This is a genomic window from Microvirga ossetica, assembly GCF_002741015.1.
Taxonomy (GTDB): domain Bacteria; phylum Pseudomonadota; class Alphaproteobacteria; order Rhizobiales; family Beijerinckiaceae; genus Microvirga; species Microvirga ossetica.
The window spans coordinates 2,583,228-2,803,926 of sequence record NZ_CP016616.1 but is presented as its reverse complement, the minus strand read 5'-3'; the positions used below and the strand labels follow the sequence as shown (position 1 = coordinate 2,803,926).

Sequence of the window (220,699 nt, the reverse complement as noted above, 5' to 3'; positions counted from 1 at the left end):
AAGGCGCGGTTCGAGCCGCGCCTTTGTCACTTCCAAAGATGGAGACGAGAGCCTTACTCGGCGGCAGCCGGGGTCTCGGTCTTCTTCTCGGTGCGCTCGGCGATACGGGCCGACTTACCGCGACGGTCGCGCAGGTAGTAGAGCTTGGCGCGACGGACGGCGCCGCGGCGCACGACCTTGATGGAATCGACCAGCGGCGAGTAGAGCGGGAACACGCGCTCGACACCTTCGCCGTAGGAGATCTTACGGACGGTGAAGCTCTCGTGCAGGCCGCTGCCGGAACGGGCGATGCAGACGCCCTCGTAGGCCTGGACACGGGTGCGCTCGCCTTCCTTCACCTTCACGTTGACGATGACAGTGTCGCCGGGCTGGAAAACGGGAATGGTCTTGGCGAGCTTGGCAATCTGCTCTTGCTCGAGCTGCTGAATGAGGTTCATCGTAATACTCCTGCCGTTGCGTGGCCTTGAGCAATCTCAAAACCCGCGGGATTTCGGCGTCCTGTTTTAAGTTGAGGCCGCGCCTATACAGCAGATTGGGGGGGTTGTCGAGCCTGTAGGCTGGCTGTCATCCCGGACGAAGCGCAGCGAAGATCCGGGATCGCTTGACGAGATTGGCGCGGGTCCCCTCCCCCTTGCGGGGAGGGGCAGGGGTGGGGGTCGTGCAGCTGGGTGATCGCTCAGACAAGCAAGGCGCTGTAGCAATCTCGCGCCGTCTTGATGAAGCGCAGCGCTCTGACTTTCCGACCCTCACCCTCAATCCCTCCCCGCAAGGGGGAGGGAGGGGCCTGCAGCCGACGCGACCTCAGCGAACACATACCGCTCGAACCAATCCGGAAACGCCTGCACCAGAGTCTTAGGCCCCTCCACCGTGAGCCCGATCCGCCGCGCTTCGGCGAAGCTCACGTCACCCCGCCACTAGGCGACCAGCACGGGAAGTCTTGCCCGAACGCAGATGGGCTCGGGAAAACCCGGGTTCTGTGTACAAAGCGAAGACTCCGCCTCCTTGAGCAGCAGGAAGCGCGGCTGGCGCTGCCCCTCGATCTCGAAGCGGACGACGATGGGTTCGGGTGGGAGGGCCTCCGGGCGGACCCGCCGCTGCATGTCGACGAGAACGGGATCGAGGTCCAGATCCTCGGACCCGGCCTGCCGCGGCAGCCAGCGCTGGCCCCAGGTGCCGAGGGCTCCGACGATGCCCATCAGCTCCCGGCCCGCCTCGGTGAGCGTGTATTCGGGGCCGTGCTCGCCCTCGACGCGGATCACCGCCCCCACATGCACCAAGTCCTGCAGGCGCTCCGAGAGCATGGTGCGGGAGATGCGCGGGATGCCGCGGCGGATGTCGTTGAAGCGCCGGCTGCCGCACAGGAGCTCGCGCACCACGAGAAGGGTCCAGCGCCCGCCGATGGCCTCATGGGCGCGGGCCACGGAACAGAACTGACCGTAATCTGCCATGGCGGAAGCGCTATCATGGCGGTGAGCCGTGGAGAAGTCCGGATTCCGGACCTGACGACGGTGCGATCCCGGTCTATCGAGGATCGACCTTTTTCGGACAGAACCCATGACCGGCCAGCCCAGCACCATCCTCGACCGCATCGGCAACACGTCGCTGATCGCCCTGCGCCATATCCGCCCCGCCAACGGCGCCCGCCTCCTGCTCAAATCCGAGAACGAGAACCCCACCGGCAGCATGAAGGTCCGGATGGCGCTCGCGATGATCGAGGCGGCGGAAGCCGACGGGCGTCTCAAACCCGGCGGTTCGGTCGTCGAATATACCGGCGGCAGCACCGGCGTCTCCCTGTCGCTGGTCTGCGCGGTGAAAGGCTACCCCCTCGACATCGTCACCTCCGATGCCTTCAGCAAAGAGAAGCTCGACCACATGCAGCTGCTCGGCGCCACGCTGCATATCGTTGCAAGCGAGAGCGGGCGCATGACGGAGAAACTCACCAAGGACATGATCGAGCAGGCCCGCATCATCGCCGAAGCGAAGGGCTCCTTCTGGACCGACCAGATGAAGAACCGCGACCAGATCGCGGCCTATCACCGGATGGCGGACGAGATCTGGCAGCAGACGGAGGGCCGCATCGACGGCTTCGTCCAGAGCGTGGGAACGGCAGCATCCTTAAGCGGGATCGCGGAAGGCCTGCGGCGGAAGAAGCCGATCGAGATCGTCGCCGTGGAGCCGGCCGAATCGCCCGTTCTGTCCGGCGGCCCGTCCGGCGCGCACAACCGGGATTGTCGTTCTATTCCAGCAGATCCGGCCGCCGCTCGCGCGTGATGCGCTCCGATTCCGCGCGGCGCCAGCGCTCGATCATGGCATGGTTGCCGGAGAGCAGCACGTCGGGAATCGGGCGCCCCTCCCATTCGCGCGGCCGCGTGTAATGCGGATATTCGAGGCGGTTCGATTCGAAACTCTCTTCGGTGCCGGAGGCTTCCTTGCCCATGACCCCGGGCAGCAGACGCACGCAGGCATCGAGCACGATCATCGCCGCCATCTCGCCGCCGGAGAGCACGTAGTCGCCGATGGAGACTTCCTCGAGGCCCCGCGCCTCGATCACGCGTTCGTCGACGCCCTCGAAGCGGCCGCAGACGATGACCGCGCCGGGGCCGGCCGCGAGCTCACGCACGCGGGATTGCGTCAGCGGCTTGCCGCGCGGGCTCATCAGAAGCTTCGGACGCGGATCGTCTTGCGCGACGTTGGCATCGATGGCGGCGGCGAGCACGTCGCAGCGGATCACCATGCCGGGACCGCCGCCCGCCGGCGTGTCGTCGACCGTGCGGTGTCGGCCAAGGCCGTGATCGCGGATGTTCTTCGCCGTCAGGGACCACAAGCCGCGGGCAAGCGCATCGCCGGCGAGCGACACGCCGAGCGGGCCTGGAAACATCTCGGGATAAAGGGTGAGGATGGTGGCGGAAAAGCTCACGCCTCGTCCTCGGACTCAGGAGCGGGCTTCGCCTGTTCGAACAGGTCGTCCGGCGGCGCGGCTATGATGCGCTTTTCGGTTACATCCACGCTCGGCACGAAGGCCTTGGTGAAGGGCAGAAACGCGGTCGGGCCGCTTGGAACGGGCGCGATTTCCAGAAGATCGCCACCGCCGTAATTGGGCACGTCGACGACAGTGCCGATGATCTCGCCCGCTTCGTTCTGAATCGAGAGACCGATCAGGTCGGCGAGCAGGAACTCGTCCTCCTCGTCGGGCGGCGGAAGCTTGTCGCGCTCCACGTAAAGCTGCACGCGGTTGAGCGCCTCGGACGCCTCGCGCGTCGTCACACCATCGACGATGGCGATGAGAAGATCGGGCGCGCCGCCGGGTGCAGGCCGCACGTTCTTGAGCGAAAAGGTTTTGCCGTTGCTTGCGATCAGCGGCTTGTAACCGGCAATCGCCTGCGGATCGCCGGTATGGGATTTCAGCCGCACTTCGCCCTTGAGGCCATGGGCGCGACCGAACTCACCGACGAGGACCAACCCTCTCCCCTCTGCGGGAGAGGGTGGCAAGCGGAGCGAGCCGGGAGAGGGGGCGTTCTTCGATTGAGCGCGGCCCCTCTCCCGCCCCTCGCTGACGCGAGAGGCACCCTCTCCCGCATTGGGGAGAGGGCGAAGGTCCTGCTTGTTCGAACGCCCCCGCTTCATCGGTCTGCTTTACGCAGCCTCGCCTTCGCCGGCGCCGGCGGCAGCGGCCTTCTCGGCAGCGCGCTCCTGGGCCTTCTTGCCGGGCACCGCCTTCTGCGGGTTGTTGCGGGCCGGACGCTTCAGAAGGCCGGCGGCGTCGAGGAAGCGCAGGACGCGGTCGGTCGGCTGGGCACCCTTGGCAAGCCAGGCCTGGATCTTCTCGTTGTCGAGAACGACGCGGGCGGCATCGTCCTTGGCCTTCATCGGGTCGTAGGTGCCGACCTTCTCGATGAAGCGGCCATCGCGCGGGGAGCGCGAGTCGGCAACGACGATGCGGTAATAGGGACGCTTCTTCGCACCACCACGGGTGAGACGGATCTTCAGGGACATTGTTAGCTCCTAGTGTCTAAGCTTTTCACCAAATTCGCTGATCAGGCGTTCGATGGAGGACTCGTCCTCCAGGTCACCCGCGGTCCGAAACACTTCCACATCGGTCGTGCCGTCCTCGAGGAGATCAATCTCCCAGTATTCACCGGGAACACGCGCGAGAACGGTAATACCGTCCTCTCGGAAGAGGCGGATCTCATTCCAGATACCCGCACCTTCCAATTTCCTGGACAGCGTATGAGCCCGCTGCAGCAGCTCCGTCGCCATCAAACCATCGGTCACTTCTTTTTCCCTCCGAACGGGAAGCCGCCGATGCCCGGGAGCCCGGGAATCTTGCCTGCGCCGAGACCGGGAAGCCCCGGCACGCCCTTCGGCATCGCCGGCAGGCCACCGGCGCCGCCGGGGAAATCGGGCAGCTTGCCGCCCATCTGCTTCTGCAGCGCCTCGATCTGCTCCGGCGTCGGCTGGGGCATGCCGCCCATGCCGCCGCCGCCGATCCCGAACATCTTGCCGAGCGCGCCGGCCATGCCCTTGCCCTTGCCGCCGCCCATCATCTTCATGACGTCGGCCATCTGGCGGTGCATCTTCAGGAGCTTGTTGATCTCCTCGACCTTCGCACCGGCACCGGCCGCGATGCGCTTCTTGCGCGACGCTTTCAGGATGTCCGGGTTGCGGCGCTCGGAGGGCGTCATGGAATCGATGATGGCGCGCTGGCGCTTGATGATCCGGTCGTCGAGATTGGCGTTCTCGAGCTGCGACTTCATCTTGGCGACGCCCGGCAGCATGCCCATCATGCCGGAGAGGCCGCCGATCTTCTCCATCTGCGCGAGCTGGTCGCGCAGATCTTCGAGATCGAACTTGCCCTTGCGCATCTTCTCGGCCATGCGCTGGGCCTGCGCCTGATCGAAATTCTCGGCCGCCTTCTCGACGAGCGAGACGATGTCGCCCATGCCGAGGATGCGGTTGGCGACGCGGCTCGGGTGGAATTCCTCGAGCGCGTCGACCTTTTCGCCCGTGCCGATGAGCTTGATCGGCTTGCCCGTCACGGCGCGCATCGACAGAGCCGCACCGCCGCGGGCATCGCCGTCCATGCGGGTCAGCACGATGCCGGTGACGCCGAGGCGCTGGTCGAAGGCACGCGCCGTGTTGACCGCGTCCTGGCCGGTGAGCGCATCGGCGACGAGCAGCACCTCGTGCGGGTTGGTGGCGGCGCGCACGTCGGCCGCTTCCACCATCAGCGCCTCGTCGACCGTGACGCGGCCGGCGGTGTCGAGCATGACCACGTCGTAGCCGCCGAGACGGGCAGCCTCCATGGCGCGCCGGGCGATCTGCACCGCCGACTGGCCGGCGACGATGGGCAATGTGTCGACGCCGACCTGCTTGCCGAGCACCGCAAGCTGCTCCATCGCCGCAGGGCGACGGGTGTCGAGGGAAGCCATGAGCACGCGGCGGTTGTCGCGATCCGTCAGGCGCTTGGCGATCTTGGCGGTGGTGGTGGTCTTGCCCGAACCCTGCAGGCCGACCATGAGGATGCCGACGGGCGGAACCGCGTTGAGGCTGATCACCTCCGCATCCGCGCCCAGCATCTCCACGAGCTGGTCGTGGACGATCTTGACCACCTGCTGGCCGGGGGAGACCGACTTGACCACCTCGGCGCCGACCGCGCGGGCACGCACCTTGTCCGTGAAGGAGCGCACCACCTCGAGCGCCACGTCGGCCTCGAGCAGGGCGCGGCGGACCTCACGAAGCGCCGCGTTGACATCCTCCTCGGTGAGCGCGCCGCGGCGCGTCAGCCCGTTGAGGATATTGGAAAGCTTGTCGGAAAGGCCTTCGAACATGGTCACTCAATTCCTTTTGCGATGAGAGGTACATCGCGATCCGCAAGCGCCTTTTCAAAGTGGTCGATCGCCGCCTTGAATTTGTCGCGGCAGCCGGGATTGCAGAAACCGACGACCTCGCCGCGATAGAGGGTGAGCGAATCCGCCGCGATCGGCTTTCCCGACCACGGGCAGGTCTCGTTGACCGCGTCCTCGATGCGCAATGTGTCGTCCGACATCCGTTTCATCCTCAACGCGAAACCCAAATGAAAGCGCGCCCGAGGGCGCATCGCGCTGTCGGACGTTGACCTCCAGCCTCTCGGGCTGGGCGGCGGCTCAAAAGGGCTCGCTCTACAGATTTGCGGTCAGCGCTTAAGGGGAAAAGGCGGCGGAGTCAAGGAAAGAGGCTGAAACGGAGAGGCTTGAGGCTTATGTGGCATCCCGGACGGAACGCAGCATTTCTTCCCTCCCCCTTGCGGGGAGGGATCGAGGGTGGGGGTCGGAAAGTCGGAGCGTCGCGTTTCATCAAGAAAGCCTGAAGACCGCGACAACGCCCCCCTCTCCCGTGCGGGAGAGAGAGGATCGCATACCTGCGCAACCTCTCACTCAGTCGCACCACCCCCACCCCTGCCCCTCCCCGCAAGGGGGAGGGAAACACGCGCTTCATTCTGCAACCCGATCCCGGATCGGCTTTCACCGTCCGGGATGACGCTGCGGCCTCTTGCCGATCGGCCCCCGCATCCCCACGCTTAAAGCTTCACCACACACGATGCCCCGATGAACCGTCGCACCCTTCTCAAGGCCCTGGGCCTTCCCGCCCTCGCCGCCACCGGAGCCTTGGGCTGGATGAAAGCCGCCCGGGCGAGGAACCGCTATTACGAAGGCCCGGTCAGCGACCATTTCGACGGGGTGCGGTTCTTCTCGCCGGGACAGCCGCAGGACAAGGGATTTCTGGAACTCGCCCGCTGGCAACTCGGCGGGGGGCGTAAGGACTGGCCGGACAGCTTTCCGAGCCCGTTCCGTGACAAGCCGCCGGCCGAGGTGCAGGGCCTGCGCACGGCGCTCATCGGCCATGCCTCGTTCCTGATCCAGGTGGCGGGGCTCAACATTCTCACCGACCCGGTGTTTTCGGAGCGGGCGAGCCCGGTCTCCTTCGCAGGCCCGAAGCGCGTCAATGCACCGGGCATTCCCTTCGAGGATCTTCCGCCGATCCATGCGGTGCTGATCACGCACAACCATTACGACCATCTCGACACCGAGACCTTAGGGATGCTCTGGCAGAAACATCGCCCCAAGATCGTCGCGCCGCTCGGCAACGACGCGGTGATCCGGGCCGAGCATCCGGAGATCCCGGTCGAGACGCGGGACTGGGGCGGCTCGGTCGATCTGGGCCGCGGCGTCATGGCCCATATCGAACCCGCCTATCACTGGTCGGCGCGGGGCATCAACGACCGGCGCATGGCGCTGTGGTGCGCCTATGTGCTCACCACGCCGGCCGGCACGATCTACCACATCGGCGATACCGGCTTCGGCGACGGCAAGATTTTTCATGCCATGCGCGAGCGCTTCGGCAAGCCCCGCCTCGCGCATCTGCCCATCGGCGCCTATGAGCCGCGCTGGTTCATGGAACCGCAGCACATGAACCCGGAGGACGCGGTGAAGGTGCTGCGGATCGTCGAGGCGGAGCAGGCGCTCGGCCACCATTGGGGCACGTTCCGGCTCACCAACGAGGGCGTCGACGAGCCGCCACAGGAACTGACGGCGGCGCTCCAGGCAGCCGAAATTCCAGGCGACCGGTTCAGGCCGTTGCGGCCGGGCGAGGCGTGGACGCCGCCAGCGTGAGGATCGCCCCCTCCAGCCCCTGGGGATTGTCGACAAGGCAGGCGGCGCCCGCATCCTTCAGCTCTTGCCGGGAGCCGTAGCCCCAGGTGACGCCGATGGACGCGATGCCGTTGGCCCTGGCGCCGATGGCGTCGTGCTTCCGGTCGCCGATCATGACGGCGCGCGCCGGATCGAAGCGCTCCCGGTCGAGGATGTGCCGGATGAGATCGCTCTTGTCGGCATTGCGGTTGTCGGGCTCCGCGCCGTAGATCTCGACAAAGGAACTGGAGAGATCGAAATGATCGAGGATCCGCCGCGCGAAGACATTCAGCTTCGACGTGGCCACGTAGAGGCGAAGGTCCCGTTCCTGAAGCTGACGCAGCAAAGCGGGAATGCCCGCATAGACCTCGTTCTCGAACAGGCCGACATCGCTGTAGCGCTCCCGGTAGAGGCGCACGGCCTCCTGCACGTCATGCGTTCCGCCCAGAAGCTCGGTGAACCCGGCTATCAGCGGCGGCCCGATCATCCAGGTCAGAGCATCCGCCTCGGGAACGGGGCGTCCCAGCCGCTCGAGCGCATATTGAACCGAGCGCGTGATGCCCACTTTCGGATCCGTCAGGGTTCCGTCGAGGTCGAAGAGCGCGATCATTCTTTCGGCTGAACGTAGATGTTCACCTCGAAATTGGTGTCCTGCGAATCTGTGAAATCGCTCACGTATTCCTCGATGAAGGCGTCCTTGGCCACGATCTCCTTGATGTCGAGATAGGCCGTGATGGTCTCGTAGGTGCCGTCGATCTCGTCATAGGCGTCCTTGTGCACGAAGCGGAAGGACTTGCCCTCCGGCGTGCGGCCGAACTTGATCTCGGGGGTGAGTTCGGTCTTGCCCTCGGGCACCTTTGCGATCGGCACCATCGCCTCGTATTTGAAGCCGTTGTCGTCGGTGTCGACGAAGATCGTCAGCGGCCGGCCAGCGGGGTCGATCCCCGCCTTCTTCATCGCGCCCTCGATCTTGGCGAAGGCGTTTTTCAGGTTGTCGAACGCCTCGTCCCAGGTGCTGGTGCCCGAGAACACAACCGTGGGTTTGGAGAGCAGCACGCCCTCCTCCACGCCGGTCGGATCGCTCGGGCCGGGGAAGAGGGTCGCACGATCGGCCTGCTGGACCGGCGCGGGCGTCGCAGGGACGGATGCCGGGGGAGTGGCCGGCGCCGGGCTCGGAGCGGATTGCGCCTGCGGTACAGCAGGGGGCGTAGCGGGTGCAGGTGCCGCCGGCGCTTCGGAAGCAGCGGGTGGCGGGGAGGCGGCCGGGGGCGTCTGCGCGAAGGCGACGCCCGAGCAGAGGGCAAGAACGAGGAGAACACCAGAAAAGCGCAGCCGCATGGGAAGGACGCCTTGACCCGAATCAGGAGGGATAATGTGCTGCACCATAAGAGGCTTTCTTGGCAGCGGCGAGAGCATCCGGAGGCAGCGACGGGACGTCTTTAAGGCGACCTGACCGGACATTGCGACGATGCGGCGAACAGAGAAGCGCGATCCCCCTCGCGATTTTCGGCGTTTTGCGCCATATACGGCCCCATGAACGCCCTTTCTAACAGCCGCTTCCTGAAAATGAACGGTCTCGGCAACGAGATCACCGTGCTCGACCTGCGCGGCTCGAGCCATCGCGTGCATGCGGCGGAAGCGCGCGCCATCGCGGCCGATCCCCGTTCGCGCTTCGACCAATTGATGGTGCTGCACGACCCGGTCACCCCCGGCACCGACGCCTATATGCGCATCTACAACACGGACGGCTCGGAATCCGGCGCCTGCGGCAACGGCACCCGCTGCGTCGCCTGGGCTATGATGGCCGATCCAATCATGAGCCGCCCGGTCGAGGGCGACCTCGTTCTCGAGACCGAGGCCGGGCTTCTCCCTGTGGAGCGCGTCTCGGACAATGTCTTCACCGTCGACATGGGCCCGCCGCGCCTCGCCTGGAACGAGATCCCCTTACGCGATCCCTATCCGGACACCCGCACCATCGCCCTCGACACGTCGCTGCCCGAGGCGCCCGAGCTTCAGGGCCCGTCGGCGGTGAGCATGGGCAACCCACATGTGATCTTCTGGGTCGACGACGCACTCGCCTATGATCTTGTCGCCATCGGCCCGGTCTTCGAGCATGATCCGGCGCTGCCGGAGCGCGCCAACATCTCGTTCGCTCAAGTGACGAGCCCGGAGCATATCGTTTTGCGCGTCTGGGAACGCGGCGCCGGCGCGACCCGCGCCTGCGGCTCCGCCGCCTGCGCAACGCTCGTGGCAGCCGCACGCAAGGGCCTGACCGGCCGCAAGGCCGCGGTGACGCTTCCGGGCGGCGATCTCGTCATCGAATGGCGCGAGAGCGACGACCACGTGCTCATGACCGGCCCGACCGAGCTGGAGCACGAGGGCACCCTTTCGCCTGCCCTCTTCACCGAGGTGGCGTGATGGCGGTCGAGGTCGTCACCTTCGGCTGCCGGCTCAATACCTACGAGTCGGAGGCGATGCAGCGCCACGCGCAAGACGCGGGGCTTGGCGAGGTGGTGATCGTCAACACCTGCGCCGTGACGGCCGAGGCGACGCGCCAGGCGCGCCAGTCGATCCGCAAGCTCGCCCGAGAGAAGCCGAACGCCCGCATCGTCGTGACAGGCTGCGCCGCGCAGGTCGAGCCTGAAACCTTCGCCGCCATGCCGGAGGTGTCGCAGGTCGTCGGCAACCACGAGAAGATGAAGGCCGAGACCTGGGCCGGCATGCGCGATTTCGGCGTGGGCCAAAGCGAAAAGGTTCTCGTCAACGACATCATGGCGGTGAAGGAAACCGCAGTCCACCTCATCGACGGCATGCGCGGGCGCACCCGCGCCTTCATGCAGGTGCAGAACGGCTGCAACCATCGCTGCACCTTCTGCATCATCCCCTATGGCCGCGGCAATTCCCGTTCCGTGCCGATGGGCGTCGTGGTGGAACAGGTGCGCACCCTCGTCGAGCACGGCTCGCGCGAAGTTGTGCTCACCGGCGTCGACATCACCAGCTACGGCAAGGACCTGCCCGGCGAACCGAAGCTCGGCACCATGGTGAAGAGCCTCCTGCGCCACGTGCCGGAGCTGGAGCGGCTGCGCATCTCCTCCATCGACTCGGTCGAGGCGGACGACGATCTGCTCGACGTGATCGCCACCGAGTCCCGTCTGATGCCGCATCTGCATCTCTCATTGCAGGCCGGCGACGACATGGTGCTGAAGCGCATGAAGCGCCGCCATCTGCGCAACGACGCGATCGCCTTCTGCGAAGAGGTGAAGCGCCTGCGTCCCGACATGGTCTTCGGTGCCGACATCATCGCGGGCTTTCCGACGGAAGACGAAGAGATGTTCGCGCGCTCCCTCGACATCGTCGAGGAATGCGGGCTGACGCATCTCCACGTCTTCCCCTTCTCGCCCCGCCCCGGCACCCCCGCCGCGCGCATGCCGCAGGTCGCCCGCGACGTGGTGAAGGACCGGGCGCGGCGGCTGCGCGCAAAGGGCGAGGCGGCGTTGCTGAAGCATCTCGGCGGGGAAATCGGCGCAAGACGCAACGTGCTGATCGAATCGAACCAGCTCGGCCGCACGGAGGGCTTTACGCTCGTGCGCTTCGACAGGCCCATGACCCCGGGCGAGATCGTGCCCGCGACCATTGCCGGCCATGACGGCAAGGAATTGCTGGCGGCATGACCGACTGTCATCCCGGAGGGGCACAGCGGAGATTCGGGATCGCATGCAGAATAGAGCACTGTCATTCCGGGGCGCCACAGGCGAGCCCGGAATCCATAACCGCTAGTGCCCGAAGCTATGAAGCTGCGGTAGCCGTACAGCTTTCTTGAGTTCCTTCGTGTTTATGGATTCCCGCCTGCGCGGGAATGACAGTGTCGAGGTTCAGACGCCTATTTGGGTAACGATCCCGGATCGGCTTCGCCGTCCGGGACGACGCCGCAGGATTGCACCCGCTCCCGCATATGCTCCGGCACCGGCGCCTCGACGGTGATCGGCGGCTTCTTCGGATAGAGAGGCACGGTGACGCTCCGCGCGTGCAAATGCAGACCCGGTCCACCGAAGCGTGGGGCCGTGCCGTAGATCGGGTCGCCGAGGATCGGAAAATTCATGGCGGCGCAATGGACCCGCAGCTGATGGGTGCGGCCGGTGATCGGGCACAGTTCGAGCAGGGTGAGGCCATCCCCCCGCCCCAACACCGTCCACTTTGTCAGCGAGGGCTGGCCCTTGGGATCGACCTTCATCCACCAGCCGCGCTCGGGCGATTTCGGTGCGAGCGGGAGATCGATCTCGCCCTCGTCGGCCTGAGGCCCGCCCTCGACCACGGCCCAATAGACCTTGTCGACCTCGTTCTTGCGGAAAAGCTCGTTCAGCCGGGCGATGGCCTTGGGGTGGCGCCCGAGCACGAGGCAGCCGGAAGTGTCCTTGTCGAGGCGGTGCGCCGCTTCAGGCCGGCGCGGCAAACCGAAGCGGAGGGCGTCGAGATGGTGAAACAGGGTCTCGCCGCCCTTTGGGCCGGGATGCACCGGCAAGCCGGCCGGCTTGTCGATCACGAGCATCAGGGCATCGCGATAGAGCAATCGGCTTACTATCTCTTCCGCATTCATGATGCCTCGGCTAGAGCATCGGACCCAAAAGTGGAACCCACTTTCGAGATCCATTCGATGCTTACGCTTAATGATGGCGCATCGTTGGGTGCGGAAAATTCCCACTTTTCCGCACGATGCGCTATGAGGCACGCACGTTAAATCAAGCACAGCGTTCATAAAGCAAAGCGAGACCCATGGCCGAAACGAAGCCCGACAAGCCCGGATTCCTCTCCCGTCTGTTCGGGCGCAAGGCCGAGGCCCCCGTGGCTCCCGCACCGTCGCCGGAGACCCCACAGGCCGGTGGCCTACCGGAGGCCGGTGGCCTGCCGGAGGCGATGCCCTCGCCGCCCGCGAATGCCGCGAACGACCTGACGGCCGCTCCCTCGACGGTCACCTCCGCCTCTCCCGACACGCCGGAGGAGAACAAGACAGCGCCGGAGCTGGCAGGCGCCGATCTGCAGCCCATCGAAGGCCTCGATCCCGAAGGCGCGGCGCCGCTGGAGCCGCTGCCGAGCATCGTCACCGAGGCGGGTCCCGTGCTGCGCTCGGACATCGCGGCCGCGGATGTGCCGGTCCCTGAGCCCGCTCCCGCCGAGGTCGTCCCCCCTCTTGCACCGGAACCCGATGTCCCGGCGCCCGCCGCGGCCCCGGCGCGCGGCTGGTGGCAGCGCCTGACGGAGGGCATGCGCCGCACCTCCTCGTCCCTGTCGGACAGCGTCACCGGCCTGTTCACCAAGCGCAAGCTCGACGATGCCACGCTGGAGGAGCTCGAGGACGCCCTGGTCCAGGCCGATCTCGGCGTGCCCACCGCCATGCGGATCACGGAAGCGATTGCATCGGGGCGCTACAACAAGGAAATCTCGCCGCAGGAGGTGAAGGCGATTCTGGCCGGCGAGGTCGAGAAGGCGCTTCAGCCCGTCGCCCAGGCGCTGACCGTCGATCGCGAGAAAAAGCCCTTCGTCATCCTCATGATCGGCGTGAACGGCGCGGGCAAGACCACCACCATCGGCAAGCTTGCCCAAAAATTCCGTCAGCAGGGCCTGAAGGTAATGCTCGCCGCCGGCGACACTTTTCGTGCCGCCGCCATCGAGCAGCTGAAGGTGTGGGGCGAGCGGGTCGGCGCATCGGTCCTCGCCCGCGAGCAGGGCTCGGATGCGGCGGGCCTGGCCTATGACGCCCTCCAGGAAGCGAAGGCCAACGGCACCGATGTTCTCCTCATCGACACGGCCGGGCGCCTGCAGAACAAGGCCGGGCTCATGGCCGAGCTCGAAAAGATCGTGCGCGTGGTCAAGAAATTCGACCCGAGCGCCCCGCACGCCACGCTGCTCGTGCTCGACGCGACGGTGGGCCAGAACGCCATCAGCCAGGTCGAGCTGTTCCGGAAGTCTGCCGGCGTCACGGGCCTCGTGATGACCAAGCTCGACGGCACGGCCCGCGGCGGTATCCTGGTGGCGCTCGCGGCCAAGTTCGGCCTGCCGGTGCATTTCATCGGCGTCGGCGAAGGGGTCGAGGACCTGGAGCCCTTTACCGCACGGGATTTCGCAAAAGCCATTGCCGGGCTCGAGGGATGACAGCGCTGCGGCAATGCCGAGCCACGACCTGAGTCCCGCTTCCCATAAAAATGTTCTAGAAGAGACCGCATGACCGACGCCAAGCGCCTCCCTCCCCTGCTCAAGCTCGCCCTGGAGCTGGGCCCGCTCGCCCTGTTCTTCCTCGGCAATGCCTATGGCGACCGGTTCGGTTTCCCGGAAGGCCAGCGCATCTTCGCGGCCACGGGCATCTTCATCGTGGCGACCCTCGTTGCCCTTGCCATCAGCTATGGGCTCACCCGCAAGCTGCCGATCATGCCGGTGGTGTCGGGCATCGTGGTGGTGGTGTTCGGCGGCCTCACCCTGTTCCTGCAGGACGAGACCTTCATCAAGCTCAAGCCCACCATCGTGAACACGATGTTCGGGCTCGTGCTGCTCGGCGGCCTCTATTTCCGCAAGCCCCTGCTCCAGATCGTGCTCGACAGCGTGTTCGAGCTCACCGAAGAGGGCTGGCGCAAGCTCACCTTGCGCTGGGCGCTGTTCTTCTTCGCGCTGGCTGCGCTCAACGAGATCGTCTGGCGCACGCAGACCACGGATTTCTGGGTCAGCTTCAAGGTCTTCGGCATCATGCCGCTCACCATCGCCTTCGCCCTCGCCCAGACGCCGCTGCTGCTGCGGCACGAGGTGAAGAAGGCAGGAGAGGTTTAAACACCCTCGACACTGTCATTCCGGGGCCGCGCAGCGGAGCCCGGAATCCATATCCGCTAACGGCGCAGAAGAAAGTTTCAACGCTGATCACGCCTTCCTGGGACGTGGTGTTTATGGATTCCGGGCTCGGCTCTGACAAGCCGCCCCGGAATGACAGCGCGATTATCCTCACCCCGCCGGCTTCATCAGCACCATCTTGCGCGTGACGCCCGGCAGCGGTTCGCATTCAACCTCGGACCAAAGCTCCTCCTCGCCAGCCGCCATGACGGTTTCCTGGGAGGCCAGGAGCTCGCAGCCGGCCGCCTTCGTCGCCTGCTCGATGCGCGAGGCGATGTTGACCGTCTCGCCGACCACGGTGAATTCGAGCCGGCTCTCATCGCCCACCACGCCGCAGAACACGTCGCCCGTGTGAACGCCGATGCCGAGGCGCACCGGCGGGTTGAAGCCGCGCTTGGCGTTCCAGCGCTCGATCAGGGTCAACAGGGTCTGACCGCAGGCAAGCGCGCGCCTCGCATCGCCCTCCTGTGCCGCCGGCACGCCGAAAAGGATGAGCGCCCCGTCGCCGGTGAACTTGTCGATGACACCGCCGTGGCGCGAGGCCGCCCTCAGGACCCGCCTGCGGAAAGAGGTGATGAACACGGCGAGCTGCGCCGGCTCCATGGTCTCGCCGAAGGTTGTCGAGGCGCGGATGTCGACGAAGAGCAGGCTCACCGGAATGCGCCGTCCCTGGCGCAAAGACGCGAAGGCCTGATCGGTGAGGATCGGCGCGAGCTCGCGCGGCAGGTAGCGGGTGAGCGTGACGCGCAAGGTCGTCTCGCGCACGGCCCGCTCCAGCATCAGCCGCCCCTGGCGCGCCACCAGGATCAGGATCAGGCCTGCGGCGAAAACCATGACGATACGGATCATGTTGGCCTGCGCCGAGAACAGGCCTCCCATGGCGGAGAGGTCCTGCTGACGCTCCTCCAGGCTCAGCATGTCGCCGCCGAAGGCGAGCAGCGACAGGCCCACGACATAGACCGCCGCTACGAAGACCTGCAGTCGGGGCTGGTAATGGATGGCGGCGGCGGCCATGGTGATCGGCACCACCCAGGCGACCGGAAAGACGGAATAGAAACCGCCGGGAACGCCTAAGCCCCAATGGCTGTAGCCGAGGTTGCCGAGGACCAGGAAGGCGTCGAGCAAAGCCGTGATGATCGGCAGACTCTGGATGGCGATCCGCTTCGAGGCGAGCCAGGCTCCGACCCAGCCCACCATCCCGAATAGGGCCAGGGTCAGCTCCGCGGCCCAGATCTGCTTGACCGCCATGGGGTTGGTGAAATCGATGCTAGCGGTTGCGACCACCACCGCCAGCAGCAGCAGCCCGCCGGTGATGATGCGCGCGACCCCTGCCCGCTGCAGCGCGCCGGTATCGGCCTCGCGGATCAGCCGGTGCGTGGCATCGCTCAGCACGGGGGTCGTGCGCAGATTGTCGAGCAGACCGAGGGTGGCGCGGATGCGGGATCGAGGGGTCACAGGTTTCCTTCTGTTCTCCAGAATTGATATGGTCAGGTCTACACCTGACTCAACGCGCATTACCGATTGGTTACGCCATTCCTTCCTGCCGGTCAGGCCCGGCATCATCCCCGCATGTCACAGGAATATATGGTCCATGGACGAGACCTTCCAAGCAATCACCATCTATGTGGATGCCGATGCATGCCCGGTGAAGGCCGAGATCTACCGGGTCGCCGCACGTCACGGCCTGAAGGTCTTCGTGGTCTCGAATTCCTTTTTCCAGGTGCCGCAGGATCCGCTGATCGAGCGCGTGGTGGTGAGCAGCGGCTTCGATGCCGCCGACGATTGGATCGCCGAGCGCGCCGGGCGCGGCGCCATCGTGATCACCGCCGACATCCCGCTGGCCAGCCGCTGCGTGAAGGCCGGAGCCGAGGTGATCGGCCCGACCGGAAAACCCTTCACGCAAGCCTCCATCGGCATGGCGCTCGCCACCCGCAACCTGATGGAGGACCTGCGCGCCATGGGCGAGGTGACGGGCGGGCCGAAGGCGTTTTCGCCAAAAGACCGCTCGGCCTTCCTCTCGGCGCTGGACGTGGCGATCAACCGGCTCAAGCGCGCGGGGTTTGGCGCAGCTTCTCCTTGAACGCCCCAAAATTCTCCGGCGTCAGGGGCCCGATATGCTTGTGGCGGATGGTGCCGTCGGGGCCGATGATGAAGGTTTCAGGCACGCCGTAGACGCCCCAGTCGATGGAGGCGCGGCCGTTCGGATCGACGCCGACGGCCGCATATGGGTTGCCGAGCGTGCCGAGGAAGCGGCGGGCGTTGTCGGGATTGTCCTTCTGGTTGATGCCGACCACGCGGATCGACGGGTCCCTGGCGAGATCGACCAGGAGCGGATGCTCCTGGCGGCAGGGTGCGCACCACGACGCCCAGACATTCACCACCGTCACGCGGCCCTTGAGATCCGCGTTCGAGAAGCCGGGCACGGGCTGGCCGTTGGCGAGCAGGCCTTCGAGCGGCGCGAGGCTGAAGACCGGGACCGGCTTGTCGATCAGGACCGAAGGCACCTCGGCGGGATTGCGGCCTGAGATCAGCTGCACGCCGAAGAGCAGCACCAGCGCGACGAAGACCAGCGCCGGCAGCAGAAAGAGCAAGCGCGAGCGCGGGCGCTCGACGGCCTCAGCCATGGCGCGACCTCCGGCCGATGCCGCGCGCTTCGAGATCGGCCAGCGCGCGCACCTGGATGCGGTGGTCGATGACGGCGCGCAGGATCAGGCCGGTCATGACCAGAGCCGTCAGGACATAGGAGAACGCGATGAAGAATGTGTGCGACATTGTTTAAGCCGCCTGTACGTCGAGGCGCTCGGCCTCGAGGATGGTGAGCGTGCGCACCCGGCGGCGCAGGATCTCCGTGCGCATGCCCGATAGATGCAGGGCCACGCCGACGAGGGTGAAGGCGAGCGCCATGATCAGCAGCGGCACGAGCATGGAGGCATGGATCGTCGGCCCGTCGAGGCGGAACACGGCGGCCGGCTGATGCAGGGTGTTCCACCAATCGACCGAGAATTTCACGATCGGCACGTTCACCGCGCCGACGAGGGTGAGGATCGAAACGGCGCGCGCGGCGCGGTTCGGCTCCTCGATGGCGCGCCAGAGCGCCAGGATGCCGAGATAGATCAGCAGCATCACCAGCATGGAGGTGAGCCTGGCATCCCATTGCCAGTAGGTGCCCCACATGGGCTTGCCCCAGAGCGAGCCGGTGACGAGGCAGATCAGGGTGAAGGCGGCACCGATGGGGGCTGCCGCCTTCTGCGAGACGTCAGCCAGCGGATGGCGCCAGACCAGGCTGCCGAGCGCCGACGATGCCATGATCATGTAGAAGAACAGGGACAGCCAGGCCGCTGGCACATGGATATACATGATCTTGACCGTCTCGCCCTGCTGGTAATCGGCGGGCGCCGTGAACCAGACCATGTAGAGACCGACCGCCATGAGCAGCGCCGCCAGCCCGCCTATCCACGGCAGCAGCGCGCCGCTGAGGCTCATGAAGCGGGTCGGATTGGCAAGCTCTCGGATCATGGGCTCGATGTAGCGGTCTCGGGCTGCGCCTGCAACGGAGAGAACGCCGCAAGCCGCATAACGTTTTCGACAGGACGCGAGGCTTTTAGGGGCATCCGACGGCGTTGGGCATTCAGGACATATGCGTAGGAGCCTGGCCGCGGCTTCCTCAGCACTCGGATAGGTAGGGCGCGGGTTCACCTCTCCTTGAGGGAGAGGTCGCGCCGGAGGCGCGGGTGAGGGGTTACGCCTTATTCGGATAGACCTGTGCCCCCTCACCCTCGCTGCGCTCGACCTCTCCCCACTGGGGAGAGGTGAATCGCTGTAAGAGCGTGTTCCCAAGTGGAGAAGGGCAGTGCTCCGACTTTCCGACCCAACCCTCGATCCCTCCCCGCAAGGGGGATGGAAGAAGAACCTGCCCTTCATCCGCCATGCGAACCGGCCTATAGTCCCGCATCACTGTTGCGGAGCGATCATGCGTCCTGGTTTTCCGAGCCTCATCGGCCTTGCTCTTCTCGCCTGCCCCGCCGCGGCGCAGGACATCGCCTTGCGCCTGCCGGTGGCGTGTGAGATCGGGCGCGACTGCTTCATCCAGCATTACGTCGACCGCGACCCGTCGCCGGCGGTGAGCGATTACCAATGCGGCACCCTCACCTATGAGGACCATAACGGCACCGATATCCGGATTCCGACCATGGCCGCCCAGAAGGCCGGCGTCGATGTGGTCGCGGCCGCTGACGGCAAGGTGCTGCGCGTCCGCGACGGAGTCGAGGACGTCTCGATCACCGGGCGCGGGCGGGAGAGCGTCGCCAACACCGAATGCGGCAACGGTGCGGTGGTCGATCACGGCAATGGCTGGGAAACGCAATACTGCCATATGGCCAAGGGCAGCCTCGCGGTGAAGCCAGGCGATGCGATGAAAGCCGGCGACCGGATCGGGCGGATCGGGTTGTCCGGCATGACCGAGTTTCCGCATCTGCATTTCACCCTGCGCAAGGACGGCAAGCCGGTCGATCCCTTCGCCTATGGCGCGCCGGAAAAATCCTGCGGCGGCGGCAAGTCCCTGTGGGAGGCCTCGCTCCAACGGGCGCTGGCCTATCAGGGCGGCAGCGTGCTGAACAAGGGTTTTGCCACCGGCCCCGTGACGATGGATGGTATCGAATCGGGCGCGGCCGGGCAGGAGATTCCGACGACGAAATCGCCGGCCCTCGTGGCCTATGTGCGCGCCATCGGGCTCAAAGGCGGCGACGTGCAGACGCTGACCTTAGTTGATCCCGACGGCAAGCCGATCGCCCAGAACAAGGCCCCGCCGCTCGACCGCGCCAAGGCGCAGTGGATGGCCTTTGCCGGCATCAAGCAGCCGGCCGGTGGCTTTCGCCCCGGGCTTTACCGGGCGATCTACCGCGTCGAGCGCGACGGCAGGCCCGCCATCGAGCAGGCCTTCGGGATTACCTTACGCCCGTGACGCCCTCGTGCACCTCGCGGCTGTCGGCGGGCGCCTCCGCGCGCTCGGTCAGGCCGTAATCGCGGATCACCGCCGCCACCCGCAGACGGTAATCGCGAAAAACGCCGGCGCGGCCAGCGCCCTGCGTCGAGCGATGGGAGGGCAGGTTGCGCCAGGCCCGCACCGCGTCCTCGTCGCGCCAGAACGACAGCGACAGGAGTTTCCCGGGCTCGGTGAGGCTCTGAAAGCGCTCCACGGAGATGAAGCCGTCCATGCCCGTCAGGTCTGAGCGGAGCGCCGCAGCGAGGCCGAGATAATCCCGCTTGCCGTCCTCTCCATCGGGCCAGACTTCGAAGATCACCGCGATCATGGCTTGATAAGCTCCGCATGAGGCGCCGAGGCGAGCCGGAGAAAGATCCGGTCCTCCCGGCGGATGAACTCTTCTCTTTTAGCGAATTCGTAATTGGCGCGCCCTGCGGAATCGTTCTTCAGGCGGGCGCGATAGGCCTCGTATTCGGCCAGGCTCCCGATGTTGTAGACGCCATACGCCGTGGTGGCGGAACCCTCATGCGGCGCGTAATAGCCGATCAGATCGGCGCCGCAGCGGGGAATGGCTTGGCCCCAGTTGCGGGCATATTCGTTGAAGGCGTCCACCTTGAACGGGTCGATCTCGTAGCGGATGAAGCAGGTGATCATCTGAAAAATCCTGTCTGTCGAAAGCACGCTCTTTTCTAGCCGATTGCCCGACGTCGATGGTTCGGCTATGATCGAAGTATGAAGGAAGGTCCCGTCATCGCCTCCGTGGCCGCGCTTCTCGGCGATCCGGCCCGGGCCAACATTCTCACCGCCCTCATGGACGGGCGCGCGCTCACCGTGAGCGAACTCGCCGAGGCCGCGGGCGTCACGCTCCAGACCGCGAGCGGCCATCTCGCCAAGCTCGATGCGGCGAACCTCCTCGTCGCGGAGAAGCAGGGGCGGCACCGCTATTTCCGGCTCTCGGGGCCGGACGTGGCCCAGGTTCTCGAGGCCCTGATGGGCCTCGCCCAGCGCACGGGCGCGACCCGCGTGCGGACCGGCCCGAAGGATGCGGCGCTGCGATCCGCCCGCGTCTGCTACGACCACCTCGCCGGCGAGCGCGGTGTCGCGATGCTGAATGGAGCGCAGCGGCAGGGTCTCCTCTCGGATCGCGAGGATCTCGCCCTGACCGGCAAGGGCCGCACCTTCTTCGCCGATTTCGGGATCGATCTGGCCGCGCTGGAGAAGGGCCGCCGCCCGGTCTGCCGCGCCTGCCTCGACTGGAGCGAGCGGCACAGCCATCTCGGCGGCGCGCTCGGCGCCGCGATCCTCAACCGGCTGATCGAGAAGCAGTGGGTCCGGCGCGATGCCGGCCGTGTGCTCACCTTCACCCGCGAAGGCGCGGAGGGGTTCGACGCGGCGTTCGGCCCGGCATAGGGACGTCGTTTACAGCCGCTTCTCGAACCAGTGGTGGGCATAGGGCTCGCTGTTGAAGGGCGCGACCTCCTCGTAGCCTTCCTGGCGATACAGCGCCTGAGCCTCGGTCAGGGTACGGTTGGTTTCCAGATGCAGCCGCGCAAGGCCGACCTCGCGCGCCATTTCCTCGAGCCTCCGCAGCACTTTTCGCGCGATCCCGAGACCCCGCGCGGAGGGCGCCGTCCACATGCGCTTGATCTCGCCGGTCAGGGCGTCGGACACCTTGAGGGCCCCGCAGCCTGCAGGCTGTCCGTCGAGCCAGGCGACCACGAAAAACCCCGCCGGGGGCGTCATCTCCGCGACGCTCGCAGAATTGCTCCGGGCCGGGTCGAAGCCGATCTCGAAGCGTTCGGCGAGCTCCCTGAAATACTGCTCCAGGCAGGATTGCGCCGCCGCACTGTCCGCTGCCTCGAACCGCAGCTCCACCGCGCCGGCCCGCAACAGGCGTTCGACCTCGGCCATGGCCTGGATGAGACGTTCGCGCTGCGGCGGATCGAGAGGCGCGAGGAAGGAGGCCGCCAGTTCGTCGGAAAGCGTGTCATAGGTGTCCCGCTCGGCCTGCCCCTTCGGTGTCAGGGCGGCCCGTCGGACCCGGCCGTCAGCCTTTCCGCTTCCCATCTCGACAAGCCCCTGCCCTTCGAGCGCGCGCAGCAGGCGGCTGACATAGCCCGAATCCAGCTTGAGCCTGTCGCGTAAGGTCCGCACCTCGATGCCGTCCGGCCCGATCTCGTGCAGAAGCCGGGCCTGTCCCAAGGGGCGGCCGCGCCGGAGATAGCTCTCCTCCAGCGCACCCACATGCTGCGTGACGATGCGGTTGAAGCGGCGCACCTGCTCAATCTGACGCTCGATCATTCTCTGACTTTAGTCAGAGAATTGGCATGGTGCAATGGCGGCTTTCGATCCCTAGAGCTGGTTCCACTTGCGTGGAATCATCTCTCTTCTTTGGTTTGCCGCATTTTTTTGCGGCGAACCGGATCCGCTTCGCCGAAAAATGCTCTAGCCGAGACGGTACGTCTCGACCGTCTCGAATCCCAGCGATCGATAGAGGCGAAGCGCCCCGGACGGGTTGTCCGCATCGACCTTCAGATCGACGGAAGGAACGCCTCGCTCGGCAAAGGCGCGGAAGACATGGCTCAGCAGGGCCGCACCCAGGCCCTGACGGCGCATGGCGGGATCAACGGCGAGATCCTTGACGAAGGCGCTCGTCCAGCATTGCGCGACGCCGACGAGCTCATCCTGCTCGTTCGCCGCCAGGAAGCACAGCGTCGGATCGTATTCCGAATCGTCCCGCAAGCTCGGCCACCAGATCGCGAAGGGCTCCACATAGCCGCCGCCTTGCGCATAGGCCTTCACAAGCAGCGCGTGGACCTTTTGCGCATGCCGGTCGGGCTCGAACGGCACGAGCCGGATGCCCGCAGGCCAGAGGGGCTCCGGAATGGCATCCGCCAGCGAGCGGCGCATCCGAAGGACGAGACGTTCCGGCATCCGGCTACTCCCCCGACCGCAGGGCGGCGGCCGCGCCCACCGTGCCGACCACGGCCGCGATCAGTGACAGGGCGACGAGCACCAGGAAGGGCGTCATGAACGGGATCGTGCCGCCGAGCGCCGCATTGGCGGCCGAGACCCCGAAGATCAAGGTCGGGATCATGAAGGGCAGGACCAGGATCGCCAGGATCAGCCCGCCGCGCCGCAGCGACGAGGTCAGCGCCGCACCGACTGCGCCGATGAAGGTGAGCGCCGGCGTGCCGACCAGAAGTGTCGCCACCATGGCGAGCATGCCTTCCGGGGAAAGAGCGACGAGCAGGCCGAGGAACGGCGCGGCGATGGCGAGCGGCAGCCCCGTCACGAGCCAATAGGCCAACACCTTCGCCAGCACCACGATCTCCAGCGGCGCATGCGAGAGACGCAGCAGGTCGAGGGAGCCGTCCTCCTGATCGGCCTGGAACAGCCGGTCGAGGCCGATCAGGGTTGCGAGCAGGGCCGCGATCCACAGGATCGCCGGACCGATGCGTGAGAGAAGATTCAGATCGGGCCCGAGCGCGAAGGGGATGAGCGTCACGATCATCAGGAAGAAGATGAGGCCCATGACGCCCGAGCCGCCGACACGGGCGGCAAGCTTCAGGTCGCGGATCAGGAGGGCGTTGAAGGAGCGGATCATTGTCCCTCTCCCCCATCTGGATCGGGTGTTCCCGATCCAGACTTTCTTGATGCCCAAGTCGGGAACACCCGACTTGGGTGCGGGAGAGGGTGGCCCGGAGGGCCGGGAGAGGGGACGTCCGGACTTGAATACTGCCCCCCTCCCGCCTCGCTCCGCTCGGCACCCTCCCCCGCAGAGGGGGGAGGGAGAAGGCGCTCGATCTGGATCTCCTTCGCATCCTGCAGGAACAGCGGCGAATGGGTCGTGGCCGCGATCATGCCGCCGCTCTCACGATGGCGTTCGAGAATGACGCGCAGGGTTTCCTGGGAGGCGGTGTCGAGAGCGGCGGTCGGTTCGTCGAGGAGCCAGAGCGGCCTATGAGCGACGAGCAGCCTGGCCAGCGCCACCCGGCGGCGCTGCCCGGCCGAGAGATAGGCCACGGGCAGGCGCGCGGCATGGGCGAGGCCCACCGCGTCGAGCGCCTCGCGCGCGGTGAGCGCCGGGTTTCCGAGGAAGTCGCGGGCGAAGGCGAGGTTTTCTTCCGCCGTGAGCGCCGATTTGAGGGCATCCCTGTGCCCGATATAGTGCAGGCATTCGGGCAGGGTCCGCTCGCCGGCACCCTCGAGGCGGATCGCCCCCGCTTCAGGGTGCAGGCGGCCCGCCAGGATGTCGAGCAGGGAGGATTTGCCGGCGCCGTTGCGGCCGGTGATCACCACGGCCTCGCCGGGCGCAAGGGTGAATGAAACGCCCGCGAAGATGCGGCGTTCTCCCCGGGTACAGGCCAAATTGTTAACGCTGAGACGCAAACTGCTTAGACCCCTGCCCTGATTGCACCCCGGAACGGTTCTAATCCGTGTAGCGGGATGGTTCGAAATGATCTATAGCACCCCTGGCTGCGCCGCGCGCCAAGGCGTCCAATCCGCCTCGCGCGCTTACTCACCTGTCCGGGCACCCCCGGAGCGGCGCGCGCTTATCGCGCTTTCGGCCGAACAAACTGTTCGTAACCCAAATGCACGCGAGGATTCGCCGTGACGCTCAACAACAGCTTCAATGCCCGCCAGACCCTTCAGGTCGGTGACAAGTCCTATACCTATTACTCCCTCGTCGAGGCCGAGAAGAACGGCCTGAAAGGCGCCTCGAAGCTGCCCTTCTCCATGAAGGTGCTGCTCGAGAACCTTCTGCGCTACGAGGACGGCCGCACGGTCACCAAGGCCGATATCGAGGCCGTGGCCGCCTGGCTCGACAACAAGGGCAAGGACGAGAAGGAAATCGCCTACCGCCCCGCCCGCGTCCTGATGCAGGACTTCACCGGCGTTCCGGCGGTGGTGGATCTCGCCGCCATGCGCGACGCCATGAAGAACCTCGGCGGCGACCCGCGCAAGATCAACCCGCTCGTGCCCGTCGATCTCGTCATCGACCATTCGGTGATCGTCGACGAGTTCGGGACGCCGAAGGCCTTCGACCGCAACGTGGAGCTGGAATACCAGCGCAACGGCGAGCGCTACCGCTTCCTCAAGTGGGGCCAGACCGCCTTCGAGAACTTCTCCGTCGTACCCCCGGGCACCGGCATCTGCCACCAGGTCAACCTGGAATTCCTGTCCCAGACCGTCTGGACCCGCAAGGACACCGCGACCGGCGAGGAGACCGCCTATCCGGACACCCTCGTCGGCACCGATTCGCACACCACCATGGTCAACGGCCTCGCCGTCCTCGGCTGGGGCGTGGGCGGCATCGAGGCGGAGGCCGCCATGCTCGGCCAGCCGGTCTCCATGCTCATTCCGGAAGTCATCGGCTTCAAGCTCACCGGCAGGCTGAAGGAAGGCGTGACCGCGACCGACCTGGTGCTCACCGTCACCCAGATGCTGCGCAAGAAGGGCGTGGTCGGCAAGTTCGTGGAATTCTACGGCCCCGGCCTCACCGACATGACGGTCGCCGACCGCTCGACCATCGGCAACATGGCACCCGAATACGGCGCCACCTGCGGCTTCTTCCCGATCGACGACAAGACCATCGCTTACCTGCGCACCACGAGCCGCACCGACGAGCGCGTCGCTCTCGTCGAGGCCTATGCCAAGGCGCAAGGGATGTGGCTTTCCCCCGACATGGCGGACCCGGTCTTCACCGACACTCTCGAGCTCGATCTCGGCGACGTGGTTCCCTCCCTTGCCGGCCCGAAGCGCCCGCAGGACCGCGTGACCCTCGACACCGCCAAGCCCGAGTTCCTCGGCGCGATGGAGAAGGAGTTCCGCAAGGCCGGCGAGATCGGCAAGCGCGTGAAGGTGGACGACGCCAATTACGATCTCGGCCACGGCGACGTGGTGATCGCGGCGATCACGTCGTGCACCAACACGTCGAACCCGAGCGTGATGATCGGCGCCGGCCTTCTCGCCCGCAACGCGGTGAAGAAGGGCCTGACCTCCAAGCCGTGGGTGAAGACCTCGCTCGCGCCCGGATCGCAGATCGTCGAGGAATATTTCAGGAAGGCCGGCCTCCAGGGCGACCTCGATGCGCTCGGCTTCAACCTCGTCGGCTTCGGCTGCACCACCTGCATCGGCAATTCGGGCCCGCTGCCGGAAAACATCTCGAAGGCGATCAACGACAACGACCTCGTCGCCGTGTCGGTGCTCTCGGGCAACCGCAACTTCGAGGGCCGCGTGAACCCCGACGTGCGCGCCAACTACCTCGCCTCGCCGCCGCTTGTGGTGGCCTATGCGCTCGCCGGCTCCATGCTGGTGGATCTCGTCAACGATCCGCTTGGGCTAGGCTCGGACGGAAAGCCGGTCTATCTCAAGGACATCTGGCCCTCCTCCGTGGAAGTGCAGGAGTTCATCGACCGCACGATCACAAGCGAGCTGTTCAAGACCCGCTACGCCGACGTGTTCTCGGGCGATGCCAACTGGAAGAAGGTCACCTTCGAGCCCGGCCTCACCTATACCTGGCCGCCCGGCTCGACCTATGTGCAGAACCCGCCCTATTTCGAGGGCATGACCAAGGATCCCAAACCCGTCACGGATATCGTGAACGCGCGCATCCTCGGCCTCTTCCAGGACTCGATCACCACCGACCACATCTCGCCTGCGGGCAACATCCGGGCGGCCTCGCCGGCCGGCAAGTATCTGCAGGAGCACCAGGTCGCGGTCGCCGACTTCAACCAGTACGGCACGCGGCGCGGCAACCATGAAATCATGATGCGCGGCACTTTCGCCAATATCCGCATCAAGAACCAAATGGTGAAGGACGAGAGCGGCCACGTGGTCGAGGGCGGCTACACGATCCATCATCCCTCGGGCGAGCGGATGTTCATCTACGATGCCGCCATGCGCTACAAGGACGAGGGCGTTCCGCTCATCGTTCTCGCGGGCAAGGAATACGGCACCGGCTCGTCCCGCGACTGGGCGGCCAAGGGCACGGTCCTGCTCGGCGTGCGCGCCGTGATCGCCGAGAGCTTCGAGCGCATCCACCGCTCGAACCTGGTCGGCATGGGCGTTGCGCCCTTCGTGTTCGAGCAGGGCACCTCGTGGGAGACTCTCGGCCTGAAGGGCGACGAGACCATCACCATCAAGGGCCTCGCCGGCGAGATCAAGCCGCGCCAGCGCATGGAGATGGAAGTCACCTCCGCCGACGGCTCGGTGCGGCTCGTGCCGGTCCATTGCCGCATCGATACGCTCGAGGAAGTCGAATACTTCCGCAACGGCGGCATCCTGCACTACGTCCTGCGCCAGCTTGCGGCGTAACGTGTATAGCAAAACGCCCGCTCTTCGGACGAGGAGCGGGCGTCAACGACAGGCGGGGCGCTCCATGCCGGAGCGCCCCGTTTCGTTTCGGGTCAGATGACGAAGAAATCCTTTTCGGTCATCTTGAGCTTCTTCGAGAGGGTGGCGATTTCCACCGCCTTGGCTTTGCCCGAACCGTCCGCATCGTAGAAGAGCTTGCCGGTTTTCTTATTGTAGATCAGGTGATCGTTCGCATCCTTGGCCTTGTCGAGAGCGAAGAAATCCTTGGCGAGCTTTGCAGGCTTCTTCTCGCTCCCTTTCGTCCCGAGCTTCTTGAAGATCTTGTTCTCGAGCCAGACCGAGTCGTCCTTGACGCTGAAGTCGAGGATCCTGTCTACGTTCGTGCTCTTGTGCGGCTTGGTGTCGAACACGAACACGTCCTTGCCCATGCCGCCGCCGAGCTGATCGTTGCCCAGGCCGCCGGCGATCCTGTTGGCGCCGCCATTGCCGGTGATGCTGTTGCCGAACGCGTTGCCTTTCAGCGACAGGGCTGCGATCCCCGCGGCCGCGGTGAGGTTTTCCACGTCCGCGCCGAGGGTGAAGTCGATGGACGTCCGAACCGTATCGGTGCCGCTGCCGCCGCTCACGCCATCACCGGCATTGTCGACGATGAGGATGTCGTCGCCCGCACCGCCATCCATGATATCGGAACCGGAACCGCCATCGATGACATTGGCGGCAGCATTGCCGGTGAGCCTGTTGTCCAACGCATTTCCGGTCAGCGAGATCGCTGCGGATCCGGTAGCGGTCAGGTTCTGCAGCGCGTTGCCGAGCGCATGGCTGAACGCGCTGTGAACCGTATCCGTCCCGCCGCCGGCGAGTTCGACGATCGTATCCACACCGTCGACGATATACGTGTCATCGCCACCCCCGCCGGACAAGGTGTCCGCACCCGCACCGCCGTCGAGCGTGTTGGCCGCCGCATTGGCCTGGATGAGGTTGTCGCCTGCATTGCCGGTGAGCGAGACCGCCGCGGCTCCGGCCGCTTTCAAATTCTCCAGATGGGCACCGAGCATGTAGGACGCGGCCGTCACAACTGTGTCGATGCCTTCATTCGCCTGTTCGATGATCGTATCGGCGCCGTCGACCACATAGGTGTCGTCGCCCGCTCCATCGATCATCGTGTCAGCACCGGCACGGCCGTCGAGCACGTTTGCCGCGGTGTTGCCGGTCAACCTGTTGCTCAACCCGTTGCCCGTCAGGTCGATCGAAGCCGTTCCCGCGGCGACAAGGTTTTCGAGATTTGCTGCGAGAACAAAGGACGCGCGAGTGAGAACCGTGTCCGTGCCTTCTTCCGCAAGCTCGGTGATGCTGTCGTTCGCATCGATGACGTAAAAATCGTCTCTCGCACCGCCCTGCAGATGATCGGCGCCCGCTGCGCCATCGAGCGTGTTGGCAGCGGTGTTGCCGATGAGGGTGTTGTCAAGCCCGTTGCCGGTCAGGGTGACCGCCGCGAGACCCGTTGCGATCAACCTCTCCAAGTGATCGCCGAGCGTGTGGCTGAATGCGCTGTAGACCGTATCCGTTCCGCCGCCGGCAAGTTCGATGATCGTGTCGGCGTCGTCGACGACATACATGTCGTCACCGCCTCCACCGGACAAGGTGTCCGTACCGGCGCTGCCGTCGAGCGTGTTGGCGGCGGCATTGCCCAGAATCAGATTGTCGGCTGCGTTGCCGATCAGGCTGATCGCCGCCGATCCGAGCGCCGTCAGGTTCTCCAGGTGATCGGCCAGCGTGTAGGACGCGGTCGTCATGACCGTGTCGATGCCTTCGCCGGCCTGCTCGATGATGGTATCGCTGCCATCGAATAGATAAGTGTCGTCGCCCGCTCCACCGATCATCGTGTCCGCGCCGGCGGCGCCATCGAGCACATTGGCTGCACCATTGCCGGTAAGACTGTTGTCCAGGCCGTTGCCCGTCAGGTCGCTCGGGGCCGTGCCGGCGGCGACCAGGTTTTCGAGATGGTCTCCCAGACCATAGGACGAGCCGGTGAGAACGGTGTCGATGCCTTCTCCCGCGAGCTCGGTGATGTTGTCGGCCTCGTCAATGATATAGAAATCGTCTCCTGCGCCTCCGTGCAGATGATCGGCGCCCGCACCGCCATCGAGCGTGTTCGCTGCGGTGTTGCCGATGAGGGTGTTGTCGAGCCCGTTGCCGGTCAGGGTGATCGCCGCGAGACCCGTTGCGATCAGTCTTTCGAGGTGGTCGCCGAGAACATAGCTCGTTGCGCTGCGGACGGTGTCGATCCCGCCCTCTGCCACTTCCACGATCTTGTCCGCATCGTCGACGATGTAGGTATCGTCGCCATCGCCGCCGATCAGGGTATCGGCGCCGGCGCCGCCGTCGAGCACGTTTTCGGCGGCATTGCCGGTGAGCGTGTTGGCGAGGGCGTTGCCGGTCAGGGCAATGGCCGCGTTCCCCGACGCGACGAGGTTCTCGACGAAGGCCGCGAGGGCATAGCTGACGGAGGTCTCGACACTGTCGATCCCGCCGTCATCCTCCTCCTCGACGACATCGTCCGTGTTGTCGACCCGATAGAGGTCGTCCCCTGCGCCGCCGCGCAGCACATCGATGCCTGCTCCGCCGTCGAGCGTGTCGTTGCCGTCGCGGCCTTCCAGGGTGTCGCTGCCGCCGTCGCCAGTGATGCGGTTGTCGAGACCGTTCCCGATCCCGGCGAGGCCCTGGCTTCCGACGAGACGGAGATGCTCCACATGGTTGCTCAGGGTGTAGCCGATCGAAGCGATGACCAGGTCCTCGCCGCGGTTCTCGTCCTCGCTGACGACGTCGCCGGGATCGTCGACGATGAAGGTGTCGTTGCCCGACCAGCCCCAGAGCTCGTCGGCCCCTTCGCCGCCGTCGAGGGTGTCGTCCCCGTCGAACCCGAACAGTCGGTCGTTCCCGCCCAGGCCTTCGAGCAGGTTGCTGCCGCCGTCGCTGCCCAGGAGCGTGTTGGCGAGGCCGTTGCCGGTGCCGCGGATATTCTCAAATCCCTGGAGAATGAGAACTTCGACGTGATCGGGGAGAGTATAGGAGATGTAGGCTGTGACGGAATCGCCGCTGCCGCCGTCCTCAGCCTCGATCACCACGTCACCGGGATTGTCGACGGCATAGGCGTCGTTGCCCGCGCCACCTTCCAGGGTGTCCGCGCCCTCCCCGCCATCGAGCCGGTTATCCGCATCGTTGCCGATGATGGTGTTGTCGAAGGCATTGCCGGTCACGCCGGCATTCGGATCGGTATGATCCTGGCCGTCGACCAGAGAGAAATTCTCGGCTTCCTCGAGGAAGTAGGTATTCCAGATCGGATCGAATCGGTATTGGGCCATGGCACGCACACTCCCCCGAAGAGAAGGTCCGGCCTCTCACCCGAGAGTTTCTCTATATCATATCGTGACAATTTTCATATGACCTCCGGCTTGCATTTCGGGCACCGAGATTTTCCGAAATGCAGATCCGACAGCTGCTCGCACAGCCTTGCGTCATTTTGACCTGCCCACTACCCCGCTGGGGAGGCTTAAAACGCCACGCTTTCGCGCCTAGGCTTCGAGGGTGCGTTAGGGTGCCATTAACCCTTTCGCGCGGACACTGAGTGCGTTGCCTCTTACCCCTTTGCTAAAAGCCATGAGCGACCTTCTTGTCAGTATCCGCCATGCGAAGTCCGACGACGCTGATGCGCTGTCGAAGGTCTTCGAGGAGGCCTGGCGGGAGGCCTATCTCGGGATCATCCCCGGGTTGACCCTGGACAAGATGATCTCCCGGCGAAGCCGGCGCTGGTGGCGCTCCACCGTGTCCCGCGGACGGCCGCTCGTGGTGCTCGACATGGGCCAGGGGGCGGTCGGCTATGCGTCCTACGGACGCTGCCGTGACCGGTCGCTGCCGGCGAACGGGGAGATCGACGAGCTCTACCTGCTGCCGGAATACCAGGGCATCGGCCTGGGGCGGCGCCTGTTCAAGGCCGTGCGCAACGATCTCCGTCACCGGGAGCTGGAGCGGATCGCGATCTGGGCGCTCGAGGAGAACGAGCGCGCCTGCGCCTTCTACGAGGGCATGGGCGGGCAACGGATCGCCCGCGTCGACGAGCGCATCGGCGGAGCGCCCCTGTCCAAGGTCGCCTATCTCTTCCGCTGACCGGATCTGTCCTCTCTTGACCCGAAAAGTCCTGAATCCTCGGGCGTTTCGCGCTTCGAAAAGGGTTTTCCTTTTGGAACCGATGCTCTAGGGAAGCATCCAAGCTTCAGAAAGCGGCCTTTCGCTTAAGCCGCTCTCAAACCGAGCCTTTGCCGCATTTTCGGTGGTGCCGTCTCCCTCCCGTGGAGGATGCCGCACCTGAAAATGCTTCAAGCCTTGTTCCGGAGAACAGCTCTATGCGCCTTGATGCGATCAAGATTGGAAAGAACCCGCCGGACGACGTGAACGTCGTCATCGAAGTGCCCCTCGGCGGCGAGCCCATCAAGTACGAGATGGACAAGGAATCCGGCGCGCTCGTCGTCGACCGCTTCCTCTACACCTCCATGCGGTATCCCGGGAATTACGGCTTCATCCCGCACACCCTGTCGGGCGACGGCGACCCCTGCGACGTGCTGGTCGCCAACACCCGCGCCATCGCGCCGGGCGCCATCATGAACGTGCGCCCCGTCGGCGTTCTCGTGATGGAGGACGACGGCGGCCAGGACGAGAAGATCATCGCCGTGCCGTCGAGCAAGCTGACCCAGCGCTACGACCGGGTGGCGAACTACACCGACCTGCCCGAGATCACGATCAAGCAGATCGAGCATTTCTTCGAGCACTACAAGGATCTCGAGCCCGGCAAATGGGCCAAGATCATCCATTGGGGCGATGCCGAGGAGGCCCGCCGGCTGATCCTCGAAGCCGTTGAGCGCGCGAAGGCCGCGAAGTAGGGCCGTTTCGGCTTCCGAAGCACTGAAGGCACAGCCCGGCTCAAAAGTTTGAGCCGGGCCTTTTCGTCCGATGAGATCGCCCTCAAAGTCTTGCGCGATGTTCCGCACCTCCTGAGCCCTCATCCTGAGGGCCGCCGCAGGCGGTGTCTCGAAGGATCAGGGCGCTTCCAGAGAGCACTGGCTTTCAGATCACGAAGAAATCCTTGTGCGTGATCTTCAGGTTCTTGCCGATGCTCGCGAACTGGATCGCCTTGGCGGATCCCGATCCGTCCGGATCGTAGAACAGGGCACCGGCTTTCTTGAGGTACAGGACCCGGTCGTCCTTGTCCTTGAAGTGATCGCCGATCAGGAAGGCCTTGCTCGACAGCGTGCCCTTGGAGAGCTTGGAAAAGACTTTCTTCGACAGGTGAACGACATCGTCGACCGGGAGGAAATCCGCGACGGCGTCGCGGTTCGAGGCCGCGGGCTTTTGATCGAACACGAAGACGTCCTTCCCGTCGCCGCCAAAGAGCGTGTCGTTGCCGGTTCCTCCGGTAAGCGTATCGTTGCCGATCTGGCCGGAGAGCTGATCGTTGCCACTGAGGCCGAACAGCCGGTCGTTTCCGGATTCGCCCGTCACAGTCTCGGCCTTCGCCGTCCCGGTGCGCACCAGAGGATTCGTCTCGACCACGTTGCGGATTGTGATGGTGAAGGATTTGGTGAACTCGCCACCATAGGCGTCCTGCACCTTGACGGTGATCGCGTGCTCGGCGGCGGTCTCGTAGTCGAGTGCTCTCGCGAGCACGATTTCGTTGCTGCTGTTCAGGCCGAAGAACCCGCCCGCATTCGACACGAGGGTATAGAACAAATCGTCGGCGTCGGGATCGCTGCTGTAAAGATCGGCCACGCTGGCGCCCACCGCCGTGCTCTCGGAGACGCTCGTGCTCGACAGGGAGATGTTGGTCGCGGCGCGATTGGTCAGGGCGATGGTTTGGTCCGCAAACTTGACCAGGCGGATGTCCTTGAGCGTGTCGGTTCCGTTTTCCGAATTTCCCAACAGATGCTCGACGGTCACGGTCCCGTCCGCGTTGTGCACAATCTTGTATTCCGCGCGGCCGCCCGAGAACTCGGCCATATCCTCGCCGGAACCGCCATCGAGCGTGTCGTTGCCGCCTCCGCCGATAAGCGTGTCGCTGCCGCTGCCGCCGACGAGCCTGTTGTGAGCCTCATTGCCGATGAAGCGATCTGCGCCGGAACCGCCTTCCAGATTCGTAATTCCGATCAGCATATCGGAGCCATAGCCACCGGTAGGCTGGGCAATTTGAATCCTGAGATCGACCTTGGCTGCGGAGGAGCCGGTATATCGGACCGTGTCGGTTCCACCACCCCCGTTAAGGGTATTGTTGCCTGTGCTGCCGACGAGCGTGTCGTTATGGGCGCTGCCGATCACGTTCTCGATGTCGATGAGAGTATCGCTGCCCTGCCCGCCGTTGATCGCCTGCGACGTGGTCCGGCTGAGATCGACGCTCACGCCGCCAGTCGCGTCGGAATAATTGACCGTGTCGTTTCCGGCACCGCCGTCGATGGAATCGTTACCCTCGCCGCCGGCGAAGATCTCGGCTTCCACTCCGCCATAGGCGGTGTCGTTGCCGCTCCCGAGCTTGATGGTGCCGCCGAGCGCCCGCCCCATGAGGCCGTTATAGAAGTCGTGTCCGTCGCCCAGATCCATGAGGACGGCATCGGGCGCAGCGGACGTCGTCCGCAGCGTGCCGGCATTGATGACCCGGTCGCTGTCGACATTGCCCGAGATGACCAGGCCTCCGGCCGTGATCGTTCCCACATTATCGACGATGTGGGCGCCCCCTTGCATGAAGAGGATGCCCGCACCTCCGGCATCGATCGTCCCCATATTGTTGACTGTGTGGTCCGCAGCTGACACCGCGAAGCGGATCGCCGCACCGTCGCCACTCGTGGTCCGGAGCGTGCCTTCGTTGGTGACCGTGCCCAGATGGCCCATCAATTGCAGGATGTCGTATCCGTTTGTGATGGTCCTGCCTTTGCTGATCAGGATGTGACCCGTGTTGGTGGCTATAAGAACAGCTGAACCGCCGTCCGGATTGTCGACGTTGAGCACGATCAAATCGTACCCGTCATGTATAAGGGGGTACTGAATGGGATTCTCTTGGGTGTAGATCACGCTCGGCATGGGACATCCGCTAAACCTGAAAAGCTGGATGTCATATTATATATTATTTCGTTACATGAGAAGCGGTACCTGACCGCAGGAAAGCCGAGCTTTGGCCCGGACTCCGCGTTCAACCTTACTCCGCCGGAGCCGGCACCGCGCTCCCCGCGCTGCGGTACTCGGCCCAGGCCTGCCGCAGGATCTGTACAGCCGAGGATAGGAACAGGGCCGCCATGATGCCGGCGACGATCAGGTCGGGCCAGGCGCTCGTCGTCGCCCACACGGCTCCCGCCGCCGCCATGACGATGACGTTGCCGATGGCGTCGTTGCGCGAGCACAGCCAGACCGAGCGGACATTGGCGTCGCCGTCCTTGTAGCGCATGAGCAGCAGCACGCTGGCGAGGTTGGCGGCGAGCGCCAGGATCCCGATCGCGCCCATGATCTCGGCACGCGGCAGGCCGAGGATCAGCAGGTGATAGAGCGTCGAGCCCAGCACCCAGGCGCCCATCAGCGACAGGCTCACGCCCTTGAACAGGGCCGCCGTGGCGCGGATGCGCAAGGATGCGCCGATGACGGCAAGGCTCAGGCCGTAGGTGATTGTATCGCCGAGAAAGTCGAGGGCGTCCGCCTGCAGGGCCTGCGAGCGGGCAAGGTGGCCGGCGACGATCTCGGTGACGAACATGGCGGCATTGATCGCGATCACGGTCCAGAGCACCCGCTTGTAGCGCGGATCGACCCCGTCGAGGACCGGCACGCCGCCATGGCAGCCGCAGGCCTCCTCCGCATGAGCGTGTCCCATTGCCGGCCCATGGGCGTGATGCGCATGGCCATCGTGCGCGTGGTCGTGGTGCTCATGCGAAGAACAGCAGGCCCCGTGCCGATGGTCGTGATTCTCGCTCATCCGAATCTTCCTCTTGTCTGCCGGGACAAGTCGTACAATCTCTAGCGACTAGAGGTTCAAGAGGAAAATGATGGGTCTGTCGATTGGAGACCTGTCGCGCCGGGTCGACGTGAAGGTGCCGACCATCCGCTATTACGAGCAGATCGGCCTGCTGCCCTCCCCGCCGCGCACGGAGGGCCGGCAGCGGCGCTATGGGACGGAGGATGTGTCGCGCCTCAGCTTCATCCGCCATGCGCGGGATCTCGGATTCGAGGTCGATGCGATCCGCGAGCTGCTGAGCCTGAGCGCGAGGCCGGAACAGCCCTGCGAGCCCGCCGATCAAATTGTGCTGCGGCACCTGGGAAACGTCGAGCGGCGCATCGCCCAGCTGAAGCTCCTCCGCTCGGAGCTGCGGCACATGCTCGACGATTGCAGCCACGGGCAGGTCGGCGAATGCCGCATCATCCAGGTGCTCGCCGATCACGACCAATGCCGGCACGAGCACGGCAAGGTGGGCTAACAACCGAGCCGAAATATCACCCTCATCCTGAGGAGATCGCGAAGCGATCGTCTCGAAGGAGGATCCAGTGCGCGCTGGAAGCTCCTTCGAGACGCAGCCTACGGCTGCTCCTCAGGATGAGGCAGGAGTCTTTCAATAACGCTTCTACAGCGCCTCGCCCTTCAGCAACCGCGGCGCCTCGCGCTTGGTCAAACCAGCCGCTTCGCGGATGAAGAAGCGCTTGAGGCCGGGCATGCGGTCGACGAGGCCCAAGCCCAGATCGCGGATCAGGCGCACGGGCAGCACGTCGTTGGAGAACAGCCGGTTCAGGCCGTCGGTCATCACGCCCATGGCGGTGATGTCGGTGCGCCGCGCACGCTCGTATTGATCGAGCACGTCGGCCGCGCCCGGATCCAGCCCCAAGCGCATGGCGTCGGTGACGATCTCGGCCAGAGCGGCCGCATCGTGCAGGCCGAGATTGAGCCCCTGGCCGGCAATCGGGTGGATCACGTGGGCGGCGTCGCCGAGGAGCGCCAGCCTGTCGCCGACGAAGGAGCGCGCCACGCCGAAGGACAGGGGATGGGCCTGCGGCCGGGTCTCGAAGGAGAGCCTGCCGAGCTGCAGCCCGAAGCGGCGCTCCAGTTCGATCAGCAGATCCTCGGGATGGGACTCGAGCAGGGCCGGTACGTTCTCCGTGCGCTCGGTCCAGACGATGGAAGAGCGGTGCTGCAGGCTGCCGTCGGCCTGCGGCTCGTCTTTAAGCGGCAGGATCGCGAAGGGGCCGGAGGGCAAAAAGTGCTCCACCGCCCGGCCCTCATGATCGCGTTCATGGGCGATGGTGGCGACGATGCCGGATTGCTTGTAAGGCCAGGCGATCCAGCCGATGCCGGCCTGCTCGCGCAGGCGCGAGCGCGCACCGTCGGCGGCGACGAGAAGCGCGGCCTGCAGGCTGCCGCCGCCCGCCAGGGAAACATCCGTGCGGGTGCCCTGAACCGCAAAGCCCTTCACCCCCTCGGCCTTGAGATCGACGCCAGCCTCCCGGCAGGCATCGAGCAGTGCGGCGGTGATGTCGCCCGCCGTGATCATATGCGCGAAGGGTTCGTCTCCCTCCACGTCGCCTGCGAAGGTGAGAAAGGTCGGCCGCACCGGGTCCTGCAGGCGGCTGTCGGTGATCACCATGTCGAGAATGGGTTGCGCCCTGTCCGCAACCTCCGTCCAGACGCCGAGCGCCTCCAGCATCCGGCGCGCGGCGGCGGCGATGGCATAGGAGCGCTTGTCCCCGTGCGGATCGCGCTTCAGCGCCGGATCGCACATGACCACGTCGACGCCGTCGGAGAGCGCCCGCTTGAGCGCCAGCGCCAGAGACAGGCCGGCAAGGCCGCCGCCGGCGATGACGATGCGCGGCTGCGCCAAGGATCGCTCTTTCCTTTTTGCTGCGCTCATCGCTCTTTCTCCATGACTCGACCGTCAGCACTCGAATGGTCAACGCTCGAACGTTATAGGTGGGTGTCAGCGATCCATCGGCCAGCGTCAAGCTTGACCTTCTTGCACCTCTCCCCGATGGATGACAGCATCCCGTTGAAGGATCTTGCGAAGGATTTTTACGCCCCATGTCCCGCGCCGTTTCCGATCTTCTCGCCATTCTCGACCTCGAACAGCTCGAGGTGAACCTGTTTCGCGGACAGAGCCCGAAGAGCGGCTGGCAGCGCGTGTTCGGCGGGCAGGTGATCGGCCAGGCGCTGGTCGCCGCGACCCGCACCGTGGGCGGGCGCCATCCCCATTCGCTCCATTGCTATTTCATGCTGCCGGGCGATCCCAAGGTCCCGATCATCTACGAGGTGGACCGCATCCGCGACGGCAAGAGTTTTACCACGCGCCGGGTGCTGGCGATCCAGCATGGGCAGGCGATCTTCGCCATGTCGGCCTCCTTCCATCTCGACGAGGAGGGTTTTGCGCATCAGGCCGAGATGCCGAAGGTGCCGGGACCCGACGAGCTGCCGAGCGAGGAGGATGTGAAGGGCCGGCTGCTCCTGCAGATGCCGGAGCCCATGCGCACCTATTACGAGCGCGAGCGGCCGCTCGAAATCCGACCCGTGGAGATCAACCGCTATCTCTCGCGCGATCCGGGCGAGCCGCGCTTCCATGTCTGGATCAAGACCACCGGGCGCCTTCCCGACGATCCGGCGATCCACCAATGCGTGCTCGCCTATGCCTCGGACATGACGCTCCTCGACACCTCGCTCATTCCCCACGGCCGCACGGTGTTCGAGCCTTCGATCCAGCCGGCGAGCCTGGATCACGCCATGTGGTTCCACCGGCCCTTCCGGGCCGACGAATGGCTGCTCTATGCGCAGGACACCCCGAGCGCCGGCGGTGCCCGCGGCTTCTCCCGCGGACTCATTTTTAAGCAGGATGGGACCCTGGTCGCCTCGGTTGCGCAGGAAGGCCTCATCCGCGAGCGCAGAACTTAAGTCATCTGCCTAAAAATTAATCAATAAAGCTATTTTATAGCCGAGCTTCGCCTGCCTCTTTTCGAGGCAGAGGCCCTCCTCCTATGGCTCGTATAGTTTGGCATGTTTCTTGCCTAAAGCCCCACGACACCCGTCCGGACCAGGCCGGGTTCACAGTGGAAACCGCCGCTCGACTTCGGGCGGACGTCTCAAAAAGGGGGCTTAACCCATGAAAATCGTGATGGCGGTCATCAAGCCGTTCAAGCTCGAGGAGGTACGCGACGCGCTCACCGCTCTCGGCGTGCACGGCCTCACCGTGACCGAGGTGAAGGGATACGGGCGGCAGAAGGGCCATACGGAGATCTATCGCGGCGCGGAATATGCCGTGAGCTTCCTGCCGAAGCTGAAGATCGAGGTCGCCGTGGCAAGCGAGCTCGTGCCGCAGGTGATCGACGCGATCACGGCGGCCGCGCGCACGGGCCAGATCGGCGACGGCAAGATCTTCGTCACCTCGCTCGAAAAGGCGGTCCGCATCCGCACGGGCGAGACCGACATCGACGCCCTTTGATTTCCCTTTCTTGCTGATTTCCGGAGTTCACATCCGATGAAGTTTCGTCATCTCCTCATGCCGGCGCTCGGTGCGCTGGGTTTAAGCCTCGCATTCATCGAGCCCACGCTCGCGCAAGACGCAGCGGCTCCCACCGTCAACAAGGGCGACACCAGCTGGATGCTCGTCTCGACGATCCTCGTGATCCTCATGACGATCCCGGGCCTCGCCCTGTTCTATGGCGGCCTCGTGCGCACCAAGAACATGCTCTCCGTGCTCATGCAGGTCTTCGCCGTCTTCTCCCTCGTCGCGATCCTGTGGGTGTTCTACGGCTACTCGCTCGCCTTCACCTCCGGCGGCGAAGGGGTTGGCGCCTTCATCGGCGGCTTCTCCAAGGCGTTTCTGGCCGGCGTGACCACGGATTCCACCGCCGACACCTTCACCAAGGGCGTCGCCATTCCGGAATTCACCTTCATCGCCTTCCAGCTCACGTTCGCGGCCATCACCCCGGCCCTGATCGTCGGCGCCTTCGCCGAGCGCATCAAGTTCTCGGCGGTGATGGTGTTCACGGGCCTGTGGCTGACCTTCGTGTACCTGCCCATCGCCCACATGGTGTGGTTCTCGGAAGGCTATCTCTTCGGCCTCGGCGCTCTCGACTTCGCCGGCGGCACGGTGGTTCACATCAACTCGGGCGTGGCCGGCCTCGTCGGCGCCCTCATGATCGGCAAGCGCATCGGCTACGGCCGCGACCTGCTCGCCCCGCACTCGCTGACGCTCACCTTCGTCGGCGCCTGCCTGCTCTGGGTCGGCTGGTTCGGCTTCAACGCCGGCTCGAACTTGGAGGCCACGGGCGGCGCGGCGCTTGCGCTGATCAACACCATCCTGGCTCCGGCCGCCGCCGGCCTCGCCTGGATGACCGTCGAGGCGCTCGGAAAAGGCAAGGCCTCGCTGCTCGGCATCGCCTCGGGCGCGGTCGCCGGCCTCGTCGCCATCACGCCGGCTGCCGGTCTTGCCGGCCCGATGGGCTCGATCGTCCTCGGCCTCGTCGCCGGCGCGGTCTGCTATGTGGCGGTCACGGGCGTGAAGAACGCGCTCGGCTATGACGACGCCCTCGACGTCTTCGGCATCCACGGCGTCGGCGGCATCATCGGCGCCATCGGCACCGGCATCGTCGCGGCTCCCTCCCTCGGCGGCTACGGCGTCGGCGAGTACTCGATCAGCGGCCAGCTGGTAACGCAGGTCATCGCGGTGGTGGTCACCCTGGCCTGGACCGGCATCGGCTCCGTGGTGCTCTACAAGATCACCGACCTGATCGTCGGCCTGCGCGTCACCCAGGACCAGGAGCGCGAAGGTCTCGACCTCGCGGATCACGGCGAGCGCGCCTACAACTACTAAAGAACAGCCTTCCAGAGGCTCGAACAGGAAAGCCCCGGACCGAAAGTCCGGGGCTTTTCTCATAGCAGTCCGATTGGGTCATCCCGGGCGAGCGCAGCGAGATCCGGGATCGTTGGACAAGTGTGGCGCGGGCGTCCCCTCCCTCCTTGTGGGGGAGGGCTAGGGAGGGGGGTGTGAGCGCCAACCTTTCAGAACGAAGGCGCCAGCACCCCCCTCTCCAACTCTCCCCCACAAGGGGGGAGAGGGTACTTGCGCCACACTCATCAGGCGATCCCGGGTTCTGCTGCGCTCGCCCGGGATGACGCTCGCGAACCTCACCCGTTCTTGATCAACTGCCGCAGCTTGGAACGCCGTGTCTCCTCCGGCTCCTGGAAGTTGGAGGTGCCGTAGAACTCGCCCTTGCCGTCCATCAGGAACAGGGTCGCCGAATGGTCCATGGTGTAGTCCTGACCCTCGGCCGGCACCTTGCGGTAATAGATCTTGTAGGCGCGGGCAGCGGCTGCGATCTCCTCCTCCGTGCCCGACAGGCCGACGATGCGCGGATCGAAGGAGGAGAGATAGGTCTTCATCAGTTCCGGCGTGTCGCGCGCCGGATCGACCGTGATGAAGGCGGCCTGCAACCTGTCGGCATCCTTGCCGAGGGCTGCCATGTCCTGGGTCAGATCGTAGAGGGTCGTCGGGCACACCTCCGGGCAATGGGTGAAGCCGAAGAAGACCACGAAGGGCTTGCCCTTCAGGTTCTCATCCGTGAACGGCTTGCCCTCGTGGCTGGTGAGCTTGAACGGCCCGCCGATCGGCACCTTGCCGGCGCTCTGCTGCTGCCCGGACGGGAACAGCAGCAGGCCCGCCGTCGCCACCAGCACCAGGAGGCCGGTCGTGAAGACGAGGAGCGGCACGAGAAGACGTTTGACCGTCATGGATTCTCTCCCGCACTAGTGCTTGTGTTCGGAAGACGCTGCGCCGCCCATGCCGCGCACCGCGTATTCCACCGCGACGGAGCCAGCCTTTTCGAAGACGAGGGTGCCCTTGATCGTCTCGCCCTCTTTCAGCGGCTCCTTCAGGTCCATGAACATGAGGTGGTATCCGCCCGGCTTCAACTCGACCGTGGCGCCGGGCCCGATCTCGAGCCCGCCCTCGACCGGCTTCATGCGCATGACGTCGCCTTCCATGCGCATCTCGTGCACTTCGACCTTGGCGGCGAACGGAAACGAGCCGCCGACGAGGCGGTCGGGCGTTGGGCCGGCATTGGTGATGCTCACATATCCGCCGCCGACCTTGGCGCCGCCCGGCGTCGCCCGCGACCAGGGTTGCGCAAGCGTGAGCGGACCGGCCTTCACCGGTTGCGCGGCGGCAACGGCTCCGGCGACGCGAATGCCCGGCGCGGGCGATTTCAGGCTGTGCGGATCCTCGCCCGCGGCCGGCACCTGGGTCCATTCCTCCGCGACACCGTCGCATTCCTGCACCACGGGGAAATAGACCGTCGCGCCGGGCTGATAGGCATCGGTGAAGCGGGCCTGGAACACGAACTCGTCGTAATACGCATCGTCGAGGGAGCCGGTCCAGACGATGTCCGTCACGCCCTCGCTCACCGCTTCGCCGTTGACCTGGTAGGCCTTCACATAGGCGCCCTTGGCAGTCTCGAGCTTCCAGCCGGCCTTCGGCATGGGCTTGACGGCGACGATGCCCTCCGGGATGCGCACGCGAACTTTCTGAGTCGGCTTGCCGGCGCAGCCATGGGGGATGCGTAAAATCGCCTTGTAGGTGGAATTCGGATTGGCCTGCCCGTTCTCGAAACTGACATGGGCGAGCGCGGGAGCGGATACGGCAACGAAGGCGGCGGCAAGCGCGCCGAGGCGTGACGGGATCATGAAAAACTGTCCTGGCAGAAGAGGTTGGAATCGATAGTCGGCAGCTCAGCCGAGGCGTGGCGGCGCGCGCGATCCCAGAGGCAGGACAGTGGATGTGAGGCGTAAGTCGGACGCATCGCCGGAAAGGTCGGCGGCAGCTGCAACCGGCTCGATCCGCTCGAGGATGGCAGCGACCGGAGCCGGCCCGGTCGCTCCCGCGCCATGACAGCTCACGGTGCAGCAGAGATTTTCGTGGGCCTTCTTCGGTCCATGGTCCGGTGCGGAGGAGCCATCCTGCAGACAGATGATGCCCTGCGCCTCGGCGGCCGCTGCGGCATGGAATGCGCCGCTGACGGACAGGAGCACGAGCTGCAGCACGAACGCATAGGCCATCACCGCCGCAATCGCGGCGCGCGTCCAACCGGTCCGGGGAGCCCTGCGAGTCATCGCCGGGACACTGATCTTTTCGGAATCGGACGTCAACAGGACAGAAGGTCGGCAGTGGCTCAGTTTGATGTTCTACGTCATGACCGGCCTCGTGCCGGTGATCCCGATGCGAGAGGCGCCGCGCTTTTCCGCATCGGGATGGCCCGGACAAGCCCGGCCATGACGTAATGGTTGTCATTCCCTGCGAACTGAAGACGAGGAAGCCGCGAGCACTTTTCCGCCCAATGCGTTTACGGTTAAAGGACCCTTAACCCGGCACCGCTAGCATCCATGGCAACAATGTCCCGTCCCATGGTTTTCAGAGTGGCTCGATGCGTACGGCCCGCCGTTCTTCCTCCGCCTATGATGGCCTCTTCAGCGCCTTTCGGGCCTTTCTCGCCCGCCGGGCGCAGGAGCTGACGGGCCTGTGCCTGATCGCTGCCGCCGGCGCGGTGGCGGTGGCGCTGGGCACCTGGTCGGTCGACGACCCGAGCCTGAACAACGCCACCGATCTTCCCGTTCGCAACCTGCTCGGCTGGCCCGGCGCCATCGTCGCCGACCTGCTGATGCAGCTTCTGGGCCTTGGCGCCATCGCCGCCGTGCTGCCCCTGGCGCTCTGGGGCTGGCGCCTCATGAAATCCGGCGATCTCGGCCGCCTGCAGCTGCGCCTTGCCCTCTGGGTCATCGGCGCGGGCGCCGCAACGGCGCTGGCGAGCGCCCTGCCCCCGACCCAGAGCTGGCCCCTGCCGACCGGCCTCGGCGGCGTGGTCGGCGACGCGATCCTGGCCGGAGCCAAGGCGATCACGGGGTTGTCCAGCGGGGCTGCGAGCGCGGTTCTCGGCTTCCTGTTCGCCGGCATCGCGATCCTGACCCTCACCGCCGCCTGCGGCCTCGGCCCGGCGGAGGGACGCCGGCATGAGGAGCCGGAGGAGCTCGACGAGCCGCTGCCGGCAAGGCGCCGCAAGATCCAGGACTGGGATGAGGCGGAGGAGATCGGCCACGACGAGCCCGGCTGGGGCATCGTGTCGCTCGGGGCGCTTGCCCATGGCCTCATGAGCCTGCGCGCCAGCGCCCGCCGCTGGAAGGAAGGGCGCCGGCAGGCAGTCGATGAGGACTACGAGACCGCACCCGAACCGCAAAGGCGTCCTTCGCGCCAGCCCGGGCTGCGCCGCGAGCCGGTGCTCGACGGCTCACCCCCGCGCCCGCGCCCCGCACCGTCCTCCGTGCCGATGCACGACGAGGACGAGGCCGGCTGGGACGAGGACGAGGTGCCGCCCGCCCGTCCGGTCGCCCGGCCGGAACCGGCCCCGGCACGCGTCGGACCGGCCCATGCGGCGCCGAAGCCCGGCAAGCGCATGGCCCGCGAAGCGCAGCCCTCGCTGCTCGACGAAGAGAATTACCAGCTGCCGCAACTGGGCCTGCTCGCCGAGCCGAAGCGGCCGTCGGTCCCGACGATCTCGGCCGAAGCGCTGGAGCAGAACGCCGCGCTGCTCGAAGGCACGCTCGAGGACTTCGGGGTCCGCGGCGCCATCACCAAGGTCAATCCCGGCCCGGTCGTGACGCTGTATGAGCTTGAGCCTGCGCCTGGGACGAAGTCGTCGCGGGTGATCTCGCTCGCGGACGACATCGCGCGTTCGATGAGCGCGGTCTCGGCCCGCGTCGCGGTGGTCCAGGGCCGCAACGCCATCGGCATCGAGCTGCCCAACCACAAGCGCGAGACCGTGTTCCTGCGCGAGCTGTTGGCAAGCCAGGACTTCGAGACCTCGAAGCAGAAGCTGGCGCTGTGCCTCGGCAAAACCATCGGCGGCGAGCCGGTGATCGCCGACCTCGCCCGCATGCCGCACCTGCTGGTGGCCGGCACCACCGGCTCGGGCAAGTCGGTGGCGATCAACACCATGATCCTGTCGCTGGTCTACAAGCTCTCGCCGTCCGAGTGCCGCCTGATCATGGTCGATCCCAAGATGCTCGAGCTCTCGGTCTATGACGGCATCCCGCACCTGCTCACCCCGGTCGTCACCGACCCGAAGAAGGCGGTGGTGGCGCTCAAATGGGCGGTGCGCGAGATGGAGGACCGCTACCGCAAGATGTCGAAGCTCGGGGTGCGCAACATCGACGGCTTCAACGCCCGCGTGGTCGAGGCCAAGGCGCGCGGCGAGACCATCACCCGCACGGTCCAGACCGGCTTCGACCGCGAGACCGGCGAGGCGGTCTACGAGGACGAGGTGATGGAGCTCGATCCGTTGCCGTACATCGTGGTGATCGTCGACGAGATGGCGGACCTGATGATGGTGGCCGGCAAGGAGATCGAGGGCGCGATCCAGCGCCTCGCGCAGATGGCGCGCGCCGCCGGCATCCACGTGATCCTGGCGACGCAGCGCCCGTCGGTGGACGTGATCACCGGCACGATCAAGGCGAACTTCCCGACCCGGATCTCGTTCCAGGTGACCTCGAAGATCGACAGCCGCACGATCCTGGGCGAAATGGGGGCGGAGCAGCTGCTCGGTCAGGGCGACATGCTGTACATGGCCGGCGGCGGGCGGATCACGCGCGTGCACGGGCCGTTCTGCTCCGACGAGGAGGTCGAGAAGGTGGTGGCGCATTTGAAGCGCCAGGGCCGGCCGCAATATCTCGAGGCGGTCACCGCGGAAGAGGACGAGGGCGGCGGGGCTGGTGCGGACGCAGCCGTCTTCGACCAGGGCGAGTTCGGGGCGCCCAGCGGCGATCTCTACGACCAGGCGGTGGCGGTGGTCTTGAGGGACAAGAAGGCCTCGACGAGCTACATCCAGCGCCGGCTGCAGATCGGCTACAACCGCGCCGCCTCGCTCATGGAGCGCATGGAGAACGAGGGCATCGTCGGTCCCGCCAACCACGCCGGTAAACGCGAGATTTTGCTTGAAACGCAGGGAATGGGAGAGGATTAAGGGGTCCATCGGAACCTTGACCGGCCCTCTGCGTCATTCTGGAGCCATGGACAACGGCCAGGCTGCGGTCATCATGGTCCTCTCGCGGAGATTCGTCGGATGCGTCCCCCCTCCCTTGCCAGCCTGGCAACCGCCCTGTCCGTCGGGACGGGCGCGCTGCCGGCCATGGGGCAGGTGCTGCCGATCGAGATGATCATGCCGCCGGCGCGACCGGTCGCGGCCCAGGGCTTCGGCCGCTCCGCCGCCCAGCTGCCGACGGCCTTCTTCCACCGCGGCGCGACGCCGACCTCGCAACCCTCCCGGCCGGTGATCCCCCGACCCGCGAATGCGGAGCAGGTCCTGGCCGTCACTACGCCGCTGCCGCCGAGCCGGCCCCCGGCGGCCGAGATCCCAGATAACCTTGAGACCGAGCCCATGGCGATCGCACCCGTTGCGACGGCAGCGATCGAGCTCGCTCCTCCGGCGCGGCCCCTGTCCAACAGCGCGGTGGTGGAGAAGGCCAATGCCTATTTCACCCATCTCAACACCCTGGTGGCCGATTTCACCCAGGTCGGCGGCGACGGGCGGCGGGTGAAAGGCACGCTCTTCCTCCAGCGCCCCGGCCGCGTGCGCTTCGAATACGATCCGCCCGCCACGCTGCAGGTGATCGCCGACGGCCGCTCGGTCGCGGTGCGCGACCGCAAGCTCGCGACGCAGGACCTCTATTCGATCTCGCAGACGCCGCTGAAATTCCTGCTGCGCGAGCGGGTCAATCTCGGCCAGGACATCCGAATCACCGGCATCGCCAACGACGGCGATTCGGTGCGCATCAACCTGGAGGATTCCTCGACGCTGGGCGGCACCTCGCGCATCACCCTCTATTTCGACAGCCAGGTGGAGATCCTGAACCAGTGGCGCATCGTCGATGCGCAGGGCTTCCAGACCGTGGTGATGCTCGACAAGGTCGAGCGCGGTCGCCGGATCGACCAGGACATGTTCAAGATCCAGTACGAGGCGATCCTGGGTGGGAACAATTAGGCCCGCTGCGCTTCCCTCCGGCGCAAATCTGTCGTAGCCGGAAAAGATCTTCCGAGGGCTTTTCCCGTGCAATTGACGATCTCGACCTGGAACATCAATTCCGTTCGCCTGCGCATCGATCAGGTGGGCCGCTTCCTGAAGGAGCGCCGCCCCGACATCCTGTGCCTGCAGGAGACCAAGTGTCCGAACGACAAGCTGCCCCTGAAAGAGCTGCAGGCCTTCGGCTATCCCTTCATCGTCCATATGGGCCAGAAGGGCTATAACGGCGTCGCCATCCTCTCCCGTTATCCGTTCTCGGAGACGAGCGTGATGGAGATGTGCGGCCGCCAGGATGCCCGCCACATCACCGTCACCTTGAGCCGCGAGGCCAAGGCGGCGGCGGGGGTGACGATCCATAACTTTTACGTTCCAGCCGGCGGCGACATTCCCGATCCGGGCCTCAACGAAAAATTCCGCCACAAGCTCGACTTCATGGCCGAGATGCGCTCCTGGGGCGGAAAGGCGAAGCCTACCTCTCAGCCTGCCATTCTCGTGGGCGATCTCAACGTGGCGCCGCTCGAGCACGACGTGTGGAGCCACAAGCAGCTCCTCGACGTGGTGAGCCACACGCCGGTCGAGACGGCGGCGCTGGAAGAACTGCGGCAGGAGGCGGAATGGATCGACGCCATGCGCGTTCTTCGTCCCGAGCCCGAAAAGATCTATTCCTGGTGGAGCTATCGCTCGCCGGACTGGGCCGCCGCCGACAAGGGCCGCCGGCTCGACCATATCTGGCTCTCTAAGGGCATGCAGGACACGATTCGCTCCATCGACGTCACCCGCGCCACCCGCGGCTGGGATCGCCCGTCCGACCATGCGCCCGTGACGGCTGTGCTGGAGCTGTAAGACCGTTTTCGGAGCGGGAACCGGGGCGCTCTTCTGCCGGGTGCGCTGACAGCGCAGCTGTCTTCGGCCTGCGAGACTCTGCTATGGTCGCTCCATGATACAACAGAATGCCGTCGCCACCGTCGAGTCCGCTCCGGCTCTCGACAGCGCCTTGGCCGCGGAGGTCGAAGCGATCGGGCGCATCGGTTCGGTCTCTTCCATCCTGCAGATCCTGCTCGAAAGCACCGGCCTCGGCTTCGCCGCCGTTGCGCGCGTGACCGATAGCTCGTGGACCGCCTGCGCCGTGCTCGACAGGATCGGCTTCGGCCTGCCCATCGGCGGACAGCTTGAGGTGACGACGACCTTCTGCTCGGAGATCCGCGCCTCGTGCACGCCCATCGTGATCGACCGGGCCAGCACGGACGAGGTCTACAAGTCCCACCGGACGCCGAGGATGTACGGCTTCGAGAGCTACATCGCGGTGCCCATCGTCCTTCGCTCGGGCGAGATCTTCGGCACCATCTGCGCCCTCGATCCGAAGCCCGCCCAGGTGTCCGATCCCAAGATCCTTCGGAGCCTGCAGCTTTTCGCCGAGCTGATCGCCTCGCAGCTCGAGCTCGACAGCACGCTGGCCGCTCAGAAGCGGGCGCTCGCCCATCAGGATCTCCTGATCAACGAGCTGAACCACCGGGTGAAAAACACCCTGGCGACCATTCAGTCCATCGCGTTCCAATCTCTCAGGAGCGCAGAGACCATGGATCATGCCAGTCAAAGGCTGGAGAGCCGGCTCATGGCGCTCGCGCGGGTTCATGATGTGCTGACGCGGGAGAGCTGGGACAGCGCCGAGCTGCGCACCATCGTGCATCAGGCCATCTCCCCCTTCGAAAGCGTGGACCTGCAGCGCTTCGTCCTGACGGGCCCCTCGATCAAGCTGCCGCCGCGCCAGGTGCTGCCCCTGTCCATGGCGATCCATGAGCTGTTGACGAACGCGCTGAAATACGGTGCCCTCTCCGCGCCGTTCGGGCGGGTCTCGATCTCATGGGACCTCGTCGCGGATGGGAACGAGGTGAGGCTCCGGTGGGACGAACACGGCGGACCTCCCGTCGTGCCCCCAACCGCGCGCGGCTTCGGCACCCGCCTGATCGAGCGTGGTCTCGCTCAGGAGCTTGGCGGATCCGTCGCCATCGAGTTCGACCCATCCGGGGTGACCTGCGCGATCGCGTTTCCGCTCAACGATCAGCCGATCTGAGTTCTGTGGGCGCGCGCCGCGCCCGCAAGCCAGCCGCAAGCTTAGCTGCCTAAGGAACCATTTCCTTTCGGAAACACGGCGCCTTGGGGGCAAGCGGATGATTCTCAAACTGCGTTCGATCAAAAGCCGGGTCCTGCTGCTGGCAGGCGCGGGCTTCGTCGGGGCCTGCACGATCCTGACCTTCGCAGGCACCCAGATTATGATGAGCTCCGCCCGCAGCGAGGCGGTCGTCGCCGCCAACACCCTGCTCAACCAGTACAAGGGTCAGGTCCAGGCGGAAATCGGACGTGCCATCTCGGCCGCGATGGTGATGAATTCCGCCGTCGAGGCGGTGATCTTCGACCAGAAGGTCGACCGGGACGAGTTGGCCGAAATCGTCGCGAAGACGGTCGAGAGCCAGCCCGATCTCCTCGGCATGACGCTCGCCTTCGAGCCGAACGCCCTCGACGGGCATGACAAGGACTTCCTCGCCCACACCTATTCCGACCCGACCGGTCGCTTCGCGCCGTATTTCTTCTGGCGGCAGGACCGCAAGGTCGGCGTCGAGCCGCTCGACCTGACCAAGGCACCGGCCATCGAGCGCTGGTACACCAGGCCCCTGCGCGACAACCGCAGCCAGATCGTCCCGGCCTATACGGATTCGGTCGACGGGAAGGATGTGCTGATGTCGACGGTGAGCGTCATCGTGCGCCGCTATGGCACCCCGGTCGGCGTCATCACGGCTGATATGAGCCTGAACGCGATTGCCGGGTCCATTGCGGCGCTGAAGCCCTTCGAGGCCGGCACGGTGAGCCTCGTCGGCGCCGGCGGCTTGTGGGTCGCCAACAAGGATGCGCAGCTGCTCGGCAAGCGCGCCGACGACGCGCAGCTTACCGAACTGAAGGGCAAGGCCGCCTCAACCGGTTTCGCCGACATGGTGATCGAGGAGGCCGGCGTCGAGACCTATCGCGCCGTGGTTCCGGTGGCCTTCCCCGGAATCGAGGAGCCCTGGCTCCTGTCGGTCTCGGTTCCCGTCGATGCCATGGTCGACGGCGCGCTGGACGCCCGCAACCTGATGCTGCTGACCGCGGGCGGCCTGCTGGTCCTGGCGCTTCTCGGCGCCTGGTGGGCCGCCCGGTCGCTCGCCACCCCGATCGCGCGCATGACGCAGACCATGAAGGCCCTCGCCGACGGCGACACCGGCGTCACGGTCACCGATACCGGGCGCGCCGACGAGATCGGCGCCATGGCCGGCGCGGTCCAGATCTTCAAGGACGCGCTGATCGCCAAGTGCGAGGCGGACGAGGCCGCGGCCGTGGAGGCCGACGCGAAGATGCGCCGCGCCCAGGTTCTCGACCGGCTGACCAAGCAGTTCGAGGCCAATGTCTCGGTGCTCACCAACGGGCTGTCCTCCGCGGCTTCGCGCATGGAAACCACCGCCCGCTCGATGACCACGGTGGCGGACCAGACCACGAGCCAGTCGGTGACGGTCGCCTCCGCCGCCGAGCAGACCTCCGCCAACGTGCAGACGGTGGCCGCCGCCACGGAGGAGCTCTCGATCTCCATCCGCGAGATCGCCTCCCAGGTCGGCCAGTCCTCGCGGATCGCGGAGCAGGCCGTGAGCGAGGCGCAGCGCACCACGCAGACGGTGCAGGCGCTCGCCGCTTCGGCGGAGCGCATCGGCGATGTGATCCAGCTCATCAACACCATCGCGTCGCAGACCAACCTCCTGGCGCTCAACGCCACCATCGAGGCGGCACGCGCCGGCGAGGCCGGCAAGGGCTTCGCCGTCGTGGCGAGCGAGGTGAAGAACCTCGCCAGCCAGACTTCGAAGGCGACGGAGGAGATCTCCTCCCAGATCGGCGCCGTGCAGCAGGCGACGGTGGAGGCGGTGCAGGCCATCGAGACCATCGCCCGCACCATCGGCGAGATGTCCCAGATCTCGGTGTCGATCTCCGCCGCCATCGAGGAGCAGGGCGCCGCGACCTCCGAGATCTCGCGCAATGTGCAGGAGGCCGCCCGCGGAACGGAGGCTGTCACCGGCAACATCAACGACGTGCGTCAGGGCGCCGGGGAAACCGGCACGGCGGCGGCTCAGGTGCTCGCCTCGGCCCGGGAGCTCGCCCGCCATTCCGACACCCTCGGCGCGGCGGTCGGCTCGTTCCTGTCGGGGGTCAAGGCAGCGTAAAGGGAGAGCTAGTTCTCATAGGCTGGCTCATAAAGCGCGGGTAACCCTCCTCCCCCTTGTGGGGAGGAGTTGGAGGTGGGGGTGTCGGCGCCAGACCTTGATAGGCTACCGCTCACACCCCCACCCTTAATCCCTCCCCACAAGGGGGAGGGAGACGGCACCTGCGTCTCACGACAAATGATGAACCAGCCTCAGCCTCTAACTTTCGGGCTTGCTCTCGCCGTCGATGGCGATGAGCTGCTGGCGCACCCGCTCCAGACCCTCCGCAAGGCGGCTCAGCTCCTCGGCCATGGCATCGTGAATGGCGGCGGCGGCATCCGGGAATTCCTCCAGGACCCGGCGCATGAGGCTTGGGCTGACGCGGATGATCGTCGAAGGCTCGCGGGCGGTGGCCGTGGCGCGGCGCTCGATGCGGGCGAACAGAGCCGCCTGCCCGATCAGCGCTCCGGGACCGGCCAGGAACGTCTCGGGCGAGCCGTCCTCGAGGGCGTCGAGGGCGATGGCGCCCTGGCTCACCACATAGCCGCCGTCGGAACGGTCGCCCTTGCGGAACAGGACGTCGCCCGCCCGGAAGGTCCGGTTCTCCGACGCGAAGGCGACGAGGCGCAGGGCATCCTTCTCCAGCAGGTTGAACAGTGGAGCCTGAGTCAAAACCGCGATGTCGTCGTCGAGCGCCATGATGGTCTTTAAGGGATCAGCTTGTAGCCGCCGGGCTCGGTCACGAGGATGCTGGCGTTGGACGGATCGGATTCGATCTTCTGACGCAGGCGGTAGATATGCGTCTCGAGAGTGTGCGTGGTGACGTTGGAATTGTAGCCCCAGACCTCGGTGAGCAGCGTGTCGCGGCCGACCACCGCCTGGCCTGCGCGGTAGAGATAGCGCAGGATCGCCGTCTCCTTCTCGGTCAGCTTGAGCTTGGAGCCCTTCTCGGTAGTGAGCAGCTTCGAGCCCGGGCGGAAGATGTACGGCCCGATCTGGAACACCGCGTCCTCGCTCGCCTCGTACTGGCGCAGCTGCGCGCGGATGCGGGCGAGCAGCACCGCGAACTTGAACGGCTTGACCACGTAATCGTTGGCGCCGGCTTCCAGGCCCATCACCGTGTCCGTATCCGACCCCTGGGCCGTGAGCATGATGATCGGGCTGCGAAAGCCGTTCTGGCGCATGACCTTGACCGCCTCGCGCCCATCCATGTCGGGCAGGCCCACATCCATGATGGCGAGATCGATCCGGTCGCCCTTCACCGCGTCGATGGCGCCTGTGGCCGTTTCGGCGGTCGCCACCTGGAACTCGTCATAGAATCCGAGCTGTTCGGCTAGGGTGTCGCGCAGGTCCTGATCGTCATCGACGACGAGGAGGCGGCTTGCATTCGACATCTCAAACCCTTCAACACGATGAATCGCAAAAGTCGCTGGCGCGGCCTTCCGAAAGCGTGAACCCCAAGCCAAGAAACCCTTTGAGCCTCGAGCTGGTTCGTCCGCCCCTTGTCGCCGCGCACGATCCGGGTCGAAAATCGCGGCCTGGCATGACACCGGCGCGAGCCTTGAGCTTCGGATCATGCTCGAGGCATAAGAGTAGTCATTCCCAGCTTGACAACAAGAGGGGCCTAACCTCCCTTCCACTGCCCATGAAACCGTCTCGCGTCAATGTCATCCGCGTCTTCCGCTCAGCCACCGACCCTCGGCGCGGGCGCCTTCAGGCCGGCAATCTCGTCCTGCCCTGCGCCCTCGGGCGCTCCGGGACGAGCCATGCCAAGCGCGAGGGCGACGGCGCCTCGCCGGTCGGACGCTTCCGGATCCTGCAGGCCTTCTACCGGGCCGATCGCGGCCAACGTCCCCGCACGGGCCTCCGCTTAAGGCCGATCCGGCCCGGCGACGGCTGGTCCGACGACGTGCGCGACCGCCGCTACAACCGCCTCGTCCCCCTGCCCTGCCCCACGAGCCACGAGAGGATGTGGCGCGACGACCACCTCTACGACGTGGTGCTCGACATCGCCTGGAACCGCGGCCCCATCGTCAAAGGCCGCGGCAGCGCTATCTTCCTGCATCTGGCCCGCCCCGGCTTCCTGCCGACCGAGGGCTGCGTCGCGGTGGACAAGCGCATGATCGGCCGCCTCATGGAGCGGATCGGGCCGCGGACGCGGATCGAGATCGTGGGCTGACGCCCGACCATCCACGTTTTGACACAAACACCACCTCATCCTGAGGAGCCGCTGAAAGCGGCGTCTGCGACCTCCTCAGGATGAGGTTTGAGACAAAACAGACGAGGATTTCAGTTCCGGAATTAAGTTAAGCGCAGCCGTCATCATTGCCCGACCACGCTCTCGTAAAACACCTCCGGCCCGTCGATCTCGCGCATGCGGCCCTTGTCGATGAGCAGAAAACGCGTGCCGATGGTTTTGACGAAGCTGCGGTCGTGGGAGACGAGGATGCAGGTGGCCTCCGCGTCGAGGATTTCCGATTCCAGCTGCTCGCGGCCGGGGATGTCGACGTGGTTGGTGGGCTCGTCCATGAGGTAGAAGTTCGGCTCGGAGAGACGCAACGCCAGAAGCCCGAGCCGCGCCTTCTGGCCCGGCGACAGCTTTGCGATGGGCAAGCCCTGCTTCTCGATGGAAAAGCCTGCCTCCGCCAGCACCGCGCGGCTGCGCTGATCGCCCAGTCGAAACCCTGACAGGATGAAATCGTGCGCGGTGCTCTTTTGCGGCAATTGCCGCATGTCCTGATCCACGAAGCCCAGCGCAAGGCTCGGGCTCACGCGGATGCCGTCGCGTCCTTCCGGTCGATGCATCGCCTCATGCAGCAGGCGAACAAGCTGCGACTTGCCGGCGCCGTTGCGGCCGAGCACGACGATGCGGTCGCCTTGAGCGACTTCGAGCTTTTGAATCGCAAAGAGCTTGCGCCCGCCCGGCGCCTGGACCGTGACATTCTCCAGCGCCACGAGCACGCGCGCATGGGTGCCGCGATTGCCGAGCCTGATCTCGCCCGGCCGCTCCTTGTGCACGGCGCGGGCGCCCTGCTCCAGCGCATCGGCACGGCGCTTGATCTGCGCCGATTTCACCTGCGCCGCATCGCTGCCGCTGTTGATGCCGACATTGCGCAGCTCCGATGCGCTCTGGCGCAGGCGCTTCACCTCGCGCAGGGTTTTTTCGCGCTGCGTCTGTGCCGCTGCATCGTGCGCGTCGAGCAGCGCCCGCGCGCGGCGATAGGGATGCGCGAAGGCGACGGATTCCTCCGGCCGCAGGAACAGCGTTTTCGTGGTGCAGGCATCGAGGAAGTCGCGGTCGTGGCTCGCCACCACGATGGGCGCGGTGTAGCCCGCATTGTTGATCCAGGCCTCGAGCTTGAACAGCTTTTCGAGATCGAGGTGGTTGGTGGGCTCATCGAGAAGCAGCAGGTCCGGCTGCGTGATCCAGGCGCGTGCGATCAGCGCCAGACGCTGCCAGCCGCCGCTCAGCGCACGCATCGGCAGAGCGCGCAGATCGGCCGGCGTCTCGAACTCGTCGAGCACCATGTCGACGCGCCATTGCTGGCTTTCCCGCTCTTCCGCTGGAAGCGCGTCGAGCAGAACGTCGTGCAGCGACACATCGAGCATACTGTCGGGAACGTCCTGCTCCACCAGCGCGATGCGCAAACCGCGCGAGCGGACGATGTCGCCGGCGCTCGGCTCCATGAGGCCTGCGAGGCATTTCAGAAGAGTCGATTTGCCGGCGCCGTTGGCGGCGACGAGCCCGAGGCGGTCGCCCTCGCCGATGACGAGGCTGAGGTTCTGGAACAGGGGCGTGTGGGCAATGAATGTGACATTGCGAAGGCTCAAGGAAGCCATGGGAAACTCACTGGTGCAGCGCGCAGGCAAAGGCCTCGCGCGAAAAGTCTGGAACGTGTCAGACGCGGCCGATCCTTGCGGAGCACGGGCGCGATGAGCCGTTCAGAGCTGACCAGAATGGAGATGGAGACGAAGAAGCCGTCAGATCCGTTCGATGGCCGGCCCTGCAACAAGCTGCTGCAGGGCATTCCAGGGGCCGAACATGCGTAGATGCACCGCTTCACACATGCAGCCCTCCTTCGGTTCGATGTGGATCGATGCGCAAGGCTTACCCGGAAAGCGCCGCCGATGCAACGTCGCCCGCCTTGCGGCGCTTGATGAAATCGACGAAGGCGCGCAGGGGCGCCGGCATGTGGCGACGACTAGGGTAGTAAAGAAAAGGCCCGGAAAACGGCTGCAGCCAATCCTGCAGAACCGGCTCCAGCGCGCCGCTCTTCACATATGGCTCCACGAATCCCGCGAAGGTGGCGATGAGCCCGAGCCCCTGGATCGCGGCGGCGATTTCCAGATCGATGCTGTTGGCGATCACCCGCGCGTTCGGCGTGATCTTCACGATCTCGCCGTCGCGCTCGAATTCCCAAGGATGCATCACGCCGCTGGCGAAGCGGTGGCGGATGCAGACGTGAGTGAGAAGATCCTTCGGATGCGAAGGCCGGCCGCGGACGTCGAGATAGGACGGCGCTGCGACGACGGCGAAGCGCTGCACGCGCGGGCCGACGGGCACCGCGATCATGTCCTTTTCCAGCCGCTCGTCGTAGCGGATACCCGCGTCGAAGCCCGCCGCCAGCACATCGACGAAGCTGTCCTCGGTGGTCACTTCGAGATTGATGCCCGGATGAGCGGTGAGAAAAGGACCGATGATCGGCGGGAGCGCCAGACGGGCCACCGCCGTGGGCACGTTGAGCCGCAGTGTCCCGGTCGGCGAATCGCGAAAGCCGTTGACCGCATCGAGCGCGGCGGCAACCTCGCTCAGGGCCGGGCTCAGGCGCTCCAGCAGGCGCTGGCCTGCTTCTGTCGGCGTGACGCTGCGGGTCGTGCGGTTGAGAAGCCTCACCCCGAGCCGAGCCTCCAGCCGGCGCAGGGCCTCGCTCAGGGACGAGGCCGAGACCCCGCGCAGGCGGGCCACGCTGCGAAAGCTCCGCGCCCGCGCCACCGCCGCGAAGGCTTCGAGATCGGCGAGATCCACATCGCTCATTGTTCGAAAATCCAAACAGCCTGTTTCGTTTATGCCGGATTATCGCACGAACCGGAAGCGGGCATGATCCCTTCATGGCGGGTGCCGGCCCGGGGCCTCAAGCTCCGGCGAGAACCCGTCACTCCCGCAGCCCTCACCCTGAGGAGGCGCGCAGCGCAGTCTCGAAGGGTCTGGAAGAGTTTCAGCAAAGATTTGTGAACCAACGGTCAGGAGATCATCGGATGCAACATCGCCAATTGGGACAAACCGGCCCCACCGTGTCCGCCCTCGGCCTCGGCTGCATGGGCATGTCGGGCATGTACGGGCCGGCCGACAGGGCGGAGAGCATCGCCACCATCCATGCGGCGATGGAGGCCGGCATCACCCTGGTCGACACGGGCGATTTCTACGGCATGGGCCACAACGAGATGCTGATCGGCGAAGCGCTTCAGGGCCGCGACCGCGACCGGGCGCTCATCAGCGTCAAGTTCGGCGCCATGCGCGACCCGGCCGGGGCCTGGCTCGGCTACGATGCAAGGCCCAGTGCCGTCAAAAGCTTCCTCGCCTATACGCTGCAACGCCTGCGGGTCGATCACATCGACATCTACCGCCCGGCCCGGCTCGATCCGAACGTGCCGATCGAGGACACCATCGGCGCCATCGCCGACATGGTGAAGGCAGGCTATGTGCGCCATATCGGCCTGTCGGAGGTCGGCGCCGACACCATCCGCCGCGCCGCCGCCGTGCATCCGATCTGCGACCTGCAGATCGAGTACTCGCTGATCTCGCGCGGCATCGAGGACAGCATCCTGCCCGCCTGCCGCGAACTCGGCATCGGCATCACCGCCTATGGCGTTCTCTCCCGCGGGTTGATCAGCGGGCATTGGCAGAAAGGCGGTGAAAGCAAGGGCGATTTCCGAAGCCACAGCCCGCGTTTCCAGGACGGCAATGTGGAGAAGAACCTGGCGCTGGTCGAAGCGCTCAAGACTCTGGCGGAGACGAAAGGCGTCAGCGTCGCGCAGATCGCCATCGCCTGGGTCGCGGCGCAGGGCGAGGACATCATCCCGCTGATCGGCGCGCGCCGCCGCGACCGGCTCGCCGAGGCCCTCGGTGCGCTGGACGTGCGGCTGACGGTGGAGGATCTCGCCGCCATCGAACGGATCGTCCCCAAGGGCGCCGCCGCCGGTGATCGCTATCCGAAGGCGCAGATGGGCATGCTGGACAGCGAGAGGGCGTGAGCGTCGAAAATCCGTGCTTTATCACCCGACCTCATCCTGAGGAGGTCGCAGAGCGACCGTCTCGAAGGAGGATCCAGTGCTCTCTGGAGCCTCCTTCGAGACGCAGACTTACGTCTGCTCCTCAGGATGAGGGCCGAGAGAGACGAAAGCTTGATGCAAGGCTCCTATTTCGATGGTCGCGGCCTTGCCCCAAAGATCGCACTCCCCACCCGCACATGGGTGGCCCCTAACTGGATCGCCGCGTCGAAATCGGCGCTCATGCCCATGGAGAGGGTCTTGAGCCCGTGCTTCCGGGCGATGGTGTTGAGCAGCGCGAAATGCGGCGACGGCGGATCCTCAGCCGGCGGGATGCACATGAGGCCTTCGATCTCCAGGCCATATTTGCTGCGGCAGGCCTCGAGAAAAGCGTCGACCTCGGTGGGGATGACCCCGCCCTTCTGCGGCTCCTCGCCGGTGTTCACCTGCACCAGCAGGCGCGGCTGCTTCCCCTGCTTGGCGATCTCCTTGGCGAGCGCTTCCGCCAGCGAGGGCCGGTCGAGGGTGTGGATCGCGTCGAAGAGTTCCACCGCCTCCCTGGCCTTGTTGGACTGGATCGGGCCGATCATGTGCAGTTCGACGCCGTCATAGCGCTCGCGGAGGCTAAGCCATTTGGCCTTGGCCTCCTGCACGTAGTTCTCGCCGAAGATCCGCTGGCCTGCATCCAGGACAGGTTCGATGGCCTCCGCCGGAAAGGTCTTCGAGACCGCCACGAGGGTGATCGAGGACGGGTCCCGGCCATAGTCGGACGCCGAGCGCCGGATGCTCTCCCGCACCAACTCCAAGCCTTCGACTGCGTCGTTCTCGCTCATGGATGTCCTCACCTGCTTCTACGCTGTCGTCCCCGGCCTTAAGATGGCGTCAGCCATCGCAGGGGAAGGGGATCCACGGTCAAGCGCGTCGTCGTGGATGCCCTTCCCGGCCCTTCGGGCCGCCGGGGATGACACAGACGTCGAATCTCGACCATCTCGCATGCGCGAAACCGTTGACCGCGCCGGAGAGCTGTGTCCTAGTCCGGCGCAACCCGGCGGCGCAAGCCGCTTGAATCTCCATCATGACGGAACTTTGAGAAAAATGAGGCCCGAGCGCTACAACGCCAAGGAAGCCGAGCTGAAATGGCGGCAGGTCTGGAACGACCGCGACCTGTTCAAGACGAACAACGACGACCCGCGTCCGAAATACTACGTGCTCGAGATGTTTCCCTATCCGTCGGGGCGCATCCATATGGGCCACGTGCGCAACTACACCATGGGCGACGTGGTGGCGCGCTACAAGCGCGCCAAGGGCTTCAACGTGCTTCATCCGATGGGCTGGGACGCCTTCGGCATGCCGGCCGAGAACGCCGCGATGCAGAACAAGGTCCACCCGAAGGAATGGACCTATGCCAACATCGCGACCATGCGCTCACAGCTGCAATCGATGGGGCTTGCCATCGACTGGAGCCGCGAGATCGCGACCTGCGATCCGAGCTATTACAAGCACCAGCAGCGCATGTTCCTGGACTTCCTGGAAGCAGGCCTCGTCGACCGCAAGACGGCGAAGGTGAACTGGGACCCGGTCGATCACACCGTGCTCGCCAACGAGCAGGTGATCGACGGGCGCGGCTGGCGCTCGGGCGCTCTCGTCGAGCAGCGCGAGCTAACCCAGTGGTTCCTGAAGATCAGCGATTTCGCGCAGGATCTCGACGACAGGCTCGACACCCTCGACCGCTGGCCGGAGAAGGTGCGCCTGATGCAACGCAACTGGATCGGCCGCTCGGAGGGCCTGCTGGTCCGCTTTGCGTTGAAGCCGGAGACCGTGCCGAACGGCGAGACCGAGCTGCAGATCTATACGACTCGCCCGGACACCCTGTTCGGCGCGAAGTTCATGGCGGTTGCGCCCGATCATCCGCTGGCGAAGGCGGCTGCCGAGAAGAACCCCGAGCTCGCTGCCTTCATCGAAGAAGCCAAGCGCATGGGCACCGCGCAGGAGACCATCGACAAGGCGGAAAAGCTCGGCTTCGACACCGGCATCCGCGCCGAGCATCCGTTCGACCCGAACTGGACACTGCCGGTTTACGTCGCGAACTTCATCCTGATGGAATACGGCACCGGCGCCATCTTCGGCTGCCCGGCGCATGACCAGCGCGATCTCGACTTCGTCAACAAGTACGGCCTCGGCAACACCCCCGTCGTCTGCCCGCCGGACGTGGAGCCGGACGCCTTCGTCATCACCGATACGGCCTATGACGGCGACGGCCGGATGATCAATTCCCGCTTCCTCGACGGCATGACCATCGACGAGGCGAAGGAGGAGGTCGCCCGCCGCCTGGAGAGCGAGACCCGCGGCAATCGTCCGGTGGCCGAGCGCAAGGTGAATTTTCGCCTGCGCGACTGGGGCATCTCGCGCCAGCGCTATTGGGGCTGCCCGATCCCGATCATCCATTGCGATGCTTGCGGCGTCGTGCCGGTGCCGAAGGACCAGCTGCCCGTGGTGCTGCCGGAGGACGTGTCCTTCGACGTGCCGGGCAACCCGCTCGACCGTCACGCGACCTGGAAGCACGTCGATTGCCCGCAATGCGGAGGCAAGGCCCGGCGCGAGACGGACACCATGGACACCTTCGTCGATTCGTCCTGGTACTTCGCGCGCTTCACCGACCCGACGCTTGTCGACAAGCCGACCGACCGCGCGACCGTCGATGCCTGGCTGCCCGTCGATCAGTATATCGGCGGCATCGAGCATGCGATCCTGCACCTGCTCTATTCGCGCTTCTTCACCCGCGCGATGAAGAAGACGGGACATGCCGGCCTCGACGAGCCCTTCGCGGGCCTGTTCACGCAGGGCATGGTGGTGCACGAGACCTACCGGGACGCGGACGGCGGCTGGGTGCTGCCCGCGGACGTGCGCTTCGAGACGCAAGGCAACGCGCGCAAGGCCTTCCATGTGGAGACCGGCGCACCGATCGAGATCGGCTCGATCGAGAAGATGTCGAAGTCGAAGAAGAACACGGTCGATCCGGACGAGATCATCGCCTCCTACGGCGCCGACACGGCGCGCTGGTTCATGCTGTCCGACTCGCCGCCTGAGCGCGACGTGATCTGGACCGAGGAAGGCGTGCAGGGCGCCGGCCGCTTCGTGCAGCGCGTGTGGCGCCTCGTCGGCGAGATCGCGGACCGCGCGACCGGCGCGGATGCAACCATCGGCACCGGCCCCATTGCCACCGCCGTGCGCAAGGCCGCGCACAAGGCGCTGGCCGCCGTAGAGGACGACGTGGAGCGCCTGCGCTTCAACCGCTGCGTCGCCCATCTCTACGAGCTCGCCAATTCCCTGCACGACCTGGCGAACCAGGCCAAGACCGGCGACGAGCCGGGATTGGGTGCGGCTTTCGCCGAGGCGGGGCGCATCTTCGTGCAGCTGCTGGCGCCGATGATGCCGCATCTCGCCGAGGAATGCTGGGAATCCCTGGGCGAGCCCGGCCTCGCATCCGACACGGCCTGGCCGGTCGTCGACCGGTCTCTGCTGGTCGAGGACACGATCACCCTGCCCGTGCAGGTCAACGGCAAGAAGCGCGCCGACGTGACGGTTGCCCGCGATGCGGATCAGGTTACAGTCGAGGCGGCCGTGCTCTCGCTCGACGCCGTGCAGAAGGCGCTCGACGGGAAGCCGGCCCGCAAGATCATCGTCGTTCCCCAAAGGATCGTGAATGTCGTCGCTTAACCTCAAGATCCTTGCCCGCGTTGCAGTGGTGGCAGGTCTCTCTCTCGGCCTGTCCGCCTGCCTCCGGCCGCTCTACGGTCCGACCGCATCCGGCCAGTCGCTCCAGACCGTGCTCGCCTCCATCGACGTGCCTGAGGTTCAATGGCCGCCTGCGCTTGCGAATACGGGGCATTACCTGCGCAGCGAGATGATCTATGCCTTGAACGGCTCGGGATCGGACACGCCGAAGCGCTATGCCCTGAAGATGACCCTGGCGCAGAGCCAGTCGAGCCCGGTGATCGACACCCAGATCGGCGCGCCGAGTTCGGTGATCCTCGGCGGCACGCTCACCTACACCCTGACCAGCCTCGATGGGAAAACCGTGGTCACTCAGGGCGTTGCGACCTCCTCGGCCAGCTTCGACCGTTTCCCGCAGCGCTTCGCCAATATCCGGGCCAACCGCGATGCGGAGATCAAGCTCGCCAAGGATCTGGCGCTGCAGGTGCGCACCCGGCTGTCGGCGGTGCTGGCGAACAGCTGAGCCCATGGTCGCCGTCAAAGCGGGAGACGTGGACGGGGCATTGCGGCGCCCCGATCCGCGCATCGGGATCTTCCTGTTCTACGGGCCCGATATGGGCCTGATCAACGAGCGCGCCCGGACCGTGGCCGAGCGCTCGGTCGACGACCCCTCCGACCCGTTCCAGCTCATCCGGATCGACGGCGACGACATCGCGGCCGATCCCGGGCGCCTTGCCGACGAAGCCGGGACCATGGGTCTCTTCGGGTCCAAGCGCGCTATCTGGGTGAAGGCGACCTCGCGCAACATCGCGCCGGCCGTGGATGCGGTCCTGAAAGGCGAGCTGCAGGATACGGTGATCGTCATCGAAGGCGGGGACCTGCAGAAATCCTCGCCCCTGCGGACATTGTGCGAGCGCTCGCAGAAGGCGCTCGCCCTGCCCTGCTATGCCGATACCGGCCGCGATCTCGGCAACGTGGTCGACGACACCTTGAAAGACAATGGCTTTTCCATTCAGCGCGAGGCCCGCGCGGCCCTGATCGCGAGCCTCGGCGGCGACCGCCTCGCCACCCGCGGCGAGCTCGCCAAGCTGATGCTCTACGCCCACGGCCAGCGCGAGATCACGCTGGCCGACGTGGACGCGATCATGAGCGACGTGTCGAGCCTTGCCATGGATGCGGTGGTGGATGCAGCCTTTGCCGGTGAAGGCACCGGTCTCGAGACCGGCTCCCGGCGGCTGGCCGCCGAGGGCGTCAACTCCTCGGTGCTGCTCGGCTCAGCGCTTCGTCACGCGCTGATGCTGCTGACGGCGCGCCTTTCCGTAGAGGAAGGTCGCCCCATCCCGGCGGTGATGGAAACCATGCGCAGCCTGCATTTCCGGCGCAAGCCCCTGGTCGAGCGCCATCTCCAGCGCTGGACCGGCGACAGCCTCAGGAACGCCATCACCCTCTTGCAGTCGAGCCTCCTGCAGACCCGGCGCCTGTCCGATCTTGACGACACGATCGCGGCGAAGACGCTGCTTGATATTGCACGGGCGGCGAGGCGGTAAGTTACAGCCGCTTCCGTTCTCGACAGGCACCACCCTCATCCTGAGGAGCCGCTGAAAGCGGCGTCTCGAAGGAGGTTCCAGAGCACACTGGATCCTCCTTCGAGACGGTCGCTGTGCGACCTCCTCAGGATGAGGCTTCTTGGTGTTGAGCGTGTGAAATCCTACGGATTCAACCGCCGGCACAGGCCGTCGAGCTGCTCCAGGGTCTTGTACTTGATGCGCAATTCGCCGCCGCTGCCCTTGTGGTCGATGCTGACGGTGAGGCCGAGCACGTCCTGCAGCGCCTTCTCGAGCGCCCGCGTGTCCGGGTCCTTTTCCGTCCTGGCGGGCTTGGCGGCCTTGGCCTCCGCCTTCGCCGGCGTTGCATTCTCGGTCTGGGCGATCTCCTCGACCTGGCGCACGCTCAGGCCCTCGTCGAGAACGCGCTTTGCCACCTGGACCGGGTCCTTCACCGAGAGCAGCGCGCGGCCATGGCCGGCGGTGAGCTTGCGCTCCATCAGCATCTTGCGCACGCCTACGGGCAGATCGGTGAGGCGGAGCGTGTTGGCGATGTGGCTGCGGCTCTTGCCGATGACCTTGGAGAGGTTCTCCTGCGTGTAGGAGAACTCGGCCATCAGGCGCGAATAGCCTTCCGCCTCCTCGATGGGATTGAGGTCGGCGCGCTGGACGTTCTCGAGGATCGCGTATTCGAGCGAGGTCTGGTCGTCGATCTGGACGACCACCACCGGCACCCGGTGCAGCCCGGCCTTCTGCGCCGCGCGCCAGCGGCGCTCGCCGGCGACGATCTCGTATTTATCGGTCGTGCCCTGGATCGACCGCACCACGATCGGCTGGATGATGCCGCGATCCTTGATCGACTGGGTCAGCTCCTGCAGATCCGCATCGTCGAACGCCTTTCGCGGATTGCGCGGGTTCGGGCGCAGGAACTCCACTGGCACCGAGCGCGGCACGAAGCCTTTGCGCTCGAGGTTGCCCATCTCGTCCCCCACCTCGCCAATCAGGGCGGCCAATCCACGGCCCAGACGCGACTTACCTTCTTCTGCCATTGTCACTCTCAAATATTCTTAGGCTGCACGCAGGGCGCGTTCACGCTGGATGACTTCCGAGGCGAGCCGCAGATAAGCCTGCGAGCCGGCGCATTTCAGATCGTAGAGCAGGACCGGCTTGCCGTGCGACGGCGCTTCCGACACGCGCACGTTGCGCGGGATCATCGTCTCGTAAACCTTGGCGCCCATGAACTGGCGCACATCCGCCACCACCTGTCCCGACAGGTTGTTGCGCGGGTCGAACATGGTCAGAACCACGCCGTGAATCGACAGATCCGGGTTGAGGGCGGAACGGACCTGTTCGACCGTCTTGAGCAGCTGGCTGAGGCCTTCCAGAGCAAAAAATTCGCATTGGAGGGGGACCAGAACCGCGTCAGCGGCGGTCAAGGCATTGATGGTCAGAAGATTCAGCGAAGGCGGGCAATCGATCAAAACATAGGTAAAAGGTTCGCTTACCTCGAAGGCCGAAAGACTGTCGATCGCCGAGCGGAGTCGGTGCGCCCGGTTGCGCTCGTTCGCGATCTCCAATTCGACGCCGAGGAGGTCGAGAGTCGAGGGCGCGACCGACAATCCGGGCACCACGGTCTCGGTGATGCTCTCCTCCAGCGACGCTTCGCCGGCGAGCACATGATAGGTCGAGACCTGACGGCTCTTGCGGTCGATGCCGAGACCCGTCGAAGCATTTCCCTGCGGGTCGAGATCGATGATCAGAACCCTTTCGCCGATCGCAGCGAGGGCCGTGCCGAGATTGATTGCCGTCGTGGTCTTGCCGACACCGCCCTTCTGGTTGGCGAGCACGAGGACACGCGGCTTCCCACGCGCGCCTGGTTCGGGTCCGTTGCGGTCGGTCATCATGAATGGCTCTCGATGGAGGAAATGCGCAGAATCCTGGCGTCAGGATCGGTCAGGCTCGGCAGGATCTCTGCCTCGAATGTCCACTTTTTCCGGGCCTCGGTCAATTCAATCCCGGCGTCCCGACCCTTGGGAAACAGGCCCATTGTCCCCGCTTTCAACAACGGGGCGGTCCAATCCAGGAGCATGTTCAACGAGGCGAGCGCCCTCGCCGAGACCACATCCGCCTTTCCGACGAAGCCCGGAACGACCGTCTCCAGCCGCGCTTCGTGGATCGTGGCCGCAGCGCCGGTGAGCCGGGCGATCTGGCGCAGGAAGGCGCATTTGCGCGAATTGCTCTCCACGAGATGGACGGTAAGCCCCCGCTCCGCGCCGGCGATGGCAAGGACCAAGCCAGGGAAACCGGCGCCGGAACCGAGGTCGAGCCAAGTCTTGGCCTCGGGCGCAAGGTCGAGAAGCTGCAGCGAATCGACGATGTGCCGGTCCCAGATCTGGGTCAGCGTCGCCGGTCCGACGAGGTTCTTGATCGCCTGCCAGCGGCGAAGCTCGCGCTCGAGCAACTCCAGCTTCTCGAATGTTTCACGTGAAACATTCAGGTCGGATGCGGTCACCATGGCGGATCTCGTCACGACAGCGGCTCGAGAGTGCGGGCGGACCGACCGGGCGCTTTGCGGGCATGGGCAGCCAGAAGCGTGAGTGCCGCGGGGGTGATGCCTTCGATGCGAGCTGCCTGCCCCAGGGTCTTGGGCCGGACGAGATCGAGCTTGGCCTTGATCTCGTTCGACAGGCCGGGCAGCCCTTGGAAGTCGATTCCGTCGGTCAGAACCACGCCCTCATCGCGGCGATAGGCGGCAATATCGGCCTGCTGGCGGTCGAGGTAGACCGCATAGGTGGCGTCCGTCTCCAGCCGCTCGCGGACGGTCAAGCTCACCGCCGACAGGTCGGGCCATACCCGCGCAAGGTCACTCCAGCCGATGCTGGGATAGGACAGAAGCTGATAGGCGGTGCGGCGGATTCCATCCTGGTTCAGCTCCAAGCCATGGCGGGCGGCTTCCTGCGGCGTGAGGGTAAGGGCCTGCAGGCGCTTCCTCGTATGCCCGATCTCTTGCTGAGAATGCTGAAAATGCCTCTCGCGCCGCGAGCCGACGCAGCCGATCTCCAACCCCTTGCCGGTCAGGCGCTCGTCCACATTGTCGATGCGCAGGCTCAGGCGATATTCGGAGCGCGAGGTGAACATGCGGTAGGGCTCGCTCACGCCGCGGGTGATGAGATCGTCGACCAGCACGCCGATATAGGATTCGGCCCGGTCGAACACGATGCCGTCCTGTCCGGAAGCGCGGCGGGCGGCATTGAGGCCGGCGACCAACCCTTGCGCCGCTGCCTCCTCATAGCCCGTGGTGCCGTTGATCTGGCCGGCGAGAAAGAGGCCCTCGACAGCCTTGGTTTCCAGCGCCGCGGTCAGGTTGCGCGGATCGACATAGTCGTACTCGATGGCATAGGCCGGCTGCAGCATCCGCACCCTCTCCAGGCTCGGAATATGGGACAGGAAGGCGAGTTGCACCTCCTCCGGCAGGGAGGTCGAGATCCCATTGGGATAGACGGTGAAATCGTCGAGGCCCTCGGGCTCCAAGAAGATCTGGTGGCCGTCGCGGTCGCCGAAGCGCACCACCTTGTCCTCGATGGAGGGGCAATAGCGCGGCCCCCTGCCCTGGATCTCGCCCGAATACATCGCCGAACGGTGCAGGTTGTCCCGGATCAGCGCGTGGACCTTGGCATTGGTGCGGGTGATGCCGCACTCGATCTGTGGGTTCTCGATCCGTGTGGTGAGCAGGGAGAACGGCACCGGCTCATCGTCCGCCGCCTGCTTGTCGATACCGGCCCAATCGATGGTCCGGCCGTCGAGGCGCGGCGGGGTGCCGGTCTTCAGGCGCCCGAGGGTGAAGCCGAGCCGCGCAAAAGTCTTCGGCAGGCCCAGAGACGGACGCTCGCCCATGCGGCCGGCCGGGATCTTCTTATCGCCGATATGGATCAGGCCCGACAGGAAGGTGCCGGTGGTGATGACCACGGCCCCAGCCGCGAGAATGCGCCCGTCTGTCAGCAGGAGACCGGCGATCCGGCCCTCGCGGACGACGAGATCGTCCGCCTCCCCTTCGACGATGGTGAGATTCGGCGTCTGCCGCAGCTCCGCCTGCATGGCGCGGGCGTAGAGCTTGCGGTCGGCCTGGGTGCGCGGCCCGCGCACGGCCGGGCCTTTGCGGCGGTTGAGCAGGCGGAACTGGATTCCGGCCTTATCGGCGATGCGGCCCATCACGCCGTCGAGGGCATCGATCTCGCGCACCAGATGGCCCTTGCCGAGCCCGCCGATGGCCGGATTGCAGGACATGGCGCCGATGGTCGAGAGCTTATGGGTGACAAGCGCCGTGCGCGCACCCATGCGCGCCGATGCGGCGGCCGCTTCGGACCCTGCGTGGCCGCCGCCGACGACGATCACATCGAACACCGCGCTCATGCTATCTCCATACCGGAGCATCGGATCCGAGGTAGTTTCCACCTCCGTTGGATGCTCACTGCTCCTGAACTAATCGTTCGGCGCCACTATGGGCCTCGCATAGCAAAGCCGGGCGCAAATTCATCCGATGCGCTGATCTAAGTGCTCGTTCGGCAGAGGTCAAAAGGGCAAAATGTTTCACGTGAAACATTTTGGTTCTGCACAGCCGGCCCACAGCCCATGCACCACGGATTCAGCACCGTTCCACCGATTCGTGAATGGGGGAAACACGGCCCGTCGCCGGTTTGTCCAATAAGTTCGGCACATAAAGGTTGTCTACCCCACAGCCCTCACCCTGAGGAGGCCACGTAGGTGACCGTCTCGAAGGGTCGGGCGTCTCCTGCACCCACTAGGTCCTCCTTCGAGACGCTGCGCTGCTCCTCAAAGTCTGGCTCGTAAAGCGCGGGAAACCCTCCTCCCCCTTGTGGGGAGGACTTGGAGGTGGGGGTGTGAGCGATAGCCTATCGGTGTGTGGCGGATACACCCCCACCCCGGCCCTCCCCACAAGGGGGAGGGAGAAGGCACCTGCGCCTCATGAGGAACGACGAGCATCCTCTAAGAATGAGGATAGAAGATTTTAGCCGGTCTTCCATGGATAACATTCTCGACGTCATGGCCAGGCTTGTCCCGGCCATCCCGATCGGAAGACTGCCGCACTTTTTGAATGAGGACCGCCGGCACAAGGCCGAGAGTTTCGGGGCACCAATGTTCTTCAGCCACAATCATTTGCCGATGCAGAAGCTGGAGAACAGCCGGTCGAGCACATCCTCCACATCGACGCGACCCGTGATCTCGCCGACGGCGCGGGCAGCGAGCCGCACCTCCTCTGCTGCCAATTCGAGCGGACCGTGGGTTGCGAGTATCGACCGCGCCCGCTCCAGTGCGGTATGAGCACGCTCCAGCGCCTTGCGGTGGCGCTCGCGGGTGACGATGGCATCGCCCTGCCCCATCAGGCTCTCCGCCTCGGTCTCCAGCCGTTGGATCAGTTCGGGCAGACCCTCGCCGGTCGCGGCGGCGATCATCACATCGCAACCAGACCGGACCGGATCCATATCGGCCTTCGTCCCCACCTTCAACAGGCGCCGAGCCTCAGGCGGAGCGCCCTCCTCGCCCTCCGGCGGCACGAGCCAGAGGACGAGATCGGCGTCCTGCGCCCGGGCGCGGGCGCGGGAGACGCCTTCCTGCTCGATGAGATCGCCGCTCTCGCGCAACCCGGCCGTGTCGACGACGACCACCGGCAAGCCGCCGAGATCGCAATGGACCTCGATCGCGTCCCGGGTGGTGCCGGCGATCGGCGAGACGATGGCGACATCGCGCCGGGCAAGGGCATTCAGCAGAGTCGACTTGCCGGCATTGGGCGGACCGACGAGCACGACGGTGAGGCCCTCGCGCAGACGCTCGCCGCTGCGGTCGGCAGCAGCGCGACCGATCTCGTCCGCGATCCGGTCGATCGTGGCGAGGATCTCCGCCTCCAGATCCTCCGGCACATCGCCCTCGTCGGAGAAGTCGAGGCTCGCCTCGAGCAGAGCCAGCACCTGCAGCACCTCCTCGCGCCAACCCTCGGCGGCATGTCCCAGCTTGCCGCCGAGCTGGCGCATGGCCTGGCGCCGCTGCGCCTCGGTCTCGGCGTCGATGATGTCGGCGAGGCCCTCGACCTGGGAGAGGTCCATGCGGCCGTTGAGAAAGGCGCGACGGGTGAACTCGCCGGCCTCCGCCGGGCGGCAATTCTCGACGGAGCCGAGAACGCGCAGCACCGCGGCCCTGGTCGCCAGCCCGCCATGGATGTGGAGCTCGGCCTGATCCTCACCGGTAAAGCTCTGCGGCCCCGGCATCCAGAGGACGAGCGCCTGATCGAGAGGCTCGCCGGTTGCCGGATCCGTCAAGATCCGCACGACGGCCCGGCGAGGATCGGGCACGCGTTCCGCCAACCGCTCGAGGATAGTGCGGCTCTCCCCACCGCTGATCCGGATCAGGCAGACGGCGGCGCGGCCGTGACCGGAGGCCATCGCGAAGATCGTGTCGTCCGAACGCATGAGCGTGAACCTCGTGAGGAGAAGAGGATTTAAGGTTGATGACGTCTTAAAAACAGCAGGCGCAGTCTGCAACGAGGCCGGCGCCGGAGCAGGATTCATGAACCGCCTGAGCGAGGCCCATTCTCCCTACCTTCTGCAGCACAGGGACAACCCTGTCCATTGGTGGGAATGGGGTCCCGAGGCCCTGACCGAAGCCAAAAGGCTCGACAGGCCGATCCTGATCTCCATCGGCTATGCCGCCTGCCATTGGTGCCACGTCATGGCGCATGAGAGCTTCGAGGACCCGGGGGTCGCCGCGGTCATGAACGCGCTCTTCGTCAACATCAAGGTCGACCGGGAGGAGCGGCCGGATGTGGACCACGTCTATATGAGCGCGCTTCATCTCCTGGGCGAGCAGGGCGGCTGGCCGCTCACCATGTTCCTGACGCCGGAGGGCGAGCCGTTCTGGGGCGGCACCTACTTTCCGAAGGAGCCGCGCTTCGGCCGCCCCGGCTTCGTCGCGGTGCTGCGCGAGATCGACCGTCTCTACCGCGCCGAGCCCGAGCGGATCCTCAAGAACCGGGACGCGATCAAGCAGAGCCTCGCGAAGGCGGAAGCGGGCGACGGCGGCACGCTCGGCCTCGACGATCTCGACCGTTTCGTTCTGCGCCTCTCCGAGCTCATCGACAGGGAGAACGGCGGCCTGCAGGGCGCGCCGAAATTTCCCAATCCGCCGATCCTCGAATTCCTCTATCGCTATGCCCGCCGCAGCGGCGATGAGGCGGCGAAGCAGCGCTTTCTCCTGACCCTGGAACGCATGGCGCTCGGCGGCATCCGCGACCATCTCGGCGGCGGCTTCGCCCGCTATTCGGTCGACGAGCGCTGGCTCGTGCCGCATTTCGAAAAGATGCTCTACGACAATGCGCAGCTCTTGGAACTCTACGCGCTGGCCTACGCCGAGACCGGCCGCCGCCTTTTCCGCGATGCGGCCGAGGGGATCGTCGCCTGGCTGCAACGGGAGATGGCGCTTCCCGAGGGCGCCTTTGCCGCGAGCCTCGATGCGGATTCGGAGGGCGAGGAAGGCCGCTTCTATGTCTGGAGCCTGGCCGACATCCGCGAGAACTTAGGCGAGGAGGATGCGGCCTTCTTCGCGCAGGTCTACGACATCACCGCCGAGGGCAATTTCGAGGGCCACAGCATCCCGAACCGTCTCCTGTCCGGCGAAGCCCCTCCCGCGATCGAGGAGCGATTGGCCGTGATGCGGACGACGCTTTTGGAGCGGCGGGCTTCCCGCATCAGGCCCGGCCTCGACGACAAGGTGCTGTCGGACTGGAACGGGCTGATGATCGGCGCTCTCGTGCGCGCGGCGCCCCTCCTCGGCCGGCCCGAATGGATCTCCCTGGCGCAGCGGGCCTATGGCTTCGTTCAGCGCGCGATGAGCCGTGACGGCCGGCTCGGCCATTCCTGGCGCGGCGGCGCGCTGATCTTTCCGGGCTTCGCCCTCGACCACGCCGCCATGATGCGCGCGGCGCTCGCCCTCTACGAGGCGACCTCGGAATCGTCCTACCTCCAGGACGCGCGAACTTGGCGCGATGTCCTGCTGTCAGAGTTCCTGGTGGAAGATGCCAATTGCCTTGCCATGACGGCTGAAGGAACCGACCCCCTCGTTGTCCGGCCGCAGCCGAGCCAGGACGACGCGGTGCCCAACGCCAACGGCGTCTTCGCCGAAGCGCTTGTGCGGCTGGCGCAGATCACGGAGGCCGAAGAGGACATCGTGCAGGCGCGGGAAATGTTGAGCCGGCTCGTCGGCATCGCCCGCTCGTCGCCGCTCGGCCACGCCTCGATCCTCAACGCCCTCGACCTGCATCTGCGGGGCGTGAGCATTCTCGTCACGGGAAACGATGTCGAAGCGCTGTACGACGCCACCCTCGCCCTTCCCTATCTCGACCGCAGCGTCCGCCGGCTCGGCGCGGACGAATCGTTGGCCGATAACCACCCTGCCAAAGCCCTTGCCACCTCAGGAACCGAAGCTCAGGCCCTGGTCTGCGCCGGCATTCGCTGCTCGCTCCCGGTCACGGATGAGGACGGCTTGAGGGCACGGGTCGCGGAAATGCTGTCGTCCCACGCGAGTAGAATTCCGGATTAACAATCCGGCTCCTGTCGCTCCGTCTCGCGTCTGAGATGCGTCAGCGGCAGGGCGGCGTCGGATTTCACGCGGGTGAGGGCGAAGTTGGACCGGATGTCGCCGATCATCGGCAGGACAAGGAGCTTTTCCGTCAGCAGCCGCTCGTAGGCCTTCAGGTTCGACACCACGATCTCGGCGATGAAATCGGCCGTGCCGGAGACCATGTGGCAGGCTACCACCTCTGGTATGGCGGCAAGCGCCTGCTGGAGCGCCTGCGCATTGTCGCGGGAATGCTTCTCGACCTTGATCTCGACGAAGACCGTGAGACCGAGACCGACCGATTCGCGGTCGAGCACGGCGCGGTAGGTACGGATGAAGCCGTCGCGCTCGAGCCGTCGGACCCGGCGCAGGCAGGGCGAGGGCGAGAGGCCGACCTGATCCGCCAGTTCCTGGTTGGTCAGCCGCCCGTCGGATTGAAGGGCATTCAGGATCCGCAGGTCGATGGCATCGAGATCGACGTAAGGCATTTCTTGCCTGAACTCATTTTCACGCAATCATCTGCCAATAAGTATCTCCTATCCAGTACAACTTCGCAAGGACATGCCATGCCACGCCAGGATATGCTCAGGCGCATTGATGGAGACACGCCATGTCCGATCTCGCCTATTCCTGCGCAGGCCCCTGCCCGCCCTGCCCTCGTTGGCTGGCTGGCCGTCTTGGCGACGGTTACGATCTGGGCTGTCTGGGCCGTGGCGACCCGCCATGCGGTGACGCACGATCTGCCGCCTTCCGCCATCGGCCTGTTGCGGTTCGGCGTGCCTGCGCTCCTGCTCCTCCCGTTCGCCTGGCGCAGCGGTCTTTTTCCGAAAGGCTTGGAGCTGCCGAAGGCGCTCGGGCTTCTCGGCTCCGGCGCCCCGTTCTTCCTCATCGTTGCGCTCGGCATGCAATTTGCTCCGGCAGCCGAGATCGGCCCCCTATTGCCAGGCACCATGCCGCTCTTCGTCGCCCTGATCGGCTGGCTCGTCTTTGGTGAAAAGCTCGGGCGCCTGCGGATGCTCGGCTTCGCCCTGATCCTCATCGGCGTCGCCTGCATCGGCGGCTATGGGCTGTTCGTGACCGGAAGCGGTGCCTGGCGCGGCCACTTGCTCCTTTTGACCGGCGCCTGCCTGTGGGGGATCTACACCCATGCCTATCGCCGCAGCGGATTGTCGGCATTGCAGGCGGCTGCCCTGATCGGGCTGTGGTCCTTCCTGATCCTGCTGCCTTTCGGTCTGCCGCCGCTCATCCGCGCGATCGGTAACGGGTTGGCCGGCCCGCTCGTCCTGCAGGCCCTTCTGCAAGGCTTCGTCGCGGGCGTTGCCGGCATCGTGCTCTACGGCATCGCCATCGACCGGCTCGGCGCCTCCCGTGCCGCCGCCCTCTCGCCGCTCGCCATCGTGCTTGCGGCTCTGCTCGCGATTCCGGTGCTCGGCGAGATTCCGGATGCGGCAGCGATGATCGGGATAACCTTGGCGACCCCCGGCGTTGTGCTGGCAAGCGGCGTCTTTACATCCGCCAGCAGGAGTTGACGACGCCCATCACAGCACGGGAGCGGCGATGTTTCTGTTCTTCTCGAACCGATTGGGCTGCGCAGGCTCGCTCCTGATCTCTGCCGTGCTGACTGTGATCGTACTGGCGCTCATGGGGGTGTTCTGAGGACAAACAAAAAACCCCACCCTCCGCGAGGAGGATGGGGTCAAATTTTGCAGACGGAGGTTCCGCCTCAGGTGTTCATGGAATCGAAGAAGTCCTGGTTCGACTTGGTCTGGCGCAGCTTGTCGAGCAGGAACTCGATGGCGTCCACCGTGCCCATCGGGTTGAGGATGCGGCGCAGCACGTACATCTTCTTGAGAGTATCCGTCGGAACCAGAAGCTCTTCCTTGCGGGTGCCGGAGCGGGTGATGTCGATGGCCGGGAAGGTGCGCTTGTCGGCGACCTTGCGGTCCAAAATGATTTCCGAGTTGCCGGTTCCCTTGAACTCTTCGAAGATCACCTCGTCCATGCGCGAGCCGGTATCGATCAGCGCGGTGGCGATGATGGTGAGCGAGCCGCCCTCCTCGATGTTGCGCGCCGCGCCGAAGAAGCGCTTCGGGCGCTGCAGGGCGTTGGCGTCGACGCCGCCGGTGAGCACCTTGCCGGAGGACGGCACCACCGTGTTGTAGGCGCGTCCCAGGCGCGTGATCGAATCGAGCAGGATCACCACGTCGCGGCCATGCTCCACGAGGCGCTTGGCCTTCTCGATCACCATCTCGGCCACCTGCACGTGGCGGGTCGCCGGCTCGTCGAAGGTGGAGGCCACGACCTCGCCCTTCACGGAGCGCTGCATGTCGGTGACTTCCTCCGGCCGCTCGTCGATGAGCAGAACGATGAGGTAGCACTCGGGATGGTTGGTGGTGATCGACTGCGCCACGTTCTGCATCAGCACGGTCTTGCCGGTGCGCGGCGGCGCGACGATGAGCGCGCGCTGGCCTTTTCCGATGGGCGAGACGATGTCGATGATGCGCGGCGAGAAATCTTTTCGCGTCGGATCGGCGATCTCGAGATTGAAGCGCTCGTGCGGGAAGAGCGGCGTCAGGTTGTCGAAATGCACCTTGTGCCGGATCTTCTCCGGATCCTCGAAATTGATGGTGTTGACCTTGAGCAGAGCGAAATAGCGTTCGCCTTCCTTCGGGCCGCGGATCGGGCCATCCACCGTGTCGCCGGTGCGCAGGCCGAACTTCCGGATCTGCGAGGGCGAGACATAGATGTCGTCGGGACCGGGCAGGTAGTTCGAATCGGCCGAGCGCAGGAAGCCGAAGCCGTCCTGCAGCACCTCGACGACGCCGGCGCCGATGATCTCGACCTCGCGCGCCGCCAGCTGCTTGAGGATGGCGAACATGAGCTCCTGCTTGCGCATCGTGCTCGCGTTCTCGACCTCGAGCTCTTCGGCGAAGGTGATGAGTTCGGTGGCGGATTTGGATTTCAGATCTTGAAGTTTGATTTCCCTCATCGGGGAACACTCTCGGGGTAAAGTCGCGGGCAGAGGGGCTGTACGCGGGGGAGATTAAGGGGAACGTTCGACAGGGCCGCCGGGTTCACGAACCGTGACCGAGAGAGCCCTGAGGCCCCGTGCAGCGCACCTGTCTTTAGAGGAGGAGGCCTTTGTTCTAGCCGTTTTCTCCGGAAATCACAAGAGCCTTCGTCACGCCTGCCCGGAACGGAACGTTCCGAAGAGAGGTTATCGGTGGCCGATCAAGGAGAAAATCGCCGTGAGCCAGCTGACCCTCGCCGACCTGTCCGACAAGATGCGCGACATCGACTTTGCCATGCTCTCGACCCATGCGGAGGGCGGCGAGATCGCCGGACGTCCGATGAGCAACAACGGAGATGTCGCCTACGAGGGCGATTCGTATTTCTTCTCCTATGAGCAGACGCGGACGGTCGAAGACATCAAGCGCGACCCGAAGGTATCCCTCGCCTTCCAGGGCAGCAAAGGCCTTCTAGGCAAGCCCCCGATCTTCATCGCCGTCGAAGGCCGCGCCGAGCTGATCCGCGACAGAAAGGCCTTCGAGGAGCATTGGACGAAGGACCTGGAGATCTGGTTCAAGGACGGGGTCGACACCCCGGGGCTCGTCCTGATCAAGGTTCACGCAACCCGCATCCATTACTGGCACGGCACGGACGAGGGCGAAGTGAAGGTCTGAGCGACACCCCTGCCCCACAGGGACGTCAGAACGGCTTCACGATCACCAGGATCACGATGCCGATCATGAGAACCGTCGGAACCTCGTTGATCATGCGGTAAAATTTCGCCGGGCGCACATTCGCGTCGGCGGCGAACACCTTCACGGTCTTCGACAGGAATCCGTGCACCCCGGAGAGGATCAGCACGAGCAGCACCTTCGCATGCAACCAGCCGGAGGTGTACCAGCCGCCCTGCCAGATCAGGATCAGGCCGAGGATCCAGGCGAGGCCCATGGCCGGGTTGATGATCGCCTTGAGCAGGCGCCGCTCCATGAGCTTGAAGGTCTCGGACTGGATTGAGCCCTTCGGCACGTCGCTATGATAGACGAAAAGCCGCGGCAGATAGAGCATGCCCGCCATCCACGCGATGATCGCAATCACGTGGAACGCCTTGATCCAGTCGTACAGCATCGTCTCAAGCCCCCCGCACGCGAGCGATCATCCGCTCGACATGGTCGATCGGCGTCTCCGGCAGGATGCCGTGGCCGAGATTGAAGATGTGCGGCCGTCCGCGCACCGCCTCCAGGATATGGTCGACGCCGTCGTCGAGCGCATCGCCGCCGGCGATCAGGGCCAGCGGGTCGAGATTGCCCTGGGTGGCGATCGTCGCCGGCAGGATCGGCAGCACGAGAGCCGGATCGAGGGTCCAGTCGAGCGCCAGCCCGTCGCCGATGCCGGCGGCCGCGAAGCGGTGCAGGTTGGCGCCGCCGCCACGCACGAAAACGATGGCCTTCGCCTCCGGCCGCGCGCTTTTCAGGCCCTCGACCATGCGGCGGATCGGGTTCAGCGACAGCCGGTCGAAGAGTGCCGGCGGCAGGGCCGACCCAAAACTCTCGAAGATCTGCACCGCTTCCGCACCCGCATCGATCTGGCGGATGAGATAGGCGGTCGAGGCCCGAACCAGCCTGTCGATGAGCGCATCCATGAAGGCCGGGTCGCGATAGGCGGTGAGCCGGGCCGGGGCCTGGTCCGGCGTACCCTTGCCCGCGATCATGTAGCTCGCCACGGTCCAGGGCGCGCCGCAGAAGCCGAGAAGCGTCGTCTCCTTCGGCAGGCTCCTGCTCAGACGATCCAATGTTTCGAAGACGGGATCGAGACGCTCCAGCGGCAGCTCCTCGGCGAGCCGCGAGAAGTCCTGCTCCGAGGTGACCGGATCGAGCTTCGGCCCTTCGTTCTCGACGAAGCGCACGTCCTGGCCCAGCGCATGGGGAATGACGAGAATGTCGGAGAACAGGATCGAGGCGTCGAAGCCGAAGCGGCGGATCGGCTGAAGCGTCACCTCCTCGGCAAGCCTCGGATTGTAGCAGAGGTCGAGGAAGGATCCCGCCTGCCTCCGGGTCTCGCGGTATTCCGGCAGATAGCGGCCGGCCTGACGCATGATCCAGATCGGCAAGGGCCAGACCGGCTCGCCGTTCAGCACGCGTAAAATCGCTTTGGTGGGACGCTCGCTCACAGGCCTTCTCTCAATAAATAGAATCTTTGAATCTTTGAATCTGATGTTTCTCTTGGGCCGTGAATCACAAAGCCGCAACCCCGTCCACAGACGGTCCACACGGCCAGCGCCGTTAAGGGTTCATTAACGGATGGGGCAGGCCCGTCACAATCCTTTCCGAAATCTTAAAGCTTAACAGCCCGTTAACGAAGATTAACCAGATCTGAATCGAAAAGGCCCGAGTGATTCGTGCCGGATTCTCCCAATGGGCCACCCGCGATGTCGCACAACGGCGAGCGCTGTTGATGGATTCGGCCGAAGCCCACAGGCCCTTGTGCTGGACCTCTCACCTCAGGCGTTTTATCCACACTGATCGACTCCTCTTCAGAGAGAGTACCAGCCGTGGGACGCAGCTATTTCCATCTCCATCTCGTCTCCGACTCGACGGGCGAAACGCTCATCACCGTCGCCCGCGCGGTCGTCGCGCAATATGAAGGCGTTGCCGCCATCGAGCATGTCTATCCCCTCGTGCGTTCGAACACCCAGCTCGAGCGCGTGATCAGCGAGATCGAAACCGCGCCCGGCATCGTGCTGTACACCCTGGTCGAGCAGGACCTGGCGCACCGGCTGGAAGAGGTTTGCCGCAACACGGGCTCGCCGCATCTCTCGGTGCTCGAGCCGGTCCACGCCCTGCTCTCTTCCTATCTCGGCACCCATTCGACGGCGCGGCCCGGTGCGCAGCACATGCTGAACGCGGAATATTTCAAGCGCATCGACGCCATGAACTTCACCCTCCTCCACGATGACGGGCACCTGCCGCACGATCTCGACGAAGCCAATGTAATCCTGGTCGGCGTGAGCCGCACCTCGAAGACGCCGACCGCCATCTACCTCGCCAATCGCGGCCTCAAGACCGCCAATATCCCGCTCGTCCCCGGCGTGCCGCCGCCCGCCGTTCTCGGGACAGCTCGCAAAGCGCTCATTGTCGGGCTCGTCGCGACGCCGGAGCGTATCGTGCAGATCCGGCAGAACCGTCTCCTCAGCCTCAACGCCGACGACGACACGTCTTACGTGGATCGCGACGCGGTGGCGGAGGAGCTCGCAGCCTCCCGGCGGCTTTTCGCCCGCAACGGCTGGTCGGTGATCGACGTGACGCGCCGCTCCATCGAGGAGACGGCGGCGGCGATCATCGATCTCTATCGCGACCACCGCCTGCGCTTCATCGCGGAGTAAGGTCATGCCGTCGCTTTGGACCCCCTCCGACAATCTGCTCCTCGCCTCGAAGAGTGCGACCCGCCTCGCCCTGCTGGTCAGCGCGGGGATTGCCGTGGAAACGCAGAATTCCGGCCTCGACGAACGCGCCGTCGAGGCGGCGGCAGAGCAGGAACGGCTCGATCCGCCGGCGCTCGCCCAGCGTCTCGCGGACGAAAAAGCCCTCGCCGTCAGCCGCCGCCATCCCGAGCGGGTAGTGCTCGGGGCCGACCAGGTGCTCGAGGGTGCCGCCGGCGAGATTTTTCACAAGCCGGCGGACCGGGAAGCCGCACGGGCGCAACTGATGAAGCTGTCCGGACGCTCCCATGCTCTCCATTCCGCCGGCAGCCTCGCCATCGGCGGGCAAGTGGTCGAGCGGTTCTCGAGCAGTGCCTATCTCGCCATGCGGCCTTTGACGGAGGAGGCGGTCGATCTCTATCTCGACCTCGCCGGGCCCGATGTGCTCAAAAGCGTCGGCGTTTACCAGGTCGAAGGGTTCGGGGTTCATCTGTTCGAGACGGTCGAGGGGGATCATTCGACGATCCTAGGGCTCCCTCTCCTTCCGCTGCTCGCCGCCTTACGCCGTCTCGGCTGCCTGAGCCTTTGAGGATATGAGTTCATGACGAAGGCCTTCGTCACCGGCCATCCGATCAAGCATTCCCGCTCGCCGCTGATCCACGGTCATTGGCTGAAGGAATACCGCCTCGACGGGTCTTATGAGCGTATCGACGTGGCGCCTGTGGATTTCGGGGATTTTCTGCGCGGCTTTGCGGCACGCGGCTTTGCCGGCGGCAATGTCACCATCCCGCACAAAGAGGCGGCCTTTGCCGGCGTCGATCGCAGGACGGCGCGGGCCGAGCGGGTGAAGGCGGTCAACACGCTCTGGGTCGAGGACGGTCTGCTCTGGGGCGACAACACGGATGTCGCAGGCTTCATGGCCCATCTCGATGCGACCTTGGGGACAGGCTGGGAACAGGATGTGGATACGGCTCTCGTGATCGGTGCAGGAGGCGCCGCCCGCGCGGTGGTGGCCGGCCTGCAGGACCGACCCCTGAAGCGCATTCTCGTCACGAACCGCACGCTCGCCAAGGCGGAAGACCTGGTCCGCGAACTTAGGCCGGGCAGCCGGGTCGGTCTGGAGACGTCCGCGTGGGAGGCTCTCGGGCGGGTGATTCCGCATGCCCGTCTCATCGTCAACACCACGTCGCTCGGCATGGCGGGCCAGCCGCCTCTCGCCCTCGATCTGGGCCGCGCTCCGCGCAATGCCGCCGTGGCGGACATCGTCTATGTTCCCCTGCAGACGCCCCTTCTCGCCGCCGCCGCGGCCCGGGATCTGAGAATTGTCGACGGGCTGGGCATGCTGCTGCACCAGGCGGTGCCGGGCTTCGAGCGCTGGTTCGGCGTGAGGCCCCAGGTCACGCCGGAGCTGCGGGCCCTGATCCTCGCCGATATCGAGGGTCAAGGATGACCTTCGTGCTAGGGCTCACCGGCTCCATCGGCATGGGAAAATCGGCGACCGCCGATCTCTTCCGCCGGCTCGGCGTCCCGGTCCACGATGCGGATGCCACCGTGCACCGGCTCTATCGCGGCCGCGCCGCGGCACCGATCGAGAAGGAATTTCCCGGCACCGTCGGCGATGGCATCGTCGACCGGACGAAGCTGGGGGCTGCCGTTTTCAACGATTCCGAGCGCATGAAGCGGCTGGAGGCCATCGTGCATCCGCTGGTGCGCGAGGAGGAGGATGACTTTCTCAAAAGGGTATCGGCCCTTGCGCCCGTCGCCGTCCTCGACATTCCCCTCCTCTTCGAGACAGGCGGCGAGCGGCGCTGCGATGCAGTTCTCGTGGTGACGGCACCATCTTCTGTGCAACGCGATCGGGTTCTCGCCCGTCCCGGCATGACGGAGGAAAAGTTTTCTGCCATCCTGGCCAAGCAGATGAGGGACGAGGACAAGCGTGCCCGCGCGCATTTCCTGGTCGATACGGGACGGGGGTTCGCCTCGGCCGAAGCCCAGGTGCGATCCATTCTCGCCTGTCTCGCCGGAAGGCCGGGACGGCGTCACCGTTTTTGATGATGAGTTTTCCTGATGTTGCGTGAAATCGTACTCGATACCGAAACCACCGGCACCGACCATGCCAAGGGCGACCGGGTGATCGAAATCGGCTGCGTCGAGCTCCTCAACCATATCCCGACGGGCAGGAACCATCACGTCTACATCAACCCTGAATTCCCGGTCGCGCCCGGCGCCTTCGCGGTGCACGGCCTTTCCAACGAGTTTCTCGCCGACAAGCCGGTTTTCGCTGCCATCGCGGACGAGTTTGCCGATTTCATCGGCGATGCGCGTCTCGTCATCCACAACGCGGCCTTCGATATCGGCTTCCTCAATGCGGAATTCGCCCGCACCGGGCACCGGCAGTTCAAGCTGGCGGAGGCGGTCGACACCCTTGCGCTGGCCCGCCGCAAGCATCCGGGCGCTGCGAACAACCTTGATGCGCTCTGCGCCCGCTACGGCATCGACAATTCCAAGCGCACCAAGCACGGCGCGCTTCTCGATGCCGAGATCCTGGCCGAGGTCTATATCGAGCTGATCGGCGGCCGGCAGGTCGGCTTCGACCTGTCGATGCAGCCCGCTGCCCGGGCCGGCGCCTTTATGCAGGCGGAAGCGGCCGGCCGCGAAGCCCGCCCCCGGACCCTGATCTCACGCCTGACCGATGCCGAGCGCGCAGCCCATGCAGCCTTCATCGAGTCGCTCGGAGAGAATGCTCTCTGGCGTGACTATCTCGGCGAGACTGCATCCGAGGCGTCCTAGAACGCTACCGGAATGCTATTTCCGTCGGCTATCGTCTTCGGGACAATAGTCCTGAAGCAGTCCTAGAGAATGGTCTCGATCCCCTTCTTGTCCGCCAGCGTCAGCAGCTTCAGTGCCGAACCTGTAGGCTTCTTTTCTCCGCGCTCCCATTTGCTGACCATGGCGGCCGTTACATTGAGGGCCTTCGCGAAGGTCGCCTGGCTCATATGGGATTTTTCCCGGATCCGCTTCACATCGTCCGGCGCAACAGGATCAACCGCAGTGAGACAAGCCACATCAAAGTGGCGCATCGTCGCCTTGTCGATCGCTCCGACCTTGTGAAGTCCTTTCATCGCCAGATGAACCGACCGAAGAGGATCGCTTCGATATGTCTTTCTATTGCTGCTCATAATCAATCTCGATCCAGTCTCCGGCGTCGATCAATGCCTTGATGTGTGTGTCACCGAGATCCGCCAGCGTCTTCGCCGCCTCGCGGTAGATCTTCTCTTCGGCCGAGGTCAGGTTGGCCTGCGCGTTCTTGGGAAACATATGCACGAACACGGCACGATCACCGTGCTTGTGCACGATGATCGTGCGGTAGTCGCCGGAGCGCCCGACACGCTGCTTGATCAGAAATTTTCCGATTACAGCATCGGCCAATCCCTTCTCGGCCCGAGCGACTGCGTTGCTCAACTCCTCATCGCTGATCTTGCTCTTACGCGCCTGTTTGGCGAAATCTTTCAGTTTGTAGACTTTCATTGGACCCCCGCCCCGCACGAGCCGTCCAGAAATGTTGTTTATTCATAGCATTTAGCGTCCTCTGGAAGTGCGTGCTGGCCGCGAGGCAGCAGCCAAGCGACGGCGCCAATCTATAGTCTTTAGGGCTATATTTCAAGCGAGGTCGCTTGGCCGAGCAGACAACAAAAAGGGTGGAGCAGTCTCCCGCTCCACCCTCTCACTGAACAACCCAGTTTAGGCGCCTTCGAAATCTCGTCTTACGACAGTGTCTGGCCTTCGCCATTCTGCTGGCCCTGCACCTCGGCAGCGCGCTGGCGGTAGAGGGCGACGAAGTCGATCGGGTCGATATAGAGGGGCGGGAAGCCGCCGTTGCGCACCGCCTCGGCCACCATCTGGCGGGCGAAGGGGAAGAGCAGGCGCGGGCACTCGATCATCACCACCGGGTGCAGCTGCTCCTGCGGGATATTCTGGATGCGGAACACGCCGGAATAGGTCAGCTCGAAGGCGAACAGCACTTCCTTGCCGCCGATCTTGGCATCGCCCTCGAGGGTCAGGTCGACCTCGAAATCGGCCTCGGCCAGCTGCTTGGCGTTCACGTTGACCTGCAGGTTGATCTGCGGGCCTTCCGCCTGCTGCTGCAGGGAGCGCGGGGCGTTGGGATTCTCGAAGGAAAAATCTTTGCAGTATTGCGCAAGCGCGTTGAGCGCGGGCGCTCCGTTGGATGCCGGATTCTCGGCCATGGGTTTCATGCTCCCTAAGGGGGTGTCTCGTCCGGCCCTGACGGAACACTTTGTAAAGCAAAGCGCCGGCTCGCTTCGGGCCATGGGCCCCGCGCTACCAGCTTCTCATAGCCGAAGCAAGGTTGGCCGAGGCAAGATTGAGCCGATGCATTCGCTTGTCGGGGGAGGAGGTGGATGTTACGACCTCAGGACCCCATATGCGAAGGATGACACCTTCGCCTCCTCGGCACAACGCCCGGCGGCAACCGGGCGCGGGGGGCTCACAACGGATCGACGATGCAGGATTCCTTCGACATCACGACCCTTATTTTTATCGTACTCGCCGTTTTCGTGATCTGGCGTCTCCGCTCCGTCCTGGGGCAGAAGACCGGCAGTGAGCAGCCGCCCTTCGATCCGCTCTCGCGCCGCGATGCGCCCCTGCGTCCAGGCAACGCACCTGCCGAGCCGGATCACAATGTGGTGCGCCTGCCCGGCGCCGCCGAGGCCCGTCCCACCGCCGAGGTCGCCCCGTCCGAGCGCTGGAAGGGCATCACTGAGCCCGGCACGCCCACGGCTGCCGCCCTCGACGGCATCGTGCGCCTGGAGCCGAGCTTCAATCCGTCGGAGTTTCTGGAAGGGGCCAAGTCGGCCTACGAGATGATCGTCACCGCCTTCGCTCAAGGAGACCGCAAGACCCTGAAGGATCTGCTCTCCCGCGAGGTCTATGAAGGCTTCGAGCGCGCGATCACCGAGCGTGAGCGCCGCGGCGAGACGGTCGAAACCACCTTCGTCTCCATCGACAAGGCCGAGCTCGCCGGCGCCGAGCTGCAGGGCAAGACGGCCCAGATCGTGGTGCGCTTCCTGTCCAAGCTGATCTCCGCCACCCGCGATGCCTCCGGCAGCGTGGTCGACGGGAGCCCCGAGGCGGTGTCCGACGTCACCGACGTGTGGACCTTCGCCCGCTCCTTAGGCAGCCGCGACCCCAACTGGCAGCTCGTGGCGACCGAAGCGGGGCAATGAGGCATGTCGGGCGGGCTCTTCTCGCTTGCTCTTTTCTCTGGACGCTGAGCATGTCCGCCGCGGCCGGATCGGCGCTTGAGGCACAGGCGCGCCTCGAGCCTGTGCCCTTCGCGGCGCTTGCGGGTTGGGCAAAGGACGATCACGCCGCCGCCTACCATGCCTTCCTGCGCTCCTGCCGGGCGCTCGACGCCAGTGCCTCTGCATTACGCCCGGCGCAGGCACCGCAGGCGGATCTCCTCGCCATCTGCCGCGAGGCGTTGAAGACGCCGGATCCCGGCAAGACCGAGGCACGGCTTTTCTTCGAGACGCATTTCGAGCCTGTCGCGGTCACGCCGCATGCGGGCAGCGGCTTTCTCACCGGCTATTACGAACCCGAATTCCAGGGCTCGCGCACGCCCGATGCGACCTATCGCGTTCCTCTGCTCGACCGGCCCGAGGATCTCGTCACCGTTGCGCAGGGCGAAACCTTGCCGGGCCTTGAGCCGGGCCTGCAGGCCGCGCGGCGCACGGGTCGCGGCTACGAACCCTATCCCGACCGCGCCGCCATCGAGGAAGGGGCGCTGGGACCGCGCGCCAGGCCCATCGTTTTCTTAAGCGAGCCGGGCGAGGCCTTCATCATCCATGTGCAGGGCTCGGCCCGCATCCGCCTTGGCGACGGCTCGGTGATGCGGGTCGCCTATGCCGGGCGCAACGGACGGCCCTATACCTCCATCGGCCGCCTGCTGGTGCAGCAGGGCGAGATCGACCTGGAGACCATGACGCTGGCAAAGCTCATGGGCTGGCTCAAGGATCATCCGGAACCGGCCAAGGCCCTGATGCGCCGGAACGAATCCTACATCTTCTTCCGCGAGGCGAGCGAGCTCGCCCCGGAGGACGGGCCCATCGGCGGCGCCGGCATCCCGCTCGTTCCCGGCCGGAGCCTTGCGGTCGACCGCTCGCTCTGGGCCTACGGCCTGCCGATCTGGCTCGATGGGCAGCTGCCCTTGACGCTCGACACGGCCGAGCCCCTGCAGCGGCTGATGATCGCGCAGGACACGGGCTCGGCCATCGTCGGGCCGGCGCGAGGCGATTTCTTCTTCGGCAGCGGCGAGGAGGCGGGGCGTCGCGCCGGGCTCCTGCGCCATCCCGTACGCTTCGTGGTCCTGCGGCCGAAACCCCGTTCATGAGCAAAGGCCGCCGTACCCGCCAGCTCAGCTCCGAGGAGAAGCGGCTCTGGTCCCATGTGGCCCGGAACGTCAAACCCATGAAGGGCAAGCTGCCGCCGCCCGAGCCGGAGCCCGAGGAAAAGCCTGCGACGGCACCCGCTCCGCTTGCCGTCGCACCGAGCCTGCCCCCTCTTCCGCCTCCCGCCAAACCGGTCATGCCGCCGCTCGCTCCCGTAGAGCGCAAGACGCTCCAGGCCCTGCGCCGCGGCCGCAAGGATGTGGACAGCGTCATCGATCTGCACGGCATGCGCCAGGAGCAGGCGCATTTCGCCCTCCTGCACTTCCTCCACCGGGCGCAAAGCTCCGGCTACGGGCTCGTTCTCGTCATCACCGGCAAGGGCGGCGCGGCGGCCGGGTTCGGCATTTTCGAGGAGCGCGGGGTGCTCAGGCGCATGGTGCCGCACTGGCTGCGCCTGCCCGATCTGCGGCCCCTGGTGATCGGCTTCGAGGAGGCCTCTCCCCAGCATGGCGGATCCGGTGCAATCTATGTCAGGCTCCGCCGGCGGCGGGGTGCGGGATCGGGCGATGACTCCCTTCGGTGAACGGGTGCGGCAGCTGCGCCGCGAGCGCGGGCGGATGCTGAAGGACATGGCCGCGCATCTCGGCGTGTCGAGCGCCTATCTTTCGGCGCTGGAACGCGGCGAGCGCGGCAAGCCGACCTGGACGCTGATCCAGGGCGTGCTGCAGTACTTTCACATCATCTGGGACGAGGCCGACGAGCTCACCCGCCTCTCCGATCTCTCCGATCCGCGGGTGAGGATCGACACAGCCAACACCGACCCCAAGGCCACCCTGCTCGCCAACCGCCTGGCGCGGGAAATCCGCACGCTGACGCCGGAGGAGCTGGAGGCGCTGCTCGCGGTGCTCGACCGGGCTCAGGAGCGGGAGCGAGGGGCTGTTATAGAAGAGCATCCCCTCTCCCGCTCAGAGATGGGATGAGGGGCAACTCGCAAGATCGGAGTGCTGCCTTCATCCAGAAAGCACGACGCGGATACCGCGTATCACCTCTCCCGGTGGGGAGAGGTCGAGCGCAGCGAGGGTGAGAGGGAGAGTGCTCTCCGGAGAGGACACTAACCCCTCACCCGCGCCTCCGGCGCGACCTCTCCCTCAAGGAGAGGTGGGCCTGCGTCTGACTCAAGCATTGCTCACCCAGTCAGACCGCTGCGGCGCCTCAGTCCTTGACCTCCCCTGCCCCGGATGCGAAAGCGCCCCGTCATTTCATAACCCCGGTGGCTCATGTCCCAGACCCGTATCGACGTCCTCACTCTCGGCAACGCCATCGTTGACGTGCTCGCCCATACGGACGAGGCCTTCCTGCTGCAGAAGAAGGTGCACAAGGGCGCCATGCAGCTCATCGACGAGGCGCGGGCGGAAGAGCTCTACGGCGATATGGGCCCGGCGGTGATCGTCTCGGGCGGCTCGGGCGCCAACACCGCGGCGGGCGTCGCCTCCTTCGGCGTCAAGGCCGGCTTCATCGGCAAGGTGAAGAACGACGAGACCGGCAAGCTCTTCGCCCACGACCTTAGGGCCATCGACGTGCATTACGACGTGACGCTCGCCGAGGACGGCCCCGCCACTGCCCGCAGCTTCATCCTGGTGACGCCGGATGGCGAGCGCACCATGAACACCTATCTCGGCGCCTGCCAGAACCTGACGCCCGACGACGTCAACCCGGAGACGGTGCGCGCTTCGAGCATCGTCTACCTCGAAGGCTATCTCTGGGATCCGCCGGCGGCGAAGGAAGCTTTCCGCAAGGCCGTGAAGATTGCGCACGAGGCCGGCAACAAGGTCGCGCTCACCCTCTCCGACGCCTTCTGCGTCGACCGCTACCGCGACGAGTTTTTGGGCCTCATGCGCGACGGCAGCCTCGACATCCTCTTCGCCAATATCCACGAGCTGCAGAGCCTCTACGGCACGTCCGACGCGGACACCGCCTTGGCTGCGTTGCGTGAGGAAAACGTGCTCGGCGCGATCACCCGCTCGGCCCAAGGAGCGCTGATCGTGACCCACGGCGAGACGAAGGCCGTGCCCGCCTTCCCCGTCGAGCGCGTGGTCGACACCACCGGCGCCGGCGACCTCTTCGCCTCCGGCTTCCTCGCCGGCCTGGTGAAAAACCTCGACCTCGCCGATTGCGCCCGCCTCGGCGGCCTCGCCGCCGCCGAGATCATCAGCCACCTCGGCGCCCGGCCGCAGGCGAATCTGCGCGACCTGGCGCAGCAGGAAGGGTTGTTGGGCTGATGTTACGCGACGCGCTCTTCCCTCCCCCTTGCGGGGAGGGATCGAGGGTGGGGGTCGAAAAGTCAGAGCGTTGCGCTTCGTAAATTTCTCGACGTCATCACCGGCCTCATGCCGGTGATCTCGATGAGGAGTAGCGCAGCGCTCTTCACAACGGGCTGGCCGGCACCAGGCCGGCCATGACGTAAAGAGTGTGCCTCAAGGGTCTCACCCGGTCGAACCACCCCCACCTCCGACTCCTCCCCGCGAGGGGGAGGAGAAAATGCGCTAATCCCCTCCCGTGCGCCCAAACCAGATGCTGAGCAGGGCGGCGAGCGCGACGAGCGCCAGGAAGCCGTTGAAGATCACCAGCAGGATCGGCGGGATGCGCTTCACATCGGGCTGCGGCGGCTGCGAGCCCGTGAACACCTGACGCCACACGGCGGCCGCGAAGCAGAAGGCGCTGAAGAACACCAGGATCGAGCCGGTGGAGACGATCATCCAGTCCGGCACGACGCCCTCGAGCAGCTTCTTCGCGCCGATGCCGGACGCAAGCGCGGCAAGCCCGGTGCGCACCCAGGCGGCATAGGTGCGCTCGGCGGCGAAGACCGTGCGGTTGGCGGCCAGTTCCGTGCGCCGGTCGGCGCTGTCCTTCATCTGCACGCTGGCTGTGGCGGTGGTCTTGGCGGCGGCCTGCGTGTGCTCGGCTGCCTCCTGCGTCTGCTCGGCGGCTTCCTGGGTCTGCGCCGCCGCTTCCTTCGCGTGCTCGGCGGTTCGCTTGAGTTTTTCCTCGACCGGCGGTGTCGTCATGCATCCTCCTCGGAGGCACAACGCTCACGGTTCGGAAAAGGTCGTCACAGCCGCCGCAGCGCCACCGTCTCGATGCGGTGGCTTGGGCCCTTTTTCAGGATCAGGCTCGCCCGCTGGCGGGTGGGCACGATGTTGTCGCGCAAGTTCGGCAGGTTGATCCGGTTCCACAAGCCGTCGGCGGTGGCGATCGCCGCGGCCTCCGGCAGTTCCGCATAGCGCCGGAAATAGGACAGCGGATCGCGGAAGGCGGTGTGGCGCAGGCGCAGGAAGCGGTTGACGTACCAGCGGTGCAGGTCCTCCTCGTCCGCGTCGATATAGACCGAGAAGTCGAAGAAGTCGGAAACGAACGGAATGGCCGTTCCGTCCTTGGGCATGCGGGCCGGCTGGAGCACGTTGAGCCCTTCGACGATGAGGATGTCCGGCCGGTCGACCACGGTTTCCTCGCCCGGCACCACGTCGTAGACGAGGTGGGAATAGAGCGGTGCCTTCACGTTGCGCTTGCCGGCCTTGATGTCGGCGAGGAAGTGCAGGAGCTTGCCGGTGTCGTAGCTCTCCGGAAAGCCCTTGCGCTCCATGGACCCGAGCCGCGTCAGCTCGGCATTGGGCAGGAGGAAACCGTCGGTGGTGACGAGGTCGACCTTCGGCGTGTTGGGCCAGCGGGCGAGAAGCGCTTTGAGCACGCGGGCGGTGGTGGATTTGCCCACCGCCACCGAGCCCGCCACGCCGATGATGTAGGGCACCTTTTCCTGATGCTCCGCGAGGAGGAAGCGCTGGGTCGCCTTGAACAGCCCCTGCGTCGCCGCGACGTAGAGGGACAGAAGGCGCGAGAGCGGCAGGTAGATCGCCGCGACCTCGTCGAGCGAGATCGGGTCGTTGAGGGATTGCAGCTGCACCACCTCGTCGGCGGCGAGCGTCATCGGCGCATCGGCACGCAGCTTCGCCCATTCGTCGCGCAGGAAGGTGCGGTAGGGCGACAGCCCGTCATCGTCCTCGTCGGCGGACATCAGGTTGGGCTGGTCCATGCGAACCACCTCTTTCCATTTAGGTCCTGCGCGCGGCCTTCTCCGCAAGACCCGACTGCGCCGTGCGGCGCTCCAGTTCGGCCATGACGTCAATTAGAGGAATGTTTGCGCCCTGCAACACGACCAAAAGATGATACAGCACGTCCGCCGCTTCCGCCGTGAGGTTCTGCCGGTCGCCCTCGACGGCGGCGATGACGGCCTCCACCGCCTCCTCCCCCAGCTTCTTGGCTGCCCTTGCGGGCCCGCCGGCGATGAGCTTGGCCGTATAGGATTCGGCTGGCGGCGCCGCAGCGCGCTCGGCGACGATGCGGGCGAGGTCGTTGAGGGTGAAGGAGGTCATATTTGCACTAGCCCGGCAGCGTTACGACGAGAGGACCGTTACGGGTGGCGACAACCGTATGCTCGTATTGGACTGTTGGCGCGCGCGGGTCACTGAGCAGGGTCCACTCATCATCGCCGTCTGTTGCCCAGTTCGCACCCAGCGAAAGAAAGGGTTCGACCGTAAAGACGATGCCCTCATTCATGATCCGCCGCTCCGAGCGATCCGGCCAAGTGGGGATTTCCCCCGGCTCTTCATGAAGAGAGTAGCCAATGCCGTGGCTCGCCAGGTTACGAACCAGGGTATAACCGTTCTTATGCGCAAACTTCCCGATGGCCTGACCGATTCCTGCAATCGGTTTGTCAGCGCCGACCTGACGCAAACCGACCCACATCGCGCGCCGTCCGTCCCGGCATAGCCTCTTCATGGCATTTGTGGTCGGCGGGACTGCGAAAGAGGCGCCGGTATCAGCATAGACGCCGTTCTTTTCCGCCGAGATATCGATGTTGATAAGGTCGCCTGCCTCGATCCGGCGAGATCCGGGAATGCCGTGGGCGATCTGCTCGTTCACGCTGATGCAGGTTGCACCCGGAAAGTCATATGTCAGTTCCGGACCGGGCCGAGCGCCAGCTTTCTCGAGAAATTGACGACCGATCATGTCGAGCTCCGCCGTCGTCATTCCGGGCTCCAGCGTCGCAGCCATGGCCTCAAGGGTATTGGCGACGATCTTGCCGATGTCCTGGAGCTTGTTCAAATCATCCTCGCTGGAGATCGTCATTCAGTAAAACCCTTATCTTATCTGGGATGGTCGACTGCGATTACCACGAAAAACCGCGTTCAATGCCGATTGGCCGTGGCCTGCGCCGGTTCGTCCAGCCGCATCCTCAAGCCCCTCTCCGCCATGTAGCTCTTCGCCTCCCCGATCGTGTGCGTGCCGAAATGGAAGATGGAAGCCGCTAGAACGGCGCTGGCATGGCCGTTTTCGACGCCGTCGACAAGATGGTCGAGATTGCCGACGCCGCCGGAGGCGATGACCGGCACGGAGACCGCATCCGCAATGGCGCGCACGAGCGCGAGGTCGTAGCCTCCCTTGGTGCCGTCCCGGTCCATGGAGGTGACCAGAAGCTCCCCTGCCCCGAGCGCCGCCACCTGCCGGGCGAAGGCGATGGCGTCGATGCCGGTGGCGTTGCGCCCGCCATGGGTGAAGATTTCCCAACGCGGCTCCTCGCTTGTCCCCGAGACCTTCTTCGCGTCGATGGCGACGACGATGCATTGGTTGCCGAATTTTTCCGCCGCCTCGCGCACGAAATCCGGGTTCTTCACCGCGGCGGTGTTGATCGAGACCTTGTCGGCGCCGGCAAGCAGCAGCCTGCGGATGTCCTCGACGGTCCGCACGCCACCGCCGACGGTGAGCGGCATGAAGCAGGCCTCTGCGGTGCGCCGCACCACATCGAGCAGGATCCCCCTCGCCTCGTGGCTCGCGGTGATGTCGAGGAAGCAGAGCTCATCGGCCCCGGCCGCGTCGTAAGCCTTCGCCGCTTCCACGGGATCGCCCGCATCGACGAGATCGACGAACTGCACGCCCTTCACGACGCGCCCGTCCTTGACGTCAAGGCAGGGGATGAGACGGACTTTGAGCATCAGGCGGATTCCTTACGAACCGCTTTCAGTAGCGCCAGCGCCTCCTGCGGGTCGATGCGGCCGTCATAGAGGGCGCGGCCGGAGATGGCGCCGTTCAGCACGGCGCAATCGGCTTCCGTAAGCCGCTCGATATCGGCCATGGAGGCGAGGCCGCCCGAGGCGATGACCGGGATCGAGACGGCGCGGGCAAGGCCCAAGGTCATCGGGAAGTTGAGGCCCTTCAAAATGCCGTCGCGGGCGATGTCGGTGTAGATGATGGCGGCAACGCCCGCATCCTCGAATCTCCGGCCGAGCTCCTCGGCCGAGAGGGTCGAGGTCTGGGCCCAGCCCTCCACGGCGACGAGCCCGTCCTTGGCGTCGATGCCGACCGCGATCTTGCCCGGATGGAGACGGGCGACCTCGCGCACGAAGGCGGGATCGCGCACGGCGGCTGTGCCGATGATGACGCGGGACACGCCCTTCGCCAGCCAGCCCTCCACGGTCTTCATGTCACGGATGCCGCCGCCGAGCTGTACGGGAATCTTGACGCGCGTCAGAATCTCTTCGACGGCGGAAGCATTCATCGGCTTTCCGGCGAACGCTCCGTCAAGATCGACCACGTGCAGCCACTCGAAGCCCTGACGTTCGAAGATCGCGGCCTGGTCGGCCGGATCGTCGTTGAACACGGTCGCCTGATCCATGTCGCCCTGAACGAGGCGGACGCAGCGGCCGTCTTTGAGGTCGATGGCAGGATAAAGGATCACGGGCGCCACCTTAAAAAATTGGCGATGAGCCTGAGGCCGAGAGCCTGGCTCTTCTCGGGGTGAAATTGCGTGCCGACGAGATTGTCCCGCCCGACGATGGCGGTGACCGGACCGCCGTAATCGGCGGTGGCGACCACGTCGCCTGGATCGCTAGGCGTCAGCGCGTAGGAATGCACGAAATAGGCGTGCAGCCCGTCGGGACCGGTGGGAATGCCGTCGAGCAGCGGGTGCGGCTTCGCCAGTTCCAGCGTGTTCCAGCCCATATGCGGAATCTTGAGCGACGGGTCGCTCGGCGCGATCGCCTTCACGTCGCCGTGGATCCAGTCGAGGCCATAGCTCGTGGTGTGCTCGAGGCCTCTTGTGGCCATGAGCTGCATGCCGACGCAGATGCCGAGGAAAGGACGCTTGTCCTCGTGCACCCGCCGCTGCAGCACCTCGACCATGCCGGGCACCGCATCGAGACCGCGGCGGCAATCGGCGAAGGCGCCGACGCCCGGCAGCACGATCCGCTCGGCTTTTGCGACGAGATCCGGGTCGGAGGTGACGGCGATGGAAAGATCGAGCTCCGCCTCGCGCGCGGCGCGCTCGAAGGCCTTGGCGGCGGAGTGCAGGTTGCCGGAGCCGTAATCGATGATGACGACGCTCACCGGGGACGCTCCGCATCGGGGAAGAGGCCGATCACCGGCTCCGACCGCCTGGGAGTCGACAAGACGGCCGAGGGCGCCGGGCTGCGGGGCAGGGCGGCGGGCCTCGCCTCGAGCCAGCGGGCGAAGGCCCTGGCCTCGGCCTCGTCCCGGTCGGCCGCCGTCACTGCATCGACCATGGGACGGCCGCGGCGCGTCAGGGTCCAGCGCCTGAGGCTGTTGGCCTCGAGTCCGATCAACACCTGCAGCAGGAGTTGCGCGATCGTGCCGGCGAGGGGATGCACGTCGAGCACGGCCATGAGGCCCCCGAAGGCGACGACGAGGACCAGCACGCCGATGCCGGCAAGCCAGAGCCGGTGGTAGAAGAACCACAGGAAGGTGAAGAAGAAGGCGCCCCAGGAGAAGGCGTCCTTCACCAGCTCGGACTCGTCCAAGGCTGTCGGATCACCCGGCCGCGCATCGCGTGCCAAGTGCAGGGTAAAGGTGGTCATGGCGACGTTCCCTCTCGAGCATCGGACTGGATCCCAAAAGTGGGTCCACTTTTGGGATCCAGTCCGATGCTCCACTCTTTAAAGAGCGCATCGTTCGGAGCGGACCCAGAGGGCCGCGTCAGCGAAAACCGGAACCACTTTTCCGCACGATGCGCTAGCCCCGTCCGGAGAAGTGGCGACAACGGTCCCGCCGGACGGCCTTCTCTTGCTTAACTAGAGCGTACCCTTGGTGGAGGGAACGCGGCCCTCTTCCCTCGGGTCCAGTGCCACGGCCTGACGCAAGGCTCGTGCCAGGCCCTTGAAGCAGCTTTCGGCGATATGGTGGCTGTTCTCGCCGTAGAGCGTCTCCACATGCAGCGTCAGGCCCGCATTGATGGCGAAGGCCTGATGGAACTCGCGCACCAGCTCGGTGTCGAAGACGCCGATCTTTTCCGTGGGGAAAGTGGTCCGGAATACGAGGAAGGGGCGGCCCGATATGTCGAGCGCAACGCGCGTCAAGGTCTCGTCCATCGGGAGATGGATGTCGGCATAGCGCGTGATGCCCTTTTTATCGCCAAGCGCCTTGGAGATAGCCTGGCCGAGCGCGATCCCGGTGTCCTCTGTCGTATGATGCTGGTCCACATGCAGGTCGCCAGTCACCTTCACGGAGAGGTCGAAGTGACCGTGTCGGGCGAACAGTTCGAGCATATGGTCGAGGAAGCCGACCCCCGTGGAGATCTCGGCCTTGCCGGTGCCGTCGAGGGCAATCGACACGGCGACATCGGTCTCGGCGGTGCGACGGCTGACGCTCGCGGAGCGCATCATCAAAATCCTCTGCGGAACAAGTGACGAGGCCTTCTAGCAAGCCGCGACGAGAAACGCCACCCGCGTTGCTTTTGCCCGATGAATGATTAAGTCAGGCCTTGAAACGGCCCTTAGCGCCCCCGATCCTTCCCGCCTGCCGGAGTCCTTTTCCCGTGTCCGAAGACGCCACCCCCCGCATGCATGCCACCACGATCCTCATGGTCCGCAAGGGCGGCCGCGTCGTCATCGGCGGCGACGGTCAGGTGAGCCTGGGGCAGACCGTGGTGAAGGGCAACGCGAAGAAGGTCCGGCGTCTCGCCAAGGGCGGGGTGATCGGCGGCTTCGCCGGCTCGACGGCCGATGCCTTCACCCTGTTCGAGCGCCTCGAGGCCAAGCTCGAGCAATATCCGGGCCAGCTCACCCGCGCCTGCGTCGAGCTCACCAAGGACTGGCGCACCGATCGGTACCTGCGCCGCCTCGAGGCGATGATGCTGGTGGCCGACAAGGATGTCGGCCTGCTCCTTTCCGGCGTTGGCGACGTGCTGGAGCCGGAAAACGGCATCATGGCCATCGGCTCCGGCGGCAATTACGCGCTCGCCGCCGCGCGGGCGCTTGCCGATTCCGCCATGGATGCGGAAGCCATCGTGCGCCGCTCGCTCGGGATCGCCGCCGAGATCTGCGTCTACACGAATGCGAACATCGTCATCGAAACGCTTGACGAACATTGACCACCCGCATGGCCGTCCTCGGGACAAGTCCGGGGATGACGATCACCCTTTGAGCCAAGACATCTCATGACCACGTTTTCTCCCCGCGAAATCGTTTCCGAACTCGACCGCTACATCGTCGGCCAGAACGACGCCAAGCGCGCGGTCGCCATTGCCCTGCGCAACCGCTGGCGCCGGCAGCAGCTCGAAGGCGCGCTGCGCGAAGAGGTGGCGCCGAAGAATATCTTGATGATCGGCCCGACGGGCTGCGGCAAGACCGAGATTTCGCGCCGTCTCGCCAAGCTCGCGGGCGCGCCCTTCATCAAGATCGAGGCGACCAAGTTCACGGAGGTCGGCTATGTCGGCCGCGACGTGGAGCAGATCGTGCGCGATCTCGTCGAGATCGGCATCGGCCTCGTGAAGGAGGAGCGCCGCCGCCAGGTGCAGGCCAAGGCGCATATCGCGGCGGAAGAGCGTGTGCTCGATGCCCTCGTCGGCTCGACGGCCAGCGCCGCCACCCGCGATTCGTTCCGCCGCAAGCTGCGCGCCAACGAACTCGACGACAAGGAGATCGAGGTCGAGCTGCAATCGGGCGGAGGGCAGGGGATGCCGATGTTCGAGATCCCCGGCATGCCCGGCGCATCGGTGGGCGCGATCAACCTCTCCGACATGTTCGGCAAGGCCTTCGGCGGCGGACGTGCGAAGACCCGCCGCACCACCGTGAGCGAGGCCTATGAGCCGCTCGTCATGGAGGAGGCCGACAAGCTGATCGATCAGGATGCCATCGTCCAGGAGGCTTTGCGCCAGGTCGAGAACAACGGCATCGTGTTCCTCGACGAGATCGACAAGATCGCCGGCCGCGAAGGCCGCACCGGCGCCGACGTCTCGCGCGAGGGCGTGCAGCGCGACCTGCTGCCGCTGATCGAGGGCACGACGGTCTCGACGAAATACGGGCCGGTGAAGACGGACCACATCCTCTTCATTGCATCCGGTGCCTTCCACGTGTCGAAGCCGTCCGACCTCTTGCCCGAACTGCAGGGCAGGCTGCCGATCCGCGTCGAGCTTTCGCCGCTGACGGTGGAGGATTTCAAGCGCATCCTCACCGAGACCGAGGCGAGCCTCATCAAGCAGTCGGTCGCGCTGATGCAGACGGAAGGCGTGAGCCTGGTCTTCACGGACGATGCCATCGATGCGCTCGCGCAAGTGGCCGTCGACGTGAACAACTCGGTCGAGAACATCGGCGCGCGCCGCCTGCAGACGGTGCTGGAGCGCGTGCTCGACAACGTCTCCTTCACCGCACCCGACCGCTCGGGCGAAACGGTGACCATCGACGCCGCTTACGTGCGCGGCGAAGTGGAGAGCTTGGCGAAGAACACCGACCTGAGCCGGTTCATATTGTAGCGATATACGCGCTGTCATCCCCGGCGGCCGTAAGGCCGGGAAGGGGATCCACGATCAGGCACAGTGCTATGGATTCCCTTCCCCTTCGCTGCGCTCCGGCCGGGAATGACACCACCACCGTCATCCCCGGACTTGTTCCGGGGATCCACGTCTTTGCGCCGCAGTAGTTTCCAAGACGTGGATGGCCGCAACAAGTGCGGCCATGACGAGAGGTTGGTGGAACCACCCTCCCGATTCGCGACTTGCATCGGGATGAATCCGGAGTTGGAAGACCTGAAGCACAAGGCACTGGCGATCCACCAGCGCCTCTGCGCGGTCTACGAGTGTCCGATCCCCTATTTTCACAATCTCGATCCGGTGAGCGAACTGGTCTCGTCGCTCCTCTCCCACCGCACCCGCAACGCGGATTCGGGCCGTGCCTTCAAGGCGCTTAAAGCACGCTACCCCGATTGGCAGGCAATGACGGAAGCGCCGACGGCAGAGGTGGAGGAGACGATTCAGGGCGTGACCTGGCCCGAGCAGAAGGCACCGCGCCTGCAGGCGGTTTTGCGCGCCGTTTCGGAACGTCACGGCAGGCTCTCGCTCGACTTCCTCGGCGCCATGCCGGTTGCGGAAGCGCGGGCGTGGCTCGAGAGCATTCCCGGCATCGGGCCGAAGACGAGCGCGGCCGTGCTGTCGTTCTCGGTGCTGCGCAAGGCCGCGCTTCCCGTCGACAGTCACCATCACCGCGTCGCCCAGCGCACCGGGCTCATTGCGCAATCGATGAATGTCGGGCCGTCCCATGTGGCGCTTGCCGCGCTCCTGCCGGGGGATTGGGATGCGCAGGCGGTTTACGACCACCACGAAGTCATGATGATCCACGGCCAGCGCTGCTGTTTCTTCACGAGCCCGGCCTGCGGGCGCTGCGCCATTCTTGATCTCTGCCCGACCGGGCAGGGAAGAATGCATGGAAACACGGACGAGCGGCGCGCCGCGCGCCGCAAGGATGGGGCCCCGGTTCACGATCCGGGCTCCTCACGTTCCCGCGAGACATGACTCAAAATTCCTAGGATACGGAACGACTTGCAGCTCTGCGGCGTTCGCTATTCCAAGATTGGAGGAATTGTCCCATGCGTAAATTCTTCATGGCTGTCGCGGCCACGGCTGCGCTCGGCGCCCTTGGCCTCACCGCTCCGGCCTCGGCCGCTCAAACGCAGACCGCGCCCGTGAGCGAACTGGTCGCAGCGATCCAGGATGGCACGGTGCAGGCCGAGTACGTGCAACGCCGGGGCGGCGGGCGCCATGTCTCGCGCGGCGGCGGGTATCGTGGCTCTCGTAATGTCTATCGCGGCGGCGCATATGGCGGCCGCCAGGTCTATCGCGGCGGCGTGTACCGCGGTGGTCCCTATGTGAATCGTGAGAATTATAGGCGTCGGTATTATGGCGGGCGCTACTACGGCCCCCGTTACGGCTATTACGGTTCGGGCTATAACTACGGCTATGGCTCGGCAGCCGCTGCCGGCGCCATCGGTCTGGCGACGGGAGCCATCGTCAGCGGCGCCATCGCGCAGTCCAACAATGCCGTCTCCTACTGCGCTCAGCGCTTCCGGTCCTACGATCCGGGCTCGGGCACCTATCTCGGCAATGATGGCCGTCGCCATCGCTGCCCGTAGGAATCGGATGAGCGGATGAACGAAGCGGGCCATTCGGCCCGCTCCTTTTTTGGCTTGGTTCGTAAGGCTTACTTGGCCGCGATGACGGCGATCTCGACCTTGAAGGCGGGGGCTGCGAGCTTCGCCTCGACGGTGGCGCGGGCGGGGGTGTTGCCGGCCGAGACCCAGGCATCCCACACGGCGTTCATTTCCTGGAACGTGCTCATGTCGGTGAGCCAGATATTGACCATCAGGAGTTTCGACTTGTCGGTGCCGGCTTCAGTCAGCAGGCTGTCGATGATCGCGAGGATTTCCTTGGTCTGCTCGGTGACGCTTTGCCCGGCGCTCTGGTTGGCGACCTGGCCGGCGAGGTAGACCGTGTTGCCGTGAATGACGGCGCCGCTCATGCGCGGGCCGGGCTTGATGCGTTGAATCGTCATGGAATGTCCTTGTGCCTTTCCAGAACCAGCGGTTTGCCTTTTTCGGGGGCAGGGGGGCTCAGGTCAAGCGCATCCTGCCCGAATTCAATAAAGACTCGTACGCTGCCGTCCCGGCAGTTCCTTGTCGTAGGCGTCGCCGCCAACCTCGTTATCCGACAGGGCCGCGAGGATCCGGCCGGCGCTCGGCAGCGAGCCGCGCGCCACATGCTTTTGCGGATTCCACAGTTCCGAGCGGAGGATCGCCCGGGCGCATTGGAAGAACACTGCCTCCACCGTGATCGCGATCACCGATCGCGGTGCTTTGCCGTCGACGGAGAAGCTCTCCAGCAGGGAAGGCTCGACCGAGATCGCCGCTCGGCCATTGACGCGCAGGGTCTCGCCGATGCCGGGGATCAGGAACAGCAGGGCGACGCCCGGATCGCGCACGATGTTTTTGAGCGAATCGATCCGGTTGTTGCCGCGCCGGTCGGGCAGCAGCAGGGTCTTCTCGTCCTGGACGCGCACGAAGCCCGGCCCGTCGCCGCGCGGCGAGCAGTCGAGCCCCTCCGGCCCCCGGGTGGCGAGCGCCAGGAAGGGTGAGGCCTCGATCAGGGCGCGGTATTCGGGCACGATCCGGTCCGTCTCCTTCAGGAGCGAGCCCTTGTTGACTTCGCCGTAGAGGGATTCGAGGTCGGCAATGGTGGTGATGAGGTGCGACATGTCTCGTTGAGGGGGCCCTGGGGCCGGAACCCGTCCAGGGATCGTGATTTGACAATCCGCACTCTGGTGCAACTGCATGGCGTCAGGCAAGTCCGAAAGCCTCTCGCCGCCGGGCTGATGTGAAAGGCGTGTATGAGAAGCGTTCAAGGCGGAGCCGCACCGGAAGCTGCAGCCTCACAGATCGCGATCCGGAGCCGCGAGATCCGTCTGGTGACAGGCCTCGTGCTCGGCGCTTTTCTCCTCACCCATTTCAGCAATCACGCCCTCGGCCTCGTCTCGGTCGAGGCGATGGAGGTGGGCCGCGCCTGGTTCAACCGCCTGTGGCGCAACCCGGTCGGCACGGTTCTGCTCTATGGATCGATCCTGGTACATTTCCTGCTGGCGCTGCTGGCGCTCTACCGGCGGCGGACCCTGCGCATGCCGTTGCGCGAGGCGGCGCAGCTGGCCTTAGGCGTGAGCCTGCCCTTCCTCCTGATCGCCCATGTGGTCGGGACCCGGATCGAATGGGCCCTGACCGGGCATGATTCCGGCTACCCGGAAGTGGTTCGCAATCTCTGGGTCCTCAATCCCGACATCGGTGCCCGTCAGGCCATCGCCCTGGTCATCGCCTGGCTGCACGGCTGCCTCGGCATCTATTTCTGGCTGCGCCCGAAACCCTGGTTTTCCAGCGCGGCGTTGATTCTCTATACCGGGGCCATCCTCGTACCCGTTCTTGCGCTACTCGGCTTTGCGGAGGCGGGGAGGGACATGGCCGAAGCGCCGGAGCGGTTTGGCCAGAATCCGGCTGCCGCTCCCGCCGACTTCCTGCCGATGGCCGGACCTGTCCTTTATGCGCTCTTCGGGGGGCTGCTCGCGGCCACGGTGGCGGCCCGCTTTATCCGCAGCGGATTGTTGTGGTCGCGGCGGGTGCGGGTCTTCTATCCCAACGATCAGGTCGCCACCGTGCCGCTCGGCTTCAGCGTGCTGGAAGCCAGCCGCATCGCCGGCATTCCGCATATCTCCGTCTGCGGCGGGCGCGGGCGCTGCTCGACCTGCCGGGTCCGGGTGCTCGAAGGCCACCATCGCCAGCCGCCGCCGACTGCCCAGGAGCGCGGCACGCTCGCGCGCATCAAGGCTGGTCCCAATGTGCGGCTCGCCTGCCAGTTCCGGCCGACCCACGACGTGTCCGTCGTGCCGCTCCTGTCGACGGGCCGCAACGGCGTGACCTCGCTCGTCCGCAGCGGCCGCGCCCAGGGACAGGAGCAGGAGATCGCGGTCCTGTTCTGCGACCTGCGCGGCTTCACGACTCTTGCCGAGCGGCGCCTGCCCTTCGACACGGTCTTCATCCTAAACCGTTATTTCGAGGCGGTAGGCGAATCCGTCGAGGACGCGGGCGGCTATATCGACAAGTTCATCGGCGACGGGGTGCTCGCCCTCTTCGGCCTGCGCACGACGCCGCAGCAGGCGGCACAACAGGCGCTCGATGCCGCGCTCCGGATCAAGGCGGCGCTCGCCCATCTCAACGAGGAATACGAGAGCGAATTCGAGCGTCCCTTAAGAATCGCCATGAGCCTTCATGCCGGCCCCGCCATCGTCGGGCAGATGGGCTACGGCCAGGCCACCAGCCTCACCGCCGTCGGCGACACCATCAACGCCGCAAGCCGCCTGGAGGGCCTCGCCAAGGAGCTCGACGTGGAGCTCGTGATCTCCGAAGACCTCGCCACCCGCGCCGGTCTCGACCTCTCCGACCGCGACCGCCAGATCGTGCAGATCAGGGGGCGGGCGGCGCCTTTGGGGAGCTGGATCATCCCGCAGGCGGATAGTCTGGGGCGGTGATACAAAAGAGCAGGATTTGTCAAAGGCCTTCTGCTTAAGGTTGCCTCAACAACCTCGAAGCGGGTGCCGCATGATGGAACAAGCCATCTCTGAAAGCTATGCCGGCCGCCTCACGCGGGTGTCCGCCTATATCCACGATCATCTTGATGAAGAGCTCAGTCTCGATATGCTTGCCGAGATTGCGTGCCTTTCGCCTTATCACTGGCATCGGATCTACCACACCCATTTCGGTGAAACGGTTACTGCCACCGTCCGGCGTCTGAGACTACAGCGCGCGGCCGCCGATCTCGCCCATACCGACAGGCCGATTGCGAAGGTTGCGGAACGAGCGGGCTATGACAGCCAGGCCTCGTTTACGCGGGCCTTCAGCGCCGCTTTCGGATTGCCGCCCGCCAAGTACCGCGAGATCGGCAGTCACTCGGTTTTCAAATCCCCCATGCCTGAAGGAGCTAACGTCATGTACGAGATCGGCACCACGAATGTTCCTGCTATGACCCTGATCGCGGTCGAGCATCGCGGTCCCTACATGAATATCGGCAAGAGCTTCGACCTACTCTTCACGATGCTAGCCCAGCGCAGTCTGATCCGGCCGGACCTACGCATGGTCGGCGTTTATCTTGACGATCCGACGAGCGTTCCAGAACAGGAATTGAGATCGCAGGCTGGCGTCGTTGTGCCTGAATCCATGACCGTCGATGCGCCGCTTTTCATAGCGCAGCTCCAAGGCGGCGATCATGCGGTGCTCAAGTACAAAGGCCCCTACGGCGACATGCGCGCGGCCTACGACTGGCTCTTCGGCCAATGGCTTCCCTCATCGGGACGCGAGGCTGCAGACGCCCCGATCTTCGAGGAATATCTCAACAGCCCGCGCGATACGCCGCCGACCGAGTTGCGGACGGATATCTATCTTCCGTTGAAGTGAGGCTTTCCGTGCGAGGCTGGTTCACACCTCTCGGCCTCATCCTGAGGAGCCGCGTCAGCGGCGTCTCGAAGGAGGATCCAGAGTGCACTGGAGGCGCCCTGATCCTTCGAGACGGATTGCTCGCGCAATCCCCTCAGGATGAGGGCTTAGGTTCGTGCAAGTCTTTGAGACAATAAAAAAGCGCGGCCGAAGCCGCGCCTTCTTTGTTCTTATTCAGGCTTGATACAATTACTCCCCAGCAGCCTTCTGCTGATCGCGCTGGGCGCGCTCGGCGTCGCGTTCGGCCTTGAGCTGCTCGGTGATGTCCTCGCCGGTCTCCTGGTTGACCACCTTCATGGAGAGACGGACCTTGCCGCGCTCGTCCATGCCGAGGAACTTCACCTTCACCTTGTCGCCCTCTTTCACCACGTCCGTGACCTTGCCGACGCGGTTCTTGGCGAGCTCGGAGATGTGGACGAGGCCGTCGCGGGAACCGAAGAAGTTCACGAAGGCGCCGAACTCCATCACCTTCACCACCGTGCCCTCGTAGATCACGTTGACCTCGGGCTCGGCAACGATGGAGCGGATCCAGTTATAGGCCGCCTTGATCGACTTGCCGTCGGCGGAGGCGATCTTGATGAGGCCGTCGTCGTTGATGTCGATCTTGGCGCCGGTCTTCTCCACGATTTCGCGGATGACCTTGCCGCCCGAACCGATGACTTCGCGGATCTTGTCGACCGGGATCTGCATGGTCTCGATGCGCGGGGCATGCTCGCCGAGCTCGGCGCGCGGCGCGGTGAGCGCCTTGTTCATCTCGGCAAGGATGTGCGTGCGCCCGGCCTGAGCCTGCTCGAGCGCCACGCGCATGATCTCTTCCGTGATGCCGGCGATCTTGATGTCCATCTGGAGCGAGGTGATGCCCTGCTCCGTGCCGGCCACCTTGAAGTCCATGTCGCCGAGGTGATCCTCGTCGCCGAGAATGTCGGACAGGACCGCGAAGCGCTCACCCTCGAGGATGAGGCCCATGGCGATGCCCGCCACCGGACGGCGCAGCGGCACGCCCGCATCCATCAGCGCCAGCGAGGCACCGCAGACGGAGGCCATGGAGGAGGAGCCGTTCGACTCGGTGATCTCCGACACGACGCGGATCGTGTAGGGGAAGTCGTGGGCCGCCGGCAGCATCGGGTGGATGGCGCGCCAGGCAAGCTTGCCGTGGCCGATTTCGCGGCGGCCGGGCGAGCCCATGCGGCCCGTCTCGCCGACGGAATAGGGCGGGAAGTTGTAGTGCAGCAGGAAGGTTTCCTTGCGGGTGCCTTCGAGCTGGTCGATGAACTGCTCGTCCTCGCCGGTGCCGAGCGTGGTCACGACCAGCGCCTGGGTCTCGCCGCGGGTGAACACGGCCGAGCCGTGGGTGCGCGGCAGGATGCCGACTTCCGACTGGATCTGACGGACGGTCTTGAGATCGCGGCCATCGATGCGGGAGCCGGTATCGAGGATGTTCCAGCGCACGACCTTGGCCTGGGCTTCCTTGAAGACGGCCTTGACCTTCTCAGGCTCGAAGCGGGCCTCGCCCTCGGCCGGGCAGAGAGCCTCCATCACGCGTGCCTTCACGGCATCGACGGCGGTGTAGCGATCCTGCTTCTTGGTGAGCTTGTAGGCTTCGCGCAGATCCTTCTCGGCGATCTCGAGAACGGCCTTTTCCACCTCGGACACGTCCGCAGGCTGGTAGTCGCGGGGCTCCTTGGCGGCCTTCTCGGCGAGGCGGATGATGGCCTCGATCACCGGCTGGAAATGCTTGTGGCCGAACATCACGGCGCCGAGCATCACGTCCTCGGCCAGTTCCTTCGCCTCGGATTCGACCATGAGCACGGCGTCGGCGGTGCCGGCGACCACGAGGTCCAGGGAGGTCTGGTCCATCTCCTGCAGCGGCGGGTTCAGCTTGTACTGGCCGCCGATATAGCCGACGCGGGCAGCGCCGACCGGGCCCATGAAGGGCACGCCGGACAGCGTCAGGGCCGCCGAGGCGGCAACCATGCCGACGATGTCGGGATCGTTCTCGAGATCGTGCGAGAGCACGGTCACGACGACCTGGGTGTCGTTCTTATAACCCTCGACGAAGAGGGGGCGGATCGGGCGGTCGATGAGGCGGGAGACCAGGGTCTCCTTCTCGGTCGGACGGCCTTCGCGCTTGAAATAGCCGCCCGGGATGCGGCCGGCGGCATAGGTGCGCTCCTGGTAGTTCACCGTGAGCGGGAAGAAGTCGAAGCCGGGCTTCGGCTCCTTGGCCGAGACGACGGTGGCGAGAACGGTGGTTTCACCGTAGGTGGCGACGACGGCGCCGTCGGCCTGGCGGGCCATCTTGCCCGTCTCGAGCACGAGTTTGCGCCCGGCCCAGATCAGTTCTTCGCGTTGAATGTCGAACATGTTTGACGTCTTTCATGACAGCAGGAGCGGGGGGCTCGATGCCATGAGCAAGACGGCAAGGAACTCCGAAAACGGCACAGGCCGCTCTCACAAGTCCCTTGCGATCCTGCCATGGTCATCGCGTCAACCGCCTCCTTAGAGACCACCGGGATTGAGATCCTCACGGTGTCGAGCGGCCTCAGGCCATGCCTTCGCATCCGCTCTATTTTCGGTTGGGCATGATCTGATCGAAAAATCGGATTCCACTTTTTCGGATCGTGCCCGGAGGGCCGTCCGGAGCCGGGCTCCGGACGGAAGTTGTTTCAAAAAGCTTAGCGGCGGATGCCGAGCTTCTCGATCAGCGTGCGGTAGCGGCTCTCGTCCTTCTTCTTCAGATAGTCGAGAAGCGAACGGCGCGACGACACCATCTTCAGGAGGCCACGACGGGAATGGTTGTCCTTCGTGTGGCTCTTGAAGTGGCCGGTCAGGTTGTTGATACGCTCGGTGAGAATGGCGACCTGCACCTCGGGGGAGCCGGTATCGCCAGCCTTCTGGGCGAATTCCTTCACAAGCGCGTTCTTGCGCTCAGCCGTAATCGACATCGTCAATCCTTTCAGGTTGGTTTTGTCAGGAGACCTTCGCCTTCAGGGCTTCAGGTCAGGGGCCTCCGGAAGGGCCGGGCCGGGATGTCGTCCAGCGCGGTCCGAACTCGGACGCGTCTTTCGAAGCATGAGCCGTCGAAAAGATGGCGCACCATACACGAAAAGCGTCCGAGCGCCAGAGAAATCGTTTTTCCCAAGCGGAGCAATGGGATGGGCCGGTTTGGAGTAGGATCGACCATTTGCAGGATGAGGCGCTATTCCCCTCCCTCCTTGTGGGGGAGGGCCAGGGAGGGGGGCTGGCGCCGGAGCTTGATAGGTTCGCGCTCACACCCCGCTCCAACTCTCCCGCGCCGCAAGTCGGGTGTTTTCTCAGGCAGGCCTGAGAGGGGTGGGGAGGGTCCCAGTGCTCTATTCTGTACTTGATCCCTGATCTCCGCTGCGCTTCGTCCAGGATGACGTGCTTCAAACGCCCAGATTGAACACCCGGTGAGGCACGAGCTCGCCGCGCTCCACGTCGCCGACGGCGACGAGGATCCCGTTGCAGGTGGCGTAGACCTTGCCGGAGAGCGGCGCCTCGCGTCCGCGCAGGATGATCGACTGGCCGCGCATCAGTCGCCCGGCCATGTCGCGGCTGACCGCGATCGACGGGATCTCGCTCAAGGCCGTCTCCACCGGGCGTAGCGCTGCCGGATCGGTGGCGATGTCATCCACGGTGACCGCCTCGTGCTCAGTGAACGGTCCGACGCGGGTGCGCCGGAGCGCCGCGATATGCCCGAGGCAGCCGAGTGCGCGGCCGAGATCGCGGGCAATGGCGCGCACATAGGTGCCCTTGCCGCAATCGGCCTCGATCACCGAGCGGTTGCCTGCGTGGTGGATCAGGGACAGGCGGTCGATCTCGACCGTGCGCGCCTGCAGTTCCACCACCTCGCCATCGCGGGCGAGGTCATAGGCGCGCTCGCCGGCGATCTTGATCGCGGAAAAGCGTGGCGGCACCTGCTGCACCTGCCCGGTGAAGCGGGGAAGATGGGCCTCGATCTCGGCCGGGTCCGGCAGCTTGTCCGTCCGCTCGACCACCTCTCCCTCGGTGTCGTCCGTGGTGGTTTCCTCACCCCAGGCCACGGTGAAGACGTAGGATTTGCGCCCGTCCATGACGAAGGGAACCGTCTTGGTCGCCTCCCCCAGCGCGATCGGCAGGATGCCGGAGGCGAGGGGGTCGAGGGTGCCGGCATGTCCCGCCTTCTTGGCGGAGAGGCCGCGCTTGACGACGGCGACCGCATGGGTCGAGGTCATGCCGACGCCCTTGTCGAGGATGATCCATCCGTTGACGTCGCGCTTCTTGGGCCTGTCCCCCTGGGGGCGCCGCACGGGGCGATCTTCGATCATGAATCCTGCTCGTCCTTGTCGTCCTCGGGCACGGCGGGGCCGGGTCTGCCTGTATCGCGGGCCACCCGTTCCGTGCGGAGCAGCGCGTCGATCCGCGCGGCCTCGTCGAAGCTCTCGTCCCGAAGGAAGCGCAGGTCCGGAGCGAATTTCAGGCTCACCCGACGGGCGACCTCCTGGCGCAGGATCTTCTTGTTCTTGTCCAGCGCCTTGATCACGGCCGCCTCGTCCCGGCCGCCGAGCGGCATGACATAGGCTGTCGCCAGCTTCAGGTCCGGCGACATGCGTACCTCGGGGATGGTGATGACGTTTTTCGTCAGCACCTCGTCCTGCAGGTCTCCCCGCGAGAGGACCTCGGCGAGCGCATGACGGATAAGCTCGGCCACGCGCTGCTGGCGCTGGGTGGGTCCGGCGGTTTGTTCGAAACGTTTGGCCATTGTCTTAAATCTCCGGGATTGGACCGGATCGATCAAAAGGGATCATGGCCGGGAGCGACCCGGCCATGACGATCGATAGGCGATTGTGGGACGAAAACGGAGGCTTTTTTACAGCGTCCGCTTCACTTCTTCCACGCGGTAGCACTCGATGAGGTCGCCAACGCGCATGTCCTGGTAGTTCTCGAAGGACATGCCGCATTCCTGGCCCGACGTAACCTCGCGGGCGTCGTCCTTGAAGCGCTTGAGCTGCGAGAGCCTGCCTTCGTGGATCACCACGTTGTCGCGGATCAGGCGGACATGGGCGCCGCGCTGGACCACGCCGTCGAGGACGCGGCAGCCGGCGATCTTGCCGACCTTGGACACGTTGAACACCTCGAGGATCTGCGCCTCGCCGAGCCGCTCTTCGCGCAGCGTCGGAGCGAGCAGGCCGGACATGGCCGCCTTCACGTCATCCACGAGATCGTAGATGATGTTGTAGTAGCGGATCTCGATGCCGGCGCGCTCGGCCGCCTCACGTGCTTCCTTGTGGGCACGCACGTTGAAGGCGAGGATGATGGCGCCCGAGGCTTCCGCCAGGGTGACATCGGATTCCGAGATGCCGCCGACGCCGGCCTGGACGATCCGGGCTGCAACTTCATCGTTGCCCACCTTCTCCAGCGAACCGATGATGGCTTCCGCCGAGCCCTGCACGTCGGCCCGGACCACGAGCGGGAACTCCTTGCGGCCGGCTCCGGCCTTGAGGTCGCGCATCATGTCGGCGAGCGTCCGTCCGGACGAGCCCATGCGGGCCGCCTGACGCTCGCGCTTCTGGCGGGTGCGGTACTCGGTGACCTCGCGGGCACGGGCTTCCGACTCGACCACCGCCACGCGGTCGCCGGCCTCGGGCGTGCCGTTGAAGCCCAGGACCTCGACCGGAACCGAGGGACCGGCCTCCTTCACGTTGGCGCCGAGATCGTTGATCAGGGCGCGCACGCGGCCCCATTCGGCGCCGGCCACGACGATGTCGCCGGTGCGGAGCGTGCCGCGCTGCACGAGCACGGTGGCCACGGGACCACGGCCGCGATCGAGCTTCGCCTCGATGACGGTGCCTTCCGCCGAGCGCTCGGCATTGGCCTTGAGCTCGAGGATCTCTGCCTGCAGCTGGAGACCTTCGAGAAGGGTCTCGAGACCGTCGCCCGTCTTGGCGGAGACCTCGAATTCCAGGGTTTCGCCACCCATCGACTCGACGACGATGGAGTGCTGCAAGAGCTCGGTGCGAACCCGCTGCGGGTTGGCATCGGGCTTGTCAATCTTGTTGATCGCCACGATCAGCGGCACGCCGGCCGCCTGCGCGTGGTTGATTGCCTCAACGGTCTGCGGCATGACGCCGTCATCGGCCGCCACCACCAGCACCACGATATCCGTCACCTTGGCGCCGCGGGCGCGCATGGCCGTGAAGGCCGCGTGGCCGGGCGTATCGATGAAGGTGATCTTGCCGCCGAGCGGCGAGGTCACCTGATAGGCGCCGATATGCTGCGTGATGCCGCCGGCTTCGCCCGAGACCACGTTGGTCTTGCGGATCGCGTCGAGCAGCGAGGTCTTGCCGTGGTCGACGTGACCCATGATGGTCACGACCGGCGGACGGGTGACGAGGTTCTCGTCAACGTCCGGCGTATCGAAGAGGCCTTCCTCGACGTCCGATTCCGCGACGCGCTTCACCGTGTGGCCGAGCTCCTCCGCGACGAGCTGCGCGGTATCGGCATCGATCACGTCGGTGATCTTGTGCATCTCGCCCTGCTTCATCAGGAACTTGATCACGTCCACGGCGCGCTCCGACATGCGGTTGGCGAGCTCCTGGATGGTGATCGTCTCAGGAATCGTCACCTCTCGGGCGATCTTTTCCTTCTGTTCCACCTGGCGGTGGCCCATGAGACGCTGATTGCGGCGGCGGAAGGAGGCGAGCGAGCGGGTGCGCTCGTCCTCGCCCGAGGTCGCGTTGGCCAGGGTCAGACGGCCGCGGCGCTTTTCCTCGCCGGGAGCGGTCTTGGGCGTCTTCGGCAGGGCCGCGGGCTTGGCCGCGACGCCGGGACGACGGATGGTGCGTGCACCCTCCTCCTCGTCCGCCACGACGGCGCGGGCTGCGACGGGAGCAACCGTGCGGACATTGGGCTTTGCCGTTTCCGGATCGGGCGCGACCGGCGCGGCAGGGCGCGCCATATGGTTCAGGCTCGGCGGACGGCCGCCCATGGTGCCACCACCACTGCGTTGACCGCCATAGCCGCCCGTACGCGGACCGTCCGAGCGAGGTCCCGTACGCGGGCCGTCGAAACGGCCGGCAGGACGGGGACCATCGGAACGGGGCCGGTCGGAGCCGGGTCCACGACCGGCCGGAGCCGGTGCGGAAGACTGGCGCGGGGCCTCTTCGCCCAGGCGGCGGCGGGCCTCGTCCTCGGCGCGGCGCTTGCGCTCATCGTCCTGGCGGCGGCGCTCGTCTTCCTCGCGCTTGCGGGCCTCGGCAGCTTCACGGTCCTTGGCCTCGGCGGCCTCGCGCTCGGCGCGGCGGGCATCCTCTTCGACCTGCCGCTTGCGATCTTCCTCATCGCGGCGGCGCGCATCGACGAGCGCATTCATGCGCGCATCGCGCTCCTGTTCGGAGAGCGTCTGCAACACCATGCCGCCGGAGCGAGGCGTATTCGGAGCGTTGTTGCGCTGCGGACGTCCGCCCTGAGCCGGAGCCGCCGGCTTCGGGCTCGCCGCCGCCGTCTTGGGCGCAGCGGCGGGAGCCGCAGCCTGCTGCGGCGCGGGTCTCTCGTCCTTGGCCCCGTTACCGGGACCGACAGCAGGGCGACGCTTGACCGTCTCCACCACGACCGACTTCGACCGGCCATGGGAGAAGCTTTGGCGCACCACGCCCTGTTCGACGGGTCGCTTCAGAGAAAGCGTCTTGGACGACACGTGGAGAGTCTTGTCGCCCTGGTTTTTCGTATCAGTCATTCCGCCTCAGTTCCTGCGGGTTTCAAAATCGTGGGTTCGCCGGTCCCGTTTCCGAGGCCAGTTTGATCGGCGTCGGTGCCGCGAAAAGAGCGGTAACGATGCCAGCGGTTCAGAAAGCCGTCGCTCCCAGCGCCCGCGACGAGGGCAGCATGTATCACATGTGACCGGCCTAATGCCAAATCCAATTCGTCAATCGACAATTCTTGGATGACCGGAAAGCTAGATATTGCCTCGCCGAGGCGTTTTCGCAACTGGTTCGCCAATTTTCTTCGCCCATCTTCGGCCGCTTCTGCGGCATGAATAAGGGCAACGATGGGCTTATCCGTGATGGCCGACTCGACCTTATGGAAGCCGGTGGTCACCGATCCGGCCTTGTTGGCGAGCGAAAGGCCCTGGCGCAGATCCTCCCGGAGGAGGGATTCGATGTCCGCGGCGAGGGTTTCGGAAGCCCTGGCCTCGGTCTTGAAGGCGCGGGAGAAGAGGCGACGTTTGGCCGCCTCCTCCACCTTGTCGAAACGGGCCGTGACCCAGACGCCTCGGCCCGGCAGCTTGTGCCGGAGATCGGGCACGACCTGATTGTCGGGCCCGAGGACGAAGCGGATCAGTCCCGCGGGGCTCTGAGCCTCGCGGGTGACGATGCAAGTGCGCTCCGGTTCATGCCGCGGCACGGGTGCTGACCTCGCTTCGAGCTTCGGACCCAAAAGTGGACCCCACTTTTGGGATCAATCCGAAGCTCATTCTCTTTGCCTGCGCATCGCCCGGCGCGGAAAACCGGGACCACTTTTCCGCACGATGCGCTAACCATAGCCGGTTTAGGACGGCTGAGCTTCGGTCTCGGCCTCTTCGGCCGATCCCTCAGTCTCAACGATTTCTTCCGGCTGCTCGATCCAGCCCGCCTTGACGCGGGCGGCCATAATCATGTTCTCGGCATCGGCACGGGAGATGTCGAAGCCGTCGAGGGCGCCCTTGTAGCGGGTCGCCTCCGGGCCGCGGCCCTCTGTCCAGCCGACGAGATCGTCGGTGGCGCAGCCGGCCAGGTCCTCGACCGTCTTCACGTCGTTCTCGCCGAAGGCCACCAGCATGGCCGTCGTGACGCCATCGATCTCCTTCAGGTCGTCGTCGACGCCGAGTTCCTTGCGGCGGCCCTCGTTCTCGGCCTCGATCCGGGCGAGGTATTCCTGAGCGCGGCTCTGGATCTCGGCGGCGGTGTCCTCATCGAAGCCCTCGATGGAGGCCACTTCACCGGAATCCACATAGGCGATTTCCTCGACCGAGCGGAAGCCTTCGGAGGCGAGGAGCTGGCCCACGACCTCGTCCACGTCGAGCGCGTTCATGAACAGCTCGGTGCGCTCGGCGAATTCCTTCTGGCGGCGCTCGGATTCTTCGGCCTCGGTGAGGATGTCGATGTCCCAGCCGGTGAGCTGCGAGGCCAGACGCACGTTCTGGCCGCGGCGGCCGATGGCGAGCGAGAGCTGGTCGTCGGGCACCACCACCTCGATGCGGTCGGCCTCCTCGTCGAGCACCACCTTGACCACTTCCGCGGGCTGCAGCGCGTTGACGATGAAGGTCGCCTGATCCTGCGACCAGGGGATGATGTCGATCTTCTCGCCCTGGAGCTCGCCGACCACCGCCTGGACGCGCGAGCCGCGCATGCCGACGCAGGCGCCGACCGGGTCGATGGACGAATCGCGCGAGATCACGGCGATCTTGGCGCGGGAGCCCGGGTCGCGGGCGACGGCCTGGACCGTGACGATGCCGTCGTAGATCTCCGGCACCTCCGAGGCGAAGAGCTTCGCCATGAATTGCGGATGGGTGCGCGACAGGAAGATCTGCGGGCCGCGGGCTTCGCGGCGCACGTCGAAGAGATAGGCGCGGATGCGGTCGCCCGGACGGAAGGTCTCGCGCGGAATGAGCTCGTCGCGGCGGATGATCGCCTCGCCGCGGCCGAGATCGACGATCACGTTGCCGTATTCGACGCGCTTGACCGAGCCGTTGACGATCTCGCCGATGCGGTCCTTGTATTCCTGGTATTGGCGGTCGCGCTCGGCGTCGCGCACCTTCTGCACGATCACCTGCTTGGCCGACTGCGCCGCGATGCGGCCGAAATCGAAGGGCGGCAGGGTATCGGCGATCACGTCGCCCACCTGGGCCGCCGGGTTGTGGCGGGTGCGGGCCTCGGCCAGGGTGATCTCGCGGGAATCGTTCTCCACCGCGCCGTCCTCGACCACGAGGAGGTGCCGCGCCAGGCGCAGCTCACCGGTCTTGGAATTGATTTCCGCATGGATGTCGGTCTCGGCACCGTAGCGGGACCGGGCGGCCTTGGCGATGGCATCCGCCATGGCGTCGAGCACGATCTGCTTGTCGATCACCTTCTCGCGTGCGACCGCATCGGCGATCTGCAAGAGTTCAAGCCTGTTGGCACTGATAGCCATCGAGGTCGCTCCTTAATTCGGTTTCGTCTCGGTGCGGGATGCGTTTGACCGCATCCCACCCTTATTCCTTTGGTTTCCGCATGATCTTACCGGTGAACCGGTATCCACTTCACCGGATCATGCGTTGGACGGGCCGCGCGGCTCGGGCGCCTCCACCACATCCGTATCTTCGTCAAGGTCGTCCGTGGTCGGCGCGGTTCCCCGGCGCAGCGATTCACGGATCAGGTCATCGGTAAGAACGAGATGCGCCTCGCCGAGATCCGTCAGCGGCACGCGGGCGATGGGCTCGAGGCCCTCCTTCACGTCCGGCAGCTCGATCACGAGCATCCCGTCCTCGACACCCCGGAGGAAACCCCGGTAGCGCTTGCGGCCCTCCACCGGCACGGCCATCTCGATCTTCGCATCGTAGCCGGTCCAGCGCTCGAAGTCGCTGGCGCGCACGAGCGGCCGGTCGATCCCCGGCGAGGAGATTTCCAGGTGGTAGGCGGTGGCGATGGGATCCTCGAGGTCGAGGACCGGCGAGATCGCCCGGCTCACCGTTTCGCAATCGGTCACCGACATGGTGCCGTCCGGCCTTTCGGCCATGATCTGTACGGTGCATCCATTCGTACCGGTGACCCGCACCCGCACGAGATTGAAGCCCAGGTCCTCGATCACAGGCTCGACGATGGCCGCCACACGGGCGGCGACGCCGCTCTCCGTAATCAGCCGCTTGTCACGTTCGTTTGTCATGGCTCTCCGCACGCTCCGGGGTCCAAGCAATAAAAAAGAGCGGACCCCGGGGGGCCCACTCTCGACCAGCAGCTTGACGCTGCAACCAGAGCTGACAGCGCAGATATACCGATTCAAGGCAAAAAAAGCAAGGGTCCTACGAAAAGCACGGCCCCATAGGCCCTCTGGCGCATCGTTGGGCGCGGAAAAGTGGACCCGGTTTTCCGCGCCCACAAAGAAAAGAAGCATCGAATGGATCCCAAAAGCGCAATCCACTTTCGGGTCCGATGCTTTAGGGATCAGATCCGGACGAAGGTCAGGTAGCTCGGCACGCGGCCTTCGCGGATCGCCTTGGCCTCGTAGCGGGTGCCCGGCCAGCCCTCGTAAGGCCGGCGCCAGTCGTCGGAGCGAGAGGCTTTCCAGCGGAAATGCGGGGAGCGCAGGGCTCGGGCGAGCACCCAGCCGATATAATCGTCGATGTCGCTGGCGAAGCGCAGCTCGGCTCCAGGTTTCATCACGCGGGCAAGCGTCTCGAGCATCTCGTCGGACACGAGGCGGCGCTTGCGCTGCCGGCGTTTCGGCCAGGGATCGGGATAGAGGATGTAGACCCGGTCGAAGGAGGCATCCGGCAGGGTCGGCAGCAGCTCGGTGACGTCGTCGTCCCAGACGCGGACATTGTCGAGACGCTCGTGCTCGATCGCGGCCAAAAGCTTCGCCATGCCGTTCACGAAGGGCTCGCAGCCGAGGAAGTTGACGTCGGGGTGTGCGCGGGCCTGGGCAGCAAGATGCTCGCCGCCGCCGAATCCGATCTCGAGCCAGGTTTGCCGTGCCTCCTGGTTCGGGAACTGGCTCGGGAGGTCGCGGCCCGGAATTGCGCGGATCGCGGGCAGAAGACTCTGGACCAGCTCGTCCTGGCCGGCGCGAAGCTTCTTGCCTTTCCGGCGCCCGAAGAAGGCGCCGGCCCGTTCGGAGGCTTCGCTCATCGGACACATGCTCCTGAAGACATCACGATCTGGTTCATCGGAATCCGGCGTTTAGACCGGATCATACATTGAGAGCCGGCCCCTTTCGGAAACCGGCTCTTTTTTTCTTGAGAATCTCGCTGGCGCCGACGCAGATCGGCCTGCCGGAGAATCGTTTAGCGGAAGGCCGCCTTCAGACGGTCGGCGAGGTCCGTGCGCTCCCAGGAGAAGCCGCCATCGGCCTGCGGCGCGCGACCGAAATGGCCATAGGCCGAGGTGCGGGCATAGATCGGCCGGTTAAGGCCGAGATGGGTGCGGATGCCGCGCGGCGAGAGGTCCATGGCGTCCATCAGGATAGCCTCGAGCTTGCCCTCATCCACCTTGCCGGTGCCGTGCAGGTCGACATAGATCGACAGGGGCTTGGCGACGCCGATGGCGTAGGAGAGCTGCAGGGTGCAGTTCTCGGCCAGGCCCGCGGCGACCACGTTCTTGGCGAGATAGCGGGCAGCGTAGGCGGCCGAGCGGTCCACCTTGGTCGGGTCCTTGCCTGAGAAGGCGCCGCCGCCATGGGGAGCGGCACCACCATAGGTGTCGACGATGATCTTGCGGCCGGTGAGGCCGCAATCGCCGTCGGGTCCGCCGATGACGAACTTGCCGGTGGGATTCACGTGCCAGATCGTGTCGGCCGAGATCCAGCCGGACGGCAGCGTCGCGCGGATATAGGGCTCGACGATGGCGCGCACGTCCTCCGAGGACAGGGTCTCGTCCAGGTGCTGGGTCGAGAGAACGATCTGCGTCGCCGCGACCGGCTTGCCGTTCTCGTAGCGCAGGGTGACCTGGCTCTTGGCGTCGGGGCCGAGCTTGGCGGCGTCGCCCGTCTTGGCCTTGCGGGCGGCGGTGAGGTTCTCGAGGATCTTGTGGGCGTAGTAGATCGGCGCCGGCATCAGCGCCGGGGTCTCGTTGCAGGCATAGCCGAACATGATGCCCTGGTCGCCGGCACCCTCGTCCTTGTTGCCGGCGGCATCGACGCCCTGGGCGATATGGGCCGACTGGGCATGGAGATAGACCGAGACGTCGGCGGTCTTCCAGTGGAAGCCTTCCTGCTCGTAGCCGATATCCTTGATCGCCTCGCGGGCGAGCTCGATCACCGTGTCCTTGGTGATGGAATCGGGACCGCGCACCTCACCGGCGATGACGACGCGGTTGGTGGTGGCAAGCGTCTCGCAGGCCACGCGGGCCTCGGGCTCTGCCGCCAGATAGGCATCGACGACGGCGTCGGAGATCCGGTCGCAAACCTTGTCCGGATGCCCCTCGGAAACGGATTCACTGGTGAAAAGATAGCTGGAGCGCCGCACGACGGAGGTTCCTTCAGGCAATAAAGATCGTTGCCCGCGGTCAGCCACAGGCTTCAACCATGCTCTTGCCGCAGGCGGGATGAAAGGTCAAGCGGACGCGTTCTTTATGACGAACGCTCTACCTCTTCCTGGGCAGCCAGAGAGGCGACCAGTTGCACGATGCTCTTGCGGACCTTGGGATTTTTGATGCCGGTAAAATGCCGCACCAGCTGCAGGCCCTCGGGCGTGGACATCATGTCGGCGACATAGCCGGGTGCGCCGCTGTCGGCGAAGCCGGCTTCGCCCTTGCCCGGCTTGATGCCGTCGAAGAAGAAATCGATATCGACGCCCAGGATCCTGGCGATCTCCACGAGACGCGCGACGCTGATCCGGTTCATGCCTTTTTCGTATTTCTGGACCTGCTGAAAGGTCAGGCCGAGCATATCGCCAAGCTTTTCTTGGCTCATGCCAATAGAAACACGGCGCATACGCACCCGGCCTCCAATTTCCTTATCGATAGAGCCTGTCGACTTCTTCATTGTGGCCTGTCCCCTTGCCAAAACTGACGCAACGGCAAGGCAGAGTTTACTTAAGGAAAGGTTGATTGGTGCCTGCGGCGTACAGTCAAGAACATTAAGCAGATCGCAAGCGTGGCCGTCAAAGAAAACCTGCCCACCTTCCTATAAAGAGTAATGGGCTCCGCAACTGGAAGAGAAGCGTCGACAATACCCTCAACTCCCAGTGGCAATTCGTTCATAATTCGACCGAACGGATCGACGATTGCGGAGATTCCCGTGTTGGCTGCCCTAACGAGAGGCAGGCCTTCCTCGACCGCGCGAAGGCGGGCTTGGGCAAAATGCTGGTAAGGCCCCGGGGTCCGGCCGAACCAGGCATCGTTGGTCACGTTCAGGATCAAGTCCGGGCGGGGTCCGTCGGCCAGGATGTCGCCCGGAAAAATCGCCTCGTAGCAGATCGTCGCAGCCGCCGGGGGTAGGCCTGGGATCGCCAGGGTCGTGCGCTTCGCGCTCGGCTCGAACCCGCCGGGAATATGCACGAATTGCCGCAATCCGAGAGCGCGGATCAGGGCGTCGAGGAAGCCCGGCACATACTCGCCGAAGGGGACCAGATGCACCTTGTCGTAGGAACCGAGGATCGTGCCGCGATCGTCAATCGCCTGGATCGCATTGTAGAACTTGCCTGCGGCCTCGCCGGGAAGGGGCTCGTCCATGCGCGCCGCTCCCGTGACCAGAACCGAACCCGGTCCCAGAAGAGCGGCGATCTGGGCCAATGAGGCCGGATCGCGGTGGAGCAGGAAGGGAAAGGCCGATTCCGGCCAGACGATATGGGTCGGCGCCGCCTCACCGCCGTTCCAACCGGGCCTGGCGCTCAGGGCCAGGTAATGCCGCATGATGGGCTCACGGTTGCGCGGATTGAACTTGGCGTCCTGAGGCAGGTTGGGCTGCATGATGCGCAGCCGCACATCCGGCACGTCGCGCGAGGCCTCGGGGGGGAGGCGCCAGAGGCCGAAGCCGGCGATAGTGACGAGCAGAGCGCCCGCCAGCGCCGGCGCGGTCCAGCGTTCTTTTCGCGTCCGGCCGGTGAGCAGGACCGCCGGTGCCGCCCCTATGCAGAGGCTTAAGAAAGTCAGGCCGTAGAGACCGACCAGCGAGGCGGATTGCATCAGCCAGAGGTTCTGGCCGAGCGCCATGCCGGGGTTGTTCCAGGGAAAGCCGGTGAAGAGATGCCCCCGCAGCCACTCGCTGATCGACAGGCCGAAGGCGAAGGCGAGGACGCGCCAGGCATCGGGCAGCCAGAACAGGCGGGCGAGGGCGAAGCCGAAGGCGGGAAAGAAGGCGAGAACGGCAGGCAGCCCCAGCACCCCGAAGGGCATCGCCCAGGCGAACTGGTCGGCTTCCACCAGGAAGGCGGCACCGAGCCACCAGAGGCCGGCGACGAAATAGCCGAAGCCCCAGAACCATCCGAGGAAAGCTGCAGATCTGAAAGGCGCCCAACGGGAGGGGCCATCCTTGACCGTCCCGTCGAGCAGCCAGACGGCCGGAACCAGCGAGAGGGCGAGGGCGGGCAGGAAGCCGAAGGGCGGCATGGCCAGAGCGCCGACGGCTCCCGCAACGGAAGCTGTCAGCCAGCGGCGCCACCCGAAAGAAAAGGCGACGCGGTCAGCCAAGAAGATCATTCAGCGGCAGCGCTTTCAGGACGCGGGGCGAGAGGCTGGCCTTCGCTGATCTCCACCTCGGTGGCGACCGCGCGGCGGTGGATGCGCAGCCTTTTCACGCGGCGGGGATCGGCATCCAGAACCTCGAATTCGAGGCCGGCGGGACCGACGATCACCTCGCTGCGGGACGGCACGCGGCCGGCAAGCGTGACGATGAAGCCGCCGATCGTATCGATATCCTCGGCACCTTCCTCATCGGCAAGGTCGAGACCGAGCACTTCCTTGACCTCGTCGAGGCTGGCGCGGGCATCGGCGATATAGGTGCCGTCCGCGGCCGGGATGACGGTCAAGGTCGAATCCTCGTCGTGCTCATCCTCGATGTCGCCCACCACCATCTCGACCAGGTCCTCAATGGAGACGAGGCCGTCGGTGCCGCCATATTCGTCGATCACGAGGGCCATGTGGGTGCGCGTCGCCTGCATCCGCACCAGGAGGTCGATGGCCGGCATGGAGCGCGGCACGAAAAGGACGGGGCGCAGGATATTGGCGGAGGACAGGCTCATCGACAGATCGATCTGGCCGAGGCTCGGCGGCGTCGTCTCGTCGCCCGATCCGGCTTCCGGCGTGCCGCTGTCGGCGCGCATGGCGATGAAGTCGAGGAAGTCCCGGATATGGACCATGCCCTTGGGGTCGTCGAGGGTCTCACCGTAGACCGGCAGGCGGGAATGGCCGGCCGTGCGGAAAAGGCTCAACAGCTCGCCCAGATTGGTATCGGCGGCCACCGCCACGATGTCGGCGCGGGGCACCATCACATCCTCCACACGGATGCGATGGAAGGAGAGCACGTTCTTGAGCATCGCCCGCTCCTGGGGCGAGAAATCCGTGTCCTCGACGGTTTCTGCGAGGGCGTCCTCAAGGTCGTGGCGGATGGATTCGCGGGATTTCAGGCCCAGCCGGGTCAGAACCCGGTCGTACCAATGGTCGCGTGTCTCGTCTGTCTCGGTGAGAGGTCGGACAGGTCGGTCGCTACGACTTCGATCTTCATTCATGGTCGTGGGTTGTCAGCTCTTATGCCGCCATATCGCGGTAGGGATCGGCGATGCCAAGGGTGGCGAGCGCCTTGACCTCAAGACCTTCCATGATCTCCGCCTCCGCCTCGACTTCGTGGTCGTAGCCGAGGAGATGCAGGACTCCATGGACGATCAAATGGGCAAAATGATGCGCGAGCTCCTTGGATTCCTCCTCGGATTCGCGCACCAGGGTTTCGTAAGCTAAAGCAATATCGCCGAGATAGCGAGAGCCTGCCGCGCCCGGCTGCTCGGGAGCCGGAAATGACAGCACGTTGGTGGGCTTGTCCTTGGCTCTCCAGGTGCGGTTCAGCGCCTGGATATGGGCGTCGTCGGTCAGCATGACGCTCGCTTCGTATTCGCCCTTGGCCTCATAGGTCACGGCAATCGCGGCCTCGGCCGCCTTCTGCGCCAGGGTTTCCGCCTCCGCGAGGCGGTCCCAGTCGCCCGCCTCGATCATGATGTCGAGTTCGATCACGGCCTGCGGTCCCGATAATCCTGCCGCGGCGGTTCCGGCGGCGCCTCGCGCGCCGCCTTGTCGTAGGCGGTCACGATGCGGCGCACGAGGTCGTGGCGCACCACGTCCTGCTCCTTGAAGGTGACGCGGGCGATGCCCTCGACTCCTTGCAGGATGCGCATGGCTTCGACCAATCCCGATTTCTGGCCCGGCGGCAGGTCAATCTGCGACGGGTCGCCGGTGATGATCATCCGCGAGCCTTCGCCGAGGCGGGTCAGAAACATCTTCATCTGCATCGAGGTGGTGTTCTGCGCCTCGTCGAGCAGAACCAGGGCGTTCGTCAGCGTGCGCCCGCGCATGAAAGCGAGCGGCGCGATCTCGATCATGCCCGTCTGCAGGCCCCGGTCCACGTGCCGCGCCTCCATGAAATCGTAGAGCGCATCGTAGATCGGGCGAAGATAGGGATCGACCTTCTCGCGCATGTCGCCGGGCAGGAAGCCGAGGCGCTCACCGGCCTCCACCGCGGGACGGGAAATGATCAGGCGGTCGACCTGGCCCTGTTCCAGGAGCGACACCGCATAGCCGACCGCGAGCCAGGTCTTGCCGGTGCCGGCGGGGCCTTCCGCGAAGACGAGCTCGTTCTGCTTGATCGCCTTGATATAGGTGTTTTGCGCCGCGTTGCGGGCGCGCACCGGTCCGCGCCGGCGCGTGGAGATCTGGTCGAAGGCGGTCAGGCCCGGAACCGGCGGCTCCTCGGCGGCGGGAAAGAGGCTTCCCTGCAGCGTGCTCTCCTCAATCGCCCCGTCCACATCGCCGGGGCCGAGCGCTCCGCCCTGGCGGGCGCGTTCGTAGAGCCCCTCGAGCACGCGGCGCGCCATCTCGGAGGCTTCCGGCGTGCCCTTCACGGTGACCCGGTTGCCGTTGGCGATGGCAGCTACGTTCAGGCGCCGCTCCAGATGAGCGAGATTCTGGTCGTATTGTCCAAAGACGAGGCTGGCGAGGCGGTTGTCGTCGAAGGTGAGGATGATCTCGGCCTCTTCGACGACGCCAGGATGCAAGCTGTTGGCGTTCCGTCCCTTTTGTGCACGTGCGGTCGCGTTGTCCGCTGGGCTCAAATGCCTCTCCTCTGAATGTTGGCCGCAAGGCGTGCGGCCAACGAATATGGGGTCTTTCCAGACAACAGGCTAGGCCGCAGCTTGGCTGCCCGGCCCGACCCATTCCCCGAACAGGCTGTTCGAGCCAGCCTGCGTAATCCGCACCGTCACGATCTCGCCGACGGCATGACGGTCGCTCTGAAACTGCACTGGCTGCAGATAGGGCGACTTGCCAGCCATCTGGCCCGGATGACGACCCGGCTTCTCCAAGAGAACGTCGAGACTCTGCCCGACGGTTCCGTGGTTGAAAGCCTGCCGCTGCATTTCCAGCAGGTTCTGCAGCCGCGCCAGACGCTCGGCCTTCACGGCCTCCGACACCTGGGCCTCGATCTCCGCCGCCGGCGTGCCTGGGCGGGGGCTGTACTTGAACGAGAAGGAGCTGGAAAAGCCCACATCGGCCACGAGCCGCATGGTCTCCTCGAATTCCGCATCGGTCTCGCCGGGGAAGCCGACGATGAAATCGGAGGACAGCGCCAGATTGGGCTGAACATGCCGGATGCGCTCGATCAGGCGGCGATACTCGTCGCCCGTGTGCTTGCGATTCATCACGTCGAGAATGCGGTCGGAGCCGGATTGCACCGGCAGGTGCAGGTAGGGCATCACCGCGGGCAGATCGCGGTGGGCTGCGATCAGCTCGTCGTCCATGTCGCGCGGGTGGCTCGTGGTGTAGCGCAGGCGGACGATGCCGGGCACGTCCGCCAGGCGATGAAGCAGGCGGCCAAGTGACCAGACCGAGCCGTCCGGCCCCTCACCGTGATAGGCGTTCACGTTCTGCCCGATCAGCGTCAGCTCGCGCACGCCCGCATCGGCGAGGCGCAGGGCCTCGTCGAGGATTTTTGCGACCGGGCGCGAGACCTCCGCGCCGCGGGTATAGGGCACGACGCAGAAGGTGCAGAACTTGTCGCAGCCTTCCTGGATGGTGAGGAAGGCCGACACGCCGCGGCTCTGGGTCTTCGCCTTGGTTGGTGCCGGCAGGTGATCGAACTTGTCCTCGATGGGGAATTCCGTGTCGACGACGCGATCGGTGCGCGACTTCTTCAGGAGCGCCGGCAGGTTGTGATAGTTCTGCGGCCCGACCACCACGTCGACGGCGGGCGCCCGGCGCAGGATCTCCTTGCCCTCGGCCTGCGCGACGCAGCCGGCGACGACGACCTTCGTCTCCCGGCCATGGGCCTGGCGTTCCTGCTTCAGCTCGCGCACGCGGCCGAGCTCGGAATAGACCTTCTCGGCGGCCTTCTCGCGGATATGGCAGGTGTTGAGGATGACGAGGTCCGCCTCCTCCATCGCCTTGGTTTCGCTGTAGCCTTCGGACGCCAGCATGTCCGCCATGCGCTCGGCATCGTAGACGTTCATCTGGCAGCCATAGGATTTGACGAAAACTTTTTTCACGAGGTCGGCCTGTCTCTGCTTGCAATCGGGCGGTCGGAGATGGAGCGCCCTTTTAAGCCTTTTATGCGAGCAAGAGAATAGCGGCCGTTTGGCTCAAGGAATTTGAAGAATCTGACGTCATCCTGGGGCTGCGCAGCAGAACCCGGGATCGCAAGACGAGAATGGCGCCTTATCCTGATAACGATCCCGGATCGGCTTCGCCGTCCGGGATGACGGCCTTTGTTGGAATCACTCCCGAAACGCTCCCTCGACGGGAGCCGACAATTCCGTGTCGGCAGCAAGGATCTCGGCAATCACCTTCGCGAAAGCCGGCCGCTTGCCGAGCCGCGCGTACCAGGCGGCCAGGGCATCGTGCCCCCGCAGCAACGGACCGCCGAGGCGGCGAGTCCAGAAGACGGGCATGAACACCGCGATGTCGGCGGCTGAGAAGGCGCCGCAGAGATAGTCCCTGCTCTGCAGTTGGCGGTCGAGCTCGGCGAATTGGCCGGCCAGCACCGGCTCGGCTTCCCTTGCCTTCAGCTCCTTCGCCTGCCAGCGCTCCATGTCGTCGGGCCTGGGCTCGGTGCGATGCATCAGGAATCGTAACGGGGCCAGCATGACCTCGTCGGCGAAGAGGTCGAGGAGACGACAGCGGGCGCGCTCCGCCGGCGCCTTCGGGTAGAGCGCCGGCTCAGGATAGGCGTCCTCGAGATATTCGAGGATCAATGTCGAATCGTAGAGGGGCAGGTCCCCGTCGACGAGGACAGGGACCTGCCCCTTGGGATTGATGGCCAAGACGTCCGGGTTCCGGGGATCGTAGCCCTTCGTCTGGGTGAACGGCACCAGAATGTGCTCAAACGCGAGCCCCTTCTCGTGAAGCGCGATTTCGACCTTGCGCGAGAAAAGGCTTAACGGTCCGGAATAGAGCTTCATCAGGGCGCCTTTCGAAAGATCACCGGCTGAACGTGGAGGGCAGGTGATCCTGCCAGGACGCGGCATTCAAGCTCTCCACATCGGCCCGCGACAAGCCGATATCGGCGAGCGCCCGGTCGTCCATCCCGTACAGCTCCTTCGAGGTCTTGCGCCGGTCGAGCCAGGTTTCGAACCGCAGAAGCAATTCGAGCACGGCATTACGGCGCTCGCGACGGGCCGTGTGGAGCCCAAGATTTGCTGAGGCATATCCGATCGCCATGACAGCTCTCCTTCGATGGCGTTTCATTGAAGAGAAATGTGCTCCTGTGATAGGTTATAAGCAAACGAGAAGTTCTTCAGCTTCGCCCAAGGAAAACTTGGGCACTATGCCGTTCGGAGCCATCATGTCCCGTCGTCGCCTGCCGCCGCTCAATGCCTTGCGCGCCTTCGAGGCCGCAGCGCGCCATCTGAATTTCGAGAAGGCCGGCGACGAGATCGCCGTGACGGCGAGCGCCGTCGGCCAACAGGTAAAGTCTCTCGAAGCCTGGCTCGGGCGGCCGCTCTTCCTGCGCCAGCAGAGCCGCGGCGTCGTGCTGACGCCGCTGGGCGAGCATTACGCCGCCTCGCTTTCCGACATTCTCGACCGGCTCGACGATGCGACGGCGCAGGCCCTGCGCTCGGACCGCTCCAACGTGATCACGGTGAGCTCCATGCCGAGCTTCGCCGCCGGCTGGCTCATCCCGCGGCTCGGATCGCTCAAAGCGCAGCATCCGGATCTGGAGGTGCGGGTCTCGGTCGATACGCGGCTGACGGATTTCGCCCGCGAGGACGTGGACGTGGCGATCCGCTTCGGGCGGGGAAACTATCCGGGCCTGCGTTCGGACCTGCTGATGGAGGAATATTTTTTCGCCGTCTGCAGCGCGTCCCTGATGGGCGATCCGAAGCGACCTCTGAATGAGCCGGCGGACCTGCGCCATCACACGCTGCTGCACGAGGCGGTCGAAAGCATCCTGGACTACACCACCTGGGACCGCTGGCTTGCGGCTGTCGGCGTGACGGGCATCGACACCTCCCGCGGGCCGCGCTTCACCCACACCTATCTCTGCCTGCAGGCAGCAGCCTCCGGCCAGGGCGTGGCGCTCGCCACCAACGTGCTGATCGGCGACTACCTGCAGGCCGGCCGCCTGATCCAGCCCTTCCCGCAGCAGGTGAAGGGCTCCTACCAGTATTACGTGGTCTGCCCGGAGGCGACGGCCGATCGGCCGGCGCTTCACGCCTTCCGGGCCTGGCTTCTGGCGGAGGCGAGGGCGCATGTGGAGGCGCGGGTGTGAGCCAGCCGCCGACAGAGACTTACTTCGAATTCGGTAAAGGCCAATTCAATTTCCAGCCCTGCTTGGTTCGAACGAGCTTTGTCTCGGATTCCTGCATTTCATAGGCGTCGTCTGGGATGCCTACCTTAAGCTTGATCCGGTCGTTGCCATCCCAACCTAACACTTCCCAGGACTCTTCGCGGGCAGTCTTTGGGGTACTGTAAGTGAACTCCTGCTTTGCCTTGCCCGAAACAAAGGACCAAACGGCGATCTCGTATTTTCGCTCATAATGCGGATCGCTGTCGGCAGCGGCAAAGAACCTCCCGTTTGGTGAAAAAACGGGAAGGTTCGTTAGAAAAACGGTACGTCCCGATTTTGCGCTGACAACGTTCGCACCACTGCCCTCATAGAGGGAGTAGCCGACAACAAATAGTTTTTGGTCCGGGCGGTAGGCGCGCAGCTTATACTTCACGCAATCGGAAGCGTTATCGTCTTTACAGGCTTGGCGATCATCCAAATAAATCTCGGACTTTCCGTTTTCGAGCCTCAGAAACAGGAGTTCGCCCTCTCGCTTGGCAAGGCCGTTAAGTCGAGCAAGACATTCAGCTTCGCGCTCGCAAGAGACCTCCATCAACGGAGAAGTGCTTTGGGCGAGAGCAGGAAGCCCAAGCATAAAGACTCCAATGATTCCAAGGCGCCACATGATCGAACCCCACAGCTTTTCTGATATTGTTACATAGGGGTTTGATGAATCAAGGTGATCGTCGAAACGCTGGCTTAAGCCGCCTTCAGCGCCCGCCGCACTTCGGCTTCTGCGAAGGCCGTCGCCTGCTTGCGGCTGCCGTTGAAGGGGATCGGCTCGCCCCAGGTCACGACCACGTCGAGGGGGATGCCGCGAATGAACAGCTTCAGGTGGGGACCTAAATCCATGTCGCCGTACCAGGCGATGAAGGGGCGCTCGCGCCGGGTGACGGGCAATCCGTTGCGGCTTGTATAGGCGATCGCGAGCGGCTGGAGAAACACCCGCTCGACGCTGTCGTGCATGAGCGCGGTCTGGGCCGCGCCCACGAGGGAGGAGCGAAAGGGCAGGAGCCGGTTGCCGTCGCTCGTGGTGCCCTCCGCGAAGAGCACGAGCGCCTCGCCCTTCACCAGCCGGTGAGCGAGGGCGTCGTTCACTTCCACTGTTGCCTTGCGGCGCTGGCGGTCGATGAACACGGAGCGCTGCAGCCGCGCGAACAGGCCGATCACCGGCCAGCCCTCCACCTCCGATTTCGCGATGAAGGAGAGCGGATGCAGCGAGCCGATCACAGGGATGTCGAGCCAGGAGACGTGATTCGACACGACGATGGTTGGCGCGTCCGAAGGCGGCGTGCCGCGCTCGATCACCCGCACGTTGAAGAGCGTGAGGATGATCCTGTGAAACCACACCGGCAGCGCATGCAGCATCGACGACCAATGAAAGCGCAGCGCCAGCATCTGCAGCGGCACGAGCACGAGGCTGCACAGGCCGAGCAGCAGCAGCCGGAAGGCGACGCCGATGGACGTCACGCTTCGTCCTTGTCCAGGGGCACCGCATAGAGCTCGAGCCGGTGGTAGACGACCTTGTAGCCGAGCCGCTTGGCGATCTGGTTCTGCAGCGCCTCGATTTCCTCGGAGCGGAACTCGATCACCGCGCCGGTCTCGAGATTGATGAGATGGTCGTGGTGCTCGCGTGCCGCCTGTTCGTAGCGCGAGCGCCCGTCGCGGAAATCGAGCCGCTCGAGGATGCCTTCGGTCTCGAACAGCTTCACCGTGCGATAGACGGTGGAGAGCGAGATGCGGTCGTCCACCTCCGCCGCGCGCCGGTGCAGCTCCACCACGTCCGGATGGTCCTCGGCGGCATCGAGCACCTGCGCAATGATGCGACGCTGGCCGGTCATGCGCAGGCCCTTTTTGCGGCAGGCGCGCTCGATGGCGTCCGACCGGCGCTGTTTGGCGGATGTCATGTTGCGTGTGGCCACGGCTAACCCACTCCTCACGGAGGCTTATAGGGGACGGGGCCCGCGCGGGCTATAGGGCCAAGGCCATGGTCAGCGCCGTGACCCGCGTCCCATCGGGCTTGCGGTAATAGCCTTCCCGCCGCCCGGTGGTCTCGAAGTGCAGGCGGCGGTAGAGCGCGAGCGCCGGCGCATTGCCCTCCTCGACCTCGAGATGCACGCGGGCAACGCCCCGGCGCGAGAGCGCGTCGAGATGATGGACGAGGAGCGGGCGCGCATGGCCCCTGCCCCGCGCCTCCGTGGTGACGGCGACCGTGATGATCTCCGCTTCGTCGAGCACGATCCGCGACAGGACGAAGCCCGCGGGCTTCGCCGCGCGCCCGAGGAACAGCCCGTCGGTCACGACCCCGCGCTCAGCCATCAGCCGCTCGAAATCGAGGGTGCTCCAGCCCCGTGCGAAGGCCGAGGCATGGATGGCGGCAAGCCGCGCCGCGGCCTCGGTGCCGAGGGGGGCGAAGCGTGGGGCAGGCGGATGCATGAACCGGTCGAGAATCCTCATTGCCTGGCGATTCGGGCCCCGTCCTGCGGCTTGGCGTCGGGCTCGCGCAGGTAGAGCGGCTTCGGCAGGGCCTGATTCGGGTCGGCAAGGGCGCCGAGCCGCGCCACCCAGCCGATATCGGGAAAGCCCGACACCTCGCCGAGATGAGCCTCGACCCCCTGCGCCCGGGCCTCGGCTGCCAGCATCGCCGCCGCCGATCCGGCGACGAGGATCGGGCCGGAGCCCAGAAGCCGGATGGCCTCGCGATAGGTCATGAGACCCGGCGGGATGATGGTGCGTCCGCCCGCAGCGATGGCCTGGATATAGATATGGCCGTGCTTGGCATCGATGGCGGCGGTGAAGAGCCCGCGCCGGTCGCCGACCATGAGGGGTGCGAGAAAGGCGGAGAGCGTCGCGACCCCGACGACCGGGATGCCGGCGGCAAGGCCGATGCCGCGGGCGGCGCTGATGCCGACCCTCAGGCCTGTATAGCTGCCGGGCCCGACCGTGACGGCGACCCTTTCCAGGCTCTCGAAGCCGCCCTCAACCTGGGCGGAGAGCCGGTCGAGGAGCGGCATCAGGGCCTCCGCGTGGCCGCGCTCCATGGGAATGGTCTCGGCCGCCAGCGGCACGGGCTCTCCCGCCTGGATGATGCAGGCCGAGCAGGCGCCGAGGGCGGTATCGATGGCAAGAACGCGCAACGTTCGTCTCCGTCAGGTCTCCGTTCCTTTAGAGCATGAAGCGAAGAGAAGGGAACCGGGAAATCGGAGACCGGCATGGCGCGGACACTGCGCCGCCCCTTTCCGATCCGGCGGAGTTCAGATCCGCCATGATCGGCCTCGTGGAGCGGATCGTGGCGCCTGCGTGAGTCACGCGATGGTGCAGAATTCCTCGAAGGCGAAGCGCGGCTGGCGCGGATGAAGTTTTTCGGGGATGCCGTAGCCGAGATTGATCAGGAAGTTCGACTTTGTCCGTCCGTCGGGAAAGAAGGCCTCGTCGACGCCCTTGCGCGAAAAGCCGCCCATGGGCCCGCAATCCAGTCCGAGGGAGCGCGCGGCCATGATGAGATAGGCGCCCTGCAGGCAGGAGCCCTGGAACCCGGCTCTCTCGATGGCCTCGGGCTTGCCGGCGAACCAGCTGCGCGCGTCGGGGCTGTTCGGCGCGAGATAGAAGAGCTTTTCGTAGAACTCGATGTCGTAGGCGACGATCACGGTCGCCGGCGCGCTCATGGTCTGGCGCAGATTGCCCTCGTCGAGATGCGGCCGGAGCTTTTCCTTGGCCTGCGCAGACACGACGAAGACGAAACGGCCGGGCGAGGAATTGGCGCTCGTCGGCCCCATTTTCGCAAGCTCGGCGATCTCACGCAGTATCATCTCCGGGATCGGCCGCTCCTCCCACCAGCGATGGGTGCGGGCTTCACGAAAGAGCTGATCCAGGATGGCATCGGGCAGGGCTGGCAACAGGTGGTCTCCAAAGAAAAAGCGCGGCTCGAAAGGGCCGCGCTTCGATAGCTGAAACGTCAGGTGCGAATCAAATGGCGACGTTAAACCGCCTGCACCTCGCGCACGTCCGGCAGGAAGTGGCGCAGCAGGTTCTGGATGCCATGGCGCAGGGTGGCCGTCGAGGACGGGCAGCCCGAGCAGGCGCCCTTCATCACGAGATAGACGGTGCCGTCCTTGAAGCCGCGGAAGGTGATGTCACCGCCGTCGCCCGCCACCGCCGGGCGGATGCGGGTTTCGAGCAGCTCCTTGATGGTCTCGACCGTCGAGGCGTCCTCGGGATCGAAGAACTCCTCGCTGTCCTCCTCCGTGGCGCCGTAGCCGTTGGCGAAGAGCGGCGCGCCGGTCATGAAATGCTCCATGATCCCGCCAAGGATGGCCGGCTTCAGGTGCTGCCACTCGCCGTCCGCCTTGGTCACGGTCACGAAATCGTAGCCGAAGAAGACGCCGGTCACGCCGGGAACGGCGAAGAGGCGCTGGGCCAGGGGCGAGACTTCGCCCTGCTCGGAGGTCTTCGCCTCGAAGGTGCCTTCGGGCATGATCACGCGGCCGGGCAGGAATTTCAAGGTGGCGGGATTGGGGGTGGCTTCGGTCTGGATGAACATCGCTTCGTGATCCTCTGCGCCGGTTCAAGGCCGGCCGAGATGAGTGTTAGAATCGTTCTAACAGGTTCCAGTCTCAATGTGGAATGGATCGGGGTGGATTCCAAGGGGAGAACGTATTCTCAGAACTCATCCCGGGGCTGCACCGGTGGGACGTGGGATCGCATGACATGTGTGGCGCGATTTCCCTCCCCCTTGCGGGGAGGGGTTAGGGGTGGGGGTCGCCCAACCGGGTGATCGGTCAGGTGAGAATGGCGCTGTATTGACCTCATGCTTCCATGATAGGGCGGAGCATCCCGACTTTTCGACCCCCACCCTTAATCCCTCCCCGACACAAGTCGGGTGTTCCCGACTTGTGCAAGAGAATGCTCATCTCGGGCTTGCCCGAGATGAGGTGGGGAGGGAAGATGTCGCTCACCCCGCCAGCGCGTCGATTTCCTCGTCCGTCAGGGTGCCCGGCACGATGACGATGGGAACCGGGAAGGAGGCGGCGGCCTTGCCGGCGAGGGATGAGACCAGGGGGCCGGGGCCTTCCTTGCCGCTGCCGGCGGCAAGAACGAAGAAGGAGATGTCCTCGTCCTCGTTGATGAGCTTGATGATCTCGTCGGCCCGGTTGCCGACCCGGATCGCCTGCTCGGGCTCGACGCCCGCGGCGCTGCGGGCCTCGCGGGCGGCGTCCTCGAGCCGCTTCTGCGCCTCTTCGGTCGCCTCCTCGATCATGGCCTCGCCGACGCCGATCCATTCGAAGTTGTCGGGCGGGTCCACCACGGCGAGCATGACCATGCTCGCGCCGGTGCGGGCCGCGCGCCGGGAGGCGAAATGCACAGCCCGGGCGCATTCGGGGGTCTGGTCGATCACCACCATGAATTTCGGACGGTGGCCCGATTCGTAGGATCGGCGCTTGCCGCTCACAGCACGCTCTCCTGCATCAGGCAGATGCTGCCCTGCCCCGCCGGCAAGAGCAAGCCCAGGTATCAGCAGCATTTTTAGGCATCAGCGCGCGCGCACGAAACCGACAATGTCCTTGACCGCGTCCATGGTCACGGAGGCAAGCGCCCGGGCCCGCGCGGAGCCGTCCGCGAGCACCGCATCGATATGGCCGGGATCGGCCATGAGGCGGCGCATCTCGTCGGCGACGGACGACAGCTTGGTCACCGCGACGTCGACGAGGGCAGCCTTGAAGCCGGAGAATTGCGAGCCGCCATGCTGGCGCAGCACCTCGTCCGGCGTCATGTCCATGAGCGCGGCATAGATCGCCACCAGGTTCTCGGCTTCCGGCCGGGCCTTCAGGCCCTCGACTTCGGAGGGCAGCGGCTCGGGATCGGTCTTCGCCTTGCGGATCTTCTGGGCGATGGTGTCGGCATCGTCCGTGAGGTTGATGCGCGAATAGTCGGACGGGTCCGACTTCGACATCTTCTTCGAGCCGTCGCGCAGCGACATGACTCGAGTCGCCGGGCCCTGGATCATCGGCTCGGTCAGCGGGAAGAAGGTCTCGCCGAAACCGTGCGCGGCAATCGATTCGGCCCAATCGTTGTTGAACTTCTGAGCGATGTCGCGGGTCAGTTCGAGATGCTGCTTCTGGTCCTCGCCCACCGGCACATGGGTGGCGCGGTAGACCAGGATGTCGGCGGCCATCAGGTCCGGATAGGCGTAGAGGCCAACGGAAGCGTTCTCCCGGTCCTTGCCCGCCTTGTCCTTGAATTGGGTCATGCGGTTGAGCCAGCCGAGGCGCGCGACGCAGTTGAACACCCAGGCGAGCTCCGCATGCTGCGGCACCTGGCTCTGGTTGAAGACGATATGGCGCTTCGGGTCGATGCCGGCGGCGATGAACGCGGCCGTCACTTCGCGGATCTGGCGGGTGAGGTCCGCCGGGTTCTGCGGCACGGTGATCGCGTGCATGTCGACGACGCAATAGATGCAGTCGTAGTTCTCCTGCATCGTGACGAAGCGCTTGATGGCGCCGAGATAATTCCCGAGATGAAGGTTTCCGGTCGGCTGAACGCCCGAGAACACCAGCTCCTTGAACTGCGCCATCGCCTTGAACTCCCACAGGGGCGGGTGCGGTTGCAAGTTCAGCCGCTAACAGCCCCGGATATCGTCTGACTGCTTTTCTTGCAGCGAAGCGGAGGCCGCCTCGCCCGAAAATAGTCCATTGAGGCGCGCGTTATGACAGGGCCGCGCCACGATGCAAGGGTTCTCATGGGTCCTCATGCGTTTTTCGTGAGCGAAGCCCAATCGTCGCGGCTGACGGCGCCGGTCGCGAAGGCGCCAAGCGCATAGAGCGCAAGGCCGCCGAGGCAGAGTGCGGCGAGGGAGAGTGCGCCGTCCTGCGGGATCAGGCGCACGGCGGCCACCAGCCCGAGACCCATGACGAGGACCGCTGCCGCGATCCGCATCAGGCGAACTGTCAGGGCCCGGTCCGGCTGCCAGAGACCGAATCGGTGAAGCCCGACCACCACCGCGCCCGCATGGCCGAGACAGCCGATGCTGACCCCGAGCGCGATCCCGGTCGGGCCGAGCGGCCAGGCGAGGGCGAGGGCGCCCGCCACGGTGAGAACGAGGCCGGCGATGGCGGCCATGAGCGCCGCGCGCAGGGAACCGCAGGCGAACAGGCTCTGGCTCAGCACCTTCGCCACCGTCGCGAAGGGGAGGCCGAGGCTGAGCGCCGCGAGCACCAGGGCGGTGCCCTCCGCGTCGGAGGATTCGAAGGCGCCGCGCTCGAACAGGACCGCGCTCATTGGTCGGGCCAGGATGACGAGGGCGGCGGCGGCCGGCAGGGAGAGCAGCAGGGCTGCTTCGAGCGCCCGGTTCTGCGCGGCGGCGATGGCCTGCATCTCGCCGGCCCTGTAGCGCCGGGCGAGTTCGGGCAGCAGCAGGCTCGAGCCGAGCGCCGCCATCAGCCCGAGCGGCAGCTGCATGACGCGCTCGGCATAGTAGAGCCAGGCAATTCCCGACGGCCAGAACGAGGCGATCTGGGTGGCGGCCAGAAAGAAGATCTGCACGGCGCCGCTCGCAGCCAGCACCGGAAATCCGGCGAGCAGAAAGCTCTTCATCAGCGGTGACCAGCGCGGCCAGCGGAACCGGACGAGGCTCGGTCCGTCCTGCAGGAGCGCTGCGGCGACGATGACGAGCTGGATCAGCCCGGCGAGACTCGACGCGGCGGCAAGCCACGATGCTTTTTGCACGAGCGGCAGGCTGAAGCCGGTTTCGATCGCAACGAGGGTCAGGATCAGCCCGCCATTGACCGCGAGCGGCGCGAGGGCGGTGGCCCCGAAACGCCCGCGCATGTTGAGAAGCGCCGCGCCGATGGAGGCGAGGGTCACGCACAGGACGATGGGAAAGGAGAGGCGCGTGTATAGCGCCACCAGAGCCAGCGTTCCGTCGTCGCGAAGACCCGGCGCGAGGAGAAACGCGATTAGGCCCGCTCCGATCTCCACGAGGCCCGTCAGCGCGAGGAGCGCGATCCCGAAGACGCCGAGCACGTCGCCGGCGGTCGCGGCGGCCTCGTCCGGCTCCAGGCGGCTCAAGGCCGGCACGAGCGCCGGGTTGAGCCCGCCCTCGCCGACGACGCGGCGCACCAGGTTCGGCAGGCGGAAAGCCGCGAGAAACGCGTCCGCCACAGGCCCCGCTCCCAGCGCTTGCGCGAACAGCACGTCCCGGACGAAGCCGAGGACGCGCGAGGCGACCGAGCCGAAACCGACCAGGAGGGAGGAGCGGATGAGCGACATGCTTATCCGGGCTTAGCGGGTCGTCTCACGAGCTGCAACCATCCCGTCCCCCTTGCGGGGAGGGGCCAGGGGTGGGGGTGGTCCGACCGGGCGAGCGATTGCTGATTGTACGATCCTCCCTCTCTCGGGCGGGAGCGGGGATGCACCGTATGCGCCTTGTGCTGTCTCAATGGCGCAGTGTTCTGACTTTTCGACCCCCGCCCTCAATCCCTCCCCGCAAGGGGGAGGGAAGAAGCGCGTTACCCTCTTGCCCGGGCGATTGCTTCGCGCTTCTGCTCCAGGCTCATGCCGCCGATATAGGCTTCCGTCCCGATCAGGAAGGATGGAGTGGCGACGAGGCCGAGATCGTTGCCGGTGGAGAAGGCATCCTTCATCCACTGGGTCGTCTCAGCGCTGTCGGCGATCTCCGTCATGCGCTTCGTGTCGCCGCCCAGGCGCTCCGCCTCTGAAAGCGCGCGCGATCCGTCCGCTGTGCCGCGCAGCTTGAACAGTGCGAGATGGAGCGGTAGATAGCGCTCGGGTCCGTAGAGCCGCAGATAGGCGAGCGCCGCCCGCGTCGCGGCCACTGATTGCGGGCTCAGCACCGCGAAATTCACCAGCACATAGGTGAGCTCGGGCTCCGCCTTCAAGAGGTCGGGCAGGGCTTGAGCCGAGCGTTTGCACCAGGGGCAGTTGTAATCGAAATACTCCACCATGATCACGTCGCCATGCTTGTGGCCGAGACGGACGATGGAGGGCAGGTTCAGGGCGTTCTCGATCAGCTCTACCGGGATCATCTGCGGCTCCGGCGCGGATTGCGCGAAGGCCGGGGCCTTTGTGCCGGCAAGGGCAAGACCGGCGAGAAGAACGCGGCGAGACAGGATCATGAAATAAAACTCTCGTAAGGAAAGCCACTCGTGCCGGTCGATCGTGGCGCTGGCAAGGCCAAGGTTCATCGTCTCGCAGGTTCGTGAGGGATGGGTTAACCGCCGACCGGCATACCCGTCACATCCCCGCCCACGACGCGATGAAGGACGGCAGGTCCTCTGCCGGCATGGGGCGGCCGATGCGGTAGCCCTGGACCAGGTCGCAGCTCAGGCGCTGCAGGAGCGATTGCTGGACTGCGGTCTCGACGCCCTCGGCCACGACCTCGATGCCGAGATTGCGGCCGAGGCTCAGGAGCGCCCTGACGATGGCGGCGTCGCCCGCATCGGTCTCCAGGCCGCTCACGAAGGTTCGGTCGATCTTGATCGCATCGACCGGAAAGCGCTTGAGGTGCGAGAGCGAGGCATAGCCGGTGCCGAAATCGTCGAGCGCGATGGTCACGCCCTCCGCGCTCAAGGTGCGCAGAGCCCGCTCCACGAATTCGGCGCCGGAATCGAGAAAGACGCTCTCGGTCACCTCCACCTCGAGGCAGCTCGCCGGCAGATCCGCGCGCCGCAGCTCGTCGAGCACGCGCTCGGCATAGGTGTCGCGCCGGAGTTCAGCCGCCGAGACGTTGATGGCGATCCGCCCGACGGGCAGGCCCGCATCGCGCCAGCGGCGCAGGTCGCGGAAGATGCAGGCGCGCATGCGCTCGCCGATGGCCGTGCCGAGTTCCGTGTCGTTGAAGGCCGGGGCGATCTTTTCCGGCGACTGGATCCCGCCGTTGGGATGATGCCAACGTAAGAGCGCCTCGAAGCCGCTGAGCGTGCCCGAGGCCAGAGCCATCTTGGGTTGGTAGAATGGCACGATCCAGTCGGAGGCCAGCGCGCTCGTCGCCACCTCGAGCGCGGAAGCCTTTTTCTGGGCCTCCTCGCGCATGGTCGCGACGAACATCCGGAACGAGCCTCGGCCGGAGGTCTTGCTGCGGTAGAGCGCCAGGTCCGCCTGCTTCTGGAGCTCTTCGGGGCTCATGCCGAAGCCAAGGGAGATGGCGCCGCCGATGCTGGCGCGGCAGTCGAGTAGCTTCCCGTCGCGCTTCAGAGGCTCCTGCATGCGCGACAGGATCGCCTCGGCCACGGCGACGATATCCTGCTCGCCGGCGATGCCGGGCAGCAGCACCGCGAATTCGTCGCCGCCGAGGCGCGCGATGGTGTCGGTGTCGCGTGCGACGCTGCGCAGGCGCTGGGCGAACTCCTTCAGGAGATCGTCGCCGGCGTCGTGGCCGAACCTGTCGTTGATCTGCTTGAGATGGTCGAGATCCATGACCAGCAGGCCGGTGGCGGGATGCGCCTCGGAGATGCTCGCGAGCGCTTGCTGGAGGCGCTCGCGGAAAAGCCTGCGGTTGGCGAGCCCCGTGAGATCGTCGTGATGCGCGGCCCAGCGCAGGGTTTCCTCGGTGAGCTTGCGGTCGTGGATGTCCTCGACCGTGCCGTACCAGCGGACGACGCCGCCCTCCTCTCCGCGCCGGGCTGCGGCGCGGGAGCGGAACCAGCGATAGGTCCCGTCCTCCATGCGCAGGCGGTAATCGACGTCGAGGGGCGTGCCGGTCGCGATCGACCGGGACCATTCGCGCAGGGCGTTGGGCCGATCTTCGGAATGCAGGGCCTGGCTCCAGCCGGAGCCCGCCGCTTCGCTCACGCTCATCCCGGTGCTGTCCTGCCAGCGCGAGGACACATCGAGGAGACCGCCCTGCGGATCGGCCGTCCAGGAAATCTGCGGGTTGAGCTCGACGGAGTTGCGATGATGCTCCTCGCTTTCGCGCAGAGCCGCATCGTCCCTCTGCCGCTCGATTGCCAGCGCCGCTAGATGCTGCACGGCCTCCATGCGCTCCATCTCGTCCGGCCTGGGTGCACGCGGCTCGTCGTAATAGAGCGCCAGGGTACCGAGCACCTCGCCGGAACGCGAGAAGACCGGCTTCGACCAGCAGGCCCGCAGGCCGTAGCCGAGCGCGACGTCGCGCCATTTCGACCATAAGGGGTCGGAGGCGATGTCGGCGACGATGACGCTGCTGCGGGTATGGGCCGCCGTGCCGCAGGAGCCGACCGCAGGCCCGATGCGAACGCCGTCGATGGCGGCGCAATAGGCGGCCGGAAGGCTCGGAGCCGCGCCGTGCCGGAGAAGGTTGCCCTCCGGGTCATGGAGCAGGATCGAGCACCGCGCCTCTGGGATCCGCTCCTCCGCGAGATGGCAAAGGGCCGTGAGGATCTCGCTCACCGACTGGCCTGCGGCGACCATCTCCAGGACCCGGGCATGGCCCTGCAGGGTCTGTTCCGCTTCCTTGCGGTCGTGGATGTCTTCCGTGGTCCCGTACCAGAACACGATCGCCCCGGCCTCGTCGCGGCGGGCGGCCGAGCTCGAGCGGCACCAGCGATAGCTGCCGTCGGCGGTCCTGATCCGGTATTCGCATTGGTAGGGTTCGCCGGAAGCCAGGCTTTCGCGCCGCGTCTGGACGAGGCGCGGCAGGTCGTCGGGATAGACCAGCTTGACCCAGCCGCCGCCGATCAGCTGTTCCGGCGCCTGGCCGATCCATTCCGCCCAGCCGGGACCGATCTGGATGACGTTCCCTTCGGCGTCCGACATCCATGGGATCTGGCGGCTCAACTCGAAAGCATAACGATACAGGCTTTCAGTGATCGCCGGTCCATTCCTCTGGGGCATGAGCAAATCTTCGCGAGATCTGCCATAGGCAGACTTAAAAGAGATGTCGTCGTGCTGTCGCATTCAGCAAACCGAGAGTGTCGCGAATATGAGATAAATCCTTGGCTCACATTACGAGATCTGTCCATCGGTGGAACGGCGCAGATGGTTTCTTTTCAGGTTTTCCTGAGATCGATGTCGGACGATGATTGACGGGTAAGGTTAAGCGTCTTGTTTCGTGCCGGAACCTTGGCAGTAAAGGCCAAGGTTAACAGGCAGCGGACAATGGCTGCGAAAACGATCTTGAATCGGGAGGGCTTCAATACTTGAAGAGCGCATCGCTAAATGCGGACCCGGTGGGCCGCACGATGCGCTAGCTCTCCTCGCCGGTCACGCCGGCCGCATCCTGGGCCTTGAGGATCTCGGGACGGGGCATCGAGATGACGTTGTAGCCGGAATCGACGTAGTGGATCTCGCCGGTCACGCCGTTCGAGAGGTCCGAGAGCAGATAGAGCGCCGAGCCGCCGATATCCTCGATGGTCACCGTGCGGCGTAAGGGGGCGTGGGCCTTCTGGTAGGTGAACATCAGGCGCGCATCCGAGATGCCGGCGCCGGCGAGCGTGCGCACGGGACCCGCCGAGATGGCGTTGCAGCGGATGCCCTGGGGCCCGAGATCGGACGCGATGTAGCGCATGGAGGCTTCGAGTGCCGCCTTCGCCACGCCCATGACGTTGTAATTCGGCATGACCCGGGTCGAGCCGCCATAGGTGAGGGTGAGCAGCGAGCCGCCGTTTCTCATGCGCTTGGCCGCGCGCTGGGCGATCTCCGTGAAGGAGAAGCAGGAGATCACCATGGTGCGGGAAAAATTCTCGCGAGTGGTGACGTCCACATAGGAGCCCTTTAACTGCGACTTGTCGGAGAAGCCGATGGCGTGGACCACGAAATCGAGGCCGTCCCAGCGCCGGTCGAGGGTCTCGAACACCGCATCCACCGAGGCGATGTCCTCCACGTCGCAGGGGACGACGAGATCGGAGCCGAGCGACTGCGCCAGCGGCGTCACGCGCTTGCCCAGGGCCTCCCCCTGATAGGTGAACGCGAGTTCCGCGCCGTGCTTGGCCAGGGTCTTGGCGATGCCCCAGGCGATGGAATGGTCGTTGGCGACGCCCATGATGAGGCCGCGCTTTCCTTGCATCAGACCGGTCACTCGGGTCCCCCTATCCATCGGCTCCATCGTGCGACGCCAATTGTTATGAAAGTGTGCATCGCGAGCCGGAATGTCGGTATGATTCAGCGTGTCCATGCGAAGTCCCCTTTTTCGGGGCATCGCATGGAGCCGTCTCGGGTTTATGACGATGTCTTATCCGTTGTAGCGGCTGAAGGCGAGTGTGGCATTGGTGCCGCCGAAGCCGAAGGAATTCGACAGGACCGTGTCGATCTTGGCATCGTCGACACGCTTGCGGACGATGTTCATGTCGGCGAATTCCGGATCGAGCTCCTCGATATGGGCGCTCTCGCAGATGAATCCGTTGTTCATCATCAAGAGCGAATAGATCGCCTCCTGCACGCCGGTGGCGCCGAGCGAGTGGCCGGTGAGCGACTTGGTCGCAGAGATCGGCGGGCACTTGTCGCCCGCGCCGAAGACCGTGCGGATCGCCTCGATCTCCTTCTGGTCGCCGACCGGGGTCGAGGTGGCGTGCGGGTTGATGTAGTCGATCGGGTTGTGAACGTCCTTGAGCGCCATGCGCATGCAGCGGATCGCGCCCTCGCCCGAGGGGGCGACCATGTCGTAGCCGTCCGAGGTCATGCCGTAGCCGACGATCTCGCCGTAGATGCGGGCGCCGCGCGCCTTGGCATGCTCCAGCTCCTCCAGCACCAGCACGCCCGCGCCGCCGGCGATGACGAAGCCATCGCGGTTGGCGTCATAGGCGCGCGATGCCCGGGACGGGGTGTCGTTGTACTTGGTGGACATGGCGCCCATGGCGTCGAAGAGGTTGGACATGGTCCAGTCCAGATCCTCGCAGCCGCCGGCGAACATCACGTCCTGCTTGCCGTACTGAATCATCTCGTAGGCGTTGCCGACGCAATGGTTCGAGGTCGCGCAGGCGGACGAGATGGAATAGTTCACGCCCTTGATCTTGAACCAGGTCGCAAGCGTCGCCGAGGCGGTCGAGGACATGGCCTTGGGCACCGCGAAGGGGCCGATGCGCTTGGGACCCTTTTCGCGGGTGATGTCGGCGGCTTCCATGATGATGCGGGTGGAAGGACCGCCCGAGCCCATGATGATGCCGGTGCGTTCGTTGGAGATCTCGTTCTCCTCGAGGCCGGCATCCCGGATCGCCTGGTCCATGGCCACATGGTTCCAGGCCGTGCCCCGCGCATGGAAGCGCATGGCGCGCCGGTCGACCATCTCCTCCGGGTTGAGGCTCGGGGCGCCCTGCACCTGGCATCGGAAGCCGTACTTGGCGTAATCCTCGGCCTTGCTGATGCCGGACCTCGCTTCGCGCAAAGAGGCCAGCACCTCCTGCGTGTTGTTGCCGATGGACGACACGATGCCCATTCCGGTGACGACGACGCGCCTCATAGCCTACCTCTTCAAAGGATCTTCGATGTCAGCCTTAACGATTCAACACGTAAGGTCGACGCCGCCCATTCTCAACACTTAAGCCATGCGAATGGGATGAAAGCATGGTCCCGAACGCATGAAGGCCCGCTGCCGGAGCATCGGGCGGATCCCAAAACGGTGGATCCCGCCGATGCGCAAGCCGGCAGGGCCGGTTCTTCAAAAAAAGATCACGCTTTGTCAATAGGATGGGGCGGCATCGCCCCATCGCCAGATCCGTTCAGAGCCTAGCCGCCAGCGGCTGCGTCCGTCTGGAACAGGCCGACGCGCATGTCCTTGGCCTCGTAGATCCGGCGCCCGTCGGCCTCGAGCCAGCCATCGGCGATGCCGAGCACCAGCTTGGAGCGGAAGACGCGCTTGAGGTCGACGCCGTAGACCACCTTCTTGACGGTCGGCAGCACCTGGTCGGAGAACTTCACCTCGCCGACGCCCAGCGCCCGGCCGCGACCGGAGGAGCCGCCCCAGCCGAGGAAGAAGCCGGTCATCTGCCAGAGAGCGTCGAGGCCGAGGCAGCCCGGCATCACCGGATCGCCCTTGAAGTGGCAGGGGAAGAACCAGAGGTCCGGCCGCACGTCGAGCTCAGCGACCACATGGCCCTTGCCGTAGGCGCCGCCGTCCTCGCCGATGGAGGTGATGCGGTCGAACATCAGCATGGGCGGAAGCGGCAATTGCGCATTGCCGGCGCCGAACAACTCTCCGCGCCCGCAGGCGAGAAGCTCTTCATAGGTAAAGCTGGACTGGCGGGCCATTCCGGATGCCGATCCTTTCATCGCGTCTCAAAAAGGGGCCTCAAGAACGCCTCGGGGCTGTGAATGCGGCTCTGGTAGCACAGGCTTGGCCATCCATCAAAGGACCCCCGCGGGGATTCAAGGGGATTCTTGCACCACTCGCGGAATCGTGCCAAGCGCAGCCGGGAGGGCAGCCTTGCGGTCACCCTCTCGCTTTCTTATGATTGTGGTGTTAGAAGCGCCTATTCGTCCATTCAGTTCCGCAGATGACCGATCCTTTATCCGCCTATATCGAGTCCACCACCGCCCCGGCTCACCGGAGGGGATGCCCCGTGTCCGAGCTGCGGGACAAGCTGCGCCGCGTGGGCCTGCGCCCGACCCGGCAGCGCGTGTCCTTGGGCTGGCTCCTGTTCGGCAAAGGCGATCGGCACATCACGGCGGAAATGCTCTTCGACGAAGCCACCCGGGCCCGCGTACCGGTCTCGCTGGCGACGGTCTACAACACCCTGCACCAGTTCACGGAAGCAGGCCTCCTGCGCCAGCTCGCAGTGGACGGGGCCAAGGCCTATTTCGACACCAACCCGACCGAGCATCACCATTTCTTCCTGGAGGAAGAGGGTGAGATCGTCGACATGCCCTCCTCCGGCCTGAGCGTCGCCGACCTGCCCGAGCCTCCCGAGGGCATGGAAGTGGCAGGCGTCGAAGTCATCGTCCGCCTGCGCCGCAAGAGCGTCTAAGTCACCGCCTCATTCTTTGAGAGAGCGGCCCCGGTCTTCAGCAGATGCCGCTCAGCCACAGCCTCGCCGCCCTTCTCGTCACGGCCATCTGGGGCCTGAGCTTCGTCGTCATCAAGCTCGGGGTCGGCACCATGCCGCCGCTGCTGCTCGCGGCGTTGCGCTTCCTCTTCGCGGCCCTGCCGGCCGTCATCTTCATCGCGAGGCCCAAGACCGACTGGCGCCATGTGGTCGCTTACGGCTTCTTTCTCGGCGTGGCGCAGTTCGGCCTGCTCTTCGCGGCGCTTGGCCTGGGCATGCCGGCGAGCCTCGCCTCCGTGGTGATGCAGGCGCAGGTCTTCTTCACGATTCTCTTCGCCGCCGTTGTCATGGGCGAGCGGCCCGGGCCGCACCAGGTGATCGGCGGCCTCGTAGCGAGCTTCGGCCTCGTCCTGATCGCCTGGCCGCGCATGACCGGCGGCGGAGCGATCCCCTTCCTGATGACCGTCGTGGCCGCCGCCTCCTGGGGCGTGGCCAATATCGTCTCCAAGAAGGCGGGCCGAGTCGACATGCTGGGCTTCATCGTCTGGTCGAGCCTTGTCGCGCCGCTGCCGCTGCTCGGCCTCTCGCTCTGGCTCGACGGCCCCACCGCGGTCTGGACGGCGCTGACGCAGATCGACGGCGGTACCCTGCTGGCCGTGGCCTATCTCGCCTATCCGACCACGATCTTCGCCTTCGGGATCTGGGCCTATCTCCTGTCGCGCCATCCGGCGGCGACGGTGACGCCCTTCGCGCTCTTCGTGCCCGTCGCCGGCATCCTGGGCTCGGCCCTCATTCTCGGCGAGGCCATGCACCCCATCGAGGCCGTCGGCGGCGCCGTGATCGTTCTCGGCCTCGCCTTCAACATCTTCGGCCCGCGCCTGATGCGGCGGATGGTTTGAACCTCCCGCTCCTCAGCGGATGAAGCCGTAGCCGACGAGCCCGTAGGCGATGAGGAAGATCGCCACGAAGATGTTCAGGAAGCGCGGAACGACGATCGAGGCCGCGCCGAGGGCGATGGCGAGGATCGGGAGAAGCTTGAAGCTCAGGTTCAAGGACATGCAGGCGAACTTTCCAGAGAAGCGAAACGATGTTGCCTTCTAGCGCATCGTGCGGAAAAGTGGACCCGGTTTTCCGCTCGAACGATGCGCAAGTTAAGAATTGAGCATCGAATGAATCCCAAAAGTGCAATCCACTTTTGGGATTCATTCGAATGCTTGATAAACTGGAAAAATCCTATTCGACCGTCTCGTTGGGATAGACGCCCCACAGCTTCTCCTGCTGGATGTAGCCGTCAACGTCGCGGGCGCCGTCCATCACGATCATCACCCGGCACCATCTGCCGTCGCAGCCCTTGATGTTGGTGATCACGCCCGGCTGGAGATGGGCGACGACGCTGCCCTTGTCGTCGGTGCGGTCGAGCAGGCCTATCGGCGGCGGATTGCCCTTGGCCCAGGGCATGACGAGAGCCGTGCGCCGGCCCGAAAGCAGGGAATGCAGCACCCAGCCCTCCGTGCCTTCCGAATCGCGGATGCGCCGCCAGGTCTCGTATTCGGCGATGATCTCCACCGGCAGGCCCGCGCGCTGGAACACCCAGGCGGTCCTGTGGTCCTTCGACGGCCCCTCGCGCAGGTTCACCCGATCCGTCTTGAGGCTCACATAGCGCGGCACGGGAAGGCCGGTGCCGAGGCGCCCGCCCGGAGGCGGCTGCTGCGCCGGCGCCGACACCGTGCTCAGGCCGACAAGAGCAAGGGCAAGGACGATCTTGCGCATGGTTCCCCCGGATAGTGTCTTTGTCTTGAGTTGAGGCTCTGGTAGAGAAGCTTGACGGAAACCGCCACGCGGCGGGTCGTCACCTTTGATCGCCGAGTCAGGGTTAAGAGAGCGTGAAACTCTTTGCACTTCGCGGCTTTTTCCATGCGGGGAGCGCTTGAACCGATGAAGAAGAGACCTGTCGTCGTCGTCACCCGCCGCCTGCCCGACGTGATCGAGACGCGCCTGCGCGAATTGTTCGACACGCGCCTCAATCTCGAGGACAAGCCGCTCACACCCGAAGAGCTCACTGAAGCCGTCCGGACGGCCGACGTGCTCGTGCCCACGATCACGGACGAGATCGATGCCGCCGTGCTCGGGCAGGCCGGCCCGAACCTGAAGCTCATCGCCAATTTCGGCAACGGGGTCGACAATATCGACGTCGCCGCGGCGGTCGCGAAGGGCATCGCCGTCACCAACACCCCCGGCGTCCTCACCGAGGATACGGCCGACATGACCATGGCGCTGATCCTGGCGGTCGCACGCCGCATTCCGGAGGGCGCCCGCGTGATCCCCGACGGGGAATGGTCCGGCTGGTCGCCGACCTGGATGCTCGGCCGGCGCATCACGGGAAAACGCCTCGGCATCGTCGGCATGGGCCGCATCGGCCAGGCGCTGGCGCGCCGCGCCAAGGCCTTCGGCCTGTCGATCCACTACCACAACCGCCGCCATGTGCCGCCGAAGATCGAGGCGGAGCTCGAGGCGACCTATTGGGAATCCCTCGACCAGATGCTGGCGCGCATGGACATCGTGTCGGTGAACTGCCCGCACACGCCCGCCACCTACCACCTGCTCTCGGCGCGTCGCCTTAAGCTCATGAAGCCCGATGCGATCGTGGTGAACACGGCGCGCGGCGAGATCATCGACGAGAGCGCGCTGACCAAGCTCATCGAGGCGGGCGCCATCGCCGGCGCCGGCCTTGACGTGTTCGAGGAGGAGCCCGCCGTCAATCCACGCCTCGTGCGGCTCGCCAAGCAGGGCAAGGTGGTGCTCCTGCCGCATATGGGCTCGGCGACCCATGAGGGACGCGTCGCCATGGGCGAGAAGGTGATCGTCAACATCCGGGCCTTCGTTGACGGCCACAAGCCTCCGGATCGGGTGCTGCCCAGCATGCTCTGAAGACATCCGGCGTAAAACCTGGCGGTTCCGGTGCGCTTTGCACGCCACCGGACATTTTTTCCTTGTCCTAAAGTAACAGTAACATATGTTAATTCATGTGATTCGCCTCGTTCGGCCTGCGTAACCTTCCCTCGTGCTCCGGCAAGCGCTCCTGGCTCAGATGAACGGCCCTCCGATACCCTCACGACCTGTCGTGCTCCTTGTGGAAGACGAGCCCTTCATCCGGCTTGCCACAGCCGATGCCCTCGAGGATGCCGGTTTCGAGGTGATCGAGACCGCTAATGCCCAGGCGGCGCAGGAGGTTCTTCTGCGGCGGACGGATGTCCGGGTGCTCTTCACCGACGTGAAGATGCCGGGATCCATGAACGGTCTCGAACTCGCATCGCTCGTGCGCAGCCGCTGGCCGCATATTTCCGTGGTCATCACCTCGGGCCCCTTGGAGCCGGGCAACGGCATGCTGCCGCAGGAAGCGGTCTTCATCGCCAAACCCTATGGCGAACAGGCGCCGGCCATGGCGATACGCGCCCTGTTGGACTGACGGCCGCGGGGCCGCGCAACTCTCCCGTCTCATGCCCGAATCACGCGGTCATCCGCCTCCTCGCCGCCTGCGCGAATGTGAAGATGTGGGCGGCGGCGCCATGCAACCAAAATCCATCTTGAGCATAAACATATGTGAGTGCGGCTAAGAATGGAGTTTGGCCAGAACAGGAGTGTTCCTACCCCCATGGCCTTTATGACCAACCCCCTGATTCTAAAGCTCGAAAAGCACGACAAGCTTTCCGAAGCGGAAAAGAGAGCCCTCGAGAACGCAATCGCTCGCATTCGCGTGGTCGAGGCCGATGAGGACCTCGTGCGCGAGGGCGATCGCCCGGGAGAGAGCTCGCTTCTCCTGGATGGCTATGCTGCCCGCTACAAGATCGTCTCGAACGGACGGCGGCAGATCTCGGCGATCCATGTCGCAGGCGATTTCATCGATCTTCACAGCTTCCTCCTGAAGACGATGGATCACGGCGTGCTGGCGCTCACCAATTGCCGCATCGCCAATGTCCCGCATGCGACGCTCGAGAAGATCACCGAGGAATTCCCTCACCTCACGCGGCTGCTGTGGCTCAGCACGCTCATCGACGGCGCCATTCACCGGGAATGGCTGACGACCATGGGACGCCTCTCCGCGACGGCCCACATGGCGCACCTGATCTGCGAGCTGTATCTGCGCCTGAAGGTGATCGGCCGCGCCGAGGGCGACACGATTCAGCTTCCCATCACTCAGGCGGAGCTCGGCGATACCCTGGGATTGTCGACCGTCCATGTGAACCGCGTGCTGCAGGAATTGCGCAAGGAAGGGTTGATCCGTTTCCAGGGTGATGCGTTGACCATTCTCGATTGGGAGCGGCTGAAGACGGTGGGTGAGTTCACCCCGACCTATCTCAGCCTTCAGAACGAGGACCGGTAGAATTGGCCAACGGATAGATGATGCACGAGATTACGCTCCAACCGATGTCGGTCCTGGCAGACGGCGGCTCTCACGAGGGCCAGCTCGTCCTGGCGGACGGGCAGCTCGTCGCCGTCTTCGCCTGGGTGACGCCGGAGGAGACCGTCGGCGGGCTGGAGCGGGCCGGAGGCTGGTTCCTGGAGGCAGGTTTCGGTCCCTGCAGCGGCCTGCTCAGTACCACGCCACCGGTTCTCGCGACCCTTGATGACGCCGTGACATGGGTGCGTGGCCGGCTGGACAACGGCCTCATCCCCTCCTGAACGCCTTCAGCGCAGCTGCGCGACGATCTCTCCCGCGGCCCGCTCTCCTTCCTCCCAGGCGCCGCCCGCCGTGCCCCATTGGGCGCGGGACAGCGCCTCGCCCGCAAACCAGATTCTTTCGCCGACCGGCGCCTTCAGCACATCGCGGATGGCGTAAAGCCCCGGCGGCACCACGGCCCAGGAGGCACGCGACCACGGATCGTGCCGCCAGGCAGTGCTGTGCAGGGCGGAGAGATTGCGGATCGCCCGATAACCGAACTGCTCCGCCAGCACCTCACGCGCATAACGATAGGGTGCGTGGATGTCCCGCCGGTCGAAACTGGCGGCAGTGGGCTGATCGAGCTCGAAGAAATGGAACGGCGCGCCGTCGATGCGGGTGAGAAGCCCCGGCGGCCGCAGGCGCGTTCCGGTCAGGCTCGCCAGCCGGTCCGCACCGCGAAAGGGCGAATCCGGCCAATGCAGAACCACATGCTCGTAGACCCCCTGCGTGAAGCCGTGAATGGCTTGCGCAACGTCGTTGGGCAGAGCCGGCGCGAAGCGGATCGCATCCTGCTGCAGCACCGCCATGGGCGTGGTGACGATGACGGCCTTGGCCCGAAGCGTCCCGGCCGAACTCTCGATCCGCACGTCTTGTCCCGACCAGTCGATGGCGTGGACGGCGGTGCCGAGCCGCACCGGCAGATCGTGGCTCAGGCGGCGCACATAGGCGCCGAGCCCACCGGCGATGAAGAGATTGTCCGAATATTCCATGCTCGGAAAATCGTGCAGGCTCACCTCGTCGAGCGGCCGGCCCGAGACGAGGCCATGGATGGCGGCGACACGCTTCCCTTGAGGTCCCATGGGCGGAAGCGTCTTGGCCGCCGGCTGATCCTCGCGGGCTTTCGCGGCCTGGGTCATCGCCCTGTCGGCCATGGCGAAGGCACGGTCGAGGGCCGCGCGCTCGGCGCGGCTGCCGGGCCGGCCTGCCACGAAGAAATGTCCGTTGACCGGCGCCCGGCGCAGGGGCTCGTGGCGGGCGCGACCGAGCTTCACCAGCGGGTTGATCGGACCTGCATGGAGCCAATGGGCGCCGAGATCGAGCGGGTGGCCCTTGAAGCGGCGCGTGAGCGTGCGCCCGCCGATGCGCTCACGCGCCTCCAGCACGGTCACCGTCAGTCCGGACGCCATCAAACGCCGCGCCGCGGCGATCCCGGCGCTTCCTGCACCGACGATCGCCACGTCCGGATGAGCATTCAGGGTGGTCGACATTTCACCTTCCGACGGCACGATGATCTCCACCCCTCGCTTTGCGGCCGGTTCGTTCATAAGTAAGCTCCGCTTGCCGCATTGAGGGATGCCTGAGTGAAGGACACGAACGACAGATGCTGATCCAATCGGTTTTCGCGGCGGCCCGCGAGATTTTCTCGCCCGCGCTGCGGCGCATTCTCTGGAAATCGATTGGACTGACGATTGCGCTGCTGGTCCTGGTCTGGCTCGGCCTGACCAAGCTGTTCGACGTCTTCCTCACCAACCATGACCTGAGCGCCACCTATCCGATCATCGACAGCTTCGCGTTCTTCCTCGCGGGCATCGGCCTCTTCGTCGCTCTCATCTACCTGCTCCCGGCGGTCTCGGCCATTGTGGCCGGCTATTTTCTCGACGACGTCGCCGAAGTGGTCGAAGGCAAGGATTACCCCGCCGATCCGCCGGGGCGTGCCCTGCCCTTCGGACGGGCCCTGCTCTACGGCATTCGCTTCGCGGGCCTGTCGCTGCTGGTGAACCTCGTCGCCCTGCTGTTGTTCTTCATCCCGGGCGTCAATATCGGCGCGTTCTTCGTCGCCAATGCCTATTTGCTCGGGCGTGAATATTTCGAGCTGGCGGCCGGCCGCTTCTGGCCGCCGGAGGAGGTGGCACGGCTGCGCAACGAGCATCGCGGCACGGTGCTCGCCGCCGGCGCCGTGGCGGCGGCCCTTGTGCTCGTGCCGGTGCTGAACCTGCTCGTGCCGATCTTCGGCGCGACGATGATGGTTCACCTGCACAAGAAGCTCACCCATGGCCGGGCAGCGGCGATGGCGCTGCCCCGGGAGAAACGCGCGTCCCTCAGGAACTCCTGAAGGCCCGACGATCGGGCGCTTCAGCGGCCCGTCGTCGTTGTCGGAGCGTTGCGCTTGAGGTCGAACTGGCCGGTCTTGCGGAAGCGCAGGAGATAGCTCGGCACGATGGCCTCGATGGTGGTGGGCGTGATGCCCAAACCCTGGAGCGTGCGATTGTCGGCGAGCGCCTCCTCGGAGACCACATTGTGGCTTTCCAGCAGGATCGCCTGGTCGCGGGTGGTGACGAGCTCGTCCGGGATCAGGCCCAGCGTCAGCCGATCGAGAGTGCCGAGCACGCCGCCCATGGCCCGGGCGAGATTGTTCGGCAACGGCACGATGGCGCGCCTGCGCTCGGTGACCGCGAAGACGAAGTCCATCATCTCGCGCATGGTGCGGATCTCGGGCCCGCCGAGTTCGTAGACCCTGCCGCCCGGAACAGTGCCGTCCACCGCCCGCGCGATCGCCTCGGCCACGTCGCCGGCATAGATCGGCTGGAACCGGGTCTCGGCGCCGGGCAGCGGCACGACCGGGAGCATGCGGGCGAGCGCCGCGAAGCGGTTGAAGGAGCTGTCGCCCGGCCCGAACATCAGCGACGGGCGGAGAATCACCGCATCCGGCCGCTCCCGGAGCAGGCCGGCCTCGCCCTCGGCCTTGGAACGGGCATAGGCCGATTCGGAGCCTGCATCGGCGCCCAGTGCGGAGACCTGGGTGAAGGACACGGCCTTCTTCGCATGCCGCGCGATCGTCGCTGGAGCCTGCGCCTGGAGGGCGTCGAAGCGCTGGCGGCCGGTCTCCTGCAGGATGCCCACCAGGTTGACCACGTGATCCGCCCGGGCGACCGCATGGGCGATCGAATCCTCGTTGCGCAGATTGGCATGGATCGGCGTGATCTGCCCGACCTTGCCGAGGGGAAGGAAGTTCGAGAGGTTCGGCTGCCGGGTCGGCACCAGGATCCGGTAGCCGCGCTGGGCGAGAGCGCCGACCACATAGCGGCCGAGAAAGCCCGATCCGCCGAAGACGGTGACAGTTTGCTGCTCAGGCGTGCGAAGGGCACCGATCATGAAACTCTCCTGCCCGAGGGCTCGCATGGAGCTTGGGGGTTCAACTTTAAAACGTCTCTAGTCAAACGCCGCTTCCCTGTGAAGAGGTGCGGCCGCAAGAAAGCGCATCCGCCGCATTTTCACCGATTGACGCGCCGCCAGAAGCACCGTAAACGAAGCCTCGCCGACGAGGCATGCCCAGGTGGCGGAATTGGTAGACGCACTGCTTTCAGGTAGCAGCGGGTAACACCGTGGAGGTTCGAGTCCTCTCCTGGGCACCAACAACACCCTAACGTGTTGATCCGCAAAGACTTCCTATAAAATCAAAGACATAGGCCATCCGACTGGTACAAACGGGTGGTACAATGGTCCTTGCGATGAGTCGTCCTTTTAAGCATCCCGAAACCGGTTCTTACTATTTCCGCAAGGCTGTCCCTGAGGATCTGCGACCTTTGATCGGGAAGAGGGAAGAGAAGCGTTCTCTCCGCACGAAAGACCCTGCCGTAGCTAAGCAGCGTCATGCTGAGGTTACCGCAGAGGTTGAGCGGGAGTGGAACGCCTATCGCTCTAAGCCCGAACAACTTACTCAACGGCAGATAACTGGATTGGCTGGTCTTCTATATGCCGAGTGGACGAACGGTCTGAAGGATGAGCCTGGATCACCTAGTACATGGTCCCAGGTGCTTCGCCTGCATCAGCAAGCTCAAGAGGCTGGCAAGCTTGAGCAGTGGGTAGGACCATCCGTTGATGAGCTTCTTCTTAAGCAAGGGTTGCGAACCGATAAGCAGAGTAGGGGGCGTTTGATCGCGGCCGTCCACAAGGCTCTTGTTCAAGCTTCTGAGCATCTGAAGCGCAACGCTGAAGGCGACTATAGCCCCGACCCAGCGGCCAATCGTTTTCCTGAGTGGGAGGAGGCAAAGCTTAAAGCCGAAGCAGCAAAGCCTGTCAGTGGTGCCAGCATCACCGGATTGCTCGAAGGCTGGTGGCGTGAGGCTCAAGCAGCAGGAATCACCGCTAAGACCCATGAGTCTTATAGCAGCACTATAGCCAAGCTGGTCGCCTTCCTTGGTCATGATCAAGCAAGCCGGGTGACACCTGGGGATGTGCTTCGGTTCAAAGATTACCGCCTGTCTGAAATCAACCCAAGGACAGGGAAGCCTATCTCTCTCAAGACAGTGAAGGACTCTGACCTTGCTGCGCTCAAGGCAGTGTTCGGATGGGCTGTAAGGAACCACAGGATTGATACCAACCCCGCTACAGGCATCACCCTGAAGGTAGGCAAGCAACTCCGCCTCAGACCTAAATGGTTCACCGACGCTGAGGCAAAGGCCGTCCTCTCGGCTGCGCTGGCTTACCAGCCTAGACAGGATCACCCAAAGACAGCAGCGGCTAAGCGTTGGGTTCCCTGGATTATGGCCTACTCAGGCGCAAGGGTTGGCGAGATCGTCCAGCTTCGCAAGAGGGACGTTCGCAACGAGAGTGGCCTATGGATTGTCACCATTACGCCTGAAGCGGGAACGGTGAAGGACAAGCAAGCTCGTGAGTTTCCCATTCACAGCCATCTCATTGAATTAGGCTTTGCTGAGTTTGTGATGACTGCTCCTGATGGTCATCTGTTTATCACTCCCGCTCCTAATGGTGACGTGCTGGGACCGATGCAGGGCGTGAAGAATCGTATCTCTGAGTTTGTTCGTGAGGTTGTATCCGACCCGAACGTCACTCCTAACCACGCTTGGCGGCACAGGTTTAAACTTGTTGGACTAGAGGCCGGAGTCGGTGAGCGTGTGCTAGACGCAATATGCGGTCATGCTCCTCGAACCGTAGGGGCTACTTATGGCGGCGTAACCATCAGGGCCAAAGCCGATGCTATCGCCAAATTCCCAAGATATGAGGTCGGTGAGGCATAACACGTAAGCGATTTCTATGGTCCCGGCCAGGGCACCAAGATCATCTTGGTTTTGCCATTATTTCCAGTGTCTTAGGGCTGATCGCATAGCGCTTGTGGTGATACACAAGGTGATACGCCGTGGGTTTTTGTTTGCTCGACACTGGATTTTTTACCGTGACGGTTCGCTATTCGCTCCTAAAGAACGGAGTGTATTTCTATTACAGACGAATTCCTGAGGATCTGCGCGGCCACTATGGCGGGAAGCGCTTCCGCAGAGTAAGCCTGCAAACGAACCAGCCTCACATCGCCGCCAAGAAGATCGCGGCGCTCGCATCAGCCGATGATGCGCTTTGGGCGTCCCTGAGGTCACCTGAGGGCCAGGAGTTGGGTCTGACCTCCAGCCAGACACGCGAGGGCGCTGAAGCGCTCCTCAAGAAATGATGATAGAAAGGGCCAAAGACGCAAGGCAACAAGGATGCAAAACAGGCGATTTCTGCCCTGACGGAAAGGAAACCTTGGCGGTGCCTCGCCTCTTCAGGTCCAAATCGAGAGGGGACCACAGGCCATGAGATTTTAGGAGTCCCGTTGTTTTCTCCAAGCCAAGCAAGGCAGGACATACCCCACTTCAAAAATGCCGTTAAACCCTCGCAGTTGTTGTTAGGGGAAGCCTAGCAGAGAACGCCGCCGGAGCGGCTCCAGAGCTAACACAGGGTATGCCACAAGCTGGAATGCCATTGCGTCTTGAACCCTCAGCAACCTGAAGCTCTGGCCAGAACGCCAGCCCCCAGGAAACAAACGGCCGCTTACGAAGCCAGTTTAGACGGCCTTCCTGAATCGCGACGTTTGAGGCGGTGATAAGCCTTACGGGCAAGCTTTCCGAAGATGCCAAGGGCGCTTTCGTCATAAACGACTGAGTAGGATTTCTGAGGCGATGCCACCTTGCGTGCAATGGCCCAGTCACTATCCTCCTTCACGATCAGGTGCCCGTAATCGGGGTGCTGCTTGACCAGCAACTCGAACACCTCTCGGATGTGCGGTGTGCGCATTTCCTCTTCCGACAAGAGACGGTGAGTAATCCCGTCCGTCACATCTCTCTGCATATCAGCCAAGCCATAGGTCCAGCTATAGTCGTCGAATATCAACCATCCGCCGGGCTTCAGCAGCTTGTCGGCAAGGAAGAAGGCTGAAGAATCGATGGTCCAGTTTTTCGGGCCGTCAATGATGCAGAGGTCATAGACTGGCTGGCACTGATCATTAACCGTGTTGTCGCGGATGGCCTTGCGCAAAAACCAGTTGTACCCAGTCTGTTCACGGTGAATCGTTACGAGGCCGCCGAACCCGTGGCGCGACACCTGTTCTTCGGCGGAAGGGCGGTAATCAGCGCCTTTAAGGTCAACGGCGTCAATCCTACCGCGACCCCTCTGCTGGAGTGCGGCAGCCATGTAGCAAGTGGCGGTGCCATGAGCAATGCCGAGTTCCAGGATGTTTTCGACATCGTTGTTCGCAATTAGGTCGTAGAGGAAGTGGGCGTTCAGTTCAGAGATGAAGGGCACCCCTCTTAGCAACGAGCTGATTTCGCTGAATTTCATCCCGGAGTCTCCTTTGCTCACACGACAATCATAGGGCTCGCGGCCGACCTCCTCATAAGGACTCTCAAAAATGTCGATGCAAAGTGACAACACGATGACTTTGGCGGAGACTCCTGGATCTTAGAGCATCGGACGGTTAAACGGACGCATATCCGGCAGCCTTAAGGTAGTTCCAGCACTCTTGTGGTTCGAACAGGTTGCAGATCTCACCGAGCGCTCGCCAGAGCGCGTCGAACGTTCGGGCCTCGGCCTTGCGCAAGTGCGCTTTGATCTTGGCAAAGGCCTGTTCAATTGGATTAAGATCAGGCGAATAAGCAGGTAAAAACAGGAACCAGGCTCCGCGTTGCTTCAGACACTGAGCGGCCTTCTCGCTCTTGTGGACAGCCAGGTTGTCGAGGATCACCACATCGCCTTTGCGCAGCGTCGGCGCGAGCTGCGTCTCAATGTAAGCCTCGAACGCCAACCGGGTGATCGGGCCATCGATGATCCACGGCGCGCACAACTCGTTGCACCGTAGCCCAGCCAGAAAGGTATGGGTTTTCCAGTGTCCAAAGGGAGCTTTCATGCGTAGGCGCTGGCCCCTGCGGCTCCGCCCGCGCAGGCGCGTCATCTTGGTGTTGACATACGTCTCGTCCAGGAACACCAGCCGGTGCGTCTCCTGGCGCATGCGCGGCTGGCGCTGGGCATGCCAGACCCGGCGCTCATCCCGCACATCGGCGCGTGCGCACTCCGCCGCCATCAGGCATTTTTTTATATGAGAAGCCGTGCCGGCACAGGAAGCGCGAGAGCATCGCGGGAGCCGCAACGATCCCATGCTCAGTCAGCAGCCTTGCGGCCAGCTCGGGCATGGTGATGGCCGGCTCGGCCTCGACCGTCTGGATCAAGAAGCTCTCATAGGGCACCAGCTTGCCGCGTCCGGGCGGACGGCCTTGCCGGGCCGGTGCCGGCGAGCCGAACCGCCGCTTCCGCTGCACCAGCTTGATGGCGAAACTCTCGCTGACGTCAAAGTGCTGGGCTGCCGCCCGGCAGGAATGACCTGCATCGACAAAGTCGGCGACGCGCACCCGCAGATCCAGGGAATAGCAATGACCCATAATCCACCTCCCAGTCCAGGCAGTGAATCACAGCTCGGCCTCGCACAGAAGCCAGGAGTCTCATTTCCGGTCCGAGGCTCTAGACGGACTTTCTCCCGCTCCACGCGCACTCAAGGGCCGAGGACACGCCATCAGGCCCGGTGCACCAATCGGCGTAAGTCGATTACGGAAGGCCGATCAAAAGATGGAAGACGGCGCCGCCGAGCCTATGTCAGTTCCACCCAGCGCCCCCTCTACGAGGATCTCTGGAGGGCGGCTGCCTCAGAACTCATTGGCAGCCACTCATACTAACGTCATTGCCGGCTCACTCCTTCCTTGGTGATACAAATAGTGATACACACTTTCGCTCCGACCGACGTGCGTTTAGTATCAACAACTTAGAGCGCCAGTTCGATGCCCAAGATACCGGCCAGGGGCACCACTTACCTTTAAGTGGCACGGCGAAAAGCCGAACAGATAGCAACAATCTCAGAGACTTATATCTAAAACGCTATCTCCTTTGCAGGGTCTCAGGCAAGCCTTGTTTGTATCTCATTTTGTACCTCTTCCCTTCAGGCGGTCCTCCGGCCTCACTTCCGTAAAGAACGGCACCTTCAAGTCATAGAAAGCTAGCGCGTCCGGTATCTCGACCAGCTGCGAGTTACTGTCTAACTGAGCGAAGCCGCCGAGATGCTTTTCAGTTGCAACGATCAGGAACCCGATCACGAAGTTATTGAACCATCCTGCAACCTTTGCGGTGTCATCCATTAACTTGGCGAACGCCTCATCGCGGTTTCCAGCATGGATTTCACTTACCATGGCATGGAGCAGAACAATCTCCGGCGCAAAGTACAATGTGTTAGCATGGTGGGGAGCTAGGATTATCTCCCAGTGATCGTTCTCGGGAGCTGTATCAAAATGCTTTTTCAGGCGACCAGTGTCATAATGGGACGCAAAGCCGTCACGTACCGTAGTGATGAGGTTGTCCCTGTCAGCAAAGTACGCCATCAGATTACTAACCGAGGCTGCGGCCTCCGGGCCTAAATCGTTATTGTAGATTTTATCAAGTCCAGCTTGAATGTAACCTTGGTGTATTAGAGTGGATGCGTTGGAAAGCTTTCCAGTTATAACCCGCCCGATCGTTAGCGCCTGCACCATATTTGCCCGAGCAATAAGCCCATCTTCCGGCCCCTGGGACGTGTATTGAAAAAGCTTTACAAGTACGTTGATCTCGTTAGCTGCGTGGAGAGCATGAAGTAAGAAGAAGCGTTCCTTTTCAGGAATCCCGGCAAAAAGCTTCTTCGGCATAGGCACAACATGCACTTCCACTGCAGGCTCCTAGATGTATGAGACTCAATAAAGCAGATTTTAGCAGGTAGTTACGCGCTTTCTATGACTGCTTTTTCATTATCTAAACAGCCACGTTAGAAAAGCCGCAGCGTGAACCTTCACTCCATCCAATCGCCTCAGCCGCTTTCTCAGCTTCAGCATCAGCAAGACTATCTACTCGCTCATTATGTTGATGGCCTGCGTGGCCCTTCACCCATTGCCATCTGATCCGGCGCTCAGCATTGAGGGCATCAAGCTGCAACTATAAGTCCTGGTTAGCGACTGGTTTCTTTGCAGCATTCTTCCAGCCTTTAGCATTCCAGCCGGATAGCCACTCGTTCATGCCTTTAACGAGGATTTCGCTATCGCTGTGAAGGATCGCAGAGGAGCCTACAGCGAGTGCTTCAAGAGCCTTGATTGCGGCGGTCATCTCCATCCGGTTGTTGGTTGTGGCTGTACTGCCTCCGGTGACGATCTGCTCCGCTCGGTCAATGAGGATCAAGGCGGCCCAACCTCCCGGCCCTGGATTACCCAGGCAAGCGCCATCCGTGTAGATCATATGTGTTTCATCGCTCATGAAATCCTCGCTTCAAAGAATTGTGTTTGTTGCGTTGGCGACGCTGTACCCTTTGTTAGACAAGGGTTTGACGCCGCCTATGTTGATAGGAGGTGTGCAAATTGAACAGCGATATGCTCAACCTGTTGTTCTACATAGTCTTTCTCAAAAGTCAGGTGCCGGAGGAAGCCTCCAATTCCCCGCCTGTTTCATATCTGCAAGCAACTGATCCATACGGCTGATAATCTCGCCTCTAACATCAGGATCAACAGTGCTTTGAAAGGCGTGTTGAGCTTGGTCTAGCCCTTGCATCGCCTTATCCTGAAGGGATGAAGTATGATGACTGCTCCGCAATCCGCCCTTGCCCTTGAAATCGTCATCTTTCCCGATCTTCGCTGCAATGTGTCGATAGTCTCTGAGCATCCATGTTCTAATGGTGCTATAAGGAATACTTGAGAACGGCGGTGCAAAATTTGACCACGGTAGCGGCGGGATAGACCCGCTGCGGGCGGCGTAAAAGTCGTCCACCTATTCCCTTTCTGCCGGTTGCAGGGAGGGCTGGGGGATTTTCACCGTGGAACTTTACCGGAAGGTTCGGCTGGCGTGCTCTGAAGGCATGAGCCAGCGCGAGGCGGCGAAGCATTTCAACATATCGCGCGACAGCGTTCGCAAGATGATGGCCTATGCGGAGCCGCCCGGCTATCGGCGTCATGCTCCTGTCCGGCGCCCGAAGCTGGAAACGTTCGTCCCGATCATCGATGCCTGGCTGGAGGGCGATCGGTCGGTTCACCGCAAGCAACGCCATACGGCGAAGCGGGTGTTTGACCGGCTCCGGGAGGAGCATGGGTTCACCGGCGGCTATACGACGATCAAAGACTACATCCGCGAGCGCGAGCGGCGATGCCAGGAGATGTTTGTGCCGCTGTCGCACCCACCCGGCCATGCGCAGGCCGACTTCGGGGAGGCGGTGGTCGTGATCGGCGGGGTGGAGCAGAAAGCGCATTTCTTCGTGCTTGATCTTCCGCACAGCGATGCGTGTTTCGTCCGGGCCTATCCCGCGGCTGTGTCTGAGGCCTGGGTGGACGGCCACATCCAGGCCTTTGCCTTCTTCGGTGCGGTGCCGCAGTCGGTGCTCTATGACAATGACCGCTGCCTGGTGGCAAAGATCCTGCCGGACGGGACGCGCAAGCGGGCGGCGTTGTTCAGTGGTTTCCTGTCGCACTACGTGATCCGGGATCGCTACGGTCGTCCGGGCAAGGGGAACGACAAAGGGAATGTGGAGGGCCTCGTCGGTTATTCCCGTCGCAACTTCATGGTGCCAATCCCGAACTTCCCGAGCTGGGAGACCTTCAACACCTGGCTGGAGGGGCAATGCCGCAAGCGGCAGGATGACAAGCTGCGGGGGCCGGCCGAGACGATCGGCCAGCGCCTGCAGCGGGATACCGCGGCCATGCGTCCCCTGCCGGCCTCGCCATTTGAGGCCTGCGATCAGGCCAGCGGGCGCGTCTCATCGCAGTCGCTCGTGCGCTACAAGACCAACGACTACTCGGTGCCCGTGGCCTGGGGCCATCAGGATGTCTGGATCCGGGGCTATGTCGACGAGGTGGTGATCGGCTGCCGCAGCGAGGTCATTGCGCGCCATCCCCGCAGCTACGAGCGGGAAGAGGTGATCTTTAATCCGCTACATTACCTCCCGTTGATCGAGAACAAGATCAACGCACTCGATCAGGCCGCTCCTTTGCAGGGATGGGACCTGCCCGAGGAGTTCGCGACCTTGCGCGGCTTGATGGAAGTCCGCATGAACAAGCAGGGCCGGCGCGAATATGTGCAGGTGCTGCGGCTGCTGGAACTCTTCAATCTCCCGGATCTCCATGCTGCGGTGAAGCAGGCCCTGCAGATGGGGGCGATCGGCTTCGATGCGGTCAAGCATCTGGTCCTGTGCCGGGTGGAGCGCAGACCGCCGCGGCTGGACCTCGATGTTTACCCCTATCTGCCGAAAGCCAGGGTCGAGAAGACATCGGCGGCGGCCTATATGTGCCTGATCTCGGAGGATGCCGCATGAGCGCTGAAGCTCCCGAGATTTTGCTCGCCCACCACCTCAAGGCGCTCAAACTGCCCACATTCCTGCGCGAGCACCAGAAGCTGGCCCGCCAATGCGCCACCGAGGGGCTTGACCATGTCCGCTTCTTGGCCCGGCTCGTGGAGATGGAGCTGATCGACCGCGAGCGGCGGATGGTCGAGCGGCGCATCAAGACCGCGAAGTTCCCGGCCGTCAAAAGCCTCGACAGCTTCGACTTCGCCGCCATCCCGAGACTGAACAAGATGCAGGTCCTAGAGCTGGCGCGTGGCGAGTGGATCGAGCGGCGCGAGAATGTCATTGCCCTCGGCCCCTCCGGCACCGGCAAGACCCATATCGCCCTGGGGCTCGGGCTGGCCGCCTGCCAAAGGGGACTGTCCGTCGGCTTCACCACAGCCTCTGCCCTGGTCAGCGAGATGATGGAGGCCCGTGACGAGCGCCGCCTGCTTCGTCTCCAGAGGCAGATGGCCGGATACAAGCTGCTGATCATCGACGAACTGGGCTTCGTGCCCCTCTCGAAGACCGGGGCGGAGCTGCTGTTCGAGCTGATCTCGCGACGCTACGAACGCGGCGCCACCCTCATAACCAGCAATCTGCCCTTTGACGAATGGACCGAGACCCTTGGCTCAGAACGCCTTACGGGCGCACTTCTCGACCGACTGACCCACCATGTCAGCATCCTCGAGATGAACGGCGAGAGCTACCGTCTTGCTCATAGCCGATCGCGCAAACGGCAAACATCGTCCTGAAATCAACCCGATGACAATTGGCCCAGGGGGCCAATGCGCCATGGCACGCGCCAGCTATGTGGTCAGCGCGCCCGCCACTGGCCCAGTTTTGCGCCGCCCCGTGGTCGACTTTTGAACCGCCGTTGACAGGAATACTCAGATCACTTTGCATCTCGCGGTATGATTTGAACCTGTTCTTGCTTTTCTTGTGCTGTCCTGCCTCGACATAAGCTCTAAAGACTTCGCGCAGTTCGCTCTTCTTGTATGAAACGCCGTGTTCCATATTTGCCTTTGCTGCCAGCCAATAGGCTTCCTTCTCAGTGGCTTCTAAGACAGTCGCCTCCACCTCGACCCTTCCTAACTGCCCCATCGCCTCAACCCTGTGCCAGCCATCAATCAGCACAGGAGCGCCATTCATGTAGACAATCTGGATAGGGGGCATGGCGTTGCCCGTTTTAAGAACATCAATGTATCGGTTGATTGCCGGTTGATGCAGCCTCCGTCTTACTTGGAACTTAGGATCACGGATCAGGTGAGAGAGGGTAATCGTCTTGGTTTCTTGTGATGCCCCTGTACTCATTGAGCATCTCCAAACTGTTCGTTTATGTAGTCGAGTGCTTGTTGAAGCTGTTCGTTGGTAAGACGCTTTATGATCGCCTCAAGCCTCGCGTGAAGATTGTCTGACGCATGCCGCGCTTCACTCACAAGGTCCGAGTGCTGATGTTCCTGAACAATTTCACCTGACTGTCCGTTACGTGACGGTCGATTCTTGTTCTTCTCACGGTGTGCGCTCTGTCTTGCAGCAGCGTCAGCCTTCATCTCTTCAGCAGTCTTGCGACCGTTAGCAATGGCCATCAACTCGTATGACCTGCTCTTACCGATGCTAACGTTCTGAGCAAGCCATGCAGGCCAGCTTAATCCCTTCGTGCGGGAGACCTTTTCAAGAGCTTCCTTGAGATAAAGGCCAGCAGAGAGGTAGTGCTGCTCTGCCTTGTCCATTGCCTGATCTCCTTTAATTATGTGCGCTCTGGCCTGAGCACCGATCTGCTCCAGCGGCATAGTGCCTTCACTCACTGGAGGTCTCCCAAGGCTTGGTTATGCTCTATCAACTCCATCTGCTTTCGCTCATGATCCCGCTTCTCAAGGTCAGCAATCGTGACCCCTGTTGGACCGAACGCCATAACCAGCTTGTGAGAAAGAGCGTCAACTGCCTTCGCGTTTAGCTCCCGATAAGCAATCTTGGTCTTACCTGAACTGCTGTCTCTCCAAGTCCCAGCATTTTGCTTCGTGAGTCCCCTGACACGCCGCACCATCTGAGTGCGGAACGCCCTGTCCGACTTGATCTTTCTCGGCTCGTGATCTTGCAAGAGATAGATAGCCAGCACGGTGTTGATGACTGCTTCTGCTTCAACCGTGTTTGACAGCTTCACGAGTTCAACAGCCACTGTCCTCTTCCATGAAGGCATAGGCGTACCTTTGCGTGACTGCTCCAGTGCCTCTTGCGCCTCTTGGACGATCACGCCCCATCGCGCCTTAAGCTGCTGCCAAATTGCTTTGTTCTTGTTCTTTCCAATCCGATCATGAACAAGCTGCTCATAAATCTTCAGGTCAGCCTTGCTGATGGCATCTTGGTTTGCTTCACCGTGTCGCCTTTGCCGTGACCGATGAGCATTGCAATAGACCCCGTATCGAGTTGCCGCCCTTTCGCAGCAGCCAGGAGCCTTACACATATAGTTGCTCAATGATTTCTCCTTATCGACGCCATACCCCCACAGGCAGGCAGGTCACAAGGATCAATAATCGACACGAATATTGCTAGACTTGATCTTAATTATTTTTCAGTTTAACTATAGTCTTACAATTCCTTACGCTACCGTAAGCATCGTTATTCTACAGTGGCTTATCAGGCTTCAATCATGCGCTTGATCGACATTGCAGCGTATGTCTGACCATTCGCACCAACGAATCCTTGTGCAGCCAGCTCAGTAGCGATTTCCCTCAAGGATCGCCTCTTACTGTTCACCGGATACCGATGAAGCTTCTTCGCAAGAGCAACCATGTCAGGGTTTAGCTCTGCATGGCTCTTTCTTCCTTCCACCTTCTCGCCAGTAGCTCTCTTGCGATCCCTTGCAGCCTTGAGCTTGTGAACCAGCCGAGCCTTCTCTAGCTGAGCAAAGACACCAGCCATCTGACGCATAGCCACCTTGTAGGGATCGTCAGTCTCAGTGAGGTTGTCGCCCGATGCGGTAAGGACCATTACGCCTCGGTCATTCAGTGCCAGGATACCCGCCTCTTGAACGCTGAGCTGCCGTGCAAAGCGTGAAGCGTCCTCTACCAGCACCACTCTCACGCCATTGCTCTCGATCCGATCAAGCAAGGCAGAGAAGCCAGGACGTGTCTCGATAGGGTCGGCACCACTCACGGCCTCGTCATAGTAGGTATCAACGACCCGATACCCTGCTGACCTAGCGTAAGCCTCGACAGCCTGACGCTGACGCTTCTCACTGTCCTTGTCTGCTCCGACATTAGCTGCTGAGGATGTTCTCAGGTAGGCCACAGCCTCTGTCTTGCCCTTGCTAGCCATGATGTTCAGCCCCATTCGTGTAACGATTTCCTGAGAATACGTTACAATTTACGTATCTCTCCCGCAAGCCTTTTCCTGAACGCTGCACACGTGTGACGAAAATCTCGCAACAGATTTGACAAGTTCCAGCGTAATATGAAAGTATTCATAAATTAAATAACGGGAGAGCAAGGTGAAAATTAAGCTAAACGGCCTTCGTAGGGATATGGGTTCTAAGGTAATAATCCCTGAACTGATGGGATGGAGCGCAGGAGCCGGTCACTTTACGGTTGGACCTAGAGTAACTAAAGATGGGAAGGGAGGAATTGTTCTTGAAATGCCTACAACAACGTTCTCGGCAAATGGAGATTACTGGATAACTATAGGTATTCCCCAGTATCTCCTTGAGGAAATGAACCGAGAGGCATCAAAGGACGAGTAGGCTAACCCTCCGCTATTCCACAATGTTCATGTGTGAACGGAGGGCAGGGTGAGGCGGTCGGGGCTGTCTTGGCAGTCCGGCTCTGATCGCCTCCCTAATTTCTACGGATACCTTGCTGCTCTTTGAGCCAAGGGCCAGCAGGTATTTCAAGAAGTCGGCCAGAGGTCGATATTATTGATAAGCTTGTACCGCCTCTCACAAGGGCAAGGTTCTTTGATAGCGAGCAGGATGGAGGAAAACCGATGGGATTTAGAGCCGGAGCTGCCGCCGCACTTCGTCAATCCGTATCTGCCGACGGCCTGGAACGAGCCATTCTCCTAGCGCGGCGGGATGCGGTAATTGAGTGTCAAACCGGATGCGATTGTCTCTAAAAGCCTTCTCCACCTTTGTATGGTATGCAATTACGTACTTCGGCTTCCACAACTCTATCTCTTCTTTGAGCCAGTTTACCCCAATTTGGATTGCCTCAGCCCCAGGTGGCCGATTTCCAGTCGTTGTGCAGCGGACGAGATTGGTGAACATGAATTGCTTAGCACAATCGTCCTCCGGCAAATCTAGCAGGAGGGAAGCGTCCCGCCGCAGAACGGAAAGCGTCTTAGAATAATACTGACCATCCCAAACAGTCCCGCTGTAATGCCACAATGCCTTGGCTAGCTCCTGGCCCTCTAGTTTGCCCTCAATACGCAACTCATCAGCATTAGGCTGTCCAGGATTGAGCAGAACAGCCATCACTCTCACTGCACCTGGCTTAGCGCGAGTGAAGGTTCCGCGTGGCCGATTGCCAGGCTGATTGTTAACGTTTGAACCGTGATATCCCTTAACGACCCGCGTGTAGAAATCCGGGAACAGCAACTCCTGACTGGCCATCGTTATCTTCCTTAGATGCGAACGCTGGCAATACTCAGGCTTGTTTTTGGGAAGAGCAATCTGCGCATTCGGGCCACTCCGGAGGGGGAAGCCACTTCAAACAGCATTAGCGAATAGGCTCAGACGGTTTTGCTGAATTTTTCCAAACAGCCCCACTTTGCGGGAACGCCCAACTGAAGGGACTCCTGCTGATCATGGTCGGGCTAGTATCAAATGATGCCCTCGCAACTATGTATGAGCTGCGGTAAGCGGCATCTGATTACAAAGGCGAGGCGATCTTAAATCGCCCTCTACCTACGCCGCGCCCGATGTTCTAACACGGCTTCCGTTCCCCAATCTGGAGTCGTATCTCTCTCCATCTGCGATAATACTCTCGATGCATACTGGGCAGGAGTTCTCGCCTCTACATACCTTCTGAAAGCAGGAGAGCATGAAGTGGCCACTACTCTGCCTACAGCGTCCGCTGGACTAATCCCATCATCAAGCGCAGCCGCCTTCGAGGCCATGCAGAGCTTATAGGCACTCATTAGAGGAGCGGCCTCCTCTTTACTCATGGATGCTGCGTTGAACTCAGGTGACGGATTCGCGGTGGTATTACAGGCTCCAAGCAACAAGGGGAGAGGAGCAGCAGCAAGAATAAGCTGACGCAAGCTACGGCTCATTGCGGAACTTCCCTTGTTTGATTTGCCCCTGTCGCAGCCCACCGTGGCGTGTGTAACTGCGAAGCATTTCGTATTTATCTTGGGGAGCAAGGTATCCAAGCAGCGGCGCGTTTGCCATCCGGTGTGCCACACGTTCCTCATCGATCCACAGGAGTTACTTATTCGTTAGAGCCAATCGGGATTGCCCTACGACCTAGACAAATCTCGGTGAGGTTTCGCCGTTATATGTCTCCACATTGGCACAAAGCTCTGGTACAAACAGGGTGAAGAACGTTTGGCCTAAGTAGTTGATAACAAAGTCTTTAGCGCAAAGAAGGGGCTAGTCCTCTCCTGGGCACCAACAACACCCTAAGGTGTTGATCCGCTTAGAAATCCAGCAAAATCAGTGGCTTCAGACTGCCCGAGTGGTACACACGGGCGGTACACATGGCCCTTTCAACGCCGTGTCCCTGGAAGCATCCCAAGACCGGCGTCTACTGGCTCCGCAAACGAGGACCTGCATTTTGGCGTGAACTCCGTCCTTGCCGCTGATCCCGCCGGCCTTGCGGGAGCAAAGTGACCATGCAGTCAGCCTAGGAAACGCACTGGGGCTCTTCCTGACTTGTAGGATTTGTGGCTCTGGAATGCCCTTAGTCCGGGTGCTTGTGGATCGGGTCGACCCAGTAGACCTCCTCCGGCCGCTCGACCGGGTCCACGTCGGTAATGTTCACCACTACAGCTTCGTTATCGCTGCGCACGAGAACGCATTCGAGGGGCTCATCCGGATTGGCGTTGATCTCCTGATGGGGCACGAAGGGCGGCACATAGATGAAGTCCCCGGGTCCAGCCTCCGCAACGAACTCCAACCGCTCACCCCAACGCATGCGAGCTTTGCCTCTTACGACATAGATGACGCTCTCCAACTCACCGTGGTGGTGCACTCCAGTCTTGGCGTTTGGCTGTATCGACACCGTGCCTGCCCAGATCTTTTGTGCCCCTACCCGCGCATGATTTATTGCAGCCTGCCGAAACATGCCCGGGGTCTGAGCGGTATTCGAGTCCAGGCGGTCACCCTTGATCACTTGAACGCCATGGTGCTTCCAATGCTCGTGCTGATCATGAGAGTTGTCTTGGTCGTCTGTCATGGCGCTCTCCGAAACGGCTGCCGTCTATCCTAGTGCTGGATCGCAAACGAGGCAGGGGGTTTCATAAGATCGGCTCAAGCCCCGGCTTGACGTCGTACTGCTCCTCCGTCACGTGCTCCATCCGAGTGCAGTAGCGGCACGTCTGGTTATTGGACGCAGCACTAACACCGAAACTCCTGCTCTGGATGTTTGACAGCTAGCCGGCAACAAGGTGGCGTTTGGTGTAGTCAGTCCAAGGATGCTTTGATCTGTGCCAGTCCCTCCTTTGTCAGCGGGTCAACCCTGAGAAGATTGTACCCTCCGGACGAAACTCGTTTCGAGAAGACGAGGCGAACATAGTCAGCGCCCTGGAGCGGGAGGAAGTAGAGCCCATCGCACTCTCCTGCCAGGAAGCAGCGCAGCCCAACGTAGAAGCTTTCCTCGTACCCTTTGATGGCCCGGCAAATGGTCGGGTGGATCACAAGGGTCGTCTGCCTGCTCTCACAGACTTCTTCAACGGCATCGAAACTCAACACTGCTGAACCCCATCTCTGAACGGCCAAGCGGCCTATGACAGCTCAACGCCGCGCACAAGAATACGGTTCAGCTTCTCTTGAAGGATGTGCTTGCCTGAACCGGGGCATCAGGCTATCAACTCGCGTTAGCACTCCCATGCGTCGAGTGCTAAACGTGCTGCTCGGCGCAGACGAGTGCCCCCAATTCTAGAACGAGGAGGCTTGCCCATGAAGTTCCGTCCGCTGCACGACCGCGTCGTCGTCCGCCGCATCGAAGCCGAAGAGAAGACGGCCGGCGGCATCATCATCCCGGACACCGCCAAGGAGAAGCCGCAAGAGGGCGAGATCGTCGCCGTCGGCCCCGGCGCCCGTGACGAGAGCGGCAAGGTCGTCGCCCTCGACGTGAAGGCCGGCGACCGCGTGCTCTTCGGCAAGTGGTCCGGCACCGAGGTGCGTATCGATGGCCAGGATCTCCTGATCATGAAGGAATCCGACATCATGGGCGTGATCGAACAGTCCGCCGCGGCTCAGAAGGCAGCTTAAACAGCCCAGCCCGAACAGATAACAAATAACAGGAGTTCAGCTCATGGCTGCCAAAGACGTAAAATTCTCCACTGATGCACGCGATCGGATGCTGCGCGGTGTCGATATTCTGGCCAACGCCGTAAAGGTCACGCTGGGCCCCAAGGGCCGCAACGTGGTGCTGGAAAAGAGCTACGGCGCTCCGCGCATCACCAAGGACGGCGTCACCGTGGCCAAGGAGATCGAGCTCGCCGACAAGTTCGAGAACATGGGCGCCCAGATGGTGCGCGAAGTGGCCTCGAAGGCGAGCGATGTGGCTGGTGACGGCACCACCACCGCGACCGTTCTGGCCCAGGCCATCGTCCGCGAGGGCGCCAAGGCGGTTGCCGCCGGCATGAACCCGATGGACCTCAAGCGCGGCATCGATCTTGCCACCGCCGAGGCGGTGAAGGACATCCAGTCCCGCGCCAAGAAGGTGGCTTCATCTGAGGAGATCGCTCAGGTCGGCACCATCTCGGCCAATGGTGATGCCTCCATCGGCGAGATGATCGCCCAGGCGATGCAGAAGGTCGGCAACGAGGGTGTCATCACCGTCGAGGAGGCCAAGACCGCCGAGACCGAGCTCGACGTGGTCGAGGGCATGCAGTTCGACCGCGGCTACCTCTCGCCGTACTTCATCACCAACGCCGAGAAGATGATTGCGGAGCTCGAGGATCCCTACATCCTCATCCACGAGAAGAAGCTCTCTTCCTTGCAGTCGCTACTGCCGATCCTCGAAGCCGTGGTGCAGACCAGCAAGCCGCTGCTGATCGTGGCGGAGGATATCGAGGGCGAGGCTCTCGCCACCCTCGTGGTCAACAAGCTGCGTGGCGGCTTGAAGATCGCTGCCGTGAAGGCTCCCGGCTTCGGCGACCGCCGCAAGGCCATGCTCGAGGACATCGCGATTCTCACCGCCGGCCAGACGATTTCTGAGGACCTCGGCATCAAGCTCGAGAATGTCACCCTCGACATGCTCGGCCGTGCCAAACGTATTCGCATCGACAAGGAGAGCACCACGATCATTGATGGCGCCGGTGCAAAGGACGCGATTGAAGCTCGTGTTCAGCAGATCAAGGCGCAGATCGAGGAGACCACCTCGGACTACGACCGTGAGAAGCTTCAGGAGCGCCTGGCCAAGCTCGCAGGCGGCGTCGCGGTGATCCGCGTCGGCGGCTCGACCGAGATCGAGGTGAAGGAGAAGAAGGACCGCGTGGACGACGCGATGCATGCCACCCGCGCTGCGGTGGAAGAGGGCATCGTTCCCGGCGGCGGCACGGCTCTGCTGCGCGCCAAGGCTGCGGTTGCGAAGCTCACGACCGACAACCCGGACGTCCAGGCCGGCATCAAGATCGTCCTGCGCGCGCTCGAGGCTCCGCTCCGTCAGATCGCCGAGAACGCCGGTGTTGAGGGATCCACAGTGGTCGGCAAGATCAACGACAACACGAAGTCCGACACCTACGGCTTCAACGCTCAGACGGAAGAGTTCGTGGACATGCTCCAGGCCGGCATCGTCGATCCGGCCAAGGTCGTCCGCACGGCTCTGCAGAACGCAGCGTCTGTGGCTGGCCTGCTGGTCACCACCGAGGCCATGGTTGCAGAGACGCCAAAGAACGATGCTGCTCCGGCGATGCCTGGCGGCGGCATGGGTGGCATGGGCGGCTTCTAAGTCCCGTTCTCTTTTAAGAATGGAAAGGCCTCGGGGAAATCCGGGGCCTTTTTCATTGGTGCGGAAGCGAACCCACGAGCACCGAGAGATCTTGAACAGCGAGTTCCCGCGCGACCGCAAGTCCAACGACGCCCGTGCCGATGACGATCGCAACGAAATGGTCCATAGGACCCGATCCGTCGTGTTGATCGATCTATGAGGCGGGCAAGTCACAAAGGAATTGGCCGCTCACTACATCAAATCCAGTAACCGGCGGCGTGTTGATGGCGCAGGCCTCGAACCGGGCTCGCGCGAGGAGGCGGCCGTGCCCACCTGCAGCGAGGCGCTCACCCTCGCGACAAACAGCCGTGCCGCGCGCCATTGGCCAGCCTGTCTTTACGGAGCTTCGACCTGCCGAATTGCGTTCGCTTAGGTGGCATTAATCGAGAGTGGCCAAGGAGTTCGGATCAGGCTTGGGGTTCGTTCCTCTGGGTTTGCTTTAAGAGCCTCAGATAGTGGGTTGTGCGGGAGTTCGATCGCACCGACTGTATCCACCCAATCAAAACGCGGGCGTAGCGAAAGATAGGACGGAAGGTCTGGAAATGGGATTGGGATCGGGGTTTCAGAGGCGATCTGCTCTTGTGAACTCTGAGGCAGAGTCGGTTCAGCCGGTTCCGGAGGTGGGGACATCAACGTGGCCACTGGGAAACTCGGCTCGGCGGGATCGGGAGGCGGTGGGATTCCGGCCTCCGGGGGCGCCTCCGGCAGGGTCGGTGTGGCTGGCTCCCGCGCCGATGATAACTCGATGGCTGGCGACGTTGAGGGGAAGGTCGGCTCGGCGGGTTCCGGAGGTGGGGGCATCAGCACTGCGACCGGAAAGTTGGGTTCGGCAGGTTCCGGGGGTGGAGGAAGCGCCACAACCGCAGGCGGTTCGCGCGAAATTGGGGTCTGCTCTGGCTGTTGGGATACTTGCGGGAGTGGAGCCTGAGGTTCGGGTGACGGCTCTGGCCTCACGCTGGTGCGTGGATCAACCTGACGAGAGTGGATGGCCGAACGCTTTCCGGTCTTCTCTGCAATCGTCTCAGCCCGATGCCTCGCCTCCACATTGTTAGGCCATGGCTTGGGTGCGGCTTTCGGTGGGGTTGGCTGGGGCATAACAGCCGGATGCACTATTCTTTCAGCGCAGGATGCGGTGATCCAACTCAACGTAAGGGCGGCAAGCACCCCAAACTTATGCATGCCCTCGCAATCTCCCCTTGATCTGCTCATCAGGTTAGCGAAGAAAAACGATACGGAGGAGGTCCCGCGTCAATTTGCGCTCCGAATGAACAGGATTATCTGAAAGTAGTTGCGGGATGCCGGTCTGATGAAACGGCATTTCATCTTCGTCCCGGAGCCGTCTGGAATATGCGGTGACCTAAGAATTCAGTCATCTGGCTTGCCGCTACCCCGTCTGTGATAGACTGGATCGCGTCGGCTCCTAACTGACATTCAATCGGCAGGATCAAGCCGCCGCAGCCGCCGCAGCCGCCGCAGCCATCGCACGGCGCATGACCAACGTGGTGTGGATCTCCCGGATGACCTCAAAGCCATGTCACACATAGAACCGAAAAGCAGGATTATTCTCTTTGCCGTCTGACCTGTTGGTTCAGCAATCGCATGATCTGCGAGCCAATGCTCTGTCGCTGATACTTCGGCGTGATATAGAGTTTCTTCTGAAAGAGTTCGTCACCTATGCGTCGAAACTCAACCCAGACGATTTCCTGACCATCAAGGACAATGATCTAGTGGATCACGTCTGACGCCTGATACCCTCTAGGTCGGCCGCCGGAGGGGCCGCAACCGACCCTTTTGCGATCAGCCGCGCGGATCGCGAACATCCCTTCCGCCGAATTGCGTTGTTAAGATTTGCTTCGCTGCGTAGCGTAATGCTTGGCTCCAATTTAGGGGCCAGACGAGGGAGGACTTCATGCCGACCGTAATAGCCCATCACGATGTCAAAGACACGAAGCACTGGCTCGCCTCACCGAAGCGGAAAGAGATTTTCGAACCGATCGGCGTAACGAACATTCGCACATTTGTTGATCCCCAAAAGCCGAACCGCGTGGGCTTAGTTATGGAGGTCGCTGACATGGATCGGTTGGTGGCCTTTATGAAGACGAAGCCTGCGGCCGATGCGATGGAGCATGACGGCGTGTTGCCAGAGACCTTGGTCATCCTCGTTCAATCATAGCGAGCCCGACGGTCCGAGACTCACGCGCGACGCATTCGGTCGCGCGTGACACCCTGGCTTATTACGACAACAGATTAGATAGAGGGTCGTATCATCGCGAACGTGAGCCCTTTCGAGCATCGGTCCGTCCTACGCTTCCCGTCTCGTCAACGTCTTTGGTGTTAGCCGCAAGCTTGCCGCCAGACCTGATTGCGTCCGTGTTCCACGCAACGTTTTCTCCTGGAAGGAGATGGGCGACAAGCTTGCGGGTTGCACGGGAAAGGTGCTTGCCTGCCTGGGCCAAGGGTTTGAAGTCCGCGAGCTTGTGTGAGCCTCCAGGGCGGCCTGTGAACACCCGCAACCCATCCGGGAACATCACCATGTCTCCTGGGCACAAGGTGCTGTCGGCGAGAAGCGCCGGAACAGGATTGGCAATTTCTCCAACCGGCTTCGGTTCTACCGGCTTCTTGATCTCAGGCTGCTCCACAGCCACAGGCGTCGGGCGTGGCCGAGCTTTGCGCCGGGGCGGCTCAACCCCCGGATCAGGCTGATACCCGAAGGGCTGGGGTGGTGGGGTCGGTGCAGCAGGTTGGGAGAAGGCCCTGAAGAGCCCAAAGATGCCTTGCGCCTGGGCAGGAACAGCAGTGATCGTAAACGGAAGGATCAGAGCTATGGTCAGGACACTGCAAGGTTTTGCCAGTAATGTGAGCGCTGTTCCAACCTGTGCCAATCCCGCCTCCCTTGATGAGGGAAGCAACGTGGCCAAGCTTCTCCAGTTCCTTCTTCTTCGTTGCACTTAAGAAATAAAGATATGTTAGCAAAACGTGACCGTTTGGCCGGAACGTAAGACGACCTTCCTCGTTGATATCCACCTCCAGCAAGAGCAGACGGGAATGCCTGATGGGCTGTGCAGCATCCGACGATTGGCTGGAAGACTACATCGTCGTTGTTCCCCATGCCTGGAGAGACGATGATCTCTGGAGAGATATCCAGTCTGAGACACAAGTGCGGATCGGCACGACCTTGCGCGAGATGTATGCCGAACTGGATGGGCTTCCTCTCTCACCACGTTTGATGCTCCTCGCCCGTCAGATAGAAGCACACCGAGGGGCTCCCACCGCAACCGGTTGAAGATTGCCTGCGAGAGCAGATACCGGCAGCTGTCCCAAGTCTGCGCGCGTTTGCTACCTCGCTCACCGGCAGCCGCGACCGTGCCGACGATCTGGTGCGGGACACCATTAACATCAACCGGTTTGAGCGAGGCGCTAACCTCAGTGCATGGCTCGTCACGAACTGACCACGAATGCCATCCAGTACGGGGCTTTGTCGGTCCCGGTCGGGAGCGTTCAGATCAGGTGGGACGTGGTTGAGAGTAATGCAGGTAGAAGGCTTCATCTGGAATGTAGAGAGTTCGGTGGTCCACCCGTGAATGAACCGCAGCACCAAGGCCTCGGCTCCACGCTGCTCGAGCGGGTCCTGCCCATGCAACGCAATGCCCAAGTGGAGGTCCACTACGACACGAAAGGGTTGCGGTTCCAACTGAACGCGCCGCTGGCCGAGCGGCGGCTTTTGCCCGATTATTGAGGGCTTGTCGGATAAGAGGTATGGCTATGATCAGCCTTTGGCTCTCCTTCGCACCCCTGATGCCGCTTTCTTGGATGAGCGTGTCTTGGGCGAGGACCGAGGCTTCGGTCGGGTCATCTCGTTCAACATAGCCGTCTGCTGACGGTGCATCTCTGCTGTCCAGAATCCACGAGCAGCACCAGCCCAGGTATTTGCTGCACTCAGCCAGAGGCTGAGCCACGGGTTTTTTGCCATGCTGAATTCGGCCTCCAACAGCTTTGTGGATGTCATCTCTGGGAATTGCCGAACTTGGGTTAGGCTTCGAACAGATCCGGCACTCTTCACTTCCCTCATTCACAGATGCCAGAGGAGCGTTTAGGCTCCGCTGGCTTTCTGCTCCACCACGAGATTGCCCTGACCTGAAGCTTAGATGCCCCAATAGTAGGGAGTTCTCCAGTAGTCGTGCAGTTCGCGCTCGCGCTCCCGGTCGGACCAGTCATAGTCATCGCGATCCCGGTAAAAGGACGGTGCCCCGCGTAACTGCTCTTCGGTGATGTCCGTGCGGTAGCCGCCCAGGCTGGTGTCGTAGGTCAGCTTGCTCCACGGGATGGTGTGCTCGTCCTCTCCCATGCCAAGGAAGCCGCCAAACGCCATCGCGGCATAGGCGACCTTGCCGCTGATCTTCTCGATCATCAGACGCTTGATCGAGCCGAGGTGGTTGCCTTGCGGATCATACACTGCCGTTCCCTCGACCCGATCACTCTCGATCAAGGGCTTACCCGTCATCGCGCCAGTGGCATCGCTGGTAGTGGTATCTGTCTGGGCCATACCGCGTCTCCTCTCCAAATTATGGAAGACCTCTGTGCTCCTGTTGACCTCCCATTCCGCTCTGCGGCGATGCGAGGTGTTCGTCTGGCCCACGGTTGATCAGAGCCCTCGTGTGATCAGCGTGTGGGCTTCTCTCAAAAGTTTGCAAGCAAGCTTATAGGTGCGGCTCGCCACGGTGCGGGGCATACCCACGGTTCGTTCGGCCATAATCTGGCACATCCTGCTGCCGATCTCGCCTCTTAGCGTGGATCATCCAAGCCAGGGCGTAGCCGACCGCTCCTGCCATCAAGAGCGCGATAAGCGGATTCTCAGTGGTGTACTGGTTCACAAGGCTTCCTCCCTCGCGAACATATCGCTCAGCTTGAGGGTAGTGTTCTCCTGCTTGCCGCACGTAGCGCTTGCCTCGGCTGTACACATTTCCTGCTGCCTCAGCGGCACTTCCAGAGACATCGTTGAGCGCCTCCCGGACCTGATCGAGAACACGCTCGGTTGAGCCCTGCTCCGATTGGCCCTGCTGGTCACCCGCCGATGAGGCACGGGCTTCCTGATCCGCACGAGCGGGCTCAGGCCCCTTGGTGATGGTCACAGAGACCGGATCGCTGGTCGGGAAGGTTTCCTCAATGGCATGGTCGAGCCTTGCATCGAGATTCTCCTGCGAGTTCTCGGGCAGCTTATTATCGGGGGGGCATTCCGCAGACTTACGCTCCTCTCGGTCAGGCGTGGATTGGCTGCTGATACCGGATGCATTCACCATACGAGCTCTCCAGGACATTCAGAGCAGGTTCGTCGGCAACCTGCCCCCCTGTAACGCCAAGGCTGCGAGCACCGTTCCGGAGTGATTGAACCTATATGAAGCCCTCGGCTGACGAGCTTGGCATGGTATGCTTTGTAATTCGGCGAAAGTACCATGACTGTTTGGCAGCAACCGCAAATTGTGCTGCTGGCTGAACCTTGATCCGAACTCCGTGTACCTATTCGGGATGAGGTGTTCCTTTACGGCTTAGTGTGGTTCGATGCGGAATCAACTGAAAGGAACAAGCCATGGCCGGTAAATCGCGCATGCGTCCATCATTCAAGAAGCACACCCGCCGCTATAAGGAGGTGGTCGCCCCAGCCAAGGTACTCGAAGGGCTGAAGAATCTTACCAAGAAGCGACGCTACGCCAACCGCCACGGTTAGCCGAACACGATCCCTTTCAGAGTCATCAAAAAGCCAACGTATCTGCTCTTGATCTCACGATGAGCAAACCCCCGAAGCGCCCGAGCCAACGTGATGATCTCAGACAGCAGGGTGACGCGGCTGGTGCGCAACCGCCGAAATCCTCCGCCCGCAAGCCGCGCGGGGCTCTAAAGCGCAATGCGGACACGGTTCTGGACTCCCTGACCGCTGAGATACCCAGCGGGACAATGGAAGGTCCAGAAGGGAACCCTATCTCCAGCCTCCCGTCCGAACGGGGCAATACTCTCCCCAGCGACGGCAGCTTGGGCGCTGAAGGCAATCAGAACGAGTCGAACCGGCAAAGCCCGCACAGCAGGGTCAGAGATGAAGTCGAGCAAACCGCGCAGACGATCGCATTGGCGGATGATTCTGTTCCAACAGAGCCCAATCAGGGCGTTGCGAGCGATCTACCCCGGCCCAGTGAAGGGGCAGAGATGCGAGCCCACCAGCGGCAAGGATCAATACAGCATCACCCCACGGTCCACGATCTCCAGTCGGACAGCCTTGGGAATGGCAAAAGCTCATCCCAAATTGCTCCTCAGGTTACATCGGATCGTGTGAGGAATGCCTCGGGACAGGTGACGGACTTGACGCAAGAGAGTGCAGCGCGTGGGGCTCAGACGAGCCAGCAGACAAATGAGCCGGCAAACCCCATCTACATCCTTGCTGCCATCACCCTCGGCATTCCGGCTTTGCTGTCGATTCCTTTGATCGGATTGAACCCTGGAGTCCAGGAAGGCACCTTTACGACCGTTCTGGGCTTTCTCCTTCTCTCTGCCTTTGTCACGGCAGTGGTGTTCGAGATCAAGAGGCTCGTTGATCAACCGTCTGACGAGCACCATTAACAGTGCGGGGGCGGCGCTTCGCATTCGGAAGACACAACTCCAGGCGGCAAGGGTATGGCTGGAGGATCAGACTCCTGGCACGGCCCAGACATCCAGTTCGCCTGCGCCCTCGCGCAGTTTCTTCACCTCTGCGTAATCCGGTGAATCCCAGACGGATCGGATCACATCCATCGACGGGAACTCGAATATGACCAGCCGTCGCCCGTCATAAGAGCCCTCCAGGACCTCAACTGGCCCACCCCGGACGAGATGGCGTCCGCCATGTCGAGCGAAGAGTTCAGCCACCTTCTGCCGGTACTCGGGCCAGCCCTCTTCGCGGGTGATCTTGATCTGCACGATCATGTAGGCTGCAGGCATAGTCTATTCCCTCTCTGACAATGCCATTCTCAATGCCGAGACCACTTTGGTCGAGAGACGCTCGAAGCTTCCTATCCGCAAGAGTTCTCGGGGCACCCTTATCTTTCGGCACAGTGACGGGGCTTAAAGGGTATCGGCCATGTCCAAACAGACGATCGAAGTGCCTGTTCTCTCACCGGGTGTCCGCGATGTTGGGGTTCCGCTCTCGCTGGTGACGAAGGCCAATGGCTTTGTGTTTGTCTCGGGAACGCCGCCCTTTGATCTGGAGACAGGGAAGTTCGTCCGGGGCGATATAGAAGTTCAGACCGAAGCCTCCCTCAAGGCGGTTCAGCATTGTCTTGAGAGCGCAGGCACCTCGCTCGATAAGGTGGTGATGGTTCGCGTCTACGCGAGCAATGCGGGGTTCCATCAAACGATCAATCGGATCTACGCTCGCTTCTTTCCGAAAAACCCACTCTCGCGCACCTTCGTGCCGGTCGCCTCGTGGCCGACGGAATTCGACATCGAGATCGAATGCGTCGCCATGGCTTAGATCACTATGGTAATGAACCGCTCACGCAGTTGCCTTGTTTCCGCCGCATCAGCCTGTAGCCTGAAAGGACAAGCTTAGAGGCCGACGATTCCCTATGAAGAAACTCGCCCTTGTCGTTGACGAACGAGAGTTGAGTACCATCCGTGCAGCCCTTCTCCTCCTCCAAGAGCAAGTTGATGCACTTCCCGAAGACCTCGCCGAAATGATAGCGGCGCACGGGATGTCCATGACGGCGTCCGAGATCGAGCATCTCAGCCTTCGTATTCGCGAAACAGCAAAGCCCATACGAGATTTTGCCGAACGAGAGTTGCCGCAAGCGACGAGACTTGTTGAGATGGAACGGTTCCCCTCAGCAATAGCTCCCCGAGGTCGTATGTGAGCCTCGCCACAGGGCTCAGCCTCAATGGACATCGTGCTACTTCCAAGCACCACAGAGGAGCGTCCCCGTAAGGGTGCTCGAAAGGGGTTCAAACGTGACCGCCCAAGGGACCCCGCCGATCCAGGACATGTTCCTTAAACATCTTCACGAAAGGCAGATTGAGGTAATGATGTTCCTTGTGAATGGGATCAGGCTGCTGGGCCGGATCAAACGGTTCGATAATTACACGGTGCAGCTTGTCCGAGGCACGGGTACGCAGATTGTCTACAAACATGCTATCTCGGCTATCCACCCAGCTGAGCCGGTCCAACTGACAGACCCACCTTCATTCGGGGAAGCCAGCCCTCCCACAACCCCACCTCAGGGGCCCCAAGCTTCCTAAGAAGCACTCGGTCATGGGGTGCGCACTTTCTGACTTATATCCTCCTGGGTAGAGTAAACACGCCAAATCGATCTGAAAGGAGTCCCCATGAAGAAGGCGCGTAAGCTCTATGAGAGCTCAAGCGGTGACCGCTGGTACCTGATTGCAGACCCCTCAGGCGCTGTGTTCATCCATCACGAAGCCAATCTGGCTTCAGGAGGACAGGTGGAGCATGAGGACATTGCAGCCTTCCTGGGTCGCGGCACTGGTCCGGAACAGCAGGAACTTCTGCGTCTGATCGCAACCCTTGCCGAGGAGCACCCCGCAGCTACAGGGAAGTGATTGCTTCGACCAAGGTGCTCGTAGGGCAGAAGAACCTCGCCAAGAAGCGCCGCTACGGTTAGGCGTGGAGGGCAGGCTCTAGCGCATCGTGCGGAAAAGTGGATCCGGTTTTCCGCGTTCAACGATGCGCCAGCCAAGGGAAGGAGCATCGGATTTGATCCCAAAAGTGGGTCCACTTTTGGGTCCGATGCTCTAGAGCATCGGACGGTTAAACGGACGCATATCCGGCAGCCTTAAGGTAGTTCCAGCACTCTTGTGGTTCGAACAGGTTGCAGATCTCACCGAGCGCTCGCCAGAGCGCGTCGAACGTTCGGGCCTCGGCCTTGCGCAAGTGCGCTTTGATCTTGGCAAAGGCCTGTTCAATTGGATTAAGATCAGGCGAATAAGCAGGTAAAAACAGGAACCAGGCTCCGCGTTGCTTCAGACACTGAGCGGCCTTCTCGCTCTTGTGGACAGCCAGGTTGTCGAGGATCACCACATCGCCTTTGCGCAGCGTCGGCGCGAGCTGCGTCTCAATGTAAGCCTCGAACGCCAACCGGGTGATCGGGCCATCGATGATCCACGGCGCGCACAACTCGTTGCACCGTAGCCCAGCCAGAAAGGTATGGGTTTTCCAGTGTCCAAAGGGAGCTTTCATGCGTAGGCGCTGGCCCCTGCGGCTCCGCCCGCGCAGGCGCGTCATCTTGGTGTTGACATACGTCTCGTCCAGGAACACCAGCCGGTGCGTCTCCTGGCGCATGCGCGGCTGGCGCTGGGCATGCCAGACCCGGCGCTCATCCCGCACATCGGCGCGTGCGCACTCCGCCGCCATCAGGCATTTTTTTATATGAGAAGCCGTGCCGGCACAGGAAGCGCGAGAGCATCGCGGGAGCCGCAACGATCCCATGCTCAGTCAGCAGCCTTGCGGCCAGCTCGGGCATGGTGATGGCCGGCTCGGCCTCGACCGTCTGGATCAAGAAGCTCTCATAGGGCACCAGCTTGCCGCGTCCGGGCGGACGGCCTTGCCGGGCCGGTGCCGGCGAGCCGAACCGCCGCTTCCGCTGCACCAGCTTGATGGCGAAACTCTCGCTGACGTCAAAGTGCTGGGCTGCCGCCCGGCAGGAATGACCTGCATCGACAAAGTCGGCGACGCGCACCCGCAGATCCAGGGAATAGCAATGACCCATAATCCACCTCCCAGTCCAGGCAGTGAATCACAGCTCGGCCTCGCACAGAAGCCAGGAGTCTCATTTCCGGTCCGAGGCTCTAGCCGCTCCCATGGCCATGCGGGATCGGCTTTCTCGCAGGACGGTCGGAGCGCTTCTGGGGACAGACTGAGCAGAGGCTTAGACGTAGTCATCTGCACAAGTAATACTGCTTCGTATGATGCTCCATGGGAGAGGCGTTATCATCGTGGTTTGGTGGTGATAACGGCGAGGGCGTGCAGCATAGGGGCCTCTGATTTGAGTGGTGTCGCGTCGTCAGCGAGCATTTTGGTGCATACATGTGGCGATAGCTGCATGCACAAATCTGCGATTGCGACTCGCTTCATCGAAGGTGTCTAACTGACGATAGCTTCAGCCTCGATCTCAACCGCGTATTCTCCCACCAAGCGCGAGATCTCAAGCAATGTATTTGCAGGTCTCACGGCCCCGAAGTAGCGACCATGCACTCGGGAAACTGCCTCCCAGTCGTTTGCATTGCTGAGATAGACACGCGTTCGGACAGTGTCTGCAAGCGTCCCGCCCAGAGAGGCGATGCTCGCTGCGATCTTATCCAGGATGTAGACCGCCTGCCCTTCGGCATCGCCTGGACAGATGATTTCACCTGTGCCGTGGGTGGCCGTGGTTCCGCTAACAAGGATGCGATTGCCAATCCGCACTGCACGGCTATACCCACAGATGGGCTCCCAAACGCTGCCGGAGTCAACGCGTAGGCGGTCAGGGCGCCCATCGATCGGGACTGCCTCGAACACCGGCGGAAAGCTGTCGAGGTGATCGCTGAGATCGCCGGACGCCGTAAGAAAAGGCGGGCGACGGTACTCGTCCCCGCAATCACCAGGGATGCGCCGAGTAGAACCCAAAGCCGCATCGATCCGCTGTTTGTCATCTTCGTCCAGCGAGAACGAAAACAGAGCTGCATTGTCTGCTCGATGCTCGCGCTCTCCCAGCCGAGCCCCAACGATGACAGCCGCAACGGCCGGCTGTTCGAGCACCCAGCGTGTGGCTACATTGGCAACGGACACACCGTGCTTGCGAGCAACCTCGTGCAAGGCTGCCAGAATCGTCTGGAGAGCCGACCACCCTCCGACGGTGTCGATGAAGCGCTTGTACTTTGACTTGCTCCAATCCTCAATGGACGTTGGCTCGGGCGCACCCACCCAGCGGTCCGTCAAGAAGCCGCCCCCGAGTGTACCGTAGGCCAGCAGGCGCACGCCGGCGGCGAGACAAAAAGTACTCATGTCCTCTGCGGCACGACGGTCGAGAAGGGAGAAGGAGACTTGGTTCGATACGATCGGAAAGCCGTGCTTTACCAAGAGGCGCAGGTGATCCGTATCGAAGTTCGTCGTGCCGATATGGAGGATGCGCCCTTCCTGCTGCAGCGCGACAAGCTCCTTCATGGCATCGATGTAGCCGGGGTGTTCGAACATCCACCAATGGAACTGCAGGAGGTCAATGGGTTCGACACCAAGGCGCTCCAGGCGCTGGGCGATGCCTGCCCGGACGACGTCTGCGGTCATCGGTCCAGGCGTGGGACACCACTTGGTGAAGGCGGCCGGACGCGGCTTCTCGGCCCCAGTCTGCATGCTCAAAAATCGACCGGTGATCAGCTCCGCACTGCCGTAGTGGTCGGCCATATCGAAACTGTCAAAGCCGTCGCGGGCATAGTCGGCCATAGCGGATGCTGCGGTGTCGCTATCCAAGAGGCGGCCATCCCGCTCCATATCGGCCACTTGCCAAAGGCCTGTGACCACACGGCTGATCTCAAGCCCGGGTGCGAGCAGTGTCCGATCGGGGCGAATGGACATGGTAATCTCCGGCAAAAAGGCGAAGGCTCCGCGCCCGGCGCGGAGCCTGAGTCAACGACCAGCAGGTTCTAGCGCGACGGGATCTTAGCCTTGATGGCATTGACCTCATCGACGCCCATCTGGCCGACGGTCGTGACCTCGCCATTCTGAATCCGCCACAGCCGGAAGGGGCCGGTGATATCGCCGTACTGATCGAAGGTCACAGGCCCAATGACGCCTTCGTAGCGCACTGGCTTGCCCTCTTTGATGAGCTGGAGCGCCTTCTTGAAGCCCTCAGGACCGGCATGGATCACTTCGCCGTCACTCCCGGTGACCTTACGAATGGCATCCCGGATCGCTGCAGCCTCAAACTTGCCAGCCTGCGCCACCGCAAGGCCAAGGATTGCCGCAGCGTCATAAGCCCTGTCAGCGGCGGGGGCATTGGCGTCAAAGCCGCTGGACATTGCTGGATAGGCCTTCGCGAAGTGCTCAGTCGAGGGAGTCTTGGTGGTGCCCGACGAGGTTCCAAAGGTATCGTTCAGGTAACGAGGCCCGACGTCGCGGATGAAGTCCGCGCTGTTCATGCCGTCATTCAGGAGAAACTTTGCGGCGCCGCCCTGCGAGATCCAGGTGCGTGCGATCGCCGTGCCGTCGCCGGGATAGGAGACGAGGTAAAGGGCAGGTGGATCTCCCTCGAGACCGCGAGTGACCTCCGGCGCATAGGAGGCCTGACCCTGGTTATACGGCGTTACGGAGGTGATTTGGCCCCCGAGCGCCTCGTAGGCACGCTTGAACTCCGCCACCATGTTCACGCCGAAGTCGTTATTGACGTGAATGACCGCAATTTTCTTCAGGCCTTGATCCATCGCGTACTTTGCGGCCGCTGTGCCTTGAAGCGCGTCCGAGGTGATGGTGCGGAAGAAAACACCGTTGGTCTTCCCCTCTTGCGCAGTCCGCGTGAGGGTCGGCGACGAGGAGGCGGGCGAGATTTGAACCACGTTCGCTGGCGCTGTCACCGAGGTGAGAATGGGAAGCGATACGGAGGAGATGATGCCGCCGATGATCGCCGGCACGCGCTTGAGGTCAACGAGTTGCCGAGCCTGGTCGACTGCGACGGAGCCTTGACTCTGCGAGTCCCTGAGGTCCGTTGCGAGCTGGCACCCAGCGGCGCCGCCTGCCTCGTTGATCTCCTTAAAGGCAAGCTCGATGGATTTGGCCGCAGCCTGGCCGAAGCGCCCAGCCGGACCGGTCAGCTCCACGACAACGCCGACCGTGTGCGTGCAAGGCTGCTGTGCCAATGCTGGCAGTGGAGCGAGAGCGATCGCGAGGCTGGCGGCTGAAACAATGGATGTAAAGCGCACGGTGAACACTCTCCCTTGGTCTAGTCGGCCGGAGTGGGTTCTGACGTCACTTGCCCCTCCTGGCCACAAGGCAGTGTTTCGTCTCGGCGGCCTTTTGGCAAGTGTGGCGAGCTGAAATGGTCCTCAAGGGTTCGGACCGATCCAAGTCTCGTGCAGGGCAAGCCATCGCACACGCTGCCCGCCCTCAATTGAGACTTCAAACAGGGCGGTCGATTGGCGTCGGGTGACGACGTTGCCCATTGTTTGTTCCTCCACATAGCCGAGAAGGACGAGCGGCGGTCGCAAGAGCAGAATCTCGGGCTCGGCAATGGCGATGTGGAACGAGCCCTGGCTTGCCCTGGCCCCGTGGGTTCCCCATAGCCACCCGATCACATCCGGTCGCTGAAGTCTCTGTCCACTCGGAGACACCATGGTGAATTCCTCGCCGAGAGTGCTCTCCACGCGGGAAAATACGGCGTTTGTGTTCTCGGCCTTTCCGCTGAGCCATGCTTCGAAGAAGGCATGCAGGTCGGCCACCTCTTGCAGTGCGGCCTGGGCGAGGGGGTTGTCGAGGCCCACGAGGATCACGCTTCGTTGAGGTTGTAATGCATGATGCGACCGTGCCGCCCTTCCCGGTCACGCTCGAGCGTGTAGGTATCTCCTTCCGGCCCGGTCCTGCGTGCCAGAATACTGTCAATGGCGGCCCGGTCCTCCTCATCGAGGGCAAGCCGAAACACATCGAGATTGTCGGGCAGGTGCTCGGCATAGCGGGCGCCGATGATGGCGCCTGCCACTGCGGGCTGGTCCAAGACCCACCGGGTCGCCACCGCCGTTAGGCTGACCCCGTGCTTGAGCCCGATCTCCCGCAAGGTGCCGAGCAGATTCTGGAACAAGGACCAGCCGCCGAAATCGTCGATGATGAGCTTGTACTTGACCAGCGAACGGTTGACGAAGGGCTCCTGCGGCTCCGGGATGCCGATCCATCGCTCCGAAAGAAAGCCGCCCGCTACCGTTCCATAGCATAGAAGCTTCATGTCGCGTTCCTGGCACAACGTAACAAGGCCGTTCTCGGGCCTCTGATCGAGGAGCGAGTACTGGACCTGCATCGACACGAGCGGCACCCCTGCGTCGAGCAAGGCTCGCGTGTGGGGTGTATCGAAGTTGGTGCCGCCGATCTGGTGGATCTTCCCCTCATCCTGAAGCTCCCTGAGGATGAGCGCGGTCTCGGCGGCGCCTGGAACGGCGTAGTTCCACCAGTGCAACTGCACGAGATCGAGACGCTCCGTCCTGAGCCGCCGGAGCGAGCGTTCGATGATCTCTCGCACGTACGCACGGTCGACGCGGAGAAGGGCATCCCAGTCCGGCACGAACTTCGTGTGCACCTTGAAGTTCTTCAGCGCTTCGGAGCCACGCTCAGCGAGCGTGCGCTGGCGGAAGTGCCCGATCATCTCTTCGACGCCGGTGTAGATGTCGGCACAGTCGAAGGTCGTGACCCCTGCATCCACGAACGCAGCCATGTCGGCGATCGCCCGCTCGGCCTCAATGGCACCATGCCCGCCGGCGAGCTGCCAGCCCCCGCGCAGCATGCGAGAGATCCGGTAGCCCGGGGCGAGCTCGATGGTTTCGACGGTCATGTCAGGCCTTCATTGGGCAAAGGGACCGCCGTCACCTCCGCGTGGCGAAACACGCGCTTCGCCATCCGGCTGATCCGAAGCCTGCTCGGACAATTGGGGTCCGGGCAGGCGACCTCGGCGTCGGTGGACATCCAGTCGTTCGGATGAGTGACGCGTTGCTTCGCAGGGAGGAGCGGCAAGAGCGCAGCGAGCGAATAGATCGAGAATCCCTGGCCTGCGGGTAAGTGAAGCATCTCCCCTTTGAGCTCGAAGTAGTCGCCGGGCTTGGCGCCACAATACAGCGTGGCGCCCTCTGGGGCGACGACCTCTACCCTCAGGTCGTAGAGCTCGAAGGAATCATCTGCCACGGGACAACGTCCATTGCCTGTTGCACGTGCCCATTCTCATGACGCAAAATCGCCGCCCTCGCAACATGGCCCAATCGGGGACTCCGTTCCACTCATGCTGACAGCCCAGTCGATTACCAAGACCTTCGGCGGCAATCGCGCCGTCGATGAGGTGTCCTTCACGATCAAGAAGGGTACGATCACAGGTCTGATTGGGCCGAATGGGGCAGGCAAGACAACCCTCTTCAACTGTCTGGCAGGCCTGTTCCCGCCGACTTCCGGATCTCTCAGTCTCGAGGGGGAACGGATCGACGGGCTCTCGCCGGACCGGATCTTCGCCAAAGGACTCGCCCGAACGTTTCAGATCCCCAGGCCATTTCCCGAGATGACGGTTCTGGAGAACGTTATGGTGGCGCCATTGCACCAGCGCGGCGAGCGGTTCTGGGCCAATTGGCTCACGCCGGGCCGTGTGGCCGCCGAGGAACGGACGCTAGCGGCCGCGGCCCGGCACTGGATCGACTTTGTCGGCCTGTCCCATCTCGCCGATCAACCGGCCCGCGTCCTGTCCGGTGGGCAGCGCAAACTCCTGGAGCTCGCCCGGGTTCTCGTGGCCAAGCCGCGCTTGATCCTGCTCGACGAACCGGGAGCCGGGGTCAACCCTGTGCTGCTGGATGCGATCGTCGATCGGATCGTGAAGCTCAACCGACAGGGCGTCACGTTCCTGGTCATCGAGCACAACATGGATCTGGTGATGAACCTGTGCAGTCCCATCATGGTGATGGCGCAGGGGCGCCTTTTGATGGCCGGAACAGCCCAAGAGGTACGTGACGATCCGAGGGTGGTCGAGGCTTATCTCGGCGGAGCTCCGGCATGACGGCTCTCCGGGTCGAGGCGCTGGAGGCCGGCTACGAGCCGGGGCTCCCGATCGTGCGGGGCGCGTCACTCTCGGTTGAGCCCAACGAGATCGTTGCTGTCCTCGGACCGAATGGAGCCGGAAAGTCGACGCTGATCAAGGCGATTGCCGGGCTCGTACCGATCTCTGCAGGAAGGGTTCTCCTGCACGATCGCGAGATCACCGGACGCGCGGCCCATCGACTGCCGCACGAGGGTCTTGGATTCGTGCCACAGACCGAGAACGTGTTCGTGAACCTCTCAATCGACGACAATCTCGATCTCGCCGCCTCAATCCTGAAGGTGCCGAAGAAGCGGCGGCTCGGCGATCTCTATGCCCTGTTCCCGGACCTTGCGCGTCAGCGACGTCTCCTGGCAGGTCGTCTCTCGGGCGGCCAGCGCCAGATGCTGGCGGTTGCTCGGGCACTGGTCGGCGAACCCAAGGTCCTGATGCTGGATGAGCCTTCGGCGGGCCTTTCGCCGAAGCTTGTAGGCATCGTATTCGAGAAGCTCGTCGAGGTTCGCGCTACCGGGGTCACAATCGTGCTGGTTGAGCAGAACGTAAAGGCGGCCCTTGCCATTGCCGATCGTGCCGCCGTCTTGGTCGAAGGAAGCACCCGGGTCGTTGGCACCGCGCGCGAGCTCGCGAACGATCCGCAGGTCGCTGCGCTTTATCTCGGACAGCATCGAGGAGACACCTAGTGTTGCAGCTCATCGCCGACGGCTTCGTCATCGGCTCGGTTATTGCGCTTGGAGCGATCGGCGTGACGCTGGTCTATTCGATCCTGCGCTTTGCGAACTTCGCGCATGGCGAGCTTCTGACCTGGGGCGCCTATCTCGCATGGACGGCACTCCTCGGCTTTGCTGCTGTCTGGGGACCTATGGAGCCCCTCGGCCCGTTCTCGTTCGGCTGGACGCTCCTTGCATCGCTTGGCGTTGCAGCGATCGCCACTGCGGCGCTGGCGCTTTTGGTCGATCTGCTCCTGTTTCGTCAGCTGCGGCGACACGGGAGCGCGATCACGTTAATCATGGCGAGCTTTGGGGCCGCCCTTGTGCTGCGAAACCTGCTTCAGTTCATTTTTGGGGCGGTTCCAGAGTACTACAGCCGTGAGATCCAGGTCGCCATCCGGCTCGTCCCACGGGACGTGTTGGGTGGGTTACGGATCACCCCGGATCAGCTTTTCGTCCTTGGCCTGACGGCCGTTTCGGTCGTCGGGCTCCATCTCTTTCTCACGCGCACAACCCTCGGCAAGGCGATGCGGGCAACCTCCATCAACCCGCAACTCGCTCGGGTGACGGGTATCGACGTCGATCGAGTGATCCGCGCCACCTGGATCATCGGTGCCGTTCTTGCAACTGTGGCGGGGGTGTTCTCAGGCCTCACCGTACAACTGCGGCCACAACTCGGCCTCGACCTTCTGCTTCCGCTCTTCGCCGCGGCAATCCTTGGTGGAATTGGCAGCGTCTACGGAGCGGTCGCGGGCGGCCTCATCGTCGGACTTGCCGAAAGCCTGTCGGTGCCCATCGTTGGGGCTGAATACCGGGCGGCAACCGCCTTCATAGTCCTCATAGCCATTCTGCTGATCCGCCCCACCGGCCTCTTTGGCGAGAGGACGTGATGCCCGATCTGCTCGGTCTTCTCTCGTACGGCACCTTCTTTCTCGTCTTTGCCACGATTTACGGCCTAGTGGTGCTCGGCCTTAATCTGCAGTGGGGCTTTACAGGCCTGTTCAACGTAGGCGTTGCGGGATTCGTTGCGATCGGGGCCTACACGTCGGCTCTCCTCACAGCGCCGGACTACCCAGATCAGATCGGCGGCTTGGGTCTGCCCATCCCCCTCGGTTGGCTCGGAGCGATGGCGACGTCTGGGCTCGCAGCCTTTATCGTTGGGGTGGCGGCACTGCGGCTGCGGCATGACTATTTGGCCATCACCACATTCGGTATTGCCGTGACCCTGCAACTGGTCGCGCTGAATGCTCAAGGCTTAACGGGTGGCCCGTTCGGGCTGCAGTTCATCCCAAAGCCATTCGCTGATGTCATCGCGGATAACCTCGCCTGGAATCTGGCTTACCTGGCGATGGCCGCAACGCTGCTTGGTCTCAGCTATGTTGCCCTGGAGCGTCTCGTGCGTAGCCCCTGGGGGCGCGTTTTGCGGGCGATCCGCGAGGACGAGACAGCGGCCGAGTCCTTGGGGAAGCGGGCCTTCCGGTTTCGCCTCCAGGCCTTTGTGATCGGGTGCATGCTCATGGGGCTTGGCGGAGCGCTCTACGCGCACTTTGTCGGCTACATCGCTCCGGAGGATTTTCTGCCGATCCTCACGTTTCAGCTTTGGACGATGCTGATCGTGGGCGGCTCGGGCAACAATCGCGGGGCCATCCTTGGAGTCGTCGTAGTGTGGGCCTTATGGACCCTGTCCGGGAATGTGCTCCGTGAACTCGTCCCGGCCGAGCATCAGGCCAGGGCAGCAACCCTGCAAGTTGTTCTCATTGGGCTGCTTCTGATGCTCATTCTTTTGGTGAGACCACGTGGCCTCCTTGGCGAGGAGGCCATCATTTCACGGCACACGAAGAACTCAGCCGGCGAAGTGCAAGAGGAATAGAGCTGTCGAGGCTGGATTGCACGAAGTGCGTGTTGCCTCAGGCGGGCGTTGCGTCGAACCATTTGAATTGCAGGGCACAATCAACCCTTTCAGTGGTTGAGCCGCAATGAAATCCAGATCATCAAGACTAGTTCGTCCGAAAGTGTACGGACGGGGCAGAATCCGCCGGAGTCCTTTGGTCTTGGTATGGTGTATCAACGAATGCATGAGCCCAAGTGGCGACGGGTGTCTGTTAACGGACCGCTCACCATGCCGAGCGGAAGGCGCCTTCTGTTGTGAACGCCTCCTTCGGGTTCGGGGTTAGCCAACCGAACTCCAAAGGAAGTACCCGCATGATCCCGATCCCAACGCGCTGGACACAAGCCTCCCGAGCTGAGTGCGCATGCCATGAGGCAGGCCGCACCTGCATTCTGGTGGTCGAGGATGACCTTTTGATTGGCGCTGCGGCCGCCGAGGCCTTGGAGGATTCTGGGTTTGTGGTTCTGACCGCTGCCAGTGCCGAAGAGGCCGAGATCATCCTCGGCCAGGAGATGATCGATGTCCTGTTCACGGACATCGATCTGGGTGGGCGGGATGGCTGCGACCTCGCCCACAGGGCGCTCAAAGCACAGCCTGATCTTTCGGTCATCCTTACCTCGGGGCGTTCAAGAAGGTGTCACGGCGATCGCATTCCAGATGGAGCGCCCTTTCTCGCCAAGCCTTATCGCCTGCCGCAGATGATCGCTGAAGTGCATCGTGCTGCGCAGGGAAGGTCAGTTTCGTAGGCATCAGCCTCGGATCCGCTGCGACAGGGTCCAGTCACACTTTCATACGAAGGGGAAATTCCCATGCGCTTTGCTCTCGCCGTTCTTGCCAATACGCTCCTTCTGACCATGCCCTCTGTTGCTCAGGTGCCTGCCGAGGTCGAAGCGTGTCGTCTGTCGGGATTGGCGGCTCTCAAGGAACGATCACCCTCTCTTGAACACCTGACCTTCGACATGGAGTCGTTGGCCATCTCGAAGGCGACCACCCGGGTCGAGGATACGCCGATCCGGATGGTGGTCATCGGTGAGGCTTATCTCCAGCGCGAGAAGAGCGACAAGCCGAACCGCTTCGTGTGCCTCGTCAGCGACAAGGGCAAGGTTGTTCCCACCTTCTTCACCGAGCAGTAAGGACAAATTGCGCCGCCGGGCGTGAGATTGTCTGCGACGGTAATGCGCAGTATGCCCTGGCCGTCGTTGCGGATCACCATGGCGGCCTGCGTGTCGCTCCTGACTTACTGGCAGATCCGGTAGCGATCGCTCGAGCCGTGCTGCTCGATATCGACGTGGAGATGGTCGTGGTGGGCCTCGTCCGAGCCCGGGCCGAGGATCGTCGTGAACCAGCCGCAGGCCGCGATCCTGAGAGATGCGAGCGCCGGATCCGGTGCTGCGCCGGCTTCCGGCTTGATAAAGACGATCGATCCGTTGGCGAACTCGAAGCCGGCGATGTCGATGGCAAGTCCCTCCGCGTGGGCCGAAAGCTTGCCCGTTGTGGCGCGGTTCCGATTGCGGCATTCGAAGCCAGGGCCGGTCCTGACGGCCCTCAACTCCGTTTCCTTGATGCCGGCAACCAAGGGAGCGACCAAATCTCCAATCCAGTGACCGAGTCGGTCGGCGAAGCGGCAGGACAGCACGGGTTGGTCAGTCAGGCGAACCGTGGTGCCCGGCCGGGACGGCACCGGAACCGCCTTCAGCCGGACCGGCGCTTCGATTCGGCAGCCCTCATTCGAGGAAGACGGCTGCTCCGCAGTTTCGATGTCGAAGCCGGCTGCTTTGAGTTCGGTCAGGCATGTGCCCGGTTCTGCTTGAGGTGGTGTCGCAGCTTCAATTGGAGGCCTCTCGACCTGCGGGACAGGTGTCGGCGCAGGAGGGTTCACATCACTGGGCCGCGGCGGGGGCAGGGGCGGCACCGGCTGCGCCGCTACAATGCTGCTCCACAACATGACCATCGCTGCTAATCCCTGTCGGGTCTGAACCATCGCCTCGCCTTCTCCCGAAAGGCAACGCAATGGTTACGCTTATGGTTCGCCCGGCGCCGCTTGCTGACCGAGCGCAGCAGTACACCTGAAGGCGCTGTTTCTGCCGCCACGCTGAAACCAGCCTGTGAGTCGGCGGTTGCCCTGTTTAACGCATGTCAGCCTGAATGCCCGTGTTGCTGCGGCAGGCTGACGAGAATAACCCAGGAGAATGCCGATGCCCCGCGACGCCTCAGGCGACGTGCGCCTGCCCCACGTTGCCGACGTCTGCCCGGACGTCGCTACCTTCATGATCGCCCGTGCCTTCGCCGAGGTGTATCGCGATGTGCTTGCAGAGCCTGTTCCCGAACCGCTTGCGGCCATCCTGCGGCGGATGGACAGCCGGGAGGCTCGGCATGAACACGATGCAGCCTGAGCCGCACATCGCATTGATCGTCGAGGACGATCCCGACGTCCGGGAACTCGCCACCGCCCTGCTCGAGGAGACCGTGCTCGACGTGATGCAGGTTGACAGCGCCGAGGCGGCGCTGAGTTGTCTTCAGAACCGTGGAGGTGAGGTGGCGATGATCTTCGCCGATATCCGCCTGCCCGGTACGATGGACGGGGTGCAGCTTGCCAGAGCGGCCTGCACCCTCTGGCCGACGATCCGGATCGTGCTGACCTCCGAGGCCACAATTGATGGGCTGGACGAATTGCCGGATTGCGTCACCTTCATCCCGAAGCCCTGGCGCGGCCTCGACGTGCTGGTCGAGGCGGACAAGGCCCTCCGCGAACCGCAGTCGCCGGTGGCCTGAATGAGACCCGATACATCCATCACTCCGCCGATGGTCCTCCTGGTCGAGGACGAGCCATTGGTACGCATGACCGCCGCCGATGAGCTGGACGAGGCTGGTTTCCAGGTGCTGGAGGCCAAGAACGCCGACGAAGCGCTGGCATTGCTCGAAGACCATTCCGCCGAGGTGCAGGTGCTTTTCACGGACGTGGATATGCCGGGATCGATGGACGGCATGGCCTTGGCCGAACGAGTCTACCAGCGCTGGCCGCATGTGCTGCTGCTGATTTCCTCCGGCCATGCCCGTCCGCATCCCGATGAGATCCCGGATCACGGCCGCTTCGTGCCAAAGCCCTATCGCAGCGCCACTCTCGTGCGGCACATCACCGAAATGATGCAAACTCTGCGGGGAACATAGGAGTTCGTTGATGCTCGCCGGAGATCGTCAGCAGCATTTCGGCACAAGGCTTCTGGTCGTGAGCGCATTGCCTGTCGCGGCGAAAGCCGCCGTGTTGTCGAAGATGCACCAGGTTTCGATCGCTGCTGCGGCATCGCGTGCGATCCGCTCGGCGATGCCTGCGAGAAATTCAGGATCGTAGGCAGAGTAGTAGATCCTGGGAGAGCCGTGCAGGCGATAATACGACAAGCCGCGCCAGCCGCCCGGCTCGGCAGCGCCTTCGGCCGGGGCCGGGTCGGCAGCGACGCGGGCAATCCGAAGCTCGTCGAGCAAGGCTTCGATCTCCGGCGTGAACCAGGTGGCATGGCGGGGTTCACAAACAAGGGGGCCTTTAACGCGGCTTCGCAGCTCGCGCAGGAAGGCGTCGGCAATACCGTCCCCAAATCTCAAACTCGGAGGCAGTTGAACCAGCAGCGGACCGAGCTTGGGCCCGAGGCCGCTCACCTCCGACAGAAAACGGTCCAGCAGATCGCCAATGCCCTTCAAGCGGCGCTCGTGGGTCATGGCCTTCGGGATCTTCACGGCAAAGCGAAAATGCTCCGGCACCGAGGCTGCCCAGCGCTCGTAGGTGGCCGTGCGATGTGGCCGGTAGAACGAGGAGTTGATCTCAACCGCGTTGAGGACAGCACCGTAGCGCTCCAAATGGGATCCGGTCTCCGGAAAGGCTGCGGCATGTTCCTTCGGGATGCTCCACCCGGCTGTGCCGATCCGAACTGATGCAACAGCATCGTCCAAGGATGAGCTGTGTTGTCGAGATTCCAGGTCGTTCGGCTCAGAAACGTCTCGCATATCCCTCATTCGACGAAGCCGACAGGGCTTCGTGTTTACCCGGGTGCATCGGCAGCCGCTGGTCATTCGAACAGCCCTGCGGTGCCAACGCAGGCGGCCGAGGGTGCGTTCCGCCGGTGATGACATCGGGCAGATGGTAGGAAAGGCGTGTCTGGCGACGCGCTAAGTCGAACCAGCGACCGGTTTGGGCCGTTGGTAAGTCACTTCACGGCTGTTCGTTTCTTGAAGAGAAGCAAGCGGCATTGACCTTCAGCAAGGAATGGACCCATGCCGACACCACCAGGGCAAGATGACGAGCGGACCGAAAAGGCTCAGAGTAGCACCCCCCAACTCGACCGACTTGAGAAGCTTGCAAACGCCGCTGCCTCGACCGTACAGGCCAAGCAGTGGCGGGCACGCCAGAACGGCCTTCAGGACCTCGGGGAGCCCTCGGAGGTGCGCAACCTTAACCACGATGCAGAAGCCAAGGCGCAAGCAGAAGCGGCGATGCAGCAAATGATGGCGAAACCGAAACGAAAGGGGCGCGGTCGGTGACGACCGCGAGGGATCGTTAGTCGGTTCGCACAGGAAGCTCGGTCCCGCGGCACGTCAGCACGATATCGAGGTTGATCGGGTTGTACAGGGTGTTGGCGAGGGGTTACCATCGCACCGCATGATCGAGGAGCGCCTTGAGAACGTCGCGGGGTGCGTCAGCCTCGATCTGCACGCTGATGCTGATCGTCTCGAAACCGAGGCCCTTGAAGTCCAAGTCTCCCGTTCCCCAAAGCGTCGCGAAGTCGATATCGCCCTCGAGCTCGATCACGAGCCGGCGGATCGGGATCGCCCGCGCGACCGCGTTGGCCTGGATGGTGACCGACAGGCAGGAGCCTAGGGCCGCGAGCAGCGCCTCCGAAGGACTTGGCATCATGTCGTCATTCAGCAGGCTCAAGGCTTCCACGTCACCTCCACCGCCAAACGGCATCAAGTCGCGGATGTGGTGATTTTGGCTGAACCGTCCCGTAGCCTCAGTGCGGCACCGCAGCGTCCGGGTCGAAAGCGACAGGGCTTTGCCTTTTGCCTTTGGCGGATCCTGACAAGGCGACCCGAGAAATCCGAGAGGATGTCCGGACGTTGGCGTCCTGCGGTCGGTCACTGGGCAGCCTCCTTGGATCGGTAGATGTCGAGGCTAACCCCTCCGCTCGCGTTCCGAGCCAAGCAAGATCGGTTACCGGGTCAGCGGAAATGCATGGAGCCTTAGGTGCTGGACTGGGACGACCTCCGTTTTTTCCTGGCAATCGCCCGGCATGGGAGCCTGACTGCGGCGGCACGTGATCTCCGGGTCGCCCAATCAACCGTCGGCCGGCGACTGTCGTCGCTCGAGGCCAGTCTGGGCGTCCGGCTGCTGCATCGGACCCCTGAGGGATACACCCTGACCTTGGCAGGTCAGGACGTGCTGAATCAGGCTGAACGGGTCGAAGTCGAAGTCCTCGGAGTGGAGAGATCCGCCGGTGGCCGCGACAGGAGGCTCGAAGGGGTCTTGCGCGTGACCTGCACCGAGACCATCGCGGCTCACGTCCTCGCCCCCTGCTTCGCAGCCCTGCAAGGGCAGCATCCAGGCATCCTCGTGGAGCTGATGCCGAACCCGCATGTTATCAGCCTCTCGATGCGGGAGGCCGACATCGCGGTCCGCCTCGTCCGCTCCGAGCAACATGATCTGGTCGTCCGGCGGATCGGACAGATCGCCTTTGGCCTCTATGCGTCTCCGGTCTACCTGGAGAAGCATGGCGAGCCGGACTTTGAGGCAGGCTGCCCGGGCCATCGCCTGATGACCCTGCTCGATGATGTGGAGATCGATCCTCAGGCGCAGTGGCTGTCGGACCTTGCGACACGGGCCAATCTCGGCATGCAGACGAGCAGCCACGAGGCGCTTCTGTCCGCCGCGCGGAGCGGCGGGGGCCTTGCCTGTCTGGCCCGATTCCGAGCCGACCCGGACCCCGGCTTGCGCCGCCTCGAGACGCCGCTTCCGCCGCCGGTGACCGAGATCTGGCTCGCCGTGCACAAGGACAGCCGCAGCACGCCAAGGGTCAGGGTAGCCTTGTCGGCCATTGCCGAAGCGGTGAAGGGCCTCGCGCCCGTGTTGAGTCCGCGGGACTGAGACTGCCCAGAGCGGTCATGCATCTTCGCATAGCGGGTCACCGGATTTGCACCGGATCGCCCGACCGGGAGCGGCGTTGGGTTCAATATACAGGCCGCGTCCAGCCATTGCGCCTGCAATGCGGCCCTTCCTGCCCCCAACTACGGTGATCGTCGATGTCCTTGTGCTCTCAAGGTCGGCCATCCCCCGTCCCCACAGGAGATCACGATGACGTCTACCGCATACCCTGACACTCCACGCTCGCGGGGCAACACCGACGCCCCTCACATCAGTGGGGTCACACCCACCGAGGATGCCCGCACGATCCTGATCAACAAGGTCTCGTGGGGCGCCGTTCTGGCCGGCGTGGTCACAGGCCTCGTCGCACAGCTCGTCCTCAACATGATCGGGATCGGCATCGGCGCTTCGACGCTCGATCCCATGACCGGCGACAACCCAGCCGTCAGCAGCTTCTCGATCGGAGCCGGGATCTGGTGGGCGCTGTCAGGCATCGTTGCTGCCTTCATCGGCGGCTACGTCGCGAGCCGCCTGTCGGGTCAGCCAAAGGCATCGACCGGTGGCTGGCATGGCCTGACCACCTGGGCGATGACCACGCTGGTGATCTTCTATCTGCTGAGCACGGCAGTCGGCGGTCTCGTCGGCGGCGCGTTCAACACGGTCAGCGGTGCCCTGGGCGGTCTTGGTCGCACGGCGACATCAGTGGCCCAGACGGCCGCACCGGCGCTGGCTAATAGCACCGACCCGTTCGCCTCGATCGAGCAGTCGCTGCGCGGCTCGACCGGCAACGATCCGGCCGCCTTGCGGGATACGGCCATCGCCAGCATGCGTGCATTGGTGACCGGCAACCAGGCCCAAGCCAACGATGCCCGCGAGCAGGCCGCCCAGGCACTCGCCCGTTCGCAGAACATTCCGATCGAGGAGGCACGCACCCGCGTTGCAGGTTACGAAAAGCAGTATCGCGAGACGGCGGACCGGGCCAAGCAGCAGGCGACGCAGGCTGCCGACACGGCCGCCAAGGCCGTCTCTCGCGGAGCCCTTCTCGCCAGCCTCGCCCTTCTTCTCGGCGCCCTGGCAGCCTGGTTCGGCGGACGCCTCGGTGCGGTCGATCCGACTATCACGGCGCGGTTCCTGACCACGCGGAGCACCGGCTCCTCCACCAAGACGGCATGAGCCGACAGCCATCATTTCGATCAGTCGACACCGGTGTCGACTGATCGGGTCCACACAGATCACGGAGATACCACGATGACCCAACAGACCATGACAGCCCGGCAGACGATGACGGCCCTCTTCGACAATCGCAGCGATGCCATGAGAGCCATCGACGAACTCGTCAGCGCCGGCATTTCGCGCACCAGCATCACGCTGATGCCGGAGGACGACAGCGCCTCATCTCCGGCGACGGGCTCATCCTACGACACCGACCGCGATGAGAAGGGCTTTCTTGCCTCCCTCGCTGACTTCTTCCTGCCCGACGAGGATCGCTCCACCTATGCCGAAGCCATGCACCGCGGCAGCTCCATGGTGACCGTCATGGTTGATCCGGCCCAGGCCGAGCGCGCCGAGGACATTCTCGAGGAATACGGCACCGTCGACCTGGAGGAGCGCGAGAGCGCATGGCGCGCCGAAGGCTGGCAGGGCTATACGCCAGGAACCACTGCCATGAATGTTGCGACAACCAGGGAGGCGAACGTACCCACCACAAGCCGCGCGGCGGATGCTGGCGAGGAGGTCATCCCGGTGGTCGAGGAGCAGCTCCGCGTCGGCAAGCGGGATGTCAGCCGGGGCCGTGTCAAGGTGCGCAGCTACGTGGTCGAGACACCGGTGAGCGAGCAGGTCAGCCTGCGCACCGAGAGCGTCCACGTCGAGCGTCGCCCTGTTGATCGCGCCACGGCGGTCGGGGACGATGCGTTCCGCGAGCGCACAATCGAAGCTCGAGCAACTTCGGAAGAGGCCGTGGTCTCGAAGGAAGCTCGCGTCACCGGCGAGGTGGTGGTCAAGAAGGGCGTCGAACAGCGCACCGAGACCGTGTCGGACAAGGTCCGCTCGACCAAGGTCGATGTCGAGGACGATCGGGTCGCGACGGACAAGGCCACGTTGAATCGCTCGGTCTGAGCCTTGCGGGGCGGCCCCGATCGGGTCCGCCCCCATTCACCCGATACGGAGAACAACGGTGCAGTTCCTCGATGAGGCCGCCCGCGGCATTTACGGACCATCGGCGAGCAGCATCGATCCCTCCTCGCCGATCGCGGTCGCTGTCAGTGCTCTCCTGACATCACGAGGCGGCAAGGAGCATGGCGAAGGACTCCGCCAGCTCCTCGATCGCTTTATCCACTGCGGCCACGGCGCGATCGCTCAATCCTGGGTCGGCCTGGGTGAAAACGAGCCGGTCACGCCGAACCATCTCGAGGAGGCCCTCGGTCCGGCAACGATCCATGCCCTTGCGCGCCAGTCCGGCCTTCCAAGCCAGGAACTGCTCACGGAACTCTCCCAGCACCTGCCCGGTATCGTCGATAAGCTGACGCCGTTGGGTCAGGTGCCGGACGCACACAAGACGCATCAACCACCAGAACCATGAGGACATCATGCAAACGATCAAGGACCTGCTCATCGAAGAGATGAGAGACACCTACAGCTCCGAGACCCAGATTCTGGAAGGTCTCGGCGCCATGGCCGATGCCGCCACGTCCCCGAACCTCAAGCAGGCGTTCCAAACCCATCGCCAGGAGACAGCGAATCAGGTCGAGCGCCTCAAGCAGGCTTTCGAGCACCTGGGAGCCGATCCCGATGGCAACACCTGCGAAGCCACGCAAGGCCTGATCGCAGAGGCGGAAGAGGTGATGGAGGAGGGGCTTCCGAGCGAGCTGCTCGACGTGGCGCTCGTCATGGCAGCGCAGAAGGTCGAGCATTACGAGATCGCCAGCTACGGCTCATTGAAGACCATCGCGCAGGATTGCGGAGAGAGCGAGGTGGCGGCGCTGCTTGGACAGACCCTGGAGGAGGAGAAGGCGGCCGACGAGAAGCTGACGCGGCTCGCGGAGACCGAGATCAACAAGACGGCAATCGCCGCCTCCCCATCCGCTTGATCCAACGTTATTGAAAGCAGGCGCTTCCTCGCTTCGCAGCGACGCAAGCGCCTGCTCTTCTTGAGCGAGTAAAAGGTATTAAACCATGCGCGAGCCCACCTCCGGGAGTATCGAGATGAGTGAGACCGACAAGTCCGACACGCTCGTGATCCCGATCGTCGAGGAGGAAGCCAGGATCGCCAAGCGGCAGGTGGCGAGCGGCAGGGTCATCGTGAAGACCACCGTCGACACCGAGGAGCGCATCCTCAAGGAGATGCTGTCGCTGGAAACGGTCGAGGTCGAACGCATTCCCGTCAACCGCGTCGTCGATACCATTCCGCAGATCCGCACGGACGGTGACGTCACGATCGTTCCCGTGTTCGAGGAGCGCCTCGTCGTCGAGAAGCAACTCGTGCTGGTGGAGGAGGTCCGAATCCGCCGCACCGCATCGGTCGAGAACGTCGAGGTGCCCATAACGCTGCGCAAGGAGCGCGCGGCCGTCGAGCGTCTCGATGGCTCAGGGGAACCGATCATCGAATGAATTGAGCTGGACCTACCGCTCCGAAGCGGCGCACCGCATCGGAACCTTAATGGAGATAGCGACCGGAAATGGTGCGGCATCGTCCGTGCTGCCTCCGATGTGCTTAGGTTGGCGAACAGGCAATCGGGGCGCGGGTCTGCGCAATCGCCAGAGTGCGGCCTCGTCATACGAGCGGTGGCTGCGGTCAGAGCTTTAGTTCGAAGACGGTGCTCTGTGAGCCCCGCGAGTTTTGCAATGTCTGCCAAGCGCTATACATCCCTTGCAATGGAACATCAGTCAGCCAGACCGGACGCTCTCCCATGGGACGAGGCGAAGCGCCTCGCGGCGCTGCGCAGCTACGGCATTCTCGACACGCCCTTGGAGCAGGACTTCGACGATGTAGTGCGAATCGCGGCCTATGTCTGCAATGCTCCGATCTCTGTCATCAACCTGATCGACGACGACCGCCAGTGGTTCAAGGCCGAGATCGGGCTTGGGGTGCGAGAGACGCCGCTGGATGTCTCGATCTGTGCGCATGCCATCCTCCAGCCCGGCCTCTTTGTCGTTCCTGACACCACCAAGGACCCGCGCTTTGCCAGTAACCCTCTGGTCACTGGAGAGCCGAACCTCCGCTTCTACGCCGGAGCCTTGCTGGAGACACCTGACGGGCTGCCGCTCGGCACCGTGTGCGTGCTCGACTACAAGGCGCGTGAGCTGACCGAGGAACAGGCGTTCACTCTCCGCGCGCTGGCAAGGCAGGTGATGGCTCAGCTCGAGCTGCGGCGGATCGTGGCCGATTACAAAAAGGCCCAGTTGCAGCAGCAGCTTCTCATTCGGGAGCTGCATCACCGGGTCAAGAACACCCTCGCGACCGTGCAATCCATCATGGGGTCGACGGCGCGGGCCTCGTCAACCATGGAAGAGTTCCAGAACGCCTTCACTGGACGGGTGATCTCTCTGGCGAAAACCCACTCGCTGCTTACCGAGGAACGGTGGCAGACGGTGCCGCTGCATGATCTCGTTTGCCTGGAGCTGGAGCCCTACGATGACGCGACCGGCAAGCGGGTCAAGATCCGAGGGCCGCAAGTGGAGCTCGTGCCGGAAATGGCCGTTCCAATCGGCATGGCCATTCATGAGATGACCACCAACGCCGTAAAGCACGGCGCCCTGTCGGAGTTCGGCGGCGTGGTGGAGGTCACCTGGAGCGAACTGACGGAAGGTGGTCAGCGGAAGCTGCATTTGGAGTGGGTCGAACGGCATGGTCCTCCGGTTGAGCCCCCGACGCGGAAGGGCTTTGGATCACGGCTGCTGGAGCGCGTGCTCACGGCCCAGATCCATGCGGATGTGACGACCGACTACAGGCCGGAAGGCTTACACATCCAAGTGGCGGTTCCGCTACCTGAAGAGCGGATCGGCGAGGCCCCGGGGTAGCTGGCTCTCGTCCGATCATCTCCTCAGGGGCCTGTCATGCATGGCCGCTCTGAATCTATTGAACGACCTCCTGGGAGCGGTTTTCGCCGTCTGAGGATTGACGTGCGAGATCGACCATCAACTCGTCAGCCATCGTCTGAAGACGCTGGCGGTCGGGTTCCGAGAACTGGCGCGGCTGGGTGTCGATGACGGAGAGGGAGCCGACCACCAGTCCGGAGCGCGTCCGCAGCGGAGCTCCGGCATAGAAACGGATGCCTTTCTCCAGAACGAGCGGATCATCGGCAAACCTCGGATCCTCGGTGACGTCCTCGGACACGAGCACCTCGTTCGCCGCTACGACGTGCGCGTCCAACGACTCGTGGGCTGGCTGCCCGGTGACATGAGGATCCACAGCCTCATCCCCGGGGTGGCCGCCCTCGTTGCCCAGTGACACAAGGGCAATCGGTGCGCCGAATGCCTGGGCCACTTTCCTGGACACCTCGTCAAAACGCCGTCCGCTCGCGGAGGCCAAGCCGAGGTCGTGCAGCGCCTCGAGTTGCTCCTGTTCCGTGCCGGGATGGACCGAGGGCGCCTCGGCGGAAGATGGCGCGCGGGAGACCCATGCATCCACCCGGTCGATACAGGCCTCGAGGGAGGTGAACGCCGCGTCGGCCGCCATCTGCTTCGCGAGCGCATCGGTCTGCCCAATGCCGGGCGCCGGGTTCCAGCAGCAGACGGCGAGCTTTATGTGGGGTGCCCGGCGGCGGAGTCGGCGGCAAATGTAGCGGGCATACACCTGGGGCTGTGGGTGGAGGTAAGACAGGCAGACGACATCCACGCCGTGAAGGTCGAGTTGCCCCAGCGCTCCTTGGCTGACAGCGATCGGCGGCAGGACACGCGCACCGATGCCGCGTTCGCCGAGCACCTGCGCCATCATCTCGACGGCTGCACGATCAAGTTCCGTACGCCCGGCCAGGCAGAGGATTCGCGCCTCGCCGGCAGATGGCACGCGGCCTTCGCCCGCCTGCTCTTTCGGTTCGTCACCGAAGCCCGCCTTTTCCCGAACGTGATCCTCGACCTCCCGAACGACGCAGATGGCCGTGTCGGCGACGAGCCGCCTGTAAGAGGTGTCCGTGGTGCTGCGCTGGCGGTCGTTTTCGGCCAGGCGAAGGGCAGGGATGCCGACATTGTCGTAGAACTCGCGCGAGGAATGTTCGTCGACATAGTCCTCAGCCAACTCGACAGCCTCCTCCAGATTGCCGGCGAGAAGGCGCTGATAGAGACGCTCCTCCGGCGCGAGCACCGGATCGCTGCCCAGGAGGATTCCCAGGAATTCGAGCCGCGGCACGTAGCGTCCGATCACGACGAGGCAGACTGTGAGGGGCGTTGCCAGAAACAGCCCGACCGGCCCCCAAAGGGTGGTCCAGAAGATCGCCGCCATGATGATGGCGAGCGACGACAGGCCGGTGCTGGAGCCGTAGAGCCACGGCTCGATCACGTTGTTGCTGACGAGCTCCGCCATGAGGAACAGCCCAACGACCCAGAACAGCATAGTCCAGCCGGGATCGACGGCGATCGCCAAGGCGATGGGAAACAGGGCTGCCAGGAAGGGACCGAGATAGGGAACGAACCGCAGCACCGCTGCGAGCAATCCCCACAGCACAGCGTTGGGCACCCCGATGAAGTAGAGGGCGAGGCCGATCGGAATGCCGTAGCTCAGGTTGACCAAGAGCTGCATCAGGAGGTAGCGGCTGACCCGGGCGGCCGCATCGTTGATGGCCTGTGTGCTCTTCTGAAGATCGCCTGCTCCCGCAAGCTTGATGAAGCGGTCGCGCAGATCCTCCCGCTCGAGAAGCACGAAGATCACGAAGATGATGACGAGGCCGGCAGTGGCCAGCGGCGCGAGCAGAGGGCCGACGATCGTCTGGATCACCTCAAGCGGACGGGGCCTGGGAGGCTCCAACCTGACGGTGACGGGCTCTTGCGAAGTGCCGCCGAGAGTGGGGCCAGGTTTCTGCACCGGCTTATCCTCGCCGGAGATTTCCTTGCCGAGATCCTCGATGGTGGTGGTGACCTTTTCAACAATACCGCCGCCGGGGGCGGTTTGCTGCAGGGAGCGGATCTTCTGGGTGATGGTGGTCTGGTAGGTCGGAAGGTTGCTGGCGAGCTGGACGATCTGGCGGCCGACGACGAAGCCGATGCCGCCGATGAGGATGAAGGCCAGCGTGACGGCAACGAGCACCGCGGCGATCCGAGGCAGCTTCAGGCGCCGGAGCCAGTTTACCAGCGGGGTAAGCGCAAAGCTCAGGAGGATGGCGAGGGCAAAGGGAATGAAGATGTCCCGGCCGAAATAGAGTCCCCCGATCGCCAGGACGATGCCACCGGCTGTCAGGACGGGGGAGCTCGCGGGCTGCGCGACGGATGGGGGCAGGGCCGGATCAGCCATGAGACGACGCTCCCAGCTTAGGTTGTTCATCGGACAAACACAGCGCCGGCCGATTGGATCCCCTCCCGTGCCGTCCTCCGGCAGAGTAGGGACACGCAAGGAGCGGGATATCACGGTCTATGCGCTAGGTTGCCGGCAGGTGGCTCGTTAGGCCCGTGCAAGCACCAGGCAGTCCAGAACAGCGGTATAATGGCAGGCTGCCGCGACGAGGACGAAGCTGTGCCAGATCGCGTTCTGAAAGCGCAGGCCCTCCCAGAGATGAAACAACACGCCGATTGTGTAGAGAATGCCACCGATGGCGAGAAGCCAGAGGGTGGAGGCGGGAAGGGTGCCGAACACGGATTCATAGGCCATGACGCCGCTCCAGCTCAGGAGAAGGTAGAGCAGGATCGAAAGGCGGTCGAAACGGCCTGGAAATTTCAGCTTCAGCGCAATCCCTACCATGGAGGTCAGCCATACGCCGACCAGCAGCAGGGAGGATTCTACATTGGCCTTCATTTGAGTGATGAAAGGCGTGTAGGTGCCTGCAATCAGGAGGTAGATGGCCGAATGGTCAAACCGTCGCAGCAACCATTTGACGGGCGAGACCGGCCAAAGGTTGTAGAGCGCCGAGATGGTGAGCACTGTCAGAAGTCCGGTGCCGTAGACCAGAATGGACGTGAATTCCCACGCCCCGACGACGGGAGCCGCTAAGATGACCAGGGCGATGATGGAGACGATTCCGACCATCACGCCGACAGCATGCACGATGCCATCGGCGATGAGTTCCTTTGTGTCATAGTCCCATTTCAAGGTCGTCACCGCTGGAATAGGTTAATCATCGGCAGCTGGATTAAAATAGGTCATGCCACAACGCTCGGCTAGGCGGCTCGCGCTCCGCCGGCCAATTCGCGTAGCAGGGCAATCATGCCGACATGCTGCAACAGTCCCAGGATTCAACTGCGAGCTCGGTTCGATTTACCTTCAGGGGCTTGAGCGCTGCGGACTCCAGAGGAACACCTCATCGCCGTTCTGGTCCAGGATTCGCAACGCATCCGGCTTTTGCGGCATGTCCAACGTTTCGAACAGGGATTGGGCTCTCACCTTTGCGTCGTCCAGATCAGCTGTGTCGTGCTCAACCGATGCCAGCATGGCATGAGCTTTGTCGGCGTCGCGGACCCGGAAGAACTCAATGATAAACATCACACGACCTCCGTCCTGCTGGATGGACCGACATCCGCTTCAGGCAGCGTGTTCCTGCATCCTTGGAGCTGGGGACTCATCCGACGGACACTTCAGCGTCCGAGGCGGTATCAGCATCGTTTCGCGCGAGAAGGGCCTGCAGGACCGCCAGAGCGGCCTCATCGGCCGCCGATGCCGCCAGCTCGAAGACGGCAATGGCGTAGGTTTCAGCTTCATCGGCACGCACTTCCAGCAGATGGGTCTTGTGGTGCTCTTTCCAAAGAACTCTGTCAGCGATAGAGCCAGCCCTTTTCTCCGCAAGCCATGTCTTGACCCTGATATTGGCTGCTTCGACGGTAACGCGGTTGTCATAAATGCGCTGCTCAACACGGTCGAGTTGGCTCTCGAGCAGGTCCTGCGACTTTTCAAAAGCCGCTACCCCATTTGATTTGAGCGCCTCGAGCCGGCGGTCAATACTGTGAAGTTTGATGCGCAACTCGTCACAAAGGCGGCCCATGCGCTCACTCATTCGTATCTCCTGTGAGATCGTACCATTACGGTCAAAGAGAGAGCGGATCTGGCCCTTCCGATGACTGCCACTCTCGGCTGAATTGACTGACAATCCCCGTGCTGAAGACCCTCGCTCCTGGCCCGGCAGCTTTGGCTTCCGTCACTGCGGCGTTGATAGCCAACAGGCGGGAATCGTACTCCCCATGATGTTTGCCATTCACCCGGATGCGCCAGGCGCCATGATGTCGAACGACGTAAAGCTCGGCTGCCATCAATCGATCTCCCTCGTTATCGGTTCGGATTGGGCACCCAGCCGGCGATTGACGCCTGCAGAGGGATGTTAGAACCGCTTGCCTGCCATCCAGCCTTGGACGTCGGTTCTGGCGGTCTCATACGGCAGGCTGTACCGCACTTTCACCAGTGTGATCAGCTGCTCTTCATTCTTGATCTGGGACAGGTCCAAAGAGGTCAGGCAACTCCACTGACGCTTCGCGTCGATGCGGTACCCGGTCTTGCGAGTGACGGTCTCATTGCTTTCGCCGCCCTGATATCCAAACATCGTTGCCTCCATCATTGGGGCCGGTCTCACTCGTGCAGCGACCGGCTCAAAGCTGCTTGTCCAGGACCCAGAACTCAACATCCCGAGTGGCCTGCTCATGGGAGAGACTGTATCTCTCCTCCACTCGCTCGATGAGTTCTGACGTGGTTCGCACTCCCGACAACTCTACCGCCGTCAACCGCAGCCAAGTGATGTGCGCTCCCTGCACAGCGAGAGGCATAAGGCCAGGGTCACCCTGATCCTGATAATGCTCAAGATCGAACATGGGAGTTTTTCTCAGACACATGGCGGGCCTCCTCAACAGAGCCCCATCCTCTTCCAGGCCAACCTTGGCTTGAAGCGAAATGACAGGAACGGACAAGTTCATGTAAGTTAATATGGAGATCGTTCGCAGCATTACATCAACTCCAATAAATAAAACTGAAAATAATGTGGATTTGATATCTAATGTTTTACAAGAGAGTATACTGTCGGAGAAGAAGTTATGCCAGGCGAATAGGCACTTACACCTAGCGCACGGTCTCATTTATAGGAGGGACCTCGGAATGTTGAGCCAGGCACTTTTCTCTGCGTTGCTGATTGCCGGCTGCCTCGTCGTGTACGAAATGGGCATTTGGAAAAGACCGGCGAAGCGGCTCCATCCACCGAGATAGTGGAGGGAGCCGGAGCAACGATCTACCGGTTCTCACCTTGAGAGGCTGAAGCTATCTGGCGAGGGGAATCAGCGCTCCCATTTGCCTTCGTAGCGGAATTCGGGAGCCGATTTAAGCTGCTCAAGATCGGCGTTCATCGTGGCCTGCCACTTGCCATCGGTCTCTATGTACTTGATCGAGATCGCAGATGGATCCACCGCCGCGTAGCGTCGATCAATGCCCAGGACCTCACCGATGGAAAGCACCACGCCACTGATCTGTCCGCCCTCAAAGACGACATCTTCAATCCTGCCCATGTTCTCACCAGTCGAGCTGCGGACGTTCAATCCAATTAAGCGTGAACTGAGGATCGCATTGTTGCTGATCGTGATGAACTTGGGAGCGCTTGAGGCTGGCGGCGTGCTCTGGGCGTGAGACACATCTGCCAATCCGAGGGCTGACAGAACGATAATCGCGGATGTACGCATCGAACTTGTTCCAGGATGAGAGCCTAGTACCAGTTTCCGCCGGAATAGTGGCCGATTTAGGAGGATCCTCCGCGCCGCCGCATGCAGGAGCCAGCCGCCGCCGGTTTAGCTCACCGAAATCTATTTCCGCGACAAACACCATAAGAAGCGTGAAACAGCTCCAAATAGCGAGAAGGTAATGACCTTCTCGCTTACGGATCTGGGGAGCGATCACCATATAGAGCCTTGGAGCCGCACGATGTGCTCCTCAAGGAGCGATCTATGCGGATTATGGTGGCGACAGCCCTGCTTGCCATGTTGATGGCACCTCACGCCGCAGAGGCCAAGGATAGAGGTGAACAAGAGATAGACAGCCCCAAAGTGTCTGTATCAAAGCCATATTCCGCCGAGGAATCGGCAGCGCTGGGAAGAGCGGCTCGGGCCAAGGCGGAGGCGCAAGAACGGGTCTGGGATCGCAAGATGAAGACCATCGCGAGAGGTATCTGCACAGGTTGCTGAACTGGGCGGTGAGACGAGTGTGTCGCACTCGGTCTCCGATCCTTGTGCCCATCGCTGAAGGCTGACATCATCTCTGTCAGGATTTGGCTCGAGAGCGCTAGGATTTCAGACGCGTCGATATTACCAAGTTCCGTGTCGGAAAGGCAGATCCGCTAGAGCGGCAAGCAATGCTGCGATGAGGGCCCGATCCCGGAAACGGTCATCAAAAAGTCGGGTAACTGTTGTATGCTTTTACGATGATCAAAGATCCGAAGACGTCAGGTCAGCAGCAGGATCTCAAACGGTGGGATGATGAGGGTGGTGCGCCTCGATCAGGCCACTCTTCCCACGAGCCGCCCTTCGCGCCTGAGCCGAGGGTAACGGGCCTATATTACTTCAACATTCGCACTGGAAACGCTCTCCTGGAGGATCCCGAAGGAGACACTTACTCTGACCTTCATGCGGCGCGAGGTGGCGCCATCACCAAGGCGCGCGATATGCTCGCGGAAGGCGACCGGAAGGGCGAGGATCGGCGAAGCTGGCGCGTCGAGGTCATGGACAGGGCCAACCGACATGTGCTGACAGTCGGATTCTCGGAAGCCCTTGACCCAAAAGCAAGCGGCGAAGCTGAGGCGGAATGACGGCGTCCGCCCAGGGTGATTGAAGGAAGAGAGTCAGTTATGAGCAAAAGCCATCTCAGCCTCACCCAACGCGTTGTGAACTCGGTTTGGAAAGCCGTGAGGATGTTGGAGGATCGTCCTGCTCCACTCCCGAAGGTAAAACTCAACGGACGGCGCGGCTATGGTGACCGCGATATTCCATCGCCGGATCGAAGCCCTGACAACGAATGATCCGAAGCCCAGACCCATGCTCCACGGGCTGTGCCGTGGATCAGTGAGATTCGGCGAATTCGGTCTCGAGATTGACGATCTCTCGTCGGTGGAAGCGGAATGTCAGCCATGAGGAAGAGCGCTGTCAGCACCTGGGACAGCATTACATGAACCCTAGAATCACGCCTCCGCAAAACAGGAAGGCCAGGGCCGCGACAAAGAGCGCTTCGTTCTCGAAAGAGATATAGGATCGTATTCTGTGAGCCATGATTATCTCCTAATTTAATTTAAATATACGCTCTTAAAGGTTGAAAATATATCATTATGAAAGCGCAGTGGTAATTTTTATAGCAGAAGGAACTATTTAAAACTGTATTTTATTCGATGTCTGAAAGCTTAGGCTCCGAATTATTATTTTTCGATAGTCTTTCGGGAATAGACCGGCTTGAATTTGCAAGGACCTCACGCAGACAGGGCTTGGCAACGAGGCGAGCCGACGAATATCCTGGAAGGGATTTTGCAAGAAGCTGACAAGCATCAGGCAGACCGGGCATCGAGGAGCGCAATACGATCAAGCTCCGTTCTGATCGCCAGAGCCGTCTTTACGCCAATGCCTGGGAGCCGCTCGACCTGGTCAGCAATGGCGACGAGCTGCGCGAGCGTCGTAATGTTCTCTCGATCCAGGGCATTCCAGGCATTGAGCGGAAGACGCAGACCTCGAATTGGTCCCTCACAGTCTTCAAAAAGTCCCTTATGCATCTGCTTTCCTCTCCGGTTTTCCATGTTTCGTCGTCCATCCATGATACTGCAACTCTTGCTACCGGGCGCTAGCCCGCTGACATCAACCAGCGGGACCGCTCCTTCGCACAAAGGCTGGCAATCGCTCTGTATCGTCTTCCTCTCCGGACTCGGCAGCGTCCAGGATCTCATCCAGAACATCTGCCATGTCTTCAATCTGTTCGAAGCTTGCTGTCACGGCGAGCTTGGAGCCGTCCTCCAGCTCGATGATGAGCTGGGGGTCGGCATCGGGTGACGATAAGATCAGGAAGCGTGCGAGCTTCATTGTATCAGGCATGGTGTTCTCCGGTTATCGGTCAGTCATCTGAAAATCGTGAGTGAAGCAGCCCGCTGCCTCTCACAGGCGGCGCGGTTGTAAACCGCACCCCTGCTCTCGATGCTCCACTCTTTGAAGAGCGCATCGTTGGACGCGGAAAACCGGGCCCACTTTTCCGCACGATGCGCTAGCGAGGGCCGGTGGACGCATCGCGCATTTCCACGCGCATGATCCTGTCGCGACAGACGGGTCGACCAAGGTTCATCCGGTTGTGGATGAAGATGCTATCGCTTGCCGCCGGACGGTTTCGCTGGGGCAATACCCTTGCCCTGGTTTGCGAACGGCGACGCCGCCACGACAGTCTTCGGCTTCTCCTTTTTCGGCTTCTTCGCCTCGCGGTTTCCACGTTGCTCGCCCTTGGCCATCACTTGTCTCCTTTGTCGGTCACTTGGTGGGGAAATCGGCTCAGTCGTGGGTTGCCCTGTCGAGCAGATAATCGAAGTCGGCTATCACCTGATCGATCAGCTTGCGACGGCGTGGGTCGGCTGCGTCGACGCTCCGCGCAAAGAGACCGAGCAGATAGCGCGCCTTTTCGACGGCCTCCGGCCAATCGGTGGCAGGTGCGGCCGCGAGCATATCCTCGAGCGCGGCCTGTCTTGCGCGCAGCCCTTCCTGATCGGCCTCGACCTCGGATCGCAGACGTCGAAGGTCTGTCGCCTTCTGAGCCGACATGCCGCGATGGGCATCGAGATTCGTCGGTTGATCGACCATACTCCGGTTCCTCCGCTTCCGTTCCCTGCGCATACACGTGTGAGTCGATGGCTTAAACGCGTTCGGCCAGCAGCCGCGCCAACGTCCTGGCCGGCCGCGCAGAGGGGCCAACGGGCTCCGTCGCCGCGACATGCCAATTGTGCGCTCGAAGCGACCAACCAACATCCGAAAGGCTGCCCATCGGCTCGTGCGGCCAAGCGGGTTCGCCAACAGGTGTGAGGATCATGAAGCGCTGCGACGCTGCCATGCCGACGCGGGCGACATATAAGAGGTCATCGCCGTGTCGAAGCAGCGCAACCGGGTCGTAGATTTGCGACCCATGAAAGAACGCTTCGCCGCTGGTCAAATGTCTGACGCCCGGGCGGCAATCTCGCTTTCACGCACGGCGCGCTCGCCGAAGCCGGATGATTTGATCCTGTAGGAGACCTCACCCGTCTGGTCGGCCGGCATGAGCCGCGTCACCTCGTAGATCCCGCTTGACGTTGCGCGCTTGTCGGAGAAGTTCGGATGGGTGATATGGACCAACTGATGAATCTTATACTTGTGAGACATTCATTCCTCCAGGAGCTTGACCGCTCGTAGGCAGGCAGCGGCTGACCGCTATCGGGTGTTCATGGGAACAAACAAAAAGCCGCTCCATGCAGAAGCGGCTTCAAGGCTTAGCGGCACAGGCCTATGTCCTGAGCCGAGCATCGGAGGTCACGCCGTCTCGATGTTGTCGACGGCGATCTTGCCGGAGCGACGGTCTTCGGCCGTATCGAAGGCGACCTTCTGGCCTTCGAAGAGATTGCGCATGCCGGCACGCTCAAGAGCGGTCGCATGGACAAAGACGTCCTTGCTGCCATCATTCGGTTGGATGAAGCCGAAGCCCTTCATGTCGTTGTAGAATTTCACAGTACCAATAATCATTGCGTAATCTTTCGCGATAGCAGTCGATGCGCGTGAGAAAGGGCACGCAAAAGCGCGACCTTAACCCGGTTTCTCGATGTAATGGTAAGAGAGTCCGAACGCGCGCCTGACAATGTCATAGGCGAAACGACCCGATTGTCCGGCCAAAATCCGATACTACTTATATAGATCTTACCTTGGACATTAACAAGTGCAGTCTTTAATTTCTAGCAATTCCGTTGCAGTTTCTTCGGATTCGTTGCCTCCTGACCCACAGCCGACCCTGGATATCCTTTGTCACTTCGAGAATATCGGCAGCTGTCGATCACTCATCGATGTTCCCAAAACCGAATAGCGTCGGTGATTCACCCTTCGGCCCTCGTGCCGGTACCGGGCCCGAAGCCGTGACCGAGGTCCTTGTACTCCCGGTAGTCAACCTCCGTACCGGCCTTGCGCACCGCCGTACTCCAAAGCATCCAGCGTCGGCCACACAATCGCGCCGGTCGGTTTAAGAGCTTGATCGACGACCCGATCGTCATCGCCAGCCCATCGCCGGAGCGACATGCTTCAGGATGGCCTCAATGACATGGGCGTTGTAATCGACGCCGAGCTGGTTCGGCACGGTCAGAAGCAGGGTATCGGCCTCCGCAATCGCCTCATCCGCCTTGAGCTCCTCCACGAGCCTGTCCGGCTCTGCGGCGTAGGAGCGGCCGAAGATCGCGCGCATGTTGTCGATGATGCCGATCTGGTCGTTGTCCTTGCCGTGCCCGAAATAGGAGCGGTCGCGATCGTCCACGAGGGCGAAGATCGAGCGCGAGACCGAGACGCGGGGTTCGCGGGCATGTCTCGCCTCCTTCCACGCTTCCCTGTAGCGGCGGATCTGCTTGGCCTGCTGGACATGGAAGGGCTCGCCCGTTTCGTCCTCTTTGAGGGTCGAGCTCTGGAGGTTCATGCCCTGCTGCGCGGCCCATATCGCGGTCGTGTTGGAGGCGGACCCCCACCAGATGCGCTCGCGCAGGCCCTCCGAATGCGGCTCGAGGCGCAGCAGGCCCGGCGGGTTGGGAAACATCGGGCGCGGGTTCGGCTCGGCAAAGCCCTCGCCCTTGAGGACGTTGAGCAGCACTTCCGTGTGACGGCGGGCCATGTCGGCGTCGCTTTGGCCGTCTTCGGGCGCATAGCCGAAATAGCGCCAGCCATCGATCACCTGCTCAGGTGAGCCGCGGCTGATGCCGAGCTGGAGACGCCCGCCGCTGATCAGATCGGCCGCGCCCGCATCCTCGGCCATGTAGAGAGGGTTCTCGTAGCGCATGTCGATGACGGCGGTGCCGATCTCGATGCGGCTCGTCTTCGCGCCGATGGCCGCCAGCAGCGGGAAGGGCGAGCCGAGCTGGCGCGCAAAATGATGGACGCGGAAGTATGCGCCGTCGGCGCCGAGCTCCTCGGCCGCGACGGCAAGGTCGATGGATTGGAGAAGGGTGTCACGGGCCGAGCGCGTCTGTGACTGCGGCGAGGGCGACCAGTGCCCGAACGAGAGAAAGCCGATCTTCTTCATGAGGCGATCCTATGCCAATGCCTTCATTTGATTCGACACGATAGCAGGGAGTTCGGCTGGTTCGTGCCATAGCTTCTCCATGAGCGTTGCCACGGAAGATCGATCCTGCCGCCGCCGAGTTTCATATCACGACTCGTGCAGGCCTGCCTGCCGGGCTCCGAACCAGCTGAGCCGTAGCAGGTCCAGGTTGACGAAGATCGCGCCCGCCGCAGCCATCAGCGCCAGAGCGCTCCAGGTGAGCGCATAAACGAGATGGTTGTTCGAAAAGGCGATCACCGTCAGTCCTGCGACAGGCAGGCCGCTTTCGCCGGGAGAACGTTCGGCGTCGATGAAATAGGGCGCGATCTTGTCCAGGCCGCTCGACGCTGCGATTGCAACCACGTCGCGGGAAAACCAGCGACTTTTTGCGGGGTCGTTCGCGCGCAAAAAGGCGCCGCCCGGCTCGGACATGCGCAACAGGCCCGTCACGGTGACGGGTCCTGGGCGCAGCAGCCGCCAGGAGGCCGGGTTGCGCTCGGCCGCGGGAACGAAGCCGCGGTTGACGAGGATCGTCGACCCGTCATCTTGAGCCAGGGGCGTCATGACCCAATATCCACCGCCCAGCTCCGTTACGGCTTGGACGAGCGTCGATCGACCCTCAAGCCACCTGCCCGTCGCGACCACGCGACGATACTCGTCCGCTGCAGCCGAGATGCCAGCCCAACTTCCCCAACCTGGCGCAGGCGTCGGTGCCGCATGAACCCGCGCCTCTACGCGCGCGATCAGATCGAGCTTATAGGCGCGGCGATGGACCTGCCAGACGGCGAGCGCAGCGAGACAGGCCACAAGCAGGATCGCCACGAGATCGAAGGCGATCAGCGCGGCAATTTTTCTGCGCGTCACGGCTTTTGCAATGCCTCGTGCGGCGACATCGGCATCATGTTCTGGTCCATGTGGTACATGACCCATATCGAGCCAACCAGCGTGATGACAACTAGAGTGAGGGTGAACAGCAGGGCCAGGAAGGTCCAGCCGCCCTCCGACTTCGTGTTCATGTGCAGGAAGTAGATCATGTGGACCACGATCTGCACCGCCGCGAGCGCCATGATGACGATGCTCGTCAGGACCGTGTCGTTCAGGACATTGCCCATCACGAGCCAGAACGGAATGGCGGTCAGGATGACCGACAGGACGAAGCCGATCATGTAGCTTCTGAACGTGCCCTGCGCGTCATGAGAATGACCCCCGTGCGCCTCGCCGTGGCCATGCGGCTTCCCGGCGAGTCCGGGCTCGGTGACCTGGCTCATCGCATGGCCCCCATCAGGTAAACGAAGGTGAAGACGCCGATCCAGACCACGTCGAGGAAGTGCCAGAACATGGAGAGACACATGAGCCGGCGCTGGTTCGCCACGATCAGCCCGCGCTGGCGGACCTGAACCATCAGCGTCACGAGCCAGACGATGCCGAATGTGACATGCAGCCCATGCGTCCCCACCAGCGCGAAGAAGGAAGACAAGAAGGCGCTGCGCCGAGGGGTGGCGCCCTCATGAATGAGATGTGAGAATTCGTAGAGTTCGATTCCGATAAAGGCCGCTCCGAACAGACCCGTGACCGCCAGCCAAGAGAGTGTCGAGCCCACGCGGTCCTTCTGCATTTCCAACATGGCAAAGCCGAAGGTCATCGAGGACAGCAGGAGAAAGCCCGTATTGACAGCGACGAGCCGCAGGTCGAACAGATCGGCTCCCGATGGGCCCGCCGCATAGTTGCGGCCGAGCACGCCGAAGGTGGCGAACAGGGCCGCGAAGATGAGGCAGTCGCTCATCAGATAGAGCCAAAAGCCGAACAGCGTCCCCCCATCGCCGTGGGCGTGCCCTTCCTCGTCGTAGAAGACAGGCGCCGTGGCGCCGGGCGGAGGAGTCGTTTCATGCATCGCCTCAAGCTCCTCCCGCGAGTTGCGGTGCTCGGTGGCTTTCAATCCGGACGACGTCCTCGGCCGGGATGTAATAGTCCCGGTCGTAGTTGAACGTGTGGATGATGGCGACCGCGAGGACACCGACGAACGACAGAGCGGCCAGCCACCAGATGTACCAGACCAGGGCGAAGCCGAGCACGGTGCTGAGCCCGGCCAGGATGACGCCCGTGCCTGTGTTCCTGGGCATGTGGATCGGTCTGAAGCCTTGCAGAGGCCGGTCGTGACCGCGCTTCTTCATGTCCCACCACGCGTCGAGATCGTGGACGACCGGCGTGAAGGCGAAGTTATAGGGTGGAGGCGGCGAAGTGGTCGACCATTCAAGCGTCCGGCCGCCCCAGGGATCGCCGGTGGTGTCGCGCAGCTGCTCGCGTCGGAAAAAGCTGACGACGAGCTGGATCACGAATGCCAGAATGCCGGCCATGATGATGAAGGCGCCGATCGCGGCGAGCGTCAGGAAGGGCTGCACGGCCGGGTCCTCGAAATGCTGCGTCCGGCGCGTCACGCCCATCAGGCCGATAATATAGATCGGCATGAACGTGATCCAGAAGCCGATCAGCCAGCACCAGAACGACGCCTTTCCCCAGAACGGGTCGAGCTTGTAGCCGAACGCCTTGGGGAACCAGTACTGGACGCCCGCAAGCAGCCCGAACACCACGCCGCCGATGATGACGTTGTGGAAATGAGCGACCAGGAACAGGCTGTTGTGCAGGACGAAGTCGGCGGGCGGCACCGCGAGCAGCACGCCGGTCAACCCGCCGAGCACGAAGGTCGGGATGAAGCCCATCACCCAGATCATCGGCGTCTCGAACCGGATCTTCCCGCGATACATGGTGAACAGCCAGTTGAACACCTTCGCTCCCGTCGGGATCGAGATGATCATCGTCGTGATGCCGAAAAAGGCGTTGACGTTGGCGCCCGCCCCCATGGTGAAGAAGTGGTGCAGCCAGGTCAGCCAGGACACGAGGGCGATGACCGCTGTGGCGTAAACCATCGACGTGTACCCGAACAGACGCTTGCCGCAGAAAGTGGATACGACCTCCGAATAGATGCCGAAGGCGGGCAGGACCAGGACATAAACCTCCGGATGGCCCCAGATCCAGATGAGATTCATGTACAGCATCGAGTTGCCGCCGAAATCGTTCGTGAAGAAGCGCGTTCCTACGTAACGGTCGAGCGCCAGGAGTGCCAAGGTCGCGGTCAGGATCGGGAAGATCGTGACGATGATGGCGTTGCTGGCAAGTGTCGTCCAAGTAAAGACCGGCAGCTTCATCATCGTCATGCCCGGTGCGCGCATCTTCACGATGGTCGCGATCAGGTTGATGCCGGACAGCGTGGTGCCGACGCCCGCGATCTGAAGGCCCCAGATGTAGTAATCGACTCCGACGCCGGGGCTGTAGGCGGCCCCCGACAATGGCGGATAGGCGAGCCAGGTGGCCCGCGAGTACTCGCCCACGAAGAGGGACATCATGGTGAGGACGGCGCCTCCCACCGTCATCCAGAAGCTGAAATTGTTCAGGAACGGGAAGGCCACGTCGCGCGCGCCGATCTGCAGCGGCATGATGTAGTTCATGACGCCGGTCACGAAGGGCATGGCCATGAAGAAGATCATGATCGTGCCATGCGCGGTGAAGACCTGGTCGTAATGATGCGGAGGCAGGTAGCCCTCCGACGCGCCGACCGCAAGAGCCTTCTGCGTAATCATCATGATCGCGTCGGCGAAGCCGCGCAGCAGCATCACGATGGCGAGGATGATGTACATGATGCCGATCTTCTTGTGATCGACGCTCGTGAACCATTCCCGCCACAGGTAACCCCATTGGCCGTACCAGGTAACGGCTGCGAGCAGGGCCAAGCCAACCACGGCCACGACTAGGAATGTCACGACCAGGATGGGCTCATGGTAGGGAATGGCTTCCAGGGACAGGCGCCCGAAGAGGAATTGGCTGAGATCTGAGTTCGAGAACATGGGCGCTCGTCCGAATCAGTGTTGGTGGGTGCCGGTGGGCAGATTGTTCAATTGGGCGGGCGCGGGGCCACTGCCCGAACCGGGCGGGACACTGCCCCGCTCCTGGGCGCCTTGCCCACCGTCGCGCGGTATCACGCCTTCGGGCTCTTCTGGACTGCGGGGCGTACGACCCGAGGCGGGGAAGGTGGCGCCGGATGGCTCGTCGCCTTCCTGGACCCGGCGGCTGTCGTATTCGAGACGCTGACGATTCGCCTCGCTGGCATTCGCCGCGCCGCCGGTCCTGTCGATGTGGTGCATTTCGTGCACGCACATCTGACCCGGGGCGACGCACAGGCCGACAGCGGCGTCGAAGAGGCCGCCCTCCACCGAGCTGAAATATCGGACCGGCTCCGCCTCGCTCGGCTTCTCGAGCTTGAGATAGGCCTCGCGGTCGAGGGGTGTTCCGGCGGACTTCGCCTTCGCCACCCAATCGTCGAAACCCTGCTGTGTGAAGCTTCGGAAGCCGAAGTTCATGCGGGAGAAGCCCGCTCCGCTGTACATCCCCGATAAGCCGGTGAAATCCCCCTCGCCGTTCATGACGGCATGAAGCTTCGTCTCCATGCCCGGCATGGCGTAGATCATGCCTGCGAGGGCGGGAACGTAGAACGTGTTCCACACGGAGGACGACGTGATCCTGAAGGAGATCGGCACGTTCGCGGGCGCGGCCATCTCGTTCAAGCTCGCGACGCCGTATTCGGGGTAGATGAAGAGCCACTTCCAGTCGAGCGCGACAACCTCGACCGTCAGGGGCTTGACGTCGGCCGGCACGGGCTTGTCGGGCGCGAGCCGAGAGAGCGGCCTGTAGGGGTCGAGCGTGTGCGTGCTGACCCAGGTCATGGCACCCAGGGCGATGATGATGAGCAGGGGTATGGTCCAGATGACCACTTCGAGCTGGGTCGAGTGGTGAAAATCCGGGTCATAGGTCGCATCCGTATTCGATGCACGATAGCGCCACGCGAAGAGGAACGTGAGCGCGATCACCGGCAGGATGACGAGCAGCATGAGCGCGGTGGACGCGATGATGAGATTGCGCTGCTGGACTGCAACGTCGCCAGAGGGGTCCATGACGACCATGCCGCAGCCGGTGAGCAGCCCCGAGACGGCGAGCAATGCCAGGATCCGCAGGGATTTATGCGCCGAGGTCCCGCGTGAGAGGCGGGCAGCGCGTCGGTTCGGGGACAGAATGGCCATGGCTGTCAATTCATGCTTCCCGGGAGCAGCGAGATACATTCCGGTGGGATGGGTGCATTTCGCCTCCGCACGGCTCAAACCTGCCGGATTTCCGAGCGGGACAGGCTGAGCGCCACAAGGGTTGTGACCGCCCCCGACAGCAGATACAGGCCGACGCAGGCGAGCCCGTAGCGGGCAGACAGGAACAGAACGATCAGCGGCGCGAAGCCAGCCCCGAGCAACCAGGCAAGGTCGTTGGTGAGCGCAGCGCCGGTGTAGCGGTAGCGTTGATCGAGCTGCGACGTCACCGCGCCCGACGATTGCCCGTAGGACAGGCCGAGCAGCGCGAAGCCGGCATTGACGTAGATTGTCTGGCCGATCGCGTTCTCCTCGACGATCAAGGGAGCGATGATGCTGCAAATGGCGAAGACGGCGATCAAGCCTGCCGAGATCATGAGGAGCATGCGACGGCCGATCTGGTCAGCGATCAGACCTGAGGCTACAACCGCGCCCGCGCAGATGAAGGCCCCGGAACATTGTATCATGAGGAACTCGCCCGCCGAACGCTGCGTGAACAGGGTGATCCAGCTGATGGGGAAGACGGTCACGAGATGGAACAACGCGAAGCTCGCCAGCGGAATCAGGGCTCCGACCAGGAGAACGCCCGCGTAATCCCGGATCAGCGGGATGATGGGCGAGGGTTCGAGCCGCCGCCGTTCGAGAAGGCGCGAGAACTCCTCGGTGGCGACGAGACGCAAGCGCGAGAACAAGGCGACGACGTTGACGGCAAAGGCGCAGAAGAAGGGATATCGCCAGCCCCAGTCCAGGAAATCGGCTTCCGACAGGTTGAGCATGAAGTAGGCGAACAGCACGCCTGCCACCATGAAGCCGAGCGGAGCGCCGAGTTGCGGGATGGCGGCGTAGAAGCCGCGGCGCTCGATCGGCGCGTTGAGGGCGAGAAGAGAGGCCAGCCCATCCCATGCTCCGCCCAGGGCCAAGCCCTGCCCGATCCTTAAGATGCCGAGAAGGTACAGGGACCAGGCGCCGATCTGCGCGTAACCGGGCAGGAAGGAGATCGCCATGGTGGAGAAGCCGAGCAGGAAAAGCGCGATGGTGAGCTTGACGCCACGACCGTGCCGGCGGTCGACCGCGGTGAAGATGATTGTTCCGATCGGCCGGGCAATAAAGGCCAACGAGAACATGGCGAACGAGTAAAGCGTCGCCGTCACGGGTTCCGCAAAGGGAAAGAACACCTTGGGGAAGACCACCACCGACGCGATGGCGAAAACGAAGAAGTCGAAATACTCTGCCGCCCGGCCGATGATGACCCCGATGGCGATCTCACTTGGCGCGACCCTATGGTCGGTGGACACCAGGCGGGCGTCGCGCTCGAGCTGCGTGGAGGTAGGCTGCGGTCCTTCAACCTGATCCATCGTCATCTGGGCGATCGCCTCCAGTGAGAATAGTTCAGCCCGGTCGGCAGATCCGGTTCAGGCCCATGACGGCCTGTCCTCAGCTACGCGATCTGAGGCTTCACTGCCGTAGTCCAGGTTTACCTTGACCGCAATTTTAGGGTCGCTGGTCGGTTCAGCAAGGCGGTGCCCGAGCATTTTGGTGTGGGATCTCCCCTTCGAGTGCTGGAACAGGATCTGACCGGCCGGCGAGAGAAGTTGCAGCGGAGGCAGCCTTCACGGATTGTGTTTCAATCCTGTAAGGGCCTGACTTAGGAAGATCTTGTGTGAACGATAGGGCAGCGGTCCGAGACACTGCTTCAGGTCAGTCCGTAGAAACGCCGCGCCGTCGTGCCGAAGAGGGCGTCCTTCTCGTGGGCGGAGAGCGAGTCCGTGAGTTCCTGCGCCCATCCCCACCACTCGGCATAGGTGCTGCGCAAGGTGCAGACAGGCCAGTCGCTGCCGAACATGAGACGCTGCGGTCCGAACAGGTCGAGAAGGATCTGAACGACCGGTGCCAGATCGGCTTTCGAGGCCGATCCCCGGCACTCCGTCACGAGCCCTGAGAGCTTGCAATGCACATGCGGAATCGCCGCCAGAGCCGCCATGTCCTTCTGCCAAGCGTCCAAGCTCTCACCGATCTGCGGCTTGGCGCCGTGGTCGATGACGATCGGCAGGTCCGGATGGCGCTCGATCAGACGCAGGAGATTGGGCAGATGCCGGGGCAGAACAAGCGCGTCGAAGCGCAGGCCGAGATCGACGACGGCGCGATAGACGGGGGCCAGCTCGGGCCTGAGCATCCAATCGTCGTCGGAAATGTCCTGCAGCATGGGGCGGATGCCGCGGAGCAAGGTGTCTGAGGCGAGGCGCTCCAGCTCGTCGACGGCATCGGGCGAGAGCATGTCGATCCAGCCGACAACACCTTTGACCCTCGGTTCGCTGTTTGCCACCGCCAGAAGATAGCGGGTTTCCGCCACCGTCGGAGCGGCCTGGACCAGGACGGCGCCGTCGATGCCGGCCTCGTCCCAGGAGGCGCGCACATCGTCGATGCCGAAATCGCGGTAGAGGGGCACAAGCTCCGGCGTGAGCCAGCCGTAATCGCCGCGCGACAATTGCCAGACATGCATGTGGGAATCGATGCGCGGAGCGTGAGCCATCTTTCGCCTATCAATGCATCCTGCCGGCCAAAAATGCGGGCCTTACGATTCGTGCCAGAGATCGCAGGCGATGTCGACAGGGGATCCCCGGTCAGGTCCGACGGCCGAGCACCATGTAGGCGGCGGCGGTCCAGGAGAAGGTATCGCCGCCGAGGCCCTCGCCCGTGGTCGGATCGAAATACTCACAGAAGCCGGCCTTTTCGATCGCCTGCACTGTCCCGCGCTCGATGCGGCGGGCAAGATCGTCGGCCCCGTTCAGGCGCAGCCCGTCCGCGATGAGCCAGTTGACGACGGCCCAGACCGGGCCGCGCCAGTAGCGCTTTGGCTCGAAAGCGGGCGAGAAGGCGGGCGCCGAGGGAACGCCGACGACCATGCCGTCGAGCCAGCGCTCGATCTCCGCGGTGACGGCGGATCGCTGCGCATCATCGAGCGTGAGCGCCGCGAGCGGGATGAAGGCGGCCTGGGTCGGCGTGTCGATGTCCTGGCCTGAAATCAGGTCGAGATTGACGAAGCGGGAGAGTTCCGGCCGCCAGCGGCGCGTGAGACCCTCGAGCAGCCTGTCGTGCATGCGCGAGAGCTCGCTCTTTTCGTCCTCCGCGCCGAGGCTTTCGGCGAGATGCATGAGATCGGCGGTCGAGCGTGCGAGGATGGCGGTCATCTGCACGTCGGCGATCTTGAAGGGTGCAGCCGCCCATTGCCGCTTCGGGTCCCAGCCGCAATCGCGATAGGTGTCGACGAGATGGATGAAGCGCTGGTAATCCTCGTCGCGTGGGCGCATGGAGGCATCCACATGGCCCGTATCCTTGCGGCGGATCGTGGTCGTCGTGGTGGTCGGCACGCGGGCGAGCGCCTCGTCCCAGGCCGGCGAGTTGTCGCTGCCGCTCTCCCAAGGGTGAAGGATCGAGACGAGGCCGAGCCCTTCCGGATCGCGCGCCGACAGCCACCAGCGATGCGAGCGCAGAGCGGCCTGGAACAAGGCCTTCGTGCGCTCCGTCGCACCGTCCAAGCCGCTGGCGACAGCAGCCTCATGCACATGGCGCAGGGCCATGCCGAAGACCGGCGGCTGGGTGATGCCCGAGGTCGGGATGCGATGCCGCGTGCCCCACACGTCAGGGCCGGGAAAATAGGTGTCGCTCGGGGCATGGAACACGATGTGCGGCATCATGCCGTCGTCCCACTGCCCTTCGATCAGGCGCTCCAGCTCGCGATAGGCGCGGTCCACGTCGAAGAGGGCAAAGCCCATGGCGACGAAGGCGGAATCCCAGTTCCATTGGAACGGATAGAGCCGGTCGGTGGGCACCGTGTAGCCGCCGCGATCGTTGCGCGCGAGAATGGCGCGCGCGGCCTCTTCCTTCGGAAGCGTGGTCATCTCGAATATCCTTCACTTCACAAGTCAGGCCCGGGCGATGGCGCGTCCGGTGCCGCCGTCGATCCAGGTCACGCGGGAGGGGTCGACATTGAGGCCGACGCGCTCGCCGGCATTCACTTTTGCCGTCGGCGGCGCGACGATGCGGGCGAGCTGCCCGTCGATGGCGCCGGTGAGGAGCAGATGCGATCCCATCGGCTCGACGACGCGCACGTCGAAGGGAATGCCCGAGCCGTTGGGGCTCAGGCTCGCATCCTCGCCGCGAAGCCCGAGCTCCAGATTCTGGCCCGTGGCCGGGCATGGCATTGCGGCCTCGCCGATCCGCGCCGTGCCTCCGCTGCACTGGACCTTGATGAAGTTCATGGGCGGCGAGCCGATGAAGCCGCCGACGAAGCGGGTCGCAGGCGTGGCGTAGATCTCGAGCGGCGAGCCGATCTGGTCGATCTTGCCGCCATACATCACGGCAATGCGGTCGGCGAGGCCCATGGCCTCGGTCTGGTCGTGCGTCACATAGATCGTTGTGGTGCCGACCGCGCGCAGCACCGCCTTCAGCTCCGTGCGCATCTCGAGCCGCAGCAGCGCGTCGAGATTGGAGAGCGGCTCGTCCATGAGCAGCACGGCAGGCTCGACTGCGAGCGCGCGCGCCACCGCCACGCGCTGGCGCTGGCCGCCCGAGAGTTTGGCCGGATAGCGGTCGAGATAGCTCTCGATATGGAGCAGGGCCGCCGCGCGCTCGACCTTGCGCTTGACGTCGGCCTGCGATGCCTTCTGCATGCGCAGGCCGAAGGCGACGTTCTCGAACACGGTCATGTGCGGGAAGACGGCGTAGTTCTGGAACACCATCGCCAGCCCGCGCTTGCGCGGCGCGAGGTCGCTCACATCCTGCCCGCCGATCACGACGCGGCCGGCGGTCTGCGTCTCGAGGCCTGCGATGATGCGAAGCAACGTGGTCTTGCCGCAGCCGGAGGGACCGAGCAGGGCGACGAACTCGCCGTCGTTCACGGTGAGCGACACCTCCTGCAGGGCGCGGAACGAGCCGAATTCCTTGACGACGCGATCGATGACGATATCAGCCATGGGACGATCCGTTACTTGCTGGCAATGCCCCACACCGCGAACAAATATCTTCTGACGGCGAAGATGAAGAGCACGGAGGGGATGATAAGGATGAAGCCGCCGGCGAAGCGGTAGTGAAGCGGGCTCTCGGCGAGAATTCGGAGCAGGTAGGCGGTGAGCGTCCGCTCGCGCACGGTGAGGATGGAGGCCGCGAAAACCTCGTTCCAGGAGATCACGAAGGCGAAGATGGCAGTCGCCGCAAGGCCCGGCAGGGCCAGCGGCAGGATCACCTTGATGAAGGCCTGAAAGCGTGTGCATCCGAAGACCCAGGCGGCCTCCTCGTATTCGCGCGGAATGCCCATGAACAGGCTCTGCGTGACGAGCGCCGCGAAGGGAAGCGCCAGCACTGTGTGGATCAGCGAGACGCCGAAGGGCGTGTCGTAGAGCCCTAAGCGGATGAACGAGACGGTGAGCGGCAGCGCCAGAATGGCGAGCGGGAAGGCGCGGGTGAGCAGGACGAGCAGGCGATAGGCGTTCTGCCCGCGGAACGTGTAGCGCGCCAGCGCATAGCCTGCGGGCGCGCCGAGCGCGATGGAGAACACCACCGTGAGCCCCGCGGCGATGAGCGAGTTGAGCAGGGCGTTGAACACGCCCTCGATGGCGAGGAACTGGCTCATGGCCGCAAAGGACAGGTCCGTGGGCCAGATCGATTTCGGCCAGCGGAACACGCCGAGTCTGCCGCCGAAGGCGCCAAGCGCCACGAGATAGATCGGCACCAGCACCCAGGCGATCAGCACCGCAAGCCCGGTCCAGAGCAGCAGGCGCCGCGCGGAGGGAAGAGCCATGGTCCGGTTCTTCGCAGTCGGGGTGAGTTCGGCGGCGCTGCTTGTCATGGGAGCTGCTCCGGATGCGTTCTCAGCACGCGCAGGTAGACGGCGGTCGCGGCGAGCGAGATCGCCATGATGAGCACCGCATAGGCCGCGGCGACGCCGTAGTTCTGGTTGTCGTTCTGCCAGACATAGGCCTCACCGGCGAGGACGGGAAAATTGCGCCCGCCGAGCGCGTAGACGACGGCGAAGACCTCGAAGGCGAGCACCGTGCGCAGGATCAGAGCCGATTGCAGGCTCGGCTTCAGAAGCGGCAGGGTGATCCGCGTGAAGCGCGTCCAGGGCCTGGCCCCGAAGATCTCGGCGGCTTCGGCAAATTCCTTCGGGATCAGTTGCAGGCCGGCGATCAGGATCACCAGAACGATGGCAGTGGCGCGCCAGAGCTCGGCGAGCACGATGGCGAAGAACAGGGCGACCGGCGTCTCCTGCGAGAGCCATCCGACGGGGCCTTGGATGATCCCCAGCGCGTAGAGCGCGGAATTCAGATAGCCGGTGTTCTGCAGCAGGGCGAGCCAGGCAAGGCCTGCTGCGAGATCCGAGATGCCGAGCGGAATGGTGAGCACCCACAGGACGAGATCGCGGCCCTTGTCGAGCTTCGTCACCATCGTTGCCATAGCAAGCGCCAGCACGACCTGGAGCGGCACGACCACGAGGGTGAGCAGGAACGTGTTCTTGACGGCGAGCGAGAAATTCAGGTCGCTCGCCATGCGCCGGTAGTTCTCCAGCGACAGGCCATCTCCCGCCGAGACCGACAGCCACACCGTCTGCACCAGCGGCACGAGAAACAGGGCGCCGAGAAAGAGGACGGACGGCGCGATCAGCGCATAGGGAATCCAGGATGTGCGCGCAGGCATGTAAAGCCGCTCCCCTCGCGATGGATAGGCCCGGCGAAACGCGTTTCGCCGGGCTTTACGTATCAGGTTACTGAACCGCGCAGGCGCCCTGGCTCGGCTTGTCCGGAGCCCAGCACGGCGCGCCGGTGTCCTTCATGAGCGTGTCGAGTGTCTTGGCCTGGGCTTCGAGCACGTCCTTGACCGGCTCGTTGCGCAGCACGATGCGCTGGAACGAATCCATGTAGACCTTGTTGAACTCGCCGCCCTTGGCGCCGAGGCCCACGGGCAGGAGCGAAACGAGCGCATCCTTCGCGTTCTGCGTCGCCGCAACCGCGCCGGCGAGCGCTTTGATGCCGGGCGCGAGATCCGTCGGCAGTTCCGCCTTCACGACCGGGAAGAAGCCGACTTCGGCGGCGGTGGCGAGCTGCGTCGCGGGCTTCGTCATGTGCTCGATCACCGCCACGGCACCGGCGCGGTTCGGCGCATCCTTCGGAATGGCGAGACCGGCGATCACCGGCATGTAGCCGCGTCCCTTCGGGCCGGCCGGCGCAGGAAACGCGACGAACTGGTCGGGCTGAAGGGTGAGCGCTTCCTTCACGCGGGCGATGTGATCCCACGCGATCCACACCTCGCCGGCGAGCAGCGGCTCCTGCATGAAGTTGTAGTTGGTGGAGTTCGGGTTCGACACTGCCCACAGATCCTTCAGCGCATTCCAGCCGGCTTCCGCATCGGCGGACTTGAAGGTCGTCACCACGCCGCCGGTGAAGGAGGGATAGAAATAGCCTTGGAAGAAGCGCGGCAGCAGGCCCGTCGGGCCGGCCGGGAAGCCGAGGCGGCGCTGGCCGGTCTTGTCGACGATGTTCTTGCCCCATTGCTGCAGCTGCGCATAGGTGAGGCTGTTCACGTCGGCGCCCGCAGGCAGGTATTGCAGCGCCTGCTTGTTGGCGACCATTACGTAAGTCGCCTGCATCCACGGGATGTATTGCTGCTGGCCCGTGCCGAGCTTGCCGAGATCCATCAGGCTTGCGGGGATGCCGCGATCGGTCAGCTTCGCGGCGACATCATCGACGGGCTGGAGATCGGCCGGCACATGCGGCTGCAATTCGCCATGCAGCGCGCCGACGACGCTTGCCGTGCGCTTGCCGGCCTGCGTCTCGGCCTTCATGCGGACCGCGAAGGCGGGCGGCTCATCGACCACGTAGGTGACCTTGCCGGGGATCCCTTTCAGCAGGACATCGCGGACCTTGGTTGCCTCTTCGATGGGGCGGAGCTGCGTCGAGTAGAAGATGGTTTCCTGCGCCTGCGCGACGGTCATCCCTCCGAAAAGGGCTGCCGCGGCGACAATGGCGCGAAGCGATACCGGATGCGTCATGTCCTTCCTCCATCGGTCCCTTCTTGGTGCCGCTCGACCCGGGGCCGGAAGGTCGAGGGCATCGGGTTCAGTTGGCCGGTCCGTGGGTCGCCCGCGGAACCTGCCGAACCGGCAGAATGGTTTGCAACTCGCCGGCCTCGCGGCCACCAAGCCGTGCGATCAGCATCTCCGCCAGTTGCCGGCCCACATCGGGAGCTGCGATCTCCATGCTCGACAAAGGCGGGTCGGTGAAGGCGGCAGAGGGCAGATTGTCGTGCCCGATCACGGCGATCTCGCGTCCGGCGGTGAAGCCGCGTTCCTTGAGGGCGCTCAAGGCGCCGATGGCCATGCTGTCGGTGGCGCACAACAATGCGGTCGGTGGTGCGCTCTGCTGAAGCAGCCATTGCGCAGCCTCATAGCCGCCCGCTTCCGTCGGCTGCGCCGTGTATTCGATCGGCTCCCCATGACCTGCTTCTTCGAGACCTTTCAGCCAGCCCTTGCGGCGCAGATGGGCGAAGGTCAGATCCTGCGGAGCGGCGATGTGAGCGATACGCCGGTGGCCGAGAGATGCGAGCTGTCGGACGGCGTCCCGGAAGCCGGCCTCGCCGTCGCCGTCGATGAAGGCATGCTCGTCGGGCCGCGCGGTGCGGCCATGGGTGACGAAGGGGATGCCGCGCTCCTTCAGGAAGGCGACGCGCTCGTCGTCGAGACGCGTACGCACCACGATCACCGCATCGGCGCGCCGTCCGTCCAGGAGCCGCCGGTAGGTATCCATCTCGCCGGCGCGTCCGGCGGTCGGCAGCAGCATCAGGTCGAGGCCTTCCTCGGCGAGCCTCTGGCCGCAGGCGGCGAGCATGTTGAGGAAGATCGGAGGGCCGAACCGCCCCGGCTCCGTCGGCAGGGTCACGGCCACCGCCTCGGCCTTGCGCCGCCGCAGGCTACGGGCGGCGGGATTGGGCCGGTAGTTCATCGCCTGGGCGGCTGCTTGCACGCGCTCGCGGGTGGCCTGCGCCACGTCGGAATAGCCGTCGAGCGCCCGCGACACCGTCGTGATCGACAGGCCTAGGGAATGCGCGAGCAGCTTCAGGTTCGACACGGGGTTCAGACCTCCCTAGTGCCCCAGATCATTCTCCAAAACGTTTTGGGAAGTCAATATTCCCAGCCTTGATCCTTGGTATAGGGTTAAGGGGTTGTGGGATGTCCCCCTATCGAAGCAGGCGAGAAGTGGAGCCCCGATCCCTCTCACGTCATCTCCGGGCCTGATCCATCCTCCCGGTCATCCCCGGGCTCGTCCCGGGGACCCACATCTTTGCAAGGCGGTGGGTCGCAAGACGTGGGTGGCCGGCATGAGGCCGGCCATGACGTGGGAGGGATGGGAGAGGACGCGCGGGCAACGTTATGTTCTCACTTTGTTCTTGACAATAGTCCCAGCCTGGGCTATACCCTTGCGCAAGATCTGCTCCTGACGAGGGGCGCGCTCGCGAGGCGTCGCAGTGTGGGAGCAGGCACGGTCCCGTGCACGTGCCGATACGCAGGTGCGTGTGACGGGAGGCCCAGGCTGTGTGCTGCTGAATAGGGATTGGTCCCAGGCCCCCGCTGACGTTGCGGTTCCCGCCTGGCGCAGTCACCGAACCGGCACCGCCTGTCCGCCTAAAAAAGCCGTGCGCGAAGCGGCCTCCCGGCTCTTCCATTTCACACCATGCATCAGCGAGCCGGGCCGCCCTTCGCGCCACCCTCGCTCTCCACAAGGCTCGGAGCCCAACGGCTCCGGGCCCCACGGTGCTGGCTGTTTGACATCGACTGAACAACACATCTCCGCTTCAGGGCCGGACTTGGTCCGGCCACCCACGTCTTAGGACCCTCTGCGCTGTCAAGACGGGGATCTCGGACCAAGTCCGGGGATGACGGCGAGGCTCCGGCACTGATCCTGCGCTTGATCCCAGGCTCCCGGATGATCCCCGAATCAAGCTCGGGGACGGTGATGACGGGGGCGGGTTCTCCGCCAGACTTTCAGGGTGCTTCCGCCTCGGCAGAAGGCAGTCCCGTCGTCGACAGCGTCCATGGGCTCGGCGGCAGAGCGGCGGTGGCAAGAGTCACGCCAAAAACTTCGGCGAGACGCGCCGGCGTGAGCACCGTCTCGGGTTTTCCGCGCGTGACGAGGCGGCCCCCGTTCATGAGGACCAAATCGTCACCGACCCCTGCGGCGAGCTGCAGGTCGTGCAGCACGGCCACGACCGCAAGGCCGCCCCTTGCAAGGCTCTTCGCCGTCTGGAGCAGGGCGAGCTGGTGCTTCAGGTCGAGGCTCGCGATGGGCTCGTCGAGAAACAGCACTTGCCGCGTCTCGACCGTCCGCCCGGCCTGCAATTGCGCCAGCACCCGGGCGAAGTGGACCCGCTGGCGCTCGCCGCCCGACAGAGTCTGGTAGTTGCGGTGGACGAGATGGGCGACGTCTGCCTGTTCCAGCGCTGCCTGTGCAAGATGCTGGCGGTCGCGTCGCGACAGGCCCCGGCCGATCCCCTCGACGCCGAGGCTCGCGACCTCGAAGACCGTGAAGGGGAGGCTGAGATCGGAAGCCTGCGGCATCACCGCCCGGCTGTGCGCGAGGCGCCAGGGCGCGATGGAGCGCAGCGGACGGCCGTCGAGCCGCACCTCGCCCTGGCTCGGCGCAAGCTCGCCGGAAAGGATGCGCAGCAGCGTGGATTTGCCGGCGCCGTTCGGGCCGAGGACGATGGTGAAGGTGCCGCCGCCGATGGCGAGATCGATGCGGTCGATCAGCAGGCGCCCGCCGCTGCTGTGCGAGATGCCGCTCGCTTCGAGAAGAGCGCTCATAGCACCACGCCGCCCTGGCGGCGCAGCAGGAGCCAGAGGAAGAACGGCGCGCCGATGGCGGCGGTGAGAATGCCGATGGGCAGTTCCGCCGGCGCCGCGATCGTGCGCGCCACCGTATCGGCGGTGACGAGCAAAGCCGCTCCGAGCAGGGCGGAAGCCGGCAGCAGCATCTTGTGGTCGGCACCTGCGATCAGGCGCAGCACATGCGGCACGACGATCCCGACGAAGCCGATCATGCCGGCAGCGGCGACCGAGGCGCCGACCGCCACCGCGACGAGCAGGATCGTGACGGCCTTCACCCGCTGCACCGGCACGCCGAGATGAAAGGCTTCCGCCTCGCCGAGCGACAGGGCGTTCAGGCCGCGCGCCAGGAATGGCATCGCTAGCAACGTCGGCAGGATGAAGGGCGTCACGGCCATCACCTTCGTCCAGGTGGCACCACTCAAGGAACCGAGGGACCAGAACGACAGGTCGCGCAATTGCCGGTCGTCGCTGAGATACGAGAACAGACCCATGACCGCGCCCGCGAGCGCGCCGAAGGCGACACCTGCCAGAAGCATGGTGGCAATCGAGGTGCGCCCGCTGCGGGTGGCGACGACATAGAGCGCGAGCGTCGTCAGCAGGCCGCCGGCAAAGGCGCCGACAGGCAGCGCGCCGAAGGGCAGCGGGCCGATGAGCGGCGCGAGCAGCCTGTCGCCGAGCACGATCGTTGCGGCGGCCGCTAGCGCTGCGCCGGCCGAGACGCCGACGAGGCCGGGATCGGCGAGCGGGTTGCGGAACAGTCCCTGCATCAGCGCGCCCGTGGAGGCGAGCGCGGCGCCGATGAGAAGTCCGAGCAGCAGCCGCGGCAGACGCACCTGCAGGACGATGAGCGCATCGCCGCCGGACACGGCGCGGCCGGTGAGCGCGTCCGCAAGGACGGCGAGGACGCGCGACGGCGGAACGCCAGTCGCGCCGAGGCCCAACCCGACAAGGCTGACCAGGACGAGCAGACCCGCGAGCGCGAGCAGCAAAAGCATCCTGCGGTCGCGGATGGCGGCGCGCAGGTCGTCCCTGTCCAGGGCGAGGACGGTCATGGCTTGACTGCGACGACCTGATCGGCATGAAGCGACGCCATCAGGTCGCGCGCCGCATCGGGTGTGCGCGGGCCGAAGCCGAGCAGGTAGAGCGAATCCATGACGATCACGCGCCGCTGCGCCGCGGCCGGC

At 63.8% G+C, this 220,699-nt stretch carries 230 protein-coding genes, 1 tRNA gene and 6 pseudogenes (1 of these 237 running past the window's edge); 88 read left to right on the top strand and 149 right to left on the bottom strand.

Annotation, left to right across the window (positions count from 1 at the left end; all coding sequences use genetic code 11):
- Positions 1 to 53: 53 nt before the first annotated feature.
- Positions 54 to 437 (bottom strand): 50S ribosomal protein L19, encoded by a 384-nt coding sequence (gene rplS, locus BB934_RS13260; RefSeq protein ID WP_099510056.1) that lies wholly within the window; start codon positions 435 to 437, stop codon positions 54 to 56.
- A gap of 477 nt (positions 438 to 914) precedes the next feature.
- Positions 915 to 1,448: a winged helix-turn-helix transcriptional regulator gene (locus BB934_RS13255; protein ID WP_179955397.1), complete on the bottom strand. Its 534-nt coding sequence runs from the start codon at positions 1,446 to 1,448 to the stop codon at positions 915 to 917.
- 106 nt (positions 1,449 to 1,554) lie between these two features.
- Here BB934_RS13255 and BB934_RS13250 point away from each other — a divergent pair, with 106 nt between their 5' ends.
- Positions 1,555 to 2,271, top strand: a complete 717-nt coding sequence (locus BB934_RS13250) for a PLP-dependent cysteine synthase family protein (protein ID WP_237050272.1) — start codon at positions 1,555 to 1,557, stop codon at positions 2,269 to 2,271.
- On the opposite strand, the gene trmD is transcribed toward BB934_RS13250, so the two are convergent.
- From trmD to BB934_RS13220, 6 genes are read right to left on the bottom strand one after another with little or no spacing between them, the layout of a single operon-like run.
- Positions 2,237 to 2,878, bottom strand: a complete 642-nt coding sequence (gene trmD / locus BB934_RS13245; protein WP_237050326.1) for a tRNA (guanosine(37)-N1)-methyltransferase TrmD — start codon at positions 2,876 to 2,878, stop codon at positions 2,237 to 2,239. The genes BB934_RS13250 and trmD overlap by 35 nt on opposite strands.
- Before the next feature lie 35 nt (positions 2,879 to 2,913).
- Positions 2,914 to 3,624, bottom strand: coding sequence for a ribosome maturation factor RimM (gene rimM / locus BB934_RS13240; protein WP_099510054.1), 711 nt, complete (start codon positions 3,622 to 3,624; stop codon positions 2,914 to 2,916).
- 9 nt (positions 3,625 to 3,633) lie between these two features.
- The gene (gene rpsP / locus BB934_RS13235; protein ID WP_099510053.1) at positions 3,634 to 3,993 is read right to left on the bottom strand and encodes a 30S ribosomal protein S16; all 360 of its coding nucleotides are present in this window, start codon (positions 3,991 to 3,993) and stop codon (positions 3,634 to 3,636) included.
- Positions 3,994 to 4,002: 9 nt separating this feature from the next.
- Positions 4,003 to 4,272, bottom strand: coding sequence for a hypothetical protein (locus BB934_RS13230; protein WP_099510052.1), 270 nt, complete (start codon positions 4,270 to 4,272; stop codon positions 4,003 to 4,005).
- Positions 4,269 to 5,828 (bottom strand): signal recognition particle protein, encoded by a 1,560-nt coding sequence (ffh, locus tag BB934_RS13225; RefSeq protein ID WP_099510051.1) that lies wholly within the window; start codon positions 5,826 to 5,828, stop codon positions 4,269 to 4,271. The genes BB934_RS13230 and ffh overlap by 4 nt, the downstream gene beginning before the upstream one ends.
- A gap of 2 nt (positions 5,829 to 5,830) precedes the next feature.
- Positions 5,831 to 6,055, bottom strand: a complete 225-nt coding sequence (locus BB934_RS13220; protein WP_472436438.1) for a glutathione S-transferase — start codon at positions 6,053 to 6,055, stop codon at positions 5,831 to 5,833.
- A 529-nt stretch (positions 6,056 to 6,584) separates the two neighbouring features.
- Between BB934_RS13220 and BB934_RS13215 the strand changes: the two genes are divergently transcribed.
- Positions 6,585 to 7,649: an MBL fold metallo-hydrolase gene (locus BB934_RS13215; RefSeq protein WP_099510049.1), complete on the top strand. Its 1,065-nt coding sequence runs from the start codon at positions 6,585 to 6,587 to the stop codon at positions 7,647 to 7,649.
- Here BB934_RS13215 and BB934_RS13210 read toward each other — a convergent pair.
- Both BB934_RS13210 and BB934_RS13205 read right to left on the bottom strand, forming a co-directional pair.
- Entirely contained in the window at positions 7,606 to 8,277 is a 672-nt protein-coding gene (locus BB934_RS13210; RefSeq protein WP_099510048.1) for an HAD family hydrolase, read from the bottom strand. The two genes, BB934_RS13215 and BB934_RS13210, sit on opposite strands and share 44 nt — an antisense overlap.
- Positions 8,274 to 9,005, bottom strand: coding sequence for a GyrI-like domain-containing protein (locus BB934_RS13205; RefSeq protein WP_157934159.1), 732 nt, complete (start codon positions 9,003 to 9,005; stop codon positions 8,274 to 8,276). The genes BB934_RS13210 and BB934_RS13205 overlap by 4 nt, the downstream gene beginning before the upstream one ends.
- A 195-nt stretch (positions 9,006 to 9,200) precedes the next feature.
- On the opposite strand from BB934_RS13205, the gene dapF reads away from it, so the two are divergent.
- Positions 9,201 to 10,085, top strand: coding sequence for a diaminopimelate epimerase (gene dapF / locus BB934_RS13200; RefSeq protein WP_099510046.1), 885 nt, complete (start codon positions 9,201 to 9,203; stop codon positions 10,083 to 10,085).
- Positions 10,085 to 11,338 carry a tRNA (N(6)-L-threonylcarbamoyladenosine(37)-C(2))-methylthiotransferase MtaB gene (gene mtaB / locus BB934_RS13195; protein WP_099510045.1) on the top strand — a complete coding sequence of 418 codons (1,254 nt, stop codon included), beginning with the start codon at positions 10,085 to 10,087 and terminating at the stop codon, positions 11,336 to 11,338. The genes dapF and mtaB overlap by 1 nt, the downstream gene beginning before the upstream one ends.
- A 209-nt stretch (positions 11,339 to 11,547) precedes the next feature.
- On the opposite strand, the gene BB934_RS13190 is transcribed toward mtaB, so the two are convergent.
- A complete protein-coding gene (locus BB934_RS13190) occupies positions 11,548 to 12,261 on the bottom strand; it encodes an RluA family pseudouridine synthase (RefSeq protein ID WP_099510044.1) in 714 nt (237 codons plus the stop codon).
- Between the two features lie 176 nt (positions 12,262 to 12,437).
- Between BB934_RS13190 and ftsY the strand changes: the two genes are divergently transcribed.
- Positions 12,438 to 13,814: a signal recognition particle-docking protein FtsY gene (gene ftsY, locus BB934_RS13185; protein WP_099510043.1), complete on the top strand. Its 1,377-nt coding sequence runs from the start codon at positions 12,438 to 12,440 to the stop codon at positions 13,812 to 13,814.
- 69 nt (positions 13,815 to 13,883) lie between these two features.
- Complete coding sequence (locus tag BB934_RS13180; protein ID WP_099510042.1) at positions 13,884 to 14,480, top strand: septation protein A; 597 nt, start codon at positions 13,884 to 13,886, stop codon at positions 14,478 to 14,480.
- A 168-nt stretch (positions 14,481 to 14,648) separates the two neighbouring features.
- Here the strand turns inward: BB934_RS13180 and BB934_RS13175 are convergent, their stop codons facing one another.
- Complete coding sequence (locus BB934_RS13175; protein WP_157934158.1) at positions 14,649 to 15,992, bottom strand: adenylate/guanylate cyclase domain-containing protein; 1,344 nt, start codon at positions 15,990 to 15,992, stop codon at positions 14,649 to 14,651.
- Between the two features lie 136 nt (positions 15,993 to 16,128).
- Between BB934_RS13175 and BB934_RS13170 the strand changes: the two genes are divergently transcribed.
- Positions 16,129 to 16,617, top strand: coding sequence for a YaiI/YqxD family protein (locus BB934_RS13170; protein WP_099510040.1), 489 nt, complete (start codon positions 16,129 to 16,131; stop codon positions 16,615 to 16,617).
- On the opposite strand, the gene BB934_RS13165 is transcribed toward BB934_RS13170, so the two are convergent.
- From BB934_RS13165 to BB934_RS13155, 3 genes are read right to left on the bottom strand one after another with little or no spacing between them, the layout of a single operon-like run.
- Complete coding sequence (locus BB934_RS13165) at positions 16,583 to 17,161, bottom strand: DsbE family thiol:disulfide interchange protein (protein WP_099510039.1); 579 nt, start codon at positions 17,159 to 17,161, stop codon at positions 16,583 to 16,585. The two genes, BB934_RS13170 and BB934_RS13165, sit on opposite strands and share 35 nt — an antisense overlap.
- Positions 17,154 to 17,309 carry a heme exporter protein CcmD gene (gene ccmD, locus BB934_RS13160; protein WP_099510038.1) on the bottom strand — a complete coding sequence of 52 codons (156 nt, stop codon included), beginning with the start codon at positions 17,307 to 17,309 and terminating at the stop codon, positions 17,154 to 17,156. Before ccmD ends, BB934_RS13165 begins: the two co-directional genes overlap by 8 nt.
- Positions 17,310 to 17,312: 3 nt before the next feature.
- Complete coding sequence (locus tag BB934_RS13155) at positions 17,313 to 18,053, bottom strand: heme ABC transporter permease (RefSeq protein ID WP_099510037.1); 741 nt, start codon at positions 18,051 to 18,053, stop codon at positions 17,313 to 17,315.
- Positions 18,054 to 18,507: 454 nt separating this feature from the next.
- On the opposite strand from BB934_RS13155, the gene BB934_RS13150 reads away from it, so the two are divergent.
- The gene (locus BB934_RS13150; protein ID WP_099510036.1) at positions 18,508 to 19,497 is read left to right on the top strand and encodes a M23 family metallopeptidase; all 990 of its coding nucleotides are present in this window, start codon (positions 18,508 to 18,510) and stop codon (positions 19,495 to 19,497) included.
- Here BB934_RS13150 and BB934_RS13145 read toward each other — a convergent pair.
- Both BB934_RS13145 and BB934_RS13140 read right to left on the bottom strand, forming a co-directional pair.
- Positions 19,481 to 19,846, bottom strand: coding sequence for an antibiotic biosynthesis monooxygenase family protein (locus tag BB934_RS13145; RefSeq protein ID WP_099510035.1), 366 nt, complete (start codon positions 19,844 to 19,846; stop codon positions 19,481 to 19,483). The two genes, BB934_RS13150 and BB934_RS13145, sit on opposite strands and share 17 nt — an antisense overlap.
- Positions 19,843 to 20,172, bottom strand: coding sequence for an NIPSNAP family protein (locus BB934_RS13140; RefSeq protein WP_099510034.1), 330 nt, complete (start codon positions 20,170 to 20,172; stop codon positions 19,843 to 19,845). The genes BB934_RS13145 and BB934_RS13140 overlap by 4 nt, the downstream gene beginning before the upstream one ends.
- 78 nt (positions 20,173 to 20,250) lie before the next feature.
- Between BB934_RS13140 and BB934_RS13135 the strand changes: the two genes are divergently transcribed.
- A complete protein-coding gene (locus BB934_RS13135) occupies positions 20,251 to 20,928 on the top strand; it encodes an ArsR/SmtB family transcription factor (RefSeq protein WP_099510033.1) in 678 nt (225 codons plus the stop codon).
- A gap of 9 nt (positions 20,929 to 20,937) precedes the next feature.
- On the opposite strand, the gene BB934_RS13130 is transcribed toward BB934_RS13135, so the two are convergent.
- The 4 genes and pseudogenes from BB934_RS13130 to ccmA all read right to left on the bottom strand — a co-directional run.
- Positions 20,938 to 21,819 carry a bifunctional helix-turn-helix transcriptional regulator/GNAT family N-acetyltransferase gene (locus BB934_RS13130; RefSeq protein WP_099510032.1) on the bottom strand — a complete coding sequence of 294 codons (882 nt, stop codon included), beginning with the start codon at positions 21,817 to 21,819 and terminating at the stop codon, positions 20,938 to 20,940.
- 144 nt (positions 21,820 to 21,963) lie between these two features.
- Complete coding sequence (locus tag BB934_RS13125) at positions 21,964 to 22,452, bottom strand: GNAT family N-acetyltransferase (protein WP_099510031.1); 489 nt, start codon at positions 22,450 to 22,452, stop codon at positions 21,964 to 21,966.
- Between the two features lie 4 nt (positions 22,453 to 22,456).
- Positions 22,457 to 23,125, bottom strand: a complete 669-nt coding sequence (gene ccmB, locus BB934_RS13120; protein WP_099510030.1) for a heme exporter protein CcmB — start codon at positions 23,123 to 23,125, stop codon at positions 22,457 to 22,459.
- A gap of 182 nt (positions 23,126 to 23,307) precedes the next feature.
- Positions 23,308 to 23,910, bottom strand: a pseudogene (ccmA, locus tag BB934_RS13115) (heme ABC exporter ATP-binding protein CcmA); the annotation flags it as partial.
- Positions 23,911 to 24,132: 222 nt separating this feature from the next.
- On the opposite strand from ccmA, the gene acnA reads away from it, so the two are divergent.
- The gene (acnA, locus tag BB934_RS13110) at positions 24,133 to 26,838 is read left to right on the top strand and encodes an aconitate hydratase AcnA (protein WP_099510028.1); all 2,706 of its coding nucleotides are present in this window, start codon (positions 24,133 to 24,135) and stop codon (positions 26,836 to 26,838) included.
- Positions 26,839 to 26,930: 92 nt separating this feature from the next.
- On the opposite strand, the gene BB934_RS13105 is transcribed toward acnA, so the two are convergent.
- On the bottom strand, positions 26,931 to 30,200 hold the full coding sequence (locus tag BB934_RS13105; RefSeq protein WP_157934157.1) for a calcium-binding protein: 3,270 nt from the start codon (positions 30,198 to 30,200) through the stop codon (positions 26,931 to 26,933).
- 295 nt (positions 30,201 to 30,495) lie between these two features.
- Here BB934_RS13105 and BB934_RS13100 point away from each other — a divergent pair, with 295 nt between their 5' ends.
- Positions 30,496 to 31,002, top strand: a complete 507-nt coding sequence (locus BB934_RS13100) for a GNAT family N-acetyltransferase (protein WP_099510026.1) — start codon at positions 30,496 to 30,498, stop codon at positions 31,000 to 31,002.
- A 236-nt stretch (positions 31,003 to 31,238) separates the two neighbouring features.
- A complete protein-coding gene (gene ppa / locus BB934_RS13095; protein WP_099510025.1) occupies positions 31,239 to 31,772 on the top strand; it encodes an inorganic diphosphatase in 534 nt (177 codons plus the stop codon).
- A gap of 184 nt (positions 31,773 to 31,956) precedes the next feature.
- On the opposite strand, the gene BB934_RS13090 is transcribed toward ppa, so the two are convergent.
- Both BB934_RS13090 and BB934_RS13085 read right to left on the bottom strand, forming a co-directional pair.
- Positions 31,957 to 33,885 carry a calcium-binding protein gene (locus BB934_RS13090; RefSeq protein ID WP_162299161.1) on the bottom strand — a complete coding sequence of 643 codons (1,929 nt, stop codon included), beginning with the start codon at positions 33,883 to 33,885 and terminating at the stop codon, positions 31,957 to 31,959.
- A gap of 187 nt (positions 33,886 to 34,072) precedes the next feature.
- The gene (locus BB934_RS13085; protein ID WP_099510023.1) at positions 34,073 to 34,837 is read right to left on the bottom strand and encodes a cation efflux transmembrane domain-containing protein; all 765 of its coding nucleotides are present in this window, start codon (positions 34,835 to 34,837) and stop codon (positions 34,073 to 34,075) included.
- A 70-nt stretch (positions 34,838 to 34,907) separates the two neighbouring features.
- Here BB934_RS13085 and BB934_RS13080 point away from each other — a divergent pair, with 70 nt between their 5' ends.
- A complete protein-coding gene (locus tag BB934_RS13080) occupies positions 34,908 to 35,336 on the top strand; it encodes a MerR family transcriptional regulator (RefSeq protein ID WP_099510022.1) in 429 nt (142 codons plus the stop codon).
- Positions 35,337 to 35,480: 144 nt separating this feature from the next.
- On the opposite strand, the gene BB934_RS13075 is transcribed toward BB934_RS13080, so the two are convergent.
- Positions 35,481 to 36,758, bottom strand: a complete 1,278-nt coding sequence (locus BB934_RS13075) for a ubiquinone biosynthesis hydroxylase (RefSeq protein ID WP_099510021.1) — start codon at positions 36,756 to 36,758, stop codon at positions 35,481 to 35,483.
- A gap of 167 nt (positions 36,759 to 36,925) precedes the next feature.
- Here BB934_RS13075 and tesB point away from each other — a divergent pair, with 167 nt between their 5' ends.
- The 3 genes from tesB (at position 36,926) to BB934_RS13060 (ending at position 39,707) form a co-directional block, all read left to right on the top strand.
- Positions 36,926 to 37,786 (top strand): acyl-CoA thioesterase II, encoded by an 861-nt coding sequence (tesB, locus tag BB934_RS13070; protein ID WP_099510020.1) that lies wholly within the window; start codon positions 36,926 to 36,928, stop codon positions 37,784 to 37,786.
- 208 nt (positions 37,787 to 37,994) lie between these two features.
- Entirely contained in the window at positions 37,995 to 38,333 is a 339-nt protein-coding gene (locus BB934_RS13065) for a P-II family nitrogen regulator (protein WP_099510019.1), read from the top strand.
- Positions 38,334 to 38,369: 36 nt separating this feature from the next.
- Positions 38,370 to 39,707, top strand: a complete 1,338-nt coding sequence (locus BB934_RS13060) for an ammonium transporter (RefSeq protein ID WP_099510018.1) — start codon at positions 38,370 to 38,372, stop codon at positions 39,705 to 39,707.
- A 314-nt stretch (positions 39,708 to 40,021) separates the two neighbouring features.
- On the opposite strand, the gene BB934_RS13055 is transcribed toward BB934_RS13060, so the two are convergent.
- Genes BB934_RS13055 through BB934_RS13045 form a run of 3 tightly spaced genes read right to left on the bottom strand, consistent with a single transcriptional unit; the run spans position 40,022 to position 42,001 of the window.
- The gene (locus BB934_RS13055; RefSeq protein ID WP_099510017.1) at positions 40,022 to 40,624 is read right to left on the bottom strand and encodes an SCO family protein; all 603 of its coding nucleotides are present in this window, start codon (positions 40,622 to 40,624) and stop codon (positions 40,022 to 40,024) included.
- A gap of 15 nt (positions 40,625 to 40,639) precedes the next feature.
- On the bottom strand, positions 40,640 to 41,575 hold the full coding sequence (locus BB934_RS13050) for a DUF1775 domain-containing protein (RefSeq protein WP_099510016.1): 936 nt from the start codon (positions 41,573 to 41,575) through the stop codon (positions 40,640 to 40,642).
- Between the two features lie 45 nt (positions 41,576 to 41,620).
- Positions 41,621 to 42,001, bottom strand: coding sequence for a hypothetical protein (locus tag BB934_RS13045; protein WP_157934156.1), 381 nt, complete (start codon positions 41,999 to 42,001; stop codon positions 41,621 to 41,623).
- A gap of 311 nt (positions 42,002 to 42,312) precedes the next feature.
- Between BB934_RS13045 and BB934_RS13040 the strand changes: the two genes are divergently transcribed.
- The 5 genes from BB934_RS13040 (at position 42,313) to BB934_RS49080 (ending at position 50,195) form a co-directional block, all read left to right on the top strand.
- Positions 42,313 to 44,901: a DNA translocase FtsK gene (locus BB934_RS13040; protein ID WP_099510014.1), complete on the top strand. Its 2,589-nt coding sequence runs from the start codon at positions 42,313 to 42,315 to the stop codon at positions 44,899 to 44,901.
- 99 nt (positions 44,902 to 45,000) lie between these two features.
- Complete coding sequence (locus BB934_RS13035) at positions 45,001 to 45,918, top strand: outer-membrane lipoprotein carrier protein LolA (RefSeq protein ID WP_099510013.1); 918 nt, start codon at positions 45,001 to 45,003, stop codon at positions 45,916 to 45,918.
- 66 nt (positions 45,919 to 45,984) lie between these two features.
- Complete coding sequence (locus BB934_RS13030) at positions 45,985 to 46,800, top strand: exodeoxyribonuclease III (protein WP_099510012.1); 816 nt, start codon at positions 45,985 to 45,987, stop codon at positions 46,798 to 46,800.
- Positions 46,801 to 46,894: 94 nt separating this feature from the next.
- Positions 46,895 to 48,028 (top strand): HWE histidine kinase domain-containing protein, encoded by a 1,134-nt coding sequence (locus tag BB934_RS13025; RefSeq protein WP_099510011.1) that lies wholly within the window; start codon positions 46,895 to 46,897, stop codon positions 48,026 to 48,028.
- A gap of 97 nt (positions 48,029 to 48,125) precedes the next feature.
- Positions 48,126 to 50,195, top strand: a complete 2,070-nt coding sequence (locus tag BB934_RS49080) for a methyl-accepting chemotaxis protein (RefSeq protein ID WP_237050271.1) — start codon at positions 48,126 to 48,128, stop codon at positions 50,193 to 50,195.
- Between the two features lie 198 nt (positions 50,196 to 50,393).
- Here the strand turns inward: BB934_RS49080 and BB934_RS13015 are convergent, their stop codons facing one another.
- Both BB934_RS13015 and BB934_RS13010 read right to left on the bottom strand, forming a co-directional pair.
- Positions 50,394 to 50,873 (bottom strand): cyclic nucleotide-binding domain-containing protein, encoded by a 480-nt coding sequence (locus BB934_RS13015; protein ID WP_099510010.1) that lies wholly within the window; start codon positions 50,871 to 50,873, stop codon positions 50,394 to 50,396.
- Positions 50,874 to 50,881: 8 nt separating this feature from the next.
- Positions 50,882 to 51,568, bottom strand: a complete 687-nt coding sequence (locus tag BB934_RS13010; protein ID WP_099510009.1) for a response regulator transcription factor — start codon at positions 51,566 to 51,568, stop codon at positions 50,882 to 50,884.
- A 251-nt stretch (positions 51,569 to 51,819) separates the two neighbouring features.
- Here BB934_RS13010 and BB934_RS13005 point away from each other — a divergent pair, with 251 nt between their 5' ends.
- Positions 51,820 to 52,353: a L,D-transpeptidase family protein gene (locus tag BB934_RS13005; protein WP_099510008.1), complete on the top strand. Its 534-nt coding sequence runs from the start codon at positions 51,820 to 51,822 to the stop codon at positions 52,351 to 52,353.
- Between the two features lie 143 nt (positions 52,354 to 52,496).
- Here BB934_RS13005 and BB934_RS13000 read toward each other — a convergent pair whose 3' ends face one another.
- Both BB934_RS13000 and BB934_RS12995 read right to left on the bottom strand, forming a co-directional pair.
- On the bottom strand, positions 52,497 to 54,014 hold the full coding sequence (locus tag BB934_RS13000) for an ABC-F family ATP-binding cassette domain-containing protein (protein ID WP_099510007.1): 1,518 nt from the start codon (positions 54,012 to 54,014) through the stop codon (positions 52,497 to 52,499).
- A 268-nt stretch (positions 54,015 to 54,282) separates the two neighbouring features.
- Complete coding sequence (locus tag BB934_RS12995; RefSeq protein ID WP_099510006.1) at positions 54,283 to 55,209, bottom strand: LysR family transcriptional regulator; 927 nt, start codon at positions 55,207 to 55,209, stop codon at positions 54,283 to 54,285.
- A 221-nt stretch (positions 55,210 to 55,430) separates the two neighbouring features.
- Here BB934_RS12995 and BB934_RS12990 point away from each other — a divergent pair, with 221 nt between their 5' ends.
- Positions 55,431 to 56,426 carry an aldo/keto reductase gene (locus tag BB934_RS12990; protein ID WP_099510005.1) on the top strand — a complete coding sequence of 332 codons (996 nt, stop codon included), beginning with the start codon at positions 55,431 to 55,433 and terminating at the stop codon, positions 56,424 to 56,426.
- 164 nt (positions 56,427 to 56,590) lie between these two features.
- Here BB934_RS12990 and BB934_RS12985 read toward each other — a convergent pair whose 3' ends face one another.
- Complete coding sequence (locus tag BB934_RS12985) at positions 56,591 to 57,274, bottom strand: YggS family pyridoxal phosphate-dependent enzyme (RefSeq protein ID WP_099510004.1); 684 nt, start codon at positions 57,272 to 57,274, stop codon at positions 56,591 to 56,593.
- A 262-nt stretch (positions 57,275 to 57,536) separates the two neighbouring features.
- Between BB934_RS12985 and leuS the strand changes: the two genes are divergently transcribed.
- From leuS to holA, 3 genes are read left to right on the top strand one after another with little or no spacing between them, the layout of a single operon-like run.
- Entirely contained in the window at positions 57,537 to 60,158 is a 2,622-nt protein-coding gene (gene leuS / locus BB934_RS12980; protein WP_099510003.1) for a leucine--tRNA ligase, read from the top strand.
- Positions 60,145 to 60,678: a hypothetical protein gene (locus BB934_RS12975; RefSeq protein WP_099510002.1), complete on the top strand. Its 534-nt coding sequence runs from the start codon at positions 60,145 to 60,147 to the stop codon at positions 60,676 to 60,678. The genes leuS and BB934_RS12975 overlap by 14 nt, the downstream gene beginning before the upstream one ends.
- A gap of 4 nt (positions 60,679 to 60,682) precedes the next feature.
- Positions 60,683 to 61,702 carry a DNA polymerase III subunit delta gene (gene holA / locus BB934_RS12970; protein ID WP_099510001.1) on the top strand — a complete coding sequence of 340 codons (1,020 nt, stop codon included), beginning with the start codon at positions 60,683 to 60,685 and terminating at the stop codon, positions 61,700 to 61,702.
- Positions 61,703 to 61,863: 161 nt separating this feature from the next.
- On the opposite strand, the gene BB934_RS12965 is transcribed toward holA, so the two are convergent.
- From BB934_RS12965 to mnmE, 5 genes are all read right to left on the bottom strand, one after another.
- Entirely contained in the window at positions 61,864 to 62,748 is an 885-nt protein-coding gene (locus tag BB934_RS12965; RefSeq protein WP_099510000.1) for a ParB/RepB/Spo0J family partition protein, read from the bottom strand.
- Between the two features lie 18 nt (positions 62,749 to 62,766).
- Positions 62,767 to 63,603 carry a ParA family protein gene (locus BB934_RS12960; RefSeq protein ID WP_099509999.1) on the bottom strand — a complete coding sequence of 279 codons (837 nt, stop codon included), beginning with the start codon at positions 63,601 to 63,603 and terminating at the stop codon, positions 62,767 to 62,769.
- Positions 63,600 to 64,214 (bottom strand): 16S rRNA (guanine(527)-N(7))-methyltransferase RsmG, encoded by a 615-nt coding sequence (gene rsmG, locus BB934_RS12955; RefSeq protein WP_099509998.1) that lies wholly within the window; start codon positions 64,212 to 64,214, stop codon positions 63,600 to 63,602. Before rsmG ends, BB934_RS12960 begins: the two co-directional genes overlap by 4 nt.
- Positions 64,215 to 64,225: 11 nt before the next feature.
- The gene (gene mnmG, locus BB934_RS12950) at positions 64,226 to 66,109 is read right to left on the bottom strand and encodes a tRNA uridine-5-carboxymethylaminomethyl(34) synthesis enzyme MnmG (RefSeq protein WP_099509997.1); all 1,884 of its coding nucleotides are present in this window, start codon (positions 66,107 to 66,109) and stop codon (positions 64,226 to 64,228) included.
- Positions 66,110 to 66,870: 761 nt separating this feature from the next.
- The gene (mnmE, locus tag BB934_RS12945; RefSeq protein ID WP_099509996.1) at positions 66,871 to 68,181 is read right to left on the bottom strand and encodes a tRNA uridine-5-carboxymethylaminomethyl(34) synthesis GTPase MnmE; all 1,311 of its coding nucleotides are present in this window, start codon (positions 68,179 to 68,181) and stop codon (positions 66,871 to 66,873) included.
- 97 nt (positions 68,182 to 68,278) lie between these two features.
- Here mnmE and BB934_RS12940 point away from each other — a divergent pair, with 97 nt between their 5' ends.
- Entirely contained in the window at positions 68,279 to 70,306 is a 2,028-nt protein-coding gene (locus tag BB934_RS12940) for a thioredoxin domain-containing protein (RefSeq protein WP_099509995.1), read from the top strand.
- On the opposite strand, the gene BB934_RS12935 is transcribed toward BB934_RS12940, so the two are convergent.
- Positions 70,303 to 70,812, bottom strand: a complete 510-nt coding sequence (locus BB934_RS12935; RefSeq protein WP_099509994.1) for an Lrp/AsnC family transcriptional regulator — start codon at positions 70,810 to 70,812, stop codon at positions 70,303 to 70,305. The genes BB934_RS12940 and BB934_RS12935 overlap by 4 nt on opposite strands.
- A gap of 78 nt (positions 70,813 to 70,890) precedes the next feature.
- Between BB934_RS12935 and BB934_RS12930 the strand changes: the two genes are divergently transcribed.
- Positions 70,891 to 71,853 (top strand): DMT family transporter, encoded by a 963-nt coding sequence (locus tag BB934_RS12930; protein WP_099509993.1) that lies wholly within the window; start codon positions 70,891 to 70,893, stop codon positions 71,851 to 71,853.
- A gap of 194 nt (positions 71,854 to 72,047) precedes the next feature.
- On the opposite strand, the gene rho is transcribed toward BB934_RS12930, so the two are convergent.
- The gene (rho, locus tag BB934_RS12925) at positions 72,048 to 73,313 is read right to left on the bottom strand and encodes a transcription termination factor Rho (protein WP_099509992.1); all 1,266 of its coding nucleotides are present in this window, start codon (positions 73,311 to 73,313) and stop codon (positions 72,048 to 72,050) included.
- Positions 73,314 to 73,572: 259 nt separating this feature from the next.
- Between rho and BB934_RS12920 the strand changes: the two genes are divergently transcribed.
- Positions 73,573 to 74,007, top strand: a complete 435-nt coding sequence (locus BB934_RS12920) for a pyridoxamine 5'-phosphate oxidase family protein (RefSeq protein ID WP_099509991.1) — start codon at positions 73,573 to 73,575, stop codon at positions 74,005 to 74,007.
- A 25-nt stretch (positions 74,008 to 74,032) separates the two neighbouring features.
- On the opposite strand, the gene hemJ is transcribed toward BB934_RS12920, so the two are convergent.
- Positions 74,033 to 74,458: a protoporphyrinogen oxidase HemJ gene (hemJ, locus tag BB934_RS12915; RefSeq protein WP_173909452.1), complete on the bottom strand. Its 426-nt coding sequence runs from the start codon at positions 74,456 to 74,458 to the stop codon at positions 74,033 to 74,035.
- A gap of 4 nt (positions 74,459 to 74,462) precedes the next feature.
- Positions 74,463 to 75,500 carry a uroporphyrinogen decarboxylase gene (hemE, locus tag BB934_RS12910; protein ID WP_099509990.1) on the bottom strand — a complete coding sequence of 346 codons (1,038 nt, stop codon included), beginning with the start codon at positions 75,498 to 75,500 and terminating at the stop codon, positions 74,463 to 74,465.
- Positions 75,501 to 75,881: 381 nt separating this feature from the next.
- On the opposite strand from hemE, the gene BB934_RS12905 reads away from it, so the two are divergent.
- The 5 genes from BB934_RS12905 to dnaQ are packed head-to-tail and all read left to right on the top strand — an operon-like array spanning position 75,882 to position 79,538.
- On the top strand, positions 75,882 to 76,712 hold the full coding sequence (locus BB934_RS12905) for a pyruvate, water dikinase regulatory protein (RefSeq protein ID WP_099509989.1): 831 nt from the start codon (positions 75,882 to 75,884) through the stop codon (positions 76,710 to 76,712).
- Between the two features lie 4 nt (positions 76,713 to 76,716).
- Positions 76,717 to 77,337, top strand: a complete 621-nt coding sequence (locus BB934_RS12900; protein WP_099509988.1) for a Maf family protein — start codon at positions 76,717 to 76,719, stop codon at positions 77,335 to 77,337.
- A gap of 12 nt (positions 77,338 to 77,349) precedes the next feature.
- Positions 77,350 to 78,198 carry a shikimate dehydrogenase gene (locus tag BB934_RS12895; protein ID WP_099509987.1) on the top strand — a complete coding sequence of 283 codons (849 nt, stop codon included), beginning with the start codon at positions 77,350 to 77,352 and terminating at the stop codon, positions 78,196 to 78,198.
- Positions 78,195 to 78,800, top strand: a complete 606-nt coding sequence (gene coaE / locus BB934_RS12890) for a dephospho-CoA kinase (RefSeq protein ID WP_099509986.1) — start codon at positions 78,195 to 78,197, stop codon at positions 78,798 to 78,800. The genes BB934_RS12895 and coaE overlap by 4 nt, the downstream gene beginning before the upstream one ends.
- A gap of 15 nt (positions 78,801 to 78,815) precedes the next feature.
- Positions 78,816 to 79,538: a DNA polymerase III subunit epsilon gene (dnaQ, locus tag BB934_RS12885; RefSeq protein WP_099509985.1), complete on the top strand. Its 723-nt coding sequence runs from the start codon at positions 78,816 to 78,818 to the stop codon at positions 79,536 to 79,538.
- Between the two features lie 62 nt (positions 79,539 to 79,600).
- Here the strand turns inward: dnaQ and BB934_RS12880 are convergent, their stop codons facing one another.
- From BB934_RS12880 to secB, 3 genes are all read right to left on the bottom strand, one after another.
- Entirely contained in the window at positions 79,601 to 79,828 is a 228-nt protein-coding gene (locus BB934_RS12880; RefSeq protein WP_335645619.1) for a helix-turn-helix domain-containing protein, read from the bottom strand.
- Between the two features lie 85 nt (positions 79,829 to 79,913).
- On the bottom strand, positions 79,914 to 80,276 hold the full coding sequence (locus BB934_RS12875) for a type II toxin-antitoxin system RelE/ParE family toxin (RefSeq protein WP_099509983.1): 363 nt from the start codon (positions 80,274 to 80,276) through the stop codon (positions 79,914 to 79,916).
- Between the two features lie 236 nt (positions 80,277 to 80,512).
- A complete protein-coding gene (gene secB / locus BB934_RS12870; protein ID WP_099509982.1) occupies positions 80,513 to 80,995 on the bottom strand; it encodes a protein-export chaperone SecB in 483 nt (160 codons plus the stop codon).
- 276 nt (positions 80,996 to 81,271) lie between these two features.
- On the opposite strand from secB, the gene BB934_RS12865 reads away from it, so the two are divergent.
- From BB934_RS12865 to BB934_RS12845, 5 genes are all read left to right on the top strand, one after another.
- Positions 81,272 to 81,994: a Tim44/TimA family putative adaptor protein gene (locus tag BB934_RS12865; RefSeq protein ID WP_099509981.1), complete on the top strand. Its 723-nt coding sequence runs from the start codon at positions 81,272 to 81,274 to the stop codon at positions 81,992 to 81,994.
- Between the two features lie 50 nt (positions 81,995 to 82,044).
- Positions 82,045 to 83,160 carry a murein transglycosylase A gene (gene mltA, locus BB934_RS12860; protein WP_237050270.1) on the top strand — a complete coding sequence of 372 codons (1,116 nt, stop codon included), beginning with the start codon at positions 82,045 to 82,047 and terminating at the stop codon, positions 83,158 to 83,160.
- Positions 83,157 to 83,741 (top strand): Smr/MutS family protein, encoded by a 585-nt coding sequence (locus BB934_RS12855; protein WP_099509979.1) that lies wholly within the window; start codon positions 83,157 to 83,159, stop codon positions 83,739 to 83,741. The genes mltA and BB934_RS12855 overlap by 4 nt, the downstream gene beginning before the upstream one ends.
- Positions 83,725 to 84,138 carry a helix-turn-helix domain-containing protein gene (locus BB934_RS12850; protein WP_099509978.1) on the top strand — a complete coding sequence of 138 codons (414 nt, stop codon included), beginning with the start codon at positions 83,725 to 83,727 and terminating at the stop codon, positions 84,136 to 84,138. The genes BB934_RS12855 and BB934_RS12850 overlap by 17 nt, the downstream gene beginning before the upstream one ends.
- 297 nt (positions 84,139 to 84,435) lie before the next feature.
- Positions 84,436 to 85,437, top strand: a complete 1,002-nt coding sequence (locus BB934_RS12845; protein ID WP_099509977.1) for an adenosine kinase — start codon at positions 84,436 to 84,438, stop codon at positions 85,435 to 85,437.
- A 264-nt stretch (positions 85,438 to 85,701) separates the two neighbouring features.
- Here the strand turns inward: BB934_RS12845 and BB934_RS12840 are convergent, their stop codons facing one another.
- The 9 genes from BB934_RS12840 to hisB all read right to left on the bottom strand — a co-directional run bounded on the left by BB934_RS12840 (position 85,702) and on the right by hisB (position 91,884).
- On the bottom strand, positions 85,702 to 86,223 hold the full coding sequence (locus BB934_RS12840; RefSeq protein WP_099509976.1) for a YidH family protein: 522 nt from the start codon (positions 86,221 to 86,223) through the stop codon (positions 85,702 to 85,704).
- A gap of 44 nt (positions 86,224 to 86,267) precedes the next feature.
- Positions 86,268 to 87,245, bottom strand: a complete 978-nt coding sequence (coaA, locus tag BB934_RS12835; protein WP_099509975.1) for a type I pantothenate kinase — start codon at positions 87,243 to 87,245, stop codon at positions 86,268 to 86,270.
- A 19-nt stretch (positions 87,246 to 87,264) separates the two neighbouring features.
- Positions 87,265 to 87,585, bottom strand: a complete 321-nt coding sequence (locus tag BB934_RS12830; protein WP_099509974.1) for a phosphoribosyl-ATP diphosphatase — start codon at positions 87,583 to 87,585, stop codon at positions 87,265 to 87,267.
- Positions 87,586 to 87,592: 7 nt separating this feature from the next.
- Positions 87,593 to 88,342 carry a type I methionyl aminopeptidase gene (gene map, locus BB934_RS12825; protein ID WP_099509973.1) on the bottom strand — a complete coding sequence of 250 codons (750 nt, stop codon included), beginning with the start codon at positions 88,340 to 88,342 and terminating at the stop codon, positions 87,593 to 87,595.
- 59 nt (positions 88,343 to 88,401) lie between these two features.
- Complete coding sequence (gene hisF / locus BB934_RS12820) at positions 88,402 to 89,205, bottom strand: imidazole glycerol phosphate synthase subunit HisF (protein ID WP_099509972.1); 804 nt, start codon at positions 89,203 to 89,205, stop codon at positions 88,402 to 88,404.
- Positions 89,205 to 89,957: a 1-(5-phosphoribosyl)-5-[(5-phosphoribosylamino)methylideneamino]imidazole-4-carboxamide isomerase gene (gene hisA / locus BB934_RS12815; protein WP_173909451.1), complete on the bottom strand. Its 753-nt coding sequence runs from the start codon at positions 89,955 to 89,957 to the stop codon at positions 89,205 to 89,207. Before hisA ends, hisF begins: the two co-directional genes overlap by 1 nt.
- Positions 89,945 to 90,595 carry an imidazole glycerol phosphate synthase subunit HisH gene (hisH, locus tag BB934_RS12810; RefSeq protein ID WP_099509970.1) on the bottom strand — a complete coding sequence of 217 codons (651 nt, stop codon included), beginning with the start codon at positions 90,593 to 90,595 and terminating at the stop codon, positions 89,945 to 89,947. The genes hisA and hisH overlap by 13 nt, the downstream gene beginning before the upstream one ends.
- The gene (locus BB934_RS12805; protein ID WP_099509969.1) at positions 90,592 to 91,083 is read right to left on the bottom strand and encodes a DUF2628 domain-containing protein; all 492 of its coding nucleotides are present in this window, start codon (positions 91,081 to 91,083) and stop codon (positions 90,592 to 90,594) included. Before BB934_RS12805 ends, hisH begins: the two co-directional genes overlap by 4 nt.
- 213 nt (positions 91,084 to 91,296) lie before the next feature.
- Positions 91,297 to 91,884, bottom strand: coding sequence for an imidazoleglycerol-phosphate dehydratase HisB (gene hisB, locus BB934_RS12800; RefSeq protein ID WP_099512820.1), 588 nt, complete (start codon positions 91,882 to 91,884; stop codon positions 91,297 to 91,299).
- 179 nt (positions 91,885 to 92,063) lie between these two features.
- On the opposite strand from hisB, the gene hslV reads away from it, so the two are divergent.
- The 4 genes from hslV to BB934_RS50900 all read left to right on the top strand — a co-directional run bounded on the left by hslV (position 92,064) and on the right by BB934_RS50900 (position 95,626).
- Positions 92,064 to 92,594 (top strand): ATP-dependent protease subunit HslV, encoded by a 531-nt coding sequence (gene hslV / locus BB934_RS12795; protein WP_099509968.1) that lies wholly within the window; start codon positions 92,064 to 92,066, stop codon positions 92,592 to 92,594.
- Between the two features lie 66 nt (positions 92,595 to 92,660).
- Positions 92,661 to 93,974, top strand: a complete 1,314-nt coding sequence (gene hslU, locus BB934_RS12790) for an ATP-dependent protease ATPase subunit HslU (RefSeq protein ID WP_099509967.1) — start codon at positions 92,661 to 92,663, stop codon at positions 93,972 to 93,974.
- Between the two features lie 252 nt (positions 93,975 to 94,226).
- The gene (locus BB934_RS12785) at positions 94,227 to 95,009 is read left to right on the top strand and encodes an endonuclease III domain-containing protein (RefSeq protein WP_099509966.1); all 783 of its coding nucleotides are present in this window, start codon (positions 94,227 to 94,229) and stop codon (positions 95,007 to 95,009) included.
- Between the two features lie 74 nt (positions 95,010 to 95,083).
- Positions 95,084 to 95,626: a BA14K family protein gene (locus BB934_RS50900; protein ID WP_237050269.1), complete on the top strand. Its 543-nt coding sequence runs from the start codon at positions 95,084 to 95,086 to the stop codon at positions 95,624 to 95,626.
- Between the two features lie 68 nt (positions 95,627 to 95,694).
- On the opposite strand, the gene BB934_RS12775 is transcribed toward BB934_RS50900, so the two are convergent.
- Both BB934_RS12775 and BB934_RS12770 read right to left on the bottom strand, forming a co-directional pair.
- Positions 95,695 to 96,045, bottom strand: coding sequence for a RidA family protein (locus tag BB934_RS12775; protein ID WP_099509965.1), 351 nt, complete (start codon positions 96,043 to 96,045; stop codon positions 95,695 to 95,697).
- 84 nt (positions 96,046 to 96,129) lie between these two features.
- On the bottom strand, positions 96,130 to 96,744 hold the full coding sequence (locus BB934_RS12770) for a pyridoxamine 5'-phosphate oxidase family protein (RefSeq protein ID WP_099509964.1): 615 nt from the start codon (positions 96,742 to 96,744) through the stop codon (positions 96,130 to 96,132).
- Positions 96,745 to 96,876: 132 nt separating this feature from the next.
- Between BB934_RS12770 and BB934_RS12765 the strand changes: the two genes are divergently transcribed.
- Together BB934_RS12765 and BB934_RS12760 are read left to right on the top strand one after the other, a co-directional pair.
- Positions 96,877 to 98,559, top strand: a complete 1,683-nt coding sequence (locus BB934_RS12765) for an adenylate/guanylate cyclase domain-containing protein (RefSeq protein WP_162299159.1) — start codon at positions 96,877 to 96,879, stop codon at positions 98,557 to 98,559.
- A 73-nt stretch (positions 98,560 to 98,632) separates the two neighbouring features.
- Positions 98,633 to 99,481 (top strand): AraC family transcriptional regulator, encoded by an 849-nt coding sequence (locus BB934_RS12760; RefSeq protein ID WP_099512814.1) that lies wholly within the window; start codon positions 98,633 to 98,635, stop codon positions 99,479 to 99,481.
- A 228-nt stretch (positions 99,482 to 99,709) separates the two neighbouring features.
- On the opposite strand, the gene pnp is transcribed toward BB934_RS12760, so the two are convergent.
- The 18 genes from pnp to BB934_RS12665 form a co-directional block, all read right to left on the bottom strand.
- A complete protein-coding gene (gene pnp / locus BB934_RS12755) occupies positions 99,710 to 101,884 on the bottom strand; it encodes a polyribonucleotide nucleotidyltransferase (protein WP_099509963.1) in 2,175 nt (724 codons plus the stop codon).
- Between the two features lie 311 nt (positions 101,885 to 102,195).
- A complete protein-coding gene (gene rpsO, locus BB934_RS12750; protein ID WP_099509962.1) occupies positions 102,196 to 102,465 on the bottom strand; it encodes a 30S ribosomal protein S15 in 270 nt (89 codons plus the stop codon).
- 462 nt (positions 102,466 to 102,927) lie between these two features.
- Positions 102,928 to 103,848, bottom strand: coding sequence for a tRNA pseudouridine(55) synthase TruB (gene truB / locus BB934_RS12740; protein ID WP_099509960.1), 921 nt, complete (start codon positions 103,846 to 103,848; stop codon positions 102,928 to 102,930).
- On the bottom strand, positions 103,845 to 104,282 hold the full coding sequence (gene rbfA / locus BB934_RS12735; protein WP_099509959.1) for a 30S ribosome-binding factor RbfA: 438 nt from the start codon (positions 104,280 to 104,282) through the stop codon (positions 103,845 to 103,847). Before rbfA ends, truB begins: the two co-directional genes overlap by 4 nt.
- Positions 104,283 to 104,390: 108 nt before the next feature.
- Positions 104,391 to 107,255, bottom strand: coding sequence for a translation initiation factor IF-2 (gene infB / locus BB934_RS12730; protein ID WP_099509958.1), 2,865 nt, complete (start codon positions 107,253 to 107,255; stop codon positions 104,391 to 104,393).
- A complete protein-coding gene (locus tag BB934_RS12725) occupies positions 107,252 to 107,923 on the bottom strand; it encodes an RNA-binding protein (RefSeq protein ID WP_099512812.1) in 672 nt (223 codons plus the stop codon). The genes infB and BB934_RS12725 overlap by 4 nt, the downstream gene beginning before the upstream one ends.
- A gap of 144 nt (positions 107,924 to 108,067) precedes the next feature.
- The gene (nusA, locus tag BB934_RS12720; RefSeq protein WP_099509957.1) at positions 108,068 to 109,687 is read right to left on the bottom strand and encodes a transcription termination factor NusA; all 1,620 of its coding nucleotides are present in this window, start codon (positions 109,685 to 109,687) and stop codon (positions 108,068 to 108,070) included.
- Between the two features lie 117 nt (positions 109,688 to 109,804).
- The gene (gene rimP, locus BB934_RS12715) at positions 109,805 to 110,419 is read right to left on the bottom strand and encodes a ribosome maturation factor RimP (protein WP_099509956.1); all 615 of its coding nucleotides are present in this window, start codon (positions 110,417 to 110,419) and stop codon (positions 109,805 to 109,807) included.
- Between the two features lie 278 nt (positions 110,420 to 110,697).
- Positions 110,698 to 111,381, bottom strand: a complete 684-nt coding sequence (gene trmB, locus BB934_RS12710; RefSeq protein WP_099509955.1) for a tRNA (guanine(46)-N(7))-methyltransferase TrmB — start codon at positions 111,379 to 111,381, stop codon at positions 110,698 to 110,700.
- A 155-nt stretch (positions 111,382 to 111,536) separates the two neighbouring features.
- Positions 111,537 to 112,715, bottom strand: a complete 1,179-nt coding sequence (gene metK, locus BB934_RS12705; RefSeq protein WP_099509954.1) for a methionine adenosyltransferase — start codon at positions 112,713 to 112,715, stop codon at positions 111,537 to 111,539.
- A gap of 104 nt (positions 112,716 to 112,819) precedes the next feature.
- On the bottom strand, positions 112,820 to 113,233 hold the full coding sequence (locus BB934_RS12700) for a helix-turn-helix domain-containing protein (protein WP_099509953.1): 414 nt from the start codon (positions 113,231 to 113,233) through the stop codon (positions 112,820 to 112,822).
- 50 nt (positions 113,234 to 113,283) lie between these two features.
- A complete protein-coding gene (gene lnt, locus BB934_RS12695) occupies positions 113,284 to 114,888 on the bottom strand; it encodes an apolipoprotein N-acyltransferase (protein WP_099509952.1) in 1,605 nt (534 codons plus the stop codon).
- Positions 114,885 to 115,916, bottom strand: a complete 1,032-nt coding sequence (locus BB934_RS12690) for a hemolysin family protein (RefSeq protein ID WP_099509951.1) — start codon at positions 115,914 to 115,916, stop codon at positions 114,885 to 114,887. Before BB934_RS12690 ends, lnt begins: the two co-directional genes overlap by 4 nt.
- A 19-nt stretch (positions 115,917 to 115,935) precedes the next feature.
- On the bottom strand, positions 115,936 to 116,394 hold the full coding sequence (gene ybeY, locus BB934_RS12685) for an rRNA maturation RNase YbeY (protein WP_099512810.1): 459 nt from the start codon (positions 116,392 to 116,394) through the stop codon (positions 115,936 to 115,938).
- A 14-nt stretch (positions 116,395 to 116,408) separates the two neighbouring features.
- Complete coding sequence (locus BB934_RS12680; RefSeq protein WP_099509950.1) at positions 116,409 to 117,506, bottom strand: PhoH family protein; 1,098 nt, start codon at positions 117,504 to 117,506, stop codon at positions 116,409 to 116,411.
- Between the two features lie 69 nt (positions 117,507 to 117,575).
- The gene (gene miaB / locus BB934_RS12675) at positions 117,576 to 118,934 is read right to left on the bottom strand and encodes a tRNA (N6-isopentenyl adenosine(37)-C2)-methylthiotransferase MiaB (protein WP_099509949.1); all 1,359 of its coding nucleotides are present in this window, start codon (positions 118,932 to 118,934) and stop codon (positions 117,576 to 117,578) included.
- A gap of 228 nt (positions 118,935 to 119,162) precedes the next feature.
- Positions 119,163 to 119,846: a glutathione S-transferase family protein gene (locus BB934_RS12670; RefSeq protein ID WP_099509948.1), complete on the bottom strand. Its 684-nt coding sequence runs from the start codon at positions 119,844 to 119,846 to the stop codon at positions 119,163 to 119,165.
- A gap of 19 nt (positions 119,847 to 119,865) precedes the next feature.
- A complete protein-coding gene (locus BB934_RS12665; RefSeq protein WP_157934155.1) occupies positions 119,866 to 120,105 on the bottom strand; it encodes a DUF1127 domain-containing protein in 240 nt (79 codons plus the stop codon).
- A gap of 124 nt (positions 120,106 to 120,229) precedes the next feature.
- Here BB934_RS12665 and gcvA point away from each other — a divergent pair, with 124 nt between their 5' ends.
- Positions 120,230 to 121,156, top strand: coding sequence for a transcriptional regulator GcvA (gcvA, locus tag BB934_RS12660; RefSeq protein WP_099512808.1), 927 nt, complete (start codon positions 120,230 to 120,232; stop codon positions 121,154 to 121,156).
- Positions 121,157 to 121,175: 19 nt separating this feature from the next.
- Here the strand turns inward: gcvA and BB934_RS12655 are convergent, their stop codons facing one another.
- The 15 genes from BB934_RS12655 to fabA all read right to left on the bottom strand — a co-directional run bounded on the left by BB934_RS12655 (position 121,176) and on the right by fabA (position 136,387).
- Positions 121,176 to 121,838: a hypothetical protein gene (locus BB934_RS12655; RefSeq protein ID WP_099509946.1), complete on the bottom strand. Its 663-nt coding sequence runs from the start codon at positions 121,836 to 121,838 to the stop codon at positions 121,176 to 121,178.
- 74 nt (positions 121,839 to 121,912) lie between these two features.
- On the bottom strand, positions 121,913 to 122,683 hold the full coding sequence (olsA, locus tag BB934_RS12650) for a lyso-ornithine lipid O-acyltransferase (protein WP_173909450.1): 771 nt from the start codon (positions 122,681 to 122,683) through the stop codon (positions 121,913 to 121,915).
- Positions 122,680 to 123,120, bottom strand: a complete 441-nt coding sequence (locus BB934_RS12645) for a Fur family transcriptional regulator (protein WP_099509945.1) — start codon at positions 123,118 to 123,120, stop codon at positions 122,680 to 122,682. Before BB934_RS12645 ends, olsA begins: the two co-directional genes overlap by 4 nt.
- A gap of 64 nt (positions 123,121 to 123,184) precedes the next feature.
- Entirely contained in the window at positions 123,185 to 123,670 is a 486-nt protein-coding gene (locus BB934_RS12640) for a GNAT family N-acetyltransferase (RefSeq protein WP_099509944.1), read from the bottom strand.
- A complete protein-coding gene (gene tsaB, locus BB934_RS12635) occupies positions 123,667 to 124,350 on the bottom strand; it encodes a tRNA (adenosine(37)-N6)-threonylcarbamoyltransferase complex dimerization subunit type 1 TsaB (RefSeq protein ID WP_099509943.1) in 684 nt (227 codons plus the stop codon). The genes BB934_RS12640 and tsaB overlap by 4 nt, the downstream gene beginning before the upstream one ends.
- A gap of 168 nt (positions 124,351 to 124,518) precedes the next feature.
- Positions 124,519 to 125,112 (bottom strand): malonic semialdehyde reductase, encoded by a 594-nt coding sequence (locus BB934_RS12630; protein ID WP_210422164.1) that lies wholly within the window; start codon positions 125,110 to 125,112, stop codon positions 124,519 to 124,521.
- An 80-nt stretch (positions 125,113 to 125,192) separates the two neighbouring features.
- Positions 125,193 to 125,753, bottom strand: coding sequence for a NifU family protein (locus BB934_RS12625; RefSeq protein WP_099509941.1), 561 nt, complete (start codon positions 125,751 to 125,753; stop codon positions 125,193 to 125,195).
- A 411-nt stretch (positions 125,754 to 126,164) separates the two neighbouring features.
- Positions 126,165 to 126,614, bottom strand: a complete 450-nt coding sequence (locus tag BB934_RS12620; RefSeq protein WP_237050324.1) for a universal stress protein — start codon at positions 126,612 to 126,614, stop codon at positions 126,165 to 126,167.
- A gap of 129 nt (positions 126,615 to 126,743) precedes the next feature.
- Positions 126,744 to 127,784, bottom strand: coding sequence for a tryptophan--tRNA ligase (gene trpS / locus BB934_RS12615; RefSeq protein ID WP_099509939.1), 1,041 nt, complete (start codon positions 127,782 to 127,784; stop codon positions 126,744 to 126,746).
- A gap of 173 nt (positions 127,785 to 127,957) precedes the next feature.
- Positions 127,958 to 129,478, bottom strand: coding sequence for a murein biosynthesis integral membrane protein MurJ (murJ, locus tag BB934_RS12610; protein WP_099509938.1), 1,521 nt, complete (start codon positions 129,476 to 129,478; stop codon positions 127,958 to 127,960).
- A gap of 239 nt (positions 129,479 to 129,717) precedes the next feature.
- Positions 129,718 to 130,344 carry a thioredoxin domain-containing protein gene (locus tag BB934_RS12605; RefSeq protein WP_157934154.1) on the bottom strand — a complete coding sequence of 209 codons (627 nt, stop codon included), beginning with the start codon at positions 130,342 to 130,344 and terminating at the stop codon, positions 129,718 to 129,720.
- 118 nt (positions 130,345 to 130,462) lie between these two features.
- Positions 130,463 to 133,039: a bifunctional diguanylate cyclase/phosphodiesterase gene (locus tag BB934_RS12600; protein WP_162299158.1), complete on the bottom strand. Its 2,577-nt coding sequence runs from the start codon at positions 133,037 to 133,039 to the stop codon at positions 130,463 to 130,465.
- A gap of 352 nt (positions 133,040 to 133,391) precedes the next feature.
- The gene (gene fabI / locus BB934_RS12595) at positions 133,392 to 134,222 is read right to left on the bottom strand and encodes an enoyl-ACP reductase FabI (RefSeq protein WP_099512804.1); all 831 of its coding nucleotides are present in this window, start codon (positions 134,220 to 134,222) and stop codon (positions 133,392 to 133,394) included.
- 153 nt (positions 134,223 to 134,375) lie between these two features.
- Positions 134,376 to 135,599: a beta-ketoacyl-ACP synthase I gene (fabB, locus tag BB934_RS12590; RefSeq protein ID WP_099509935.1), complete on the bottom strand. Its 1,224-nt coding sequence runs from the start codon at positions 135,597 to 135,599 to the stop codon at positions 134,376 to 134,378.
- Positions 135,600 to 135,865: 266 nt separating this feature from the next.
- A complete protein-coding gene (gene fabA, locus BB934_RS12585) occupies positions 135,866 to 136,387 on the bottom strand; it encodes a 3-hydroxyacyl-[acyl-carrier-protein] dehydratase FabA (RefSeq protein WP_173909449.1) in 522 nt (173 codons plus the stop codon).
- 245 nt (positions 136,388 to 136,632) lie between these two features.
- Here fabA and irr point away from each other — a divergent pair, with 245 nt between their 5' ends.
- Positions 136,633 to 137,103 carry a Fur family transcriptional regulator Irr gene (irr, locus tag BB934_RS12580; RefSeq protein ID WP_099509933.1) on the top strand — a complete coding sequence of 157 codons (471 nt, stop codon included), beginning with the start codon at positions 136,633 to 136,635 and terminating at the stop codon, positions 137,101 to 137,103.
- Positions 137,104 to 137,147: 44 nt separating this feature from the next.
- Entirely contained in the window at positions 137,148 to 138,020 is an 873-nt protein-coding gene (locus BB934_RS12575) for an EamA family transporter (RefSeq protein ID WP_099509932.1), read from the top strand.
- Positions 138,021 to 138,032: 12 nt separating this feature from the next.
- Here the strand turns inward: BB934_RS12575 and BB934_RS12570 are convergent, their stop codons facing one another.
- Positions 138,033 to 138,179, bottom strand: coding sequence for a DUF3096 domain-containing protein (locus tag BB934_RS12570; protein ID WP_099509931.1), 147 nt, complete (start codon positions 138,177 to 138,179; stop codon positions 138,033 to 138,035).
- 175 nt (positions 138,180 to 138,354) lie between these two features.
- Complete coding sequence (locus BB934_RS12565) at positions 138,355 to 138,891, bottom strand: SH3 domain-containing protein (RefSeq protein WP_099509930.1); 537 nt, start codon at positions 138,889 to 138,891, stop codon at positions 138,355 to 138,357.
- 165 nt (positions 138,892 to 139,056) lie between these two features.
- Here BB934_RS12565 and BB934_RS12560 point away from each other — a divergent pair, with 165 nt between their 5' ends.
- The 4 genes from BB934_RS12560 to BB934_RS12545 all read left to right on the top strand — a co-directional run bounded on the left by BB934_RS12560 (position 139,057) and on the right by BB934_RS12545 (position 141,801).
- Positions 139,057 to 140,049 (top strand): 2-hydroxyacid dehydrogenase, encoded by a 993-nt coding sequence (locus tag BB934_RS12560; protein ID WP_173909448.1) that lies wholly within the window; start codon positions 139,057 to 139,059, stop codon positions 140,047 to 140,049.
- A 193-nt stretch (positions 140,050 to 140,242) separates the two neighbouring features.
- Entirely contained in the window at positions 140,243 to 140,587 is a 345-nt protein-coding gene (locus BB934_RS12555) for a response regulator transcription factor (protein WP_237050267.1), read from the top strand.
- Positions 140,588 to 140,782: 195 nt separating this feature from the next.
- A complete protein-coding gene (locus BB934_RS12550) occupies positions 140,783 to 141,502 on the top strand; it encodes a Crp/Fnr family transcriptional regulator (protein ID WP_418294752.1) in 720 nt (239 codons plus the stop codon).
- Positions 141,503 to 141,546: 44 nt separating this feature from the next.
- A complete protein-coding gene (locus BB934_RS12545) occupies positions 141,547 to 141,801 on the top strand; it encodes a hypothetical protein (protein ID WP_237050266.1) in 255 nt (84 codons plus the stop codon).
- 6 nt (positions 141,802 to 141,807) lie between these two features.
- Here the strand turns inward: BB934_RS12545 and BB934_RS12540 are convergent, their stop codons facing one another.
- Positions 141,808 to 143,106: a flavin monoamine oxidase family protein gene (locus BB934_RS12540; RefSeq protein WP_099509926.1), complete on the bottom strand. Its 1,299-nt coding sequence runs from the start codon at positions 143,104 to 143,106 to the stop codon at positions 141,808 to 141,810.
- 56 nt (positions 143,107 to 143,162) lie between these two features.
- Here BB934_RS12540 and BB934_RS12535 point away from each other — a divergent pair, with 56 nt between their 5' ends.
- Positions 143,163 to 143,894, top strand: coding sequence for a sulfate transporter family protein (locus BB934_RS12535; RefSeq protein WP_099509925.1), 732 nt, complete (start codon positions 143,163 to 143,165; stop codon positions 143,892 to 143,894).
- A gap of 20 nt (positions 143,895 to 143,914) precedes the next feature.
- Here the strand turns inward: BB934_RS12535 and BB934_RS12530 are convergent, their stop codons facing one another.
- Entirely contained in the window at positions 143,915 to 144,934 is a 1,020-nt protein-coding gene (locus BB934_RS12530) for a complex I NDUFA9 subunit family protein (RefSeq protein ID WP_099509924.1), read from the bottom strand.
- A 175-nt stretch (positions 144,935 to 145,109) separates the two neighbouring features.
- Here BB934_RS12530 and BB934_RS12525 point away from each other — a divergent pair.
- From BB934_RS12525 to BB934_RS12515, 3 genes are all read left to right on the top strand, one after another.
- A tRNA-Leu gene (locus tag BB934_RS12525) sits at positions 145,110 to 145,194 on the top strand.
- Between the two features lie 84 nt (positions 145,195 to 145,278).
- Positions 145,279 to 146,820: a DUF6538 domain-containing protein gene (locus tag BB934_RS12520; RefSeq protein ID WP_237050265.1), complete on the top strand. Its 1,542-nt coding sequence runs from the start codon at positions 145,279 to 145,281 to the stop codon at positions 146,818 to 146,820.
- A gap of 155 nt (positions 146,821 to 146,975) precedes the next feature.
- Positions 146,976 to 147,242 carry a DUF6538 domain-containing protein gene (locus BB934_RS12515; RefSeq protein WP_175608883.1) on the top strand — a complete coding sequence of 89 codons (267 nt, stop codon included), beginning with the start codon at positions 146,976 to 146,978 and terminating at the stop codon, positions 147,240 to 147,242.
- 362 nt (positions 147,243 to 147,604) lie between these two features.
- On the opposite strand, the gene BB934_RS12510 is transcribed toward BB934_RS12515, so the two are convergent.
- From BB934_RS12510 to BB934_RS47055, 5 genes and pseudogenes are all read right to left on the bottom strand, one after another.
- Positions 147,605 to 148,390: a class I SAM-dependent methyltransferase gene (locus BB934_RS12510; protein ID WP_099509923.1), complete on the bottom strand. Its 786-nt coding sequence runs from the start codon at positions 148,388 to 148,390 to the stop codon at positions 147,605 to 147,607.
- A 136-nt stretch (positions 148,391 to 148,526) separates the two neighbouring features.
- A pseudogene (locus tag BB934_RS12505) lies at positions 148,527 to 149,484 on the bottom strand (IS630 family transposase).
- A gap of 531 nt (positions 149,485 to 150,015) precedes the next feature.
- Positions 150,016 to 150,792, bottom strand: coding sequence for a hypothetical protein (locus BB934_RS12500; protein WP_157934153.1), 777 nt, complete (start codon positions 150,790 to 150,792; stop codon positions 150,016 to 150,018).
- A gap of 82 nt (positions 150,793 to 150,874) precedes the next feature.
- Positions 150,875 to 151,351 (bottom strand): annotated as a pseudogene (gene rnhA / locus BB934_RS12495) (ribonuclease HI).
- Positions 151,352 to 151,513: 162 nt separating this feature from the next.
- The gene (locus tag BB934_RS47055) at positions 151,514 to 151,876 is read right to left on the bottom strand and encodes a hypothetical protein (protein WP_157934152.1); all 363 of its coding nucleotides are present in this window, start codon (positions 151,874 to 151,876) and stop codon (positions 151,514 to 151,516) included.
- A 46-nt stretch (positions 151,877 to 151,922) separates the two neighbouring features.
- Between BB934_RS47055 and istA the strand changes: the two genes are divergently transcribed.
- Both istA and istB read left to right on the top strand, forming a co-directional pair.
- The gene (gene istA / locus BB934_RS12490) at positions 151,923 to 153,410 is read left to right on the top strand and encodes an IS21 family transposase (RefSeq protein ID WP_157933989.1); all 1,488 of its coding nucleotides are present in this window, start codon (positions 151,923 to 151,925) and stop codon (positions 153,408 to 153,410) included.
- Complete coding sequence (gene istB / locus BB934_RS12485) at positions 153,407 to 154,174, top strand: IS21-like element helper ATPase IstB (RefSeq protein ID WP_099508287.1); 768 nt, start codon at positions 153,407 to 153,409, stop codon at positions 154,172 to 154,174. Before istA ends, istB begins: the two co-directional genes overlap by 4 nt.
- On the opposite strand, the gene BB934_RS47050 is transcribed toward istB, so the two are convergent.
- From BB934_RS47050 to BB934_RS12470, 4 genes are all read right to left on the bottom strand, one after another.
- Positions 154,098 to 154,733, bottom strand: a complete 636-nt coding sequence (locus tag BB934_RS47050) for a ParB N-terminal domain-containing protein (RefSeq protein WP_157934151.1) — start codon at positions 154,731 to 154,733, stop codon at positions 154,098 to 154,100. The two genes, istB and BB934_RS47050, sit on opposite strands and share 77 nt — an antisense overlap.
- Positions 154,730 to 155,227: a hypothetical protein gene (locus BB934_RS12480; RefSeq protein WP_099509921.1), complete on the bottom strand. Its 498-nt coding sequence runs from the start codon at positions 155,225 to 155,227 to the stop codon at positions 154,730 to 154,732. The genes BB934_RS47050 and BB934_RS12480 overlap by 4 nt, the downstream gene beginning before the upstream one ends.
- Positions 155,224 to 155,895, bottom strand: coding sequence for a hypothetical protein (locus tag BB934_RS12475; protein WP_157934150.1), 672 nt, complete (start codon positions 155,893 to 155,895; stop codon positions 155,224 to 155,226). Before BB934_RS12475 ends, BB934_RS12480 begins: the two co-directional genes overlap by 4 nt.
- A gap of 161 nt (positions 155,896 to 156,056) precedes the next feature.
- A complete protein-coding gene (locus BB934_RS12470; protein ID WP_099509919.1) occupies positions 156,057 to 156,752 on the bottom strand; it encodes a recombinase family protein in 696 nt (231 codons plus the stop codon).
- Between the two features lie 157 nt (positions 156,753 to 156,909).
- Between BB934_RS12470 and BB934_RS47045 the strand changes: the two genes are divergently transcribed.
- On the top strand, positions 156,910 to 157,158 hold the full coding sequence (locus tag BB934_RS47045) for a hypothetical protein (RefSeq protein ID WP_157934149.1): 249 nt from the start codon (positions 156,910 to 156,912) through the stop codon (positions 157,156 to 157,158).
- Positions 157,159 to 157,407: 249 nt separating this feature from the next.
- Here BB934_RS47045 and BB934_RS12465 read toward each other — a convergent pair whose 3' ends face one another.
- The gene (locus BB934_RS12465; RefSeq protein ID WP_099509918.1) at positions 157,408 to 158,025 is read right to left on the bottom strand and encodes a uracil-DNA glycosylase family protein; all 618 of its coding nucleotides are present in this window, start codon (positions 158,023 to 158,025) and stop codon (positions 157,408 to 157,410) included.
- 1,291 nt (positions 158,026 to 159,316) lie between these two features.
- Positions 159,317 to 159,811, bottom strand: a complete 495-nt coding sequence (locus tag BB934_RS12460) for a cupin domain-containing protein (RefSeq protein WP_099509917.1) — start codon at positions 159,809 to 159,811, stop codon at positions 159,317 to 159,319.
- 722 nt (positions 159,812 to 160,533) lie between these two features.
- Here BB934_RS12460 and groES point away from each other — a divergent pair.
- Both groES and groL read left to right on the top strand, forming a co-directional pair.
- Positions 160,534 to 160,848 (top strand): co-chaperone GroES, encoded by a 315-nt coding sequence (gene groES / locus BB934_RS12450; RefSeq protein WP_099509915.1) that lies wholly within the window; start codon positions 160,534 to 160,536, stop codon positions 160,846 to 160,848.
- A gap of 43 nt (positions 160,849 to 160,891) precedes the next feature.
- The gene (groL, locus tag BB934_RS12445; protein ID WP_099509914.1) at positions 160,892 to 162,532 is read left to right on the top strand and encodes a chaperonin GroEL; all 1,641 of its coding nucleotides are present in this window, start codon (positions 160,892 to 160,894) and stop codon (positions 162,530 to 162,532) included.
- Positions 162,533 to 162,584: 52 nt separating this feature from the next.
- Here groL and BB934_RS49075 read toward each other — a convergent pair whose 3' ends face one another.
- Together BB934_RS49075 and BB934_RS50895 are read right to left on the bottom strand one after the other, a co-directional pair.
- Positions 162,585 to 162,698: an FAD-dependent oxidoreductase gene (locus BB934_RS49075; RefSeq protein ID WP_237050264.1), complete on the bottom strand. Its 114-nt coding sequence runs from the start codon at positions 162,696 to 162,698 to the stop codon at positions 162,585 to 162,587.
- Positions 162,699 to 164,130: 1,432 nt separating this feature from the next.
- A complete protein-coding gene (locus BB934_RS50895; RefSeq protein WP_418294751.1) occupies positions 164,131 to 164,247 on the bottom strand; it encodes a hypothetical protein in 117 nt (38 codons plus the stop codon).
- 233 nt (positions 164,248 to 164,480) lie between these two features.
- Here BB934_RS50895 and BB934_RS12435 point away from each other — a divergent pair, with 233 nt between their 5' ends.
- The 3 genes and pseudogenes from BB934_RS12435 to BB934_RS47040 all read left to right on the top strand — a co-directional run bounded on the left by BB934_RS12435 (position 164,481) and on the right by BB934_RS47040 (position 166,307).
- Positions 164,481 to 164,744, top strand: coding sequence for a hypothetical protein (locus BB934_RS12435; RefSeq protein ID WP_099509912.1), 264 nt, complete (start codon positions 164,481 to 164,483; stop codon positions 164,742 to 164,744).
- Between the two features lie 1,117 nt (positions 164,745 to 165,861).
- Positions 165,862 to 166,014 (top strand): annotated as a pseudogene (locus BB934_RS49070) (RNA polymerase subunit sigma); the annotation flags it as partial.
- Between the two features lie 134 nt (positions 166,015 to 166,148).
- Positions 166,149 to 166,307 (top strand): hypothetical protein, encoded by a 159-nt coding sequence (locus BB934_RS47040; protein ID WP_157934148.1) that lies wholly within the window; start codon positions 166,149 to 166,151, stop codon positions 166,305 to 166,307.
- A gap of 405 nt (positions 166,308 to 166,712) precedes the next feature.
- Here BB934_RS47040 and BB934_RS12420 read toward each other — a convergent pair whose 3' ends face one another.
- Entirely contained in the window at positions 166,713 to 167,114 is a 402-nt protein-coding gene (locus BB934_RS12420; protein WP_099509909.1) for a PRC-barrel domain-containing protein, read from the bottom strand.
- Positions 167,115 to 167,685: 571 nt separating this feature from the next.
- Positions 167,686 to 167,868, bottom strand: a pseudogene (locus tag BB934_RS50890) (hypothetical protein); the annotation flags it as partial.
- Between the two features lie 287 nt (positions 167,869 to 168,155).
- Between BB934_RS50890 and BB934_RS47035 the strand changes: the two are divergent.
- Together BB934_RS47035 and BB934_RS12410 are read left to right on the top strand one after the other, a co-directional pair.
- Positions 168,156 to 168,293 (top strand): hypothetical protein, encoded by a 138-nt coding sequence (locus BB934_RS47035; RefSeq protein WP_157934147.1) that lies wholly within the window; start codon positions 168,156 to 168,158, stop codon positions 168,291 to 168,293.
- Between the two features lie 59 nt (positions 168,294 to 168,352).
- Positions 168,353 to 169,177, top strand: coding sequence for a hypothetical protein (locus BB934_RS12410; RefSeq protein WP_157934146.1), 825 nt, complete (start codon positions 168,353 to 168,355; stop codon positions 169,175 to 169,177).
- Between the two features lie 66 nt (positions 169,178 to 169,243).
- Here the strand turns inward: BB934_RS12410 and BB934_RS12405 are convergent, their stop codons facing one another.
- Positions 169,244 to 169,534, bottom strand: coding sequence for a DUF1330 domain-containing protein (locus tag BB934_RS12405; protein ID WP_099509906.1), 291 nt, complete (start codon positions 169,532 to 169,534; stop codon positions 169,244 to 169,246).
- A gap of 139 nt (positions 169,535 to 169,673) precedes the next feature.
- On the opposite strand from BB934_RS12405, the gene BB934_RS12400 reads away from it, so the two are divergent.
- The 4 genes from BB934_RS12400 to BB934_RS12385 all read left to right on the top strand — a co-directional run bounded on the left by BB934_RS12400 (position 169,674) and on the right by BB934_RS12385 (position 171,148).
- Positions 169,674 to 170,066, top strand: coding sequence for a RidA family protein (locus BB934_RS12400; protein ID WP_099509905.1), 393 nt, complete (start codon positions 169,674 to 169,676; stop codon positions 170,064 to 170,066).
- Between the two features lie 94 nt (positions 170,067 to 170,160).
- Positions 170,161 to 170,445, top strand: a complete 285-nt coding sequence (locus tag BB934_RS12395) for a hypothetical protein (protein WP_099509904.1) — start codon at positions 170,161 to 170,163, stop codon at positions 170,443 to 170,445.
- 127 nt (positions 170,446 to 170,572) lie between these two features.
- The gene (hfq, locus tag BB934_RS12390; protein WP_335645624.1) at positions 170,573 to 170,827 is read left to right on the top strand and encodes an RNA chaperone Hfq; all 255 of its coding nucleotides are present in this window, start codon (positions 170,573 to 170,575) and stop codon (positions 170,825 to 170,827) included.
- 87 nt (positions 170,828 to 170,914) lie between these two features.
- Positions 170,915 to 171,148 carry a hypothetical protein gene (locus BB934_RS12385; RefSeq protein ID WP_099509902.1) on the top strand — a complete coding sequence of 78 codons (234 nt, stop codon included), beginning with the start codon at positions 170,915 to 170,917 and terminating at the stop codon, positions 171,146 to 171,148.
- A 208-nt stretch (positions 171,149 to 171,356) separates the two neighbouring features.
- Here the strand turns inward: BB934_RS12385 and BB934_RS12380 are convergent.
- The 6 genes and pseudogenes from BB934_RS12380 to BB934_RS12355 all read right to left on the bottom strand — a co-directional run bounded on the left by BB934_RS12380 (position 171,357) and on the right by BB934_RS12355 (position 177,455).
- Positions 171,357 to 172,314, bottom strand: a pseudogene (locus BB934_RS12380) (IS630 family transposase).
- A 374-nt stretch (positions 172,315 to 172,688) separates the two neighbouring features.
- Positions 172,689 to 174,170: an aldo/keto reductase gene (locus tag BB934_RS12375; protein ID WP_335645617.1), complete on the bottom strand. Its 1,482-nt coding sequence runs from the start codon at positions 174,168 to 174,170 to the stop codon at positions 172,689 to 172,691.
- A gap of 53 nt (positions 174,171 to 174,223) precedes the next feature.
- Positions 174,224 to 175,495 (bottom strand): ABC transporter substrate-binding protein, encoded by a 1,272-nt coding sequence (locus tag BB934_RS12370; protein ID WP_099512798.1) that lies wholly within the window; start codon positions 175,493 to 175,495, stop codon positions 174,224 to 174,226.
- 123 nt (positions 175,496 to 175,618) lie between these two features.
- A complete protein-coding gene (locus tag BB934_RS12365; RefSeq protein WP_099509900.1) occupies positions 175,619 to 176,062 on the bottom strand; it encodes a hypothetical protein in 444 nt (147 codons plus the stop codon).
- Positions 176,059 to 177,108, bottom strand: a complete 1,050-nt coding sequence (locus tag BB934_RS12360; RefSeq protein ID WP_099509899.1) for an aldo/keto reductase — start codon at positions 177,106 to 177,108, stop codon at positions 176,059 to 176,061. Before BB934_RS12360 ends, BB934_RS12365 begins: the two co-directional genes overlap by 4 nt.
- Entirely contained in the window at positions 177,105 to 177,455 is a 351-nt protein-coding gene (locus tag BB934_RS12355) for a TIGR04076 family protein (RefSeq protein WP_099509898.1), read from the bottom strand. The genes BB934_RS12360 and BB934_RS12355 overlap by 4 nt, the downstream gene beginning before the upstream one ends.
- A 94-nt stretch (positions 177,456 to 177,549) precedes the next feature.
- On the opposite strand from BB934_RS12355, the gene BB934_RS12350 reads away from it, so the two are divergent.
- From BB934_RS12350 to BB934_RS12325, 6 genes are all read left to right on the top strand, one after another.
- On the top strand, positions 177,550 to 178,308 hold the full coding sequence (locus tag BB934_RS12350; protein ID WP_099509897.1) for an ABC transporter ATP-binding protein: 759 nt from the start codon (positions 177,550 to 177,552) through the stop codon (positions 178,306 to 178,308).
- Positions 178,305 to 179,027: an ABC transporter ATP-binding protein gene (locus BB934_RS12345; RefSeq protein WP_099509896.1), complete on the top strand. Its 723-nt coding sequence runs from the start codon at positions 178,305 to 178,307 to the stop codon at positions 179,025 to 179,027. Before BB934_RS12350 ends, BB934_RS12345 begins: the two co-directional genes overlap by 4 nt.
- Entirely contained in the window at positions 179,027 to 179,944 is a 918-nt protein-coding gene (locus BB934_RS12340) for a branched-chain amino acid ABC transporter permease (protein WP_099509895.1), read from the top strand. The genes BB934_RS12345 and BB934_RS12340 overlap by 1 nt, the downstream gene beginning before the upstream one ends.
- A complete protein-coding gene (locus tag BB934_RS12335; protein ID WP_099509894.1) occupies positions 179,944 to 180,924 on the top strand; it encodes a branched-chain amino acid ABC transporter permease in 981 nt (326 codons plus the stop codon). Before BB934_RS12340 ends, BB934_RS12335 begins: the two co-directional genes overlap by 1 nt.
- A 332-nt stretch (positions 180,925 to 181,256) precedes the next feature.
- Positions 181,257 to 181,688: a response regulator gene (locus tag BB934_RS12330; RefSeq protein ID WP_099509893.1), complete on the top strand. Its 432-nt coding sequence runs from the start codon at positions 181,257 to 181,259 to the stop codon at positions 181,686 to 181,688.
- A 63-nt stretch (positions 181,689 to 181,751) separates the two neighbouring features.
- Positions 181,752 to 182,075 (top strand): hypothetical protein, encoded by a 324-nt coding sequence (locus BB934_RS12325; protein WP_099509892.1) that lies wholly within the window; start codon positions 181,752 to 181,754, stop codon positions 182,073 to 182,075.
- Between the two features lie 104 nt (positions 182,076 to 182,179).
- On the opposite strand, the gene BB934_RS12320 is transcribed toward BB934_RS12325, so the two are convergent.
- Complete coding sequence (locus BB934_RS12320) at positions 182,180 to 182,923, bottom strand: extensin-like domain-containing protein (RefSeq protein WP_099509891.1); 744 nt, start codon at positions 182,921 to 182,923, stop codon at positions 182,180 to 182,182.
- A 214-nt stretch (positions 182,924 to 183,137) separates the two neighbouring features.
- Between BB934_RS12320 and BB934_RS49065 the strand changes: the two genes are divergently transcribed.
- The 3 genes from BB934_RS49065 to BB934_RS12310 are packed head-to-tail and all read left to right on the top strand — an operon-like array spanning position 183,138 to position 184,110.
- Positions 183,138 to 183,335, top strand: a complete 198-nt coding sequence (locus BB934_RS49065; protein WP_237050263.1) for a hypothetical protein — start codon at positions 183,138 to 183,140, stop codon at positions 183,333 to 183,335.
- Positions 183,316 to 183,714, top strand: coding sequence for a response regulator (locus tag BB934_RS12315; RefSeq protein WP_237050262.1), 399 nt, complete (start codon positions 183,316 to 183,318; stop codon positions 183,712 to 183,714). Before BB934_RS49065 ends, BB934_RS12315 begins: the two co-directional genes overlap by 20 nt.
- The gene (locus BB934_RS12310; protein ID WP_237050261.1) at positions 183,715 to 184,110 is read left to right on the top strand and encodes a response regulator; all 396 of its coding nucleotides are present in this window, start codon (positions 183,715 to 183,717) and stop codon (positions 184,108 to 184,110) included.
- A gap of 27 nt (positions 184,111 to 184,137) precedes the next feature.
- Here BB934_RS12310 and BB934_RS12305 read toward each other — a convergent pair whose 3' ends face one another.
- Positions 184,138 to 184,884, bottom strand: a complete 747-nt coding sequence (locus BB934_RS12305; RefSeq protein ID WP_237050260.1) for a DUF72 domain-containing protein — start codon at positions 184,882 to 184,884, stop codon at positions 184,138 to 184,140.
- Positions 184,885 to 185,205: 321 nt separating this feature from the next.
- On the opposite strand from BB934_RS12305, the gene BB934_RS12300 reads away from it, so the two are divergent.
- Positions 185,206 to 185,472 (top strand): hypothetical protein, encoded by a 267-nt coding sequence (locus BB934_RS12300; RefSeq protein ID WP_099509888.1) that lies wholly within the window; start codon positions 185,206 to 185,208, stop codon positions 185,470 to 185,472.
- Positions 185,473 to 185,575: 103 nt separating this feature from the next.
- Here BB934_RS12300 and BB934_RS12295 read toward each other — a convergent pair whose 3' ends face one another.
- Positions 185,576 to 185,875, bottom strand: a complete 300-nt coding sequence (locus tag BB934_RS12295) for an OsmC family protein (RefSeq protein ID WP_157934145.1) — start codon at positions 185,873 to 185,875, stop codon at positions 185,576 to 185,578.
- Between the two features lie 300 nt (positions 185,876 to 186,175).
- Between BB934_RS12295 and BB934_RS12290 the strand changes: the two genes are divergently transcribed.
- From BB934_RS12290 to BB934_RS12260, 7 genes are all read left to right on the top strand, one after another.
- Positions 186,176 to 187,072, top strand: coding sequence for a LysR family transcriptional regulator (locus tag BB934_RS12290; RefSeq protein ID WP_099509886.1), 897 nt, complete (start codon positions 186,176 to 186,178; stop codon positions 187,070 to 187,072).
- 207 nt (positions 187,073 to 187,279) lie between these two features.
- The gene (locus BB934_RS12285) at positions 187,280 to 188,242 is read left to right on the top strand and encodes a PhnA-like protein (protein WP_099508374.1); all 963 of its coding nucleotides are present in this window, start codon (positions 187,280 to 187,282) and stop codon (positions 188,240 to 188,242) included.
- 75 nt (positions 188,243 to 188,317) lie between these two features.
- Complete coding sequence (locus tag BB934_RS12280; RefSeq protein ID WP_237050166.1) at positions 188,318 to 189,187, top strand: YsnF/AvaK domain-containing protein; 870 nt, start codon at positions 188,318 to 188,320, stop codon at positions 189,185 to 189,187.
- A gap of 58 nt (positions 189,188 to 189,245) precedes the next feature.
- On the top strand, positions 189,246 to 189,650 hold the full coding sequence (locus BB934_RS12275; RefSeq protein ID WP_237050165.1) for a YidB family protein: 405 nt from the start codon (positions 189,246 to 189,248) through the stop codon (positions 189,648 to 189,650).
- 7 nt (positions 189,651 to 189,657) lie between these two features.
- Complete coding sequence (locus BB934_RS12270) at positions 189,658 to 190,158, top strand: YciE/YciF ferroxidase family protein (protein ID WP_099508373.1); 501 nt, start codon at positions 189,658 to 189,660, stop codon at positions 190,156 to 190,158.
- A gap of 115 nt (positions 190,159 to 190,273) precedes the next feature.
- On the top strand, positions 190,274 to 190,678 hold the full coding sequence (locus tag BB934_RS12265) for a YsnF/AvaK domain-containing protein (RefSeq protein ID WP_237050164.1): 405 nt from the start codon (positions 190,274 to 190,276) through the stop codon (positions 190,676 to 190,678).
- A gap of 264 nt (positions 190,679 to 190,942) precedes the next feature.
- Positions 190,943 to 192,088, top strand: coding sequence for an HWE histidine kinase domain-containing protein (locus BB934_RS12260; protein WP_099512796.1), 1,146 nt, complete (start codon positions 190,943 to 190,945; stop codon positions 192,086 to 192,088).
- Positions 192,089 to 192,143: 55 nt separating this feature from the next.
- On the opposite strand, the gene BB934_RS12255 is transcribed toward BB934_RS12260, so the two are convergent.
- The 7 genes from BB934_RS12255 to BB934_RS12225 form a co-directional block, all read right to left on the bottom strand.
- The gene (locus BB934_RS12255) at positions 192,144 to 194,513 is read right to left on the bottom strand and encodes an AI-2E family transporter (protein WP_099509885.1); all 2,370 of its coding nucleotides are present in this window, start codon (positions 194,511 to 194,513) and stop codon (positions 192,144 to 192,146) included.
- Between the two features lie 147 nt (positions 194,514 to 194,660).
- Positions 194,661 to 195,305, bottom strand: coding sequence for a PAQR family membrane homeostasis protein TrhA (gene trhA / locus BB934_RS12250; protein WP_237050259.1), 645 nt, complete (start codon positions 195,303 to 195,305; stop codon positions 194,661 to 194,663).
- Positions 195,306 to 195,476: 171 nt separating this feature from the next.
- Positions 195,477 to 195,695 carry a hypothetical protein gene (locus tag BB934_RS12245; RefSeq protein WP_099509884.1) on the bottom strand — a complete coding sequence of 73 codons (219 nt, stop codon included), beginning with the start codon at positions 195,693 to 195,695 and terminating at the stop codon, positions 195,477 to 195,479.
- Between the two features lie 76 nt (positions 195,696 to 195,771).
- Positions 195,772 to 196,203: a hypothetical protein gene (locus tag BB934_RS12240; RefSeq protein ID WP_099509883.1), complete on the bottom strand. Its 432-nt coding sequence runs from the start codon at positions 196,201 to 196,203 to the stop codon at positions 195,772 to 195,774.
- A gap of 31 nt (positions 196,204 to 196,234) precedes the next feature.
- Positions 196,235 to 196,456, bottom strand: coding sequence for a hypothetical protein (locus BB934_RS47030; RefSeq protein ID WP_157934144.1), 222 nt, complete (start codon positions 196,454 to 196,456; stop codon positions 196,235 to 196,237).
- A gap of 68 nt (positions 196,457 to 196,524) precedes the next feature.
- The gene (locus BB934_RS12235; RefSeq protein WP_099512792.1) at positions 196,525 to 196,743 is read right to left on the bottom strand and encodes a hypothetical protein; all 219 of its coding nucleotides are present in this window, start codon (positions 196,741 to 196,743) and stop codon (positions 196,525 to 196,527) included.
- A gap of 721 nt (positions 196,744 to 197,464) precedes the next feature.
- Positions 197,465 to 197,863 carry a PRC-barrel domain-containing protein gene (locus BB934_RS12225; protein WP_099509881.1) on the bottom strand — a complete coding sequence of 133 codons (399 nt, stop codon included), beginning with the start codon at positions 197,861 to 197,863 and terminating at the stop codon, positions 197,465 to 197,467.
- 734 nt (positions 197,864 to 198,597) lie between these two features.
- Between BB934_RS12225 and BB934_RS12215 the strand changes: the two genes are divergently transcribed.
- On the top strand, positions 198,598 to 198,981 hold the full coding sequence (locus BB934_RS12215) for a DUF6894 family protein (protein ID WP_099509879.1): 384 nt from the start codon (positions 198,598 to 198,600) through the stop codon (positions 198,979 to 198,981).
- Positions 198,982 to 199,707: 726 nt separating this feature from the next.
- Here the strand turns inward: BB934_RS12215 and BB934_RS12210 are convergent.
- From BB934_RS12210 to BB934_RS12095, 24 genes are all read right to left on the bottom strand, one after another.
- Positions 199,708 to 199,929 (bottom strand): DNA-directed RNA polymerase subunit alpha C-terminal domain-containing protein, encoded by a 222-nt coding sequence (locus BB934_RS12210; RefSeq protein WP_099509878.1) that lies wholly within the window; start codon positions 199,927 to 199,929, stop codon positions 199,708 to 199,710.
- A gap of 82 nt (positions 199,930 to 200,011) precedes the next feature.
- Positions 200,012 to 200,233, bottom strand: coding sequence for a hypothetical protein (locus tag BB934_RS12205; protein ID WP_157934143.1), 222 nt, complete (start codon positions 200,231 to 200,233; stop codon positions 200,012 to 200,014).
- Between the two features lie 275 nt (positions 200,234 to 200,508).
- Positions 200,509 to 200,649 carry a hypothetical protein gene (locus tag BB934_RS48545; RefSeq protein ID WP_173909447.1) on the bottom strand — a complete coding sequence of 47 codons (141 nt, stop codon included), beginning with the start codon at positions 200,647 to 200,649 and terminating at the stop codon, positions 200,509 to 200,511.
- Positions 200,650 to 200,689: 40 nt separating this feature from the next.
- Complete coding sequence (locus BB934_RS12200) at positions 200,690 to 200,995, bottom strand: hypothetical protein (protein ID WP_099509876.1); 306 nt, start codon at positions 200,993 to 200,995, stop codon at positions 200,690 to 200,692.
- A 342-nt stretch (positions 200,996 to 201,337) separates the two neighbouring features.
- Positions 201,338 to 201,547, bottom strand: a complete 210-nt coding sequence (locus tag BB934_RS12190; protein ID WP_099509874.1) for a hypothetical protein — start codon at positions 201,545 to 201,547, stop codon at positions 201,338 to 201,340.
- Positions 201,548 to 201,694: 147 nt separating this feature from the next.
- Entirely contained in the window at positions 201,695 to 201,904 is a 210-nt protein-coding gene (locus BB934_RS12185) for a cold-shock protein (protein WP_099509873.1), read from the bottom strand.
- Between the two features lie 344 nt (positions 201,905 to 202,248).
- On the bottom strand, positions 202,249 to 202,341 hold the full coding sequence (locus tag BB934_RS49060; protein WP_237050258.1) for an alpha/beta hydrolase: 93 nt from the start codon (positions 202,339 to 202,341) through the stop codon (positions 202,249 to 202,251).
- Between the two features lie 77 nt (positions 202,342 to 202,418).
- Positions 202,419 to 203,435: an LLM class flavin-dependent oxidoreductase gene (locus BB934_RS12175; RefSeq protein ID WP_099509872.1), complete on the bottom strand. Its 1,017-nt coding sequence runs from the start codon at positions 203,433 to 203,435 to the stop codon at positions 202,419 to 202,421.
- A gap of 126 nt (positions 203,436 to 203,561) precedes the next feature.
- Positions 203,562 to 204,317 (bottom strand): SURF1 family protein, encoded by a 756-nt coding sequence (locus BB934_RS12170; RefSeq protein WP_237050257.1) that lies wholly within the window; start codon positions 204,315 to 204,317, stop codon positions 203,562 to 203,564.
- Entirely contained in the window at positions 204,314 to 204,721 is a 408-nt protein-coding gene (cyoD, locus tag BB934_RS12165) for a cytochrome o ubiquinol oxidase subunit IV (protein ID WP_099509870.1), read from the bottom strand. Before cyoD ends, BB934_RS12170 begins: the two co-directional genes overlap by 4 nt.
- Positions 204,718 to 205,344 (bottom strand): cytochrome o ubiquinol oxidase subunit III, encoded by a 627-nt coding sequence (cyoC, locus tag BB934_RS12160; protein WP_099509869.1) that lies wholly within the window; start codon positions 205,342 to 205,344, stop codon positions 204,718 to 204,720. Before cyoC ends, cyoD begins: the two co-directional genes overlap by 4 nt.
- 4 nt (positions 205,345 to 205,348) lie before the next feature.
- Positions 205,349 to 207,352: a cytochrome o ubiquinol oxidase subunit I gene (gene cyoB / locus BB934_RS12155; RefSeq protein ID WP_099509868.1), complete on the bottom strand. Its 2,004-nt coding sequence runs from the start codon at positions 207,350 to 207,352 to the stop codon at positions 205,349 to 205,351.
- 15 nt (positions 207,353 to 207,367) lie between these two features.
- Positions 207,368 to 208,582 (bottom strand): ubiquinol oxidase subunit II, encoded by a 1,215-nt coding sequence (cyoA, locus tag BB934_RS12150; protein WP_099512790.1) that lies wholly within the window; start codon positions 208,580 to 208,582, stop codon positions 207,368 to 207,370.
- 74 nt (positions 208,583 to 208,656) lie between these two features.
- The gene (locus BB934_RS12145) at positions 208,657 to 210,000 is read right to left on the bottom strand and encodes an MFS transporter (protein ID WP_099509867.1); all 1,344 of its coding nucleotides are present in this window, start codon (positions 209,998 to 210,000) and stop codon (positions 208,657 to 208,659) included.
- 332 nt (positions 210,001 to 210,332) lie between these two features.
- The gene (locus tag BB934_RS12140; RefSeq protein ID WP_099509866.1) at positions 210,333 to 211,169 is read right to left on the bottom strand and encodes an amidohydrolase family protein; all 837 of its coding nucleotides are present in this window, start codon (positions 211,167 to 211,169) and stop codon (positions 210,333 to 210,335) included.
- A gap of 91 nt (positions 211,170 to 211,260) precedes the next feature.
- A complete protein-coding gene (locus tag BB934_RS12135) occupies positions 211,261 to 212,538 on the bottom strand; it encodes an MGH1-like glycoside hydrolase domain-containing protein (RefSeq protein ID WP_099509865.1) in 1,278 nt (425 codons plus the stop codon).
- 24 nt (positions 212,539 to 212,562) lie between these two features.
- Positions 212,563 to 213,612 carry an ABC transporter ATP-binding protein gene (locus BB934_RS12130; RefSeq protein ID WP_099509864.1) on the bottom strand — a complete coding sequence of 350 codons (1,050 nt, stop codon included), beginning with the start codon at positions 213,610 to 213,612 and terminating at the stop codon, positions 212,563 to 212,565.
- Positions 213,613 to 213,623: 11 nt separating this feature from the next.
- On the bottom strand, positions 213,624 to 214,436 hold the full coding sequence (locus BB934_RS12125) for a carbohydrate ABC transporter permease (RefSeq protein ID WP_099512788.1): 813 nt from the start codon (positions 214,434 to 214,436) through the stop codon (positions 213,624 to 213,626).
- A 44-nt stretch (positions 214,437 to 214,480) separates the two neighbouring features.
- Entirely contained in the window at positions 214,481 to 215,332 is an 852-nt protein-coding gene (locus BB934_RS12120; RefSeq protein ID WP_099509863.1) for a carbohydrate ABC transporter permease, read from the bottom strand.
- A 67-nt stretch (positions 215,333 to 215,399) separates the two neighbouring features.
- Positions 215,400 to 216,683, bottom strand: coding sequence for an ABC transporter substrate-binding protein (locus BB934_RS12115; protein WP_099509862.1), 1,284 nt, complete (start codon positions 216,681 to 216,683; stop codon positions 215,400 to 215,402).
- 67 nt (positions 216,684 to 216,750) lie between these two features.
- A complete protein-coding gene (locus BB934_RS12110; protein ID WP_099509861.1) occupies positions 216,751 to 217,758 on the bottom strand; it encodes a LacI family DNA-binding transcriptional regulator in 1,008 nt (335 codons plus the stop codon).
- A gap of 914 nt (positions 217,759 to 218,672) precedes the next feature.
- Positions 218,673 to 219,491, bottom strand: coding sequence for a heme ABC transporter ATP-binding protein (locus BB934_RS12105; protein WP_099509860.1), 819 nt, complete (start codon positions 219,489 to 219,491; stop codon positions 218,673 to 218,675).
- Complete coding sequence (locus BB934_RS12100) at positions 219,488 to 220,567, bottom strand: FecCD family ABC transporter permease (RefSeq protein ID WP_099509859.1); 1,080 nt, start codon at positions 220,565 to 220,567, stop codon at positions 219,488 to 219,490. The genes BB934_RS12105 and BB934_RS12100 overlap by 4 nt, the downstream gene beginning before the upstream one ends.
- Positions 220,564 to 220,699, bottom strand: partial view of a heme/hemin ABC transporter substrate-binding protein gene (locus BB934_RS12095; RefSeq protein WP_237050256.1) — the final stretch only. Its footprint extends 803 nt past the window's final position; 136 of the gene's 939 nt are visible here — the last part of the coding sequence; the start codon falls outside the window, past its right edge — the gene reads right to left on this strand; the stop codon is at positions 220,564 to 220,566. Before BB934_RS12095 ends, BB934_RS12100 begins: the two co-directional genes overlap by 4 nt.

Excerpts from the sequence above, each read along its gene's own strand:
- BB934_RS12565 (WP_099509930.1), bottom strand. The coding sequence starts at position 138,891 with ATGCGCAAGATCGTCCTTGCCCTTGCTCTTGTCGGCCTGAGCACGGTG.
- BB934_RS12465 (WP_099509918.1), bottom strand. The coding sequence starts at position 158,025 with ATGGCCAGTCAGGAGTTGCTGTTCCCGGATTTCTACACGCGGGTCGTT.
- BB934_RS12670 (WP_099509948.1), bottom strand. The coding sequence starts at position 119,846 with ATGAAGCTCTATTCCGGACCGTTAAGCCTTTTCTCGCGCAAGGTCGAA.
- BB934_RS12880 (WP_335645619.1), bottom strand. The coding sequence starts at position 79,828 with ATGCGCCACTTTGATGTGGCTTGTCTCACTGCGGTTGATCCTGTTGCG.
- BB934_RS12300 (WP_099509888.1), top strand. The coding sequence starts at position 185,206 with ATGCCGACACCACCAGGGCAAGATGACGAGCGGACCGAAAAGGCTCAG.
- BB934_RS12405 (WP_099509906.1), bottom strand. The coding sequence starts at position 169,534 with ATGCCTGCAGCCTACATGATCGTGCAGATCAAGATCACCCGCGAAGAG.
- BB934_RS13005 (WP_099510008.1), top strand. The coding sequence starts at position 51,820 with ATGAAACCGTCTCGCGTCAATGTCATCCGCGTCTTCCGCTCAGCCACC.
- BB934_RS12540 (WP_099509926.1), bottom strand. The coding sequence starts at position 143,106 with ATGAACGAACCGGCCGCAAAGCGAGGGGTGGAGATCATCGTGCCGTCG.
- rho (WP_099509992.1), bottom strand. The coding sequence starts at position 73,313 with ATGAGGGAAATCAAACTTCAAGATCTGAAATCCAAATCCGCCACCGAA.
- BB934_RS13000 (WP_099510007.1), bottom strand. The coding sequence starts at position 54,014 with ATGGCTTCCTTGAGCCTTCGCAATGTCACATTCATTGCCCACACGCCC.
- BB934_RS12900 (WP_099509988.1), top strand. The coding sequence starts at position 76,717 with ATGCCGTCGCTTTGGACCCCCTCCGACAATCTGCTCCTCGCCTCGAAG.
- BB934_RS12625 (WP_099509941.1), bottom strand. The coding sequence starts at position 125,753 with ATGTTCATCCAGACCGAAGCCACCCCCAATCCCGCCACCTTGAAATTC.
- groES (WP_099509915.1), top strand. The coding sequence starts at position 160,534 with ATGAAGTTCCGTCCGCTGCACGACCGCGTCGTCGTCCGCCGCATCGAA.
- BB934_RS12270 (WP_099508373.1), top strand. The coding sequence starts at position 189,658 with ATGCAAACGATCAAGGACCTGCTCATCGAAGAGATGAGAGACACCTAC.
- BB934_RS13010 (WP_099510009.1), bottom strand. The coding sequence starts at position 51,568 with ATGTCGAATGCAAGCCGCCTCCTCGTCGTCGATGACGATCAGGACCTG.
- BB934_RS12315 (WP_237050262.1), top strand. The coding sequence starts at position 183,316 with ATGAACACGATGCAGCCTGAGCCGCACATCGCATTGATCGTCGAGGAC.
- rimM (WP_099510054.1), bottom strand. The coding sequence starts at position 3,624 with ATGAAGCGGGGGCGTTCGAACAAGCAGGACCTTCGCCCTCTCCCCAAT.
- BB934_RS12245 (WP_099509884.1), bottom strand. The coding sequence starts at position 195,695 with ATGTTTATCATTGAGTTCTTCCGGGTCCGCGACGCCGACAAAGCTCAT.
- BB934_RS13025 (WP_099510011.1), top strand. The coding sequence starts at position 46,895 with ATGATACAACAGAATGCCGTCGCCACCGTCGAGTCCGCTCCGGCTCTC.
- BB934_RS12520 (WP_237050265.1), top strand. The coding sequence starts at position 145,279 with ATGGTCCTTGCGATGAGTCGTCCTTTTAAGCATCCCGAAACCGGTTCT.
- ccmB (WP_099510030.1), bottom strand. The coding sequence starts at position 23,125 with ATGATCCGCTCCTTCAACGCCCTCCTGATCCGCGACCTGAAGCTTGCC.
- BB934_RS12550 (WP_418294752.1), top strand. The coding sequence starts at position 140,783 with ATGACCAACCCCCTGATTCTAAAGCTCGAAAAGCACGACAAGCTTTCC.
- BB934_RS12400 (WP_099509905.1), top strand. The coding sequence starts at position 169,674 with ATGTCCAAACAGACGATCGAAGTGCCTGTTCTCTCACCGGGTGTCCGC.
- BB934_RS12765 (WP_162299159.1), top strand. The coding sequence starts at position 96,877 with ATGAGAAGCGTTCAAGGCGGAGCCGCACCGGAAGCTGCAGCCTCACAG.
- cyoD (WP_099509870.1), bottom strand. The coding sequence starts at position 204,721 with ATGAGCCAGGTCACCGAGCCCGGACTCGCCGGGAAGCCGCATGGCCAC.
- BB934_RS12125 (WP_099512788.1), bottom strand. The coding sequence starts at position 214,436 with ATGGCTCTTCCCTCCGCGCGGCGCCTGCTGCTCTGGACCGGGCTTGCG.
- BB934_RS12530 (WP_099509924.1), bottom strand. The coding sequence starts at position 144,934 with ATGATCGGTGCCCTTCGCACGCCTGAGCAGCAAACTGTCACCGTCTTC.
- lnt (WP_099509952.1), bottom strand. The coding sequence starts at position 114,888 with ATGATCTTCTTGGCTGACCGCGTCGCCTTTTCTTTCGGGTGGCGCCGC.
- BB934_RS47030 (WP_157934144.1), bottom strand. The coding sequence starts at position 196,456 with ATGGCAGCCGAGCTTTACGTCGTTCGACATCATGGCGCCTGGCGCATC.
- BB934_RS12185 (WP_099509873.1), bottom strand. The coding sequence starts at position 201,904 with ATGATTATTGGTACTGTGAAATTCTACAACGACATGAAGGGCTTCGGC.
- rpsP (WP_099510053.1), bottom strand. The coding sequence starts at position 3,993 with ATGTCCCTGAAGATCCGTCTCACCCGTGGTGGTGCGAAGAAGCGTCCC.
- ffh (WP_099510051.1), bottom strand. The coding sequence starts at position 5,828 with ATGTTCGAAGGCCTTTCCGACAAGCTTTCCAATATCCTCAACGGGCTG.
- BB934_RS13155 (WP_099510037.1), bottom strand. The coding sequence starts at position 18,053 with ATGATCCGAGAGCTTGCCAATCCGACCCGCTTCATGAGCCTCAGCGGC.
- rpsO (WP_099509962.1), bottom strand. The coding sequence starts at position 102,465 with ATGTCGATTACGGCTGAGCGCAAGAACGCGCTTGTGAAGGAATTCGCC.
- BB934_RS12620 (WP_237050324.1), bottom strand. The coding sequence starts at position 126,614 with ATGGTGGTGATCGACCAGACCCCCGAATGCGCCCGGGCTGTGCATTTC.
- BB934_RS12940 (WP_099509995.1), top strand. The coding sequence starts at position 68,279 with ATGAACCGCCTGAGCGAGGCCCATTCTCCCTACCTTCTGCAGCACAGG.
- BB934_RS13150 (WP_099510036.1), top strand. The coding sequence starts at position 18,508 with ATGCGTCCTGGTTTTCCGAGCCTCATCGGCCTTGCTCTTCTCGCCTGC.
- BB934_RS13215 (WP_099510049.1), top strand. The coding sequence starts at position 6,585 with ATGAACCGTCGCACCCTTCTCAAGGCCCTGGGCCTTCCCGCCCTCGCC.
- BB934_RS12280 (WP_237050166.1), top strand. The coding sequence starts at position 188,318 with ATGACCCAACAGACCATGACAGCCCGGCAGACGATGACGGCCCTCTTC.
- BB934_RS12145 (WP_099509867.1), bottom strand. The coding sequence starts at position 210,000 with ATGACGATGGATCAGGTTGAAGGACCGCAGCCTACCTCCACGCAGCTC.
- BB934_RS50900 (WP_237050269.1), top strand. The coding sequence starts at position 95,084 with ATGCGTAAATTCTTCATGGCTGTCGCGGCCACGGCTGCGCTCGGCGCC.
- BB934_RS49065 (WP_237050263.1), top strand. The coding sequence starts at position 183,138 with ATGCCCCGCGACGCCTCAGGCGACGTGCGCCTGCCCCACGTTGCCGAC.
- cyoC (WP_099509869.1), bottom strand. The coding sequence starts at position 205,344 with ATGCATGAAACGACTCCTCCGCCCGGCGCCACGGCGCCTGTCTTCTAC.
- BB934_RS12805 (WP_099509969.1), bottom strand. The coding sequence starts at position 91,083 with ATGACCACCTTTACCCTGCACTTGGCACGCGATGCGCGGCCGGGTGAT.
- BB934_RS12785 (WP_099509966.1), top strand. The coding sequence starts at position 94,227 with ATGAATCCGGAGTTGGAAGACCTGAAGCACAAGGCACTGGCGATCCAC.
- BB934_RS12350 (WP_099509897.1), top strand. The coding sequence starts at position 177,550 with ATGCTGACAGCCCAGTCGATTACCAAGACCTTCGGCGGCAATCGCGCC.
- nusA (WP_099509957.1), bottom strand. The coding sequence starts at position 109,687 with ATGGCTATCAGTGCCAACAGGCTTGAACTCTTGCAGATCGCCGATGCG.
- cyoA (WP_099512790.1), bottom strand. The coding sequence starts at position 208,582 with ATGGCCATTCTGTCCCCGAACCGACGCGCTGCCCGCCTCTCACGCGGG.
- BB934_RS13015 (WP_099510010.1), bottom strand. The coding sequence starts at position 50,873 with ATGGCGCTCGACGACGACATCGCGGTTTTGACTCAGGCTCCACTGTTC.
- BB934_RS12760 (WP_099512814.1), top strand. The coding sequence starts at position 98,633 with ATGGAACAAGCCATCTCTGAAAGCTATGCCGGCCGCCTCACGCGGGTG.
- BB934_RS12535 (WP_099509925.1), top strand. The coding sequence starts at position 143,163 with ATGCTGATCCAATCGGTTTTCGCGGCGGCCCGCGAGATTTTCTCGCCC.
- BB934_RS12700 (WP_099509953.1), bottom strand. The coding sequence starts at position 113,233 with ATGAAGAAGTCGACAGGCTCTATCGATAAGGAAATTGGAGGCCGGGTG.
- BB934_RS12645 (WP_099509945.1), bottom strand. The coding sequence starts at position 123,120 with ATGACATCCGCCAAACAGCGCCGGTCGGACGCCATCGAGCGCGCCTGC.
- BB934_RS12965 (WP_099510000.1), bottom strand. The coding sequence starts at position 62,748 with ATGGCAGAAGAAGGTAAGTCGCGTCTGGGCCGTGGATTGGCCGCCCTG.
- groL (WP_099509914.1), top strand. The coding sequence starts at position 160,892 with ATGGCTGCCAAAGACGTAAAATTCTCCACTGATGCACGCGATCGGATG.
- BB934_RS12135 (WP_099509865.1), bottom strand. The coding sequence starts at position 212,538 with ATGACCACGCTTCCGAAGGAAGAGGCCGCGCGCGCCATTCTCGCGCGC.
- hslU (WP_099509967.1), top strand. The coding sequence starts at position 92,661 with ATGACCACGTTTTCTCCCCGCGAAATCGTTTCCGAACTCGACCGCTAC.
- BB934_RS12875 (WP_099509983.1), bottom strand. The coding sequence starts at position 80,276 with ATGAAAGTCTACAAACTGAAAGATTTCGCCAAACAGGCGCGTAAGAGC.
- BB934_RS12240 (WP_099509883.1), bottom strand. The coding sequence starts at position 196,203 with ATGAGTGAGCGCATGGGCCGCCTTTGTGACGAGTTGCGCATCAAACTT.
- BB934_RS13135 (WP_099510033.1), top strand. The coding sequence starts at position 20,251 with ATGAAGGAAGGTCCCGTCATCGCCTCCGTGGCCGCGCTTCTCGGCGAT.
- BB934_RS12190 (WP_099509874.1), bottom strand. The coding sequence starts at position 201,547 with ATGTCTCACAAGTATAAGATTCATCAGTTGGTCCATATCACCCATCCG.
- BB934_RS12225 (WP_099509881.1), bottom strand. The coding sequence starts at position 197,863 with ATGCGTACATCCGCGATTATCGTTCTGTCAGCCCTCGGATTGGCAGAT.
- BB934_RS12105 (WP_099509860.1), bottom strand. The coding sequence starts at position 219,491 with ATGAGCGCTCTTCTCGAAGCGAGCGGCATCTCGCACAGCAGCGGCGGG.
- BB934_RS12855 (WP_099509979.1), top strand. The coding sequence starts at position 83,157 with ATGAGCAAAGGCCGCCGTACCCGCCAGCTCAGCTCCGAGGAGAAGCGG.
- BB934_RS13250 (WP_237050272.1), top strand. The coding sequence starts at position 1,555 with ATGACCGGCCAGCCCAGCACCATCCTCGACCGCATCGGCAACACGTCG.
- gcvA (WP_099512808.1), top strand. The coding sequence starts at position 120,230 with ATGTCCCGTCGTCGCCTGCCGCCGCTCAATGCCTTGCGCGCCTTCGAG.
- dnaQ (WP_099509985.1), top strand. The coding sequence starts at position 78,816 with ATGTTGCGTGAAATCGTACTCGATACCGAAACCACCGGCACCGACCAT.
- BB934_RS13105 (WP_157934157.1), bottom strand. The coding sequence starts at position 30,200 with ATGGCCCAATACCGATTCGATCCGATCTGGAATACCTACTTCCTCGAG.
- hemJ (WP_173909452.1), bottom strand. The coding sequence starts at position 74,458 with ATGCTGTACGACTGGATCAAGGCGTTCCACGTGATTGCGATCATCGCG.
- BB934_RS12410 (WP_157934146.1), top strand. The coding sequence starts at position 168,353 with ATGAGCAAACCCCCGAAGCGCCCGAGCCAACGTGATGATCTCAGACAG.
- BB934_RS12260 (WP_099512796.1), top strand. The coding sequence starts at position 190,943 with ATGGAACATCAGTCAGCCAGACCGGACGCTCTCCCATGGGACGAGGCG.
- BB934_RS13140 (WP_099510034.1), bottom strand. The coding sequence starts at position 20,172 with ATGATCACCTGCTTCATCCGCTACGAGATCGACCCGTTCAAGGTGGAC.
- holA (WP_099510001.1), top strand. The coding sequence starts at position 60,683 with ATGGTCGCCGTCAAAGCGGGAGACGTGGACGGGGCATTGCGGCGCCCC.
- rplS (WP_099510056.1), bottom strand. The coding sequence starts at position 437 with ATGAACCTCATTCAGCAGCTCGAGCAAGAGCAGATTGCCAAGCTCGCC.
- BB934_RS13065 (WP_099510019.1), top strand. The coding sequence starts at position 37,995 with ATGAAAATCGTGATGGCGGTCATCAAGCCGTTCAAGCTCGAGGAGGTA.
- BB934_RS13075 (WP_099510021.1), bottom strand. The coding sequence starts at position 36,758 with ATGAGCGCAGCAAAAAGGAAAGAGCGATCCTTGGCGCAGCCGCGCATC.
- BB934_RS12895 (WP_099509987.1), top strand. The coding sequence starts at position 77,350 with ATGACGAAGGCCTTCGTCACCGGCCATCCGATCAAGCATTCCCGCTCG.
- BB934_RS13165 (WP_099510039.1), bottom strand. The coding sequence starts at position 17,161 with ATGGCTGAGGCCGTCGAGCGCCCGCGCTCGCGCTTGCTCTTTCTGCTG.
- BB934_RS12360 (WP_099509899.1), bottom strand. The coding sequence starts at position 177,108 with ATGACCGTCGAAACCATCGAGCTCGCCCCGGGCTACCGGATCTCTCGC.
- BB934_RS12985 (WP_099510004.1), bottom strand. The coding sequence starts at position 57,274 with ATGAGCGAGAACGACGCAGTCGAAGGCTTGGAGTTGGTGCGGGAGAGC.
- BB934_RS12655 (WP_099509946.1), bottom strand. The coding sequence starts at position 121,838 with ATGTGGCGCCTTGGAATCATTGGAGTCTTTATGCTTGGGCTTCCTGCT.
- mtaB (WP_099510045.1), top strand. The coding sequence starts at position 10,085 with ATGGCGGTCGAGGTCGTCACCTTCGGCTGCCGGCTCAATACCTACGAG.
- BB934_RS48545 (WP_173909447.1), bottom strand. The coding sequence starts at position 200,649 with ATGGCCAAGGGCGAGCAACGTGGAAACCGCGAGGCGAAGAAGCCGAAA.
- BB934_RS12330 (WP_099509893.1), top strand. The coding sequence starts at position 181,257 with ATGATCCCGATCCCAACGCGCTGGACACAAGCCTCCCGAGCTGAGTGC.
- BB934_RS12120 (WP_099509863.1), bottom strand. The coding sequence starts at position 215,332 with ATGCCTGCGCGCACATCCTGGATTCCCTATGCGCTGATCGCGCCGTCC.
- truB (WP_099509960.1), bottom strand. The coding sequence starts at position 103,848 with ATGATCGAAGATCGCCCCGTGCGGCGCCCCCAGGGGGACAGGCCCAAG.
- ppa (WP_099510025.1), top strand. The coding sequence starts at position 31,239 with ATGCGCCTTGATGCGATCAAGATTGGAAAGAACCCGCCGGACGACGTG.
- BB934_RS13040 (WP_099510014.1), top strand. The coding sequence starts at position 42,313 with ATGCGTACGGCCCGCCGTTCTTCCTCCGCCTATGATGGCCTCTTCAGC.
- BB934_RS13100 (WP_099510026.1), top strand. The coding sequence starts at position 30,496 with ATGAGCGACCTTCTTGTCAGTATCCGCCATGCGAAGTCCGACGACGCT.
- BB934_RS12960 (WP_099509999.1), bottom strand. The coding sequence starts at position 63,603 with ATGATGACCGACCGCAACGGACCCGAACCAGGCGCGCGTGGGAAGCCG.
- leuS (WP_099510003.1), top strand. The coding sequence starts at position 57,537 with ATGAGGCCCGAGCGCTACAACGCCAAGGAAGCCGAGCTGAAATGGCGG.
- BB934_RS12600 (WP_162299158.1), bottom strand. The coding sequence starts at position 133,039 with ATGCCCCAGAGGAATGGACCGGCGATCACTGAAAGCCTGTATCGTTAT.
- BB934_RS12775 (WP_099509965.1), bottom strand. The coding sequence starts at position 96,045 with ATGACGATTCAACGCATCAAGCCCGGCCCGCGCATGAGCGGCGCCGTC.
- BB934_RS12310 (WP_237050261.1), top strand. The coding sequence starts at position 183,715 with ATGAGACCCGATACATCCATCACTCCGCCGATGGTCCTCCTGGTCGAG.
- BB934_RS12100 (WP_099509859.1), bottom strand. The coding sequence starts at position 220,567 with ATGACCGTCCTCGCCCTGGACAGGGACGACCTGCGCGCCGCCATCCGC.
- BB934_RS12265 (WP_237050164.1), top strand. The coding sequence starts at position 190,274 with ATGAGTGAGACCGACAAGTCCGACACGCTCGTGATCCCGATCGTCGAG.
- infB (WP_099509958.1), bottom strand. The coding sequence starts at position 107,255 with ATGACTGATACGAAAAACCAGGGCGACAAGACTCTCCACGTGTCGTCC.
- BB934_RS12235 (WP_099512792.1), bottom strand. The coding sequence starts at position 196,743 with ATGTTTGGATATCAGGGCGGCGAAAGCAATGAGACCGTCACTCGCAAG.
- BB934_RS13205 (WP_157934159.1), bottom strand. The coding sequence starts at position 9,005 with ATGCGGCTGCGCTTTTCTGGTGTTCTCCTCGTTCTTGCCCTCTGCTCG.
- fabB (WP_099509935.1), bottom strand. The coding sequence starts at position 135,599 with ATGAGGCGCGTCGTCGTCACCGGAATGGGCATCGTGTCGTCCATCGGC.
- BB934_RS12995 (WP_099510006.1), bottom strand. The coding sequence starts at position 55,209 with ATGAGCGATGTGGATCTCGCCGATCTCGAAGCCTTCGCGGCGGTGGCG.
- BB934_RS12395 (WP_099509904.1), top strand. The coding sequence starts at position 170,161 with ATGAAGAAACTCGCCCTTGTCGTTGACGAACGAGAGTTGAGTACCATC.
- BB934_RS12320 (WP_099509891.1), bottom strand. The coding sequence starts at position 182,923 with ATGGTTCAGACCCGACAGGGATTAGCAGCGATGGTCATGTTGTGGAGC.
- BB934_RS13060 (WP_099510018.1), top strand. The coding sequence starts at position 38,370 with ATGAAGTTTCGTCATCTCCTCATGCCGGCGCTCGGTGCGCTGGGTTTA.
- trpS (WP_099509939.1), bottom strand. The coding sequence starts at position 127,784 with ATGGCGCAGTTCAAGGAGCTGGTGTTCTCGGGCGTTCAGCCGACCGGA.
- BB934_RS12215 (WP_099509879.1), top strand. The coding sequence starts at position 198,598 with ATGATCAAAGATCCGAAGACGTCAGGTCAGCAGCAGGATCTCAAACGG.
- hfq (WP_335645624.1), top strand. The coding sequence starts at position 170,573 with ATGTTCCTTAAACATCTTCACGAAAGGCAGATTGAGGTAATGATGTTC.
- BB934_RS12420 (WP_099509909.1), bottom strand. The coding sequence starts at position 167,114 with ATGGCCCAGACAGATACCACTACCAGCGATGCCACTGGCGCGATGACG.
- BB934_RS12570 (WP_099509931.1), bottom strand. The coding sequence starts at position 138,179 with ATGTCCTTGAACCTGAGCTTCAAGCTTCTCCCGATCCTCGCCATCGCC.
- hisF (WP_099509972.1), bottom strand. The coding sequence starts at position 89,205 with ATGCTCAAAGTCCGTCTCATCCCCTGCCTTGACGTCAAGGACGGGCGC.
- BB934_RS13080 (WP_099510022.1), top strand. The coding sequence starts at position 34,908 with ATGGGTCTGTCGATTGGAGACCTGTCGCGCCGGGTCGACGTGAAGGTG.
- BB934_RS12850 (WP_099509978.1), top strand. The coding sequence starts at position 83,725 with ATGACTCCCTTCGGTGAACGGGTGCGGCAGCTGCGCCGCGAGCGCGGG.
- BB934_RS12285 (WP_099508374.1), top strand. The coding sequence starts at position 187,280 with ATGACGTCTACCGCATACCCTGACACTCCACGCTCGCGGGGCAACACC.
- BB934_RS12575 (WP_099509932.1), top strand. The coding sequence starts at position 137,148 with ATGCCGCTCAGCCACAGCCTCGCCGCCCTTCTCGTCACGGCCATCTGG.
- BB934_RS12210 (WP_099509878.1), bottom strand. The coding sequence starts at position 199,929 with ATGCATAAGGGACTTTTTGAAGACTGTGAGGGACCAATTCGAGGTCTG.
- BB934_RS12665 (WP_157934155.1), bottom strand. The coding sequence starts at position 120,105 with ATGGCGATCGGATATGCCTCAGCAAATCTTGGGCTCCACACGGCCCGT.
- BB934_RS12140 (WP_099509866.1), bottom strand. The coding sequence starts at position 211,169 with ATGGCTCACGCTCCGCGCATCGATTCCCACATGCATGTCTGGCAATTG.
- BB934_RS13220 (WP_472436438.1), bottom strand. The coding sequence starts at position 6,055 with ATGAAACGGATGTCGGACGACACATTGCGCATCGAGGACGCGGTCAAC.
- BB934_RS12935 (WP_099509994.1), bottom strand. The coding sequence starts at position 70,812 with ATGCCTTACGTCGATCTCGATGCCATCGACCTGCGGATCCTGAATGCC.
- BB934_RS12930 (WP_099509993.1), top strand. The coding sequence starts at position 70,891 with ATGCCACGCCAGGATATGCTCAGGCGCATTGATGGAGACACGCCATGT.
- BB934_RS12255 (WP_099509885.1), bottom strand. The coding sequence starts at position 194,513 with ATGGCTGATCCGGCCCTGCCCCCATCCGTCGCGCAGCCCGCGAGCTCC.
- BB934_RS12640 (WP_099509944.1), bottom strand. The coding sequence starts at position 123,670 with ATGAGGATTCTCGACCGGTTCATGCATCCGCCTGCCCCACGCTTCGCC.
- BB934_RS12605 (WP_157934154.1), bottom strand. The coding sequence starts at position 130,344 with ATGATCCTGTCTCGCCGCGTTCTTCTCGCCGGTCTTGCCCTTGCCGGC.
- BB934_RS12470 (WP_099509919.1), bottom strand. The coding sequence starts at position 156,752 with ATGGGGCTGAACATCATGGCTAGCAAGGGCAAGACAGAGGCTGTGGCC.
- BB934_RS12460 (WP_099509917.1), bottom strand. The coding sequence starts at position 159,811 with ATGACAGACGACCAAGACAACTCTCATGATCAGCACGAGCATTGGAAG.
- fabA (WP_173909449.1), bottom strand. The coding sequence starts at position 136,387 with ATGGCCCGCCAGTCCAGCTTTACCTATGAAGAGCTTCTCGCCTGCGGG.
- BB934_RS12545 (WP_237050266.1), top strand. The coding sequence starts at position 141,547 with ATGTCGGTCCTGGCAGACGGCGGCTCTCACGAGGGCCAGCTCGTCCTG.
- BB934_RS13085 (WP_099510023.1), bottom strand. The coding sequence starts at position 34,837 with ATGAGCGAGAATCACGACCATCGGCACGGGGCCTGCTGTTCTTCGCAT.
- BB934_RS47050 (WP_157934151.1), bottom strand. The coding sequence starts at position 154,733 with ATGAGTACAGGGGCATCACAAGAAACCAAGACGATTACCCTCTCTCAC.
- BB934_RS12560 (WP_173909448.1), top strand. The coding sequence starts at position 139,057 with ATGAAGAAGAGACCTGTCGTCGTCGTCACCCGCCGCCTGCCCGACGTG.
- hslV (WP_099509968.1), top strand. The coding sequence starts at position 92,064 with ATGCATGCCACCACGATCCTCATGGTCCGCAAGGGCGGCCGCGTCGTC.
- BB934_RS12345 (WP_099509896.1), top strand. The coding sequence starts at position 178,305 with ATGACGGCTCTCCGGGTCGAGGCGCTGGAGGCCGGCTACGAGCCGGGG.
- BB934_RS13125 (WP_099510031.1), bottom strand. The coding sequence starts at position 22,452 with ATGCCGGAACGTCTCGTCCTTCGGATGCGCCGCTCGCTGGCGGATGCC.
- BB934_RS49075 (WP_237050264.1), bottom strand. The coding sequence starts at position 162,698 with ATGGACCATTTCGTTGCGATCGTCATCGGCACGGGCGTCGTTGGACTT.
- irr (WP_099509933.1), top strand. The coding sequence starts at position 136,633 with ATGACCGATCCTTTATCCGCCTATATCGAGTCCACCACCGCCCCGGCT.
- mnmE (WP_099509996.1), bottom strand. The coding sequence starts at position 68,181 with ATGCGTTCGGACGACACGATCTTCGCGATGGCCTCCGGTCACGGCCGC.
- BB934_RS13035 (WP_099510013.1), top strand. The coding sequence starts at position 45,001 with ATGCGTCCCCCCTCCCTTGCCAGCCTGGCAACCGCCCTGTCCGTCGGG.
- rsmG (WP_099509998.1), bottom strand. The coding sequence starts at position 64,214 with ATGGTGACCGCATCCGACCTGAATGTTTCACGTGAAACATTCGAGAAG.
- coaE (WP_099509986.1), top strand. The coding sequence starts at position 78,195 with ATGACCTTCGTGCTAGGGCTCACCGGCTCCATCGGCATGGGAAAATCG.
- coaA (WP_099509975.1), bottom strand. The coding sequence starts at position 87,245 with ATGGACCAGCCCAACCTGATGTCCGCCGACGAGGACGATGACGGGCTG.
- hisB (WP_099512820.1), bottom strand. The coding sequence starts at position 91,884 with ATGCGCTCCGCGAGCGTCAGCCGTCGCACCGCCGAGACCGATGTCGCC.
- BB934_RS12205 (WP_157934143.1), bottom strand. The coding sequence starts at position 200,233 with ATGAAGCTCGCACGCTTCCTGATCTTATCGTCACCCGATGCCGACCCC.
- rbfA (WP_099509959.1), bottom strand. The coding sequence starts at position 104,282 with ATGGCCAAACGTTTCGAACAAACCGCCGGACCCACCCAGCGCCAGCAG.
- istB (WP_099508287.1), top strand. The coding sequence starts at position 153,407 with ATGAGCGCTGAAGCTCCCGAGATTTTGCTCGCCCACCACCTCAAGGCG.
- mltA (WP_237050270.1), top strand. The coding sequence starts at position 82,045 with ATGTCCGCCGCGGCCGGATCGGCGCTTGAGGCACAGGCGCGCCTCGAG.
- ccmD (WP_099510038.1), bottom strand. The coding sequence starts at position 17,309 with ATGTCGCACACATTCTTCATCGCGTTCTCCTATGTCCTGACGGCTCTG.
- BB934_RS13210 (WP_099510048.1), bottom strand. The coding sequence starts at position 8,277 with ATGATCGCGCTCTTCGACCTCGACGGAACCCTGACGGATCCGAAAGTG.
- BB934_RS13180 (WP_099510042.1), top strand. The coding sequence starts at position 13,884 with ATGACCGACGCCAAGCGCCTCCCTCCCCTGCTCAAGCTCGCCCTGGAG.
- BB934_RS12865 (WP_099509981.1), top strand. The coding sequence starts at position 81,272 with ATGCAGGATTCCTTCGACATCACGACCCTTATTTTTATCGTACTCGCC.
- BB934_RS13190 (WP_099510044.1), bottom strand. The coding sequence starts at position 12,261 with ATGAATGCGGAAGAGATAGTAAGCCGATTGCTCTATCGCGATGCCCTG.
- BB934_RS12325 (WP_099509892.1), top strand. The coding sequence starts at position 181,752 with ATGCGCTTTGCTCTCGCCGTTCTTGCCAATACGCTCCTTCTGACCATG.
- trmB (WP_099509955.1), bottom strand. The coding sequence starts at position 111,381 with ATGAGCGAAGCCTCCGAACGGGCCGGCGCCTTCTTCGGGCGCCGGAAA.
- dapF (WP_099510046.1), top strand. The coding sequence starts at position 9,201 with ATGAACGCCCTTTCTAACAGCCGCTTCCTGAAAATGAACGGTCTCGGC.
- BB934_RS49080 (WP_237050271.1), top strand. The coding sequence starts at position 48,126 with ATGATTCTCAAACTGCGTTCGATCAAAAGCCGGGTCCTGCTGCTGGCA.
- BB934_RS12975 (WP_099510002.1), top strand. The coding sequence starts at position 60,145 with ATGTCGTCGCTTAACCTCAAGATCCTTGCCCGCGTTGCAGTGGTGGCA.
- rimP (WP_099509956.1), bottom strand. The coding sequence starts at position 110,419 with ATGACAAACGAACGTGACAAGCGGCTGATTACGGAGAGCGGCGTCGCC.
- BB934_RS12690 (WP_099509951.1), bottom strand. The coding sequence starts at position 115,916 with ATGAATGAAGATCGAAGTCGTAGCGACCGACCTGTCCGACCTCTCACC.
- BB934_RS12845 (WP_099509977.1), top strand. The coding sequence starts at position 84,436 with ATGTCCCAGACCCGTATCGACGTCCTCACTCTCGGCAACGCCATCGTT.
- tesB (WP_099510020.1), top strand. The coding sequence starts at position 36,926 with ATGTCCCGCGCCGTTTCCGATCTTCTCGCCATTCTCGACCTCGAACAG.
- mnmG (WP_099509997.1), bottom strand. The coding sequence starts at position 66,109 with ATGAGCGCGGTGTTCGATGTGATCGTCGTCGGCGGCGGCCACGCAGGG.
- BB934_RS13255 (WP_179955397.1), bottom strand. The coding sequence starts at position 1,448 with ATGGCAGATTACGGTCAGTTCTGTTCCGTGGCCCGCGCCCATGAGGCC.
- BB934_RS12840 (WP_099509976.1), bottom strand. The coding sequence starts at position 86,223 with ATGACGACACCGCCGGTCGAGGAAAAACTCAAGCGAACCGCCGAGCAC.
- trmD (WP_237050326.1), bottom strand. The coding sequence starts at position 2,878 with ATGTTTCCAGGCCCGCTCGGCGTGTCGCTCGCCGGCGATGCGCTTGCC.
- BB934_RS12830 (WP_099509974.1), bottom strand. The coding sequence starts at position 87,585 with ATGACCTCCTTCACCCTCAACGACCTCGCCCGCATCGTCGCCGAGCGC.
- BB934_RS47035 (WP_157934147.1), top strand. The coding sequence starts at position 168,156 with ATGGCCGGTAAATCGCGCATGCGTCCATCATTCAAGAAGCACACCCGC.
- BB934_RS12175 (WP_099509872.1), bottom strand. The coding sequence starts at position 203,435 with ATGAAGAAGATCGGCTTTCTCTCGTTCGGGCACTGGTCGCCCTCGCCG.
- BB934_RS13045 (WP_157934156.1), bottom strand. The coding sequence starts at position 42,001 with ATGACTCGCAGGGCTCCCCGGACCGGTTGGACGCGCGCCGCGATTGCG.
- pnp (WP_099509963.1), bottom strand. The coding sequence starts at position 101,884 with ATGTTCGACATTCAACGCGAAGAACTGATCTGGGCCGGGCGCAAACTC.
- BB934_RS13130 (WP_099510032.1), bottom strand. The coding sequence starts at position 21,819 with ATGATCGAGCGTCAGATTGAGCAGGTGCGCCGCTTCAACCGCATCGTC.
- ftsY (WP_099510043.1), top strand. The coding sequence starts at position 12,438 with ATGGCCGAAACGAAGCCCGACAAGCCCGGATTCCTCTCCCGTCTGTTC.
- BB934_RS12200 (WP_099509876.1), bottom strand. The coding sequence starts at position 200,995 with ATGGTCGATCAACCGACGAATCTCGATGCCCATCGCGGCATGTCGGCT.
- BB934_RS12385 (WP_099509902.1), top strand. The coding sequence starts at position 170,915 with ATGAAGAAGGCGCGTAAGCTCTATGAGAGCTCAAGCGGTGACCGCTGG.
- cyoB (WP_099509868.1), bottom strand. The coding sequence starts at position 207,352 with ATGTTCTCGAACTCAGATCTCAGCCAATTCCTCTTCGGGCGCCTGTCC.
- BB934_RS12130 (WP_099509864.1), bottom strand. The coding sequence starts at position 213,612 with ATGGCTGATATCGTCATCGATCGCGTCGTCAAGGAATTCGGCTCGTTC.
- BB934_RS12435 (WP_099509912.1), top strand. The coding sequence starts at position 164,481 with ATGCCGACCGTAATAGCCCATCACGATGTCAAAGACACGAAGCACTGG.
- BB934_RS13050 (WP_099510016.1), bottom strand. The coding sequence starts at position 41,575 with ATGATCCCGTCACGCCTCGGCGCGCTTGCCGCCGCCTTCGTTGCCGTA.
- BB934_RS12115 (WP_099509862.1), bottom strand. The coding sequence starts at position 216,683 with ATGACGCATCCGGTATCGCTTCGCGCCATTGTCGCCGCGGCAGCCCTT.
- BB934_RS13170 (WP_099510040.1), top strand. The coding sequence starts at position 16,129 with ATGGACGAGACCTTCCAAGCAATCACCATCTATGTGGATGCCGATGCA.
- map (WP_099509973.1), bottom strand. The coding sequence starts at position 88,342 with ATGACGATCTCCAGCGAGGATGATTTGAACAAGCTCCAGGACATCGGC.
- secB (WP_099509982.1), bottom strand. The coding sequence starts at position 80,995 with ATGGCCGAGAATCCGGCATCCAACGGAGCGCCCGCGCTCAACGCGCTT.
- BB934_RS13145 (WP_099510035.1), bottom strand. The coding sequence starts at position 19,846 with ATGATCGCGGTGATCTTCGAAGTCTGGCCCGATGGAGAGGACGGCAAG.
- murJ (WP_099509938.1), bottom strand. The coding sequence starts at position 129,478 with ATGTCGCTCATCCGCTCCTCCCTCCTGGTCGGTTTCGGCTCGGTCGCC.
- ybeY (WP_099512810.1), bottom strand. The coding sequence starts at position 116,394 with ATGATCGAGGCGGGCGACTGGGACCGCCTCGCGGAGGCGGAAACCCTG.
- BB934_RS12990 (WP_099510005.1), top strand. The coding sequence starts at position 55,431 with ATGCAACATCGCCAATTGGGACAAACCGGCCCCACCGTGTCCGCCCTC.
- BB934_RS13055 (WP_099510017.1), bottom strand. The coding sequence starts at position 40,624 with ATGACGGTCAAACGTCTTCTCGTGCCGCTCCTCGTCTTCACGACCGGC.
- BB934_RS12510 (WP_099509923.1), bottom strand. The coding sequence starts at position 148,390 with ATGAAATTCAGCGAAATCAGCTCGTTGCTAAGAGGGGTGCCCTTCATC.
- BB934_RS12770 (WP_099509964.1), bottom strand. The coding sequence starts at position 96,744 with ATGTCGCACCTCATCACCACCATTGCCGACCTCGAATCCCTCTACGGC.
- BB934_RS12335 (WP_099509894.1), top strand. The coding sequence starts at position 179,944 with ATGCCCGATCTGCTCGGTCTTCTCTCGTACGGCACCTTCTTTCTCGTC.